This is a genomic window from Denitrobacterium detoxificans (genome assembly GCF_001643775.1).
Taxonomy (GTDB): Bacteria; Actinomycetota; Coriobacteriia; order Coriobacteriales; family Eggerthellaceae; genus Denitrobacterium; species Denitrobacterium detoxificans.
Map to the genome: position 1 here is coordinate 2,180,159 of NZ_CP011402.1, position 230,686 is coordinate 2,410,844.

At 59.5% G+C, this 230,686-nt stretch carries 188 protein-coding genes, 1 tRNA gene, 3 rRNA genes, 1 pseudogene and 1 riboswitch (2 of these 194 cut by a window edge); of the genes and pseudogenes, 73 read left to right on the plus strand and 120 right to left on the minus strand.

Annotated elements, in window-relative coordinates:
• Positions 1-932 carry the 5' portion of an ABC transporter permease gene (locus AAY81_RS08870; protein ID WP_240480577.1) on the minus strand. Its footprint begins 61 nt before the window's first position, so the window shows 932 of its 993 coding nt (coding positions 1-932); the start codon lies at positions 930-932; its stop codon lies beyond the left edge, outside the window.
• Positions 932-2,629 (minus strand): ABC transporter substrate-binding protein, encoded by a 1,698-nt coding sequence (locus AAY81_RS08875; protein WP_082867961.1) that lies wholly within the window; start codon positions 2,627-2,629, stop codon positions 932-934. Before AAY81_RS08875 ends, AAY81_RS08870 begins: the two co-directional genes overlap by 1 nt.
• A gap of 226 nt (positions 2,630-2,855) precedes the next feature.
• On the opposite strand from AAY81_RS08875, the gene AAY81_RS08880 reads away from it, so the two are divergent.
• A complete protein-coding gene (locus AAY81_RS08880; RefSeq protein WP_066664131.1) occupies positions 2,856-3,494 on the plus strand; it encodes a lactate utilization protein in 639 nt (212 codons plus the stop codon).
• Positions 3,495-3,601: 107 nt separating this feature from the next.
• Here AAY81_RS08880 and AAY81_RS08885 read toward each other — a convergent pair whose 3' ends face one another.
• A complete protein-coding gene (locus AAY81_RS08885; RefSeq protein ID WP_066664133.1) occupies positions 3,602-5,038 on the minus strand; it encodes an alanine/glycine:cation symporter family protein in 1,437 nt (478 codons plus the stop codon).
• Between the two features lie 100 nt (positions 5,039-5,138).
• Positions 5,139-5,229: riboswitch (glycine riboswitch) on the minus strand.
• Positions 5,230-5,444: 215 nt separating this feature from the next.
• Between AAY81_RS08885 and AAY81_RS08890 the strand changes: the two genes are divergently transcribed.
• Positions 5,445-6,299, plus strand: coding sequence for a TIGR02452 family protein (locus AAY81_RS08890; protein WP_066664135.1), 855 nt, complete (start codon positions 5,445-5,447; stop codon positions 6,297-6,299).
• 89 nt (positions 6,300-6,388) lie between these two features.
• Here the strand turns inward: AAY81_RS08890 and AAY81_RS08895 are convergent, their stop codons facing one another.
• Entirely contained in the window at positions 6,389-8,770 is a 2,382-nt protein-coding gene (locus AAY81_RS08895) for a DEAD/DEAH box helicase (protein ID WP_066664137.1), read from the minus strand.
• A 1-nt stretch (position 8,771) separates the two neighbouring features.
• Positions 8,772-10,118 (minus strand): ATP-binding protein, encoded by a 1,347-nt coding sequence (locus tag AAY81_RS08900; RefSeq protein WP_066664139.1) that lies wholly within the window; start codon positions 10,116-10,118, stop codon positions 8,772-8,774.
• A 245-nt stretch (positions 10,119-10,363) separates the two neighbouring features.
• On the opposite strand from AAY81_RS08900, the gene AAY81_RS08905 reads away from it, so the two are divergent.
• Positions 10,364-12,337, plus strand: coding sequence for an SEL1-like repeat protein (locus AAY81_RS08905; RefSeq protein WP_066664141.1), 1,974 nt, complete (start codon positions 10,364-10,366; stop codon positions 12,335-12,337).
• A 6-nt stretch (positions 12,338-12,343) separates the two neighbouring features.
• On the opposite strand, the gene AAY81_RS08910 is transcribed toward AAY81_RS08905, so the two are convergent.
• From AAY81_RS08910 to AAY81_RS08925, 4 genes are all read right to left on the minus strand, one after another.
• Positions 12,344-13,948: a TerB N-terminal domain-containing protein gene (locus AAY81_RS08910; protein WP_066664144.1), complete on the minus strand. Its 1,605-nt coding sequence runs from the start codon at positions 13,946-13,948 to the stop codon at positions 12,344-12,346.
• Positions 13,949-13,950: 2 nt separating this feature from the next.
• The gene (locus AAY81_RS08915; protein WP_169815812.1) at positions 13,951-15,435 is read right to left on the minus strand and encodes a C39 family peptidase; all 1,485 of its coding nucleotides are present in this window, start codon (positions 15,433-15,435) and stop codon (positions 13,951-13,953) included.
• Between the two features lie 102 nt (positions 15,436-15,537).
• Entirely contained in the window at positions 15,538-16,821 is a 1,284-nt protein-coding gene (locus AAY81_RS08920) for a chloride channel protein (protein WP_169815813.1), read from the minus strand.
• Complete coding sequence (locus AAY81_RS08925; protein WP_066664148.1) at positions 16,805-17,239, minus strand: potassium channel family protein; 435 nt, start codon at positions 17,237-17,239, stop codon at positions 16,805-16,807. Before AAY81_RS08925 ends, AAY81_RS08920 begins: the two co-directional genes overlap by 17 nt.
• 103 nt (positions 17,240-17,342) lie before the next feature.
• Between AAY81_RS08925 and AAY81_RS08930 the strand changes: the two genes are divergently transcribed.
• The 4 genes from AAY81_RS08930 to AAY81_RS08945 all read left to right on the plus strand — a co-directional run bounded on the left by AAY81_RS08930 (position 17,343) and on the right by AAY81_RS08945 (position 22,085).
• On the plus strand, positions 17,343-18,053 hold the full coding sequence (locus tag AAY81_RS08930) for a response regulator transcription factor (RefSeq protein ID WP_240480578.1): 711 nt from the start codon (positions 17,343-17,345) through the stop codon (positions 18,051-18,053).
• Positions 18,040-19,107, plus strand: a complete 1,068-nt coding sequence (locus AAY81_RS08935; protein ID WP_066664150.1) for a sensor histidine kinase — start codon at positions 18,040-18,042, stop codon at positions 19,105-19,107. Before AAY81_RS08930 ends, AAY81_RS08935 begins: the two co-directional genes overlap by 14 nt.
• A 69-nt stretch (positions 19,108-19,176) precedes the next feature.
• The gene (locus AAY81_RS08940; protein ID WP_066664152.1) at positions 19,177-19,980 is read left to right on the plus strand and encodes an ABC transporter ATP-binding protein; all 804 of its coding nucleotides are present in this window, start codon (positions 19,177-19,179) and stop codon (positions 19,978-19,980) included.
• Positions 19,981-19,988: 8 nt separating this feature from the next.
• Complete coding sequence (locus AAY81_RS08945; protein ID WP_143117319.1) at positions 19,989-22,085, plus strand: FtsX-like permease family protein; 2,097 nt, start codon at positions 19,989-19,991, stop codon at positions 22,083-22,085.
• An 81-nt stretch (positions 22,086-22,166) separates the two neighbouring features.
• Here AAY81_RS08945 and brnQ read toward each other — a convergent pair whose 3' ends face one another.
• On the minus strand, positions 22,167-23,489 hold the full coding sequence (brnQ, locus tag AAY81_RS08950; RefSeq protein ID WP_205630828.1) for a branched-chain amino acid transport system II carrier protein: 1,323 nt from the start codon (positions 23,487-23,489) through the stop codon (positions 22,167-22,169).
• Positions 23,490-23,644: 155 nt separating this feature from the next.
• Between brnQ and AAY81_RS08955 the strand changes: the two genes are divergently transcribed.
• On the plus strand, positions 23,645-23,896 hold the full coding sequence (locus AAY81_RS08955) for a DUF1653 domain-containing protein (protein WP_066664158.1): 252 nt from the start codon (positions 23,645-23,647) through the stop codon (positions 23,894-23,896).
• A gap of 56 nt (positions 23,897-23,952) precedes the next feature.
• Here AAY81_RS08955 and AAY81_RS08960 read toward each other — a convergent pair whose 3' ends face one another.
• The 6 genes from AAY81_RS08960 to AAY81_RS08985 form a co-directional block, all read right to left on the minus strand.
• Complete coding sequence (locus tag AAY81_RS08960) at positions 23,953-25,371, minus strand: FAD-binding oxidoreductase (RefSeq protein ID WP_066664159.1); 1,419 nt, start codon at positions 25,369-25,371, stop codon at positions 23,953-23,955.
• A 155-nt stretch (positions 25,372-25,526) separates the two neighbouring features.
• On the minus strand, positions 25,527-27,356 hold the full coding sequence (locus tag AAY81_RS08965; RefSeq protein ID WP_066664160.1) for a fructose-bisphosphatase class III: 1,830 nt from the start codon (positions 27,354-27,356) through the stop codon (positions 25,527-25,529).
• A 61-nt stretch (positions 27,357-27,417) separates the two neighbouring features.
• Positions 27,418-28,257 carry a deoxyribonuclease IV gene (locus AAY81_RS08970; RefSeq protein ID WP_066664161.1) on the minus strand — a complete coding sequence of 280 codons (840 nt, stop codon included), beginning with the start codon at positions 28,255-28,257 and terminating at the stop codon, positions 27,418-27,420.
• Positions 28,258-28,311: 54 nt separating this feature from the next.
• Positions 28,312-28,881: a phosphatase PAP2 family protein gene (locus AAY81_RS08975; protein ID WP_082867965.1), complete on the minus strand. Its 570-nt coding sequence runs from the start codon at positions 28,879-28,881 to the stop codon at positions 28,312-28,314.
• Positions 28,882-29,094: 213 nt separating this feature from the next.
• On the minus strand, positions 29,095-29,460 hold the full coding sequence (locus AAY81_RS08980) for a YccF domain-containing protein (RefSeq protein ID WP_066664166.1): 366 nt from the start codon (positions 29,458-29,460) through the stop codon (positions 29,095-29,097).
• A gap of 258 nt (positions 29,461-29,718) precedes the next feature.
• Entirely contained in the window at positions 29,719-30,756 is a 1,038-nt protein-coding gene (locus AAY81_RS08985; protein WP_066664170.1) for a hypothetical protein, read from the minus strand.
• A gap of 303 nt (positions 30,757-31,059) precedes the next feature.
• On the opposite strand from AAY81_RS08985, the gene AAY81_RS08990 reads away from it, so the two are divergent.
• The gene (locus tag AAY81_RS08990) at positions 31,060-31,833 is read left to right on the plus strand and encodes a L,D-transpeptidase family protein (RefSeq protein ID WP_143117320.1); all 774 of its coding nucleotides are present in this window, start codon (positions 31,060-31,062) and stop codon (positions 31,831-31,833) included.
• Between the two features lie 157 nt (positions 31,834-31,990).
• On the opposite strand, the gene rrf is transcribed toward AAY81_RS08990, so the two are convergent.
• The 3 genes from rrf to AAY81_RS09005 form a co-directional block, all read right to left on the minus strand.
• Positions 31,991-32,104: ribosomal RNA gene (rrf, locus tag AAY81_RS08995) — 5S ribosomal RNA — on the minus strand.
• 114 nt (positions 32,105-32,218) lie between these two features.
• Positions 32,219-35,188, minus strand: a 23S ribosomal RNA gene (locus AAY81_RS09000).
• Between the two features lie 257 nt (positions 35,189-35,445).
• Positions 35,446-36,951, minus strand: a 16S ribosomal RNA gene (locus AAY81_RS09005).
• The 16S, 23S and 5S rRNA genes sit together here, the layout of an rRNA operon.
• Positions 36,952-37,589: 638 nt before the next feature.
• Between AAY81_RS09005 and AAY81_RS09010 the strand changes: the two genes are divergently transcribed.
• Positions 37,590-38,024 carry a hypothetical protein gene (locus AAY81_RS09010; RefSeq protein ID WP_066664173.1) on the plus strand — a complete coding sequence of 145 codons (435 nt, stop codon included), beginning with the start codon at positions 37,590-37,592 and terminating at the stop codon, positions 38,022-38,024.
• Positions 38,025-38,251: 227 nt separating this feature from the next.
• On the opposite strand, the gene AAY81_RS09015 is transcribed toward AAY81_RS09010, so the two are convergent.
• From AAY81_RS09015 to AAY81_RS09035, 5 genes are all read right to left on the minus strand, one after another.
• Positions 38,252-39,361: a hypothetical protein gene (locus tag AAY81_RS09015; protein ID WP_143117287.1), complete on the minus strand. Its 1,110-nt coding sequence runs from the start codon at positions 39,359-39,361 to the stop codon at positions 38,252-38,254.
• A 225-nt stretch (positions 39,362-39,586) separates the two neighbouring features.
• Positions 39,587-40,762 (minus strand): CPBP family intramembrane glutamic endopeptidase, encoded by a 1,176-nt coding sequence (locus AAY81_RS09020; RefSeq protein WP_066664178.1) that lies wholly within the window; start codon positions 40,760-40,762, stop codon positions 39,587-39,589.
• Positions 40,763-41,014: 252 nt separating this feature from the next.
• Positions 41,015-41,275: a TIGR03905 family TSCPD domain-containing protein gene (locus AAY81_RS09025; protein ID WP_066664181.1), complete on the minus strand. Its 261-nt coding sequence runs from the start codon at positions 41,273-41,275 to the stop codon at positions 41,015-41,017.
• Between the two features lie 158 nt (positions 41,276-41,433).
• A complete protein-coding gene (locus AAY81_RS09030; protein ID WP_066664183.1) occupies positions 41,434-41,853 on the minus strand; it encodes a flavodoxin in 420 nt (139 codons plus the stop codon).
• Between the two features lie 41 nt (positions 41,854-41,894).
• Positions 41,895-42,551 (minus strand): DUF3793 family protein, encoded by a 657-nt coding sequence (locus tag AAY81_RS09035; protein WP_066664185.1) that lies wholly within the window; start codon positions 42,549-42,551, stop codon positions 41,895-41,897.
• 293 nt (positions 42,552-42,844) lie between these two features.
• Between AAY81_RS09035 and AAY81_RS09040 the strand changes: the two genes are divergently transcribed.
• The 4 genes from AAY81_RS09040 (at position 42,845) to hypB (ending at position 46,224) form a co-directional block, all read left to right on the plus strand.
• On the plus strand, positions 42,845-43,372 hold the full coding sequence (locus AAY81_RS09040; protein WP_066664189.1) for a TetR-like C-terminal domain-containing protein: 528 nt from the start codon (positions 42,845-42,847) through the stop codon (positions 43,370-43,372).
• 226 nt (positions 43,373-43,598) lie between these two features.
• Positions 43,599-44,996: a 4Fe-4S binding protein gene (locus AAY81_RS09045; protein ID WP_066664192.1), complete on the plus strand. Its 1,398-nt coding sequence runs from the start codon at positions 43,599-43,601 to the stop codon at positions 44,994-44,996.
• A 31-nt stretch (positions 44,997-45,027) separates the two neighbouring features.
• On the plus strand, positions 45,028-45,441 hold the full coding sequence (locus tag AAY81_RS09050) for a hydrogenase maturation nickel metallochaperone HypA/HybF (protein WP_066664195.1): 414 nt from the start codon (positions 45,028-45,030) through the stop codon (positions 45,439-45,441).
• An 87-nt stretch (positions 45,442-45,528) separates the two neighbouring features.
• Positions 45,529-46,224: a hydrogenase nickel incorporation protein HypB gene (gene hypB / locus AAY81_RS09055; protein ID WP_066664198.1), complete on the plus strand. Its 696-nt coding sequence runs from the start codon at positions 45,529-45,531 to the stop codon at positions 46,222-46,224.
• Between the two features lie 88 nt (positions 46,225-46,312).
• Here hypB and AAY81_RS09060 read toward each other — a convergent pair whose 3' ends face one another.
• The 10 genes from AAY81_RS09060 to sufC all read right to left on the minus strand — a co-directional run bounded on the left by AAY81_RS09060 (position 46,313) and on the right by sufC (position 57,262).
• Positions 46,313-47,686: a dicarboxylate/amino acid:cation symporter gene (locus AAY81_RS09060; protein ID WP_066664201.1), complete on the minus strand. Its 1,374-nt coding sequence runs from the start codon at positions 47,684-47,686 to the stop codon at positions 46,313-46,315.
• A complete protein-coding gene (locus tag AAY81_RS09065) occupies positions 47,683-48,546 on the minus strand; it encodes an SDR family oxidoreductase (protein ID WP_066664204.1) in 864 nt (287 codons plus the stop codon). The genes AAY81_RS09060 and AAY81_RS09065 overlap by 4 nt, the downstream gene beginning before the upstream one ends.
• Positions 48,547-48,646: 100 nt before the next feature.
• Positions 48,647-49,627 carry a helix-turn-helix transcriptional regulator gene (locus AAY81_RS09070; protein ID WP_240480579.1) on the minus strand — a complete coding sequence of 327 codons (981 nt, stop codon included), beginning with the start codon at positions 49,625-49,627 and terminating at the stop codon, positions 48,647-48,649.
• A 32-nt stretch (positions 49,628-49,659) separates the two neighbouring features.
• Complete coding sequence (locus AAY81_RS09075; protein ID WP_066664208.1) at positions 49,660-51,615, minus strand: bifunctional diguanylate cyclase/phosphodiesterase; 1,956 nt, start codon at positions 51,613-51,615, stop codon at positions 49,660-49,662.
• Positions 51,616-51,795: 180 nt separating this feature from the next.
• On the minus strand, positions 51,796-52,209 hold the full coding sequence (locus AAY81_RS09080) for an RrF2 family transcriptional regulator (protein WP_066664211.1): 414 nt from the start codon (positions 52,207-52,209) through the stop codon (positions 51,796-51,798).
• A gap of 58 nt (positions 52,210-52,267) precedes the next feature.
• Positions 52,268-52,711 carry a Fe-S cluster assembly sulfur transfer protein SufU gene (sufU, locus tag AAY81_RS09085; RefSeq protein WP_066664220.1) on the minus strand — a complete coding sequence of 148 codons (444 nt, stop codon included), beginning with the start codon at positions 52,709-52,711 and terminating at the stop codon, positions 52,268-52,270.
• Entirely contained in the window at positions 52,698-53,972 is a 1,275-nt protein-coding gene (locus AAY81_RS09090; protein ID WP_066664222.1) for an aminotransferase class V-fold PLP-dependent enzyme, read from the minus strand. Before AAY81_RS09090 ends, sufU begins: the two co-directional genes overlap by 14 nt.
• Position 53,973: 1 nt before the next feature.
• On the minus strand, positions 53,974-55,074 hold the full coding sequence (locus tag AAY81_RS09095) for a SufB/SufD family protein (protein WP_066664225.1): 1,101 nt from the start codon (positions 55,072-55,074) through the stop codon (positions 53,974-53,976).
• Positions 55,074-56,498 carry a Fe-S cluster assembly protein SufB gene (gene sufB, locus AAY81_RS09100; RefSeq protein ID WP_066664227.1) on the minus strand — a complete coding sequence of 475 codons (1,425 nt, stop codon included), beginning with the start codon at positions 56,496-56,498 and terminating at the stop codon, positions 55,074-55,076. Before sufB ends, AAY81_RS09095 begins: the two co-directional genes overlap by 1 nt.
• Positions 56,498-57,262: a Fe-S cluster assembly ATPase SufC gene (sufC, locus tag AAY81_RS09105; RefSeq protein WP_066664230.1), complete on the minus strand. Its 765-nt coding sequence runs from the start codon at positions 57,260-57,262 to the stop codon at positions 56,498-56,500. The genes sufB and sufC overlap by 1 nt, the downstream gene beginning before the upstream one ends.
• 210 nt (positions 57,263-57,472) lie before the next feature.
• Here sufC and AAY81_RS09110 point away from each other — a divergent pair, with 210 nt between their 5' ends.
• On the plus strand, positions 57,473-59,026 hold the full coding sequence (locus tag AAY81_RS09110) for a hypothetical protein (protein WP_066664233.1): 1,554 nt from the start codon (positions 57,473-57,475) through the stop codon (positions 59,024-59,026).
• Between the two features lie 23 nt (positions 59,027-59,049).
• Here AAY81_RS09110 and AAY81_RS09115 read toward each other — a convergent pair whose 3' ends face one another.
• The 8 genes and pseudogenes from AAY81_RS09115 to AAY81_RS09145 form a co-directional block, all read right to left on the minus strand.
• Positions 59,050-59,691, minus strand: coding sequence for a response regulator (locus AAY81_RS09115; RefSeq protein WP_082867966.1), 642 nt, complete (start codon positions 59,689-59,691; stop codon positions 59,050-59,052).
• Complete coding sequence (locus AAY81_RS09120; RefSeq protein WP_066664235.1) at positions 59,688-60,902, minus strand: GAF domain-containing sensor histidine kinase; 1,215 nt, start codon at positions 60,900-60,902, stop codon at positions 59,688-59,690. Before AAY81_RS09120 ends, AAY81_RS09115 begins: the two co-directional genes overlap by 4 nt.
• Positions 60,903-60,958: 56 nt before the next feature.
• A pseudogene (locus tag AAY81_RS10850) lies at positions 60,959-61,162 on the minus strand (chaperone NapD); the annotation flags it as partial.
• Positions 61,159-62,031, minus strand: coding sequence for a 4Fe-4S binding protein (locus tag AAY81_RS09125; RefSeq protein WP_240480580.1), 873 nt, complete (start codon positions 62,029-62,031; stop codon positions 61,159-61,161). The pseudogene AAY81_RS10850 and the gene AAY81_RS09125, both read right to left, overlap by 4 nt.
• 44 nt (positions 62,032-62,075) lie before the next feature.
• Positions 62,076-62,330, minus strand: coding sequence for a chaperone NapD (locus AAY81_RS09130; protein WP_066664241.1), 255 nt, complete (start codon positions 62,328-62,330; stop codon positions 62,076-62,078).
• A gap of 47 nt (positions 62,331-62,377) precedes the next feature.
• Positions 62,378-64,918: a molybdopterin-dependent oxidoreductase gene (locus AAY81_RS09135; protein WP_066664250.1), complete on the minus strand. Its 2,541-nt coding sequence runs from the start codon at positions 64,916-64,918 to the stop codon at positions 62,378-62,380.
• A gap of 86 nt (positions 64,919-65,004) precedes the next feature.
• The gene (locus tag AAY81_RS09140) at positions 65,005-65,613 is read right to left on the minus strand and encodes a 4Fe-4S dicluster domain-containing protein (protein WP_066664253.1); all 609 of its coding nucleotides are present in this window, start codon (positions 65,611-65,613) and stop codon (positions 65,005-65,007) included.
• A 23-nt stretch (positions 65,614-65,636) separates the two neighbouring features.
• Entirely contained in the window at positions 65,637-66,401 is a 765-nt protein-coding gene (locus tag AAY81_RS09145; RefSeq protein ID WP_066664254.1) for a cytochrome c3 family protein, read from the minus strand.
• Positions 66,402-66,608: 207 nt separating this feature from the next.
• On the opposite strand from AAY81_RS09145, the gene AAY81_RS09150 reads away from it, so the two are divergent.
• Positions 66,609-67,352, plus strand: a complete 744-nt coding sequence (locus tag AAY81_RS09150) for a MerR family transcriptional regulator (protein ID WP_066664255.1) — start codon at positions 66,609-66,611, stop codon at positions 67,350-67,352.
• A 49-nt stretch (positions 67,353-67,401) separates the two neighbouring features.
• On the opposite strand, the gene AAY81_RS09155 is transcribed toward AAY81_RS09150, so the two are convergent.
• From AAY81_RS09155 to AAY81_RS09190, 8 genes are all read right to left on the minus strand, one after another.
• Positions 67,402-67,887 carry a YbaN family protein gene (locus tag AAY81_RS09155; RefSeq protein ID WP_240480581.1) on the minus strand — a complete coding sequence of 162 codons (486 nt, stop codon included), beginning with the start codon at positions 67,885-67,887 and terminating at the stop codon, positions 67,402-67,404.
• Between the two features lie 152 nt (positions 67,888-68,039).
• Positions 68,040-69,056 carry an ABC transporter permease gene (locus AAY81_RS09160; RefSeq protein WP_082867967.1) on the minus strand — a complete coding sequence of 339 codons (1,017 nt, stop codon included), beginning with the start codon at positions 69,054-69,056 and terminating at the stop codon, positions 68,040-68,042.
• Positions 69,053-69,850 (minus strand): ABC transporter ATP-binding protein, encoded by a 798-nt coding sequence (locus tag AAY81_RS09165; protein ID WP_066664258.1) that lies wholly within the window; start codon positions 69,848-69,850, stop codon positions 69,053-69,055. The genes AAY81_RS09160 and AAY81_RS09165 overlap by 4 nt, the downstream gene beginning before the upstream one ends.
• Positions 69,851-69,859: 9 nt before the next feature.
• Positions 69,860-70,975, minus strand: coding sequence for an ABC transporter substrate-binding protein (locus AAY81_RS09170; RefSeq protein ID WP_066664263.1), 1,116 nt, complete (start codon positions 70,973-70,975; stop codon positions 69,860-69,862).
• 295 nt (positions 70,976-71,270) lie between these two features.
• Entirely contained in the window at positions 71,271-73,286 is a 2,016-nt protein-coding gene (locus AAY81_RS09175; protein WP_143117289.1) for a glutamate-cysteine ligase family protein, read from the minus strand.
• Positions 73,287-73,539: 253 nt separating this feature from the next.
• Entirely contained in the window at positions 73,540-74,220 is a 681-nt protein-coding gene (locus AAY81_RS09180) for a methionine ABC transporter permease (RefSeq protein ID WP_066664268.1), read from the minus strand.
• Complete coding sequence (locus AAY81_RS09185) at positions 74,220-75,005, minus strand: methionine ABC transporter ATP-binding protein (protein WP_066664271.1); 786 nt, start codon at positions 75,003-75,005, stop codon at positions 74,220-74,222. The genes AAY81_RS09180 and AAY81_RS09185 overlap by 1 nt, the downstream gene beginning before the upstream one ends.
• A gap of 69 nt (positions 75,006-75,074) precedes the next feature.
• Positions 75,075-75,977: a MetQ/NlpA family ABC transporter substrate-binding protein gene (locus AAY81_RS09190; RefSeq protein ID WP_066664274.1), complete on the minus strand. Its 903-nt coding sequence runs from the start codon at positions 75,975-75,977 to the stop codon at positions 75,075-75,077.
• Between the two features lie 392 nt (positions 75,978-76,369).
• On the opposite strand from AAY81_RS09190, the gene cysK reads away from it, so the two are divergent.
• Positions 76,370-77,299, plus strand: coding sequence for a cysteine synthase A (gene cysK, locus AAY81_RS09195; RefSeq protein WP_066664276.1), 930 nt, complete (start codon positions 76,370-76,372; stop codon positions 77,297-77,299).
• Between the two features lie 333 nt (positions 77,300-77,632).
• On the opposite strand, the gene AAY81_RS09200 is transcribed toward cysK, so the two are convergent.
• The 8 genes from AAY81_RS09200 to AAY81_RS09235 all read right to left on the minus strand — a co-directional run bounded on the left by AAY81_RS09200 (position 77,633) and on the right by AAY81_RS09235 (position 86,953).
• Positions 77,633-78,553, minus strand: coding sequence for a PLP-dependent cysteine synthase family protein (locus tag AAY81_RS09200; protein WP_066664279.1), 921 nt, complete (start codon positions 78,551-78,553; stop codon positions 77,633-77,635).
• A 1-nt stretch (position 78,554) separates the two neighbouring features.
• Entirely contained in the window at positions 78,555-79,721 is a 1,167-nt protein-coding gene (locus AAY81_RS09205; RefSeq protein ID WP_066664282.1) for a trans-sulfuration enzyme family protein, read from the minus strand.
• A 13-nt stretch (positions 79,722-79,734) separates the two neighbouring features.
• Positions 79,735-80,655 carry a class I SAM-dependent methyltransferase gene (locus AAY81_RS09210; RefSeq protein WP_066664285.1) on the minus strand — a complete coding sequence of 307 codons (921 nt, stop codon included), beginning with the start codon at positions 80,653-80,655 and terminating at the stop codon, positions 79,735-79,737.
• A gap of 136 nt (positions 80,656-80,791) precedes the next feature.
• On the minus strand, positions 80,792-81,829 hold the full coding sequence (locus AAY81_RS09215; protein ID WP_066664288.1) for a DMT family transporter: 1,038 nt from the start codon (positions 81,827-81,829) through the stop codon (positions 80,792-80,794).
• 272 nt (positions 81,830-82,101) lie between these two features.
• Positions 82,102-83,004, minus strand: a complete 903-nt coding sequence (locus AAY81_RS09220) for a dimethyl sulfoxide reductase anchor subunit family protein (protein ID WP_066665221.1) — start codon at positions 83,002-83,004, stop codon at positions 82,102-82,104.
• A 41-nt stretch (positions 83,005-83,045) separates the two neighbouring features.
• Positions 83,046-83,900 (minus strand): dimethyl sulfoxide reductase anchor subunit family protein, encoded by an 855-nt coding sequence (locus AAY81_RS09225; protein ID WP_066664291.1) that lies wholly within the window; start codon positions 83,898-83,900, stop codon positions 83,046-83,048.
• Entirely contained in the window at positions 83,901-84,539 is a 639-nt protein-coding gene (locus AAY81_RS09230) for a DMSO/selenate family reductase complex B subunit (protein ID WP_066664294.1), read from the minus strand.
• A gap of 2 nt (positions 84,540-84,541) precedes the next feature.
• Positions 84,542-86,953 (minus strand): DMSO/selenate family reductase complex A subunit, encoded by a 2,412-nt coding sequence (locus tag AAY81_RS09235; protein WP_066664297.1) that lies wholly within the window; start codon positions 86,951-86,953, stop codon positions 84,542-84,544.
• Positions 86,954-87,152: 199 nt separating this feature from the next.
• On the opposite strand from AAY81_RS09235, the gene AAY81_RS09240 reads away from it, so the two are divergent.
• The 3 genes from AAY81_RS09240 (at position 87,153) to AAY81_RS09250 (ending at position 90,124) form a co-directional block, all read left to right on the plus strand.
• Positions 87,153-88,712 (plus strand): helix-turn-helix transcriptional regulator, encoded by a 1,560-nt coding sequence (locus AAY81_RS09240; protein ID WP_066664301.1) that lies wholly within the window; start codon positions 87,153-87,155, stop codon positions 88,710-88,712.
• Positions 88,713-88,868: 156 nt separating this feature from the next.
• Positions 88,869-89,342, plus strand: coding sequence for an HD domain-containing protein (locus tag AAY81_RS09245; RefSeq protein ID WP_066664304.1), 474 nt, complete (start codon positions 88,869-88,871; stop codon positions 89,340-89,342).
• Positions 89,333-90,124, plus strand: coding sequence for a putative ABC transporter permease (locus AAY81_RS09250; protein WP_066664307.1), 792 nt, complete (start codon positions 89,333-89,335; stop codon positions 90,122-90,124). Before AAY81_RS09245 ends, AAY81_RS09250 begins: the two co-directional genes overlap by 10 nt.
• Before the next feature lie 9 nt (positions 90,125-90,133).
• On the opposite strand, the gene idi is transcribed toward AAY81_RS09250, so the two are convergent.
• Both idi and AAY81_RS09260 read right to left on the minus strand, forming a co-directional pair.
• Positions 90,134-90,736 (minus strand): isopentenyl-diphosphate Delta-isomerase, encoded by a 603-nt coding sequence (gene idi, locus AAY81_RS09255; RefSeq protein ID WP_066664310.1) that lies wholly within the window; start codon positions 90,734-90,736, stop codon positions 90,134-90,136.
• A 169-nt stretch (positions 90,737-90,905) separates the two neighbouring features.
• Positions 90,906-91,475, minus strand: coding sequence for a TetR/AcrR family transcriptional regulator (locus AAY81_RS09260; RefSeq protein ID WP_074777070.1), 570 nt, complete (start codon positions 91,473-91,475; stop codon positions 90,906-90,908).
• A gap of 212 nt (positions 91,476-91,687) precedes the next feature.
• Here AAY81_RS09260 and AAY81_RS09265 point away from each other — a divergent pair, with 212 nt between their 5' ends.
• The 8 genes from AAY81_RS09265 to AAY81_RS09300 all read left to right on the plus strand — a co-directional run bounded on the left by AAY81_RS09265 (position 91,688) and on the right by AAY81_RS09300 (position 98,446).
• Positions 91,688-94,150: a molybdopterin-dependent oxidoreductase gene (locus AAY81_RS09265; RefSeq protein ID WP_066664315.1), complete on the plus strand. Its 2,463-nt coding sequence runs from the start codon at positions 91,688-91,690 to the stop codon at positions 94,148-94,150.
• A 3-nt stretch (positions 94,151-94,153) separates the two neighbouring features.
• Entirely contained in the window at positions 94,154-94,771 is a 618-nt protein-coding gene (locus AAY81_RS09270; RefSeq protein ID WP_066664318.1) for a 4Fe-4S dicluster domain-containing protein, read from the plus strand.
• A 10-nt stretch (positions 94,772-94,781) separates the two neighbouring features.
• Positions 94,782-95,975: an NrfD/PsrC family molybdoenzyme membrane anchor subunit gene (gene nrfD / locus AAY81_RS09275; RefSeq protein ID WP_066664321.1), complete on the plus strand. Its 1,194-nt coding sequence runs from the start codon at positions 94,782-94,784 to the stop codon at positions 95,973-95,975.
• A gap of 77 nt (positions 95,976-96,052) precedes the next feature.
• Complete coding sequence (locus AAY81_RS09280; RefSeq protein WP_066664324.1) at positions 96,053-96,676, plus strand: TorD/DmsD family molecular chaperone; 624 nt, start codon at positions 96,053-96,055, stop codon at positions 96,674-96,676.
• A 183-nt stretch (positions 96,677-96,859) separates the two neighbouring features.
• A complete protein-coding gene (locus tag AAY81_RS09285) occupies positions 96,860-97,270 on the plus strand; it encodes a hypothetical protein (RefSeq protein ID WP_066664327.1) in 411 nt (136 codons plus the stop codon).
• A gap of 1 nt (position 97,271) precedes the next feature.
• Positions 97,272-97,580 (plus strand): hypothetical protein, encoded by a 309-nt coding sequence (locus AAY81_RS09290; protein ID WP_066664329.1) that lies wholly within the window; start codon positions 97,272-97,274, stop codon positions 97,578-97,580.
• Between the two features lie 150 nt (positions 97,581-97,730).
• Positions 97,731-98,264 carry a GNAT family N-acetyltransferase gene (locus tag AAY81_RS09295; RefSeq protein WP_066664332.1) on the plus strand — a complete coding sequence of 178 codons (534 nt, stop codon included), beginning with the start codon at positions 97,731-97,733 and terminating at the stop codon, positions 98,262-98,264.
• A 106-nt stretch (positions 98,265-98,370) separates the two neighbouring features.
• A tRNA-Gly gene (locus tag AAY81_RS09300) sits at positions 98,371-98,446 on the plus strand.
• A gap of 177 nt (positions 98,447-98,623) precedes the next feature.
• Here the strand turns inward: AAY81_RS09300 and AAY81_RS09305 are convergent.
• The 3 genes from AAY81_RS09305 to pdxR form a co-directional block, all read right to left on the minus strand.
• A complete protein-coding gene (locus AAY81_RS09305; RefSeq protein WP_066664335.1) occupies positions 98,624-99,856 on the minus strand; it encodes an MFS transporter in 1,233 nt (410 codons plus the stop codon).
• A 383-nt stretch (positions 99,857-100,239) separates the two neighbouring features.
• Entirely contained in the window at positions 100,240-101,823 is a 1,584-nt protein-coding gene (gene hcp, locus AAY81_RS09310; protein WP_177168488.1) for a hydroxylamine reductase, read from the minus strand.
• Between the two features lie 161 nt (positions 101,824-101,984).
• Complete coding sequence (gene pdxR, locus AAY81_RS09315; protein WP_066664337.1) at positions 101,985-103,406, minus strand: MocR-like pyridoxine biosynthesis transcription factor PdxR; 1,422 nt, start codon at positions 103,404-103,406, stop codon at positions 101,985-101,987.
• Positions 103,407-103,611: 205 nt separating this feature from the next.
• Here pdxR and AAY81_RS09320 point away from each other — a divergent pair, with 205 nt between their 5' ends.
• Positions 103,612-105,093 carry an ammonia-forming cytochrome c nitrite reductase subunit c552 gene (locus tag AAY81_RS09320; protein ID WP_066664340.1) on the plus strand — a complete coding sequence of 494 codons (1,482 nt, stop codon included), beginning with the start codon at positions 103,612-103,614 and terminating at the stop codon, positions 105,091-105,093.
• Between the two features lie 30 nt (positions 105,094-105,123).
• Positions 105,124-105,837, plus strand: coding sequence for a cytochrome c3 family protein (locus AAY81_RS09325; RefSeq protein ID WP_066664342.1), 714 nt, complete (start codon positions 105,124-105,126; stop codon positions 105,835-105,837).
• A 60-nt stretch (positions 105,838-105,897) separates the two neighbouring features.
• On the opposite strand, the gene AAY81_RS09330 is transcribed toward AAY81_RS09325, so the two are convergent.
• The 13 genes from AAY81_RS09330 to AAY81_RS09390 form a co-directional block, all read right to left on the minus strand.
• Positions 105,898-106,494 (minus strand): class I SAM-dependent methyltransferase, encoded by a 597-nt coding sequence (locus tag AAY81_RS09330; RefSeq protein ID WP_066664344.1) that lies wholly within the window; start codon positions 106,492-106,494, stop codon positions 105,898-105,900.
• 11 nt (positions 106,495-106,505) lie between these two features.
• Complete coding sequence (locus tag AAY81_RS09335) at positions 106,506-107,258, minus strand: ABC transporter ATP-binding protein (protein ID WP_066664346.1); 753 nt, start codon at positions 107,256-107,258, stop codon at positions 106,506-106,508.
• Entirely contained in the window at positions 107,258-108,355 is a 1,098-nt protein-coding gene (locus AAY81_RS09340) for a FecCD family ABC transporter permease (RefSeq protein ID WP_066664348.1), read from the minus strand. Before AAY81_RS09340 ends, AAY81_RS09335 begins: the two co-directional genes overlap by 1 nt.
• A gap of 23 nt (positions 108,356-108,378) precedes the next feature.
• Positions 108,379-109,512 carry an ABC transporter substrate-binding protein gene (locus AAY81_RS09345; protein WP_066664349.1) on the minus strand — a complete coding sequence of 378 codons (1,134 nt, stop codon included), beginning with the start codon at positions 109,510-109,512 and terminating at the stop codon, positions 108,379-108,381.
• A gap of 201 nt (positions 109,513-109,713) precedes the next feature.
• Positions 109,714-110,550: a metal ABC transporter permease gene (locus AAY81_RS09350; protein ID WP_240480582.1), complete on the minus strand. Its 837-nt coding sequence runs from the start codon at positions 110,548-110,550 to the stop codon at positions 109,714-109,716.
• Complete coding sequence (locus tag AAY81_RS09355; protein WP_066664353.1) at positions 110,550-111,227, minus strand: metal ABC transporter ATP-binding protein; 678 nt, start codon at positions 111,225-111,227, stop codon at positions 110,550-110,552. The genes AAY81_RS09350 and AAY81_RS09355 overlap by 1 nt, the downstream gene beginning before the upstream one ends.
• A 9-nt stretch (positions 111,228-111,236) precedes the next feature.
• Positions 111,237-112,238, minus strand: a complete 1,002-nt coding sequence (locus AAY81_RS09360) for a metal ABC transporter substrate-binding protein (RefSeq protein ID WP_066665223.1) — start codon at positions 112,236-112,238, stop codon at positions 111,237-111,239.
• An 85-nt stretch (positions 112,239-112,323) separates the two neighbouring features.
• The gene (locus AAY81_RS09365; protein ID WP_066664355.1) at positions 112,324-112,680 is read right to left on the minus strand and encodes a hypothetical protein; all 357 of its coding nucleotides are present in this window, start codon (positions 112,678-112,680) and stop codon (positions 112,324-112,326) included.
• Positions 112,680-113,081, minus strand: coding sequence for a Fur family transcriptional regulator (locus AAY81_RS09370; RefSeq protein ID WP_066664358.1), 402 nt, complete (start codon positions 113,079-113,081; stop codon positions 112,680-112,682). Before AAY81_RS09370 ends, AAY81_RS09365 begins: the two co-directional genes overlap by 1 nt.
• A gap of 356 nt (positions 113,082-113,437) precedes the next feature.
• On the minus strand, positions 113,438-115,072 hold the full coding sequence (locus AAY81_RS09375) for an FAD-dependent oxidoreductase (protein ID WP_066664360.1): 1,635 nt from the start codon (positions 115,070-115,072) through the stop codon (positions 113,438-113,440).
• Between the two features lie 156 nt (positions 115,073-115,228).
• Positions 115,229-116,011, minus strand: coding sequence for a MerR family transcriptional regulator (locus tag AAY81_RS09380; protein WP_066664367.1), 783 nt, complete (start codon positions 116,009-116,011; stop codon positions 115,229-115,231).
• 113 nt (positions 116,012-116,124) lie between these two features.
• On the minus strand, positions 116,125-117,000 hold the full coding sequence (locus tag AAY81_RS09385) for a DMT family transporter (protein WP_066664379.1): 876 nt from the start codon (positions 116,998-117,000) through the stop codon (positions 116,125-116,127).
• Between the two features lie 73 nt (positions 117,001-117,073).
• On the minus strand, positions 117,074-117,904 hold the full coding sequence (locus tag AAY81_RS09390; protein ID WP_169815814.1) for a DUF364 domain-containing protein: 831 nt from the start codon (positions 117,902-117,904) through the stop codon (positions 117,074-117,076).
• 250 nt (positions 117,905-118,154) lie between these two features.
• Here AAY81_RS09390 and AAY81_RS09395 point away from each other — a divergent pair, with 250 nt between their 5' ends.
• Together AAY81_RS09395 and AAY81_RS09400 are read left to right on the plus strand one after the other, a co-directional pair.
• Positions 118,155-118,886 (plus strand): hypothetical protein, encoded by a 732-nt coding sequence (locus AAY81_RS09395; RefSeq protein ID WP_240480583.1) that lies wholly within the window; start codon positions 118,155-118,157, stop codon positions 118,884-118,886.
• Between the two features lie 44 nt (positions 118,887-118,930).
• Positions 118,931-119,515 carry a TetR/AcrR family transcriptional regulator gene (locus tag AAY81_RS09400; RefSeq protein ID WP_066664384.1) on the plus strand — a complete coding sequence of 195 codons (585 nt, stop codon included), beginning with the start codon at positions 118,931-118,933 and terminating at the stop codon, positions 119,513-119,515.
• 565 nt (positions 119,516-120,080) lie between these two features.
• Here AAY81_RS09400 and AAY81_RS09405 read toward each other — a convergent pair.
• On the minus strand, positions 120,081-120,293 hold the full coding sequence (locus AAY81_RS09405; RefSeq protein ID WP_066664391.1) for a DUF6485 family protein: 213 nt from the start codon (positions 120,291-120,293) through the stop codon (positions 120,081-120,083).
• Between the two features lie 69 nt (positions 120,294-120,362).
• On the opposite strand from AAY81_RS09405, the gene crcB reads away from it, so the two are divergent.
• Positions 120,363-120,728 (plus strand): fluoride efflux transporter CrcB, encoded by a 366-nt coding sequence (crcB, locus tag AAY81_RS09410; protein ID WP_066664398.1) that lies wholly within the window; start codon positions 120,363-120,365, stop codon positions 120,726-120,728.
• 160 nt (positions 120,729-120,888) lie between these two features.
• On the opposite strand, the gene AAY81_RS10740 is transcribed toward crcB, so the two are convergent.
• The 5 genes from AAY81_RS10740 to AAY81_RS09435 all read right to left on the minus strand — a co-directional run bounded on the left by AAY81_RS10740 (position 120,889) and on the right by AAY81_RS09435 (position 125,165).
• Positions 120,889-121,107, minus strand: coding sequence for a DUF2339 domain-containing protein (locus AAY81_RS10740; RefSeq protein ID WP_240480584.1), 219 nt, complete (start codon positions 121,105-121,107; stop codon positions 120,889-120,891).
• Positions 121,092-122,714, minus strand: coding sequence for a hypothetical protein (locus tag AAY81_RS10745; RefSeq protein WP_240480585.1), 1,623 nt, complete (start codon positions 122,712-122,714; stop codon positions 121,092-121,094). Before AAY81_RS10745 ends, AAY81_RS10740 begins: the two co-directional genes overlap by 16 nt.
• Positions 122,715-123,106: 392 nt before the next feature.
• Complete coding sequence (locus AAY81_RS09425; protein WP_066665229.1) at positions 123,107-123,580, minus strand: flavodoxin; 474 nt, start codon at positions 123,578-123,580, stop codon at positions 123,107-123,109.
• A gap of 51 nt (positions 123,581-123,631) precedes the next feature.
• Complete coding sequence (locus AAY81_RS09430; protein ID WP_066664405.1) at positions 123,632-124,258, minus strand: TetR/AcrR family transcriptional regulator; 627 nt, start codon at positions 124,256-124,258, stop codon at positions 123,632-123,634.
• A 40-nt stretch (positions 124,259-124,298) separates the two neighbouring features.
• The gene (locus tag AAY81_RS09435; RefSeq protein ID WP_066664408.1) at positions 124,299-125,165 is read right to left on the minus strand and encodes an aldo/keto reductase; all 867 of its coding nucleotides are present in this window, start codon (positions 125,163-125,165) and stop codon (positions 124,299-124,301) included.
• Positions 125,166-125,423: 258 nt separating this feature from the next.
• Between AAY81_RS09435 and AAY81_RS09440 the strand changes: the two genes are divergently transcribed.
• A complete protein-coding gene (locus AAY81_RS09440) occupies positions 125,424-125,855 on the plus strand; it encodes a C-GCAxxG-C-C family protein (RefSeq protein ID WP_066664410.1) in 432 nt (143 codons plus the stop codon).
• Between the two features lie 489 nt (positions 125,856-126,344).
• The gene (locus tag AAY81_RS09445) at positions 126,345-128,438 is read left to right on the plus strand and encodes a C69 family dipeptidase (protein WP_169815816.1); all 2,094 of its coding nucleotides are present in this window, start codon (positions 126,345-126,347) and stop codon (positions 128,436-128,438) included.
• Between the two features lie 100 nt (positions 128,439-128,538).
• Here AAY81_RS09445 and AAY81_RS09450 read toward each other — a convergent pair whose 3' ends face one another.
• Entirely contained in the window at positions 128,539-129,429 is an 891-nt protein-coding gene (locus AAY81_RS09450; protein WP_066664413.1) for a LysR family transcriptional regulator, read from the minus strand.
• 184 nt (positions 129,430-129,613) lie between these two features.
• On the opposite strand from AAY81_RS09450, the gene AAY81_RS09455 reads away from it, so the two are divergent.
• Complete coding sequence (locus AAY81_RS09455; RefSeq protein ID WP_066664416.1) at positions 129,614-131,236, plus strand: FAD-dependent oxidoreductase; 1,623 nt, start codon at positions 129,614-129,616, stop codon at positions 131,234-131,236.
• A gap of 235 nt (positions 131,237-131,471) precedes the next feature.
• On the opposite strand, the gene AAY81_RS09460 is transcribed toward AAY81_RS09455, so the two are convergent.
• Complete coding sequence (locus AAY81_RS09460; protein ID WP_066664418.1) at positions 131,472-131,774, minus strand: STAS domain-containing protein; 303 nt, start codon at positions 131,772-131,774, stop codon at positions 131,472-131,474.
• Between the two features lie 204 nt (positions 131,775-131,978).
• Here AAY81_RS09460 and AAY81_RS09465 point away from each other — a divergent pair, with 204 nt between their 5' ends.
• Together AAY81_RS09465 and AAY81_RS09470 are read left to right on the plus strand one after the other, a co-directional pair.
• Positions 131,979-132,542: a CidA/LrgA family protein gene (locus tag AAY81_RS09465; protein WP_082867975.1), complete on the plus strand. Its 564-nt coding sequence runs from the start codon at positions 131,979-131,981 to the stop codon at positions 132,540-132,542.
• A 3-nt stretch (positions 132,543-132,545) separates the two neighbouring features.
• Complete coding sequence (locus tag AAY81_RS09470; protein ID WP_082867976.1) at positions 132,546-133,295, plus strand: LrgB family protein; 750 nt, start codon at positions 132,546-132,548, stop codon at positions 133,293-133,295.
• Between the two features lie 24 nt (positions 133,296-133,319).
• On the opposite strand, the gene AAY81_RS09475 is transcribed toward AAY81_RS09470, so the two are convergent.
• From AAY81_RS09475 to AAY81_RS09495, 5 genes are read right to left on the minus strand one after another with little or no spacing between them, the layout of a single operon-like run.
• Entirely contained in the window at positions 133,320-134,339 is a 1,020-nt protein-coding gene (locus AAY81_RS09475; RefSeq protein ID WP_066664420.1) for a hypothetical protein, read from the minus strand.
• A complete protein-coding gene (locus AAY81_RS09480) occupies positions 134,336-135,328 on the minus strand; it encodes a hypothetical protein (protein WP_066664423.1) in 993 nt (330 codons plus the stop codon). Before AAY81_RS09480 ends, AAY81_RS09475 begins: the two co-directional genes overlap by 4 nt.
• A 39-nt stretch (positions 135,329-135,367) precedes the next feature.
• Positions 135,368-137,554: an ATP-binding cassette domain-containing protein gene (locus AAY81_RS09485; protein ID WP_066664430.1), complete on the minus strand. Its 2,187-nt coding sequence runs from the start codon at positions 137,552-137,554 to the stop codon at positions 135,368-135,370.
• Positions 137,547-139,706, minus strand: a complete 2,160-nt coding sequence (locus tag AAY81_RS09490; RefSeq protein WP_066664431.1) for an NHLP family bacteriocin export ABC transporter peptidase/permease/ATPase subunit — start codon at positions 139,704-139,706, stop codon at positions 137,547-137,549. Before AAY81_RS09490 ends, AAY81_RS09485 begins: the two co-directional genes overlap by 8 nt.
• Positions 139,707-139,709: 3 nt before the next feature.
• Positions 139,710-140,216 (minus strand): hypothetical protein, encoded by a 507-nt coding sequence (locus tag AAY81_RS09495; protein WP_066664432.1) that lies wholly within the window; start codon positions 140,214-140,216, stop codon positions 139,710-139,712.
• Between the two features lie 161 nt (positions 140,217-140,377).
• Between AAY81_RS09495 and AAY81_RS09500 the strand changes: the two genes are divergently transcribed.
• Positions 140,378-141,790 (plus strand): radical SAM/SPASM domain-containing protein, encoded by a 1,413-nt coding sequence (locus AAY81_RS09500; protein ID WP_066664433.1) that lies wholly within the window; start codon positions 140,378-140,380, stop codon positions 141,788-141,790.
• 180 nt (positions 141,791-141,970) lie between these two features.
• On the opposite strand, the gene ptsP is transcribed toward AAY81_RS09500, so the two are convergent.
• The 5 genes from ptsP to AAY81_RS09525 form a co-directional block, all read right to left on the minus strand.
• Positions 141,971-143,677, minus strand: coding sequence for a phosphoenolpyruvate--protein phosphotransferase (ptsP, locus tag AAY81_RS09505; RefSeq protein WP_066664434.1), 1,707 nt, complete (start codon positions 143,675-143,677; stop codon positions 141,971-141,973).
• Positions 143,677-143,940, minus strand: a complete 264-nt coding sequence (locus tag AAY81_RS09510; RefSeq protein ID WP_066664438.1) for an HPr family phosphocarrier protein — start codon at positions 143,938-143,940, stop codon at positions 143,677-143,679. The genes ptsP and AAY81_RS09510 overlap by 1 nt, the downstream gene beginning before the upstream one ends.
• Before the next feature lie 3 nt (positions 143,941-143,943).
• The gene (locus tag AAY81_RS09515; RefSeq protein WP_066664439.1) at positions 143,944-145,878 is read right to left on the minus strand and encodes a PTS fructose transporter subunit IIABC; all 1,935 of its coding nucleotides are present in this window, start codon (positions 145,876-145,878) and stop codon (positions 143,944-143,946) included.
• A 61-nt stretch (positions 145,879-145,939) separates the two neighbouring features.
• A complete protein-coding gene (locus AAY81_RS09520; protein ID WP_066664441.1) occupies positions 145,940-146,893 on the minus strand; it encodes a 1-phosphofructokinase family hexose kinase in 954 nt (317 codons plus the stop codon).
• Positions 146,894-147,175: 282 nt separating this feature from the next.
• Complete coding sequence (locus tag AAY81_RS09525; protein WP_066664443.1) at positions 147,176-149,374, minus strand: EAL domain-containing protein; 2,199 nt, start codon at positions 149,372-149,374, stop codon at positions 147,176-147,178.
• Between the two features lie 364 nt (positions 149,375-149,738).
• Here AAY81_RS09525 and AAY81_RS09530 point away from each other — a divergent pair, with 364 nt between their 5' ends.
• The 3 genes from AAY81_RS09530 (at position 149,739) to AAY81_RS09540 (ending at position 153,486) form a co-directional block, all read left to right on the plus strand.
• On the plus strand, positions 149,739-150,011 hold the full coding sequence (locus AAY81_RS09530) for a hypothetical protein (RefSeq protein ID WP_066664445.1): 273 nt from the start codon (positions 149,739-149,741) through the stop codon (positions 150,009-150,011).
• 208 nt (positions 150,012-150,219) lie between these two features.
• Entirely contained in the window at positions 150,220-152,541 is a 2,322-nt protein-coding gene (locus tag AAY81_RS10310) for a lectin like domain-containing protein (RefSeq protein WP_082867979.1), read from the plus strand.
• A gap of 384 nt (positions 152,542-152,925) precedes the next feature.
• Positions 152,926-153,486, plus strand: coding sequence for a CDP-alcohol phosphatidyltransferase family protein (locus AAY81_RS09540; RefSeq protein WP_205630830.1), 561 nt, complete (start codon positions 152,926-152,928; stop codon positions 153,484-153,486).
• A gap of 9 nt (positions 153,487-153,495) precedes the next feature.
• Here AAY81_RS09540 and AAY81_RS09545 read toward each other — a convergent pair whose 3' ends face one another.
• From AAY81_RS09545 to AAY81_RS09575, 7 genes are all read right to left on the minus strand, one after another.
• On the minus strand, positions 153,496-154,671 hold the full coding sequence (locus AAY81_RS09545) for an SLC13 family permease (RefSeq protein ID WP_066664447.1): 1,176 nt from the start codon (positions 154,669-154,671) through the stop codon (positions 153,496-153,498).
• Between the two features lie 125 nt (positions 154,672-154,796).
• Positions 154,797-155,582 (minus strand): SDR family NAD(P)-dependent oxidoreductase, encoded by a 786-nt coding sequence (locus tag AAY81_RS09550; protein ID WP_066664451.1) that lies wholly within the window; start codon positions 155,580-155,582, stop codon positions 154,797-154,799.
• A 186-nt stretch (positions 155,583-155,768) separates the two neighbouring features.
• Positions 155,769-157,019 (minus strand): chloride channel protein, encoded by a 1,251-nt coding sequence (locus AAY81_RS09555; RefSeq protein WP_066664456.1) that lies wholly within the window; start codon positions 157,017-157,019, stop codon positions 155,769-155,771.
• Between the two features lie 310 nt (positions 157,020-157,329).
• Positions 157,330-158,772 carry a dicarboxylate/amino acid:cation symporter gene (locus AAY81_RS09560; protein ID WP_240480586.1) on the minus strand — a complete coding sequence of 481 codons (1,443 nt, stop codon included), beginning with the start codon at positions 158,770-158,772 and terminating at the stop codon, positions 157,330-157,332.
• Positions 158,773-158,917: 145 nt separating this feature from the next.
• Positions 158,918-161,098: an ATP-binding cassette domain-containing protein gene (locus AAY81_RS09565; protein ID WP_066664460.1), complete on the minus strand. Its 2,181-nt coding sequence runs from the start codon at positions 161,096-161,098 to the stop codon at positions 158,918-158,920.
• 14 nt (positions 161,099-161,112) lie between these two features.
• The gene (locus AAY81_RS09570; RefSeq protein ID WP_240480587.1) at positions 161,113-163,287 is read right to left on the minus strand and encodes an NHLP family bacteriocin export ABC transporter peptidase/permease/ATPase subunit; all 2,175 of its coding nucleotides are present in this window, start codon (positions 163,285-163,287) and stop codon (positions 161,113-161,115) included.
• Positions 163,288-163,297: 10 nt separating this feature from the next.
• Positions 163,298-163,711, minus strand: a complete 414-nt coding sequence (locus AAY81_RS09575; protein WP_066664465.1) for a hypothetical protein — start codon at positions 163,709-163,711, stop codon at positions 163,298-163,300.
• A gap of 142 nt (positions 163,712-163,853) precedes the next feature.
• Between AAY81_RS09575 and AAY81_RS09580 the strand changes: the two genes are divergently transcribed.
• The 8 genes from AAY81_RS09580 to AAY81_RS09615 all read left to right on the plus strand — a co-directional run bounded on the left by AAY81_RS09580 (position 163,854) and on the right by AAY81_RS09615 (position 173,582).
• The gene (locus AAY81_RS09580) at positions 163,854-165,044 is read left to right on the plus strand and encodes a (Fe-S)-binding protein (protein WP_066664466.1); all 1,191 of its coding nucleotides are present in this window, start codon (positions 163,854-163,856) and stop codon (positions 165,042-165,044) included.
• A gap of 133 nt (positions 165,045-165,177) precedes the next feature.
• Positions 165,178-167,400: a molybdopterin-containing oxidoreductase family protein gene (locus AAY81_RS09585; protein WP_066664467.1), complete on the plus strand. Its 2,223-nt coding sequence runs from the start codon at positions 165,178-165,180 to the stop codon at positions 167,398-167,400.
• Positions 167,401-167,413: 13 nt separating this feature from the next.
• Positions 167,414-168,280, plus strand: a complete 867-nt coding sequence (locus AAY81_RS09590) for a TIGR04282 family arsenosugar biosynthesis glycosyltransferase (protein ID WP_066664469.1) — start codon at positions 167,414-167,416, stop codon at positions 168,278-168,280.
• Between the two features lie 9 nt (positions 168,281-168,289).
• The gene (locus tag AAY81_RS10650; protein WP_066664471.1) at positions 168,290-169,588 is read left to right on the plus strand and encodes a radical SAM protein; all 1,299 of its coding nucleotides are present in this window, start codon (positions 168,290-168,292) and stop codon (positions 169,586-169,588) included.
• The gene (locus tag AAY81_RS09600) at positions 169,585-170,610 is read left to right on the plus strand and encodes a DUF169 domain-containing protein (RefSeq protein ID WP_066664473.1); all 1,026 of its coding nucleotides are present in this window, start codon (positions 169,585-169,587) and stop codon (positions 170,608-170,610) included. Before AAY81_RS10650 ends, AAY81_RS09600 begins: the two co-directional genes overlap by 4 nt.
• A gap of 14 nt (positions 170,611-170,624) precedes the next feature.
• Positions 170,625-171,092, plus strand: coding sequence for a GNAT family N-acetyltransferase (locus tag AAY81_RS09605; RefSeq protein ID WP_066664478.1), 468 nt, complete (start codon positions 170,625-170,627; stop codon positions 171,090-171,092).
• Positions 171,085-172,404 (plus strand): heterodisulfide reductase-related iron-sulfur binding cluster, encoded by a 1,320-nt coding sequence (locus tag AAY81_RS09610; RefSeq protein ID WP_066664481.1) that lies wholly within the window; start codon positions 171,085-171,087, stop codon positions 172,402-172,404. Before AAY81_RS09605 ends, AAY81_RS09610 begins: the two co-directional genes overlap by 8 nt.
• A gap of 59 nt (positions 172,405-172,463) precedes the next feature.
• Positions 172,464-173,582 carry a GTP-binding protein gene (locus tag AAY81_RS09615; protein WP_169815817.1) on the plus strand — a complete coding sequence of 373 codons (1,119 nt, stop codon included), beginning with the start codon at positions 172,464-172,466 and terminating at the stop codon, positions 173,580-173,582.
• A 52-nt stretch (positions 173,583-173,634) separates the two neighbouring features.
• On the opposite strand, the gene arsS is transcribed toward AAY81_RS09615, so the two are convergent.
• Positions 173,635-175,743: an arsenosugar biosynthesis radical SAM (seleno)protein ArsS gene (arsS, locus tag AAY81_RS09620; RefSeq protein WP_066664485.1), complete on the minus strand. Its 2,109-nt coding sequence runs from the start codon at positions 175,741-175,743 to the stop codon at positions 173,635-173,637.
• Positions 175,744-175,840: 97 nt separating this feature from the next.
• Here arsS and AAY81_RS09625 point away from each other — a divergent pair, with 97 nt between their 5' ends.
• Both AAY81_RS09625 and AAY81_RS09630 read left to right on the plus strand, forming a co-directional pair.
• On the plus strand, positions 175,841-177,154 hold the full coding sequence (locus tag AAY81_RS09625; protein WP_240480588.1) for an amidohydrolase: 1,314 nt from the start codon (positions 175,841-175,843) through the stop codon (positions 177,152-177,154).
• A gap of 210 nt (positions 177,155-177,364) precedes the next feature.
• On the plus strand, positions 177,365-177,970 hold the full coding sequence (locus AAY81_RS09630; protein ID WP_205630831.1) for a flavodoxin family protein: 606 nt from the start codon (positions 177,365-177,367) through the stop codon (positions 177,968-177,970).
• Positions 177,971-178,019: 49 nt separating this feature from the next.
• Here AAY81_RS09630 and AAY81_RS09635 read toward each other — a convergent pair whose 3' ends face one another.
• The gene (locus AAY81_RS09635) at positions 178,020-178,802 is read right to left on the minus strand and encodes a class I SAM-dependent methyltransferase (RefSeq protein ID WP_066664490.1); all 783 of its coding nucleotides are present in this window, start codon (positions 178,800-178,802) and stop codon (positions 178,020-178,022) included.
• A gap of 527 nt (positions 178,803-179,329) precedes the next feature.
• Between AAY81_RS09635 and AAY81_RS09640 the strand changes: the two genes are divergently transcribed.
• Complete coding sequence (locus tag AAY81_RS09640; protein WP_066664493.1) at positions 179,330-180,517, plus strand: hypothetical protein; 1,188 nt, start codon at positions 179,330-179,332, stop codon at positions 180,515-180,517.
• A 44-nt stretch (positions 180,518-180,561) separates the two neighbouring features.
• On the opposite strand, the gene AAY81_RS09645 is transcribed toward AAY81_RS09640, so the two are convergent.
• Together AAY81_RS09645 and AAY81_RS09650 are read right to left on the minus strand one after the other, a co-directional pair.
• Positions 180,562-181,356 carry a DUF1295 domain-containing protein gene (locus AAY81_RS09645; RefSeq protein ID WP_066664497.1) on the minus strand — a complete coding sequence of 265 codons (795 nt, stop codon included), beginning with the start codon at positions 181,354-181,356 and terminating at the stop codon, positions 180,562-180,564.
• A 24-nt stretch (positions 181,357-181,380) separates the two neighbouring features.
• On the minus strand, positions 181,381-182,064 hold the full coding sequence (locus AAY81_RS09650; protein ID WP_143117291.1) for a hypothetical protein: 684 nt from the start codon (positions 182,062-182,064) through the stop codon (positions 181,381-181,383).
• Positions 182,065-182,394: 330 nt separating this feature from the next.
• Here AAY81_RS09650 and AAY81_RS09655 point away from each other — a divergent pair, with 330 nt between their 5' ends.
• The 5 genes from AAY81_RS09655 to AAY81_RS09675 all read left to right on the plus strand — a co-directional run bounded on the left by AAY81_RS09655 (position 182,395) and on the right by AAY81_RS09675 (position 193,030).
• Entirely contained in the window at positions 182,395-182,604 is a 210-nt protein-coding gene (locus AAY81_RS09655) for a hypothetical protein (RefSeq protein WP_066664504.1), read from the plus strand.
• 415 nt (positions 182,605-183,019) lie between these two features.
• The gene (locus tag AAY81_RS09660; RefSeq protein WP_066664513.1) at positions 183,020-184,258 is read left to right on the plus strand and encodes an MFS transporter; all 1,239 of its coding nucleotides are present in this window, start codon (positions 183,020-183,022) and stop codon (positions 184,256-184,258) included.
• 274 nt (positions 184,259-184,532) lie between these two features.
• Positions 184,533-189,227: a carboxypeptidase-like regulatory domain-containing protein gene (locus tag AAY81_RS09665; protein WP_066664514.1), complete on the plus strand. Its 4,695-nt coding sequence runs from the start codon at positions 184,533-184,535 to the stop codon at positions 189,225-189,227.
• A 192-nt stretch (positions 189,228-189,419) separates the two neighbouring features.
• The gene (locus AAY81_RS09670; protein WP_082867984.1) at positions 189,420-190,007 is read left to right on the plus strand and encodes a YqhA family protein; all 588 of its coding nucleotides are present in this window, start codon (positions 189,420-189,422) and stop codon (positions 190,005-190,007) included.
• 113 nt (positions 190,008-190,120) lie between these two features.
• Positions 190,121-193,030, plus strand: coding sequence for a DEAD/DEAH box helicase (locus tag AAY81_RS09675; RefSeq protein WP_169815818.1), 2,910 nt, complete (start codon positions 190,121-190,123; stop codon positions 193,028-193,030).
• On the opposite strand, the gene AAY81_RS09680 is transcribed toward AAY81_RS09675, so the two are convergent.
• Positions 193,023-193,421, minus strand: coding sequence for a (deoxy)nucleoside triphosphate pyrophosphohydrolase (locus AAY81_RS09680; protein ID WP_240480589.1), 399 nt, complete (start codon positions 193,419-193,421; stop codon positions 193,023-193,025). The two genes, AAY81_RS09675 and AAY81_RS09680, sit on opposite strands and share 8 nt — an antisense overlap.
• Positions 193,422-193,711: 290 nt before the next feature.
• Here AAY81_RS09680 and AAY81_RS09685 point away from each other — a divergent pair, with 290 nt between their 5' ends.
• Positions 193,712-194,938, plus strand: coding sequence for a Fic family protein (locus AAY81_RS09685; RefSeq protein WP_066664515.1), 1,227 nt, complete (start codon positions 193,712-193,714; stop codon positions 194,936-194,938).
• 199 nt (positions 194,939-195,137) lie between these two features.
• On the opposite strand, the gene AAY81_RS09690 is transcribed toward AAY81_RS09685, so the two are convergent.
• The 3 genes from AAY81_RS09690 to AAY81_RS09700 form a co-directional block, all read right to left on the minus strand.
• A complete protein-coding gene (locus AAY81_RS09690; protein ID WP_066664525.1) occupies positions 195,138-195,572 on the minus strand; it encodes a helix-turn-helix domain-containing protein in 435 nt (144 codons plus the stop codon).
• Positions 195,573-195,761: a DUF4177 domain-containing protein gene (locus tag AAY81_RS09695; RefSeq protein WP_066664527.1), complete on the minus strand. Its 189-nt coding sequence runs from the start codon at positions 195,759-195,761 to the stop codon at positions 195,573-195,575.
• A 264-nt stretch (positions 195,762-196,025) separates the two neighbouring features.
• Positions 196,026-197,456, minus strand: a complete 1,431-nt coding sequence (locus tag AAY81_RS09700) for a LuxR C-terminal-related transcriptional regulator (protein WP_169815819.1) — start codon at positions 197,454-197,456, stop codon at positions 196,026-196,028.
• Between the two features lie 320 nt (positions 197,457-197,776).
• On the opposite strand from AAY81_RS09700, the gene AAY81_RS09705 reads away from it, so the two are divergent.
• Complete coding sequence (locus AAY81_RS09705; RefSeq protein WP_066664532.1) at positions 197,777-199,438, plus strand: FAD-binding protein; 1,662 nt, start codon at positions 197,777-197,779, stop codon at positions 199,436-199,438.
• A gap of 104 nt (positions 199,439-199,542) precedes the next feature.
• On the opposite strand, the gene AAY81_RS09710 is transcribed toward AAY81_RS09705, so the two are convergent.
• On the minus strand, positions 199,543-201,165 hold the full coding sequence (locus tag AAY81_RS09710) for a helix-turn-helix transcriptional regulator (RefSeq protein WP_169815820.1): 1,623 nt from the start codon (positions 201,163-201,165) through the stop codon (positions 199,543-199,545).
• A gap of 180 nt (positions 201,166-201,345) precedes the next feature.
• Between AAY81_RS09710 and AAY81_RS09715 the strand changes: the two genes are divergently transcribed.
• From AAY81_RS09715 to AAY81_RS09755, 9 genes are all read left to right on the plus strand, one after another.
• Complete coding sequence (locus tag AAY81_RS09715; protein ID WP_066664538.1) at positions 201,346-202,998, plus strand: FAD-dependent oxidoreductase; 1,653 nt, start codon at positions 201,346-201,348, stop codon at positions 202,996-202,998.
• A gap of 255 nt (positions 202,999-203,253) precedes the next feature.
• Positions 203,254-204,819 (plus strand): helix-turn-helix domain-containing protein, encoded by a 1,566-nt coding sequence (locus tag AAY81_RS09720; protein ID WP_066664541.1) that lies wholly within the window; start codon positions 203,254-203,256, stop codon positions 204,817-204,819.
• Positions 204,820-205,004: 185 nt separating this feature from the next.
• The gene (locus AAY81_RS09725) at positions 205,005-205,670 is read left to right on the plus strand and encodes a hypothetical protein (RefSeq protein WP_066664544.1); all 666 of its coding nucleotides are present in this window, start codon (positions 205,005-205,007) and stop codon (positions 205,668-205,670) included.
• Between the two features lie 61 nt (positions 205,671-205,731).
• Entirely contained in the window at positions 205,732-208,656 is a 2,925-nt protein-coding gene (locus AAY81_RS09730) for a molybdopterin-containing oxidoreductase family protein (RefSeq protein WP_066664545.1), read from the plus strand.
• Positions 208,656-209,240 (plus strand): 4Fe-4S dicluster domain-containing protein, encoded by a 585-nt coding sequence (locus tag AAY81_RS09735; RefSeq protein ID WP_066664548.1) that lies wholly within the window; start codon positions 208,656-208,658, stop codon positions 209,238-209,240. Before AAY81_RS09730 ends, AAY81_RS09735 begins: the two co-directional genes overlap by 1 nt.
• Complete coding sequence (locus AAY81_RS09740) at positions 209,241-210,059, plus strand: dimethyl sulfoxide reductase anchor subunit family protein (RefSeq protein ID WP_066664549.1); 819 nt, start codon at positions 209,241-209,243, stop codon at positions 210,057-210,059.
• Between the two features lie 56 nt (positions 210,060-210,115).
• Positions 210,116-210,898 (plus strand): TorD/DmsD family molecular chaperone, encoded by a 783-nt coding sequence (locus AAY81_RS09745; protein ID WP_240480590.1) that lies wholly within the window; start codon positions 210,116-210,118, stop codon positions 210,896-210,898.
• Positions 210,888-211,538 carry a 4Fe-4S binding protein gene (locus AAY81_RS09750; protein ID WP_066664550.1) on the plus strand — a complete coding sequence of 217 codons (651 nt, stop codon included), beginning with the start codon at positions 210,888-210,890 and terminating at the stop codon, positions 211,536-211,538. Before AAY81_RS09745 ends, AAY81_RS09750 begins: the two co-directional genes overlap by 11 nt.
• A 5-nt stretch (positions 211,539-211,543) precedes the next feature.
• On the plus strand, positions 211,544-212,497 hold the full coding sequence (locus tag AAY81_RS09755) for a 4Fe-4S binding protein (RefSeq protein ID WP_066664552.1): 954 nt from the start codon (positions 211,544-211,546) through the stop codon (positions 212,495-212,497).
• Positions 212,498-212,678: 181 nt separating this feature from the next.
• Here AAY81_RS09755 and AAY81_RS09760 read toward each other — a convergent pair whose 3' ends face one another.
• The 6 genes from AAY81_RS09760 to AAY81_RS09785 form a co-directional block, all read right to left on the minus strand.
• Positions 212,679-213,329 (minus strand): M15 family metallopeptidase, encoded by a 651-nt coding sequence (locus AAY81_RS09760; protein ID WP_082867989.1) that lies wholly within the window; start codon positions 213,327-213,329, stop codon positions 212,679-212,681.
• 327 nt (positions 213,330-213,656) lie between these two features.
• Complete coding sequence (locus AAY81_RS09765) at positions 213,657-214,517, minus strand: dimethyl sulfoxide reductase anchor subunit family protein (protein ID WP_169815821.1); 861 nt, start codon at positions 214,515-214,517, stop codon at positions 213,657-213,659.
• 53 nt (positions 214,518-214,570) lie between these two features.
• Positions 214,571-215,236 (minus strand): Tat proofreading chaperone DmsD, encoded by a 666-nt coding sequence (dmsD, locus tag AAY81_RS09770; protein ID WP_066664562.1) that lies wholly within the window; start codon positions 215,234-215,236, stop codon positions 214,571-214,573.
• Positions 215,237-215,343: 107 nt separating this feature from the next.
• Positions 215,344-216,207 carry a dimethyl sulfoxide reductase anchor subunit family protein gene (locus tag AAY81_RS09775; RefSeq protein WP_066664564.1) on the minus strand — a complete coding sequence of 288 codons (864 nt, stop codon included), beginning with the start codon at positions 216,205-216,207 and terminating at the stop codon, positions 215,344-215,346.
• A gap of 1 nt (position 216,208) precedes the next feature.
• A complete protein-coding gene (locus tag AAY81_RS09780; protein WP_066664566.1) occupies positions 216,209-216,829 on the minus strand; it encodes a DMSO/selenate family reductase complex B subunit in 621 nt (206 codons plus the stop codon).
• 10 nt (positions 216,830-216,839) lie between these two features.
• A complete protein-coding gene (locus AAY81_RS09785) occupies positions 216,840-219,233 on the minus strand; it encodes a DMSO/selenate family reductase complex A subunit (protein WP_066664569.1) in 2,394 nt (797 codons plus the stop codon).
• A gap of 192 nt (positions 219,234-219,425) precedes the next feature.
• Here AAY81_RS09785 and AAY81_RS09790 point away from each other — a divergent pair, with 192 nt between their 5' ends.
• Positions 219,426-220,955 (plus strand): helix-turn-helix transcriptional regulator, encoded by a 1,530-nt coding sequence (locus AAY81_RS09790; RefSeq protein WP_066664571.1) that lies wholly within the window; start codon positions 219,426-219,428, stop codon positions 220,953-220,955.
• Between the two features lie 373 nt (positions 220,956-221,328).
• Here the strand turns inward: AAY81_RS09790 and AAY81_RS09795 are convergent, their stop codons facing one another.
• The 4 genes from AAY81_RS09795 to AAY81_RS09810 form a co-directional block, all read right to left on the minus strand.
• Complete coding sequence (locus AAY81_RS09795; protein WP_066664574.1) at positions 221,329-222,588, minus strand: ATP-binding protein; 1,260 nt, start codon at positions 222,586-222,588, stop codon at positions 221,329-221,331.
• A 70-nt stretch (positions 222,589-222,658) separates the two neighbouring features.
• Positions 222,659-223,432 carry a helix-turn-helix domain-containing protein gene (locus AAY81_RS09800; protein WP_169815822.1) on the minus strand — a complete coding sequence of 258 codons (774 nt, stop codon included), beginning with the start codon at positions 223,430-223,432 and terminating at the stop codon, positions 222,659-222,661.
• 190 nt (positions 223,433-223,622) lie between these two features.
• The gene (locus tag AAY81_RS09805) at positions 223,623-224,921 is read right to left on the minus strand and encodes an ABC transporter substrate-binding protein (protein WP_082867990.1); all 1,299 of its coding nucleotides are present in this window, start codon (positions 224,919-224,921) and stop codon (positions 223,623-223,625) included.
• A complete protein-coding gene (locus tag AAY81_RS09810) occupies positions 224,848-227,502 on the minus strand; it encodes a response regulator (protein WP_156501517.1) in 2,655 nt (884 codons plus the stop codon). The genes AAY81_RS09805 and AAY81_RS09810 overlap by 74 nt, the downstream gene beginning before the upstream one ends.
• A 187-nt stretch (positions 227,503-227,689) precedes the next feature.
• On the opposite strand from AAY81_RS09810, the gene AAY81_RS09815 reads away from it, so the two are divergent.
• The 3 genes from AAY81_RS09815 to AAY81_RS09825 form a co-directional block, all read left to right on the plus strand.
• Entirely contained in the window at positions 227,690-229,894 is a 2,205-nt protein-coding gene (locus tag AAY81_RS09815; protein ID WP_066664586.1) for a putative bifunctional diguanylate cyclase/phosphodiesterase, read from the plus strand.
• Positions 229,895-229,955: 61 nt separating this feature from the next.
• The gene (locus AAY81_RS09820) at positions 229,956-230,288 is read left to right on the plus strand and encodes an Hpt domain-containing protein (protein ID WP_066664589.1); all 333 of its coding nucleotides are present in this window, start codon (positions 229,956-229,958) and stop codon (positions 230,286-230,288) included.
• Positions 230,289-230,385: 97 nt separating this feature from the next.
• Positions 230,386-230,686, plus strand: partial view of a response regulator gene (locus tag AAY81_RS09825; protein WP_169815823.1) — the start only. The gene runs 2,933 nt beyond the window's last position; 301 of the gene's 3,234 nt are visible here — the first part of the coding sequence; the start codon lies at positions 230,386-230,388; its stop codon lies off the right edge, out of view.

Below are 230,686 nucleotides of genomic sequence, written 5' to 3' on the forward strand. Positions count from 1 at the left end.
TTCGCCAGCAAGTTGCCGAAGAACACGAACAGGGCAGCCACCAGAGCCACGCCCAACAACAGCGGAACATCGCCCGCAAGCGCCGCCTCGACGGCGGCATTGCCCAGTCCGGGATAGGAAAATACCTGCTCGGCAAGAATGGACCCACCGAAAATCTCGGAAATGGACGCGCATTGCAGCGTAATGGCCGGCAGCGCGATATTGCGCAGCACATGACGGCGCGCAAACTGGGTACGAGACTCGCCACGCGCACGCGCGAACAAGGCATAGTCGCTCTCGCACGCCTCGATGGCCTTTTCGCGCGTCTGCAGGGTGATGGACGCAATGCCCGTAACGGAAAGCACGAGCGCCGGCAAGAACAGATGCCAAAGACGATCGCCGATGGTAACGTCCTGGGCCAACACGCCCGCCGAACTCGCAAGCCCCATGGGGAACCAGCCCAGCTTCACCGAGAAGACCACAAGGGCCAGCAGGGCAAGCCAGAACGTAGGCGCTGCCGCCATGGTGAGGCAAAACCCCTTTACCAAACGGTCGAGCGCGCTATCGCGACGCATGCCGCACACCATACCCAAGGCAAACCCCAGCACGCCAGAAAAAACCCAGGCCGTACCCATAAGCGCCAACGAGGTAAGGGAACGTTCGGCAAGCACATCGAGCACGGGGCGCTGATAGATAACGGAAACGCCCCAGTCGCCCGTAAGCACACCGCCAATCCAACGCAGGTATCGCTCAACGGGAGGGTCGTTGAAGCCCCAATGCGCCGCTATGGCGTCGAGCTGCTCTTGGGACAAATGATTCTCGGAGCCCGCATAAGCCTCCACAGGATCGATGGGAGCGGCATTGGCCAAAGCAAAGCTCACGACGCTCACTGCAAGCAGCAGCGTCATGAGCCTTACGGTATTCCCAGCGACGAACTTCGCTCTTGGGGACACTACTTCTCCTTGCCAGTATCATCCGAAGAGGAGCCAGACTTGGCCTCTTCCTCTTCCAGGCGCTGCTCTTCCCACATCCACTCTTCCAGGTTGCCCACGATAGGCCAGCCATGTCCGTGGGGATGCACGGGCTGCTCGCCCAAGTACAACCCATTACGCACGAAGTAGGTATGGTCGATGGAGACGAGCCAGATGAAGGGCATGTCGCCGTTTTCGCTTTCGGGGCCAGTGGTTCCATCCCACTGCACCTTCTGCCATTCGCTCAGCGAAAGAGCATCGTCGGTGGTGTCGAGCGCGCTATGAATATGCTGGTCGACGGTAGCATTCTCGTACTGGGCATGATTGTACGAGCCCGTGGAGCTGTAGTATCCAACCAGGTCACCCGAGGGATCCCAATCGCCCGTGCCCCAGCACGTAGGCACGTTTTCAGACTGGGCCTTGCAATCCGACCAAAGCGCAGACGTGGCATTAATCTTGATGCCGAGCTTCTGCGCCTGCTGGGCAAACGCCTCGGCGATGTTGTAGCGCTGCATGTCGTCGGTACGACCCGTAATAGAGAACTCGGCGCGCACGCCATCCTTTTCGCGAATGCCGTCGGAGCCTTCCTTCCAGCCCGCGTCATCCAGGAGCTTCTTGGCCTCATCCAGGCGGCCATCCTTGTAGCTGCACGCACTGTTTGCCCAGGGGACACCCGTGATGAGCGCCGTGGTAGGCGTGCCAATGCCGTTAAGGGCACCCTCCACAATAGCCGAGCGATCGACGCCAATGTTCAGCGCCTTTCGAATGGCCTTGTCGCACGTGACGTTGTTGCCAACCGTCTTACCATCCTTCTGAGATTCCGCAGCCGTGGGCAAATTGAAGCCGCGCGTGTCCATGGTATCGAACGTGCGAAGCGTCATGCCGTTTACCGAGCTGGTGGCGTATTCGGGTTGCACCATGGCAACGTCGAGCTCGCCCGACTGCGCATGCGCGAGCGAGGTCTCGCCATCCAGGAATAGCAGCGTAATGCGGCGGAACGGCGAAATCGTGCCGTAGTAAAACTCGTTCGGCGAGATGATGATCTGCTGGCCCGCATCCCACTGATCGAGCTTGAAGGGGCCACTGCCGATGGGATCGCTACGATACGTCTGCTCGTTGTAGAGCTTCTCGGGAACGATACCCAGCTTCGCCGTAACCTGAGGGAAACTAGAATACGGCTCGCTTAGGCGGAACACGACCGTATAGTCGTCCTCAACGCTAACCTCGGCAACCTTCGAAAGGTCGATCGTGGAAGCCCCGTTATCGCGCGCCGTAAGGTACGAGAAGGCTACATCACCAGCAGTAACGTCGCTGCCGTCGGAAAAACGGGCGTTCTCACGCAGCGTGAACGTGTATTCCAGGCCGTCGCTGGAAACGCTCCACCCCGTGGCAAGGTCGGGGTTAAGCTGCATATCGGTATCGAATTTCAGCAGACGCGACTGGAACAAGATATACGAGCCGTTATAGCCCCACCCCGTAAGCGGATCGAAGCCATCTTCGGGCTCGGACCCCACGTAGATGGTAAGCGTATCGGGAAGCGACTCGGAAGAAACCGGGGTCTCTTCGCGGCTGCAACCCGCAAGAATCCCCGCTGCTCCACCCATGGCCGCAAGGGCGCTCGCCGCAGCGGCACCCCTCAGAAAACCTCTTCTGGAAATAAACGCACTGCCATTCCCCATGTCCACTCCCTTGTGTGCACGTGTTACATTAGACTAATCCGTAACACGTATTATTCACGCTGTTCGCGTACCGTCAATAGACATTTTGATCAAATTCGTCTCTCTTTCGGCAACGTACGAAAGAGAGCACGTTCCTCGGGAAAAATAACCTCTGGGTAGCACTTGCATTCCCCCATACGGCCCCGTGCTAGCATGGGCGGGCAGACATTCCAACGGAAGGAAATCCATGGACGACCACAAGCGTTCGTACTATCGAAATCTTTCGCAAACCCTCGTTAAGAAATTCGCCCGGCGCGGCATCGACGCACTCTACTGCGACACCGCCGCCGAAGCGAAAGACGCCGTTCTAGAGCTCATGCCCAGCGGCTCGTCCGTCACGTGGGGCGGCTCGATGTCCATCGAACAGGCGGGCATTCTCGACGCCGTTCGCGAAGGAAACTACAACATTATCGACCGCTCGGACAAGGGCCCCGGCGAAGACCCGCGTATCATGCTCAGCAAGCAGATGATGGCCGACTACTTCCTCATGAGCACCAACGCGTTCACGCGCGACGGCGAACTGGTGAACATCGACGGCATGGGGACACGTCTGTGCTTTTTGGTGGCGGGCCCCGCGCACGTTATCGTGGTCACCAGCATGAACAAGATGACGCGCGACGTGCCTTCCGCGCTGCAGCGCATCCACGACCAGGCCACGCCCCCGAACTGCGTACGCCTGAACATTCCCACACCGTGCGCGGCAACGGGCGCCTGCGGCGATTGCCACGGCGCAAACACCATCTGCTGCCAAGAGGTCATCACGCGTCACAGCCGCGAGCCCCATCGCATCACCGTGGTGCTCGTAGGCGAAGAGCTGGGCTACTAGCGGCCAGCGCACACGCCGGAACTCGGTTACAAGGCATAACGAAAGCGGCCCGCTCGATTGAGCGGGCCGCTTGGCTTTCAGGCTAGGAACGCACGCAATGACGGCGATTAATCCTGGTTGGCGTCCTTCTTCTTGCCGTGGGCAAGGGCGCATGCGCTAACGGCACCGGAAAGCGCGATGAGCGCGATGACGTTGGGGATAACCATCAGCTGGTTGAACATGTCGGCCAGCTCCCACACCAGGTCGTTCGAGAGGATGGAGCCCATGAAGATGAACACGAGGGCGATAACGAAGAACGGGATGACGCCCTTCTTGCCGAACAGGTATTCCACGTTCAGGCGAGCGAACAGGTTCCAGGACAGAATCGTGGAGAACGCGAAGAACAGCAGGCAGATGGCCACGAACGCATTGCCGAAGCCGGAGCCGAAGAACGAGCTGAACGCAGCCTGGGCCATGTTCGTCTTATCGAGGCCCACCAACGCAGCAACGTCGGCCGGATCGCTGCCAGCGGCGGCGGAGGCGAATGCCTGAGCCAGCGCGCCATCGCCCACGTACAGCGTACTGATAACAACCAGGGCCGTCATGCTAACCACGATGATCGTGTCCACGAATACGCCGATCATGGCAACGACACCCTGATCGTGAGGATCGCTCACGTTTGCCATGGCATGCGCATGAGGCGTGGAGCCCATGCCAGCCTCATTGCTGAACAGGCCGCGCTTGGCGCCCTGCGAAAGCGCAGCGATGATGCCGAACGTCACGCCACCCATGCTCGCCTGCGGGTTGAACGCGCATTCGAAGATAAGCTGGAAGGCGGGGATGATGTTGCCCGCATTCATGATGAGCACGACCAGGCCGCCCAGCAGGTAGAGCACGGCCATGATGGGCACGAGCTTTTCCGTGACGGAGGCGATGCGCGAAAGGCCGCCAATGAGGATGACGCCGGCAACGATCACGATGACAACGCCAACGACCCAGGTGGGGATGGCGAATGCCGTGCTCATGGTGCTGGCGATGGAGTTCGACTGCACCATGGAACCCATGAAGCCGAGCGCCAGGATGATGGCCACGGCGAAGAAGCCAGCCAGGATCTTGCCGCCATTGCCCTTGAACGCCGTGGTGATGTAGTACGCAGGGCCGCCATGCACGGTACCGTCTTCGTCGACGCGACGGGTCTTCTGCGCAAGCACGGCTTCGGCGTAGTTGGTGGCCATGCCCAGCAGGGCGATAATCCACATCCAGAAGATAGCGCCCGGGCCACCGATGAGGATGGCGCCACAAGCGCCCACGATGTTGCCCGTGCCTACCTGGGCGGCAACGGCAGTAGCCAGCGCCTGGAACGAGCTGATGCCGCTCTTGGACTTACCGCCACGCAGGCTAAAGCCGCCGAACATGCGACGCCAGCCCTCGCCAAAGCAGCGAAACTGCACGGCGTGGGTCTTCACGGTGAAGAACAAGCCCGCGCCAATGAGCATGATGATCAGGATGTAATTCGAGAGATACGAATTGATCGTTTCCACGATTGGGAGCAGCACGGCTTCCATAAGAGATGAACCTTCTTTCTTTCGCGACACCTTGCGCCACCGAGAAGGTCCTTATGTGCACCGAAGAAGCGGTTAGAGTTCACCCCGTAACCGCCATCTTTGTGTACGCTCTGTCCGTTTGCCTGAGAGATTGAGCCGTTTCCAGCCTTGCACCTTCGGCACTCATAAAGAGATTCTCCAGAGTTTCCTCGACCTTCGGTTTCTTGCGATTCCAAAGGCTTCACCGGAAAGATGGTGAGGTCACTATAGACTATCGCACGCTAAAGTACAACGAGAATTTTCGAAAATAAGGAAAGCCTGACAAAGCAGGGGCTCCAATGCGCGGCCGGCAAGCGCCACGCAACACCCCGAGTGCTATAATCACGCCTGTATTCACACGATTGACCTGGGAAGAAACGAGGTTGCTATGCCCACCAGAGAACAACGCCAGCAAGAAGCAGCCAAGCACATAGCATTCGTGAAGACGGTCTTCGGCAGCGAGACGAAGGAAAGTATCGCCAACGCCGTGGTGTACGAAGACGGCGAAGGACGCGAGCTCGAATTGCCCGAGCCCGCATTCGAATCCACCGCGACGCGCGTAAGCAGCGCCTTCCCCGCAACAGTCGTGTTCGACTCGCAGAGCAAGACGGGCGTTATCGACGCATGCTCGTTCACGCGTCCGGGCGGCAACTACGAAGACGGCGCCTTCGGCCCCGAGCAAGCGCTTTGCGCCGATAGCAACCTCTACCCCATTCTGCAGGGGTGTAAGAAGACGTTCTTCGACGGCAACCGCGGCTACGAATGCAGCATGCTCTTCACCGACCGCGCGCTGTTCCTGCCCGACGTGATGTTCGTGCGCAACGGCGTCATGAAGAAGGCATCGGTCGTGGCCATTGCGGCACCCAACCGCACGCGCGCCCTGGAAAACCACCGTTCAGAACGCGAATGCGATGCCAACCTGGCCAATCGCATCGAAGCGCAGCTGCGCATAGCCGCTGCACAGGGCATTGAGACCCTCGTGTGCGGGGCGTTCGGATGCGGCTCGTACGGCAACGACCCGGCATTCGTGGCGCAAACTTATCGCACGTGGATCGACGCGCATCCGGGCGCGTTCAAGGAAGTAGTATTCGCCGTTCCGCGCTCGGCTATCGAGGCATTCGAAGCAGCATTCGGGGCACCTCAACCCGCAGAAGAAGAGCCGCAAGCCGCCACGGAGGAAGAGGAACGCGACACGGAAGACTGGCGCACCATCGACCTGCCCGAAGGCATTACCCTCCGCTAGCTCAGCGCGCAACTAAACAGCAAAGCGGTCTCCATGGAGGAGGCCGCTTTTTGTATATCGCCCCACGCGCATGGAACGGCAAGAAGCGATTATTCGGACCCCTGGGGCAGCTGCCCCGTCCAGCCCGGCAAGCCAAACGTGGAATGTGGCACAGCGCCCGTCCATTCGCACACGCGCGCAACCATGCCCTGCACGTCGAGCACGCCATAGGCAAAGCCCTTGCGAATGAGCTCGTCGGGCACGTACGTGTCGTACTTTTCAAATACCGGCACTTCCCCGCCATACAGCAGGTCCATAGGCGAAAAGCCCGCGCTTACATGGCGCGCCAGCACCTGCCAGAATTCCTCTTCCGAAGCATCCATGCGGAACTGCAAGAAATAGGGACGCGAGGAATCGAGGCCCTTCAAATGCAACTCGTCGGCGCAAATGCGCTTCAGAAAGCGTTCGAGCGCCAGGAACGCATAGCTGCCCAGCCAGGGGAAGAGCCCCCACATGTTGCCGCCCAGGTTCACAAGCGGATGCTCGAGCATGCCAGCGGCATGAGCCGTGGCGCGCGCTTGACGCAAACGGGCCTGGGCATTCCCCATGACGTAGGGATACATGGCATCCTCCTGGAGCACTTGGCGCATGCGCTCCAGGATGCGCGTGTGAATATCGCCCGGGCATTCCCCGAAGTACGCGGGAACCTGCCCCTTCACGAGCGTGCAATACACCAGGTGGCGATGATGGTCGACTTCTTCCACCAGCCACGTGCGCCCCGCAATGGCAATCTTCTCTCCCATGGGCGGCGGCTGCACGATGGTGCCCAGCTCTTGCGATTCACTGCGCACGGTGTATTCCTCGCTTTCCTGGAATACGCCGTAGAATCGGAAGTTGTTCACCACGCGCTCGCCCGCCAACCCCACGATAAGGCCGCCCAGTTCGGTAACTTGTACCTGGTCGGTTTCCACCAAATGACGCAGCAAGACGCGATAGTCTTCGGCGGAAACGTTGCGAAACGGAGAGAGCGTAAGCACGCGACCCGCCAGTTCGGCGGGCGTCATTTCCCCACCCGAAGCAAGCGTGGAAAGCGTTTGATGGTAGAGCAGGCTGAAGGGCAGCGCATGGGGACGCGGAGGCTCCACCCAGCGTTCTTCCAGGTACAGTTGAACGAGGGCGATGCCCTGCAGCAATTTCCACGGAATGGTTTCGCCCAGCAGCGCACGAGGCTCGGGGCGGTCTTCGCGCATGACGAACCACATTTCGCTGGGCTGTCCCCGGCGGCCGGTACGGCCCATACGCTGCAAGAACGCCGACACGGTAAACGGGGCGTCGATCTGAAAGGCACGTTCCAGCCGCCCGATGTCAATACCCAGCTCGAGCGTGGCGGTGGTAACGGTGGTGAGCTGCAGGCTCTCGTCGCGCATGGCATCTTCTGCCGTTTCCCGATACGACGTAGACAGGTTGCCATGGTGGATGAGGAAACGGTCGGGCTCGCCTTGGGCCTCGCAATACGAGCGCAGCGTAGTAGTGACCGCTTCGGCTTCCTCGCGAGAATTCGCGAAGACCAGGCATTTGCGCCCGCGCGTATGCTCGAACACGTAGCCAACGCCCGGATCTGCCGCAGCGGGGGCAACGTCGGAAGGAGCCTCGAACACATAGCCCGCAGCCTGGGCAGCGGGAGCACTGGAAACAGCAAGGTGAGCCTGGTCGCCCGATGGCAGTTCCAGGTCGAATGCAGGAGCCATGGAAATGTCGGAGCCCGCCACATCGTCGTCGACCGCCTGGCGGTCGCTCGTATAGAAGTGTTCCATGGAAAGCCGCCAGCGTTGCCCCTGGTCGCTAATGCGCGGAACCACCGTATCGCGACCTGAACCCGCAGCCAGGAAACGCCCCGCCTGCTGCAGATCGCCCACGGTGGCCGAAAGGCCAATGCGACGCGGCTGCACGCCCGCCGTACGCGCAAGGCGCTCCACCAGGCACATGGTCTGCCCACCGCGGTCGCCGCGCATGAGCGAATGGATTTCGTCGATGACTACAAAGCGCACATCGCCAAACAGGTGAGGAATGGCGTTGTGCTTACGCAGCAACAGGGACTCCAGCGATTCGGGCGTGATCTGGAGCACGCCGCCAGGATGCTTCAGCAGCTTCGCCTTGCGCGAACTGGAGACATCGCCATGCCAGCGCCATACGGGAATACCCGCTTCTTCGCATAGCTCGTTCAACCGACCAAATTGGTCGTTGATGAGCGCTTTCAGCGGGGCAATGTAGATAATGCCAACCGACGAGGACGGCTGCTCCTGAAGCAGCGTGAGCATGGGAAAGAAGGCGGCCTCGGTCTTGCCCGACGCCGTAGACGCCGCCAGCAGCACATTCTGATCGGTATTGAAGATGGCATCGGCAGCAGCCACCTGAACGCCACGCAGAGAATCCCATCCATTGCGATAGATGAAATCCTGAATGAACGGGGCATATCGAGAGAATGCGTCCATGCTACAAGCTAAACTCCGCGAAATCGGACGCCGTGCGTTCGCCAGCGGCCACCCCAGCAGCAGGAAACGCAGGCGCAACCGTCGTGGGGGCGGCAAATGCATCGGATTCCATGAGCCCCTGCAACGTCATGCCCGGATTCTGGTGCAAGATGTCGAGCAGCTCGATGAAATCGCGAATGACCTCGCGCGGGGTGATGTGCGTATGGGCGCCCACGCGCTCGAATTCCGTCTTTATGAACAAGGCCAAGTCTTCGTCGGAAAGGGTGGGCTCATAGCCAAACAGGCCCGCATGAATGTCCTGCAGGCGCCCCGCCAGCACAAGCAGTTCCTCGTACGAAAGCGGCACGAGCTGGATGACGGGAGCAAGCATGTCCTTGTATTGAGCGCCGGCAAAGCGGCCTTCCGCCAAACGGCTTCGCAAGGCTTCGTAACTATATACGCCACGCCGGCGATCTTCCACCGCCTGGGGCGTGCCACCCATGATAATGCCCAGGTAGCGAGCCTTACCCTGCAGCGTGTCGTTATACATGGTGAGAATCTTCTCGTAGTTGTACTGACGCGAGATGGCGTTGGGAATCTTGTAAATGTTCACCAACTCGTCGATGAGCACGAGCATGCCTGCATACCCCGCCTGCTTCAGGAAGCAGGCGAAGAGCTTCACGTACTCGTACCAATCGTCGTCGGTAATGCAAATGCCCACGCCCAGTTCGCGACGCGCTTCCGTCTTGTTGGCGTATTCGCCGCGGAACCACTTCACCACGCGAGCCTTCGTTTCGTCGTTATCTTCCACGTACGAGCGATAGTACATAACGAGCAATTGCGCGAAATCGAACCCGTGAACCATTTCGGAAAGAGCGCCCACCGTTTCGTGAATGCGCGCTTCAACCGCATCGGCAAATGCGGGCGAGCCCACGGCATGCGACGATTCCGCAGCCACGGCACTTTGCACGCCCGAAATCCAACGGTCGAGAATAAGCGTGAGCGCACCACCTTCGGGGCGCGTCTTCGTGGACATGTTGCGTATGAGTTCCTTGTACGTGGCAAGCCCCTGCCCCTGGCCGCCATGCAAGCGGCGTTCCGGGGAAAGGTCGGCATCGATGACCACGAAATTGCGATCCATGGCGTAAGAGCGAATGGTCTGCAGTAGGAAGCTCTTGCCGCTACCGTACTTGCCCACAACGAAGCGGAACGTAGCGCCGCCATCTTGGATGATTTCGACATCGTGCAGGAGGGCATCGATTTCGGCATCGCGGCCCACGGCAATGTACGGCAAGCCCACGCGCGGCACGACGCCGCCCTTCAGCGCGTTGATAATGGTGTTGGCAATGCGCTTGGGCGCCTTCTTCATGCCGAGCGTTCCTTCCGAACAAGTGTTCTACTTTTCATGCATCATACCATGGAAAAAACGTGTGCGAAAGAACACCATTTTCGACTACGCGCAAGCCGAGCAAGCTGCATTACGCCCCGTAAACCAGCTATTGCGTAACGATCGCCGCCCTCCCACCGCATGTGGGGGCTTTGCAATGCCCCCACGGCAACAGATATAATTGATACAACGAATGTAGTAATGGGGGCCAAGAGGGGTTTTGGCTTATGAGGAAGATCCGCATTGGAGACGCGGTGTCTACGCCTGGCGGGCGTCATGGCGTCGTGCGCGGTTTTCCCGACAAGCGAACCGCAAAAGTCCTGCTCTACAACGAAAACGGCAGACCCGACGCCCCGAAGCTCTTCGCAATCGACGAGATTACATACATAAAGCCGCTCAGCGTGACGACAAAGAGCCTCCGTGCGTACTACCGCTTCGAAATACCCCTTGAGGACATCGCTCCCGGCAGCAATCCGCTTGCTGGATACAAGGTTAGCGAGCCCTGCTACGTAACCCTCGATGATGCCATGCGCGCGCTCTTCAACATGCGCGACTGCGCGCTCGACGCCGCCAGCTTCGCTCGATGGGTCGACCCTTACGCCAAGAAAAGCCAGCTACGCGACGCCATCGTCTTCATTTCGGAACGCGAGCACGAACGCGCGTTGGAGCGCAAGGGCGAACTGCCGCCCCATTCCGAGGCGGACATGCTCTACCTGCTACGTACGTGCTACAACGACATCGTCTACGCGGTGACCACGGGGGAAATTGCTGGCAACGACACCTCGTTCCTGGACTACGACCGCATCCTTTCCGACTGCCACAACTTTCGCAGCGGAAAGGGCGACCGCGTAAAGCCCTACCTGTGGTCGCGCGCCGCGCGCACCGCATACGTCATGGGCCTCACCGATGCGCAGCTGGCCAACATGGACAAGCTGCATCACGAAGAATACCGCCGCATCCTGGAAGAGCTCTGCATGGAGGGCCATGCCGGCGCCATGGAGCGCAAGGCATATTCGTGCTACGGAGGCAGCCCCGCATACGAATGCGACTGGGTTACGGCGCGCGACCTGCTTCTCGAGCTCATGGACCGCAAGGACATCTCCGACGAGAAGAAGCGCTTCTTCGCCAATACGCTGGGCTACCTGTTCTACTATGGCCGCTGCAACGACGGCGCACCTCAATACGACCTGGCATTTCGCTACTATTGCATCGGCTTCTTCGGCATGGTGCGCGAATCGGCATACAAGCTAGCCGACATGTATATGAACGGCAAGGGCGTTCCCGAAAACCACCTGGCCGCATACAACCTGCTTACCTGGGCGTTCTCGCGCAATATGGAAGACTTCACGTCGGGCAACCCCGACAACAACTTCGCTGACGCGGCCCTGCGCATGAGCAACGCCTACCGCGACGGCTTGCACGTGGCGCAAGACCGCTTCCACGCCTACGAGCTCATCACCCAGGCGGCATGCGCATTGCGCGAGCGCGCACGCAACGGGTCGCACTACGGCGACGCCATCGTAGCGGCGAACATCGACTACGAGCTCGCCGAACTGCGCATGGAATTCCCCGATGCGGCACCCACGAAATTCCTGAAGAGCCACCATCCCGACCACCTCCTGCAGACATTCGAAAACGGCTACGTGGTGAACGTGGTCATCGAACGCACCAAGAAGGGAATCGCGCTCACCGCGAAGCGCATACCGAAAGCCGACGAGGAACGAGCGCACTTCGTGCTGGTCACGCACCCCTGCCATGGGTACTGCAAGCTGCACGCCACCATCGAGGAGGAGGGCCGCGACATACGGTTCCTGCAGCTTCGGGAGGGCAGCCACTTCCATGCCGACGCGCTACGCCCCTGCGGCAAGAAGAACGGTGCGCCATGCTACGAGTTCCTGCACGAGGGGCGCGTTATCGCCCGCATTGCCTGCAAGAGCTATCGCTTCCGCGTGGACTGGAAAGGCGCCTGGAACGCGCGGCGCCACACCTTCGCACGCGTGGAATTCACGCGTGGCGGCAAGACATACGATTACCTCTGCGATGGCCTGCCCGCCACCAAAGGCTGCCTCGTGGTAGTGGAAGTAAACGGGGTCGAAAAGATCGCGCGCGTCGTGGACCTCATCAGCTGCACGAACAACGAGATGATGCTCGACGCGGCAAGCTATCGGCACGTAGAGCGCCTGGCCATCGGCGGGCACTAGGCAGCGCTAGCCCAGCAGCTCCCGCACGTCATCCACGTAGTCCTCGATAAGTTCGGGCGGTTCCGCTGCCGCATCCACCACGATGTCCCCAAACTCGTCGAAGAGCTTCTCGTTCACCGATTCAGCCAAAAGCGAAGCCATGACGCCATGCGTGCGCTGGAAGTCGCGCACCGACCCACCTTCCAAGAGCACGCGCAAAAAGGATTGCTCGTCGGAAGAAAGGCCACATGGTGCGCCTTGAGCCCCATCGTCGGACTCGAGGGCCCGCTCGAGCGCACGCTCTTGCGCGGGTTCTGCGGACTGGGCCTCAACCTCGGCTGCAGTACCATGCGCTTGTGCCTCCGCCGCCGCGCCGGTACCCGCAACACGCACGTCAAGCGCGTCCAGCTCCTCTTCTTCCACGATCAGACGATCCCGCGTGACGTCCGCCGCCGCACGGATGGCGTCCAGCCTGCCCAGATCAATGTGAACCGCGCGCTCCTGCGCCTCGCGACGAGCGCGAAGCAGTTCGCGCGCTTCGTCGCGGATCGCCTCGACGATGTACTTCGTGCTCACGGGAGCCGCCAGCTCGCGCGTATCGCCATACTCCTGGCGCATGATGGCATCCACCGTTTTCAGGAAATCGCCTATCCACGTCTTCGCTTTGCGCGGAGCGGGATAGCGCACGCGCGTCCACGCGCCCGCGCGGCAATACACATGGTCGATGGGCCCAATGCGATAACGATAGTCCCCACGCTTCAAAGGGTCGGAGAAAATGGCGCGATTGAACGGCTGGTATATAACGGGCTTGCGATTCCCGAACAAGCGGTCGGGCAAGGTACGCGAAAGCTTCGTATGATGCCGAGCCACCACCCGAAACACCGAAACCGCAACCTTGCGATAATCGTCCCCATGCTCGGTAACAAACGCCGACGCGGACACGCGATACGCCGAGAAGCGCGTAAGGGCCGCATACAATTCGTCATCGGAAGCGCCCTCCCACTGCATCACCGTAAGCCGCGCCTCGTCTTCCAAGCGCATCGGAAGCTTGCGCAGCAGACTCGATGGCAAATCGTAGTAGACAACGTATGCGTCAGCCCATTCGTCCACATAGCGCCCAATGGCGAAGTCGAGCGCACGATACGCATCGCCAAATGCGACAAGCTGGTCGAAGCCGGCGCGCGCATCATCCACGCCCACTTGGTTAATGAGCTCGTAGAGATACACGAACGCATACGACAACGACGTTGGCTGTACGTCTCCCGCACGAACCCGCGCGCGCCACGTGAGATACGTGCGCAGCTGGTCGTTGTTCATATCGTCGTACGTTGGGTAGTAGTGGCTAAATTCCGCCTTGCCCGCAAACTCGTCGGAACACGCAGCGAGCACTTCCGCCTCGCGCACAAAGCGCTCCGTGACCGTGAGCCTTCGAAAATCGGGATCCTTCGCCATTTCGCGCACCCGACGCACTTCGCTAGGAACAAACTGCGAAAGCTGATTCGCAGTCATGAGTATGGGCTGGTCGGAATAGACGGTATCGCTAAACGCGGAACGCTCCCCCAGCCGAGCGGAAAGCTCATCGCGCAAAGCGCGGATGCGATCGTGCTGCGAGGGATTGAAACCCCGTTCCATGACTACCCAACGTTCACGGCGATGCCTGCGGAATGGACGATCCACGCCACGCCCGCGGAATCGTTGAGCCACGCGCTTTCGAAGTCGGCGCGCGGATACGTGCGATGCACATCTCCCGCCTGGCTCGAAGCGGTCGCGGGCTCCTCGGCAGCTTCGTCCGAAGAGGCAGATGCGGATTCAGGCGACTCGGCACCGCCTTCGGCAACTGGCTCTTCGCTAGAGGCAATGCCCTGGTCGGCAGCGGAAGCCGCCTGCTGGGCAGCAACGGTTGAAAGCGCAGGGGCAACTCCGGCCGGATCGTTCACGATAACGTTGCCCTCATCGTCGATGCCGCACACAACCATGGCGTGCGCCGCCGCTTCGTAGCCGGCGTCGGGTACGTTGCCCGACGTGACGTTCAGCTGAACGGCAACGGGCACGCCCAACTCGAGCACCTGCTCCAGCTGAGCCAAACCCGAAAGGCGGGTAGCGTAGGCCACCAAGCCCCGCGAAGCGCACAGCGACGTAGCGAATACGGAAGTGTCGTACGACTGCATTTGAGCGTCGACCATATGCGCGGCGGCCCATGCAACCCGCTGATCGGACGCAAACCCCAAGGCAGAAAGCTCGTCCTCGGACGGGCCGGCATTCCACCAGTCCAGAAGCATGGCGCACGCAGCAGGGGCACTAAACTCGGGGCCCTCCGCCGCCGCAGTCGCGCTGGCGCGCACCTGGGAGTACTGGGGTACGTCGATGGGGTCGATGCCGCCTTCGCCCGCATACTCGGACAGCTCGGCATCCTCATCGAACAAGGTAGCCACCAGGCTGGCCATATTCAGGGAGGGCGCGGCGTCTTCGCCCAGAGGGCGCATAAGCGTCGCGCGCATCTGCACGTTATAGAGCCGGCGCTCTTCCGCCGCCTCGAACACGCAGGCGGACGTGCTTCCGGCCTCGGAAGACTGCTGAACCGAATAGCTGCTCAGCGCGCCATCCTCGCCTTCGGCCGCGCCGCTCCAACGAGCAAGCGCAAGCCAATCGCTGAGCGTGCCATCCTTGCGGCGCCCGCGCACCTCGATTTCGAGCCAACAACCTGCGGGGATGGTAGCGCCCCACGACGCCATGAGCTCGGTCGCACCGAAGGAAAGCTCCAATTCGGGGGAAATCCACGTACCCACTTCGAAGTCGATGTCGACGGGCTTCTTCGCGTAGTCGTCGGAAAGCGTACGCACGTCGAGCACCGCCGTGGAATCGAGCACAGCATGCCCCGCAGCATCGAGCGTAAGACCGCTGAACGTACCCTGATCGAGCTTGTTCGCGCCGCGCCACACCGTAAGACTGATGTAGCGCGAAAGATTCGCGCTCTTGGACGCGCGCGAGCCATTGCTGCTCGACCCTGACTTCGCCACGCACCCCGGCAGGGCAAGCGCAGCCGACCCGGCAACCGCCGCACCGGCACACAGGGAAACGAACCTGCGACGCGAAAGACTATGCGAAGAGAAATCGGGCACCATACACTCCTTAATCCATTTCGCAAGTATACCGCACGCATATGGGGCAACGGCATCCTGCGAACGCGGCAACAAAGCATCACCGCAGGATGAGAATGCAGCCTATTCCGCGCGCAGGGGCAAGGGAATCTTCGCCCCCAGAAGCGCCGCCACCACAACCAGGGGCAGACTTTGCAACGGAAAGCAGAGAAGCAGCAGGCAGACCGCGAGCAGGGGCTTGCGCGTAGTTGCTCCGATGAATGCCGAAGCCGTGGCGGTAACCGCAAACAGGGGGTCTACCCCCGTAAGCGCCGCCAGGGCAAAGCCCGCCACGACGCCCGTGAAGATGTTCGGGAAGATGGTGCCGCCTCGCCAGCCCGCGCCAATGCATAGCGGCGTTGCCGCGCACTTCAGAACGGCCGTTGCGGCAAGCACGCATGCGGGTAGGCCCACCCACGTTTGCGCAATTTCACGACACTGCTCTTCACCCGAAAAGAGCGTCAGCGGCAAGACCAGGTAGAGCGCGCCCAAGACCAGGCCGCAGAGCGCGGCGAACAGCACCGGCCGCTCTTCGGCATGCGCGCCTACACGATGGGCGAGCCGCGTTGCCAGATGCGATTCCACGCCCAGCGCGTACCCCACCACCACAAACAGCAGCGCCCAGGGCAACTGGGCAACGTCAAACGCGAAGGAATCGAATCGGGGCAGGCCACCCATCTGGCCCAACATGAGGGATGCAAGCCACAGACCCAGGAAAGCGCCCCCTGCTGCGGCAACGTACAAAACTACCTTCACGACACGCCGAAACGTGAACAACCGCGGATTCGGCTCGCCCGACATAGCCTCGCGCGCAGCGACAATGCCCGCAAAGGGGGCGCCGAACACCGCGGTAAGCGTAGCCGAGACCGTGACGTCCGCCAGGGATTTCGCCCCCAGGCCCGCGCGGCGCAGAGAATCGCCAATCCATGTGACGAGCGCGGCAATAATGCCCGTAAGCCCCGCCTCGGGGCCGATGGAGCCACCGAACATCAGGGGCAGGAGAAACAGCGCGACCGTGGCGAATGGGCGCTCCAAGGTATATCCGCCCTCGCTTTTGACCCGGGCGAAAACCTCGCTCAGCTCTTGCGGGGCGGCATGCGTGCGCTTCGAAACGTAGCCTATGAGCGCACCCCCTGCGGGACACACGAGCAGGGGCAACCACCACGCGCCCACCGCACGAGGGAGGGTATCCCACATGAAGGTGACGCCGATGTTCATGACGCGCAGCAGCAAAGAGACCAGCACGCCCACCACCAGCCCCATGACCAGCGATACCGCAATCAGGGCGCATATACCCGCTATACGTGGGGCACCTTCCGGCGACGCGCCGTACTCCCCCACCAAAGGACGGCTATCGTTCATTGCCATTCCGCTTACGCAAGCGCTTGATCTGGTCGGAAAGCTCCTGCAACTCGGCCTTGGACAAATCGGGAAGATGCTCGAGGCGATCGATGAACACCGCCACGCTCTCCCCCTTGCGAGCATGCATAAGCTCTTGGCTATAGCTGACCACCGCACCCGTGAGCACAGCGACAACGAAAACGCTCGTAACGCTCAGGAGCACCGACACGACACGCGCCAAGGGAGAGGAAACGGTTATGTCCCCAAAGCCAATGGTGCTCACGATTTCGAAGCAGTACCACATGGAATCGCCCAGCGTGGGAATGGCGGGCTCGAACAGCCACACTAGCACCGAGCAAAGCAGAAAAATCACGGCGAAGCCGACAACAGCCCGGTTCAATCCGGAATGCTGCATTACCGCACGTATGAGGCCATATTTGAACATGAGAACACTCCTGTCCTTGCTTTGCGCATATTATACCCGCCAATGCGCCGTCACCTGGGGAAGGGCTTCCCTGCGCATAAGCTCTATTGCTTACGAAAGTGTCATGTTCGAATTCAAGCCAACGGGTATGATGGATGCCATGGACACGCAGGCCAACATATACATCGTCGAAGACGACGCAACGCTAGCCGAGGGGCTTTCCAACCTGCTTCGCTTGCAGGGGTACAACCCCACATCGTGCTCGAATTTCGCGAACGCGGCAAACGAGGCGCTGGAGCAGGCACCCGACTTGGTCGTGCTCGACCTGAAGCTACCTGGCACCAGCGGGCATGCCATCTGCCGCGCCATCCGCGAGCGCAGCAGCGTGCCCATCGTGGTGCTCACCTCGTCAGACGTGGAGTTCGACGAGGTCATGGCCCTGCAGCTGGGCGCCAACGACTACGTTACCAAGCCCTACCGCCCCGCCGTGCTGCTCGCACGCATCGATGCCATCCTGCGCAGGTCGAACGCGAAATCGAACCTCATAGAGCACGCGGGCGTCACGCTCGACCTCACGTCGGGCACCGTGGCAACCCAGGAACGCAGCGTAGAACTCACGCGCAACGAGCAGCGCATCCTGACCATGCTCATGGAAAACCCGGGCGCCATCGTCACGCGTCACGAACTGCTCTGCGAGCTCTGGGAATCCGACGCATTCGTAGACGACAACACGCTCACGGTGAACGTGAACCGCGTGCGCCGCAAGCTTGCCTCCATAGGCGTGCCGGAATCATTCCTGGAAACAAAGCGAGGCCAGGGCTATGCCATCCAGTGACGCGCGCTATACGCCCGCTGCGTACCTCGCCGATCGCGCGCCCATCATCGCCCTCCTCGCGCTCGCGCTGTGCATTCTCACACTAGCGCTTTCGGCATTTGGCATATCGGTGCAGGGAATCACACTTTGCATCGCCATTCTGGCCCTCTGCGACGCAGGAGCCCTTGCGCTTGGCTACCTGCGACAAGCGCGCTACTTCCGCACGCTCGAGCAAGCCGCGGAACGCATCGAGCGCGCAAGCGAGCTAGCGGGGCTGCTGCCCCTTCCTCACTCCCTCGAAGCGCAAACGGCGCATAGCGCAATCGAACTATGCACCCTTGCCGCAACGCGCGAGATCAGCGACGAGCGGAAGGCAACGAGCGACTACCGCACCTACGTCGACCTATGGATTCACGAGGTGAAAACGCCCATCGCCGCCGCGAAGCTCCTTGTCGCGGGCATGCACGGCCCCGAAGCCGACAAGCTGCGCCTGGAAATGGAGAACATCGAGCATCAGGTGGAGCAGGCGCTCTACTACGCACGCTGCTCGGACCTCACGAACGACTACCACATCACCAGCATCCCCCTGGCCGGCACCGTGCGCGAGGCATGCAAACGGCACGCGAACCTGCTCATCGCAAGCGAAGTGCAGCCCAAGCTCGACATTCCCGAGGAGCTCGAGGTCCTCGCCGACGAGCAATGGCTCCTGTTCATGTTGGGCCAGCTCATCACGAACGCCGCGAAGTACGGAGCGAGCTCGGTCACGTTTTCCGCGCGCCAGCACAACGAGAACACGAGCGCGGGCCACGTTGACCTTACCGTAGCCGACGACGGATGGGGCATCCCCGCCGCAGACGTGCCGCGCATGTTCAACCGTGCGTTCACCGGGCAAAACGGTCACCGCGCCGGCAGCTCCACGGGCATGGGGCTCTACCTCTGCGCCGTCATGTGCGACCGTATGGGCATGAAGCTCACCGTCGGCTCCGAAGAGGGCGTCGGCACGCGCGTGACCATCGGCTTTCCGCAAAATCGCGCAAACGAACAGCTATGTGACAAAAACGAAAGAGACCTGTAAGCCCAATCGATGGCGACGCTTCGAATGGGTTTCTAGCATGGTAATCGCCACATACGAAAGGAGATCGCTATGGCAGAAACCATCGCGCAAGCACGCATCGGAAGCACCGGGCAGCAAGACCGCCCCGCGCTTTCGGTTCAGAATCTGGAAAAGAGCTTCGGCGGCAAGGACATCATCACGCGCGCCCTGGCGGGCATTTCGTTCGAGGTAGAGAACGGCGAGTTCGTGGGCATCATGGGCCCCTCGGGCTCGGGCAAGAGTACGCTGCTGAACTGCATTTCCACCATTGATAGGCCCTCGGCGGGCGAAGTCACGGTGAATGGCGTACAGCTGTCCCGCCTGCGCGGAGGCGCCCTCGCTCGCTTCCGCCGCGAAGACCTGGGCTTCGTCTTCCAGGATTCGAACCTGGTCGACACGCTCACCGCACGCGAGAACATCGAGCTGGCGCTTACCATTCAGCGCAAATCGCCGCGCCTCATCCGCACTGAAGTCGAAGACATCGCCGAACGCCTGGAAATCACCAGCGTGCTCGACAAGATGCCCCATCAGATGTCGGGTGGCCAGCGTCAGCGTGTCGCCGCTGCGCGCGCCTTCGTGGGCAACCCCACCCTCGTGCTGGCCGACGAGCCCACCGGCGCACTCGATTCGCGCAGCTCAACGCATATGATGGAACTGCTCGATACCATGAATCGCGTCACGAAGACCACCATCATCATGGTCACCCACGACCCCTTCGCGGCAAGCTGGACGCACCGCATCCTGTTCATTCGCGACGGCAAGCTCTTCAACGAGATTCGCCGCGGCGACCTTTCCCGCAAGGAATACTTCAGCCAGATCATGGACGTCATGGGCTTCCTGGGTGGGGAGGCGTAGTCATATATTTGAAACTCGCCTTGCGCAACGTGCGCAAATCGCTGGGAGACTACGCCATCTACTTCATCACGCTTTTTGCGGGCGTTGCCGTCTTCTATGCGTTCAATTCCATCGAAGCCCAGCAAATCCTCTTCGACATTCAGCAAGACGACGACGTCTTCAAGAGCGTATCGGAGTTCATGGGCCTCTTCTCATACGTCGTCGCATTCGTCCTTGGATTTCTCGTCATCTACGCCAACGGTTTCATCGTCCGCAGGCGGCACCGAGAATTCGGCACGTACCTTACCCTTGGCATGAGCACACGCGGCGTTGCCCTCGTCATGCTCATAGAAACGCTGCTCATCGGCCTTGTCGCGCTTGTTCTAGGCATTGCCGCAGGCTTCCTGCTCAGCCAGTTGCTTTCGTTTGCCACGGCCAAGCTCCTGGGCACCATCATCCAGCATTACCAATTCGTCTTCTCGATGGGCGCGCTCAAGAACACGGTCCTATGCCTTGGCATCATCTTTGCCGTCGTCGCCCTGTTTAACGTCGTGATCATTGGTCGCACCAGCATCATCAAGCTTCTCGACAACGCCTCTCGCCAGCAGCGCGTCATCATGCGCAACCCCATCGCAAGCGCCATCGTCTTCGTTGCATCCATCGCCATTCTGGCCTTTGCCTACAATCGACTGGCGGAAAACGGGCTCCTCATGCTCGATGACCCCAAGTTCATGCAGGCCACCATCGCCATGCTCATTGGCACGCTCCTGCTGTTCTGGTCGGCCGCGGGAATCGTCATTGCCATCGTGAGCAAGCTCAAAGCCTACCATCGCGGCCTTACGGCCTTCACGATGCGCCAAGTCGCCTCGCGCATCAACACGGCATTCGTTTCACTCTGGGCCATCAGCGTCATTCTCTTCTTCGCCATGACCGTCTTCTCCACGGGCATGGGCATCGCAGACGCGCTCACGAGCAACGCCGAGAAGCTCACCCCCTATGATTGCTCGGCCCCGCTATTCCAGTCCATTGACCAGACGCTCGAAGAAGAAGGCGGGGATGCGCTGGCCGCGTACCAGTCGAACGAAGGCGACCGCGTAGCCGCCATCCGGCTTGCCGACCCCGATTGGGATACGTACGTGCGGGAAGCCGTACAGCTTGACTCGTATTTGCTTGTCGGCAAATCGGGAGAGGGCGCTGCATACACGTATGACGACCTACTTTCCAACTCGAATGTGCCCATGAGCGAAGCGCTTGCGTCGATAACCAACAATGAGACCCCGGTCACCATGCAGAAGCTCTCTCAATACAATGCGACTATGCGCATGATTGGACAGACCGGCCTTACGCTCGGACATGACGAGGTAGCCATCGCCAATACGATCGACTTCGCCCAAGCGCAAGCCGACGATCTGGTTAGCAACCATGCGCACGTCTCCTACGGGGGATACGAGCTAACCGTTGTATGCGGAACCTCCGTGGAAGAGTCGAACACGGCAATGGGCAGCGTGGGACTCGTCATCATCGCCAACGACGATATCGTAGATGAACTCGCTGCGAACGATCAGGCACTATACAGCAGCAGTTATCTGAACTTCATGTTCGTCACCAATGACGCCGACGCGAATGACCAAGCACTCTCCCGCACCAGCCAACGCTGCAAGGACGCGTATTCCGAATCGTGGCCCCTTGAAGCCACGCTCACCCAGCAGGAGATGCTCTCTCAGGCACTGTTCCTACGCATGCTCGTAACGTATCTTGCGGTGTACATTGGCTTCGTGTTCCTCATTGCGGTGACGGCCTTGCTCGCAATTCGCCAGCTATCCGACGTCTCCGTATCCCTTCCGCGCTACCGCACGCTCTCGCGCATCGGCACCGACGAGCACGACATCCAACGCTCGCTGCGCCATCAGGTGGAACTGTACTTCCTCGCACCGCTAGTCGTGGCCATCTGCCACACGGCCTGGAGCATCAACGTCATGAACGGATCGCTCACGGCGGCGCTGGGCGTAAACCCCGCAAACTCGATTGCGCTCACCGCCGTCCTCATGACCATCATTTACGGAGGGTACATGCTCATCACGTACCTGGTAAGCAAGCGCTTTGTGAAAGCGACGCTCGCGCGCTAACGAGCGCCGCGCATACCCCATACAGAGAAGCCGGGTTGAGGCAATGTCCCAACCCGGCTTCTCGCATGATGGAAGATGCAGCTAAGCGGCCTTCCTGGTCGCTATGGTGTGAGCAACCAAGCCAATGACCACGCCCAAGACAGCGGGAAGCAACCACGACAACCCCATGTCGAACAGGGGCACATACGCAGAAGCACCCGCCAACAGCCCCTCGAAGGGCGCACGCGCCACCTCGGGCAATCCATTCAGAAAATCGAGCACGCACGTCACGGTAACGCATGCCACGACCGCCACATACACCTGGCGAGGAACCGAAACCCAACGCCCAGCCAAGGCCAGACCAATGAGCACGATGGCAAGCGGATACAGGAACATGAGCACGGGAACCGCGTACTCAATGACGCGCGTAAGGCCAGCATTAGCGATTACCAGGGAAAACACCGCAAACAGCAACACCCACGCCCGGTACGACGGCCCCTTCGGAAGCACTTCGCGGAAGAACTCCGCACAGCTTACCAGCAGGCCAACGGCCACCTTCAGGCAGGCCAGCGCAACGGTGACGGCCAGAATGACCAGACCTGCAGGGCCAAAGTAGGCCGTGGCGATCTGGGTAAGGGCGATGCCGCCGTTTTCGGAGACGCCCAACGCCCCTACGCTCTGAGCGCCCACCAGGGCAAGCGCGCCATAAATGACCACCATGATGGCGCAGCTCACCGCACCGCAACGCACAACCTCGCCCGCCACGGCGCCGCCATCGGAAACGCCCAGGCGGCGAATGACATCAACGACCACACCGCCAAACGCCAGGGCGGCAAGAACGTCCATGGTGTTGTATCCCTCGAAGAACCCGTTCGAGAAGGCGTTCGTCTGGTAATTAGCAGAAGCAGCCGCCGCATCCACGGACGACAACGGGTTCACCAACGCGGTAATGAGCAGCACGGCCAGGAACACCAAGAACAACGGCGTAATTACCTTGCCAATCCACGTGAGAATCTGACCTGGTCGCATGGCCAACAAAACGGCGATTGCGAAGAATACGACCGTACACGCGGGCAGCCACGAAGAGCCCACGAGCGGCTCGATGCCCACGGTATAGGTAACCGACGCGCAGCGGGGAATGGCGAAGAAGGGCCCAATGGTCAGGTAGAGCACGCTCATAAACGCAATGCCCCACGTGCCGCCAACCTTTTGCGCAAGCTCAAGACCGCCCGAAGCACGGCTCGCACCCAGCGCGGCAACGCCAAGCAACGGCAGGCCCACAGCGGTAATCACGAAGCCAAGAGTGGCCACCCACACATTGCCCGCGGCAAGCTGGCCCAGGTGAACGGGGAAAATGAGGTTTCCCGCACCAAACAGCATGCCGAACAGCATGACTGCAACCGATATCCTATCCCTAGCCTTCACGGGCACTCCTTACGTTCGAAAAACAGGGGCACATGATAGCACGCACGCCGCGCAAGGTGCCAAGCGCTCCACACTCCCTCGACACGTAACGCGCATCGCCTGCCCGGCTGGTAGAATCTCTTCCGTTGCCAAAGAAGCGCCACGGAAGGAAACCCATGCGAGACATCGAGCTGAAACGCGTATACCGGCATTTTAAGGGCGACCACTATCTCGTGGAAGACATTGCCCGCCATTCCGAAACCAACGAGGAATACGTGGTATACCGCAAGCTCTACGGCGACGGCTCGCTGTGGATTCGTCCCAAGACCATGTTCCTTTCCGAAGTCGACCACGAAAAGTATCCCGATTGCCCGCAGAAGTACCGATTCGAACTGCAGGACATCGAAAGCGTCGCCCATAAGGCATAGAAAACGGGCTGGTCGATCACACTCGGCCAGCCCGTTGCTCATATGACGGAAGATGTCTAGCTGCAGATCTTGCCCGGGTTCAAAATGCACTTCGGGTCGAAGACGGCCTTGATACCCGCCATGAGATTGATGGGCGTCTCGCCCAGCGAAGCACGCAGGTAATCCTTCTTCGCATGGCCGATACCGTGCTCGCCGGAAATCTGGCCGCCCAGCTCGGCGCACTTGGCGTACGCAGCTTCCATGACCTTGGCGGACTGCTGCAGGAACTCGTCCTGGTCGGCGTCGTTCGCGCAGCAGTAGATGTGCAGGTTGCCATCGCCTGCATGGCCAAACGAACGAATGCGCGTGCCATTCTGCTCGCCCACTTCGTGGACGTACTTCAGGAAGTCGGCAATGACGTTCACGGGCACGACCACGTCCATCTCGTCGATGAGGTCGGTATCCGATTCGATGACGGTCAAGAACGAGCTGCGTGCTGCCCAGACGCTTTCCTTCTGAGACGGATCCTGCACCACGAGCGTGTCGAACGCGCCCTGCCCATCGGCGATTTCCGCCAGGCGCTCGGCACGCATGAAGATCTCGTCCTCATCGTTTCCGTCGAGCGTGACCAGAATGTACGCGCCCGCTTCGCAACCATTAACTTCCGTGGGGAACACGTGATTGCCCGTGGCCTCGGCCGAGGTATCCACGATATCGCGCTCCATGAACTCGATGGACTGGGGGTTCAGGCCGGCAAGCTTGATCTTGGGAACCGACTCGATGGCCGACTCGATGTTCTCGAACGGCAGGATGAAGCTCATGTCCTCACGCGGATTGGGAACGAGCTTCAGCGTGAGCTCGCAGATGACGCCAAGCGTGCCTTCCGAGCCAATCATCAGGTGCAGCAAACTGTAGCCAGAGCTGGTCTTCGTGACCGCACGGCCGATATGCTGAATCTCGCCCGTAGGAAGCACCACGGTCATGGCCAGCACGTAATCACGCGTCGTGCCGTACTTCACGGCACGCATGCCACCGGCATTGGTGCTCACGTTGCCACCCAAAGATCCGGTCTTCTCGCCGGGATCGGGCGGATACATGAGGTCGTGGTCCAGGGCATCGGCTGCCAGATCGCACAGGCGCACGCCCGGCTGAACGCGCACATTCAGGTTGTCCATATCGTACGCAAGAATCTTGTCCATGCGCATCGTGCACAAGACAACGCCGCCGTACAGCGGCGTGCTGCCGCCAACCAGGCCCGTACCTGCGCCGCGCACCGTAACAGGAATGCTGTTCTCGTAGCACAGCTTCATGATGGCCGCCACTTCCTCGGTGGTGGCAGGAAGACAAACCGCCTCGGGCATGCGCGTGCCGTAAATGGGCATTTCGTCATGCGCGTAATCTTCGGCAATATCCTCGCCGGTAAGGCAGTTATCCACGCCCACGATTTCCGCAAGCTGGGAAACCAGCTCGGGCGTGAGCTGATGATACTCGGGCATTAAAGCTCCTTTCCATGCGGGTCCCTTCCCGCATGTTACGTTCTCCCTCAATGAGAGACAGTTATACCAGTTTAGTTGGGTGCTACCGACCCCAGAGTAATAAAACCCCCGAGAATAATAAGGCCCGCTGGCGCTACGCCAGCGGGCCACATGGCTTAGGAGGCTTGCATTTTCTGCAAGCGGGCATGCAGGAACAGCCCCTCGTCGGTATCGGCAATCAAACGAGGCGTAGCGTACTCCTCGATGACGCGCGCCGTGGAATGGATGTCCAAGTTGTCGCGGATGGCGTCATCCACGCTAGGCAGGGGCTCGTGACTATAGAGAACCAGGTCGTTCGGGCCGCTCACCAGCGTAAAGCCAGCAATGCCCGTAGTCTTCTGGTACGCCGCGGAAAAGCCGCCGTCGATGCAGATTACCTTGCCGCCAGCCTTCACCGGGTCTTCCCCGTCCTTCACCTTCACGGGCACGTGACCGCACACCAAATGGGCGGTATGGGGGTCGAGGCCGAAGTCGCGGAAGATGTTGTTGTAGGGCTCTTCCGAATCGAAGAGCTGGTAGAACGCATTCTTGACTTCCTTGCGCGCTTCCTTTTCGCGGCACATGTAGATCTCGAACGTAGCCATCTTGCTCTTTGCGAACAGGGGCGAGCCCTCGCCCAGCCACAGGTACCACATGATGTCCCGGCCACGCTTGCGCGTTTCCTCGTCTTCGGCGCGAAAGCCGCGATACACCCATTCCTGCAGCTCATCGTACAGAGCCAAACCCGAACACGTCTTCCCGAAGATGTCGACTTCCTTCAGGCTGCCATCCTCATTCAGCGGCACGCAGGCATGGAGCAGCAGGTTTCCGTTGGAAAGCGCATACAGACTGCCACGATCGAGCAGAACGCGCATGTGCTTCTGCAGCGTTTCGCACGTCATGAATTCATGCTCCAGGTGGCGCATGACCGCTTCCTCTTCCGGCGTGAGCTCGTAGGGATGCTCGCGGTCGACCGTGGGCAGGTACGTATCGGTGACTTCGTACTCCACGCCGTCCACCGGCACGATACCGCGCTCGTAGTCAATGAGATGCAGCAGCTTGCGGCTTTCCAGCCCGAAGCTCGGGTTCTCGTCGATAAGCTGGGCTTCCACCTTGAACTGCAAGATAGCCATGGCCTTCTGCACCTTTACGGCGGCGTCGAGCTCTTCAGGAGACAGGCCCGGATTCACCTTCAGGGCGAAGGCCTCGCACGGGTCGCCCTCGTACGCCTTCAGCGCAAAGCTAACCAGAGGATCGAGATCCATGCCGTAGGCATCAGTAAGAATGTCGAGGTTGCCATAGCGCGCACAATTGCGCACCACATGCGCGATGCAGCCGCGCTGGCCCAGGGAAGCGCCCATCCACACCATGTCGTGGTTGCCCCACTGGATATCGAGAGAAGGCAACTTGGCAAGCTCGTCCATGATCAGATGCGGCGCAGGACCGCGGTCGTAGATGTCACCCACCATATGCACGTGACCAATGACCAGGTGCTGAATGGCCTGGCACAGCGCAATGATCTGCACATCGGGGTCGTTCGAAAGCTCGGGAGCCTGCGCGGGTGCCCGATCTTCCAACCCCAGGATGACGTACACCTCGCGGGCAACATCTTCGGAAAGCGCGTCGGCGACGGAACGAGGCGAGCGGTCGGCAGCCACATGGCGCAGAACCGCAAGCAGGTTCTTCATGGTATGAATGCGCCACAAATCGGCGTCGTCAGCCGCCTCCACGAGCATGGGCAACTTGCGATGCGGATAGTACACGAGCGTTGCCAGGGCATCGGCCTCGCTCTCTTCCAACTGATCGCCCAACACATCGTCGATGGCTACACGCACCATGCCGCATCCGTTGCGCAGGATGTGCACGAACGCACCGTATTCGCCATGCACGTCGGAAACGAAGTACTCGGGCGTTTTCAGGGCATTCAGTTCAGCGGATATCCTTTTGATTTCCTCTTCGCGGTCCATGGGCGTCCTTTCGTGTTGATTGTTCCGTCCTATGGTACCCGATGGAACGAGGATATGCAGCTTATTGCCAAATTGCGCGTAATGCTGCAATTTCCTCCGCATATCCCGTAAGCGATTCCTGGGGTGTTTCCAAGTAGAACGGAAGATGACGCAACGCAGGATGGCGGGTAACGGCGGAAAGGGCCTCGAAGCCGATTTCCCCCTTGCCAATGCACTCGTGGCGGTCCTTGTGCGAACCGCAGGGGTTCTTCGAATCATTCAGATGGATGGCTTTCAGGCGACCAAGCCCGATGATGCGGTCGAACTCCTCAAGCACGCCATCCAGGTCATCGCGAATATCGTAGCCTGCGTCCCACACATGGCACGTATCGAGCGTTACGCCCATGTGGTCGTTCAGCTCCACACCCTCGATGATTGACGCCAGTTCCTGAAACGTACGGCCGATTTCTGACCCCTTGCCAGCCATGGTCTCCAGCAGCACGGTAGTCGTCTGCTCGGGGCGCAACACATCATTCAAGACAGACACGATCTTCTGAATGCCCACGTCGGCACCCTGGCCCACATGGCTGCCAGGATGGAAGTTGTAGCACGAACCGGGGAACGTCTCCATGCGCTGCAAATCGTCGGCAAACGTCTGACGCGCGAAATCTTGCACCTCAGGCTTGGCCGCGGCAGCATTCAGCGTATAGGGAGCATGAGCGAGCATGCACACGATGCCCTGATCCTGCGCCCGCACGCGATAGCGTTCGATGTCCTTCGGATCGAGCGCCTTTGCCTTGCCGCCACGCGGGTTGCGCGTGAAGAATTGGAACGTGGTCGCACCCAGCTTCGCCGCTTCATCGGCGGCCTTCGCATAGCCTTTGGCCACCGAAAGGTGCGGGCCAATCACCAGCTGATTCATGAACTCCCCTTGAAAAAGAAACGCCCCATGGCTTCCTGCCACGGGGCGCGAAACCTATCGAGAATGCTTACCCTGTGGCACCGCGGCCGGCTCTCCCCAGCCATAACGTTGCGCAAGCGCATTCGACACGAGCGACACGATAATGCCCGCCGCAACACCCAGGACCAGGCCGGCCAGTACGTCGGTAGGATTATGCACGCACACGTACAAGCGCGAGAAGGCGATGAGGATTGCCACGACAAGACCCAGCACCTTCCAGGGCTTCTTTACGTTGCTGAACAGGAGCACCGTAGCCGCCGCGAAGCTTGCCGACGTATGCCCCGAGGGGAACGAAAAATCCGTGGGAGCCTCTACCAGCAAGGGAAGCAGCGAAGGATCGACCACGAACGGTCGCGGCCTGGCGACGAGGGGCTTGATAATGTGATCGCCCACGACCCAGACAAGCGCAACGCCGCAGATGAGCGTAATGCCCCAACGGCGATAGCGCTTCATGCAGATAAGCACGATGCCCGCAATAAGCCAAATAGCGCCCTTTTCGCCGAGCATGGTAATGGCAGGCATGACCATGTCGAGAAAGTCGCATCCAATCGTATTCTGGATGCCATGCAAGATTGCAAGATCCATGTATACCCCCTTCATACGCTTTGAGGAACCCTATCGTACCAGACGGAAGCAAGGGAACCCCACCTCGTTTCCTAGGCGTACGAGACAAGGACACTAGCGAACGATGCGCGCAATGCGCTTCGCCAGGAGGCCAGGCGGCCGATGTTCATGCCGAACGGAGAAAAATGACGCACCCGTCACCAGGGCGTCATCATTCAACTGAAGAGGGGGGCGCTACGCTTCCACAAGAGACGACCCGAAGGGAGCGATGGCCAGACGGGCCATTTTGAAGAGCTGCAAGCCAAAGGGAATGCCGATGACCGTGACGCAAAAGAGAACGCCCATGAACACGTAGGCAAGCGCCGACCACAAGCCAATGAGCAGGAACCACACGATGTTGGCAAGCAACGATGGGGCACCACCACCGTATACGATGTCCTTACCGAACGGCGCAAGCGTAAGAGCCGCCATGCGAAACGAGATGCGCCCCAGCGGAATGCCGATAATGGAAATGTAGAAGATGCAGCCCGCAAGGCAGAAGCCCAGCGCCGTAAGCCACCCGCCGGTGAGTATCCAGATGATATTTCCAATCGTGCGCATAGTTCCTCCTGGTTGCTAAACGGGCTTACTCGTTATGCTACCAAGGAAGATCAACCCCGCATGTACGGAAGACGGTACTTCCACATGAACAAGGGACAGAGGTTTGTTCACGCCTCCACCGCATTCAACACGCTCGACCAGCAGGCGTGCAGCACGCCTGCTTGCATATGGGAGCAAACGCTCCACGCGCCCGCGTCGAGTAGCGGGCAACGCATTCGACAATGCGTACGCGAACGAACCTCCGTCACCTGTTCACGCTTACAGCTCTGCCGCTCCCGTTTGCACATAGAGCTTCGCGTCGAACGGATCGCCATCGCGCATACGCAGCTTTACGAACGTGGGAACGCAATAGAGCGCAAGATGGCCCTCGCCCTGCGGAATCACCTTGGAAAACGTGGCAGGCAACACGCAACGCCACCGATCGTCGGCAAGGCCCATATCCTCCAACGTGCGCATGTAAGCAGCGCCATCGCCACCCTCCTCGAACAGCTCGCGCGCATGCGTCGCCGAGCCAAAGGGGAACGCAGCCGACACGCCAATCGTCGAACCCACGGATCCGTCGCGCATCAAGTCGAACTGCAATTCGAGACCGAAGGGGGATTCCAAAATGGAACGCACGCAATCTTGCAGCAGCGACCCTGCCGTATAAAAGCCACACGCACACAGGTCATCGACGAGCAACGAGTAGTTTTCTTCATATCGAGCAGCCGTTTTACGGTCGATAAAGCAGTCGACGCGAAGGTGCGCTCCCAGCCGCCCCGGATGAACGCCGGTATACCAAATCTCCCAGCCAGCCGGCAGGGAGTCGGAGAATTCGCGATAGAGGCCATACGCATCCTCGCCCGCCGCAATGTCAAAGAATCGCTTGATGTCGCGCAAAGGACTCCCATTGATGTTCACATGCACTGCCGGATCATTCAAACGACCTCGCGAGATGTCGAACGCCAACGCCAAGCCATTACCGCCTGGCTCCTCATGGGCATACCACCTGAACAATTCGCCGTAGGGGCTCCTCAAGTCGATTTCCTCGTTCTTCAAATCACGCAGTGCCCAATGCGAATATGCCATGTGCAGATCAAAACGGGCTTCGCCCAAAAGCGGTATTTCGAACCAGAGAACGGGCATCTGCTGCGTGTTCGGAGCACGCAAAATCGCTTCCCGCGCGAGCGATGCTCCCGCCGAAGCAGGACATGCATGGGCATCCTTCCCCACGGAGGCTCCCAACAAGGCCTCGGAGCGGATATCGTTCGTCATGAGCGCGTATAGAGCGTCGAACATTTCCACGTTGGTCAACATAGCCAGAGCTCCCCATCTACCGGCAACAAACCCCAACGCCCATTGTACGCAGCGCAGAGCCAGAACGCCCTTGCTGAGAACGTTCCGTAACGAATCGCAATCAAGCAGGAAATGCTTAAGGCAAGAGCCCTGGGGCCGAGCAAGCAGCTCCGCCCGAACGCACGACGCGGGTCGGGCGCGAGGTTCCACCCGGGCAAAAGCGCGCAGTAACAAACCTTAAACAAACCGAATGCGGCCAATAGCTTTCCGCATGCACAAGTATGATGGACAAAGCGATATTATTCTCGCTTACAAGGGGGCAGCATGCTGCAATTCAGTAGACGAGCATTCATTGCTGCAGTAGGGGGAAGCATTGCGGCAGTGACTCTTTCGGGTTGCTCGGACGAAAGCGCCAATCAAAGGCCAACCGAACTATTTGCTTGGGCTCAGCATGAAAAGGATTCCCCTGAATGGGTTTCTTCGCTCTCGCAAGCGCAAGACAAATCAATCAAGCAGCTCTTCGTGGTTGCAGGGATGGGGGAACAGCTAACCACAGCAACTATATCCATGCACGAGCGAGATGAAAACGAAGCCTGGCGCCAAGTGCTCTCAACACCAGGCTACGTGGGACGCGATGGGCTCTGCCCCGATTCGGAGCACGAAGAGGGGGATTTTGCGAAAACGCCTATTGGCGTCTACAAGTTCAACAAGGCCTTTGGCATTGCGGATGACCCTGGCTGCGCAATGGAATACACCAAAATCGATGATGATGCATATTGGTCGGGCGATATGCGTGAGGGCATGCATTACAACGAACTAGTCAGCATTAAAGAGCTCCCCGACTTGAATACGGAAGATAGCGAGCACATCATTGAATACGACTTTCAATACCAATATTGCCTCAACATTAGCTTCAACGAAGAGGGAACCCCAGGAAGAGGTTCTGCCATCTTCCTTCATTGCCTCGACCCTGCAAAACCATACACAGGAGGATGCGTGGCAATACCAGAATACGCGATGATTGAAGTCGTAAAGCGCGTATCACCCGATTGCGTCGTCATTATAGACACGTTTGACAATATGAACGGTAGCTTCTAAAGAAGGCGCAGGGCAATCGGGGACGCCCCGGCCAGCAACAAAACTGATTTGGAAAAGTTATTCCTCTGCAGAGGATGCCTCGCCCGAACGCAAAAGGGGCCGCCCGGCGGCACGAGAGTGCCAGCCGGGCGGCCCCATGGCATGGAAATGCCCCCCATGAGCGCGACGCCCTATCCTCCCACGGACTACACCGCAGTACTTTCGGCGAGGAGGGGCTTAACTGCCGAGTTCGGAATGGGATCGGGTGATCCCCCTCTCCATGGTCGCGCTCATGGGGGGCGTTCCCCCAAATCGCTTATTATGCGATTGTCAGGTGCTGGCGGGAGCCGGCTACCCTGGGTGCCGCATAGCGTTCGGTTGATCTTTGACTAGATATGCGCGATGTGAATAGAAGAGCTCGGGCTATTAGTACCGCTCGCCTGAACGCCTCGCGGCGCTTGCAGCTGCGGCCTATCGACCAGGTAGTCTACCTGGGCCCTTACCGAAAGGAGAACTCATCTTGGAGACGGCTTCCCACTTAGATGCTTTCAGCGGTTATCCGTTCCGGACGTAGCTAGCCGGCCGTGCCGTTGGTCGACAACCGGGACACCAGAGGTCCGTCCACCCCGGTCCTCTCGTACTAGGGGCGGATCTCCTCAATTCTCCTGCGCCCGCGGAGGATAGGGACCGAACTGTCTCACGACGTTCTGAACCCAGCTCGCGTACCGCTTTAAATGGCGAACAGCCATACCCTTGGGACCGACTTCAGCCCCAGGATGCGATGAGCCGACATCGAGGTGCCAAACCTTGCCGTCGATGTGGACTCTTGGGCAAGATCAGCCTGTTATCCCCGGAGTACCTTTTATCCGTTGAGCGACGGCCATTCCACGCTGTGCCGCCGGATCACTAGAACCTGGTTTCCCATCTGCTCGGCTTGTGGGCCTCGCAGTCAAGCCCGCTTGTACTCTTGTGCTCTGCGAACGGTTGCCGACCGTTCTGAGCGGACCTTGCGCACGCCTCCGTTACTCTTTGGGAGGCGACCGCCCCAGTCAAACTACCCACCTGGCACGGTCCTCGCGCCGGATCACGGCCGCGAGTTAGGCCGCCAGTGCGCCGGGGGTGGTATTCCAAGGATGGCTCCACCGGGGCTGGCGCCCCGGCTTCGAAGCCTCCCACCTATCCTCTACGCGCCGCACCAACGGCCAATGCCAAGCTGTAGTAAAGGTTCACGGGGTCTTTCCGTCCTTCCGCGGGTAATTCGCATCTTCACGAATAATACAATTTCACCGGGTCCATGGTTGAGACAGCGCCCAAGTCGTTACGCCATTCGTGCAGGTCGGAACTTACCCGACAAGGAATTTCGCTACCTTAGGACCGTTATAGTTACGGCCGCCGTTTACCGGGGCTTGGCTTCGGTGCTTCGCCTTGCGGCTAACACCTCCGCGTAACCTTCCGGCACCGGGCAGGCGTCAGACCCTATACATCGCCTTGCGGCTTCGCAGAGTCCTGTGTTTTTGATAAACAGTCGCTTGGGCCGTTTCGCTGCGACCCCCATGGGCTTGGGGAGCAAGTCCCTTCACCCTCAGGGGCACTCCTTCTCCCGAAGTTACGGAGTCAGTATGCCGAGTTCCTTAACCATGGTTCTCCCGATCGCCTCGGTATGCTCTACCCGCCCACCTGTGTCGGTTTTGGTACGGGCACCGTGTGCCTGCTTAGGGGTTTTTCCAGGAAGCATGGACTCGGCGGCTTCACCCATTCGCTTCGTCTCGCGTCTCGGGCCCCATGCGTCGCTGGTTTCCATGCGACGCGCCCTACGCGCTTTCACGGGGACGTCCAGAACCCCGCCCGCCTATCCTTCTCCGTCGCCCCATCGTCGTGACGGCAACACGATGGTACGGGAATATCGACCCGTTGTGCATCGGCTACGCCTGCCGGCCTCGCCTTAGCTCCCGACTGACCCTGGGGGGATTAGCCTTCCCCAGGAAACCTTGGGCATACGGCGGCAGAGTTTCTCGCTCTGCTCTCGTTACTCATGCCAGCATTCTCACTTCCGAGAAGTCCACAGGGCGTTACCGCGCCTGCTTCGCCCCTCTCGGAAAGCTCCCCTACCACTAGAAATCTAGTCCGCCGCTTCGGTGCCGTGCTTAGCCCCGTGAATTGTCGGCGCATGTCCACTTGACCAGTGAGCTGTTACGCACTCTTTAAATGCATGGCTGCTTCTAAGCCAACATCCTGGTTGTCTAGGCAAACGCACATCCTTTGCCACTCAGCACGAACTTGGGGACCTTAGCGGGCGGTCTGGGCTGTTTCCCTCTCGAGCACACAGCTTAGCCCACATGCTCTGACTCCCGGACTCTGGTCCGCCGGTATTCGGAGTTTGGTTCCCCTCGGCAGGCGGTGAAGCCCCCTTGGAGATCCAGTGCTCTACCTCCGGTGGATAACGTCCGAGGCTAGCCCTAAAGCTATTTCGGGGAGAACGAGATATCTCCGGGTTTGATTGGCCTTTCACCCCTATCCTCGGGTCATCCCCTCCGTTTTCAACCGAAGTGGGTTCGGCCCTCCACGCGGTCTTACCCGCGCTTCAGCCTGCCCGAGGATAGCTCACCCGGCTTCGCGTCTGCGGCGCGCGACTCATCGCCCGTTTAAAGACTCGCTTTCGCTGCGGCTCGGTTGCTCCTTAACCTCGCCGCGCACCGCAACTCGCTGGCTCATTCTACAAAAGGCACGCCGTCACACCCCGAAGGGGATGCTCCGACTGCTTGTGGGCGCACGGTTTCAGGTACTGTTTCACTCCCCTCTCGGGGTGCTTTTCACCTTTCCCTCACGGTACTGGTTCGCTATCGGTCACAGGAGAGTGCTCAGCCTTGGAGGGTGGTCCCCCCTGATTCGCACCGGGTTTCACGTGTCCGGCGCTACTCGGGTACGGGACTCGCGGGGGATGCTGATTCGGGTACGGGGCGCTCGCCCTCTTCGGCCCGGCTTCCCAGCCGGTTCCCCTTCAACATCCCTTTATGACCGCGCCAGGCGTCTAGGGCCGCCTGGATGTCCCGCCCCACAACACCGCATGCAGCATCGCCCCTGGGCTGTAACGCATGCATGGGTTTGGGCTGGGTCCGCTTTCGCTCGCCGCTACTCGCGGAGTCTCGGTTGATTTCCTTTCCTCGGGGTACTTAGATGTTTCAGTTCCCCCGGTTGCCCCCGTCCGGCCTATGTGTTCGGCCGGCGGTGCGCGGGTATGGACCCGCGCGGGTTGCCCCATTCGGAGATCCGCGGGTCATAGGCCATTTGCGCCTCACCGCGGCTTATCGCAGCTTGTCACGTCCTTCGTCGACTTCCTGTGCCAAGGCATCCACCGTGCGCCCTCGATATCTTCTTTCCATCGTTCGGATAATCTATCCTATGAGATATAAAAAGTATCTCGGGTATTGCATATCTAATCGTATGCGATCGTGATGCGAATCACCCGCTAGCTTTTCCGCATTGAATTGAAAATTCGATTAGGAGAATCTAGTTTGATGATTCGTCAAAATAGAACGCTATGCAGCTCTCAAGGTGCCGGCGGGTCTCCCCGCCTCCGGGGAGGGCCCCGGAAACCGGATGCTGCGATTAGGAATTGTATTTGAATCTCCCTAGAAAGGAGGTGATCCAGCCGCACCTTCCGGTACGGCTACCTTGTTACGACTTCACCCCCCTCACCCTCCACACCTTCGGCCCCTCCCTCACGAGGTTGGGCCGGGGACTTCGGGTGCAGACGACTCGGGTGGTGTGACGGGCGGTGTGTACAAGGCCCGGGAACGTATTCACCGCGGCGTGCTGATCCGCGATTACTAGCAACTCCGGCTTCGAGGAGGCGGGTTGCAGCCTCCTGTCCGAACTGGGGCCGGCTTTGGGGGATTCGCTCGACCTCGCGGTCTGGCAGCCCTCTGTACCGGCCATTGTAGCACGTGTGCGGCCCAGGGCATAAGGGGCATGATGACTTGACGTCGTCCCCACCTTCCTCCGGCTTGACGCCGGCAGTCCCCCATGAGTCCCCAACCTAATGCTGGCAACATGGGGCAGGGGTTGCGCTCGTTGCGGGACTTAACCCAACATCTCACGACACGAGCTGACGACAGCCATGCACCACCTGCGCGGGCTCCTCTCGGCCACCGGGTTTCCCCGGCTTCACCCGCATGTCAAGCCCTGGTAAGGTTCTTCGCGTTGCTTCGAATTAAGCCACATGCTCCGCTGCTTGTGCGGGCCCCCGTCAATTCCTTTGAGTTTTAGCCTTGCGGCCGTACTCCCCAGGCGGGGCACTTAATGCGTTAGCTGCGGCGCGGAGGAAAGGCTCCCCCACACCTAGTGCCCATCGTTTACGGCCGGGACTACCAGGGTATCTAATCCTGTTCGCTCCCCCGGCTTTCGCACCTCAGCGTCAGTCGCGGCCCAGAAGACTGCCTTCGCCATCGGTGTTCTTCCCAATATCTGCGCATTTCACCGCTACACTGGGAATTCCGTCTTCCTCTACCGAACTCGAGCCGGCCAGTTCGGGATCCGGCCGGAGGTTGAGCCCCCGGATTTGAGATCCCGCTTGGCCAGCCGCCTACGCGCGCTTTACGCCCAATGAATCCGGATAACGCTCGCTCCCTACGTATTACCGCGGCTGCTGGCACGTAGTTAGCCGGAGCTTCTTCTGCAGGTACCGTCATGTTTCTTCCCTGCTGAAAGCGGTTTACAACCCTAGGGCCTTCATCCCGCACGCGGCGTTGCTGCGTCAGGGTTTCCCCCATTGCGCAAAATTCCCCACTGCTGCCTCCCGTAGGAGTCTGGGCCGTATCTCAGTCCCAATGTGGCCGATCGACCTCTCAGTCCGGCTACCCATCGCGGGCACGGTGGGCCGTTACCCCGCCGTCTACCTAATGGGCCGCGACCCCATCCCCCGCCGCCTGGGCTTTCCCGGCCCCTCCATGCGGAGGGCCCGGAGTATTGGGTATTAGCCGGGCTTTCGCCCGGTTATCCCCATGCGGGGGGAAGGTTGGTCACGTGTTACTCACCCGTTCGCCACTCTATGACCGCCCGAAGGCGGGTTATTCGTTCGACTTGCATGTGTTAGGCACGCCGCCAGCGTTCATCCTGAGCCAGGATCAAACTCTCCGTTGAAATGCAGCGGGGTTCGAGAACCCCGCGTCAAGTCTCCGTGTGAGTCGGATCTTGTATGTGCGAATCCTGATGGATTCAAAAAGTTAAGAATTGAATTCGAGCTCGCCTCCCCGTTGGAGGCGAACATGCTCGCTAGCTTGATTCTTCCTATCGCAGTATCCGGTTTTCAAGGTCCTCCGGCGGCTTCCGCCGCCGCCGTTCCGAACTTGCTCCGTTCGAAGCGGCGAAGAATTACTTTACGCTAACCAGTGGGGCGTGTCAAGAACTTTTTTCGAAAAAATTTTTCGAGCTGAGCTCCTGGCTCGCCGCCGCCGGACGGACCCTCTGGGCCCTCGGAAGCAACTCCCCGCTGCAAATGCAGCTTGTGCATAGTACCTCCCCCGTGGGTGCCGTTCAAGCGTATTCGGAAGGCTTCACAAACCACCCACAGACAGGCCGATTTACACGTGAAAAGGCCTGCTAGGGAGCCGTATGACCGATTCTAGCGCACACATTCCGTCCATTTCTGGCCTTCCTACGCCATGCCCTTGAATGTACGTCGTAGGCCTATCGAACATCTGTCCGCATTCTTGGACAGCCCCTTCGCTTTGTCCGCGTAGTCTAAAGGCATCATCCGCCCCATAGCAAAGGAGGTAGGAGTGAACAGCAATGAAAACACCCTCAATACTGCCGTGCAAGAACTTACCGACTACCTCACGCAAGATAGTCGGGCGCGGTACCTGGCCGACGTTCTCTGCGCCTGGGATCACGAACTCTGCGACTGGCTCCCTGGCGCGTCGATCGTCATTCGCACCGAGCTACGTGACATCACGCTTTGGTGGCCCGACGGCATTCATCTAGAAGTAAGCACGGAACCCGTGTGCGATTACCAGCAGGCCCCCGCCGCGCATCTGCGCTGGAAACAATACGTGGGCTTGAAATCGTTCATTGGCTCGAGCATCGTCAGCTTCACGCTGGATACGCTAGGCGAACAGGACGCGCTCTGGGTACTGTTTCAGAATGGCCGCAGCGCGCGCATTTCCCCGCAGGGCGTCATGACGCTTACGTCTTTGGCGTATCCCGCTTCCGCATAGAGCCCGGTAGCCCCGCGCAGTCCATACGGCTGCGCGGGGCGCATACTTATATATATGATCGGCTCCCACTTCGGAAGATGCCCTCAATTTGAGCCAGCCCAAACGGGCACCCGCCCTTAGCTCTTAGCCCGACCAATATAGAAGAGCGCGCCCGATTAATCGAGCGCGCTCTTGGGGGCTTTGCCGGCCTACGGCAATGCGCCGTCCACCAGCGCCGCCCCTTTAACTTAGTTAATGTCGATGTAACTTGCCGAAATGGAAGGCACCGTTGACGCTGCGCCAAGCACCGTCGTATAGGTATAAAGACCCGTCGACATGCCATACACCGTTACAACATCATCCTCAAGCACGCGCGTGCTCACCGCCGAAGACGAGGCGGAAACCAGAACGATATCATCCCAGATGCCATATGAACCCTCCGTTACGTGCATGAGATACACCGTGCCATTCTTGCTTTCCTGAACCTGGAATACCTTGCCCGTAATGGCAATGTCCTTCGCCAGCCAATCTGCTTCGTACCGTGCGAGATCCTCGTATTCGACCCAGGTACACACTTCCTTGTATTGCTCGGGAGTAAGCGTGGTGCAAGCGATCTCGAGCGGACAGCTTTTTCCGTCGGCCGTGATGGTGAACGTGGATGTTTCGCCCGCAACAAGCGCTGCAGGATTGTCGACCACGTAGTCGTTGATGGTCTTCGTAGAGTTGTCGGAGTACGTTCCCGTTACCACCAGGCCCGAAGCACCCTGCTTGATCATCGTGCCCGCCTCGGTCGAGCCTGTGTACTTGGCCTCGATAGCGGTAAGCGTGGGCGCAGGGGCGGAAGCTGCAGGAGCTGACGAATCGCTAGAACCCGAGCCGCCTTCCGTTGCACTTGCTTGAGGAGTATCGCTTTGCGAATACGTGCCGGACCCCGACTGGCTGCCCAGGCTTCCCAGCGACGCAAGTATTACAAGCGCCGCAACAACGGTAAGCGCAATGCGCGCGGGCGTGCTCTTGGGCCTGCCGAAGACCCACATAAGAGGGATGCCCGCCACGGGGCACACAATAGTCAGCAGCACGAGAAACCACGTGCGTCGATAGAATGGCTCCTTCACCGGAGTAATAGGTACAGCGTACGCCGAAGGCATGGCCGGAGCATACGCCGCAGCTCCCTGCGAAGACGAAGCAGCGCCCGAGGCCATAGACCCCTGCGGGCTCGGTACGGCGCTCGACGCCGCAACAGATTGCGGGCCCGAAGCAGCGCCCGAGGCTGAAGCTGTCGGCTGCGCAGGCGATGCGCCCGCCTGCCCCGACGTTTGCGAAGTGAACTCTGATTCTGGTTGTCCCTGGTTTTCCATTTCTATCCTTCCCCCTACATATACGAATGAGCGCACGCATGCGCCAGGGCGACGCCTTTACGTACAGCTGTCAATGTAAGGAAATACGGTAGGGCAGGTGTACATTATTTGGGACAGAGCCAGATCGCAAGGAACGGCATTCCGCCATCGACACAAGACAGGCGGCCGCGAAGCCAAAAGACATCGCGGCCGCCTGACGAGATTGCGAGCAACCAGAGTAAAAGCCTAATCGCCGTCGTCCGAAGGCTCACGAACGTCCTGCGGGACCGAGGGAGAGCTACCGCCCGGCATCGCAGACGTACCAACAACCTGCGAAACCGTAGGGACTCCAGCAGCCTGCGGAGCTACGGGAGCGCCTACGACCTGCGGAGCCGTGGAGGCACCTGCGGCCTGCGAATTCGCAACGTCGCAAGCAGCTCGCGGAGGTTCAGGGACATAACCACGGCCCGCCTGCTTGCGAGCGGCTTTCGCCTGCAGCCTAGCGCTCACGCGTGCATTGAACGCCGCAGCGCCGTCGCCCTTCGAAGAGAACCAATGGCCTTTCTTGCCAAGGTAGATCACAGCCGCGGCAAACACGGCGTCCGTAACCATACCAACGACAAGCGAGGCGACATCCACCTGACTCGTCTGCGCCTGAAGGCCGAATCCCATCGAATAGAACGCAATGTAGTTGTTAACGATATGCGCGGCACTCGAAGCCTCGAGGCCCTTCGTCTGCCAAGCGACAATGCCCCAAATAATGCCACCCGCAAAGATGAGAACGACCCCGATGTCGTTGTAGGGATGCCCCGCCGCAAACACCACGGCCGAAACGATAATGCCCACTACAGGCAGCTTGAACCATGAGCCAAACGTCTGCAGGAAGAAGCCGCGAAAAACATACTCCTCGGCAATGCACTGAAGGGGCAGTAGTACCGTGCACACGATAAAGCCCACCACCGTAAACTGGATCACATGATCGGGCTCGGGGGCATCGGAGGGAATAAAAGCACCCACGAACGTGCTGATGCCCATCACGACCACGGCCACAATAAGGCATTTCGCAAACGCACCCCAGTTCCAGCCGCCACGCGAAGACGTATACGAAGAGTACGGACGATCGCGAACGATAAGCGCCGCAAGCGCAATCGAGGGCAGCATAACAGCAATCGAGCCGAACTCGGCAAACGCACCTGGCCCCGAAAATGCATCCATGCCATCGTAACCCGCAGTCATACTCTCGAGCAGGGACAAATCGCCCTGCCAAATGACGGCCGCAAGGATAATAACGACCTGGAAAACGGTCATGAATACAAAGGCAAGCGCAAACACCAATATGGGTTTGTACCACTTGTACGACAGGAACTGCCTTGGAAAGGTCGCGTACTCGTAAACAGGCTTTTCCTGAGATTCAAACGTCATTCTCTACCCCGCTCAGCACAACCGCGCAACGTTACGCGGCGGCTCATCTTGCCCCATCGAATCGCAATGAGACACCCAACTGACCGTTATTGCAAAGCATATAACGCATCTATCAGGATAGATGCAGCATCGGGCATTTGGGAGACATTTGTTACTCAACACAAAATGGCTACGACGCAAGTGCGAGCGGCGCAAAAAAAAGCCCATGCGGTTATACGCATGGGCTAGAGGCGAAGATGAAGCGCGTGAAGCTTACGCGTTCTGCTGCAGGGCCTGGTCGATGGCCTGGGCCAACTGGTCGGGGCACGAGGTGGGACGCGGACCGCACTGAATGCCGCGCAATGTCTCGGCGACTTCCGTAGCGGGGCGGCCAATGGCAAGACGCGCCACGCCCTGCGTATTGCCCGAGCAGCCCTTTACGAACTGCACGTCACGCACAATGCCCTCGTCGTCGATCTTCACGTGAATCATGCGCGAACACGTACCGCGCGTCACGAAATCCTTTTCAATCATGTCGTCTCCTTGTCGTTTCTCGTCTTGTTCGAACGCAGTATACGGGAGAGGAATGAGCTTTATGTGCTCAACTTCCAACGACTAGAAAACGCACTCGACATAAAACGAGCGACGAGGCCGCACCCCGCCGCTCGCTGATTGCACGATGTCTCGCCGCTCTACGCCAGAGCCGCACCTGCTGCCTTGCAGGCGGTTTCAGCCTCGTCGCCGGGATAGTCCTTCGCGATAACGGAATCGACCACGTTCACGCCGTTGCCCTCGGCACGCTCGCGCCACAGGTCCATCCACTCGCCATCATTCCAGTCGTAGCTGCCGAACAGCACAACCTTCTTGCTGTCGAGCGAAGGCTCGACTTCGTCATACATGGGCTCGAATTCCGTATCCTCCAGCTCTTCGTCCCCCATGGCGGGGCAGCCAAATGCCACCGCATCATATTCGGCGAGCTTCGTAGAATCGAAATCGGAAGCCTGGATGACGTCGACTTCCGCACCGGCATCCTTGGCGCCTTCGGCCACCAGATTTGCCATGGCCTCGGTATTGCCCGTGCCACTCCAGAACACTACTGCTACTTTGCTCATGAAAATCTCCTTCCGTTGGGGATTATGGAAAACACTACCGGTCACGACGCCGCTTCGAGCTGCGCAAGGTAATGCAGGGGCGCGCCCTGCTCGTGCAGCTGGTCCATCATGCGCACGCACCGCCGATAGGCCTCGAAGCACGCCTGCGCAGAGCAGGCATCGCCGTACGCCTTCCAGCAACCCATGCACAGACATTCCGAACCGCCTTCGATGAAGGCGATAACGTCCTCGGGCGGGTAGCCCAGGAAAAAGCCAACCTCATGGGGAAACGCCCTACTGCGCTCGGCACCCGCAAGCACATCGCTCGCCCGCACGCGACGCGCAAGTTCGGCGATACACGCATCAAGTGAATCCACGTTGTAGCCAAGCGACCGCAGGTACGCGCTCGCGCGCGAGTTTGCAAACGCACGAGCAACCAATTCCGGACGGAACACCAGCACAAGCGCATTCCCCGGACGCACGGCAAGCACGCGAATGCTCACACCGCCCGACCCCAGCTGCTCACGCGCCGAGCGTAACGCCGAGGCAAACCCTTCGCGCACGATACGGCTTGCGCGCTCCTGCGCGCAAGCATTACCACTGCGTGCATCCATGAAGTGCACGGTGAATAGGTTTGCGGGCTTCAGGGCAGCCAACGTGGGAGCGCAATTGTGGACGATCTTCTTCGCCAGTTTCGCGTTCGTGTTTTCGCTACCCATTCGACCTCGATTCGCTACGGTTAGCCATTCCTAACTTGTGCGGATGTTAGTCGAACCTAACTGGTGTTGCAAGCCGTTTCCCAAAAATCCCGTGAACGGAGCAAAAGAGCGTTCGTCGGGAGCTTTACGCAATACGAAACCGCCCTTACGTAAGACGAATTCTCAATACGTAACACCTTTTCCCACGAGCCACACAGTCACGTACACGCGTGCTAGAATCCCCCTCGAGAGGGAACAGAGGAGGGCGCATGAGGAGAGGCACCCCAGCTGCAAGGGACCGCTTTGTACGGGCCATGCTCGCGCTATGCGAGAAAAAGGACATCAACAAGATATCCGTCCGCGATGTGCTCGAGGAATCGGGCGCTGCTCGTCAGACGTTCTACAACTGCTATCACGATATCAACGACCTTATCCTAGACGTGCCGTTCGCGCTTGCCGAAACGTGCGACGAGGGCCTGTACACGCAAGACGCTTGCACCGCCCTCTTTTGCACGGCGCGGCAAGAACGCGGCTATTTCGGGCAGCTCCCCCACCACACGGGGCAGAACTGCTTCCGCGATAGCTATCTAAACAAGCTGAAGGAAATCTACTACCATTCGGTATTCCACGGCTCGCCCTGCGAAATCGCCGCGCAGAAAGCCCAGATCGATGCATATATCTACGGCGTGGTCGACCTGTTCATGGAATGGTGCGCCACGGGCATGCAAGACGACCCACAATGGATTGCGGCCGTCATCTTCAGCATGAAGCCACCCTTCATGACCGAAGACCCCCTACCCGATTACTGCGCGCACCAAGGCGCATTTTCCCTGGAAGCGTAAGCGCCACACCCTTCACTACCGCGCGCATCACGACCGTTCTACATGTGCACCCAACTAACCCCCTACGGCTAGCAACCCATTCTCATATGCCCAGGCCGCTCCCCATAGACTTTAGTTAGCCACCCCTTACAAGACAAAACGCGCTACATCGTCTGTTGTTCCTCCACAGTTCCTCCAAGTACTCTTTGCTCAGGGAGTTTATTCATTCGAATAACGAGGAGGAAGAATGGAAGAAAGCGAGAAGAAGAGGCTTGGCCTCGACCGTCGTGACTTCGTGCGCGGCGCCGCCCTGGGCGCCATGGGCATGATGCCCATCTTCGAACTGCTGGGTTGCAGCAGCCCGAAGAGCCAGGAAGCCAAGTCCGAAAAGCCCGAATCGGCCCAGGCTGCCGAAACGAGCACGTCGGGCGAGTGGATCGACCCCAGCAAGAGCGACGAGCTCATGCAGAAGGTCCTCACCGAGACGGAAGTTACGAGCGATCTGGTATGCGACGATGGCACGGTCATTCCCGCCGTGTACGTGCGCATGCGCAACCGCATCAACCGCATCGGCCGCGGCATCGGCTCCATCCCCAATGACTCGCACTCTTGGGACATGATCATGTACCTGTGGTCGGAGGAAGACGCCGAGAACTACCTGAAGATGCCCCTGCACGAGTACTTCACCGCCGGTGATTACGCTCACGCAGCAGACATCGACGAGGACAAGGCCCTGGCGATTCTGGAAGACCAGGCGAAGCGCAACCTCATCTGGCGCGTGCGCCGTGGCGGCCTTCCCCTGTTCATCCTGATGCCGTATATCAACGGCTTCTGGGAGTTCAACGAGCTCGACGCCCTGTATCACAAGGACATGGGCAAGGTTGCCGAGTTCGACATGCTGGGCATCAAGGGCGTCGACCCGAACGGCGAGTCGGGCTTCGACAACACGTTCCCCCTGTTCCGCAGCTATCCTGTGAGCGTTGACGTCGTTCAGGGCGACAAGCTGGCCGAAGGCCACGATTGGCGTGCCCTCATCAAGCGCAACCCCAAGATCACCGTTTCCGAGTGCCAGTGCCGCACCATGTGGAAGGCCCTGGGCGTGCCCTGGGACGAATCCCACCCCACGCGCACTTGCCTGTCGCTGGGCGAAATGGCCGAGTACTTCATCGAGAATGACATCGGAGAGCAGATCACCCAGGACGAGGCCATCGCCATCGTGGAAGACGCCATCGACCACCATATGGTCGTCGAATCCGTCTGCGCCAAGGACGCCGACATCATCTGCTGCTGCCACTCCAAGAGCTGCGGCAACCTCATGGCATATCGCGGCATCAACGGCGAGGCCGCCTGCTCCACGTACTACAGCGCTTACCTGCTGAAGTACGACAAGGACAAGTGCATGAAGTGCGGCAAGTGCGTCGAGATCTGCCCCATGCAGTCCATCACGCAGGATTCCGACGGCACGTGCGTCATGGACAAGGCCTGCGTCCGCTGCGGCCAGTGCGCTAGGGTATGCCCCGCATCCGCACGCGTTCTCACCGAGAACCCCACGTACCCCGACCTGCCCATCGACTATGTCGACTGCAACAAGTACTTCGCCAAGGACCGCATGGCCCGCGGCCAGCTCGTCGACTACGTCGGCTAATTAGGCACCCAAGCAAGAACAGGAGACGGCCATGCACGAAATGTCATACGTCCGCAACGTCGTAGATATTGTCACGGAAGAAGCAGCCGCTTCAGGCGTGAGCCGCGTGCAGGCCGTCTACCTGGTCATTGGCGAAGGCCGCGATATCGTCGAAGACTACTTCGAGGGGCTCTTCCGCCATCTTGCACGAGGCACGGTCGCCGAAAACGCCGAAATCGTCATCCATCGCGTCCCCTACACCATGCGCTGCAACACATGCGGAACTCCGTTCCATGCGGAGTACATCCGTCGCGAACCACGTGTTTGCCCCTGCTGCGGAGCCACCGACGACTGCACGTTCCTGCGTGGCATGGAATTCTCCATCAGCAGCATCGAGGCCGCCGTGGACGATGACGAGGAAGAGAGCGAATCGCCCACCCTGGCCGAAACGGCGACTGCCCTATAACAGGCGCGTGGCGCAGCGAACCCCTCGCGCGCCACGCCCTTAGTTGTTTTACCCGCCGCATCTGCGGCATCACTCAAAGGAGAGGCAATGGAAAAGACGCGCATCATCGAAGTACGCAAAGACGTTCTATCGAAGAACGATCTTGCCGCCGAGAGGTTCCGCGAACAAAAAGCCGCCGAAGGCACCTTTTTCCTAGACATCATGGCCTCCCCCGGCGCAGGCAAGACCACGCTGCTGCTGGCGCTGATCAAATCCCTCCGCAGCGCAGGCGAAGAGAGCATGGCGGTCATCGAAGCCGACCTGGAATCCGACGTCGATGCCTTGAAGATCAAGGAAGCGAACGTCCCCTCGGTGGAACTAAACACGCGCGGCGTGTGCCACGTGGAGATGAACATGGTCGAACAGGCCAACCAGGCATTCGGTGACGCCGTTTACGACTACCTCTTCCTGGAGAACATCGGCAACCTGGTATGCCCCGCAGATTTCGACACGGGAGCCCACGCTCGCGTGATGCTGCTTTCCGTGCCCGAGGGATATGACAAGGTGTACAAATATCCTCCCATGTTCAGCATCGTCGACGCGCTCATCGTAACGAAGAGCGACTATCTGCCGGTTAACCCCGACTTCGACATGGACGCCCTGGTAAAGCAGGCGCGTACGCTGAACCCGAACATCAAGATCTTCGTGACCTCGGCCCGCACGGGCGAAGGCGTCGATGGCGTAGCCGCGTGGCTGCAAGAGCAGCGTGCAAGCATGCTCGACCGCTATCGCATGGCCATGTAGCCGAGTTCGCATCCCTCCAACAACGTGCCCCGGCTCCTTACGGAGTCGGGGCACGTTGCGTTATAGAGGCTTTTGCAAAACGAAACGACTAGAAGTCCTCGTCTTCCTCGTACGAATCCTGCAGATGACCGACGGCTACACCCGCTTCGGGGTCGTCGAAGACCGCGCGATCAAACTCGCCGGCCTGCTTCGCCACGATGGTGGTGACCACGGCGTCGCCCGTAATGTTCACGGCCGTACGCAGCATATCAAGAATGCGGTCGATGCCCATGATCATGGCAATGCCCTCCAGCGGCAAGCCAACGGAATTGAACACCATGGAAAGCGTGACCAGGCCCACCGAGGGAACGCCCGCCGTGCCAATGGAGGCCAGCGTGGCCGTGGCGATGACGGTGGCGATTTCCGCAGGCCCCAGGTTCACGCCGAACAGCTGGGCAGTGAATACGACCGCAACGCCCTGCATGATAGACGTACCATCCATGTTGATGGTAGCGCCCAGCGGAATGGTGAACGACGAAATGCGGCGCTTCACGCCAACGCGCTCAGAGAGCGTTTCGATGTTCAGGGGGATGGTGGCGTTCGACGAGCTCGTGGAGAACGCGAAGAGCATCACGCGGCCGAACTTCTTGAAGAAGGTGATGGGATTCAGACGCGTGAACACCACGAACAGCACCGCGTACACCACGAAGCACTGAATGGCCAGTGCGCCAATAACGCCGCCCATGTACTTCAGCATGGGGACGAACATGTCGAAGCCCAGCTTCGCAAACGTATTCGCCAGCAGGCAGAACACGCCAAGCGGCGCAACCTTCATGACGACTTCCGTCATCTTCATCATGAGTTCGTTGCCCTGCTCGAACAGGCGATGCAGGTTTTCCACCTTGCTGCCCATAACGGCGAGAAGGATGCCAACGAACAGGGCGAAGAAGATGACCGGCAGCATATCGCCTTCGGCAATGGCGTTGAACGGATTCTTCGGAATGATGCCCAAGAGCGTATCCATGATGCTGGTTTCCGTGGTGGCAACCGTAGACGTGGACGCATTCGCCTGAATGGCCGATGTATCGACGCCCAGGCCCGGAGCAATGAGCGTGCCCACGGCAAGGGCGATCGAAATGGCCAACGCCGTGGTGCAAATGTAGAAGAGCAACGTCTTGATGCCCACCTTGCCCAGCGTCTTCACGTCGCCGATGGCCGCCGCGCCGCACACGATCGAGCACAGCACCAGGGGCACGACGAGCATCTGCATAAGGCGAATGAACGCCTGACCCACGAAGTAGAAGATGCCGTTCACAAAGACATCGGTCTTGATGGGGCTATCGGGAATGAGGTAGTGGAACACGATACCGCATACGATGCCAAGCGCGAGCGCGATGAGAATCTGGCCCGTGAGCCCTACGCGATGAGCCTTCTTGCCCTCGAGCGTATCGACGGCGGAAAGCTGCTCTGGCTTTTTGCTCATCGAGCCCCTCCTTCCGGAATAAGACCAACGCGCTTCAGGTAGCCTTCGAGGTCCTGCTGCCACGTGGGAAGCTCCGTAACGCCCGTCATCTGAACCATGAGCGGCTCGAGGATGATGTTCTGCGCGGTAGCCTTGTCGCTTTCGGCAGCCGTGACCAGCTGCGGGTCGGCGCCCAGAAGACGGTACACTTCGCGCGCAAACTCCAAGCGCGTGCACGAGCCCGAGCTAACTACGTGGAACAGCCCGTACTCATGCGCCTGGATGGCACGCATGAGGAAATGGCACACCGTGCGCACCGAGGTGGGGCAGGCGATTTGGTCGACGCGACGCGAAAGGGGACGGCCCTCCATGGCCGAAACAACCATTTCGCCCATGTCGCCACCGTCGGCGTGATAGAGCCACGACGAACGGATGATAATGTGACGCGGGTTCAGCTCGCGAATGAAGTTCTCGCCCACCAGCTTCGACTTGCCATACGTGGTATCGGGCACAGGCGCGTCGAACTCGTCGACAGGTTCGTCCATGATGCGGGAAAACACGTCATCGCTGGAAAACTGCACGAGCAGCGAATCGATGCTGGCCGTGGCGATGGCGAGGTTGCGCGGCCCCAGGCCGTTGACCTTGATGGCCTCGTTCTTGTTCTGGGGCGTAACCAGGGTGCGGCGCATGCCCGCGCAGTTCACAACCACCTGCGGACGATTGCGCCGCACGAACTCCTTCACCTGGTCGAAATCGGTGATGTCCACGTCTTGGTCGGTACCGTATACCGTATAGCCTCGATTGGCCAGACGATGTGCGATTTCGCGTCCCAAGTACCCTGTGGAGCCAGTCACCCATACGTCGTTGTATCGAGTTCCCATACAGGTTCCTTCCCTTGGAATATACGCACTAGATAATAGCAAAAACCAGGGGAAACGACCTTATGCCAGCGGACTCGCCCTCTGCCGCGCGCGTTGCGGGCTAGTACGACTGCAGGATATCGCGCAGAAACGCGAGGTACCCCTCACGCAAAGACGCAGGAGCCTCGATCTGGATTTCGCTTCCCAACTGCGCAAGCCAGCCGTAGAACACGGGGCTTTCCTTCACCGTGACGGTAACGCGCGCAGCGTTCTCGCCCTCGATGGGCACGGCATGCACGTCGCGACCGAAGCGATCGACGATGACGTTCATCACGTTTTCGGTGGCCCTCAGCGTCGCGGTAACGCGCTCGCCATGGTACATGCCGAACACGCACTTGCCCACTTCATCGGGGTCGTACGAGGAGATGGCGTCGTTGCGTTCCGCACGTTCGTCCAGCTGCTCGATGCGCTCCATGCGGTCGACGCGATAATTGCGAATCTCCTGGTCGGCATCGCTAAACGCCACCAGATAGTAATTGCCATCGGAATACGTGAGGTTGACGGGCGTAACCACATGCGTAGCGCCATCCCTGGTGGCGACCTTGTTCTTATGGATGTCGTAACGGAAATAGCCAAACGAGATCTTCCTGCGTGCCGCCATGGCCTCCTGCAGCTTGTCGACCACGATGAAATCGGACTGCGTTTGCACACGCGGGCGGCCATGTACGTGCACCTGCTTGTGCAAGGCGTCGCGTACGGGAGTGGAGGCCAAGCCGCGAATGCTCTTCACCAGAGCCTTGCAGCTACCTTCGGAAAGAAAGCGACTCGACTGCACCGCATCCACGAGCAGCATGAGCTCGGAAAGCCCGAAATCGCGTTCTGCCAGGGCGTATTCCACGGGCTGACGCTGGTATTTGCGGATGTCGAGCCCGAATTCCCGCAGCGTCTCGATATCGGAGTAAATGCCCTTACGCTCGGCCGAAATGCCGCGCTCCTCCAGCTTCTGGAGGATATCCGCCATGGAAACGCCGTGGTCGGGATCGGTTTCGGTGCGGAGGATATCCATGAGGTACAGCAACTTCAGCTTCTGAGAACTAGCCACCACGTTTCCCTTCTAACGAATAGCCCCTGCTTTTACCGGAGCGCCTTCATACCATAATGCTTCACGACGGAAACACGACAGCTAAAATCGGTCTCGTTGAGGAATTCCGGCACCTGGTAGAGCGGCATGGGCCGTGCGTAGTAGAAGCCCTGAATGTAATCGACGCCGCAATCGATAACCTGTCGCGCTTGCTCGGCGGTTTCCACGCCCTCGATAACCACCTCGTAGCCGCCATGGTGGAACAGACGCGTGAGCGTGCGGATGGTGTCGTACCCGTCTTCCTGAGCTGCGGCCAGCAGGATGCGGTCGAGCTTGATGAAGCTAAACGGGAAGTCAAGCATGGACGCGAAGTTCGAGAACCCCGTGCCAAAGTCGTCCATGAGGAAACGGTATCCGCGATTCACCAGCTCGGCAAGCGTAGCAGCGACTCGATCGTCGGCCGCAAACATGCGCTCGGTGATCTCGAGGGCAATGAGGTTGCGCGAAATGCCCGCAGAGTCGATGGCCCCATCAAGCAAATCGGGGAACCGGCTATCGGAAAGCTGACGCAGCGAGAGGTTTATCGAAATCATCTTCAGGGGCAACGCAGGATGCGATTGTGCGAAGGTGCACAGCTTGCGAATGACCTGCTCGCCGATGGCCATAATGAGCGCGCTGTCTTCCGCAATGCCCACGAACTGCGCTGGCGGAATAAAATCGCCCTTGGGCCCCTTCAGGCGCACAAGCGCCTCGGCAGAGCAGAGGCAGCTATCCTTCACGTTGTATACCGGCTGCAGCCACACCTCGAAGCGATTCAGATCCACCGATTCTTCCAGGTAGCGCGTCAGGCGCTTCTTGCTTTCCACTTCGGAGATGAGAGCGTCGTCGACGCGAATGAAGGAAAGCCGATTACGGCGCGCTTCGTCGCGCGCATACTCGATGCGCTCAACGACCTTGGGAGCGCCACCCACCATATTGGCGGCATAGTCGATAACGCTCATCTGAATGCGCAACTTATCGCCTTCCACGATGATTTCGTTCGGCAGGTTCGCATTCACGAACGCAGCGATTTCCTCGCCCGTACGATTCTCCCTATGGCTGAACACAAGCGCAATTGACGTAGCGTTGATGCGGAACACATCGCCACCTGCGCATATCTCACGGGCATGTTCGGCAATGTCGATGATCACGCGATCGCCCGCATCCATGCCATACGTGGAGTTGATATCCTCGAGCCCATGCACGAGCAGCACCAAAATGCGCTTTGGGTGACGCGTCTCCGTCCACGTACCGGCGGCGGCAACAAACGCGAAGCGATTTCCCAGCCCCGTAAGGGCATCGGTCTCGATACTGCTGGATTGCAGCACAAGCAGCAAAATGAGCGAGAAAATGGCAGCCATGATGCCGTTCATCATGGTGCCCGGATATGCCAACTGGAAGCCAATGAGCGCGGCAAGCGCCGGGATAGAGATGCGCACGACGCGCATCATGGCGCGGCTCACCTCGCGGCGATACAGCGCCGTACACAGCCCCGAAAGCAGGAGCATGAACACTACCTGGGCATATCCAATAACCCACAACGGCCCGTGGATGTAGGTGAAGTCGGCCGCAATGTAAAACATCCATTGGGTGATGGGGTTGAACAGCGTAAGCACCACGCATAGCAGGCACATGTAGTGGTTCAAATGGCCTGCAATGGCTAGAAAGCGCCTGCGACCCGAGCGACGCAGCATGAAGCTGAACACGTAGTCGGTGAAGCTGGAGACCATGACGAAGCAGACGATGTAATACGCCGCGTTGTCTATGTAGTTGACCCAAAGCGGCAACTCGTGGGAATGCTCGAGCGTGAATACGCAGAGCGAGTCGATAACGATGGAAACGATAGCCAGGATAACGCTTGTAAAGAACCGGAACTGGTCATGCGTGTTCAGGTACTCACGACGTCCCACCACGGCAATAATGACGCCCAGGATGACCAAGGCGAGATATTCCGCGACAAATGAGAACACGACCTAAGCCTTTCGCTCCAACCCCAACGGCCCCAATAACCCTTGCGATGCCAGCGGTACGTTTGATATCAATAATGTGCCTATTCTCGCACATGTACAGGGGAAAAGGCTAGTGCACGGGTAGGTAAACGCAGCTTGACGAAAACAACGCACAAGCCAATGGGCCCGCAAAGAGCAATTTTATTCGGCGGCTGAAATAATGTCGGCGAGCGTTTTGTCGTTCAAATACTCGGAAGTAATCTTGCCCAGATCGCGCCACATAGAGATGGTCGGACACGTGTCCATGATGGGACACACTTCGCCATTGGTGCAGTCGAGACACTCCACGGGGGCCAGCGACCCTTCGGCCGCGCGCAGGATCTGCCCTACAGAAAGTTCCTCGGGCTTCACGGCAAGCTGATAGCCGCCGCCTTTGCCACGCGTACTCTTCACGTAGCCAGCCTTGCCCATGAGCGCAATGACCTGCTCCAGATACTTACGCGAAATATTCTGGCGCTTGGAGACATCGCCCAGCGAGACCCAGCCCTCGTGCATGGCCAAATCGGCCATGGCGCGCAGCGCATAACGTCCTTTTGTCGAATACATGCCAGACATGTTCTCCCCTTTTGCATACGAGCGGGGCGAACCCCGCGCACGCATTCGTTCTCAGCAGTTACTCCAGGCCAGAAGCCCGAAGCATTTCGGCCAACGTACGCCACGACAGCTCGGCGCATTTCACGCGCGCGGGCATATGGCGAATATCGCTTAGGAGCATGGCCTCATCGAGCTGGCCAGCGAGCTTGGACTCGTCTTGCTCGACCCCCGTGAGCATACCCCCAAATAGGTCGCACAGCGCGATGGCCTCTTCTTTCGTCTTGCCAATCATGAGATCGCTCATGATGTCGGCCGAAGCCATCGAAACCGCGCACCCATGGCCGGTGTAGGAAGCCTCTTCAATGCGGCCCTGGCCATCGAGACGCACGGCGATATGCAGTTCATCGCCGCACGAAGGATTGATGCCATCGTGCTCGCAAGTAGCATCCTCAAGTTCGTAATTATAATCGGGATGGTTCACATGGTCGATGAATTGCGCATTGTACAGATTAGTTACGTCCATTGAAAACCACCCAGACTTTTTGGAGACCCTCGATAAGCCGATCGATATCGGCTGCGTCATTATAGAAGCCAACGCTTGCGCGGCACGTGCTCGACCAGCCCAAATAGGAAAGAAGCGGCTGGGCGCAGTGATGGCCCGCGCGAATGCAAACGCCCTGCGCATCCAAAATGGAAGCCACGTCATGCGGATGAATGCCACGCACGTCGAACGCCACCGAACCCACGTGCTTCGCACCATCGACGGGCCCGATAACCGTTACGTACTCGAGCTCTTGCAAACGACGGCACAGGTATTCGGCAAGGGCGCGTTCGCGTTCTTCCACCTGTTCCATACCAACCTGTTCCAGATAGGTAATGGCGGCATCGGTGGCGTACGCCCCCGCGGCATCTTGCGTGCCCGCCTCGAACTTCTGGGGAACGGGCGCCCATACCGCGCCCTCTTCGGTAACGGAGTCGATCATTTCGCCACCCGTAAGGAAGGGCGGCATGGCATCGAGCAGTTCGGGCTTGCCCCATAGCACGCCAATGCCCATGGGGCCACCCAGCTTGTGAGCCGAAAACGCCAGGAAGTCGCAACCGAGCGCACGCACGTCCACCCGCAGGTGCGGCACCGATTGAGCGCCGTCGACTGCGCAGAGGGCGCCCATTTCATGCGCGCGGCGCGCAATGGCCGGAATGTCGTTTTCCACGCCCAGCACGTTGGACACATGCGTAACCGAAACAATCTTGGCACGCGGGCCAATCTTCTCCTCGATTTCCTGCTGCGTGACGCAGCCCTCGGCATCCAAGCGCAAATACACGAGCTTGGCGCCCGTGGCCGCGCACACCTGCTGCCAGGGAATGAGGTTCGAATGGTGTTCCATAATGGAAATGACCACTTCGTCGCCTTGCTGCAAATTCACTACCTGGGGCAGCGTATGGGCCAACAGGTTCAGCGATTCGCTGGCATTGCGCGTGAACACCACGGAATTCGCAAGGGGCTCACCCGCCTCGTCGAGCGCGCCAATGAAACGAGCAATGTGCATACGGGCATCTTCAATGGACTGCGTGGCCCTTACCGACAGGCCATACAGGCCGCGTAAGGGGTTCGCATTCATGGTCTCGTAGAAATCGCGCTGGGCATCGAGCACCGAGGCAGGACGCTGGGCCGTGGCAGCACTATCCAAAAACACGAGATCGGGGTTCTTGGCGAGCAGCGGGAAATCGGCCTTGTACGGTGACTCCTGAATGGAGCACGACTCTTTCACCTGCAGCTTTTCCATCCTATGCCTCCTTCGCTTGCGCGTCATCGAAGTCGATGAGGTCTTCCACGATGCCCTCGCCCAGGACGGTCTTCGCACGAGCGACTACGCGGGAGCGCACGTCGTTCATTTCTGCCGCAATGAGCGCATCGTCGAACAGGGCCCGCACGTACAGGTCCTCGGCTTCACGCTCGGAAAGGCCACGATTGCGCAGATAGCGAATTTGGTCGGGGCCAACCGAACCAATGGAGGCACCGTGATTACCCGCGACGTTGTCTTCGTCGCACAGGATGACGGGCATGGTCTTGTTCACCACATCGTCGCCGAGCACCAGAACGCTTTCCAATTCGGAGCCTTCGGCGCCATGAGCGCCATGGATAAGGTCGATGGTCGCGCGCAGCGACTTGCGCGCCGCGTCGTCCAGCACGCCGGATTCCAGCACGTTGCTCTTCGTACGCTGGCCGCGCTGACGCACCACATGGTTGATATCGAGCGTATCGTGGTTCACGCCCAGGTAGCGGGCCGTAAGGTCGATGCGCGACGCATCGCCGTCGAGCGCAGCGGCAAAGCCAGCAGCCGTGGTTCCCGCCGCCAGGAAGAACTGGCGGGCATCCACCTGGGCTCCGTTTCCGCACGTAATGCCCACCGATTCGATGCGCTGGCCCACGCCATCGCCCACCACGATTTCGCGCAGGCGCACCTGAGAGCCACGCTCGGCAATCACGCGCAGCAGCACGGCGCTCGTACCGCCGATGGGCGTGCTGCCATGATGATGAATGAGTATGTTCGCCTGGGCGCCCGCGCGCACGATGACGCCCGCGTCGACGATGTCGCCCTTCACCGCATCGACGTCGATGACGATGGGTTCGGTATCTTCGCCCGAACGCACTTCCCAGTACAGGGCGTCGCCAGCCTGAGATTCGACCCACTGGGTAACCGCTTGGCCCATGCCGCATTCCACGCTACCGAACAAGCGCGGCAGGTCCGCGCGCGTCGTTCCCTGACGCGGGCGGTTCGGCACGGTAAGGGAAATGTCGTTGGCGCGCAGGTAGTTCCACGTCTGCGCGGGAGGGGTGTTTACGCGGTCGAGCGTAATGGTTGGCTCTTGCGTCTGCTCGCTCATTACCCAATCGCCCCTTCCATTTCGAGTTTGACAAGATTGTTCATTTCCACGGCGTATTCCAGCGGAAGCTCCTTGGAAACGGGATTGGCGAATCCGCTGACCGCCATGGCGCGGGCTTCGCCCTCGGGGATGCCGCGGCTCATGAGATAGAGCACCGTCTCGTCGGAAATGCGGCCAATGGTGGCCTCGTGCCCCACGCTGGCCGTGGCATTGCGCACGTCCATGGCGGGAATGGTGTCGGAACGGGAGATGTCGTCGAGCATGAGCGACTGGCAGCTTACCGTCGCGCGGGCATTGCTCGCACGACGCCCCACGATGACCGAGCTGCGGAACGTGTTCACGCCGCCATCCTTGGAGATGGACTTCGTATCGACGCTTGCCGTGGTGTCGGTGCCATTCAGCACCACCTTGCAGCCCGTGTCCAGATCCTGCGTGGCGCCCGCAAAGGTAATGCCCGTGAACTCGCAGTTCGAGCGCTCGCCCTGCAGGATGGTGGTGGGATACAGATAGCTTACGTGGCTGCCAAACGAACCCGAAACCCATTCCATGGTGGCGTCCTTGCCCACCGTGGCGCGCTTCGTGTTCAGGTTGTACATGTTCTTCGACCAGTTCTCGATGGTGGAATAGCGCAAGTGTGCGCCGTCCTTTACGAACAGCTCCACCGCACCGGCATGCAGATTGGCCTCGTAGTACTTCGGAGCCGAGCAGCCTTCGATGAAGTGCAGGTCGGCGCCTTCGTCGACCACGATCAGGGTGTGTTCGAACTGACCAGCGCCTTCCGCGTTCAGACGGAAGTAGCTCTGCAGCGGATAGGGGACGGTTACGCCCTTGGGAACGTACACGAACGACCCACCCGACCACACGGCGTAATGCAGAGCCGCGAACTTGTGGTCGCCCGGGGGAATGAGCTTGCCGAAGTGCTCGCGCACGATGGGCTCGAGCTCGGGGTCATGCAGCGCGTCTTCCACGGTGGTGTACACGACGCCCTGCTTCGCCACGTCCTCGCGCATGTTGTGATACACGATTTCGGAATCGTACTGAGCGCCCACGCCCGCCAGGCTCTTGCGCTCGGCTTCGGGGATACCCAGGCGCTCGAACGTATCCTTGATCTCCTCGGGTACGTCATCCCAGCTCTTCGACTGCTTCGCACGCGGGTTCACGTACGTGGAAATGTGATCCAGGTCGAGGCCGGCAATGCTGGGGCCCCAGTTGGAAGCCATTTCCTTGGCGTGATACGTCTGGAGCGCATCGAGGCGCATCTTGAGCATCCAGTCGGGCTCGTCCTTCTTCGCGCTAATGGCGCGCACGATTTCAGGCGTCAGCCCGTCCTCGTAGCGTTCGTACCCCTCTTCCGAGAAGACGAAGTCGTACATCGAGCGATCTACGTCGGCGACGTAGGTGCGCTCCTTCACCAGTTCGGTCATTAGGCACACACCGCCTCTTCAACACGAGCGAACTGCTCGAAGCCGTCGCGGTCGATCTTTCCAATGAGTTCGGCGCCACCTTCCGCAACCAGACGGCCGCGCGCCATTACGTGCGTGTGGTCGACCGTAAGGCGCTCGAGAATGCGCGCGTTATGCGTCACCACGAGCAGGGCGCCATTACACGTTTCGCGATACGCTTCGATGCCGCGGCTCACAACGGCCAGGGCATCCACGTCCAGACCCGAATCGGTCTCGTCGAGAATGGCCAGCTTCGGCTTCAGAAGCAGAAGCTGCAGCATTTCGAGCTTCTTCTTCTCGCCGCCGGAAAAGCCCACATTCAGCTCGCGCGTGAGGAACGAGCTGTCCATGTCGAGCTGCTCGGCGATCTCGTCAATGCGATCACGGAACTGACGTGCGGTCATCTTCAGTTCGGGGCGCTTACGCGTAATAGCGCGCAAGAACGAATGCAGCGGCACGCCCGGCACTTCGACGGGAGCCTGGAAGCTCAGGAAAATGCCCGCGAGCGAGCGCTTATCGGCAGGTTCGTTGGTAATGTCCTGCCCATCGAACACGATGGAACCTTCCGTTACCTGGTACGCGGGATTGCCCATGATCACATGGCCCAGCGTAGACTTGCCCGCGCCATTCGGCCCCATGAGCACATGGGTTTCGCCTGCGTTCAACGAAAGGTTGATGTCATGCAGGATGGTCTTGTCTTCGGTGCCGGCATGCAAGCCGGAAATGCTTAGCAGTGACTGCGTCATATCGTTCTCCTCGCGCTTGCGCGTTCCTTCAGCGGGAAATCCCGCATTCCTTCTCTCGGTAGTTATACCCTAAATACCACCCAATTGCTAGGAATATATTTCCCAGTTTGGCGCTAGGAGAATACTTTCTAGTAAAAGCCCAGGTAGAACGCATGTGGTATAGTTGTGCAGCTACGTTGAAACCTATACATCGCATTCCCGGGGGAACACATGCCCACATCTTTTTCGAGTGACGACAACGCCATGGGCACCCCCTCGCCCGCACGCCGCCTGCTGGCCCAATACGCGGCCATCACGCTCTGCTTCGTCTTCGCCATTTTGGCCACGTTCGCCATGGGCGGGCACCTCCCGCTGCAACCCTGCGACGAAACCACAGGCGTCAGCTATACCGAATGGAACCACCATTACGTAGATGACGACCAGTACGCACGCCTGGGCGACGCACTGCTGCACGGACGCGTCACGCTCGACCTGCCCGTGGACGAACAGCTTGCGCAGCTCGACAATCCCTACGCGTTCACGCCGCGCTACGAAATAGGCGACGCCAACCATCCCATCTTCTGGGACCACGCGTTTTACCAGGGCAATTACTACAGCTACTTCGGCGTTATCCCCGCCGTAGCCCTCTACGCGCCCTTCCAGCTCGTAACGGGCACCTGGCTGAGCACGCCCGCAGCCGTTCTTCTGGCGAGCATCGTTGCGCTGCTGGCTGGCGCATTCATGGTATGGCAGCTGGGACGCCGCTTCTTGGGCGGACTACCCGGCATCGGTATGCTCACGCTGGCGCTGGGCACGTACTTCGTGGGGTCGAACATCACGTACCACCTGATCGTGCCGTGGTTCTATTCCATGCCCATCCTGTTTTCGCTGGCAGCAACTGCGCTGGGCATGGCTTTCTGGCTGAAGGCCCGTCGCAGCGACGGCACGCTGAGCACGGCCTGCATCGCAGCAGGATCGTTCTTCATGGCCCTGAACCTAGGCTGCCGCCCGCAATTCATTCTGGTGTCGCTGCTGGCACTCGTGCTGTTCCGCAAGGAAATCTTCCGCGAACGAACGCTGTTTTCGCGTGCTGGCCTGCGCCAGACCATTGCGGCCATCCTGCCCTACGTGCTGGTATTCGCGCCGCTGCTGGCCTACAACTACGTGCGCTTCGGTTCGCTTACCGATTTCGGCAGCAATTACAACCTGACCGGCTTCGACATGACCACCTACGTGCAGAGCAAGAAGGTAACGCTCTACCTCATGGCAGAATACCTCTTCGCCCTGCCCGACCCCACGGCGGCCTTCCCGTTCCTTGCCGAGATAACCACGCTGCCCGAATGGTGCGAATGGGCACCGAACGAGCCCTTCTATGCAGGCTATTTCTTCATCAAGCCCATCATGCTCGTAGTGATTGCGCTGCCCTTCTGCTGGAAGAAGCTGAAGGCATCGGGCTTTGCGCCCATCGTCATCTGCTCCGCCGCGCTGGCCTTGGTGGTGCTGTTCGTGGACACGCGCGTTGCGGGCATCACCGAGCGCTACTTCAGCGACTTCGGTTGGTACATCACGCTCATCGCACTGCTCGCGATGTTCTCGATGCGCCAGCAATTCGACGAAGCGCCCCGCAAGCGCCGCGCCTTCTGCGCCGTATGCGGCATCCTGGTGGGCGTATCGGCGCTGCTAGGTGTGCTCACGGGATTCTCCGAAGGCCATTACTGGACGTTCATCAGCACGAATCCCGATTTCGCAGCAAGCGTCTACGCCCTGTTCGGAAATCCGCTATAAGGACCAAGCGCCCAAGCGATCCGCTATACCAGCAAATGATGCTTGGCGGCAATGTGGAATAGCTCGGCTCGCGTGCTGATGCCCAGCTTCGCGTAGATGTTGCGCCTATGGCTTTCGACCGTCTTCACCGAGACGAAGATGCGCTCCGATATCTCCTTGTTGGTATAGCCCTGAGCCAAGAGCGACATCACTTCGATTTCCCGGCTCGAAAGCGCATGGTAGGGATTCACCTCGACCTCATCAGCTGCGACGAGTTTGCCGGCCAGGGCCTCGTCTAATCCCTCCTGAACGTATACCTCGCCCTTTGCGACGGCATGGATAGCGTCGATAAGCATATCGGTTGACGCGCTCTTGAGCACGTATCCAAGGGCACCACTGCGCAACGCGAAGAAGACGTAATCGGCTTCCGAAAACATGGTGAGGACCAAGACGGCCATATCAGGGAAATCACGCGCGAAGCGCTCGCAGGCAACGAGGCCGCTTTCGCCTGGCGGCATCGAAATGTCCAGGAGCAGCACATCGGGGCGCTCGCGCGAAACGATTTGATAGGCCTGCTCGCCATCGGCCGCGTCCCCCACGACTTCCATGTCGGGCTGAGCGTTGATGATGAACGCAAAGCCCGAACGCACCACTTCGTGGTCGTCCGCAATGACTACGCGAATCATGACGGCCTCCCCAGTACGCTCGCCTCTTGCTCCACGGGGCCGTCCACCTGCTCACCCGTTGGGACGCGAAGCGTGACCACGGTGCCATCCGACGCCGAACGAATTTCGAGCTCGCCGCCAATGAGCGATGCGCGCTCCCTCATGCCAGGGATGCCGCACCCCGTTCCGTGTATTTCCGGGCGCGCGGTATCGAATCCAGAGCCCTGGTCGAATACCGACAGGGTAAGCACGCCATCAGCATCGACAAGCGCAACGCTTATCGCGTCAACGCCCGAATACTTGCATGCATTGGTCATGGCCTCCTGCGCAATGCGATACGCGTGCGTTTCGATTGCGCTATCGTAGCGTGCGCCATTCGTGGCATCGGAAATGGCAACGTCAACGCCATACATGCTGCGGCAGAGCCCCGCATGCGATCTCAGCGCCGCAATAAGGCCCAGGTCGTCAAGGGCGAGAGGCCGCAGCTGCACCGAGAGGTTGTGAACGTCCTTCACGATACGCGCAAGCGTCGTTTCGGCTTTGTCGAGCAGGTTCGTGGTCTCATCGTCGTCATGCAGCAACCGGGCCTGCTTCAAGAGCATCGAAACCGACAGCATCTCCTGCGACAGCTCGTCGTGCAGCATGCGCGACATGCGTCGGCGCTCCTCTTCCTGCGCCGCGCCCACAAGACGCGCCCGCTCGCGCTCATCGAGCAGCGGATAATCAGCCCCAATGCCCCGGCCATCAGTCAGAGTCTTTCCGAGCGGGGCATCGGAGAAACGGAGGAAGTCTGCAATTGTGACGTCATAACCGCAGAGGCCATCGGCAACCGCGGCGGTAAGCCGTTCGAACACCGCTTCGTGAGACGGATTGCTCGAGCGGAAAGCGCAGAGAAGCACTCCCGCAACTTCGCCCTTCAGGCCAAGAGGCAGGGCGCAGAAGCTACGCAGGTCCTCCGCGAATACGATGGGATAACTCGAATATTCGCGCGGATCGAGCTGGCGATCGATGTCGGTGAACATCATCGGCTTGCCGGATTTCAGCACGATTCCGCCGATACCATGCCCCGGCGAAAGCACGATGCGCTTATAACGCTCGCCCGTGGCACCCGACGAATAGAGCCAACGCAAGGGCGCACCAGGCTTTTCGGCGAGACCCACCGCCACGAAATCAAACCCGGAATCGTTACGCAAGCCATCTGCAGCTTGCTGAAAGCCCGCCTGGTAGCCCATCTGGAACCCCCTTCAACGCTCGCAACAATTATAGAACGGCTCATGCGTTGATGAATGACGCGAACGCGCGTCACCTCCGGCAACGCACGAATGGTGCCAATGAGCGCCTTCATGTTCGCCTCGGTCGGCGCTTCGGCGGTGGCCACGAGCCTTAGGCCCTCGTCATTATGAAGCCTCACGCCCTCGAGGGCCGCCAGGGCAAGCGCCGCAGCCCCCAACTTCGCGGTTGTCGCCTGGACAACGAGACAGGACTCGATCATGCCCTATCATCCCCACCTTGCGCAGTTCCAGAAGACGCTTGAGGGCGTGGGATCGTCATGCCAATTGCCAGCGCATGCGTAGGGCAAGCGTCAACGCACTTTCCGCACGCCATGCAATCCCCCGCACGCACCATGCCGTCAACGCCTGATACGGCGTCGTCGAGTATCTGGGGATCGCACAAACATGCCTGCTTGCATCGATCGCACCCAATGCACGCGCCATGGTCGATCGTTACGTTGACCAGGCCCACTCGCCCCAGAGCCTCGTAGAAACCGCCCAGCGGACACAGCGCCCGACACCACACGCGATGACCGCAAAACAATTCGAGCAGGACGATTGCCAGAAGGGTCAGCCCGCCCGCCATGCTGCCAAGGACAATCCCCTTAGCCACGAAGCCAATGGGAGATAAGGCCTCGAACAGCGGAAACCCAAGCACAGCCGAAAGGAACAGGATGCCCAGGGCAATGTAGAGCTTTGCGTGACGCGGCACCACGCGCTCGCGGACGAAAATATGCAACCGGGCGCGCAGCCAGTCGAGCCCCTCGCACAAAAGGTTCACGGGGCAAACCCAACCGCAAAACGCCCGGCCCCGGATGAGCCCATATACGATGAGCACGGGAAGGGCCGCAAGCAGCCAACTCGGCGAAAACGTCTTGGAAGCTGCAATCACCTCGAGCATCGCAAACGGATCGAGCACGGCAACGCCGAAGATGCTACTTGACGACAACGTGCCGAAAAACGGCAGGGCCGCGGGGGTGGCCACCATGCCATCCCCGCCAGCTGCGGCATTGCCTGCGATGCCTCCGAACACGCCCCACCCTGCCACGATGACCGGCGCGGCAAATATGAGCAAGGCGACGACTTGCACAACGCGACGCGCTATCGCAATCTTGAATCGTTTCGACGTGCCGCTCATACGCCATCCGGATAGATCGTCTTGTCGCCTTCAAAGTTCAGGTAGACCAGGTTCACGAACAGCACGCCGGTCATATTCCCAATGGAATTCGCAATGGCGTGCGAGTCGTCGACCGTTTCGGCCTCGATCGTTATCACGACCTTATGCCCCTCAACGCCATGGATTTCCACGCCGTCCATGACATCCAGTTCGGCCGATACCGCCTCCGTGCAATCGGGAGCGGTCTCTACGACCAGGCTCGATATCACCATTTCACTCACTTCCTTCCCGTCGACGCAAAAGAGCATCGTCGCGCTGGCTACAGCTTCTCCACGCGCACGCAGGTCTTCTTGAAGTCGGGCTCCTTCGACAGGGGGCAATATGCTTCCTGCTGGACCAAGTTGATGAGCGTTTCTTCTGCGAAGAAGGGCGCAAACAGATAACGGGCGGGCGGCTTGGTGCGACCAGCGCTCGAAGCCGTAATCTCGACTTCGCCCCAACGGCTAACGAGACGAACGCGGTCACCATCCTTGATGCCCAGCTCGGCCATGTCCGCTTCGTTCATGTCGAGCAGGGCCTCGGGAAGCGCGTTATGCAGCGCTGGGACGCGACGCGTCATCGTGCCGGTATGCCAATGTTCGAGTAAGCGCCCCGTGCAGAACACGAAGGGGTACTCGCTATCCGGCACCTCCGCGGGAGGCTCCCAGGGTCGGAACACCACCGAGGGACGATGATCGGTCGACTTGTAGAAGCTCACGTCGTTGGCAAGCCCCTCGTCGCCGTACATCTCGACGCCGTACTGGTCGTAGCCCTCTTCCTGCAAGCCGTACGAGAAGCGCCATTTCGTCGGCAGCCATTCCCCATTCACTTCGCGAACGGGCCAGGTCATACCGTGGTTGTAGATGTACTCCTCATAGGGGGCGAGCTGCTTCGCCTCCATCTTCAGCTTCGAATCGCGGTTGATGGCCTCGGCACGCGGGTTCAGCTTCGGGTTCGAGAACGTGCGGTATTCCTCCCACATGCTCTTGCAGACCTCGCGCTGCGTCTCCTGGCGGAAATCGCACGCATCCTTGTCGTACCATTCGCCAAAGAGGACGTCGAATGCATCCTCGCCGCCGATTTCCTCACCAGCCAGCACGCGCTTGGCGATTTCCATGAGCATCCACATATCCCAACGCGCGTCGCCCGGAGGGGTAACAGCCTGCTCGAATACAGCCGTCCTGCGTTCGCCATTGCCGAACGCACCCTCGCGTTCGATCCACATGGCCGCAGGAAGCACCACATTGGCGTACTTCGTGGACATGGTGGGGAACACTTCGCTTACGACAATGAACGCGTCGAAGATGCCGCGCTTGTCTTCCGCGCCGCGACCAAGGAAACGCGTCAGGTTCGTCATGGATTGCGCCCAGTTGTTATGAGCGGACCAGAGGAAATCGATATTTCCATTGGACAGCTCGCGGAACATCTTGGTCGTGTGATAGCCCGGCTTTGCGATGTCCTCCAAGTAGCCCTCGGGAAGGTTCCACACCGCTTCGCTGTAACGACGATGCGCGGGGTTCGCGACCACAAGGTCGGCGGGCAGGCGGTGCGAGAACGTACCCACTTCGCGCGCCGTACCGCATGCGCTCGGCTGGCCGGTAAGCGAGAAGCCTCCATTACCCGGCTTGCAGTACTTGCCCGAAAGCAGGTGCAGGTTGTGCAGATTGTGGTTCATCCAGGTACCACGATTATGCTGGTTGACGCCCATCGTCCAGAAGGACGTGACCTTCAGCTCGGGATTGGCAAACAGCTCGTAGAGCGCCTGCAGGTCCTCGACCGACGCGCCCGAAATTTCGCTCGCATATTCCCAGGTGTACGGCGCAAGGCGCGCTGCGTACTCCTCGAAGGAAATCGACTCGACCGTATCGACAGCCTGTCCGATATCGCTCTTGTCGTACCCGTCGTAATTGGCGTTGCCGATGTTCTCGGTGCCCTGCTTGAACTGCAAATGGTCGGCAACGAAGTCGTGATCGTACGTATCATTCTCGATGAGGTAATGGGCTATGCAGTTCGTGATGGCCAAGTCGCCGTTATTGCCGAACATGATGACGCGATCGGCCGAGGCAGCCGTTCGCGTACCCAACGTGGTCACGTCGTAGTGCTTCACCTGCGGGTCGGCGATCTTTCGAGCCATCAAGCGCGAGTACAGCATCGGATGGGCTTCTGCCATATTGGCGCCCCAGGTAATGAAGACGTCGGCATGGTCGATGTCCGCATAGCAGCCAGCGGGCTCATCGGTCTGAAACACGTTCATGAAGCCCACGACGGCGCTCGCCATGCACAGGCGGGCATTCGGGTCGATGTTGTTTGAGCGCAGACCCGCCTTCCAGAACTTGGCCGTTGCATATCCTTCCAAAATGGGCTGCTGCCCGGAGCCCCAAAAGGCGAGACGACTCTTATCGGCCTTCCACGTCTCACGCAGCTTGCTCGCAACCAGGTCGAGGGCCTCTTCCCACGTGGCCTCGCGGAAGCCGTCCTCGGTTCCCTTCGTGGAATTGTCGTCGCGAATGAGCGGCGTCGTCAGGCGGCCTTCGCCGTAGAGAACCTTGCTCAGGTAGTAGCCCTTTACGCAGTTCAGGCCACGATTCGAATCGTTTTCGGGGTCGCCATACACGCTAACGACCTTGCCGCGCATGCTTTCCACGATTACGCCGCAGCCACAGCCGCAAAAACGGCAGACGGCGAGCGTGGTCTTCACGGCGTCCCCGTTCAGCGGGTCATTCTTCTTCGGGGCGCAGCCCGTCACGCTCGCACCAGCGGCAGCCGCCATTGCCATGGCGACCGCGGTTGACTTGATGAACGCGCGTCTCGAAATGTCCATGCTTCTCTTCTCCCTCTTCCCGTGGCGCCTTTGGCACGACCGCCCTTCGAGGCGCCAATCCATTACCGTTGAGCGTTCTTCCCCGCTCACACGGCTTCTTGCTCTGCCAATGTGACTATGCGTATGGGCACATGGGGCTCGCTTACCGCGCAGCGCTGTACGCAGAGCCCGCAGCCCGTGCAGATATCTCGGTTGATTTGCGGAACGAACTTGGTGTGAATGCCGTCGTTTTCCAGCTGCTGGAAGTCGATTGTTATCGCCTCGTCGATGAGCGGGCACACGCGATAGCACACTTCGCAGCGATACCCCTGATAGGCGATGCACACGTTCTCGTCGATCTTCGCGTATCCCATGCGCGGGTCATGCTTGTCGGCGACATCGCGAATTGCGCCCGTGGGGCACACGGCCACGCAAGGGTAATCCGAGCACAAGCGGCAAGCCTGCTCGCGTGCGTCGATGCAGGGCGTTCCCGAAAGGGCCCCCTGCATGGGACCCGCAACATCCAGTGCCCGATAGGGGCACGCCTCGATGCACTTGCCGCATGCAATGCAACGCGACCTGAAATCCCCTTCGGATTGCACGCCAGGCGGCCGAAGTAGATACGACGACTTGTCGTGGGTGGCTGCCAGGGAAAACGCACCCTCGAGCGCAACGATGCCAGCCGCAATGCCCGCTACGAGCTTGGCCCTACTCATGCGACGTCCTCTTCGCCCAGCGGCTATTCGCCCGAAGACGTTCCCGCAAGGAATTGCTCATCGTTCCACGACATATACTGGTGCTCGAGGTTCTGGCCCTCTTCCCAGGTAAGCCAGCCCTGAGGCACCTCGCTATCCTCATGGCATTGCGTGCACACCATGATCGACGCACGATGGCCCTTATGACAATCGCTGCAGTCGTACTCGGAATGATGCCAAGAATGCGGGTTACGCGCCTGGTCAGCGGTCTCGTTCGTAAGGTCCGACTTGGTGATGTTGTGGCAGTTCTCGTTCAGGCAGAATTCCGTTTCACCCACCCCGCGATATGCCACCAAACGCGCAAGGTCGCGTTCAGATAGCGGGTTGTAATAGTCGCCCTGAATCCACTCGAGGCCCTCGGTAATTTGCTCCTCTATGGCCGGCACATGGCAATCCATGCACGTCTTGCCCATGGCGCCATGCTTGCTTGCCAGCATGGCATCGGCCTTCGAGACCTCATTACCCCACTTGTCGACAGCAGCCTCGTACGGATTCGCATAAAGCGTATTCAAATACGCCTCGTCCATGGGGGTGTGGCAGACGGTCGCGCAGAATTCCGGTGTCTCGTGCCACTTGTAGGCGCCCACGCCCACGGCGGCGATAAGGCCAACGATGACGCAAAGGATTACGGTCTTGCGATTCAGTCGCAAGCTACGGCGTTTGCCGTGGGGCTCAGCTTGCGCATCCGCCTTCCCCTCTTGATTCTTGGCCTCTTCGGCCTCGCGTACTTCGTTTTCGACGTTGTCCATGTACGCCACACCTCCCAATACTCGTCTACCTTCGAAAGATGACAGCATCGGAAGGAAATCGATATAGGGGTTTTCCCCATTTCTGCTACGGGGGAAAGCAAGAGAAAGCCACCAGGGAGAACGTTTCGACAAATGACAAATTGCCCCTTGACCCTGACGTTACGTCATAGTTTAGAGTGAAGGCACGCCAGAAAGAGGAGGACCCCCATGGAAGCGCTCACCGTGCATGAAGTAAGCAAGCTCGCCGGCATTAGCGTGCGCACGCTGCATCACTACGACAAGATTGGCTTGCTTACGCCCGCAACGCGCACCGATGCGGGGTACCGTCTATACAGCGAAGCCGACCTCGCGCGACTGCAGCAGATTCTGCTGTTCCGCGAGCTGGAGTTTCCGCTCGATGAAATCCGCGGCATCATCGACAGTCCCGCCTTCAATCGCGCAGAAGCGCTCAAACAGCAAATCCAACTGCTCAAGCTCAAGCGCGAGCGCATCGACGGCCTCATCGAGCTGGCGAAGGAAACCCTACGGAAAGGAGCGACGAGCATGAGCTTCGACGCATTCGATACGAGCAAGATTGACGACTACGCCGCGCGGGCAAAGGCATCGTGGGGCGCTACGCCACAGTGGGCAGAGTATAAGAAGAAGAGCGCGCAGCGCACCGCGCAGGATGAAGGAGCCATGGCGCAGAAACTCATGAACCTGTTCATACCCTTCGGCCGCATGGCCGCCGAAGGAGCCGACCCGGCATCAAGCGAAGCGAAGGCGCAGGCGGCAACCATTCAGCAGTTCATCACGAAGAACTACTATCACTGTTCCGACGAAGTGTTCGCCCAGCTGGGAGCTTCATATGGAGCAGGTGGCGAGTTCACGCAGAACATCGACGCGGCCGCCGGCCCCGGAGCGGGGGCGTTCGCCGCGAAGGCCGTGGCAGCCTACTGCGCAAGCAAGTAGAAACGGAACGCCCGCGCGAGCAAATCGCACGGGCGCTCTTCGATAGCGGCTATTTCGCGGGCAGCGTTTTCACGAAGCCGAAGAAGTACACCAGGTGGCCCACCCACACGACTGCAAGGACAATGCGGCCCACCAGCACGTTCGCCATGAGCACAAAGGCGATTCCCATGATCAACGTAACAGAGCCAATAATGGAGAGCTTCGTCTTCATGAGCATGCCCTCCTTCTTCACGTACGACTCCAGGTGCTTCTTGTAGAGCTTCGTACCCAGGAACCAGCTATGCAGACGCTGGGAGCCCTTGGCGAAGCAGAAGAGCGTGGCCAAGTAGAGCGGCGTAGTAGGCAGAATGGGCAGCACGATGCCAATAGTCCCCAGGACCAGGCACAGACACCCCAGCGCAAGCCACAACGCACGGAAGCGAACACGCTTAGCCGGCGCAGGCGACACGGAATTCACGGCCGCCGAAGATAGAGGATCTGCACCCTCCATAGCGGGAGCGGTCTCATGAAGCAGGGGCGTTGCAACGGGTTCCATGTCTTGTCCTATCGATACGCCGCGAGGCGCTGTATGGTCTACCTAATTAGATGCGCCTAACTATAAACGAAGCACTCCCCCACACGCAATACAAGGAGGAGGGTTCACCAGGAACCCTCCTCACAAGCCGAGTTTGCAAAGCTGATTTCTTGTTATTTCCAGCGCGTCAGGTACTTCTGCAGCTTGCCCAGAAGCACGCTAATGATGGTAATGACGACGCCGATAACGATGATGCCGGCAAGGATGCGCGTGTAGTCGCCGAAGTCGCTGTAGTACTTCACGTAGTAGCCCATACCCACGCTGCCGCCAATCATCTCGGCCGAAGTAAGCAGGATGAACGACAGGCACAGCGCGATGTTCAGGCCATTGAAGATGAGCGGGAGCGCCGCGGGGAGGATGACGCGGAAAAGCGTCTTCGGAGCGCTCACGTTCAGCACGCGCGCGGAATCCAGAATGCGCTTGTCGACACCAGCCACGCCAGCCAGCGTGCCCGTGAGCACGGGCCACAACGTTGCCAGGAAGATGACCAGCACGCTTGCTGCGCGGAACGTGGGCAGCAAAGCGATGCCGTAGGGAATGTACACGATGGGCGGAATGGCCGAGAGGAACGATACGACCTTTTCCGTTGCCTGGGAGGAACGCGCACGATACCCCAACGCAAGACCCAACACCAGCGCCACTGCAGTGCCGAGCAGAAAGCCCTCGGCCACGATGCCCAGCGAACTGGCAATGCCCTGTCCGATCTTCGCAGCGTCAGCTACAATCTGGGCGAACACGATGCCGGGAGCCGGGAACATCTTCTCGGGCAGAACGGCAAGCGTGGAGGCGGCAAGCTGCCATGCGGCAATGACCGCAAGAACCACGGCAGGCACGTCGGCAAACGTATTGCGCGTGGAGCGCTTGCGGGCAGCCAGGCAGCCCACAACGCTCACGGCCCACGCAAACGCGCCCACGACGAAGGCGTAGAGTACATTTGGATCGGCAGATGCCTTCGTCGGAAGCGCAAGCACAACCGCGAACAGGGCGAATGCGATGGTCGCGGGCGTTACCAAGCGCTCGCGCCACGCAAGGCCATCGACCTCAGCGTTCGCCTTCGCTGCCTTAACCTTGCGCTGCTTGGCCACGGGCAGGGAGCCCGCTACAGCCGTTCCCTGGATTTCTGCGCTCATGCCGAATGCACCTCCTGGTACTCATGCTGAAAGAAGATCTGCGACAGCTCGCTGCGAAACGTCACGTAGGCAGGGTCGCCCAAAAGCTCCAGGCGATGCCTGGGGCGCGGCAGCGGCACTTCGAATTCCGCGCGCACGCGACCCGGCTCCATCATGATGATGCGGTCGGAAAGAAGAATGGCCTCTTCCAGGTCGTGCGTAACGAAGATGACCGTCTTGCGCGCTTCGCCAGCTTCGCCCTCCCACAGCTCGAGCAGCAGGTCCTGCAGGATGGCGCGATTGCGCGCATCGAGCGCGCCGAAGGGCTCGTCCATCAGCAGCACCTCGCCGCCCACGGCCAGCGCGCGAGCGATAGCCACGCGCTGCTGCTGGCCGCCGGAAAGTTCCTTGGGGAAGCGATGACCAAACTCACCAAGCGCCACCTTGCCCAGGAATTCCTCCGCGATAGCACCGCGCTCCGCGCGCTTCAGCTCGGGACGCGCCTGCTCGAGGGCGAATTCCACGTTGCCGCGTGCCGTCATCCAGGGGAAGAGGGAATACTGCTGGAATACGACGCTACGTTCGGGACCGGGCCCTGTTACGACCTGGCCGCCCACAGAAACGCTGCCAGACGTGGGCTTCAAAAGCCCCTCGAGCACGGAAAGCAACGTCGATTTGCCGCAACCGCTCGCGCCGATCACGCTCACGAATTCGCCTGGCTCGACGGAAAAACTTACCCTGTCGAGCGCCGTGAAGGCCTCTCCGCGACCGGAGTACGTGACCGTCAGGTCTGAAACGTCGATGCGCTTGGACATCAGATCCTCCTATTGATACTTATCGAAATGCTCACGCAGGGACTTGTAGTACGTGTTGTTCGGATCTTCCTTCTCGAGTTCGCCCAGCGCCTGATCGTAAATGTCCAGGTTATAGAGCTCTTCAAGGTCGAAGTCCTGCAGGTAGCCAAAGTCAGCAGCGCTGTTCTTCAGCTCCAGCGTGGCCTGGTAGTCGGGGTCGGGGTTCGAATCGCAGTAGTCGGGCGTGAACACCTCGTACTCGATTTCGTCCTCGGGAATGTCGATGTACGTCTTTACGTCCGCGATCGTCTTCTGCTTGTTAGCTTCGTTTTTGTAGAACGCATACGCCTTGATGAGGGCACGTTCGGAAGCGACGTACAGGTCGTGGTTTTCCTTCAGCGCGCTCGTGAGCGCTACCTGGCGGCAGCACGGCTGATTCTTGAACAGCTCTTCATCGGAGCACTTGAACACGATGGAATGACCCGCCGCCACGGCAACCGACGTGTAGGGCGAATAGCACGAAACCGCGTCGATCGTATCGTTGGAGAATGCGTTGTAGGCATCCTTCTGGCTATCGAAGAGCACGATGTGCACATCGTAGCCATCGCCCTCGCCATACGTAAGGCCCTTGGACGCAAGCAGCTGATACAACTCGAGCTCCTGCACGGTGGTGCGGGGAACGGCGACGTTCTTCCCCTTCAGGATGGTCACGTCCCAGCTAGAAAGGCCTTCCGTGTACTTGCTCTTGATCACGTAGCCGTGGCCATTGGACATTGCGCCACCGAAGATCGAGATGTCATGACCCGAAGACTGATTCACCAGCGTGGGAACGCTACCCAGGAAAACGAATTGCAGCTTGTTCGATTCCAGGCCGCTGACCAGCTCGCTCTGGCTGGAGAACTGCGTAAGCGTGGCGTTGATGCCTTCTTCTGCGAAGAAGCCCTCCTCCTTGGCGACGAATGCCAGCAGATGGGCCGTCGAATTGAGGTGGCCAACCGTGATGTCGTACTTGATTTCCTTACCCGACGTAGATTCCTGCGAGCCAGAGGAGCACCCCACCACGCCAAATGCGGCGAGCGCGCCTGCGCCAATAAGCGAACCCTTGAGAAACGAGCGTCGGCTATACGCCGTTACTTCCTGTGCCATAGTAGCCTCCCTTGAGATGTGTCTGTTGCTGGGCGCTATTACAGCATCATCGGAAGGCTCCGAACAGGTATTTTGCGACGCATTGCAGCGATGGCGCGTTATCGCCGAAAGCGATATAAGCTGTCAAAGTCGGCATTTGCCCAGATGGCACGCATGCAATGCGCTCTAGGGCATAGAAAAAGCTCTGACCCAAGCTCGGGAAACCCCAGGTCAGAGCGTTATCGATAATCACGCTAGCCGGCTATTTCACGCCGCTCCGCGCAAGATTTCTTCATTTTCGATGAGTGAAGACCCCTTAACCGCGTTCTGCACGGACTTCGGCGGCTGCGTCTACGAAGGCCTTGAAGAGACGCTTGGAGTGCGGGCGCTCACGCCACATGTGCTCGGGATGCCACTGCACACCCACGACGAAGCGCTTGCCCGGCATTTCGATGCCCTCGACGATGCCGTCCTCGGGGGAAATGGCGTTTACGACCAGCCCCTTGCCCGGCTTGGCAACGCTCTGGTGGTGAATGGTGTTCACGCCCAGGCGCGTAGCCCCCACGTATTCGGCCAGGCGGGAATCCTTCACGATTTCGACCATATGAGCCGGAAGCGTGTACGGGCGATTCTGCATATGCACCGATTCCGATTGATCGCAGGCATCACGAATGTCCTGCTGCAACGTGCCGCCAAGTGCAACATTGAGAGACTGCATGCCGCGGCAAATGCCCAGCAACGGCTTATCTGCCTCGACGACCGCGCGAACGAGCACGTCCTCCATGGCATCACGCGCCGTAGCCGAACGATGTGTATGCACTTCGCGCAACGAACCGTACCGCGCAGGATCGATATCCTGGCCTCCCGGAATAAGGAATCCATCGCACGAGGCAACCAACCGCTCGATATGAGCAGGATCGGACGTCGCGGGAAGCACGATGGGAATGGCGCCCACTTCCAGAAGGCCTCCCAGATAGCCATCGGATACCGCCAGGCCCGTCCACTCGAAATCGTAACGCGGCACGATGCCGATGACGGGAGCATTCGGGGACCCCGCAGGCATGCCATTGCGCTTTTCCATCAGGCGCGGCCACACTTCGGCCAACGTGAAACGATGCTTCACCATCGAGGCAATGGGCTCCAGGTACTCCGCCTCACCAGGACGCAGGGAACCCGATGCCAGCACCAACAGCAAGTCGGCCCAAAACTCCACCGGGCGACCGTACACCTCGGCGCCATAGCCATGCTTCATGAGGCTCTTCTTTGCCGCTTCCACGTGACCTTCGTCCACCCAATCGAGCAGGGTTTCCAGCACGTCAAGCGTACGCCTGCTGTAGAACAGCGCACGTACGAGCACCGCGTAAGCCAGCGAATACTCGATGGGCATGGCGTCGGCGGGTCGAATTTCCAGGAAGTTCTTCAGGCGCACATCGGGCCACACCATCGACAGCGCATGCTCCAGCTCGGCCTGGGTCATTTCGCGATGCGCATACAGCTCGTCGAACGTGGCGTTGCCCACATAGCGCCAGGGCTCACCCTCGTTTTCGCCCGGGACAAGAATCGCCTCGCGCGAGAGGATATAGTCGGCATAGTCGGCGTAGGAATACCCGCGCTTCAGCGAACCGGGAATTACGCCAACCCGGTCGTGCTTCATGCTGTCCCATATATGGGTGCGCACCATGTTCTCCTTGGCTTCCTCGCCTTCGAACACGGGAGAGTTGTCGCAGATGAACGCCAGAATAGGCCCAAGGATCTGCGCGATGCGCAGCTTGCGCATCGCATCGGTCTCGGTTTCGAAGTCGATGGAAATCTGCAGCGACGCCGAGCCACGCATCATGCAAATGCCTTCGGGAGCCTGCTTGCCCAGGAAATCGGTCATGCAGTCGTAGCGGAACTTCGGAATAAGTTCCAAATCGCGCGCCCGCGCCGTGGGATGGTACCCCAGCATGGGGGTCACCAGGCCAAATTCGTCCAGAATGGGATCGAGTTCCTTCCGGAAGTTCAAATAGGCCCTATCGATTTCGCAGACGCTCGAAAACGGGCCAGCCGAGATTTCGATCTGCCCCGCCGGTTCGGTGCTGATAGCGATTCCCTTGCGTTGCATGCCAACGATGTTTTCGCCCTCATACGAGGCGTTCTCGTAGCTTGGGGCCAGTCGCAGCAAAACGTCGCGAATGCCGCCTGGCTCGGAATACGCCACGGGCGAACCGTCGCGACGCACGACTATATGCTCGAGCTCGAAGCCCATGCTCTGGCTGAACTTCTCGCCCGACTTGAAGAATGCGACGAGCTTGTCGCGATTCACCTTATGAAAATCTATCTTGCTCTCCAACGGTTCCACCTCAAACGCGGATTAAATTCCACCCTCGCACTAGGAATTAGTATTTCGCCCATTATAGACGTCAACGATAGCCCGTCAACGCATGTGCCATAGCCATTCATAGCACATTCCACTTCTCGATCCAGGCGATTCGCTGCTTATTGTGCCCAGAGCAGCATAGATGGTCGACATGCATGCGCGACGACTTGAAACCTGTTCGATACCCATCACACGCAGGAACCACATGCCTTTCCATCCAAACCGCCTAGGCACGCTTCCGGTGATCGATGCGCTTGGCCAGATGATCGCCCGCCGACTGCGCAATCTGCACGAGCACGACGCACAGCACGACTGCGACGACCATAACGTCCGCCTGCCATCGCTGATAGCCATAGCGAATGGCGATATCGCCCAAACCACCAGCACCAACCGTGCCGGCAATTGCAGAATAGCCAAACAGGTTCACCAGCGTAATGGACACGCCGCGCACCAACGAAGGCAGCGATTCCCGCAGCAATACCTTCACGATAATCTGGAACGTACTCGCCCCGAACGCCTGAGCAGCCTCGATAAGGCTCGCGTCGACTTCGGCCAGGCTTTGCTCCACGATGCGAGCCACGAAGGGGGCCGCCGAAAGCGTAAGCGGGACGATTGCGCCCGGGACACCCAGGGACGTACCCACCACGAAGCGCGTGAAGGGAATGATGGCCACCAGCAAGATAATGAAAGGAATCGAACGGCCGATATTGATGATGCAACCAAGGACCGCATTCACGCTGCGATGGGGACGCAGGCCATTCTGCGCGGTTACGCAGAACGCCACGCCCATGGGCAGGCCGATGAGGTAGGCAAACGCGCATGACGCGACCGTCATGACAATCGTGTCCCACGTGCCCTGCGCAAGTAGCGCGCCATATTGCGAAAAGAAGCTGGTCAGCCAATCCATTAGGCCACCTCCCCACTCTGGCCGTCTGCCGCCTGAGCACGCCGCATACTCGTTCCATGGGACAGCAACTCGCGCGTTACCTCACTCTGGGGATGCTCGAATACCTGCGCCGTTTCGCCCTGCTCCACGACGCGACCGCTATCGAGAACAGCTACCTTGTTGCAAATATGCTGGGCCACCTGCAGCGAATGCGTAATGAGCACGATGGTCACTCCCAGTCGGCCATTGATATCGCGCAGCAGGTCCAAAATCTGCACGGTGGTTCGCGAGTCGAGAGCGCTCGTGGCCTCGTCGCACAAAATCACGCGCGGCTCGTTTGCCAACGCACGCGCGATGGCCACGCGCTGCTGCTGTCCACCGGAAAGCTCGCTCGGATAACGATGCCCCTTATCGGAAAGGCCCACCACGCTCAGCAGCTCATTCGCGCGCGCAAGGGCGTCACTCTTCGAGACCCCGCGTAATTCCAGGGGAAACGTGATGTTATGCAGAGCCGTACGCTGCTGGAACAAACCGAAATTCTGAAAGATCATCCCCACCTGCGAACGAAGCGCCTGCAAGTCGGACCCCCGAAACGAGGTCACGTCCTTGCCATTCACCACGACGCTTCCGCTCGTGGGGCGCTCCAGCAAGTTTATGCAGCGCACGAGCGTCGACTTCCCCGCCCCGGACTCGCCGATAATGCCGAAGATATCGCCCTCTTCTATCGTTAGGTTGATACCGCTCAGCGCCGTATGCGATTCTCCGCGCGCCTCGTACGTCTTCGACACGCCACGCAATTCGATCATCGTTTCCGCCTTTCAAAGCAAGAGCGGGACACCCGAAGGCACCCCGCTCGACTAGGCTTGCCGACTTGCTTAGAAGATTGCCTCGACCGCGCCCTGATAGTGCGTTTCGATGTAATCCTTTACTTCCTGGGAAGTGAGGGCCGCAGCCAGCTTCTGGATGGATTCGCTATTCGTGCAGCATTCCTTGGTCACCAGAACGTTGGCGTAGGTCTTGGCAGCGTCGCCGCTCGCATCTTCCAGAGCAAGAGCATCCTTGGAGGGAGTAAGGCCCGCTTCAACTGCGTAGTTTGCATTGATAGCCGCAATGTTGACATCCTGGAGGGATCGCGGGATTTGAGCCGCTTCGAGCTCAACGAACTGGAGGTTCTTGGGGTTAGATACGATGTCGTTCGGCGTTGCGGTGATGCCAGCGGAATCGCTGACTTCGATCAAGCCCTCCTGCTCGAGGAGCAGCAAGGCGCGGGCCTCGTTGGTAGTGTCGTTGGGAATGGCAACCGTTGCGCCATCAGGCAGGTCGGCAAGCGATGCGGTTTTACCAGCATACAGGCCGAAGGGCTCGTAGTGAACGGCAACCACGCTCGCGAGATGCGTGCCATTTTCCTCGTTGAAAGAATCGAGGTACGGCTGATGCTGGAAGAAGTTCGCATCGACTTCCTTGTTTTCGGTAGCCGTGTTGGGCTGTACGTAATCGTTAAACTCGATAACCTTCAGCTCGATGCCTTCCTTGGCCAGCAGGGGCGCAACCACGTCATTGAGAATCTCGGCGTGAGGCGTGGGGCTTGCAGCAACCGTAATGGTGGTCGATCCCGCTTCAGAGCCCGATCCGCAGCAATCGCCCGCTTCGCTCTGTGCGTCCGTCGTGCTCGCCTGGCTGGAACCAGCGCAGCTCGCAAGGCCAAATGCCGCTACCGCCGCAAAGGAGAGCACCGCAATAGCAGCCCCCAGACGTTTAAATTTCTTTTCCTGTGCCATGGTATATCTCCTTCGTTTTTCGCTTGCCCGTAGAGTTAACCCCGCGGACCATCCTCCCGTACGCCGTCATGAACAGCGCGGCGTTTTGTGTTGATGCGGCATATTACGCTGCGAGGAATACGACTATCAAGAGATTTGATTCCACTCGTTTTAGGCAGTTAGCTATCGGTTTTTCCAAACATGCTTATTCCTAGCAATCTACCAGGACTTATAGCCATGACGCAGCCGCGTAAGACCTTCAACGGACCCCTAAAACGCGGCATCGTGAAAACCCATGGCCCGTTATCGATAATTTACGTATTGCGTTATTCCTAGTACTCCGCTAGGATTTGTGCAAACAGGTTACGGAGCACGGCACCCACCTGCTCCATCGAACAAAGAGAGAAGCTGAAATGACCATTCACGCAAGCGTTTCCGAACTCATCGGCCAGACCCCTCTCGTAGAGCTTACTCACTACGAGGCAAACCACGATCTCAACGCACGTATCGTGGGCAAAGTAGAGGCCTTCAACCCCGCGGGCTCCGTTAAGGACCGCATCGCCAAGGCCATGCTCGACGCCGCCGAAGAGGCCGGCAAGCTGAATAGCGACACGGTTATCATTGAGCCTACCAGCGGCAACACCGGCATCGGCCTGTCCGCCCTGGCTGCCGCACGCGGCAATCGCATCATCATCACCATGCCCGAGACCATGTCGGTGGAGCGCCGCAATCTCATGAAGACCTACGGCGCCGAGCTGGTGCTCACCAAGGGTGCTGATGGCATGAAGGGCGCTATCGCCAAGGCGAAGGAGCTCGCCGAGGAAATCGAGAACTCCCTCATCCCCAGCCAGTTCACCAACCCCGCTAACCCCGCCATCCACAAGGCCACGACGGGCCCCGAAATCTGGGGAGCCACCGAGGGCAAGGTCGACATCCTCGTCGCCGGCGTGGGCACGGGCGGTACCGTTTCCGGTACGGGCGCATACCTGAAGGAGCAGAACCCCAACGTAAAGGTCGTCGCCGTAGAACCCGCGGGTTCCCCCGTCCTTTCCGAGGGCCATGCAGGCGCTCATAAGATCCAGGGCATTGGCGCGGGCTTCGTTCCCGAAACGCTTGATACTGCCATCTACGATGAGGTTATCGCCATCGAAGACGAAGAGGCCTTCGAGGCGGGCCGCGAACTGGCCGCCAAAGACGGCCTGCTCGTAGGCATTTCTTCCGGCGCAGCCGTGGCGGCCGCTCGCAAACTCGCGGAGCGCCCCGAAAACGCCGGAAAGCTCATCGTGGCCATTCTGCCTGACACGGGCGAACGCTACCTTTCCACCGCACTCTTCAACTTCTAGGTTTCACGCGTGCTGGGACGCTCAGACACCCCAGCACCTTGCGCTTTACTCCATATATCGCCTTCTCGATACGGCCGCCCGCTCTGTCTTCTCGTCTCCTTCCCGCGGGCGGCCCTTCTTGTGCCCGCGCATAGCCAACGCAAAGCGCTCTCGCAAACTGGCCCAGAGACCAGCGTCGGCCCCAAGCCTCGACGTAGGTCAGAACCGCATGGAGAGCGGCAAAAACCACATGGCCAATCGGAGACAGAGACTGCAAAACGCCTGCCACGAACAGCGCAAAAGACCCCGGAGCAATGCCTGCTCCGGGGTCTTCAAACGCGCTTGCCGCACGTCCTATTCGAACGGTGCGTACAAGTTCGAGGTGAAGTACCGATCGCCGCGGTCGGGGAAGATCGTAACGATGTTGCCCGACACGCCGCGCTTCGCGAATGCCAGAGAGGCAGCCAGCGCCGCGCCCGAGGACGACCCTGCGAAGATGCCCTCGCGAGCCGCCAGAATCCTCGTAGCCCTGAAGGCATCGTCGTCCGACACCTTTACCACCTCGTCGACCAGGCTCATGTCCATGGTGTCGGCCACGAAGTCGTTGCCAATGCCCTCGATGTCGTAGTCGCCATGCTCGCCGCCGCCAATCGTGGAGCCAATGGGGTCGGCCAGCACGCCCTTAATGTTCGGGTTCTGCTCCTTCAGGTAGCGCAGCACGCCCGAATACGTGCCGCCGCTGCCCGCACCAGCCACGACGTAGTCAATCTGGCCTTCCATGTCGCGCCAGATCTCGGGGCCCGTCGTCTCGTAGTGCGCACGGGGGTTGCTCATGTTGCGGAATTGCTCCAGCGAGATGGCCCCAGGGATGCTGTCACGCAGCTCGCGGGCGCGCTTTTCCGCGCCGAGCATGCCCTCTTCGCGCGGCGTAGATACGATTTCAGCACCGAGCGCACGGCAAAGCACCTGCTTTTCCAGGGAGAACTTCGTGGGAATGACCAGAATAACCTTGTAGCCGCGGTTGAGCGCCGCATACGCAATGCCCAGACCGGTGTTGCCCGCCGTGGCCTCCACAATGGCCGCACCAGGGGCAATGCGCCCCTCGCGCTCGGCATTGTCCAGCATGGCCAAGCCAATGCGGTCCTTCGTGGAACCGCTCGGGTTCCACAGCTCGAGCTTCGCATAGAGCTGGACGCCTTCGGGGACGTCGACGTTGTTCAGTCGAACGATAGGGGTATTGCCAATAAGCTGGCGCGTCGATTCGAAGCGAGCCACCTTAGGCCTCCTTCCCCGTTGCCGCCGCAATGGCGCGACCCAGGTCGGCAATGATGTCGCGCTCGTCCTCGATGCCCACCGACAGGCGAATGAGCTCGTCGGAAATGCCCACCTTCTTGCGAATCTCGACGGGGATTGCCGCATGGGTCATCGTAGCCGGATGGCACACGAGTGACTCGACGCCGCCCAGGCTTTCCGCCAACACGACCAGATCCAGGCCCAGGAAGAACGCGTTGATGTCGGCGCCTTCCGCAAGCTCGAACGACATCATGACGCCGCCGTTCTTGGCTTGCGCCGCATTGACGTCATGACCGGGATGACCTTCCAAGCCCGGGTAATACACCGCGCGAACGCCCGGATGACTCTGCAGGAACGTGGCCACAGCCTGGGCATTCTGCACATGCCTATCCATGCGCACGCCCAGCGTCTTGATGCCGCGCTGCAGCAGGAAGGAATCGAAGGGCCCCAGCACGCCGCCCGTGGAATTCTGCAGGAACGCAATGCGCTCGCCCAGCTCGGCATTCGCGACGACCGCCAGACCAGCCACGACGTCGCTATGGCCGCCCAGGTACTTAGTGGCGGAATGCACGACGATGTCGAACCCGAACTCGAGCGGACGCTGCAGGTACGGCGTCATGAAGGTGTTGTCCGCTATTGCCAGCAGACCGTGCTTCTTCGCCACCTGGGCAATCGCACGCAGATCGGTAATGGTGAGCAGAGGGTTTGCGGGCGTTTCTACCAGCAGCGCCACCGTGCGCTCGTCAATTGCCTCCTCCACCGCCGCAACGTCCGACGTATCGACCATAACGTAGTCGATACCGAAGTTGTTGAACACCTTATCGAGCACGCGGAACGTGCCACCATACACGTTGCTCGAGGTAATCACCTTGTCGCCCGTCTTGAACAGCGACAGCACGGCCGTAAGGGCCGCCATGCCAGAGGCAAAAGCAAAGCCACGTTCGCCGCCCTCGAGCTCGGCAATCAGCGACTCGAGCGCCGCGCGCGTGGGATTGCCGGTACGCGAGTACTCGTATCCGTAGAAATCGCCCGGCAGGTGCTGGCCGAACGTGGACGTCTGGTAAATGGGCACGTTCACCGAATGCGTGGGGTCGTCGAAGCCGGCACCACCGTGGATCAACGCTGAATCAAAATGTTCGTATGCGCTCATGTGCTTCTCCTTGCTATTGCATACCGTAGGCGCGAACGCCATCTTTAACCGTAGAAATGAAGTGGATGCTCTCGTATGCCTTCAGATTCGAGGATCCGCCCTCGAAATACTTGCTCTGAATGGCAGCGGGGGCCAAATAGGTATCGATGCTCATGCCGCATCGCTTCAGCAGCGCTGCCACATCGGCCAGCTGGTAGCCGCCCGCCATGGGCTCGCCCAGCTTTTCGGCGAAATGCGCCAGTCGCTCGATGCGGTCGGAATACCCGCTCGTGAGGCTACTCTGATCGGGGAAGTCGAAGCAGAGTACACTGCCGGGGCACTGCAGCCCCGCAATGTCGCGACACGTACGCTCGAACACGGAAATGTCCAGGTAGTACGTTACGCCCAGCAACGCAAAGAACGACGGAACCGAAGGGTCGAATCCGCTTTCGAGCAGGCGACCCCTCAAGCTTTCCCTATTGAAGTCAACCGAGACGAACGTTGCATTCGCCTGGATGCCCCATCCCAGCGTTTCCAAACGATCCATCTTGTAATTACCCGTATCAGGATGGTCGATTTCGAACACGCGGATATTGCTATCGGCGTTGCGCAGGAAGAACGTATCAAGCCCCGCACCGCAGATAACGTACTGGCACGCGCCGTTCGACTTGGCAAATTGCTGAAGCAGGTCTTCCGCAAACGCGGCACGCCCCAGCAGAATGGGCGAAAGGTAATAGCGAGCAGCCGGACAGGTATCGTACGCGCTACAGGGCTCTTCGGGACAATCGATTGAAAACTCGCCCTGAACGAGACTTTGCATTTCGCGATAATCAGCATCGCCCATCAGGTCGCGCGCGAGAAAATCATCGAACACGCGCTGCCTGTCGTGCCCACAATGATAGGCACGCACGAATGAGCATAGCTTCGCTGTAACGCTGGCCGTACCCTCCAACATACGCTTCTCCTTCTACACTTTCTAATTCCTAGTAACTTGCTAGGTTTTAGAAATACTAACATAGCGAGGAGATGCGTCAACAGCGTTTTCTTTATTTCACGATGACTGGATACCGCGATGAGCGATAAGCCGCAAGCTAGCCATGCACATGCCCTTCGCCAAGCAGCTCTTCCCTGCTGTGATGATGGCCATGCACACGCGCAAGGCCATAGTGAACATGTCCATGCGCGTGGGTGATCACGTGGGTATGCATCGTGCCATCGTGCATGTGCACCACTACGTGGCTATGCTCATGCGCGTGAGAATGCGCCAGCGTATCCACCACCACAAGGGCAGCGCCCGCGGCCATGATGGCAAGCGCGACGAGAAACGTTGGCGTAAGGGGCTCGCCCAGCAGAGCAAGCGAAAGCAACGCGCCCACAAAGGGGGCGATGGCGTAATACGCGCTCGTCTTCGCAGCCCCCAGAGTGCGTTGCGCGCGAATGTACACGAAAATGCTCAGGCCATATGACACAAAGCCCAGCGCCATTGCCGGCAGCACGTACGCAAGCGAGGGAAGCGCCTCGCCCAGCACCAAGGCGACCAGAAAGGCGCCCCCACCGGAAAAGACCCCCTTGAGCACCACGATCTGATACGTGCTACGATCCGCAATTTTGCGCGTGCAGTTGTTTTCCAAGCCCCAGCACACCGTAGCAAGGAGCACGAGCAACGACCCGGGCGAAAACTCCAGCGCGTCATTCCCACCCCAGGAAAGCACGATGCTCGCCACCACGATAAACGCGATGGCCACCCAGAGTCGCTTCGACACGGGCTCGCGAAACGCTAGGAACGCAATGAACGTCGTGGCTACGATTTCGAAATTGCCCAGCAACGAGGCATTCGAAGCCGTACCAAACGCAATGCCCGCCATGAGCAAGATGGGGGCCAGAATATCAAGAACGACCATGGCCACGACGTAGGGAAAATCGCCACGGGTCAGGCGCTCTTCGGGAACTTCGCGCCGCCAATGGAACGCGTACATAACGCCCACCCCAACGCCAGCGCCCATATACAGGAACGAGGCCATAAACGTCGAGGGCACGTGCTCGAGCAGGATTTTCGATAGCGGAGCACTCACGGCATAGAACACCGCGGCAAGCAGGGCTAGCACAATGGCAATGCGGGCATTCCTCATGGAAGCTCCCTTCGTTTTCTCGCTCTGTAGTATACGCGAACGAGAATACGGGGCTCGCTGGCAAGAATCGTGCCTCAAAACGAAAAAAATTCGTCGCCGTACAGGTAAATGAGCACCAACGAGACGCGAAACACGCATGCGCGCCCTTATGGCTCAAGCGAACGTAATCCTATGCAGGCATAACGCGGCTTCACGCGCGCACGCGCGCCTTTGCGACCTGTACAGCGAAGAATTTTTTACAAAATGTGGCGCGTTTTTGCCAAGCGGCGGTACTACAGCCCAAGACCGTACGTAAGGTGCAGCATGTAGAAAACGAAACGCATGAGAAAGATGCCGGATAGCGCAAGCACGCAACCCGCAGCCGCCAAAAAGACGGCATGCGACGACGCCTTGTCCTGCAAGCGCGTCAGATACGCCCAGGCAAGAAACACGCCCATGGCTACAAACAGGGCGAACAGACACACCGCTTGCCAGAAGAACGGCACTAGGTCGGATGCCATGATGGTGAAGTTACCAACGCCTTGCAGCTGCGTGCCATACAGCGCGTACACGCCCACGTTGCACGCGGCGGCAACGGCGGAAACCAGGATCAGCAGCGCCGCACGACGCTTCAACTCGGGACGGACGCCGCCCGCAACGCCAATGGTGAGCAATGCGAGCAACGGACCGCCTACCAGGGCATTCAGCCAAATGGCAACGGGCACGAGGGGAACATTCCAGGAAGGAATAGAATCGACCGAATAGGCCAGGGAGATGAAGAGAACGAAGACGAAGCCCGTGATCACGATAAGAATGCGCCATATGCGCTTCAGACGCTCGCATGGAGCATCGTTGAACGTGAAGTACCAGAACGGACCAAGCAGGCCCAGGAAGACCACGCCGGAAACGACCTCGTTGGAAAGGGGGCTACGGCCTACGCCCGTCAGCGCATAGAGTGCGTTGCTGGGCGTACCCAAATGAGAAGCCGAGGCAATGAGCCCCACCATGGAAACAGCAAGCGGAATATAGAGCTTGCGCTCGATATTCCGCTTTTGCTTTTCCGAAAGCACGCCGCTCATCGCCCAGCAAACGACGATGATGGCGGCGAAAACGCCCGAGGGGGACAGAGCCGTGAACAGCGCAAGCGATACCTCGTTCCACGCGAATTGCGCGCCAAGCGATACGAAGTCATTCACGGCATCCACCCCCTTACGGCGTTGTTACATACGATACGCCCTTACAGCGCCACGGAGAGCTGAATCGCGTAGAACGCGAGGCGGGCGAAGAACACGGCCACGAGCGCGAAGACGCACGCTGCCGGGAGAGCCCATTTTGCATCCTTCGCAATTCCCACGCAAGCGCACACCACTGCAACGACGCCACACACCACAGCACATGCAAACGCCGGCGTGGCAGCAGACACGATTGCAGCGCCCGAGAAGAGGACGGTCTCGAAGCCAGACACGGCAGATGCATGGAGCAAGAGCGCGGCGAGGGCAACGACGGCACCGCCGATCACGAACACGAACGCAATGGCGCGAGCAGAGCCAGCAGAAAGAGCTTCGTCGCTCTGGTGCTTCATGAGGAACGCGCCCAGCACGCCGCCAGCGAACAGCGACAGGCCAACCGTTTCGAGCACCGTGTAGGCCATGCCCCAGGAAATGATGGTTTCCACGTAGTAGGCAAGACCCGTGAACAGGGCGAACAGCACGCCCAGCACGAGCAGGGCCACGTTGAACACCTTACGAGCGACGCCCTGCAGCTTGCCCATGGCGTCCAGGATCACGAAGACTATGGCCACCACGGTGAACAGACTGCCCATGGCGATCTCGTTGGACATGGGCGAAGAGCCAACGCCCATCAGGGCGAACGGAGCATGCAGCGGGTTGGCAAGATGCGCGAAAGCGCAGATGAAGCCAACGACAACCAGAGCCAGCGGAGCAAGCGTAGCAGCCGAGAGGCCCTTGGCGTCCTTGCCCTGCTCGGGAGCGGCAACCAGCGCAACCAGGGACTGGAACGCGAAGGCACCCGCGCCAATCAGCACGAACGTGGTGAACAGCGCCAGAGGCAGTTCAGAGATAGCCGTTTGCATTTAGAGCACCTCCAGGTAGTTCTGAACCATGCCGTCGGCACTGCGCAGGCCGTTGTTGGCATCCGAAGGCTGCGCATGATTCGGTTCGACGATATACAGGTTGGGGTCCGTGAGGGACTTGCGGGGCAGCGGCGCGATGTCGGCGCGATCGCCGTCGGAGGAAATCTCGCTGACGGGGCCGAACTCCAAGGCACGCAGCGGGCAGGCCTCGACGCAGATGGGGTTCTTGCCCTCTGCCACGCGGTCCTTGCAGCCGTCGCACTTCACCGAATGATCCACGGAACGATCCACCTTGGGAGCGTTGTAGGGGCAGGCCATATGGCAGTAACCGCAACCAATGCACTTGCTCTCGTCAACGGAGACCAGGCCGGTCTCGGCATCCTTGTGCATAGCGCCCGTGGGGCACACCTTCGTGCAAGCGGGGTTGTCGCAGTGCTGGCAGGAAACCGACACGTAGTAGGTGAACGTGGTGGGGCTTACCGTGCCATCAGCGTTGGTCGTGCAAGCGCCTCCGCCGTATTCGTACACCTTGCGGAAGGATACGTCGTCCGCCAGGTTCTTGTAGTCCTTGCAAGCGAGCTGGCAGGTCTTGCAACCCGTGCAGCGCTTGGCATTGAAATGAAAGCCGTACTGGGTCATCGTTACTCACTCACTTTCTCGACCTGCGCCACGTTGGAATGCTGGGGGTTAGCCTTCGCAAGGGCCGTGGGACGGTAGCGGGTAAGCGTATTGATGCAGCCGCCCTTGTCGATGCGGTCGCCATCCATGTCGGCGTCGTGCCACATGCCCTGGGGCATAACGACCGTGCCGGGGATAACGCGGTTGGTGACCTTCGCCATGATGCGAACTTCGCCACGCTCGGTCTTCACGCTCACCATGTCGCCCGTGGAGATGCCACGCGTCTGGGCGTCTTCGGGGTTGATCCACAGCTGGTGAAGGGCAGCGGTCTGCAGAACGCTGTTGTTGCTGTAAGAAGAGTGCACGTGTGCCTTGTAGTGGAAGCCCATCAGCAGCAGCGGATACTCTTCGCTTACGTCCAGGTAGCTATCGAACGCGGGGTCGAACTCGGGCAGAGCCGTGATCTTGTCGCCGTCGTTCAGCTCCCAGGTCTGGGCGAACTTGGCCAGCTTCTCAGAGTAGATCTGAATCTTGCCGGACTCGGTGGGAAGGGGGTTCGCCTCGGGGTCGGCAACGAACTTCTCGAGCGACAGCTTCGGCTTCGTGTCGCGCTTGTACACGCCCATCTTGAAGCCCTCTTCCCACGTGGGGAGCGTGCTGTCCTTTTCGCGAGCCTGCTCGTACAGGGAGCGCAGCCATTCCTCGCGCGTCTTGCCCTCGGTGAACTGATCCTTCACGCCCAGGCGCTCGGCCAGGTCGGTGCACACCTCGTAAATGCCACGGCGCTCGCCCACGGGTTCGTACACGGGGTCGCAGAAGAACAGGACCTCGTCGTTGTCGGCATAGCCGCCCTTCGAGATGTCCAGCTGCTCCTGAACGGCCAGGTCGGGAAGGATGATGTCGGAGTACTTCGCGGAGTCGGTCATGAACACTTCCGACGTGACGATGAACTCGCACTTGCTTTCGTCCTGCAGCAGTTCGTGCGTGGCGTTGATGTCGGAATGCTGGTTGGTGAGTGCATTGCCGCCGTAGTTGAACAGGAACTTGATGGAGTTCGACAGCTTCTCGACGCCCTGAACGCCCGCGTTCGTGGCGGTCATCTGCTCACCGTGATCGATGGCATCGGGCCACGTGTAGAGCGAGATGGTATCGGGAACGGGGTTCTTGCCCGCGGGGAACGTTGCGATGGCCTGAATGCTGTTGCAGCCTTCGCGACGACCGTCATTCGTGCCGGGCTTGCCAATCTGGCCCAGCAGCTGGGGCAGCACCATGATGCAACGGGCGGCGTTCTCGCCGTTGGAGTGACGCTCGACGCCATAGCCCTGGCAGATGTACACGGGATCGGCCTTGGCCATTTCATCGGCCAGCTCGATGATGCGCTGCTCGGGGATCTTCGTGATGGCGGAAGCCCAGGCAGGGGTCTTCGCCGTCTTGTCGGCGCCGTTGCCCAGGATGTAATCCTTGTAGGACGCGTTCTTGCCCTTTGCGTCCTCGGGCAGGGTCTCCTCGTCGTAGCCCACGCAATACTTATGCAGGAACTCGGTGTCCACCTGGTCGTTGGTAATCCACTGGTACGCAAGGGCGGCGCACAGCGCACCGTCGGTACCGGGAACGATGGGGATCCACTCGCCGCCCTGGCCGCACACCGTGTCGCTCATGCGGGGGTCGATGCAGATGACGCGGAGGTTCTTCGCCTCGCGCATGCGAGCGAAGTCCCACGTGTGGCCGCCGCCACCCATGCGGGTATCGGCGGGGCTGTTGCCGAACATGACCACGAGCTCATTGTCCTGCAGCGTCAGGAACGAGCTGCCGTAAGTACCGCCACCGTAGGTGTAGGTGCCCGCAGCGGAAATCTGCGCGGAGCTGTAGGAGCCGTAGGTCTTCAGATAACCGCCCGTAAGGTTGAAGAGGCGGTTAACCGGGGTGCCGGCGATGATGCCCGAGGACACGCCCGATGCGTAGTGAATGTACATGGCGGTGTCGCCATACGTGCTGCGGATGCGCTTCATCTCGCTGGCGATGGTGTCCAGAGCCTCATCCCAGGAGATGCGCTCGTACTTGCCCTCGCCACGCTTGGTGCCCGCCACGCGCTTCATGGGGTAGTTCAGGCGGTCGGGCGACTGGAGCCAACGGCGAATGGAACGACCGCGCAGGCATGCACGCACCTGAACGGAATTCATGTCGCTGGAACCGGTGTTGTCGGATTCCACGTACTCGATGGAGCCATCTTTCACATGGCACTGCAGTGCGCACGCGCCACCGCAGTTAACGCCGCAGTGCTGCCATACCGTCTGCTCTTCGGTATCTGCATGAGCGATAGACGACTCACCGAAAAGGGAGCCCTCCGCACTAATTGCCCCGCCGGCTGCCGCAAGCGCGCCAAGCGCACCCGCAGTCTTCACGAACGACCGGCGATTCATAGTGACGTCGTTCATCAATTTCCTCCTCTAACTGTCTGCTTTCAGCTTGAGTTGCTTCTCGTCTCTCTGTTGCGCAACAGACGATTTCGTTGCCCACTATAGGCATTTGCGCAGTTCAATGTGTCACCAAAAATACGTGACTTAAGCGTATGGCGTTGTATTGCACGCCGTTTCGGATAAGAATGGGCACAACGGAAGAATCAAAAGGGAGAGCATGACGAAAGCAGCCATCACAACCACCCTCAAAAGCATCAAGCCCACCTACGTCAGTCTGGGCTACGCGCTCTTCGTCGCCGTTAACGCAACGGTCATTTGGGGCGGCGTCTTCCCCTTCCTACCCATGAGCTTCCAGGCGCGCGAAATCACCGTCTCGTTCTTCCTCACGCAGTCGATTGCCTTCATGTTCTACTTCGTGCTCTGCACCCTCTGCGCGCGCTTCAACACCATCCGGCCCGTGCATCGTTTCCTCGAGCACAACTCCATTGGCTACGCGCTCGGCTGGATTGCGCTTATCGCCGCAACATACGTCAACGACCATGTCTTGGAGCTCACGCTGCTGGGCGGCGTGCTCATTGGCTTCAACACGGCAGGCTTCTTCGTGCGATGGAACGTCATCTTCGCCGCAGACAAGGAACGCAAGAGCTCAGTGGAACTGCTGCGCGGCATGGCGTACGCGCCGCTGGTGTACTTCGCGCTGTATCTCATCCCCATCGCCATGACGGTATACCTGGTGCCCCTGGTGTTCATGCCGCTGTTCACGCTGGCGATGAAGCAAGCGCGCAAGGGCCACGAAAAGGAAATCGAGCACTTCGAGCACTTCGAGAACGAAGCCGCCAGGCAGAATAGCTATCGCCAGGTCATTCGCGACTACTGGAAGGCCGCCGTGTGCATTGGCTCGGTGGGCTTCGCCAGCGGCGTCATGCGCTCCATTGCCGTGTCCACGCCCGCCAATGGCGAGCTGGTGAACATGGCCTCCATGGTGGGCGTTCTTATATCGTCCCTGCTCCTGTTTGCGCTCTGGTCGAACAGGCCCATGAAGATCAACACGGTCACGCTCTTCCGTATCATCTTCCCCGCCCTCATGGCGCTCATTGCGCTCATGCCCCTGTTCGGCGAAGCGTACCTGCAGTATTTCGCGGCCATTACCTACGCCATCTACGGCTGCGCGATCATCATCATGATGATGCAATGCGAGAAGGCGGCGCGCGTGCGCGGCGTTACCGTGGCCTTCGTATACGGATTTACGGGCGCCATCATCTACGCCATGCACGACTTCGGTTTCATCACCGGGCAATTCGCCTCGGAGCTGGTGTTCGCCGGCGCCGACGTGCCCATCGCCAGCGCCTTCGTCATGGCGTACGTGCTGGCCTTCGCCATGTACCTGGCACACAACGCATCCGCCCCCACCGCATCGGGCGAGCCCCGAGCAGACCACGTGGAATTCGTCTCCTCGTCGGCCACGCCTGAAACCCGCAAGCGCGCTTCCGCCGGCAATCGCGAGGGCAAGCAGGCCGAAGTGCAGGACCGCCTTTCGAAGCAGGTGGCCCTTGCGGCTGAGCATTACGAGCTTTCGAAGCGCGAAGCCGAGATCCTCAACATGTTCGTACATGGCCATTCCGCCAAGCGCGTAGCCGAAGAGCTGCTCGTTTCCGAGAACACGGTGAACACGCACGTGAAGCGCATGTACCGCAAGCTGGGCGTGCATAAGAAGCAGCAGCTCGTGGACTTGGTGGAAACGTTCAACCCGAAGGCCTTCAGCAGCAAGGACGACTAGGCGCAAACTACCAGGGGGGTCGGATTGCGAAGCACCCCGCGACGTCCGCTTCATCGCGCCGCACACGATAGCCGTCCTCCAGCGAGCCATTCTGCCTCACTCCGCACGTCCTTTTCGCCGCAGGGCCTACACAAAGCAACGCTATACTTAGCCGCCATGAAACTTTCCGCAGATGAAATACGCGAGCTAGACGCCTTGCTCGAACCGCTCTACGCCGACGAGCAGGTGCAGAGCATGAACGACTTCGTGCAACACGGAGCCGTATCGACGTACGCGCATTGCCGCAACGTCACCGACGCGAGCTTCTGGATCAACCGCCATCTGGGGTTTCATGCCGACGAACCCACGCTTGTCACCGCGGCGCTGCTTCACGACTTCTACCTGTACGACTGGCACGGCAGCGGTTGGCGCCATTCCTATCGGCACCCACTCTGCGCAAGCCGCAACGCCCAGGCGCGCTTCGGCATAAGCGAGCGCACGGCAAGCGCCATCGAATCGCACATGTGGCCCATTGGCATCACGCGCCCGCCGCGTACCCGCGAGGCCCTGGTGCTCTGTATTGCCGACAAGTATTGCGCGCTTCTGGAAACGCTGCTTTTGCGCAAGGAGGCGAAGAGCCTGTGTCGGTAAGCGCCTGCGTCGTCTGGTTCATGGCATTTAGCCTGCTGGGCTGGGTTTACGAAACCATCTACTGCACCATCAAAGAGCAGAGTTGGCAAAACCGCGGCTTCCTGTACGGCCCCATCTGCCCCATCTATGGCGCGGGCGCCATGGCCGCCATCCTCACCTGCTCGCTGCTGAACCAAGCAGGCATTCAGCTCGAATGGTGGCACGTCTTCCTCATCACGTGCCTGGGAAGCATGCCCCTGGAATACGGCACGCACTGGGCGCTCGAGGCCATCTTCGATGCCTATTGGTGGGATTACTCGAACATGCCGCTCAATCTGAATGGGCGCATCTGCCTGCCCGCATCGCTGCTGTTTGGCGCGGGCGGCCTGCTCGTCTACTTCGTGCTGTTCCCATTCGCGCAGAGCGTGAACGCCCACATCCCGAGCATGGCCATGGACATCATGGCCCTGGTATTCGTGGCGCTTCTTTCCGTAGACGCAACGCTTACCATTTCCGCACTCACGCAATTCGCGCAGGCGGCAAAGCGCATCGAGACGACCGTCGACGAGCGCATGACCCAGTGGGTGGAATCGGCCGTGGCGACCGGCCAAAACATCTCCGAACAGCGCGAACGCCTTACCAGCCTTACACGCCGGGAAATCGCCGAGCAGGTTGGCGTACTTGCACGCACCAGCGTTACGCGCGTGAAGGGCTTTCGCGTGAAGGGCGCCGACGCCGCTACGTCGCAACTCGAGGCATTGCGCAACAAGCTTCGCACACGCAGCGAGAAGAAGAATCACTAGCCCTTTTGACTAGGGCATACGCTGAAGGGCACGCTCCACATGCGCAAGGGCTTTGGCCAATACGGTATACGCCCAAGCCGTGAAGCGCTCGGGATGGTCGGTAAGTTCGGCGGCCAAATCGCCCGCTGCAACCCAGCGCATTTCGTCCACCTCGGCAGGGTCGGGCGTAAGACTGCCTACGCATTCAGCCAGGAACACGTGGTCGTATTCGTACTCGCACAGGCCGTCGGGAAAGGGCGCGCGGTACATGAAGGAATCAATTTCCTGGACGCGTGCAATACCCGCACCCAGCTCTTCACGCACGCGACGCGGCACGGCTTCTTCGAGCGTTTCGCCTGCACGCGGATGAGAGCAGCAGGAATTCGTCCACAGCCCGCCCGAATGGTACTTGCAAGCAGCGCGCTTGGTGAGCAGAAACTCAACTTCGGCGGGACGATCCCAATCCACGGAATCATTGCCAGGCTGACGCACCAGCACAACGGAAAAGGCGCGATGAAGAAGCCCTTCGCGGTGCGCACGCTCCTTCGTTGCGATGTCGACCTGCCGATCGAGCGCATCGACGAGGATGAGCTGGTCTTCGCGCGCGGCATCGCGCTGCAGGTTTTCGTTCATGTGCACCCCTTCGAACGGCCGGAAGGCGTTTCCTGCTTCTTCAGCATGGGCCATTCGGCCACCCGTACGCCTGAAACGGCTAAACACGTCATTGCGTGAAACGATACTCCGTTCACTCGGAATTAGCCACGTACCTGCGAAGATGCTTCCGCATCGTTACCAAGGAAAGCTATTCCATAAGATCATCGACGCCCTGACACGTAAGATGAGCAAGCAACTGAGCGGCGCGCTCTTGAGGCACGAGGCGCCCGCCGCGCACCCATTGCCGATAAAAGTCGAGTGCGGTCGTGCGGATGAAATTCAGCACGAGCTCTTCCTCGGGCTCGGGAAGCCAGCCGAACGGATCCTTGCCCAACCGTCGATACCGATTCATCTGCTCGGCATACACGCGCCCGCCAAAATCGTAGCTGCCTGCATGGCATACCAGCCGCTCTGCGCGATCGCCCTGAGAGACAAGAAACAGGAAGAATCGACGAGCATGTCCGTCGATATCCTTGGGCTTATCGGGAGTCGTTTCGTAATGCTCGAAGAACTCATCCATAAGCTCGGTCACCACTTCGTCAAAGAGTGACTCGATGGTCTCGTAATGCAGATAGAAGGTCTTCCGGTTGATGCCCGCCCTATCGGTGAGCTCCTTTACCTTGATGCGGTCGGCATTCTTTTCGACCATCAAGTCTTCGAACGCACGGCGAATTGCCGCACGCGTTCTAAGCGATCTGGGATCTAGGCGTGCGGTCATGTGCCCTCCCTCTTGCTCAACCGCGATATCTGGCATTGTGCATCAAATCCGTCACGGCATTCCATTACCACTTCTTCGAAAGCGTGGCATAAGCACCATAACCCAATTCTGGCAATTGTTGCACGTTTGCGCCCTCGATACCGTTTGCCTGGGGCAACCGGTATCGAGACGGAGCCCCCAAGCTCTTAGCAATTGGAAGAGGAAGGGAAGCAATGGACGGACTACAGAATCGTAGTCAGGGAGTCACGCGTCGTGGCTTCTTGAAGACAGCGCTCGCTACGGGCGCCATCGCCGCCAGCGCCGGAGGTATGGCCACGGCCGAAACCTGGCTTTCGCCAGCGAAGGCCGTAGCCCAAAGCGCAGATGAGCGCGTTGCGTACACCTACCACAATGAGCATTGCCTGTGTAACTGCATGCTCAAGTGCACGGTGCGCGACGGACGCCTGAGCATGATTGAACCCAGGCCCAACGAGGACAATCGTTTCCACAACGTATGCCTGAAGGGCATTTCCGAGATTCAGCACATCTACGGCGACGCGCGCATTCAGTCGCCCATGCGCCGCGTAGGCGAACGAGGGAGCGGCGAATTCGAGGTCATCACCTGGGAAGAGGCGTTCGAAACTATCGCGCGGGAATTCAAGAAATGCCAGGACACGTACGGGGAAGACGCCCTCTGGATTCAGTACTCCACTGAAGCCCAGCAGCGTCTGAAACCGCTCATCGCATCCATTCTGCATGCACAGGCAGGCGGCATGAACGGCTACGACATGGGCCAAGGAAATGGCCTGAATCAGGCGTTCGCCTTCTCGGGCATGTTCGCGCTAAACACCATGTGGGAATGGCCGCAGGCCAAAACCGTGCTCATGGTGAACTGCAACGTGCTGGAAACGGGCATGATGTGGTCACGCGGCTTCTTCCAAGCACAGGAAGCCGGCACCAAGATGATCGTATGCGACCCGCGCTTCTCCACCACAGCTTCCAAAGCCGACGAGTGGGTGGCACTGCGCCCCGGCACCGACCCGGCGCTGTTCCTGGGCATGACGCATCACATCCTGGAGGCAGGCCTGTACGACACTGACCACATCATGGCGAACACCCACCTGCCCTTCCTCATCGACGCTGAAACGGGTGAGCTGCTCGACGCCGATCCGGCAGGCACCGCAGAAGCCATGGCAGCCTACGAGCAGGCTGCGGCAGAGGCCAAGGCGGCTGGAACGGAATTGCCGGAGGATATCGTAAAGCCCGCCAAGAAATTCATGGTCTGGGATGGCGCGCAAAATGCCGCCGTTCGCTTCTCGGAAGCCACCACCCCTGCACTCGAGGGCACGTTTACCGTAAACGGCCGCAAAGCCTGTACGCTATTCACGCGCCTGCGCGAGGAAATGGCCGAATACACGCTGGAATGGGCCGAGAAGATCACGAACGTTCCCGCTAGCCAGATCGCCAGCGTTGCCGAGCAGTACGCCGAGGGTCCCTCGATCATCTGCAACGGCGTGGGCGGCATCGACAAGTACGGCTCCAGCGACATTGCAGGTCACTGCTACGCGCTCATCGCCTCGCTCACGGGCAACTACGGTAAGCGCGGCACGGGATGCGGCATCTACTGCTACCACGTAACACCCTACGAAGCTGAATTGGGAGGTTGGAAGCTTCCCGAAGATGCGGCGCCCAGCCCCAGTCCGCTTGGCTTCTACGACATGGTGCGCACCGACAAGGTGCATGCGGCCATGTTCTTCGGTGACATTCCCACGCAGAAGGCCGCGAACTGGAACAAGACGCTGGAATGGATTAATTCGCTCGACTTTATCTGCGTTGCCGACATCTACCACAGCTCGGTCTGCGACTACGTTGACATGATTCTCCCCAGTTGCTCGAAATTCGAGAGCGCCGATTCCGTAGGTGGCGTGAAGTGCGCCAACGGCTACATCCTGCAAAACCAGAAGATCATCGACCCGCTCTTCGAGTCCAAGCAGGACTTCTACATCGAGAAGGGCATCGCCGAGACCATGGGCTACGGCGAGCTCTACCCCGCCACCGCCGAGGAATACGCTGCCGCCACGCTGACGAGCGATGACCCCATGGTGGAGGGCTTCACCCTCGAGGCGCTGTCCGCGGCCAACGGCGCGCTGAAGCTGCTGGACACCGAAGACCCGCTGGGGCCCGAAGTGGGCATGGACTACCACACCCCCTCCGGCAAGCAGGAGCCCTACTACGAGAACATGCTGAGCTGGGGGCAGGCATTTCCCGCATGGGAAAGCCCCGTGGAGGCCTACGTGGACAATCCGCTCCGCGAAAAGTACCCGCTCATGTTCACGCAAAGCCGTACGCGCTTCCGCGTGCACAGCTGCTATTCGGGTGCGAAGTGGATCCAGCAGTTCTACGAGCCCCATATCGAGCTAAACCCCGTAGACGCTGCCGCGCGCGGCCTGTCCAACGGCGACGAAGTTGAAGTGCTCAACGACCGCGGTAGCTTCCGCACGAAGGTACTGATCAGCGACGCTATTCAGCCCGACATGGCATATATGGCGGAATCGACGTACGCGCAGTACATGAACGGCACCCTCATGCAGTCGGTGAGCAACGACCAGCTGACCGAACGCGGCTACGACCTGCTCTTCGGCCCCATGATCCCGTACAACGACACGCTCATCGAAATCAAGAAAGTAGGTGCATAGACCATGACGAGACTCGCCATTGCGATTAACCGCCATCGCTGCATCGGGTGCTCCACCTGCGCGCTTTCGTGCAAGATGAGCAATAACGTACCCGACGGCATGCTGTGGAACCGCGTGCTCAACGAGGGCGTTGACACGTACGACGGAGCCCAGGGCTCCTTCCCCAACCTTTCCCGCCGCTACCTGCCCCTGGCCTGCCAGCACTGCGACAACCCCGCCTGCCAGCGCGTTTGCCCCACGGGCGCAACGTACACCGACGAGAAAGGCCGCGTGGAAATCGACTACGACAAGTGCATCGGCTGCCGCATGTGCATGGCCGCATGCCCGTACAATGCACGCACGTTCAACTGGGCCGAGCCCAAACGCGATACAGGCTTTAACTACGGCGAGGCCTCCGTTCCCGAACGTCCGCGCGGCGTGATGGAGAAGTGCACGCTGTGCAAGGAGCGCACCGACCGCGGTGACGAGCCCATGTGCGTGCAGAATTGCCCCACCGACGCGCGCATCTACGGCGACCTGGACGACCCCGATTCGGACATCTCGCGCGCCATTCGCGAGAACAACGCTTACGTGCTCCTCGAAGACAAGGGCACGCGTCCCAAAGTTCACTACTTCGAATAGGAGCGCGCTGATGTTTACTTCTTCAAAGGCAAAAAGCGCCGTGGTGGCGCTGACCATCCTCGTCATTGCAGGCATTTCAGCCTGGGTCTACCAGCTGGCAAACGGCCTTGCCGTGACGGGCATGTCCAACATCAATTCGTGGGGCGCCTACATCATCATGTTCATGCTGTTCGTGGGCCTTTCCGCGGGCGGCCTGATCGTAGCCAGCTCGGCTCACGTATTCAATATCAAGCAGTTCAAGAAGGTTGCACTGCCCGCCGTCATTACCTCTACGGTGTGCATCTGCTGCGCCGGCCTGTTCATCCTGCTCGACCTGGGCGGCATTCAGCGTGTGTGGCGCATCCTGACCGGCCCCAACCCCTCGTCGGTGTTGGTATGGGACATGACGATTATCACGATCTACCTGGTAATCAACATCCTCGACCTGGTTTTGATCATCCGCGGGAATGAGCACAAGGTCGAAGTTCTTTCGCGCATAGCCCTACCTGTTGCCATCCTCGTCCATTCCGTTACCGCATGGATCTTCGGCCTGCAGATCGCACGCGCCTGGTACTCGGCCATCATGGCACCCATCTTCGTGGCGTCGGCCATGGACTCCGGCCTTGCGCTGCTGATCATCGCCCTAGCCGCGCTTGAGCGCGCGGGCATCTTCACCACAGGCGCCAAGCTCTTCAAGGACCTTTCGGGCTTGCTCGCAGTGTTCATCGCCGTGGACGCCTTCTTCATTGGCTGCGAACTGCTGACCATGGCATACCCCGGTGCTGGCGAAGCCGTGGCGCTGGGACACATGCTCCAGGGAGCAACTGCGCCGTTCTTCTGGTTCGAGGCCATCTGCGGCCTGCTCATTCCGTTCCTGATTCTGGTGTTCTCAAAGAATCGCGAGAAGCGCGGGCTGGTCATCGGCGCAAGCGCGTTGGTGGTGCTGGGCGTATTCGCCAAGCGCGTATGGCTCCTGCTCACGAGCTTCATCACGCCGAACGTTGAGGGCGCAAATGGCATTTCACTCGGCACGTTCGCCGCTCAGGCAGACGCAGCAAACATGTGGGCGCAAACGGGCTCGTACGCCCCGACCGTCATTGAGATTCTCGTAATCGTGGGCGTTATCTCGCTCGGCGCGCTCGCATTCATCATCCTCTCCAACAAGATGCTGAAGCGCAATTCCACCGAACCCGCAGCCGACGCGCAAAGCACTACGGCTGAGTAAATCGCCTTCTCTTCTTACCTTTGGGCGGCTGGTCGCCACGGCCAGCCGCTCCCTCCCTCCGCAGAAAGGCCACCACTATGCCTACCAACGCCAACTTTCCCGACCTGGCCGATGCCTTTGCCTTCCTGGGGAATTCCCTGCTTGCCCCAATAAGCCAGACGAGTGACCTGGGGCTCGACCCCTCCTTTTGGAGCATCTTCCCCACGTTCAACGACGACGCCGTCGCCGAAGCCGTAAGCGCATGCACAGCATACGCTCAGGCGGCGTCGAAACGTCAGGAACAGGGCGAAAACGTACGGCAGGCTATCTCCGTGGAATATGCCAAGCTGTTTGTTGGCCCGCCCAAACCTGCGGTCGCCCCATGGGAAACCGCATGGCGCAGCACGAGCTCGGTGGGATTCGGCGAAGCCACCATTCAAATGCGCCATCTCCTTGCGGAAAGCGGACTCAATGCCTCGGGCGCAAGCAACCAATATGCCGACCACATCGGCATAGAGTTGCTATACGCCTCCACGCTCTGCGAGTACATTGCCGCAGGAAGCGCAGACGAACAGATGCTGTCTGAATTCCTTCAAGATCATCCGCTGGCCTGGGTAGACGCATTTGCAACTGCGGTCGCCGAAGCTGCCCCCACTGGATACTACGCGCGATTGGCCGACCTCGCAGCGCGCATCGCGAATCACGCTGGTCGCAAACAGTAAAAGCCGCTCAGCACCTGCGAAGATGCTTCCGCATCGTTGCCAATGCAGGATGCTGCAACAAGCATGTCGACGCTCCAATGACCGAAGGCCCCAAAAAGTGTTACGAATTCTGAAATTCTCACCTTATACGTGTAAAACGGTGTTACTGTTTCAGAAAAGGTGTTACTACATGAAAGGATTACCATGGCTTGTTTTCTTGTGGGAGGTGGCGAAGCGATTGTCGTAACGGCAGTCCGCACAGCCGTAAAAAAGAGCGAGGTTGAAAGGGGGATCGTCGACGAGCAGGGCAACCAGCTCACCGATCCCGCGACGAACGGCATCTGCTGGACGCGCAAGCTCAGCTGGCTCATGAACATGCTCTGGGGCGGCGTCATCCTGCTCTGCATCGAGCACATATGGCATGGCGAGGTCGTCCCCTTCCCTCCGTTCCTTACGGCCATGGAAGACCCCACCGAAATCCCCGTAATGCTTAGCGAAATGGGCACCGTTGGCGTCGGCATGGCAGTGCTGGTCACCGTAACCTGGCTGGTTGTTACGTTCGCAGCCGACGCAGCCGTGAAGCACAGCCTGTCCACCGCCATAAAGGGGGCGTAGTATGACGCTCGTTATTACCTTCCTGGCGGCAGCCATCAGCACAGCCATCTGGTACGCCAGCGCACCCAACTCGAACATGCGCTTCGGCACGCTCGCGCTTATGTACTGGGGCGCCGCACTCATGTGGTGCGTCGATGGCATCAACGGACTCATCGAAGGCGAAGGATTCATCGAAATCGTCGACACCGCCGCAATGATCGACGATGCCATTTTGGGCCTTGTAGTCGTGGCCGTGGGCCTAGCGGCATGGGCCATCTACCTGGTAGCGAAGGATCCCAAGCGCATTCTTCGGACTTCTCTTGCCAAATAGGACTCTCCTTCTCCTCGAAAAGCGCCGCCCTTTGCACCCCGGGCGGCGCTTTTCGCATGTTAACAACCGTTGAACATGCGCCATATCCGCCCAGGCCACGCACAACTCGCCTATAATCCCACTAACAAAGAGCGAGCGAGGAGGACGCCCATGACTATCCGAACCGCGACCGTCGACGACGTAGAGCGACTTCTAGAGATTTACGCGTACTACGTCGAGAACACCGCCATCACCTTCGAATGCGAGACGCCCTCCGTGGGCGATTTCGGCAGGCGCATTCAAGCTACGTTGACCAGCGGATACCCCTATCTAGTGGTCGAAGACGAGGGTTCGATTCAGGGCTACGCCTATGCGGGGCCCTTCGTGGGGCGCGAAGCCTATCGCCATTCTTGCGAGCTTTCCATCTACTTGCATCACGACGCGCGCAAGAGAGGCTACGGCCGCGCGCTGTACGAAGCGCTCGAACAACGCCTGGAAGCGATGGGCATCCTGAACCTCTACGCCTGCATCGGCGACCCCATCGAAGAAGACGAATACCTCACGCGCAATAGCGAGCACTTCCACGCGCATCTGGGATTTCAGAAGGTTGGCACGTTCCATAAGTGCGGCCGGAAATTCGATCGTTGGTACAACATGATCTGGATGGAGAAATTCATCGGCACGCACGACGAGGCGCGAGGCTAGCAAACACGCCCCACACGTGCACTTCAAGAGGAAATGTGGATTCACGTCCTCATTTGCCATTTTCTCTTGCACTCGCGGGGATTCTGGATAGAATACTAATTCCTACGCGGACATGGCTCAGTTGGTAGAGCACCACCTTGCCAAGGTGGGGGTCGCGGGTTCGAACCCCGTTGTCCGCTCCATTGAATGCAAAGCCGCCTTCGGGCGGCTTTTTTATTTCCCCAGAGCGGGGTGACGGAGGGACGGTTCCGGGGTGACGGAGGGACGGTTCTGCTGTCACCCCGCTCCCGGCCGCCAGCGGCAAAACGTCACTAAGCTGCCAAATGGGGTGACAGAAGAACCGTCCCCTTGTCACCCTCTCACCCTCTTGCCTCCGCAGTTTCGGCACGGCGATACGGCGCATACGGCAACAACAGCCCCACACCAGCCACTTCCGCCACGGCAAGCATCACCAGCACCCAGCCAGCATCGAGCCCCAACTGCAAGATCAGGCCGCCCACCGCGGGCGACACCACCGCACCCAGGCGCCCAATACCCAGCGACATGCCCAAGGCAGTGGGGCGCAGCTCTTCGGGAAACGCATTCGACACCAGCGCGTTCGTGAGGTTCTGCGCGCTAATGGCGCCCACGCCCGCAAAGAAGACAAACGCCATCAGCAACGCTCCGCTATTCGGGCGCATGGCTATGCCGATAAGGCACAACGAGGCAAGCAACCCGCTGCCCATGGCAACCACCTTCACGCTCATGCGCGTAGCAAGCCAAGCCGTGATCAGTGACCCCATAACGCAGCCGAAGTTCAGCACCACCATCATCTGCAGCGAATTCTCCAACGGTAAGTTGAATACGCGCATGAGCTGCGCAAGCCAGGTGCTCATGCCGTAATACGCCATGAGGAACAAAAACGTCATGGCGCAAAGCATGCCCAAAAGGGCCTTCGATTTCGCGCTCAGCTGACGCAGCGTTTGCTGCGAAGAACAAACCGCGGCGCTAGGCCGCACCCCTTCCAGCTTCGCGACCACGCGCGACGCAACAGGGACGACGATCGAGATGGGCAGCACGCCAATAAGCCCCGCCAAAAACATGAGCGCGCGCCACCCCACCAGGGAAAGTAGCGCCGAGCAGGCGAAGGCCGCCATAAGCCCGCCAAAGGGAATGCCCGTCATGACCAAGCTGATGACGAGCGGAGCCATGCGCTTGCTCGAATGATCGCGCGCAAGGGACATGGCGATGGGCAGCACACACCCCAGGCCCAGACCCGCAAGCGCGCGGAAGGCGCCCAACATGTACGCATTCGCCGCAAACGAAGACAGCGCTATCGCCACGCTGAACCACATGACGCCAATGGCAATCGCGCGCACATAGCCCAGTCTCCGCTGCACGACGCCCGCAAACAGCCCACCGGCGAACATGCCCAAAAACGTCATGCTTCCCACCAGGCCAGCAGCAGCGCTGTCAATGCCCATGTCGCCATCGGCGATGAGCGTGGGGATAAGACTGCTGTATACGATAATGTCGAACCCTTCGCACAACATCACGCATGCCATGCAGAAGACCAAAAGCCAGCTTGCGCCGTCGCGCATCGATTTCGTCATACGTTTTCCCTTCGCTACCTGCGCTTTCACACGGATTCGAATCCCACGTGCGCATCTCTTTACGAATCGATATCGTTTCGCATATGTATTGTTCACAAGCAGTTAGTATAGCCTAACTTTTCCGCGTGCGTGAGAGCCGCGTTCAACGGGACCCACTGGAAGAAGAAGGGGCATTTCCCTTGGGAAAACGAAGGCCCGGAAGCTCTCGCATCCGGGCCGGGTGACAGGGGGACGGTTCTTCTGTCACTCCGTCGGCTTGGCGACGCTTTGCCACTGCTGGACTAAAAACGGGGAGGTGACAGCAGAACCGTCCCTCTGTCACCTACTGTCACCTACCGCCACCTTGGGTGACAGAAGAACCGTCCCTCTGTCACCCTTGTCGCCTAGTCCCCCAGCAGCTCGGCCAAGTCGGCCTCGGGCGTGGTGATGGGGGCGATGCCGTAGTTTTCGACCAGCAGGTTCAAAACGTTCGGGCTGATAAACGCGGGCAGTGTGGGCCCCAGTTTGATGTTCTTGATGCCCAGGTACAGCAGCGTAAGCAGAATGCACACGGCCTTCTGCTCGTACCAGGAAAGCACCATGGAAAGCGGCAGATCGTTCACGCCGCACTCAAAGGCCTCGGCCAACGCCACGGCAACCTGAATGGCGCTGTACGCATCGTTGCACTGGCCCATGTCCATCAGGCGCGGCAGGCCGCCAATCGCACCCAGGTCCAGGTCATTGAAGCGATACTTACCGCAGGCGAGCGTAAGCACCACCGTGTCGCTGGGCGTAGCCTTCACGAAATCGGTGTAGTAGCTACGGCCCGAACGCGCGCCATCGCAGCCCGCGACCAGGAAGAAATGCTTGATAGCGCCCTGCTTCACAGTGTCGATCACCGTATCGGCCACCGAAAGCACGGTGCCCTGCGCGAAGCCCGTGGTGAGCACGGATCCGCCATTGACGCCCGTAAAATGCTGAGGCTCGGCATATCCACCCAGCTCAATAGCGCGCTCGATAACGGGCGTGAAATCCTTGTCCTCGCCGATTACGGGACAGTCGGGGTAAGCCACGGTACCCGTGGTGAATACGCGGTCGGAATAGCTGCCCTTCGGCGGCATCAGGCAGTTCGTGGTATACAGCAATGCGCCCGGGATGCCATCGAATTCCCTCTTCTGGTTCTGCCACGCCGTGCCGAAGTTGCCCTTCAAGTGCTCGTACTTGTTCAGCTCGGGATAGGCATGCGCGGGCAGCATCTCGCCATGCGTGTACACGTTCACGCCACGGCCCTCCGTCTGCTCGAGCAGTAGCTTCAGGTCGAGCAAATCATGGCCGGTCACCACGATAAACGGACCAGACTCCACGTCCATCGTGACGCTCGCAGGCGCGGGAACGCCGAACGTGCTGGTGTTCGCCTCGTCGAGCAGCGCCATGCAGCTCAGGTTCACTTCGCCCACCTTCAGCGCCAGCGGAAACAGCACGTCTACGGAACCGGGCTCGGCCAGCTGGGCCAGGGCATCCACGAAGAACGAATCGATTGCGCCGTCGCGCTTGCCAAGCGCACGTGCATGGTACGCGTACGCCGCAGCGCCACGCACGCCGAACAGCACGAGTGATTTCAGCGAGCGAATGTCCTCGTCGGCGTTCCAGATTTGGCCCATTGCGTAATCGGGACGCTCGGCTACGCCAGCACTCTGGGCAACCGCCGCCTTCTCAGCGCGCACGTGCGCGGTCTGCCTCTTCAGCGATTCCTCGTCGAAGTTCACGTTGGTCACGCACGCGAACAGGCCATCCACGATCAGCTGCAGCGCATTCTCGCTCGCCGCTCCCGCCGCCTTGCAGGTGCCGGCAAGACCAATGAGCGCGCCCGTCAGCTCGTCCTGGGCAACCGCCACCTCCACCGGCTTACCGCATACGCCCGCATGCCCCGTGCACGCTTCGCATCCCGCCGTCTGCTCGCATTGAAAACAGAACATCTGGTTATCCATGCCTTGCTCCTCGTCTCTCATCTGAGCGTTGTACGAATCGAACTAGAGCCACCGTACCGAGAAAAGAAAAGCGGGTATGTTGTAAGCACAACATACCCGCCATAAATTATTTCACGCACGGAAAACGGCAATAGCCGCACTCGCACAGACGCTCGGGATGCCTACGAGGCAAAACCCCAGGCACGTGCCAGGGCTTCCACGCCGGGAGCGATTTCATCGGCAGAGAGCCCCGCATACCCCACGAGCACGTAATCCCAGGCAGGATTGGGATAGCCCACCCAGTAGCGCGAGGTGGGATACACGCGCACGCCCTCCCGTTCCGCCGCCTCGATAAGCTCGGTTTCCCCACGCGCATCCTTCGTGCGAACGAGCGCGAACTGGCGGCCCATAACGACCTCGACCGCATCGCCCATGCACGCATGAAGCGACTCCTGAAGGATCTCGCGCTTCTTGAGCACCGCCTGACGCATCTTTCGCACGTGCGAATTCCACTGCCCCTCGCGCATGAACGCCGCCATCGCCGCCTGCGTTTGCCAGGGCACACGCGGATGCAAGTGCGCCGAACGCCCACGCCACTTCAGCATGAGCTCCGGCGGCAGCAACGCATAGCTCAGGCACACCGCGGGCGAAAAGCAATTCGAAAACGTTCCCGTCATGATCACGCTACCCGCATCGTCGATTGCCGCCATGGGCACAACGCGCCCCACGCCGGGGCTTAGCTCCCAGCCATACTCATCGGCTACGATGTACGCGCCCGTATCGTTAGCCCATTTCACCAGCGCCTTGCGCACGTCAGGCGGCATCACGATGTTCGTGGGGAACTGGCACGACGGTGTGGCGAACACGATATCCAGGCCGTCGACCGACTGCAGGTATTCCTGAGGCGTGGGCGTTGGGTACACGGGAATGGCGCGCGTACGAAACCCTACGCGCGCGAAGGCTGCATACGCCTCGTCGTAGCCAGGGTTTTCCAACCCCACCACCGTGCTCGACGCATCGAACAGCATGAGAATCTCGTTGAGCAGATCTCGCGTGGTGGGCATGATGAGCACCTGGTCGGGGTTCCAATCGAGCCCCAGTTCCTCGTTCACATGCGCGGCAATTTCCGTGCGCAGCTGGCGCAGCCCTTGCGAATCATCATAGAAGAAAGAACGGCCGGAACTTTCGCCGAAGAACACGTCGCGCGAGGTACGGGCCCACGCAGCCAGGGGAAAGACACTCGGGTCGATGGCGTCGTACGCGAAATCGAAACGCCACGTGCGCTTGGGCTCGTGCGTATGGGCATGCAGCCGCTCCAAGGCCTGGCGATAGCCCTCGCTCCGTTGCAGCCTCGCGTCCGAAGAATCGCGCACGCGGCACACCACATGGCCGCTTCCCTGCCGCGCTTCCACGTAGCCCTCAGCAACCAACTCGCGATAGGCAATTTCGATTGTTGTAACGGAAACATCCAAATCCTTCGCGCATGCGCGAATGGAAGGAAGACGAGTGCCCTCCGCAAGGGTCCCACCTTCGATATCGCTGGCGATTTTACGGTATATCTGCTGGTAAAACGGTTCCGTACTGCACTTATCTACAAGCTGCATCCACCCCTCCGTCCCCTACCTTGCGCATGTGCCCCACGCGCCGCCTAGTTGGAAATAACTGTACACCAACTCACGAAGTGTCCCCAAAAACCAGTGCTGAAGTGTGCATTCACCTTTTGAAAGGTTGCTCGTACGCTTAGATTTGAGAAGGTGACGGCCTATGTGCGATTGCGCCGTTCACGCAAAAAGGGATATAGGAGGGGCTATGTTAAGCAAGAAGCTTGCCGTTACCATGGGCACGCTTGCAGTTGTCGCCGTTGTCGCCGGCACTGCAGCATGCGCGCCCAGGGCAACGACGAACCCAGTCGGAAATCCGACACCCAACGTGCAACAATCTTCGGAAACGCCAACGCCCGACCAGTTCGGCGTCGTGAAGGCGGACCAGTGGGCAAATGCCTACCCGTACGAATACGATTCGTACCTGGCCAACGCCACGAACACGCCTCCCGCGGAAGACTACCTGGAAGGCAGCTACTGCGCCGAAGGCTACACCTCTAGCGAAGACACCACTTCGGCCCTGCCCGATGGCTACGAATACACCGACGCCAACAAGCAGGACTACCTGGAAACTAACCCCGAGATCAAGACGCTCGGCAAGGGCTACGGCTACGCCAAGTACTACACCGAACCCGCCAGCCACGTATTCTCGCTCTGGACCGTTGCCCACAACGGCCGCGTGGGAAATGGCGCGAAGACCAAGGCGGCTTGCATCACCTGCAAGAGCCCGCAGTACTCCAACCTGGTAGACCAAGAGGGCGAACAGGTGCACTCCCAGCCCTTCAATGACATTATTGGCCAGCTGGACGAGAACATCAGCTGCGCAAGTTGCCACGGCAACACGCCCATGAAGGACGGCAAGGTCTATCTGGAAGTCGACCGCGCTGAATGGGTGCGTTCCATGGGCGCCGATTACCAGGTTGCCTCCCTGGAAGGCCAGGTCTGCGGCCAGTGCCACTGCGACTACTCCATGGCGCCCGGTACCAGCATTCCCACGAGCCCGTACGACAACGGCCGTTCCGACATGGTGCCCGAAAAGGCCATCAAGTGGTACAACGACCACAACTACGTCGATTGGACGTACGCGTCCACCGGAGCCAAGATGCTCGCCATCCGCCACGCGGAATACGAGTTCATCTACGGCGGCGACAACGAGATCCTGCCGCAGGGTTCGCACATGGCCCAGCTCGGCTACGACTGTAACGACTGCCACATGGCCACCACCAAGGCCGAGGATGGCACGGTGTACGCCGACCACGAGTGGACCAGCCCACTGGATAACCAGGAGCTCATCGACCGTGACTGCAGCACGTGCCATGCCGATATCAAGGCCGAAGTGCGCGCCTGGCAGAACGAAATCGACCCGGCAACCACCACGCTCGGCGAGCGCTGCGAGAAGTTCATCAAGAACTTCGAAAGCAAGGTAGCCACCGAACAGGATGACGAAGCAAACCCAGGCCAGAAGGTACTGAAGCTCGACGAGGCATTCGCAGCATCCAACGGCATCGACGCCGATACGCTGGCACGCCTGCAGCAGATTCAGCGCGAGTCCTGCTACTACTGGAACCTGGCCGCGGCGGAAAACAGCGAGGGCGCCCACAACCCCACGTACTACCGCCACACGCTCGACCTGGGCAATCAGATCCTCGACGAGGGTGACGCCCTGCTCGGCATGTCCTCGGTCGCGTAAGCGCTTCATCTTGCTAGAAGGGAGCGCATCATGAACGAAGAGAACATGACAAACGAAACGCAGCCGGCAAAGAAGCGCAGCAAGAAGCTCATCATCCTGGGCGTCATCGTGGTCGTGCTCGTAGCCGTGGGCGTGGGGATGATGGTGTGGCACGAGCAACCCAGCTTCTGCTCGACCCTGTGCCACATCGAGAACACCTACGTGCAGAACTTCTCCCAGGAGCAGGGAGTTCAGGGCACCGACAAGTACGGCAATACCGTATCAGACACCAACGCCATGATGGCCGTTCTGCACAACCATACGCAGGCAACTGCCAAGTCGCAGATCGTATGCGTCGATTGCCACAAGCCCAACGTGGCGGAACTTGCACACGACGGCGTAAGCTTCGTGTCCGGCAACTACACCATCCCCCGCGACGAGCGTTCGGCCCAGGCCCTGCAAAAGTGGGACGGCAAGACGCAGGAAAGCTTCTGCGCAAACCAGAACTGCCACGTCTACCTGCTGGGAGACAACGGCGAAGTGTCGTACGACAAGCTGGAAGCCTCCACGCAGAGCCGCTCGTTCAACCCGCACCAGCAATACCACGAGAACCTCTCGCTGGAATGCACCGATTGTCACAAGGGGCATCGCGCATCCACCGTAGTTTGCACGGGTTGCCACGAACACGAAAACGTGGACCTGCCTTCCGGCTGGGTCACGTACAGCGAATCGAAGCAAATCCTCGAGCAGGCGTTCAACGGATAAGATTCGCCGCAGAATCACAAGATGGGGTCCCGAGGGACCCCATCTTTTTCACCCCGTGGACTATGCTTCCTTCACGCCCGAAAACGCGTAGAAGCCTGGCGTATCGACCTGCGATTCCAGCGTGAATCGCTTCGCCCAAATGGCGCTTTCCTCGGCAGCGGACCGCAAGCCCATGCTCACGCCCGCGGCAACTGCATCGTGATGCGCATTAATGACGTCCTTGCCGCTCCCATGCGCCACGACGAAGCGCCCACCTGGCTTGAGCAGCTTGTACGTCTTCTCCACCAGGGCATCCTTGTCCATGAAATGCGGGTAGGCATTGTAGATGACCACCGCGTCGAACGGGTCGCCCTCGGGAAGCTCGTTCACATCGCCCGCAAGAAACGACACCGTGGGCTCGTCGGCAAATTTCCTGCGCGCAACGGCAATCATCTTCTCGGAAAGGTCCACGCCCAGCACCGAAGATACGCCCGCCTGCACGTAATGCGGCGTCATCACGCCCGTGCCGCAGGCGACGTCGAGCACGCGACTGCCCTGCCCGATGCCAACGAGCGACAGGACGGCACCCTGCACACGACTCCTCGTGGTGTGCTCCATCTTGTCCCACGATTCGGCTCGATCGTCGAAGTAGGTCGCAATATTGTCTACGATATCCATGCCCAAGCTCCTTAACGCGGAATGACCACGGGCCTTCCGCCGTAATCGATAACGTCGCAATCCATGCCATACACGCTCTTCATGCGCTCGGGCGTAACGACCTCGCGCCCGCCTAGCGCATCCACCTTGCCGTCCTTCAAAAAGAGGAACCGATCGCAATAGCGCAACGACAGATTGATATCATGCATAACGGCGGCAGCCGCAATGCCGCGACCATCCACCTCGTCACGCGTGGCCTGCATGACCTCCTGCTGATTCGCGGGGTCCAGGTTATTCGTGGGCTCGTCGAGCAGCAGCGTTTCCGCCTGCTGCACGAACGCGCGGGCCAGCGCCATCTTCTGGTACTCGCCACCCGAAAGCTCGTCGGTGTAGCGCAGCGCATAATCGGAAAGTTCCAAACGTGCAAGCACGTCGTCGACCACGTCGTAGTCTTCGATGGAAGGCGCGCCCGACATACGTGGATGGCGCCCCAAAAGCACCGCATCGTACACCGTGAGCCTATTCGCATGGCTATGCTGCGCGACCAGCGCAATCTTGCGTGCACGCTCGATTCGCTTCACCGTGGCGATGGGCGCACCATCAAGCAGCACATCCCCGCTATCGGGCTTGCGCATGGCGGAAAGACAGGAAAGCAACGTGGACTTGCCGCATCCATTCACGCCCAAAATCGCCAGGAACGAACCAGGTACAATGTCGATGGAAATGCCCTGCAGCAAAGGCCTGTCGGGGCGATACGAAAAATGGAGGTCACGCGCCTCGAGCATTAGCGATTGACCCCCTTGAACAGCAGGTAGATAAAGATGGGCGCACCCACGAACGACGTGATCGCCGAAATGGGCAAAATGAGCGGCGCCACCACCACGTGACACAGAATGTCGGAAACGAGCAGCAAGCCCGCACCCGCAAGGGCGGAAGCCGGCAACAAGAATCGATAGTCGGAACCCAGCAGACGACGCATGATATGCGGGGCCACCAAGCCAACAAAGTTGATGATGCCGCAGAACGCGATAACCGTGGATGCCGCCGCGCTGGCGAAGAGCATATTCGCCAAGCGCACGCGATTCACCGAAACGCCCAGGCCATGGGCTAGTACCTCGCCCGATTCCATGGCGTTGAGCTTCCAGCGCTCCAGGAAGAAGAACACGGCACTCACGGCCGTGACGCCCGCCATGATGGCAAGCTGGCTCTTGCTCACTCGGCTCAGGTCGCCGAAGGTCCAGAAAACCACTGCCGCCACCTGGGAATCTTCCGCAAAGTACTGGATCAGCGTGGTACCCGCGGTGAATGCCGCCGAAAGGGCCACGCCAAGGAGCACGATGCTTTCGGGCGTCATCTCTCGCACGCGCGAAAGCAGCAGGATGACCACCGTGGAAAGCATGGCACCCGCAAAGGCGCAAAGGGCGGTGCTAATCGGCTCGGCCGTGGAAACGCCCTCGTAAGCGGCGGAAGACGAAGCGCCACCCGCAAGCAAAATGATGGCCACGGACGCGCCGAATGCCGCGCCCTGGGAAATGCCCAGCGTGCTTGCCGAAGCCAGCGGATTGCGCAGCACGCTTTGGTAGGCGCACCCCGCAAGCGACAGGGCGATGCCCGCCACGATAGCCGTGAGCACGCGCGGCAGACGTAGGTTCTGAACTGCGGCGACGGCACGCGTGGAGCCCTGCCCGAATACCGCCATCACCACTTCCGAAGGAGATAGGCCCAGCGAGCCCATGCCCATGGAAAGGGTGGCAATGGCCAGCACCACAACCGCAAGCAGAACCATGACGAGGCGCTTACGCCGGATGTACCCCGCGTAAACGCCTCGCGTTGCTTCGGTTCGAGCGGCAAGCCCCGTATTGGTAAGCTTCTCCTCTTCCATAACCTACGTGCTAGCAACCTTCGCTACGAGAACGACAGGCTCTTGAATCCCATCTTGTTCTCTTTCATCGTCTGATAGAAGTCGGCGCCCAGCAGCGTCGTGTAGATCTCGGAGTACTTGGCCTCCAAGTCCACGTCGGCAAAAGCGTCGGGATAAATAGTAGCACCGATGAAGTAGGTATCGCAGATGCCCGTGTCAATATTCGTGCCGTTGAAGTTGAAGAATGGCTGCGTGTAGAGATTGCCGTTCTGGAACGCCTTCAGGCTATCGAACAACGCCTGGTTGTTGGCGTAGTCTTCCTTCATGAGATCCATGTTGCCGGCATTCAGGAACATGTAGTCGGGATCCCAGTTGGCAATCTGCTCCAGGTCCACATCCACGGCGCCATCCTGCCCCGTAGAGTCAGCCACGTTGATGGCATTCAGCTCTACCAGCGGAGCATAGTTGGCATAGGTGCCCGTGAAGCTCTTCGCGCCCTTGTAGTTCACCGCGCCCACGTATACGGTGGGCTTCTGGTCGTTGGGGATGTTAGCCGTGCGGCTCGTAAGGTCGGCGTCCCATTCCTTCAGCTTCGCCACCACCTCGGCAGCATGGTCTTCCGTGCCCAGAGCCTGGGCTACGCAGGTAATGGACTTATACACGTTCTCGGTGAACAGCTGGTTCTGATAGCTAATGCCAATGACAGGAATGCCCGTGGCTTCCTGCAGGGCATCGCATTCCTCGGCGCTGCGGCTGGAGATGATGACGTCGGGGTTCAGCTCCATGAGCTGCTCCTCGTTCACGTTCGTTTCCATAAGGTGATTGCCATTGCTGGTAGCGGGCAAATTGGCGAACAGATCCTTGTACACGATGGCGTACGGACGGTTCATAGCGGGGTCGGTTTCCATTTCCGTGACCGCGATCAGCTTGTCCTGGGCGCCGGCGTACACCACGAAGCGCGCGCCGCTGCCAACCGTCGCAGCGGTCTGGGCATTCGCAGGCACTTCCACGCTGCGGCCATACGCATCGACGACCGTCTTCGTGGCACTATCCGTCGTTGCGGAAGAATTGCTCGACGAGCCAGACGTCCCGTTCGACGTGGAGCACCCCGCCAACGCAAAGACGGCCAGGCAGGCCGCGAAAGCGAGGGCCACCGCCACCTTCAAATGCTTTCTCATACTCTTTCCTCCCATGTTACGGATTCTAGATATGTAACATGGGCATCATAGCACCACCCACATTCAGAAGACGCGACAATCGAAATAATTCGGCGGCGAATGGCAAAAGATGGCGCGTACGCAACCCCGCACTGCCCTGCCGCGCAGCATGCAGGGCAGGGCTCCTGCGAGGACGCGTCCTGCGCCACGCAAGGCAGATAGCTATTTGAACAGGCGAATCACACTGCATAGAGCGAAGGCGACCACGTCGAGCAGGACGATGGTAGGCCCCACGGGCGTGCCAGCCAAAATGGACGCCACCATGCCCACCACGGCGCAAAGCGAGCCAATGCAGGCCGAGATGATCGTGACGTTGCGGAATGTGCCCGCTATGCGCATGGCGGAAAGCGCCGGAAACACCACGAGGGCGGAAAGCATGAGAGCGCCCACCAGGTTCATGCCCACCACGATCACGAGCGCGATCATGATGGCGATCACCATGTTGTAGCGCCCCACGGGCATGCCGCACGCGCGGGCAAACGTCTCGTCGAACGTCACCGCGAAAATGCGGTTGTACAGCAACGCGAACCCGCCCACCACGGCAATGGACATAACGGCGCACAACCTAACGTCGAGGCTGGTAAGCGTGAGAATCGAAGTGGACCCGAACAGCGTGGAGCACACGTCACCCGCGATGTTCGAGCGTGCGCCGAACACGTTCATGACAAGATAGCCGAAGGCCAGGGCCGCAACTGCCATCATCGAGATGGCAGCGTCGCCCTTCACCTTGGCCGTACGGCCACGCCGCAGAAGGACAACCGCCGCCAGCACGGTAACGGGGGCGATGACGAGCATGTTGCGCGTTATGCCCGCAACCGAAGCCACGGCATAGGCACCGAACGCAACATGCGAGAGACCATCCCCAATGTAGGAAAGGCGCTTCATCACGAGCGTCGTTCCCAGGAGCGACGAGCAAAGCGCCACAAGTGCGCCTACGACCAGCGCGTTCACCACGAACGGATAGGATAGGTACGTTGAGAGAACTTCCAGGGGACCCACTACGCGCGCTCGCCTCGCTTCCATGCGTCGGCGGCCATGTAGCGTGCCGAGCCGTCGCGCACTTCGAGCACATGCGTCGCATGGGGCAGCGCCGCACCCAGGTCGTGCGTAACGCACAAGATACCCGTGCCGTTATTGCGCAGGTCATCGATCGTCGCATAGAGCGATTCCGCCGCTGCGGGGTCAAGCCCCGTCGTGGGCTCGTCAAGCACCAACAAGCTGGCTTCAGAAGCCAGAGCACGCGCCAACAGCACGCGCTGCTGCTGGCCACCCGAAAGGGACCCAAAGGGTTCGCCCTTTAGCTCCAGGGCGCCCACACGTTGAAGCGCCGCTTGCGCAACCGCACGGTCTTCGCGTCCGTAAAACGGACGAAAGCCCAGACGAGAAGCGCGCCCCGAGAGAACGATCTCCCATGCGGACGCCGGAAAATCCTCCTGGGACTCACCCTTTTGCGGCAGATAGCCCACCTCGCATGCGGGCGCTCCCCCGCACAGCGACATGTCGCCCGCAAGCGGCGGCAGCAGGCCAAGGACGGTCTTCAACAACGTGGTTTTGCCTGCACCGTTTTCGCCCACGACGAACAGCGCGTCGCCTGCGTTCACGGCAAAGTCGATGCCCGATACCACGAGGTTGCCGGCGTATCCCACCGAAAGGCCCTTGCATGCGAGGTAGCTCATCTGCGCTCCTTAGGACAACGCGGCCGTCAGGGAAGCCAGGTTCCCCTCCATGGCGCCCAGGTAGGTCTTGCCCGAGGCAATATCGCCCGCCGTTACCGACTGCAGCGAATCCATCACCAAGATGCCCTGGTTCTTGGCCTGCGTATTGGCGATAACCGTTTTCGCGATGGCTTCATCCGAGTTCTCAATGACAAGTACGTTGGAAAGCCCCAGCTCATCTACTTTCTGAGCCAGGAAGGCAATGGTCTCGAAGCTGGCCTCCGTTTCCGCAGAGCAACCCACGAATGCGGCGTAGTACCCCAGGTTGTAGTCGTCAACGAGATAACGGAACGGGAAGCGATCAGCGAACACAACCGTCTTCTCCGCCGCAGCATGCACCGCGCTCTCGTACTTCCCATCTAGTTCGGCAAGCTTGGCCTTATACGCAGCGGCGTTCGCGGAATACTCGCTGGCGTGACTGGAGTCGGCATCGGCAAGCTGGACCGCAATGGCGTCTACCAGCTCCTGCGCATTCTTCAGGGACAACCACACATGCTCGTCGTACTCGGGCTCTTCCTCGCCCTCCACAGAGGCTTCGGCTTCTTCCTCTTCAGCCTGCATGCCCTCGACGACTTCCTCTTCCACGGCGCTATCGCCCAGCACCTCCATCATGTTCACGGTACGCAAGCTGCTGTTCGAGGCAGCCTTCACGGCGTCCTCGGCCCAGCCGTCGGATTCGCCACCCACGTACACGAACAGGTCGGCGTCGGAAATCTTCGCGATATCCTGCACGCTCGGCTGATAGCTATGCAGGTCAACGCCACTATCCATCAGGTAGGTAATCTCGAAATCGTCGATACGGTCGCCCGCCACTTGCGTTACCCAATCGTACGCAGGAAACGTCGCGCACACGACCTTAATCTTGTGCTCCTGGGCATCGGCCGATGCGGCCTGGTTGGCATTCGCGCATCCGGCAAGCAGCCCGACGCACAGCACTGCCGCCACCAAGACGGCACGTAGCATATTCTTCATGATGTCATTCATCCCTTCGCGGCCCAAGCCGCCTTGCAGTCTTCCCTTTTCGCAAGCGAGCGCATTGCGCGCTCGGGGATGATTCCTAGATGCGCAGGCAAACGCCGCTGCTCACGGGAGTTTCCGCAGTGCGCGCAAGGGGCGTGCGATGGACGAAGGAGGAAAGCGCACGCGTGATGACGGGGACGGAAAGCCCCAGACGCGGCGGATTGAACACGAACCCAAGAACGGTTTGCGCCAAGGCGAAGCCCGCGCACACCGCCAGCAGCACATGGGCGCATGCGGCGATCAGGCACAGTACGCACCCATCACCCGTACATTCGTGCCCCTCAAGCAACTCGCCTACCGCAGCGGCAAAAAGCGCTAGCAGCGCCAACAGCGCGGCAACGCGAGGACGACGACCACGCGCGCCACCCATGAACAACAATGCGACCTGCTGCATTAGACGCCCCGACACGATTCGCACAGGCCATACAGCACGGTACGCGCGGGATCGATGCGAAAACCATGATGCGAGAGCACATGGTCGGAAAACTCCTCGACCATGTGGCAATCGAGCGCGAAGGCACGACCGCACGCAAGGCATACGAGCTGGCCCGTAGCGGAACTACTGGCTATGCGGTAGCGCGCTTCCCCACCAGGCGCGGTTGCCTTCAGGGCCAAGCCCTCGGATGCCATGGATTCCAGCTTGCGGTACACCGTGGATCGGCCCACGCGACCACCCGCCGCAACAAGCGCCGACCACACTTCGTCAACGCTCAGGTAGCTATCGGGACGTTCCGCCAAATACGCGGACACCGCCTCGCCTTGCTTGGTCTTGTATTTGCGTTGCGCCTCGGCCATGGCCTTCCATTCGATCTAAATTGAAATTGAATTTCATTTTCAAATCGTAGCGCAAGAGGTTTCTGCGGGCAACTTGCTTTTTTCGGGACGACAAAGCGCACATATTGCATGCGCGACAACGGGCAAGCAGGCGCAGGGCGAGCACGTTTTTCCGGAGAAATGGGCTTCGAGAAGAAGCGCGAGGCGAGCATTCGCCCGCAAGCATAGCGCGAAGTGGGGTTATGTAAGCACGCCACTGCGTAAGGGCCAGTTTTTCCGGAAAAACTGGCCACAGAAAAGACCCCGCATGCTGCAGACATGCGGGGTCCAAAATGCCTATCGCGCCGGGAGGGGAATGGCGCGTGGCCGCTCGTATGCTAGATGTCGGCGCTGGCCGTGTTGCCGGCGAGTACGCCGCTGGCCAGGGAGAAGCCATTGCAGGAACCGCCCTGGAAATACGGGACGCTCCAGAAGTCGCCGTCAACGCCAGCCACATACAGACCCTTAATGACGTCGTTGTCGGCATTCACCGCACGGCAGAAGCCATCGGTCTTGATGCCGCCCAGCGTAACCCATGCGCCGGGGTTGTACTCGAACACGTAGTACGGCCCCTGATTGATGGCATGCATGTAGTCAGCAGGCAGGAAGAACTCGTCGTCATAGCCCTTGGAGCACGCATCGTTATATGCCTTGATGGTTTCGGGCAGGTCGGTAAGGTCGAACTTCTTCGCAAGCTCCTCGATGCTGTCGGCCTTCGCAGCCCAACCCTGGCTGATGGCCTCGTCGATGCTCTTGTCGAAATCGGACAGCGTTACGTCCTGGAAGCCCATGAGCAGTGCTGGGCCCATATTCTGCTTCGTGCCCGCCGTGAGGAAGTCGAACACGGGGCTCGACTTTACGCGGTCGACATATGCCTGGTCGACAATGGTGTAGTAATACGGGTCGCGCAGCAGAGGCTCGCCCGAGAACATCGTGAGCTCGCACATCTGCTGTTCGTTCATGAAGCGCTCGCCACGCTTGTCCACCAGAATATTGCCAAACAGCGGCAGGTAGAAGCACGGATTCGTGCCGCGACCAGGCGCCCAGGAATAGGCAGGCGAGGCCTTCAGGTTTGCGGCGCCCATCTCGTTGATGGAAACCGAGAAGTTCTTGCCAATCTGCGCGCCCGCTTCCTGGCACATCTTGATGCCCGAGCCGTCGTTCTGCCCCATGCCCTGGTTCACGAGCACGGCGCCCGCGAACAGTTCCTTAATCATATCGGGGTTGGCCAGGAAGCCACCCGAGCACATGATGACGGCCTTGGCGTTGATCTGCGTTTCCGTCTTGCCATTCTTGCAGATAATGCCCGTTACGTTACCGGAATCGTCCGTGACCAGCTGCTGAGCCTTGCAGTTGAAGATGGTCTCCAGGTTGGAGCGCTGAGCGCACATATCGCGGAAGTTGTTCGCGCGGCCCTCGCCCTCTTCCAGGTAGATGTGGCCACCGCGGGAAAGCATGGGCGTATCCTTCGTGGAGCCCTCGAAGGCGTACATGAGCTGAACGCCGCCGTCGATGAGGTAGTTCGCGGCCTGAGCGCTGGAACGAATGATGTTGCGCAGCACCTTGCCGTTGCTCTGGTAATGCGTGCCGGGCTCGATCCACTCGAACGCTTCCTGCTCGGTCAGATAATCGGCATGCTTCAGCTGCTCCTTGCTGCCGATCATCCACGCGCCGGTGGTGTGGGTGTTCGTGGTGCCCTCGAAGTTCTGAGCCGAATCGATGGCGATGACGTTAGCGCCCTTATCGGCCGCAGCCAGAGCCGCCATCAGGCCCGAAGCGCCCAGGCCGACAACCACGACATCGGCTTCGCGGGTTTCCTCGACCGTAATCTGCTCCTTGGTGGAATCGGCGCTGGACTCCTTCTTGGAACCAGAGCCCGCACACGCGGCCAGAGAACCGGCAGCCACGATGCCCATTGCGCCGGCCAGGCCTCCCTTGATAAACGAACGCCTGCTTACATCGATAGTAGTCATATTGAATCCTCCCATTGATTCGGACCTCCCTTTCGGTCCGCCGGGAGCATCATCGATGCTGCAGCCACTGCAAAGTCAAGCGGGGATTATCTGGGAATGCGCCGATGCGCGCGCAGGGAAAACGCGCGCAAACTCTTCAGCAGCTGTAGAGTTTTGCTACTCGCTTACGGGCTGCCATAGCACGTCGTAACGCACCTCATGCGGAACGTGGATGGAGCAGAGCCGCTGCGTGTGCGCATCGCCCTTGGGCAGCAGGCCGTTTTCCCGGATGAACGACGCCACGCGCGCAAGGTCGTCGGCATTGGGCTGAAAGTCCTTGCCAATGCGCACGATTGACTTCACCGCCTTCGAAGCGGGCACAAAACGCGCATCGGGATTGTCAGGCACACGCGTGGTAAAGCGACGCATGATGGCGTACCCCACGCGCACGTTCGAGAGCCCCTCTACCCCGCCTTCCAGAATGAAGCTGGAGTCGGCGAAGGGAATGTCGAAGCCGTCGTTGCCGCTGGGAATGGGTGCCGCCGCGCCCTTCTCGTCGGGCATCCACAAGGGGGCCCAGTACAGCGAAGGCGAAGTCGTTACCACAGGCGGCTTGCCAGCCCCGATGGCATCAAGGTCCTTCGCGCGACTTTCCAGGAATGCCTCGAGATTTTCCAAGTGCCGAATCTGGTCGCGCATGCCTTCCGCGCGCGACTTAAGGCTTTCCGAAACATCGGCGACATCATCGGCGTGAAACAGCTCGGCCGTATCTTCGATGTCGAACCCGCACTCGCGATAATTACGGCATTCGAGCAGGCGCGCCACGTCGTCCATGGTATACATGCGGTACGTGCCCTCGCGGCCGCCCGAAGGCACCGCCACGCCGCGACTTTCCAGGTAGCGCACACCGCTCGGCGAAAAGCCCGTGAGCTTCGCCACCGTCCCTATCTTGAATTTCATACGCATCCCTCCCCCGCGATTGTACCCGAGTTCGGGATAAGGGAAAGCCATGCGCACGCACCAGCCAAACCGGCGGCAAACGCGGTCAGCGCGCAGAACGCGACGGATGCGCCCTAACGCAAGGTGCGCTTGCGGGCCAACGCCTGGGGAACGTATTCCGACACGACGATCGCAGCGAATACCACGAGGAAGCCCACCAGAACGCGCGGCGTAAGGGCCTCGTAGCCCAGAGCGATGCTGAACGCCACGCCAAACACCGATTCCAGCGAAAGGAGCAGGCCCGCCGTCGCGGGTTCCACGTTGGCAATGCCCACGTTTTGGAAGAGGATCGCCAAGGCGGTAACGACCACGGCCAAGTAGACAAGCGCCAGCCAGGCTTCGCCGCCGAGCATGGAGAAGTCGAGAGGAGCGCCCGTTACCAAGGCCACCAACGCGCTTCCCACCGAGATAACGACCAGTTGCCATATCGTGAGCACGGCCGGATTGCGATCGTGCCCAAACTTCACCATGAAAATCAGCTGCAGGGCGTAGAAGAAAGCACAGGATAGAGAGAAGGCATCGCCAAAGCTCACGCTAAAGCCCTCGTTCAGGCTGATGAGGCCAATGCCAAACAAGCACATGAAGGCCGCGACCACGTGGAATCGATTGGGCTTCCTGTACAGGGCCGCCCAATTCAGAAACGGAATCATGACGCAATACGACGCCGTGAGGAATGCGTTCTTGCCGGGCGTGGTGTCGGTGAGCCCGATGGTTTGCAGCAAGTAGCCCACGAACAGCGGCAGGCCGATGATGATGCCGTACTTCACGTACTCGCGCTGGAAGAACAGCTTGCGGTGCTTCAGGGAAAGCAGGGCAAGGGCCACCGCGGCCAAGGCGAAGCGCACCGCCAGCAACCAGGCGGGGTTCACATCGTCCACCAGGTCCTTCATGATCACGAACGAGCTGCCCCATACAACGGTCACCATAACGAGGAGCAACTTGTACTTCATGAAGAACAGCCTTATCGGTCGGAATCACGCAGGTTATTACCCGATGATAGCAGCCCTTGCCGAAAAGACGGCGCTACTTCAGCGATTCCAGCCAGCCGGGCCTCTCAACGCGCATCTTCTGCACACCATGCTTGAAGATTCCCGAGGTAGCCGCCTGCATTACGGCCGCCTTTGCACGCTCGGGATCGACGATGATCGAACCGGCCATGCAGTCGACGCCGTACTCGTAGAGCACGGGAGCCGGAACCACGCTGGGCCCCACAAGAATGGCGCTGCCACCCGATTCGCGAGACAGCTGCAACAGGCGCGGCATCGTCTTGTTGGTGAGGGTAATGCCCGTCATGAACGTAACGTCCTGATGGGGAATGATGTATTCGCAACCAGGGTCGGGGACGTCGTCGCCATGAGGATTGCGCTCGAGCACCGTAAGCTCACATTCATCCGCCAGGCGCTCAATAAGCGGGAAGTGGCCCACTACGGTCACGCGCTTACCTGCACAGAGGGAACGATACAGGTCGAACCCGTCGTTGCTGCCCTTCTCCTCGATCTTCATGCCCGCAGCGGCTGCGTTTTCAGGCGTGGAATACCAGGCGTTCAGCGCGGCAACGCCCACGCTCGCCTCCAGAAAGTTCCAGCTGACGCACTGCGCCGCAAGGTCGCGCAGCTCCATGCAGCGAGCTTTGGGGTACAGCCCGTATAGCCCGCGCCCGCCATGCACAACCATGGCCATACCGCATCCGCTCTCCGCTTCAACGTATGCCCAATGGTTGCCCACCAGCACATCCTTCACTGCAATCCCCTCGGGCACGCCCTCCACCAGGCGCTTATACAACTCCCACTGTGCAGGCAGCTGCTGCATTTCCTTCCAACCCGGTATTCTGTGCCCATCTTCGCACTTACCCATGCTCGCTCTCCCGTCTACTACGTGCATCCTTGAAACTCTGCCGATGAAGTCTATTCTTGATGGAGTCTATTTTCAACTAGAAACTATGTAGTGGGCCGAATTACGGCGCAGAGCACCGCGCGGAAAGCAAAGCGCCTGGCAAATTGCCGCTTTCGTTGTAACGCCAACGGACAGCCCGCCCAGGCAGCGGTACCATGCGCGCGAACGCAAAAGAAACTGCCTACACATACCACCAGAACAGGACACACCCATGTCGCTCAACCCACTCTTCCCCTTCATGCCCACCATCGTGCCGAATATCGTACAGGCACTTGTGGTCGCCACGGCCTTCGCGCTGCTCTGCGCCAAGCCGCTGCACAAGCAGCCGCTGCCGTTTTACGCAGCGTTCATCGCAGCTTCGGCGCTTACGTTCGTTCCCGCCGTAAAGGACGCCACAGTGGTGCGCATCATGGCGAGCGCCTACACGGGCGTAGCGTTCTACCTGCTCGTGATGTTCGCGGGCGCCCTTCCCCGAAAATGGGAGGTCACGCGCAAACTGCTCTCCATTCGCAGCGAGCTTTCCATCTTGGCGGGCTTCATCATCCTGGCGCATTCCGCACGCGTGATATTCATGGTGCCCGTTTCGTTCATGCCCGTATGGAGCAACATCTGGGGAGACGCCGCCCCGTACATGCTGGCCGCAACCTCGTTCGTGGGCGTGCCGCTGCTCATTTGCTTCCTGGTGCCGTGGATCACCTCGTTCAAGCGCGTTCGTCGCCGCATGAAGGGCACAACCTGGAAAAAGGTGCAACGCCTGGCATATCCTTTCATGGCCCTGCTGGTTGCACAGGGCATGCTCCTTGCCGTCGCACACGCCCTCTACGTGGGCCCCACCTCGGAAGACTTTGCCACATACGTCATAACCGGATGCCTCTATGCCACTCTCGGAATTGTCTATGCCGCTCTCAAGTTTTATGGCGTTTTGCAGCGCAAACGCAAGTAACGCACTATAATGGGTATTAGGTTACATCTGTAGAAGGAGAGCCCATGCCCGCTATCGAACGCCATCCTCGAGACTCGCGGCTTCGCTATACGAAGGACTGCCTATATGATTCGTTCCTGCAGTTTCTAGCGGAAAAGCCCGTGAATGACATCACCGTCATCGAGGTATGCGAGCGAGCAGGTGTTTCCCGCAAAACGTTCTACAAGTACTATTCCGACCAGTTCGCCCTGCTCTTGGCCATGCAGAACGATCTATTCGAAGACTACAAGGACCTGCTGGACGGCAAGCCGGCGGACATCACTACGCTCACGCCCGAGCTCGTGGCATTTGTGGACCATAACCGCGTGCTCGTGAAGGCAGCGTTCGCGAACCGTGGCGAGGGCAATTTCGTGGATCGCGTACTGGAAGACCTCTTTGCTCGCTATCACGCGGCATGGGAGGCGGCGAATCCGAAGCTTTCGTCCGCCGACGTGGAGTTCCTCTTCCACTTCGTAGTGTCGGGCCTGTTCGGCATCGTGCGCCATTGGCTCATGGACCATCCGCAGCTTTCCTGCCAGGAAATCACGCAGCGTACCGCTACACTGTTGCACGTAGCCGACCCGCACCGCTCAGCCGCATTTACGGGGTAGCCGGAAGCCGACCCTTTCATCCCACCTTTCAACAAGCGCCATCCAGGCCATTGCCAATCGCGCAAGAGCTATATGACAGCCACAAGCAAACCCGCCTGGCCTCTGCTTAACAGCATGCCAGGCGGGTTTTCTCCATCGCTAATCCCGCATAGGGCATGCGCGCTTTCATTCCATCCGGCAGTTTGTGAACCCCAGACAGGCGCCAAACGCAACTTGGGCAAAATCGCGAGGCGTTTTGTAAAAAAATCGCCGTTCTGAACACGATTCCTTGCAATTTGTCCTCCTTGGAGAGGCAAATGGGGCCATTTGGCGCTTTCGGTTCAGCATTCTCCCAGGTCGGGTTCTTCCATGCTCGGATTCAAGCACTGGACAATGTTCAGAACGGCGAATTTTTTACATTTCGCCAGCCGAATCCGCCCAATTCGCATCAAAGCTGGCTTGAAACGCACGGGAGGTAGGCCCAAACATGGTTTACCGCCAAACTACCGCCCCGATGCGACGTTCGCTTCGCATGGCTCCACGCTGACAAGCGCGTCCAGGCAAAGCCACCAACACGTTTTGCCCTTTACTCCTCCTGGCTGAGCACGGCACGCGCGAAGTCCTCGTAGAAGTACGATTTCGGCTTTTCCGGCAAATCAAGCGAATTGAAGAAGCACGAGGGAATCTCGCGCAGTTTCAGGTTCTTTGCAATGCACGGGCCGCATCCTCGTTCCTGGTTGGTGGGATGCATAGGGCATTCCAAATCGGTACACGTGCAAAATGGACTTAAGTTGTTCATGGGGCCTCCCAGGAGGTCAATCGTCTGCTGGAGCTTATTGTAGAGCGCGCAAGCAAACGAAGGAGCAACATGTTTATCAACTGTCTCGCCGTAGGCGCGGGAGGATTCATCGGGTCGATTCTGCGCTACCTGGTAGGCAACGCCATTCCCAACGATTTCTTCCCCTGGGGCACGCTCGCGATAAACGTAGTGGGGTCCTTTGCTCTGGCCCTCATCGCTGGCCTGGTATTTCGCGGAACGATTGACAACGAGAGCGTTTCGCTCATGTTGCGCGTGGGCCTGTGCGGCGGCTTCACCACCATGTCGACGTTCAGCTTGGAAGTGGTAAATCTGGCAACGCGCGACGCCTGGCTGGCCGCCCTGGGTTACGCAGTGCTCACCTGCGTGCTATGCGTAGCCGCCGCGTATGCTGGCGGGATTTTGGCCAAGGGGTAAAAGCGGCAAGCGCCCGAGCCACACCCAACAGCGCGTCAGCGCCAACAATCACCCCGCATCATCGGCTTCAACAAGAAGGCCCGTTCGACCTAGGCGACAACCCAGATCGAACGGGCCTTGCAATAGAGAGGGCCTCCAGAAGCCACCCACCCATAACCAGCTACTTGCCCTCCTCCTTCAGCCTCTTCACCGTGAAGCTATAGAGCGCGCTGATCACGAAGCAAATGACGCCACCCGCGATAAGAGCACCCACGCGGGCGATGGGGTCGAAGTCGAACATGTCGATGGTCACCAGCTTCAGCGTGCATGTGAGCACCAGAATGAGACCGTACAGACGCAGGCCACCCACGCGCAGGGCGAACCCTACGATGATACACACAAGCGCGCATACCATGCAGCAGACGCTCGCCTGATAGCCCCAGCCAATCCACGGCGTGCAGAAGCACAGGCACGACATAACCAGGAACGTGCACGCAACCGCGTAGGACACGATACCCGCCGAACCTGCACCCATGGAGCGCACGAGCAGGCCAGCCGCAAGACACAGGCCAACGGTGTAGACCACGCCCAGCGCAATGGAGGTGGACAAGGGAACGCAGGAAGGAAACGCGGGAATCCGATAAACGCCATGTACAGCGCATCCATGGCCAACAGCGACAGCGCCACGACATCGAACCCTCGCAGGCCAGCCGCCCAGCGCAGACCCATGGCGCACAAAGCCGCAACCCAGAGGAAGCCCAGCGGCGGCACGCCGGTAGCCCAAAGCAAATCATTCGCGAAGGAAGCCACGAACAGGGCAAGGATAACGAACAGGACATACAGGGCAGGATTGACGATGCGCCATGCGCACTCGAAAAGCGGCATGCCTGCGCACTCGCCCGCGAGGGAAGCCTGCGCATCGGATGCGGCATGGGCGCCAGAAGCGCAGCGGCCGAACACCACAAGAGCCACCACGATTAGGAACAGCGTTAGCACGGTCGCGCACATCGCCATTGCGTCGACGCGCAGGAAGGCAGCGTCAACGTAGCCAGCAGAGCCAAAGGCAGCCACGTGGGACCCATCGCGCAGGGCATCGTAGATGTCAATGCGTACGGCATATGCCAGCAGCAGAGCGCCAGCGACAATCTGAAGGCGCCAGGTCGTAAGCTCGCTTCGACGCGCGTGGGCGTCAAGCCCCTTGGCCTGCTTCCAGATGGAAGCCACGAGCAACGCGCACAGGGCCAGCGTGGTGAGGAACTGCACGATGAACGAAACGGCAACCCAACCCTGCACGCCATCGATTGCCCAGCCATCGATACCAGACCCATATTCCAACCAGAGGGCCGAGCTCACCATCAGGCTCAGGCATACGGCGATGAACAAGCTCGTGCGGAACATCTTGCGATAGAACAGCATGTTGCCGCCAACGACAATGACGCTCGCGATGGCCTGATAGCCAACCAGCAGGGCAACCTTCTCGCCGGAGAAATTGGAGCCGCAGGCCGCGCACACCGACAACGCCAGACCCACCTGCAGCGTAATTGCCAAAAGAAGAGAGTCGGTCTTCCAGATGAGCACCATGCACACGGCCATCCAGAGCAGCAGAAGCGCATACGCTGGCAGCTCGCTGAGCATGCCGAAATACACGTGCGTTGCGAAGATCGAGATGAACAGCGACCCCATGCCGCACCCCATGAGGGCCGACGAGAAGGGATTGCGCTTGAAGATGGCAAGCAGGCTGCCCGCAACCGCCAGGACGCCCGACAACGTGAACATGAACGCGACCTTCATCACATCGTCGAAGAGCGGGATCATGGTCACGCCAAGCAGGAGCAGGCCAGCGAACACCAAGACAGAGGCCAAAATGGCCGTAACGTTGCGACCAAGCACCTCTTCCGCGCCGGCGGAAGGAGCCGGCGGGGCCATCGTGGGCGCCGGGGCAAACGAAGCAGGTGCGGGAGCTGCAGCTGCAGGGGCGTACTGCCCCGCGCTCGGAGCAAACGGCATCGGCGCAGGAGGAACGGGAGCCGACGCAACGTGCGCCTGAGCGGGGGCACCATACGCTGGCGCTGCGGCCTGCGGGGGAACGGGTGCAGATGCCGCATGAGTTTGCGGCTGCGGCATCGGCGCGACGGCCCCCGCCGGGTATGACGAAACACCTTGCTGCTGCAACGAGATGGGAGGTTCGGGCGAAGGGCCCTTGGTGCTATGCATTGTTCTTCCTTTCCTGTTACATCAGTAACATTTGTCTCTATATTAGAGACAAATGTTACCTTTGGCAAGAGGGAAGTTAGAATTATTTTCTTGCGGGCAAGCAAACGCGCAGTCGCAAAAAAAATGCAGGTCGCCCGCCCTCTCGGCAAGCGACCCGCACCTGGGAACGTTCTAGCTACGCCAATCTACTGAGCGTTAGCCCAATCGCGCAATTCCTCGATACCGGGATTGCCATTCAGCAACCCGCCGCTTACGACCGTAGCACCGACCGCAATCGCCTGCATGCGCTGCGGCGCCTTGCCCAGCCCACTTCCGCCGCTCGTGGCAAAGGGCACGATCTTCTTTCCCGCAAAGTCATGCGCCTCCAAAAACGTGTCGATGATGCGCGGCTCCACGTACCACCAGACGGGAAAGCCCACGTACACCACGTCATACGCGGAAACGCTCAAGCCGTCATCCACAACGGCCGGACGACTAGACTCGTCATTCATCTCGACGCTGCTACGACTCTTGGAATCGCGCCAATTCAAATCGGCCGCACTATACGGCTGCTCCGGCGCGATTTCCGCGACATCCGCACCAACTGCCTGCGCCAACTTCTGGGCCACGGCCGCCGTCGTGCCCGACGCGCTGAAATACGCCACCAATGCCTTGCTCATATGCACTCCAATCATTCCGCGCACGCACATGCGCACGCGAGCTAGTTACCCTTATTCGCCCTGCAGCAGGGAAAACACGCAGGAACGAACGATTTCGAATAGACCCTGCGAATAGGCGTCGACCCCAGCCTCGCGCATGACCTCCTCTTGCTTCCCGGTGTGATGCGCATACGGATACGCCCCATGTAGAAACGGCATGAACGCGAACACGAATGCGCTCACGCGCTCCTCGCCCCATGCGGGCTTTGCCGTGCGGATGACACTACGTAGCGCCGCTAGCGTCTGGGCATACGTACGCTTGAATTCCACCAGGCGTTCCAAGCGGCTGTTCTGCTCCATGTCGTAGAGGTTCATGGCCAGCATCTTCAGCATCGTCGTTCGCTGCTCGACCGTATGCGCCAGCGCCTGCGCCAACTCCGCGTCGCCCATACCCGCGCACCTATCGGCAAGCTCTTCCAGAGCCGCCGCCCAGCGCGCATGCTCGCGCTGCAGCAGGGCAAGCAGCACCTCATCGGCGCAACGGAAATAGTTGTACATGTTCGCGCGGCCAAACGACACGCCAGCCGCTATCTGCGTCATCGTAATGTCGCGATAGCTAAGCGACGCATACAGCCGCTCGCACGAGTCCACGATCTCCTCGCGGCGCGCTTCCGATTCTTCCTGCGTAATCCTAGGCACGAGGCGTCACCATCCACAAAAACCCAAAGCTCATACGCGCCTACAGCTTTCCACCGAACACGGGGAAAAACGAGCTCGCGCCGTAATCGGGCAGGCCCGCAATGCCATTGAGCACGGCCATGTCTTCGTCAGAGATTTGGAAATCGACCGACGCATTTTCCTTCATGCGCACCGGGTTCGCCGTCTTCGGCAGGGCGATCATGCCCAACTGCAGCACGTAGCGGATGCACAGCTGCGCAACCGACACGCCGTACTTCGCGGCCATCTCGGCAACGCCCTCGATGCGGCCCGCTTCGCCGTGGGCGATAGGCGAATACGCTTCCACCGCAATGCCGTGATTGGCGCAGAACTGCGCAACTTCCACGGGCACGTTGCCCACGTGCGCCAGCACCTGGTTCACGGCCGGCACCACCGAACACGAATCAAGAATGTTCTGCAGGTCGTCCACCAGGAAGTTCGACACGCCAATCGCGCGCAGCTTGCCTGCGGAAAGCGCGTCCTCGAGCGCACGATACGCTTCCACGTTGCCCTGGAAATGACGGTCGCTCGACTGATTGACCTCGACCCAAGGCTGCGGCGAATAAATGATCATCATGTCCAGGTAGTCGAGCCCCATGGTGGCCAGCGTGCGGTCGATGCCCGCCGCGGCTTCCTGGTAGGTCTTATGCTCGGCTGCAACCTTCGACACCACGAACAGGTCCTCACGTGCAACGCCGCACGAACGCACGGCCTCGCCCACACCCCGCTCGTTGGCGTATGCCTGCGCCGTATCGATGTGACGGTAGCCAATTTCCACGGCCGCGCGCACGGCCTCGCCCACCTGGGCGTCGTCGATGAGCCACGTGCCCAACGCCAGCTTGGGAATGGCAACGCCGTTGTTGAGGGTATACGTCTCTTCAAGAATCATGGTTCCTCGCTTCCGCTAATACTGACAGCTTGTCACCAATAAGACAATCGAAATGGTACATCCCTACTGACACATTGTCAATTTTATTCACAGGACTTCTCGCCCGGGCAGGCCACTCACCCCAAACGTTACGAAATGCATTCAAAAACGACCGCGCAAAATCGCCCATGCGATAATTCCACCCGCAAACTCAAAACCTTCGCACTGGCGTGACGGGGCTGCGTCGCGCCAGATAGTCTTGGAGCTCGAAGGAATCCCATGAATCAACCCGACATCGAAAAGCGCGTCATGCACGCTCACGAACTGCACGAACGCGGATACAACTGCGCGCAATCGGTTGCTTGCGCATGCGCCGACCTGGTTGGGTTCGATGAGGCAACCGCATTCAAGGCGACGGAGGGACTCGGCGGCGGCCTGGGCGGAGCCACGGAAACCTGCGGCGCCATTTTGGGCGGCGCCGTCGTACTGGGATACGCCACAAGTCACGGTCCGCGCGACCCCCACACGAAATTGCAAACGTATCGGCTCACAAGCCAGCTTGCCCAGCGATTCAAGCAGAAGAACACCTCGACAATCTGCGAGGAGCTGAAGGGCCTCACCGGCGGCCCCGTGCTGCGCTCGTGCCCTGGCTGCATCGAAGACGCCCTGCGCATGACACTCGCGCTGTTGGAAGACGCGCCCCGCCCCTAGCGACGCATAATGCGGCGGCCTCCTGTAGCCCCGAAGCCAATTTCAGTCCCGCCATTTCCTTACACCCGCTCGCACGCTGGGCCACATCTGCCTTCACGAGACTCGACGTTTCTAGCCGCCGTGTGCAACAGTTTTCCGCATGACTTTATTGCCCCCACTGGGGCAATGCCCGAGCGCAATGAAAACATTGCCGAATATATGCACTCACATGCATAGTCCCAGGTAGATTACCACTTTCCATTCGCAAAAATTCTGGCCGCACTCCCATAGTTTGTGGGGTTTGCGAACGAGTTGTGAAGGTATAATGCAGCCCGTTTGGGAATGCCGGCCATGGCAAGGGAGATGTCATGGCCGACTTCGATGGGGCACATTTGGGATATCGCGCAATCCGACTGTCGCGTCTTCGAATGGCATAGACGAGAAGGCACGCCCCATCGCAAGGGCAACGAAAGGGATGAAAACATGAGTGTGCATTTCAAATTCTCCAGAATGTCGAGAGCGTTCGCCGCAGGCGCGCTGTCACTGTCATTGGTGATAGCTCCCGCCACCGCGCTGGCCTGCACGCAGGTCTACGTGGGCTCCGACCTCACGAGCTCGGGCGACACCATCTACGGTCGCTCGGAAGACGCCGCGAACCGCTACATCAAGCAGTTTGGCGTTGAGCAGGCAACCGCGGGCAAGACGTACTGGAGTGGCGAAAACGGCCCCGAGCAGGATCCTGCCGTGAACTTCACGCGCACGTCTCCGGGCGCCACGTTCCGCTACACCTACGTACGTGACCTGCCCTCCGATTGGGACGACGCGGCTAAACCCTATTCCGAGGCGGGCATCAACGAAAAGGGAGTCACCGTAGACTCCACGCTCACGACCGCCGTGAACGATGCAGTAGACGGCGTCGACCCGCTGCTCGATAACGGCATCGGCGAATACAACATCGCCGACGTCGTGCTCTCCGAGGCTTCCACGGCACGCGAGGGCGTACAGCTCCTTGGTTCCATCATCGATGCCCAGGGATCGCAGGATTGCAACCAGATCTGGATCGGCGATCCGGATGAGGTGTGGAACTTCCAGCAGCTCTCTGGCCATCAGTGGATTGCCATTCGCATGGACTCCGATGTCGCGTCCGTCAATCCGAATATGTCGTGCCTGCAATACGAGGTCGACATCAACGACGCCACGACGTGCCTGCATTCCGCGAACCTGGTAGCTGTCCCCACCGAAGCTGGCACGATTGCGACCTTCGAGGGCGGCGCCATCAACGTAGCCAAGAGCTACGGCCTCGAAAATGACGGCGTAGGCCAGAACACCCGCTACGTGCAGGGGCATAAGTACTTCGGCGACAACCTGGTCGCCGGCACCGACTACACGTTGAATGACAAGGGCCAGGTGGAATCCATCGCCGACCCGCAGCTGTTCTTCCAGCCAGGCAGCAGCGACTACACGCTCACTAACGTACTGCGCGCGACTGCCGCTCGTGGCGAGGGCACCGACGTTGACGCGAACGCGAATGCGAATCTGTACGCCATCGGCAATAACCGCACCGTCGAGAGCCACATCTTCCAGTGCCGCGAAGGCCTGGACGACCAGCTGGCCACCGTGCAGTGGACGGCCCTTTCGCGTGGCGAGTTCAGCGTGTTCGTGCCCAGCTATTCCGCGCTCCTCACCGAGACGGATGCCGATTACTACCCCTCCGTCGAAGCGCTCGAAGCCGGCACCGATCACGTAGGCTACGAAAGCGAGCGCAATGATGCCGCAAAGGTGGCCGCCAACGAGGCGCTGGCCATGGAAGACGCCGATTCCAAGGCGCTTGCCTTCGTGTTCATGGACCTGAACACCCTGGCGTACAACCATCGCGCCGATACCGCCGATGGCGTGCATGCATACCTCGATGCGCTGCAGGCCGAAATCATCGAGCAGCAGGATTCCGTCGACGCGCTGATGCAGACCATGCAAGGTGACGACGCGCGCACCGATTTTGCGAACAAGGCAAACGCCGTCGCCGCGGGCGAGGTCTACGACCATGCGCATGCCCTGCTCACCGAGCTGCGTGCATATCTGAGCGCAGGTGATTTCTCCACGCCGTTCGCTTCGGCTGGCCTAGGCGCCCAGGGCAAGCTTGTCGACCCCGTAACCTATGCGTCCGAGATGACCCAGTACGCGCAAGGCGACGAAGTTGAAGGCGCAACGATGTACCGTCTGTACAACCCGAATTCGGGCGAGCACTTCTACACGGCAAGCGCTTCGGAGCGCCAGGACGTCATCGCCGCTGGCTGGACCGACGAAGGCGAAGGCTGGGTTGCTCCCGTGGAGTCCGACGAGCCCGTCTACCGCGTATACAACCCCAATGGGGGCGACCACCATTACACGACGAGCCTGGAAGAGCGCGACATTCTGGTCTCGCTCGGATGGCGCGATGAGGGCATTGGCTGGTATTCCGCTGGTCACGACGCAACGCCCGTCTGGCGCGAGTACAACCCCAACGCCAAATCTGGCGCCCATAACTTCACGACGAGCTGGGAAGAGCACGCCGGTCTGGTCAAATTGGGCTGGTCGGGCGAAGGCATTGCCTGGTACGCCCTGTAGGCTTTACCACCACACGTAAAACTCGGAAGAGGGGAGGCGAGCATATCGCCTCCCCTTTTTTGCAGGCACTAAGCAGCGCCGTTGAACCGGGACGCTATCGTTAGCAATACATCACGCGATGGGCTTCCATGGCCGAAATGAATTCCTGATCGGCGGGGCTGAGCACGCGATCGGCGCGCCACGCCAGGGAAAAGCCCCAGAACGCATCAGTAATGGGAATAGCGACGAAATCTTCCTTTGCGAAGATGGGGATGTGCGGGCGCAGGGTGATTGCGCAGCAATCGTTCTGCATGGCAAGCTCGAGCACCTCGATCATCTCGTCGCCGTAGAGCAGCGTGCAACACGATTCGCCCTCTTCAAGCGGACGCAGCTCTTCGCGCACGTTCTTGAACTCCGTGGGCGTAAGACACGACACCGTTTGCCCCGCCAAATCGCACTTCTTCAGCTCGGTACGCTGCGCAAGCGGCGAATCGGGCCGCACGCACACATACATCGTGTCGCGGAACAGCGGCAACGACGAAAACACCTTGTGGTCTACCGGGTCGTTCATGAGCGCGAAATCGCATCGCCGTTCGAGCAAGCTGCGCTCGCATGCCTCGTCGAACACGGTACGCGACACCATAACGTGCGCGCCCGTGGTAGAGGTCTCGTTGAAATCCTGAATGGCGTTACGCGGAAAGCTATTCATGAGCCCCACGGTGATGGAAACGAAAATGTTTCCCGTCTTCCTGCGTGCCAGGTCGTTGATTTCATTCATCATCGACGTCTGATCGAGCACGAACGTTTGAGCGTAACGATGAAAAATGCGACCGTACTCGGTAAGCTCGAAACCGCCGTTTGAAGGATTCACCAGGGAAACCCCCATGGACGATTCCAAGCGCTTGATGGCGCTCGATAGCCCCTGTGGAGTGATGTACAGCTCATGTGCGGCGCGCGAGTAGCTTTTCGTGCGCGCAAGCGCAACGAAGTACTCGAATACCTTCATATCCATTATGTCCCTCCCTCATACTGGCACCCCCATGCCATTCGCCCCATCATACTGGGTCGCGCTTCGCCCGTAAACGAATTGCCTTTCACATTTTGTTTCAATTCGCCAATATCTTGCAGATTCACATTCCCGCGCTGCGTACTCAGAATTTTTGGTGCCGAGAAAAGCAATCAACATCTAGGAGGGAATGATGGAACTTTCTCGTCGTAATTTTCTGAAGGTCGGCGCAGTAGCCGGCGCACTGGGCATGGGAGCAGGCCTGGCGGGCTGCGCATCCCCGAGTGGCTCTTCCGCCAAGAAGGAAGCCGACAAGAACGCTGCCGCAAGCAGCGAGGACTGGCTGGGCGAAGCCCCCAACCTGACGCCGAACGACTGCTCGAAGACCGTCGAGACCGAGGTCATCGTCGTCGGCTCCGCACTCGCTGGCTCCATGGCCGCTTATGGCGCCATGAAGAACGGAGCCCAGGTTACCGTGCTCGAGCGCAATGCCGCTCCGCACATTGGCGGCATGACCATCTCGTTCTTCAACTCGGATACGCAGAAGGAAGCAGGCCTTCCCATGTACGATCCGGTTAAGACCGCCAACGACATGTTCAACCTCACGCAGTATCGTTCCGACATGCGCCTGAACACGCTGTGGATCAACCGCTCCGGCGAGCTGATGGACAACCTGCGCAAGGACTTCCTGGAGCCCTACAACCAGTATTACCTGCCCCTGAGCTTGGAGGGCATCTTCCCCGACCCCGACCAGGAGATCACCTCCTACATCAGCACGGGCGTGGCGTTCTCCGAAACGGACATCCTGACCGACTTCACCCACAACATCCATAAGTTCCTGGAGGACAAGGGTGTTGAGACCTACTACAAGACCAAGGCCGAAGTGCTGGTTCAGGACGACAGCGGTCGCGTGACTGGCGTCATCGCCACCGACGAAAATGGCGATCACATCCACTTCAAGGCCGCCAAGGGCGTAGTCATGTGCACCGGTTCGTTCGGCAAGAACGAAGCCATGATGAAGAAGTTCTTCCCCAAGCACTTCGCCGACTGGGCGCTGAAGTACAACTCCTACGAGGCCTACATGGGCAGCGACCCCGTTACCGACAAGCAGATGGACGACGGCCTGGGCCATCGCATGCTCTGCTGGGCTGGCGCGGAAATGGAAGAGATCTGCGGCTACGCTGCATGGCAGACCACCGCATGGCGTTCCTTCCCCTACCTGCTGGTAGACACCAAGGGCGAGCGCTTCATGAACGAGTGCACCTCGCTTCTGACCTCGGCGCACATCGTTGCCGACCTGCCCGGCCACGAAGGCTACGTATGGCAGATCATCCCCACGAACGACTTCCAGATGCCCTCTTCCTTCGGCTACGACAAGGAAGCCGCCGCGAAGATGTTCGACATCGAGAAGACCGAGCACTACGAGGCCGACACCATTGAAGAGCTGGCCAAGAAGATCGACGTTCCCGCCGACGCCCTGGCCGCAACGGTCAAGCGCTACAACGAGCTGTGCGAAGCCGGCGAAGACCTGGACTTCCGCAAGTCCAAGCGCTACCTGGACCCCATCGACGATGGTCCGTACCAGGCCTGGAAGATGCAGTACCTGTTCTACTGCACGCTGGGTGGCGTACGCTGCAACGACAAGATGCAGGTACTCGACGAGAACTGGGATCCCATCCCCGGCCTGTACGCCGGCGGCAACACGGTTGGCTACCGCTTCGGCGCCAGCTACGAATCGCTTCTCCACGGCGGCTCTAACGGCCTGGCCTCTACCCATGGGTACGTGGCCGGCGAAAGCGCCGCAACCCTATAACTCTTCGACGCCCTCGGGCGCGGCGGTAGCGTGATTCAATTCTGCAGCTGAAGAGCGCTTCGCCAAACGCCCATCCTCCCACGGGCGCAGAGTAAATGCCGGGCCGACCCCCTATCGGCCCGGCATCATTATGTTTTGGGGCAAAAAATCCCGCCACCCTAAGGTAGCGGGATTGGTGCCTACCCGTTTTCACCGCATTTCGTAGAGCGGTTCGACTGGTTTGCAGGGCTTCGCCCTATCGTTCGATAGCGAAGATATCGACCAGGCCCGTCATATCGAAGACTTCCATGACCTCGTCGTTGGGATGCAGCAGACGCAACGCGCCATTCTGGCGCAACATACGCTTTTCCGCGGCAACCAAAACGCGTAGGCCAGCCGATGCAACGTACACGAGATTCGTCATGTCCAGCGCAACGTCGGTAACGGTTTCGGGAATCTCGGCTAGGGCCGCCTCCAGTTCGGGAGCCGTGGCAACGGTAAGCTTGCCGTCGATGGCAATAACCGCGCTCGTCCCCTCGATGCTCGTATTCAGATCCATGACACACCCCTTCGTACGGCGGCTGCGCTAACTTCTTCGCCCATTATATCGCCACGTGGGCGTTATCTGGTCGTAGTTTGTACGCTCTCACATATCTACGTGGTGAAACGTTGAAAAAGCCACGCAAACGTTTATTGGGTGTATAGTCACGCAACGTCGAGAAATCGGTAAACGGACGAAAATGAATCGAGAGCGTCACAAGTAATGTTCCGGAGCAGTAAAACACAGCCTAAAACACACGAATCCGCCATCAACCAGTATCCTGCAAGCCAGGAAGCACCGAAAGGCGGCGACTCCGCGGAACAGATTACGTGCGACGCCTGCGAAGACGAACAACAACCCAGCACCCCCAAGAGCAAAATCAAGCGCCTCGCGACGCTGGCCGTGCAGCTCGTGCTGCTCATCGCCGTCTATGAGCTTGGCTGCCTCATCTCGCAGTACCTGCCCATCGCCATTCCCGGCAACATTGTGGGCATGGCCCTCTTGCTCACGCTTTTGGCAACGGGCATCCTGAAGGCGAAGCACGTGGGCGACGCCTGCGACTACATGGTGGACAACATGTCCATCTTCTTCATCCCCGCCGGCGTGGGCATCATGGGATGCTTCTCGCTGCTGCAAGATGCAGCGTTGAAGTTCGCATTCGTTTGCATCGTCACGACGGTCATCGTATTCCTGGCCACCTCGCTCACCGTTGCGCTCGTATCGCGCCTAATGGACGGCCATCGCGCAAAGCGCGAGAACAACGCCCGCATCGGCCAGGAGGCATAGGTCATGCAGATTCCCTTTTTCCTGGCGCCCAACGGCGTACTTGACATCACGCTGCCCGACTTCAGCTTTGCCGGGCTGCTCCTTGCCGGCTCATTCGCATCCATCGCGATGTTCGAGCTCTGCGTGCTGCTGTACAAGAAGGTGAAGACCCCGCTGCTGAACCCACTGCTCATCACGCTCATCGGGCTCATCTTCGCGCTAACGTTCTTCCACATCTCGCTTGAATCGTACGAGCAGAGCGTATCCATCTTCTCGTTCCTGCTGGGCCCGGCAACCGTGGCACTCGCCTATTCCGTATACAAGCAGCGCCAGATCCTGAAGGAGCACTTCATCCCCATCGTGGCAGGTTGCTTCGTGGGCTCAGTCGTTTCGATGGTGAGCGCATACGGCCTTTGCAAGCTTCTGGGCCTGGGCAACGACATGGCTCTGTCCTTCATCCCCAAATCGGTAACGACGCCCATCGCCATCGCAGCCTCGCAGGAGCTGGGCGGCATTACGTCCATCACCGTTGCCGCGGTGATCATCACGGGCATCCTGGGCGCCATCTTCTCGCCCGTCATGGCGAAGGTCTTCCACGTGAACAGCAGCATCGCCAAAGGCGTGGCAATCGGAGCCTGCTCTCATGCCGTGGGAACCACCAAGGCCATTGAGATGGGCGAACTCGAAGGCGCGATGTCAGGCGTGGCCCTGGCGGTATCGGGCATCCTCACCACCATCATCGTCATCATCGCGCACTGCGTTTTCCAAGGCTAGGCGCGCGCCAACAACGAGGGCGCTCTAATCCAAAACCGTGCCCTGGGCGCACAAGTACAACTTGGAGGGTTGCAATACGCCCTTCGTCCAGCGTATCTTCGCCCACTGGGGCATGACCGTAAGGGCATAGCGCCCCATTCCACCCTGCGGAAGCTCGATGGGCAATGCACGGGCGAATGTCGCCTGGACGCCCTGGCGCCACCTGCCATCTGCAATGCCCCACTCTTCCAGCTGGCGCATAACGCGACCCGGCGCCCCCGTTTCGAACATCTCGTTCACCACATGCGGCTGCTTGATCTGGAACTGCGCATCGATGGCGAACACATCGCCCAGCGAGCCATCGGGATACACGTCAAATTGAAAGTCAACGCCCCCTGGCACCAGGGCAAGGAGACGCTGAACCTGCTCGAGCATCGAGCTGGTGTACGCCGTGAACCCAACAGCGCGAAGCGCCTGCTCAAGACATTCGCTGCTCGACGCGCATGCATCCTGCTGATCACGGTCCATGTAGCCGCACACGCGCAACGGGGCGTTCGGCTTCCTTCGGAACATGCCACAAAACGCAAGCGACCATCCTTCGGGCATGCGCTGCGCCTGCCGCTCGTACAGCAAACCCCGCTCGGGCTCACCCAGAGCATCGAAGAAGGGGCGCGCAAGCGACGTGGCCGTACGCGGCTGAAAATGCACGGCTGCCTCGGGCATTTGAGGGTTGCTGGTGTCAAGCTCAAAGCCACAGCAAAGCCCCGACTGGGCTTTCGAGGCCTGGGCAAACCAATCGAACATGGCCCCATGGTCCCCTGCAAGAGGAGAGTCGACACGCGTTCCAACTTGCAAGTCGTTGTAAAGCAGCGTCACATCGAGATACGGCTCTCCCAGAAGGGGGAACTCCAGATAGACGTCGGGGAACGATTCGCCCACCAAAAACGGGAGAGGTACCATGCGCGCACGGTCGAAACTATCGCCGAACAAGATGGGGCCACGCCCCTCGTCGGCAGCCTGAAGCAGAAGAACCTGATAGGCATCCTCGTACGATAGGGCTCTCATTGCGCGCCTCCTATCACGTAGGCCTTCGCATCAAGCAACGCGCCATCGCGCCACCTGAGCTTCACGAATGCAGGATACGCCGACAGCAAGACGCCGCCATCCCCGCGGGCAACGCGCTTTGCGAACGCAACGTCCGCCAATGCCTGCCATCGCCCATCGACAAGACCCCTATCCTGCAGCTTCGTCATGAGTTCGGCAGCCGTGCCGTCCATGCCAAACGATTCGTAACCCGGCTCTCCCGGCGGGCACGCAAAGCGCACGCTTGCGCTGAAGGCACCTTCTGCACGACCCTGCGCGTTAACATCAAACTGGAATTCCAGCTGGAACGGCAAAGCGGCCAGCTCCTGGCAGAGCGCAACAAGGGAATCATCCACCCAAGACGGCCCCACTTGGCGCAGGTGGCGTCCCAGCAATGCGGCATCTTCGGCATAGGCGCGCTGCATGTCATGGGAGGGAACGCATTCGACGCGCAGGTTGTGACCCGGTCGCTCGGGAAAGACCCCCGCATAGCAGGCAAACCACTCGTCGGGCAGGGACTGCACAAACGAACGATAGGCATCCACGGCATCGGATCTGCCCACCGCGGAAAGGAAATCGCATGTAACGGGCACATCGTTCTTTCGCATGAGCAGCTGAATGGCGGGGACGTCGGCATTGCCCGAACCCGTGTCCCAGCTCAGCGCAAGCTGACGCACGGAATCGCCCTGCTGGGCAAACCACGTGAACGCATCCCTGCTCGCGCCACAAACCTCTTCGCCCAAGGCAAGCCCCTGCCGCGCGTCCTCGATTGACGTAAGCGCATGCACATCGCACCAGGGATCGCCCAGCAGGGGAATCTCGAACCATACCTCGGGAAATGCCGAGGGAACGCCCAAGCTGCGCGAAAACGCCGCAATCATCGCAGGCGCAGACTGCCCAAAGAGCACAGCCTCGCGGCCCTCGCTTGCCATCAGGGCATACAGTATGTTGAAGAGAATAAGCCTATCCATATGGCCCGCACGCCCCTTCCCACGCGGCCCCGGCATACGCTAGGTGTCGAGGCGCTGCCTTTCAACTAGGCCAGCGAAGAGCCCGTGCTTCTGAATGAGCTCTTCGTACGTGCCCTCCTCGGCAACGCGCCCCTCGTTCAAAACGATAATGCGGTCGCAGTAGCGCACGGTGGAAAGCCGGTGGGCAATCACGATGCGCGTGCACTTCAACGACGCAAGAGAATCGACGACATGGCGCTGCGTTACGTTATCGAGCGCACTCGTGGCTTCGTCGAACAGGAGAATCCTATGCCCTCCGCATACGGCGCGCGCAATCATGATGCGCTGTCGCTGGCCGCCCGAAACGCCACCCGCACCCTCGCTCACGAGCGTCTGCATGCCCATGGGCATCTTGCGAATGTCTTCGGCAATGCCCGCGATTTCGGCGGCATTCCACACATCGTCGAGCGTAGCGGACGGAGTGGAAATGGAAATGTTCGAAGCGATGTCGCCCATGAACAAGCTGCCATCCTGCATAACGGCGCCAATGTGACGGCGCAGCGACTTCAAGTCGACGCGGCGCACGTCGTATGGGCCATACGAGATACGCCCGCGTTCGGGCATCTCGAAGCCCAGCAGCAAGCGCATCACCGTGGACTTCCCGCAGCCGCTTGCCCCCACCAGAGCCACGTATTCCCCCGGCTTCACGCTAAACGAGAGGTTCTTGAGCACGTAGGGCTGGGTATCGCCATAGCGAAAGGACACGTCGGCCACTTCGACGCTACCCGTGATTGACTCCACCGACGGCTTGCCCTCGGATATCTCGGGCTGCGCGTCGAGGATGGGCGAAATGGAATTGAGCATGGGCTTGATGCGGGCCATCTCGTCGCTAATCTGAGCCAGCGTAAGGACGGCCGCGCTCATCTGACCATACGCGGCATTGAACGCCATGTAGTTGTCAACCGTCACGCCAGAGGCGCCCGCCAGATAGTACATGGCGATAAGGCCAAGAAGCCCAATGAAGGTAACGATGGGCACAACCGCGCGCGTAACGGCGGGGCGGTTGTAAGCCGAACGAGCATACTCCGAATAGCTATGCGCCCACTTGGAGAACGCACGATCCTCGGCACCTGCGAGCTTGATCTTCCGCACGCCATTGAGCAGGGCAGTTACCTCGCCCGACAAATGAGCCGACGCTTCGACGGTGGCAACTTCGAAACGCGCCGTAAGTGACGTGATGAACACCACCGCAAGCACCTGCAGCGCCATCGTGATAAGGGCGGGGAAGGTGAGCGCCGGGGCAAATGCCCCAATCTGGAGCACGTAGACAAGCGAAATGAGCGTCGTAAGCGCGCTGCCCAGCATGACCGACGTAAAATGCTGCGTGAAGAGCGTGACATTCGCAACGCGGCTCGCCAGATCGCCCGACGAGTATTTCCTGAAGAAGGCATTCGGCAACGAGAGAACGCGCGCGAAGGCAGCCGATTCGGCAAGCATGTCGAGCTTCAACGATATGCGCTGCATTATCAAATTACGACAGGCGGTTATGAGCACCGTGGAAATGGTCATGCCCAGCAAAAACGCCGCAATGGGCAAAATGAGCTCGGACTGTCCCGACGGCGCAACTACGCCAAAGGCGACCTTATTGGCCCACGCGGGAAGGAATCCCATGAGCGCAACGGCGAGAGCGGCCACGCACACAAGCATGTAATCGTTGAACCTAAACGCGCCTATGATGAACATCATCAAGTCGCGTACGGCAAGGGGCCTATTGGGCAAGCCCTTGTAGAACAAGATGGCATCGGTTTCAAAGTGCTTGGCATTCTTCGCGGTAATCTTTCGCTTTATGCCCGTACCCGGCTCGAGATAGCAGTATCCATGCACGCCCCGAGGCAGTAAGGCCACCGCTTCGCCCGTATCCAGACGTCCGAGCATTGCGCCAAACGCCTCGTCTTGCCAGCCGTCCGTGAGCTGCACGCGACGACGCATCGTGCCCGTGGGGCGGCAAAGCCAATCGAGTCGCTCTTCGACATCGGTAATATCGTCGGGCACGTGACCCGCATGAATGCCCAGAAACCGCAGGCACGCGCGCGAAGCGCCATCGACCTGCTCAACGTCGTTCACGGAAAAGTGCGGAGCATTCTGGGGGTTGCTCACGCTCGCGGCAAGCTCGGCGTACGCACGCTCGGTCATCTCGCTGTCGAGCTTCGCGCGCGTTTCTATTTGAGATTCGATCCACCTAGTCATTGCGCACCAACTCCGCATATGCGCCGTCTTTTGCCACGAGCTCGTCGTGCGTGCCGCGCTCCACGATCTTGCCATCCTCCATCACGACGATTTCGTCGCAATCGCGTATAGTCGACAGGCGATGGGCCACAACGATGCAGGTGATATCGCGTTCGCGGATGCATCGGATGATTTCCTCTTCCGTCTTGGCATCCAAGGCGCTCGTTGCCTCATCCAAAATGATGATGGTAGGGTCTTGGGCTAGAACGCGGGCAATTTCCAAGCGCTGCAACTGCCCGCCCGAAAAGTTTCCACCACCAGGCTGAACAGGCGAAGAGTAACCACCTTCGCGCTCTAGGATGACATCGTGGATACCCGCATCACGGCAAGCCAGCACCACTTCGTAATCCTCGATGGAGGCATCCCACAGCTTCACGTTTTCCGAAACGGTGTCGTCGAAGGAAACGATGTCCTGGTCCACTACGGCAAGCGACCCACGCAACACTGGGCGAGGAATATCGGAAATGGGCGTGCCATCGATCGTGACCTCTCCGCCCCAGGGCGCATACAAGCCGCTCACCAACTTGGCAATCGTGCTCTTTCCGCATCCGGAACCGCCTACGAGCGCAACCCACTGACCGGGCTTCATATGCAAATCGAAACCGTCGATGAGTGGCGGCTCCAGCGGCGAATAGCCAAACGTGATCCCATTCAAATCGACGTAGCCCTGAAGCTTCTCTCGATCCAGGCTCTGCGCGTCAACGGCCTCGTCACCATCTTCGGGAACATCTACGGGATACCGCATGACGTCCTCGATACGCTCCATCTGCGTCTGCATTTCCTGAATGGACTGCCCCAGCACGACTATCTGCCCCACCGGCTGCATGAAGGCATTGAGGAAGCCCGTGAAGGCCAACAGCATGCCAGGCGTGAACTGCTCCTCGACGATGAGCCAAATGCCCAGCACCAGCACGGCAATGTTGGCAATCTGCGTAACGAGCTGGGGGACCATGCCCAGGTACTCGTTCAGCTTGGCCGAACGGGCATGGCTCTCGTTCACCGCAGCCTGATAGCCTGCCCAACGTCCGAAGAATCCGTCTTCCGCGCCAGCGGCCTTGATGGTCTCAATCATCTCGATGCCGCTTACGGTTGACGCGTAGAGCTTGCCGGCAGACATGGCGCCCGAACGCGAAATGTTGATGCGCTTCTTTGAAATATAGCGCGCCAGGAACGCATTGCAGACAACCGTGAGCACGCCCACGACCGTAAGCAAAATGCTGTAGTTCAGCATGATGATCAGGTACAGCACCAGCATGACCACGTTGATGAGCACAGGCGCGAGCTGCCCGATGAGAGCAAAGGCAATCGTCTCGTTGGCCAATTGCCTCTGCTGCAGATCGCCCACCATGCGTTGGGCGTAGAAGCCCGCCGGCAAATGCAGCAAATGGCGCATGAAGCGCGAGGAGCTCACCACGGCAATTTTGCCCTGGATGCGCATGAGCCATGCAGCGTTCATGATGGAAACGATGCCGATAATCATGGCAAGCACGAACATCACTATCGTTACGGGAACAAGCCAATCGGGGTTGCTGCCGGAAAGGATGCGGTCCAGGAACACCTGACCCATGGACGTATCAACGATCGTGGCAATGGAAACGATGGCGGCGGTGATCATCACGAACGCCACCGCGGGGCCAAGCCCCCGCAGGCGCTCGCGCGCATAGGCAGTGGTATCGGGCTTCTTCCCGCCCTTCTGAAACGCATCGGTCTTCTCAAACACGAGCGCAATGCCCGTAAAGGAATCCTCGAACTGCTCGATAGGAATCTTCACCTGCCCGCGTGCCGGGTCGTTGATGTAGGCAAACTTGCCCCTAAACCCACGCAGCACCACGAAATGGTTGAAGTTCCAGAACAGAATGCAGGGAAACGATCCCGAAGAACGAAGGGCGGAAGCGGAATACGACATACCCTTGGCGGAAAGGCCGTACGACCGAGCCGCCTTGAGGATATTGGACGCACGCGAACCGTCTCGAGAAACACCGCAATCGGCGCGCACTTGCTCCAGGGCGACCCATTTCCCGTAATACGCCAAGATCATAGCTAGGCAGGCGGCCCCACATTCCAAGGCCTCCATTTGCATGACCTGCGGAACTTTGACAATGCGGCGCGCCATACGCTACTGCCTCCCAAGGATAAGGGAAATGGGGGCAACGCGTTCGACCGTAATGTTTACCGTAAGGGGGACGCTGGAAGGAAGATTCGAGGAATCACCCTCGAAGATGACCTGGTACGCCCAGTCGCCTTGCAGCAACGCATGCACCAGATAGTCGTTGGATAGTATCTGGTTCGCCTCATCGCGGGAAGCGGGGATAGGAGCGACGCTCTTGACTTCCATGAGCTCGCCGCCGATGTTGACGATATCGCCCTCATGGACCTTTGCCACATCTCCGGCATCGAGGAAGCACATGGCCTGGCCATCTACTACCACGCCCGTAGAGGAAACGCTGGTGGATACCGAACCGAAAATGCCCCATACGAGCAACCCGGCAAGAAGCGCAATGCAGGCGCCCAGGAACACCCAGACGCTGGGGCTAGTTATGCGGACGTACTTTTCCAAATCGTCGGGACTGCGCAAGCGTTCGACAGCCCGATTGTTGAATATGGAGCTACCCGTTTCAGCCATTCCGCCCCCCTCAGAACATAAGCTTATTGTACAGAGTAATGGCAGGCTAGAACAAACAATATCACGTATTTGGAAGTGTCACCCTCCCGTTTCTGGGCATGGAGGCGGCAGCGTTTCAAAACGGTATCCAGGCGTGCGAGCCCCGCAACGGGAGCGGTACAATGGCCGAAGTGGACATCGAGGGAGGGACCAACATGAACCTCGACGCAGAAAAGACGGAGAGCAAAGACCAGGCAGCGCCGTCGCGCACCGCAGGCGAAGCGGGATGGCACGTATCGCGCTACAACATCAGCGCGCCCATTCCCGATACGAATCTCACGGCCATCGCAAACCTGTTCAAGGGAAACTGCGCCAAATACACCCCCATCGAGCTCTACCTGCTTTCCGTGCTGGAAGAACTCGACGAGCACCACCCCATCATCGAGCGCTTCGCCAAGCGCGGCATCATCGCCAACTTCGACGAACGCGCCGCGCTCGAATGCATGGGACGCGGAGCATGCGGAAGGGCCCCTATGGTAGGGCTCACCATCTGCCCCACCATAGGATGCAACTTCGACTGCCCATACTGCTTCCAAGATCACGGCCGTGGCCATATGACGAAAGAAGTGCAAGACGATGTAATCGCCCTAACGGAGCGCATGCTCAGCACGTCATCGGCCAAAAAGCTGCACGTAACCTGGTTCGGCGGAGAACCGCTGCTCGTCCCCAACATCATCGAATCGCTTTCCGAGCGGCTCATCGCCCTTGCCGAGGAGCATGGCGCTTCCTACCAGGCGTCCATTATCACAAACGGGTACTTGCTCACCCAAGATATCGCCGACATGCTTCACCACTACAAGGTGGAATCCGCCCAAATTACCGTGGACGGGCTCGACCCCACCCACAACGCCACGCGCTACCTGCGCGGAGGGGGCCCCACGTTCGACCGCATCATCGCGAACCTGCGCGATCTGAGTCTGCCTTTCAGGGTGAACATACGCCACAACGTCCACGAGGATAACCGCGACGAGGTGGAAAAGCTCGAGGCATTCATCAACCAGCTTGCAAGCGAATCGGGGAACAAGCTCCACTACTACCCCGCCCCCGTATCGGACAGTTCGACCGCGGAAGAGCGAGGCAGGCAGGTGGGCCTGCTTTGCTCCAACGAGGAAAGCGACGTGAGCATCCGCCAGGAGTCCAAGCGCTTCAGCCAGGGGCGCGGTCACTACTGCGGCGCGCATACCCTATGGGCAATTGGCATCGATGATGCGGGTAACCTGCATAAGTGCTGGGAAGCCGTGGACAAGCCCGACCTTAGCTTCGGCACTGCACACGACTGGGATCCGGCGGACCCCATCAATTCAGCCTCCAACGCCGACAACCTCACGAAGTTCCTGAATACCGCCTGCCCCGTCCCCGATGAGGAATGCCGGGAATGCGTTTGGCTGCCCACCTGCGTAGGCGGGTGCCCCTACCGGCGCCTCTTCGAAGCACGCAAATGCATTCCATTCAAGGACAACCCCGAGGGTTACGTACTGGCCCTCCAGGAGCGCATCGGCGAAAACGAGGAAGGCCAGAACGAGGGCGACGCATAACGCAACCTTATCGCCATTCACATGCACGTCCCGGTAGCCACTTCCCTCAACGAGCACGTCGGCCGCCTTCGACCCTTGGCGCATGACGATGAGCGACCCACTGGTGTCGTCGCACGGGCAAAACAAAGGGCCCGCTGGCGCAATGCCATGCGGGCCCTTGAAGGCAATGGAGTGCAACAGCTATCGAGCCGATTCCCTCAGCAGGTCGTAGACCTCGGTGGCGGTCTTCAGCTGCATGGCCTTTTCGGCCAGCGCGCATGCGTCTTCCTTGCTCCACAGCGAAATGCTCTTGCGCGTGGCAAGTACGCTGGTGCCGGAGACGGAGTACTCGCCCAGACCAAAGGCAATCCACAGGGGAACGAGCAACGAGTCGGCAGCAGCTTCGCCGCACATGCCCACTTGAATGCCCGCTGCATTGCCGCACTCGATGATGCGGCGAATGCTGCGCAGCACGGCCGGATTGTACGTGGAGTACAGGTAGCGCACCTTATCGTTGCCGCGATCGGCGCACATGGTGTACCCCGTAAGGTCGTTCGTGCCGATGCTGAAGAAGTCGGCCTCCTGCGCGAGCAGGTCGGCCACAAGCGCCGCAGCGGGGGTTTCCACCATAACGCCCACCTGAATGTTGGCATCGTAGGCAACGCCCTCGGCGTCGAGCTCCTGCATGTAGCGCTTCACGAGCGCCTTCACGACGGTAATCTCATCGACGCACGTCACGAAGGGCACCATGATGCGCACTTCGCCAAACGCGCTGGCGCGCAGGATAGCGCGCAGCTGGGCGCGGTACATGTCCTCGTTGGACAGGCAATAGCGAATGGCACGATAGCCCATGAACGGGTTGTCCTCGCGCTCGAAGCCCATGTAGCCAATTTCCTTGTCGCCGCCCACGTCGAGCGTGCGCACGATGACCGGCTTGCCCTTGCAGATGAGCGCGACCTTCTTGTACGCCTCAAACTGCTCGTCTTCGGTGGGCATGGACATAGCGTCCATGAACAGAAACTCCGTGCGGAAGAGGCCAATTCCCTCGGCATCGCGCTCCATAGCCTGCGTGGCATCGTCGGGCTTGCCGATGTTGGCGAACAGCTCGAACCGCTCGCCCGAAGCCGCAACCGTGGACACGCCGACGAACTGTGCGAGCTCGGCGCGCTCCGCCAGGAGGCGCTCCTGCTCGGCACGGGCCGTTTCCAGCTCTTCCGCGGAAGGCAACACGGCAACCGAGCCCGTACCACCATCGACGATAACCTGCATACCCACGGCAAGCTGACCGCATGCGTTGGGCACCGAAAGCACGGCGGGAATTTCCATGGCGCGCGCCAAAATGGCGGAGTGGCTGGTAAGGCCACCTGTTTCGGTAACGAAGCCCACCACGGTGCCCGGACGGATGCCCGCCGTCATGGAAGGCGTGAGGTCGTGCGTCACGACGACGCTACCAGCGGGAAGCGAGCCCATGTCCACGGGACGCTGTCCCAGCAGCTCGGCAAGGACGCCCGTCTTCACGTCGCGCACGTCGGTGGCGCGCTGCATGGTTAGCTCGTCGCCCGTAGCCTCGAACATGTTCGCGAACATGTCGCAAATCTGCACGAGCGCATCCTCGGCGCACGAGCCACCATCGACCAGCTTCACCATTTCGCCCTGCATATACGGGTCGTTGATCATGACAACATGGCCCGTGAGGATTTCGGCCTCCTTGGCGCCTACCGACTCGCGCACGGCGTCGGCCTGCGCGTTCGTGTACTCGATATAGCTTGCAATGGCGGCCTTCAGGCGCTCGGCTTCCGCCGCCGCGTCTTCCACGGCATGGCTGGAATACTCCAGGGAAGGCTCCTCGATGATTACGACAGTGCCAATGCCCAGTCCGGCACTGGCAGCGATGCCCTTCAGCTCCATTAGTCGCCCATTCCTGATGCGATGAAGTCGACGATGGCGCGACCGGCAGCCTCCTCTTCGGGGCCCTCGGCGCGAATTTCGATTTCCTCGCCGCACTTGATGCCGGCGGCCATCATGGCCATCAGGCTATTGCCGGGAATCTCGTTGCCATCACGCACGATGGTAACGGTAGCGTCATGCTTGCCCACCTCGGCCACGATCAGGCTGGCGGGGCGCATATGAAAGCCCTGGGGATTGACGAGCGTAACCTTCTCGGAGAACATGTCCTATCCTTCCTTCGAAACCTTTTTCTTCAGAATACGCAGCATAAGGGCGCCAACAACCGCGCCAACTGCGAGAGCAACCAAGTACATGGGCCAATTGCCAACTACGGCAAATACGAAGATACCACCATGCGGGGCCATAAGCGTACACCCAAATGCCATGGAGATGGCGCCAGCGACTGCGGAGCCAACAACGCAAGCGGGGATAACGCGCAGGGGGTCGGCAGCAGCGTAGGGAATGGCGCCTTCGGTGATGAACGACAGGCCCATGATGTAGTTCACGGGAGCGCTCTTCAGCTCGGTTTCCGTCCAGCGGTCCTTGAAGAACGTGCAGGCCAGAGCAATGGCCAGCGGCGGAACCATGCCGCCGATCATTACGGCAGCCATAATGTCGTAGTCGCCATTGGCGATGGAGGCGGTGCCGAACAGGTACGCAGCCTTGTTGATCGGGCCACCCATGTCGATGGCCATCATGCCGCCCAGCAGAATGCCCAGCAGGATCTTCGCATTGCCCAGGCTGTTTAGGAAGTCGCTGATTGCCTGGTTCAAAGCGATCATGGCGGGGTTCACGGCGCACATGACCAGGCCGATGAAGGCAAGGCCAATGAGCGGGAAGATGAGCACGGGCTTCATGCCATCGAGCGCCTGCGGAATGTGCTCGCAAATGTGCTCGATCCACTTCATGAAGTAGCCACCGGCGAAGCCAGCAAGCAGGGCGCCCAGGAAGCCAGCCGACACTTCCGTGCCAGCGGGAGCGGCGAACGTGCAGCCCGCAGCAGCCATGGCGCCACCCACGAAGCCTACCAGCAGACCAGGACGATCGGCGATGGAACGACCAATATAGCCAGCCAGGATGGCGAGCATGAAGTTGAAGCTGATGCCGCCAACGCCCTTGAACCATGCGGCAACGGGCGTAGCCGAGCCAAAGGTACCGTCCTGCGGAGCGCCCATGACCGTGTCGATGAGGAACGCGAGGGCAATGAAGATACCACCGGCAACCACGAAGGGCAGCATATGGGAAACGCCCTCCATGAGGTGCTTGTACACGCGGCGGCCAGCGCTTTCGCTTTCCGCAGCGTCGGCGGTGGATTCAGCGGCACCCGAATGATGGTACACGGGAGCTTCGCCATTCAGAACCTTGTTGATAAGCTCTTCGGGCTTGTTGATGCCGTTGGCAACCTTGGTGATGTACACAGGCTTGCCATCGAAGCGGGCCATGGACACGTTCTTGTCGGCAGCCACGATGATGCCATCGCATGCGGCAATCTCGTCGGCAGTGAGAACGTTCTTCGCACCGCCCGAGCCATTCGTCTCGACCTTGATGGAAACGCCCATCTTCTTGGCCTGCTGATCGAGCGCCTCGGCGGCCATGTACGTGTGAGCGATACCCGTGGGGCACGCCGTCACGGCAAGCACGCGAATGCGATCGTCAGCCGCTTCCTTTACGACCACGGGAGCGGTAGCCTCTTCGGGCTCGCCAAACTTTTCGCGCTCTTTCGCGTCGATGAGCTGCAGGAATTCCTGCGCGCTACCCGCGCCCATAAGGGCTTCGCGGAAGTCGAGATCCATGAGCATGGTCATGAGTCGGCTGAGCACCTCCAGGTGCACTTCCCCATCGGAGGGAGCCGCAATCATGAAGAGAAGGGTGGAATCCTTGCCGTCGGGAGCGTCGTAATCGACACCCTCGGGAACGGTGATGGCCGCAAGTGCGGGCTTCGCCACGGCATCGGTCTTAGCATGGGGAATAGCCATTCCCTCGCCAATGGCGGTCGTGCCGGTAGCCTCGCGAGCCAGGATAGCCTCGCGATACGCGGCAACATCACTCAGGTTGCCGGCGGCCTCATGCAGACCAATCAACTTGTCAATCGCATCAGACTTCGATGCGGCCGACGCGCCAAGCTCAATGGCTTCGGGCGCCAGCAAATCGATGATTCTCATGGAGGATTCTCCTTTCTCACAAGAATCTCTGCCGCATCAAGCGCTGCGGCGGCGCTCAACACTATGACTCAAGCCGCGCAAGCAGCTCGTTCACCAATTCGGCAGGCGCAAGGCCAGGCGAAAACGCGGTTGCGCTCCCGCATGCCTGCGCAAGCTTGTAGGCTTCGTCGTACACCTGAGTCTCGGGAAGCCCCGCCTCGGTTCCGCGCAAGAAACCCTCCACGAAGCCAGCCACGGTACTATCGCCGGCACCCACGCTGTTCACCAGCGTGCCCGCGATAACAGGGGCGAACTGCAGACGACCCGCGGCATCAAGCAGCAAGCTGCCATGTCCGCCACGACTAACCAGCACGTTTTGGGCTCCACGCTCCTGCAGCATACGCGCGCCGTCGGCGAGCGCCTGCTCGTCCAGGGGGTCGCATCCCGTGATTTCCGCAAGCTCCTCGTCATTGGGCTTCACCAGGAACGGGCGGTAAGGAAGCGAAAGCATAAGAACGTCCTGCGTGGCGTCCACCACCACGCGGACATCGCGTCCTTCGAGTTCCCGCATGACGCGTGCGTAGATATCCTTCGGCGTGCCTTTGGGAATGCCGCCCGAAAGGATGACGAAGTCACCAGGACGAACCTGGTCGAGCTGGGAAAAGAAGCGCTGCAGGGAAGCCTCGTCGATTACGGGACCCGCAGCGTTGACAGCCGTTTCCTCGCTGGAATCGCCACCGGTAACGGTCCCCTTCAACTTCGCATTGATACGCGTGTTGCCTGCGGGAAGACGAATGAACCCCGTGGGAATGCCGTCTTCCTGGAGCGCAGCTTCGAGCGCCGCACCCGTCCAACCGGCAATGAAACCCCAGGCCGTGCTCGTGCGGCCCAAATGGCTCAGAACGTAGGAAACGTTGACGCCCTTGCCGCCGAAGAAGAATTCCTGAGAAGCGGCCCTATTGATGCGCCCAAAGGCGAGATCGTCCACGCGCATTACGCAATCTATGGCTGGATTGAACGTAATCGTGTAAATCACGGCGACACCTTTCCCCGGGTAAGCCCCTGGTCCATCATACGAACAAAACCATCGTAAGTCTATTGGTTTGGTCTCATTTAGAATGCGGCCCTACCCCACAGACTCCCGAAACGGCGGCACTCGCACTGCTGCCTCGCAAATACGAGCGCAGTCGAATACGGCCAAACGCACATGGTAGCAATGACGCGCTGGTATCATGGGCAAAGCGCGTTGGTATCACATTTACACTATGAATGGCCGGAATATCGGCAAACGGCATTTTTACGCCCCACTACGACCCATCTAGGCAATCCGCTCGAATTCGCGTACGTTCATGGGCTTGTAAAAATAGAAGCCCTGCATCTCAAGGCAGCCGCATTCCAGCAGGTTAGCAGCCTGATCGACGGTCTCTACGCCCTCGGCAAGAATGTCCATCCCCAACGCGCGCACCATCTTGACCACATGGTTCACGATGATGCCTCCCTTCACCTGGTCCCCCGTTTCGGTGAGGAAGCGAAGATCGAGCTTAATGCGGTCGACGGGCATCTCCTTGAGCATGTTCAGCGACGAATAGCCACTGCCGAAGTCGTCCATTTCCACCAGGAAGCCATGTTCCCGCAAGCGGGAAACCGTGCGAATCAGCAATTCGGGATCGCTCATATACACCGTCTCGGTAATCTCTATGTGAAGCTGGCTTGGGTCCACTCCGTACCGTTGCACAAGGCTCGTGAAATGCTCGAGCAGATTCTTGTCGTCACGAACGTCGCTGCGCGCAACGTTCACCGAAACGGCCAGACGTCTCCCCTGCTCATTCCATCTTTGAAGGTCGCGGCACACCTGTTCCCACACGTAGCAATCCAAGTCATAGATCAGCCCAGATTCCTCAAGGGCGGGAATGAACTCCGCGGGGCTCAGCCATCCAAACGTCGCATGCTTCCAACGACAAAGCGCCTCGGCCCCCACAAGCTCACCTGTCTCGTAATTGACCTGCGGCTGATACCACACTTGGATTTCCCCCGACTGAAGGGCAATGGAAAGATGGCTGCTAATGTCGGCATCACGCCTCTCCTTGCGCCATTGATCGGCGTTGTAGAACTCGTAGCCGCCCTTCCCCGTCTTGTTCGCGCGCTCTTCCGCAACGCGCGCGAAGTCAAGCATGCGATCGACGTCGACATTCTCATGATCGGCTGGAGTCAAGACGTAGATGCCGCTGCAGATGCGCACCTGGTTTTCCCGTCCCTGGTTAATGAAGTAGTTGCGCAGGGGCTCGAACACGTCCAAATCGTCCTGGAGAACCTGACCCTCTTTGGCAATGCTGCGAAGCACGGCGAACTTATCTCCTTCGACGCGCCCAATGGCTTCGTCATCGCCAAGCACCTTCTTGGAGGTGCTCACCCAGAACTTGAGCAGCTCATCGCCTGCCTCCATGCCAAGGCTGTCATTGATGTACTTGAAGTTCTTTATGTTGTTGTACGACAGCAGGTAGGGGGTATCGGGGTGCTCTTTCAGCAGCTCCGTCACCCGCTTGCGGAAGCCTTCCATGCTGAGCGCACCCGTAAGCGGGTCGATGTCGATAAGGCGGCGAACTTCCTCTTCCTGTTGCAAGCGCATTGTTCGACGCCGAAGCAAAACGATAATCACCAGCATGGCAAACAGCGCAAGAACGGCCAACGCAACCACGCCGTATTGATGCACGTAATCGAAGAGGTCGTAGCGGTACAGGCGACGCGATGTGTAATCGAGAACCACCGCCTGACGTTTCGTATCGGTCAGCGACCCGATGCCCCCATTCAAACGATCGATAATCTCTCGTCCCCTGGGAGTGTCCAAAGCCCCCACGCGAAAGTCCATGGCAAACATCGTGGCAGGCTGCACCTGCAAGTCCGCATACGCGGGCTTCTGCAGCATGTAACTCCAGAAGTACGAGTTATGAAGCAGCGCGTTCACTTCGCCCGCGCGGAGAGCTCTCACGCCGTCGTCCATAGTCGCATACATCTTGATTTCCACGCCAGGGTATAGGCCCTGAACAGTATCCGCCACGCCGCTTTGGGACTCGAGCATGCCCACGCACAAGTTACCAAGCGACGGCATGGTGCGCTCCCCCTCGGTCACCAGGGTAAACGGTGTTTGGATGAGATTGTCGGTTACTACGATTTCCTGCCCCGAAGCGCTGCGTATGGCGCTGCCGAATGGCATGAGCACGTCGTAGTCAGTAGCATCCAGGGCCTCTTTCAGATTGGCTTCCTTGATTTCCTTGAATACGACCGTATAGCCTGCGTCTTCGGCCGCAGCCGTCAGAAGGTCAACGCCAATTCCCACGGGGTCCCCGTCTTCGGCATCCCGGTAGATGATGGGACAGCGATCGGTGGGCACGCCCACCACAAGGACTTCATTGGCGTCATCGGCAAATGCAGAGGCAGGAGCAAGGACGCCGAAACAAGTAATCGCGAACGCGAAAATGAGAGCCGCAACAAGCCCTCCAAGGATTCTCATTTTCGCCATGGAAACCAACCCCTATGCACACCATACCCCCCAAGCACATTTTACGCCCCAAAAGGTTATTGGCACATTTCTGATACCAATATGGCACACGAGAGAACAAAGTGTCCCATCAGGCACTATATAAAGTATGCCCACATGGAAGCCAAGCACAATATACCCATGAAACCGGCAATCGCAGCATGCCTCCTCGCGGCGATTGGCGCATGAATTGCAGCCAGCGCGCCAACCCAAGCCGCGTCCGTCGCCGCCCCTGCGCGATTACGCCTGCGCATATCGTTCCTGTGAGGAATCGCCCCGTGCATGGACGCGCGATGTACGAGGGTCTATACCGTCATAGGTCCATTTCATGATTAGGAGTTTATTCATGGCTGCAGTTCTCGAAGCGATTATGTTGGTATGCTTCGGTCTTTCCTGGCCCATCAACGCAATGAAAGCCTGGAAGGCGCGCACCGCCGCAGGCACTTCGTGGATGTTCCTGGCGCTCATCACGCTCGGCTATGTTGCCGGCATTACCGCCAAATTCGTCGGCGGCACCGTAAACTGGGTCCTCATCGTCTACTTCCTAAACCTGGCGGCACTGGCTGCAAACTGGATCATCTTCGCGCGCAACAAGGCACTAGACGCGAAAAAGGCATAAGCGCAAACGGGCCACTGCCTGCTTGCGCGCCGACGTGTATTTGCCCACGTCGCCCGCTACGACTTGGAAACAAACGCCAGATAACGCCCATCACCCCCTCTCGCCGCCCAATTACGGCGCGTATACTTCGCTCGTATGGGGGCATTCCTATTTATCACGTTGCCGGCACGAAACGTACTTCCTGCAACGACGACGGAATGGAGGGCTTATGAAACGTAACCCGAAGTGGAAACGATCGGCCGTTTCCGTCATCGCATCCGTGACGATGACATTCTCGTTGGCATTCGCGCCAGGCGTCGCAAGCGCATTCGCCGCACCAAGCAACGCGCAGGCCAACGACGTACCAGCTTGGGCAATTGACGACGGGCAAGACGCATCGAGTAAACTCACCGCCCAAGCTTCGCTGCCAACCACGTACGACCTGCGTAGCGACGATCTCGTCACCTCCGTCAAGCTGCAGAATCCCTGGCAAAACTGCTGGGCCTTCGGCGGCATCGCAGCCGCTGAAACCTCCGTTCTCTCTTCGTACGGCTCAACCTACACGTCTTCGGGACTCGACCTTTCCGAAAAGCACCTCACCTGGTTCTCGCTGCATCCGGTAACGGAAGCCGTTGACTCGACCCAGGTGGGCGAAGGCTTGCACCTCTTCAGCGATGCCGACACCGCGGCATACGATGCGGGTGGCTTGCCCATTTACATCACCACGCTCTTCTCCCAGGGCGTAGGCCCCCTGCCAGAATCGGCGTTCCCCTTCCAGGGTGCCGAAAAGATTGCCACGGATGAGTACTACGAAGCGCATCCCGATGTACTTGCCGCAGACACCAAGAGCCAGCTCGAGCTCCTTGCGGCATCCCGGGAAATGACGTACGACGAATTCATGCAAGCCCAGTCGGCATCCACGGGCAAAACCGTAGATGAGCTGTTCGAATTTTACGTAAACAGCATGCTCGAAAAGTCCAAGGTAGATAGGACCTATTCTAAGTACGACGACTGGACCATCCCCGAAACCAATAACGAGGGACAGTCCAACCGCCTCCTCACCTCGGGGTTCCTCTTGAAAAACGGCAATATCATGCCCGACTACTGGACCAATTACGAAACGAGGACAACGCTCAACGAATCGGCGCAGACCGCCATTAAGCAAGAGCTGCTGAACGGGCGCGGCGTCAGCCTCGTATACCACGCAGACCAGAGCGGAACCTACACCATGAGCGATGGCGTGCATGGTTCGATGTACAACCAGTACACCAGCGACATCCTGAACCCCACTCATGCCGTATGCATCGTGGGCTGGGACGATTCCTACTCCAAAGACAATTTCAAGACCGCCGCGCCCGGCGATGGCGCTTGGATCGTCAAGAATAGCTGGGGTTCGACCGCCGACGCCACGGCCGACGGATTCAACCGCAACGAATATGGCCTTTTGAATGACGAAGGCGAATACACGGGATACTTCTACCTGTCGTACTACGATAAGACGGTCGTCCAAGCGGAGACGATGGAGTTCTCGACCAATCTCGCCTCTTCGGACGGCTTCTACACCATGCAGTATGACTACATGCCCGCCGTCAGGGGTTTCTACGATACGCCCGACTCTTCGAGCGTGGTGAGCTCGGCGAACGTGTTCGAGGAAGTCGATCCGACCGTCCTTAAGAGCGTGTCCACGCGCACCTCGCAGGAAAACATGCGCGTGACGTTTGCGGTATACCTGTTGAACGACAACGCGCAAAACCCCACTGATGGCGAGCTGGTTGCGCGCACCTCGACCAACTTCCTATACGCTGGGTTCCATCGCATCGACCTGGACCAGACCGTCACCATCCCCGCCGGCACCAAGTTCTCGGTCGTCGCAACGTCCTCCCGCCTGGACGACAGCGGGCAGCGCATCTACAACGCTTCGGCCAACAAGGGCCTGTCGAAGCAGACCGCCCAGGAACAGAAAGCACCAGCCTGGTGCCAAGCCGTCGTGAACAAGGGCGAAAGCTACCTGTATGCCGATGGGGCATGGCAAGACTGGAGCGATTACCTGGAAGCGACTTCCGCCGAAATCGATGGCGCGCCCGTCGATAACTTCTCGATCAAGGCATATGCCGAAGCGGCTCCCGTCGATTCCACAACCGAGATGTACCGTCTGTACAATCCCAACGGCGGCGAGCACTTCTACACCGCCAGCGAAGTTGAGCGCGACGGCCTCGTCGATCTTGGGTGGCAGTACGAAGGCGTTGGCTGGACCGCACCGATTTCAAGCACCATACCCGTATATCGTCTGTACAACCCCAATGGCGGAGACCATCACTACACGATGAGCGAAGAGGAAATGACTGGCCTCGTCAAGCTTGGATGGAACTACGAGGGCGTAGGCTGGTATAGCGACCCCGAAGAGGGAACGCCCCTGTACCGCCAGTACAATCCCAATGCGACCTCCGGTGCCCACAACTACACCACCAGCAAGGAAGAGAACGATTCGCTCATTGCCCTTGGTTGGCAGGCTGAAGGAATTGGCTGGTACGGATTGAAGGCTACCTCCTAGTAGCACCGCATTCCGCAAGCGCGCCTTAGGCAGACGTAATCCCCTGGCAGAGAGTCACATCCTGCCGGGGGATTTTACGTTGCGGCCCATTCAACGCCACCAGCTGTGGGCATCGCTGGCCCCTCGACCACAACCCCTAGATTAACAACAATTGGGAAACAATTTCTTTCATTTGTGAAGTACCCTACATATTGTTGCCTCAAAGGGGGTAATATTGCACATGTTGTGAGCTTTTCGTTTCACTGGCCGTCGGTAGCGGCCAAGCCGCCCAGCGCGGCGGCGGAATGGAGGGATTCATGGGGAATCATTCCAGCTTGAAACGTATGCCCACGGTAAACGCAGCACAAACGAACCCCATCCGTGCACATGCGAGGGACGGCGCGTATGGCCTGGAATAGCACTCCGGGTTACGCCCGCACCAACATCTTCGCCACGTCGCGGTACGCCACCGTGGCAAACGTGCTCACCTTTTCCCGCATCGCGCTCAGCGTTGCACTTCTCACCCAAACGCCCCTTTCTCCCGCATTTCTCGCACTGCTCGCAGCAGCGGGCATCACCGACATGATCGATGGCGCTATCGCACGCGCCACCGGCTCGGAAACCGAATTCGGAGAAAAGCTCGACAGCATTGCTGACATCGTTCTTGCTGCTATCTGCCTGGCAACCATCCTGCCCGCCGTCTCGCTTCCGCTCTGGCTGCTCATCTGGATTGCCGTAATCGCCGTCGAAAAGATTGCCAACCTGGCCGGCGGCCTGCTCATGTACCGACGCCTCATCGCGCCGCACACTACGGCAAACAAGATAGCGGGCGTCTTGGTGTTCCTGGTGCCGTTCGTCATCCCCCTCTTCGGCGCGGTCATCCCCGCCATACCCGCCTGCATTGCGGCCACCTTCGCGGTCATCCAGGAAGGCCACTACATTCGGCTTGGGCTCGACTGGGGATAGGCCGTACGACTATCCCATCAGGGCATACGCCACGACAAGGCATGCGAGGAACGCCACGTTCAGCTTTAGGAACGGCACCATGAATTCGCGCGTGGTGGAACCGGGCACCAGGCGAAACGCTCGAAGCGCAATAAGGCTTGCAAGCGAGGCAACGGGCGTACCCAGCCCACCCAAGTCCACGCCCAGAAGCAGCGCATGCCAGTCCCCCGTGAAATGCGAGAGCAAAACCGCACTGGGCACATTGCTGATTACCTGGCTTGCCAACAGCGACGTCGCAAAGGGCGCCTGACCCACCGCCCAGGTAAGGGCACCTTCGATAGCGGGAATGCACGCCATATTGCCCGAGAACACGAAGAAGCATACGAACGTCGCAAGTAGCGACCAGTCAACGCGCTTCAGCGTTGTGCGGTCAAGCAGCGCCACGCAAAGCGCAACCACCACGCACGCAATCTGCCAGGGAACAAGCCGCACGACCGCAAGCACGCCAAACACAAAGAGCACCAGGTAGAACGCGCACCACGAGCGCTCGCTGGAGAACACGCGGCTGCGCGATGCAGGCCGGGTTGCGTCAGGCGCCTCGGCGGTAACGGGCGCACGTTTGCCCTCGCTCGCCGAGATGACGACCGGCGTCTTCGGCCACGCCACGCAGCGCAGAGCGATGAGCACGAAGGACAAGGCGCAATACGGAGCGATGGCGCACGCGAACTCCCACGCGCTCACGTCGTACGTAAGGTAAATGAACAGGTTTTGCGGGTTGCCAAACGGCGTGACCATGCTGCCCAGGTTCGCGGCCACCGCCTGGGCAACCGCCACATGCGCAATGTCGCCGCGACGATCCGCCATGAGCAGCGTGGTCACCGTAAGAGGAACGAACGCGAGCAACGCCACGTCGTTGGTGACGAGCATCGACACGAAGAACGGCGCGAACACGAGCAGCGCGTACAGCTTACGCGCGTTGGAGGCATGAGCGATAAGGCGACGCGCAATACGCGACAGCGCACCATGCGCCACTAATCCAGCGACAGCCGCCATAAGGCAGAAGAGCAGCGCGATGACGCGCACGTCAATCGAGGCGCCCAGCTCTTCCCACGACGGCATGGCAAACACGCTCGTAACGAGCGCAGCGGCGACAGCCACGCACAGCATGGCATGGTTATGTACGAATATGCGAATGATGTTCAACATAGCCCGCTAGTATAGACGTTCACCACGCGGAGTACCCCCGGACCCACGCAAGGAACAACACGCAATGAAAACGGGCTCGCGCCATATGGCGCGAGCCCGTTGCAAGCACATGTTGCTCTGCGAATTTACACGGCAGTGTAGCCGCCGTCAACGGCGATCATCTGACCGGTGACGTAGCTGGCCTCTTCGGAGCCCAGGAAGATGGCGGCTGCGTTCAGCTCGCCCGACTGACCGTAGCGCTGCATGGGCACCGTGCTCTTCGCGAAGTTCTGGAAGTACTCGGTGTCGAGCGTTTCGGTGGTGAGCTCGGTGTAGAAGTAGCCCGGGCAGATGGCATTCACGGTAACGCCCTGCGGAGCCAGCTCGGCGGCAGCGCCACGCGTGAAGTTCACCACGGCGCCCTTGGAAGCGTGATAGGCAATGGTGGGGATGGCGGTATTGCCAACCAGACCATAGATGGAAGCGATGTTAATGATGCGGCCATAGCCCTGCTTGCCAGCTTCGATGTTCTTCACCATGTAGCCGCCAACCTTCTTGCACATCGTAAAGATGGAGGTAAGGTCCAGGTTCATCGTGAAATCCCAGTCGCCACGATCGAAGTCGACGAGCTTCGTGCCCGTGCCCTTCTCGCCGCCAGCAGAGTTCACCAGTACCTCGATATGGCCAAACTTCTCGTCGGCCGCAGCCACGGCAGCATCGATGGAAGCTTCGTCGGTAACGTCACAGGCAACAGGCAGTACCTCGACGCCGTACTTCTCGGAAAACTCCTTGGCGCTGGCCTCAAGACGCTCAACGCGACGAGCAAGAAGAACCAAGTTGGCACCCTGCTGCGCATAGCCTTCTGCCATCTGCTTGCCAAGACCGGAAGACGCGCCGGTAACCGCTACTACTTTGCCAGAAAAATCGAACATACATACCTCTTCTCTTCTACCGAACAAAGATGGTGGGTTCGACCTAACCCCAATCGAACCGTGGGATGAGTATAGGCACCAAATTGGTCCCAAAGGCGTCTGGTTAACCTCCTGTTAACATTGGCGGAACGACGGGCGGCGAGCGTCGCAACCGCTCGGATGAGCGGCAAGCGCCTCCATAATTTCTCAACGAACGCGCCGCAGACGCGGAAGGAGCGCCGCAAGCGAATACGTGTTTCCGTAGAGGCTCAGCCGCATGGTGCATGCAAACGCCACGAACGCGCCGCCAACAATCCAGGGAATGCCCGCCACGCCCAGCAGCTCGGCTCCCAGCAAGGCTGCCGCAAGGGGGCAATTCGCCGCAGAAGCGAGCCCCGCCACAATGCCAACGACTGCGCCAAAGGAGGGATCGAGCCCCACCAACGTGGCCACCCAGCATCCGCACGTGGCGCCGATACACATCGTGGGCATGATTTCGCCACCCTTGAACCCATGAACGAGCAAGAAAGCCGTGAACAGGAGTTTTCCCAGGAAATAAGGGCTTGCGACCGAGCCTTGAAGCGCTGCGGCCACGTAGTTCATGCCCGTACCCGACAGGCTGGCGGCATCGGGCGTCAGCAGCAGGAGCGCCGCAGCGAGCACGCCGCCTACGACGGGGGCCACCCAGATGGGAGCCACGTACTTCGCGATAAGCTGCTTGCCCCGGACCACCACAAAGCAGAACAACGCGCCCGCCGCCGCACACGCCACAACGACCAGCAAGAACTGCGGAGCCTGCGCGATGGCAGGCAACACCACATGACTCACGGGAACAAGGCCCTGCACGCCAAGAGCCTGGGCGCAGGCCGACCCCGCAAGGGCAGCCAGAAGCACGCCAGCCAGATCACGAACACGACAGTCGAACCCCCGCATGAGCTCTATCGCAAGCACGGCCGAGGCCAGAGGCATGCCCAGAAGCACCGCTAGGGCAGCAGCCATGCCACACGAGGCAAGGAACGTGAGATGCCGGGTTTTCACGTGAAACAGCCGACGAATCGCAGCGGCGGCGGACATGCTCATCTGCAGAGCGCCCGCCTCCTTCCCCACCGATCCGCCGCAGAGAATGGTAAGGCAGGTGCCCAGGAAGATCATGGGAATGAGGGCTGGAGGAACCTCGTATTCGGCGCCTTCTTCCCCATTGGCAGCGCGGGCCTTTGCGGTCGCCTGGCGCAGCGACTCGATAACGGATCCCGTTGCCGTGCCGAACGGCACGTGCGCCAGGTCGTAATAGAGCACCGTGGCAAACCCTACCGCGGGAAGCAAGATGGCCACATGCTCGACATGCGTGAACACCCAAAACGACAGGTCGACGGCAACCGAAAAGAGCAAGGCAAGCACGATGCACACGGCCACCGTCGCAACGAATGCCGCTATGTTCGCAACCGCCTCCCTACGCATGCCGCCCCCTCCGAATTCGTACGCTCTTCAATTAATGCACGATGTTGCATCTTCTCGACGCTATATGCAATCACATGGCAAAGTGTACGCCCGAGCCATGCGATGCGCCAGAGAAACGAGTGGCAGTATCTTATCCAAATCGAGCCACGCGTGGATAAGATACTTGCAAGATGGCTAAGATAGGGTGAGCCAAAGCACGGAAATCCACTACGCGCAAAAAGGAGCTGCGCGGTAGCGCAGCTCCTAAGCGGTTAAACAGTTTTGAGAACAAGGCTGGTAGAAGGCGAACAAACCTCTGCCCCCGTTCACCCTACTTCTGCTTATGGGGCACCTCGATATCGGTGAACTTGTCAGGGTCGCCTTGCTCGCCGATTTCGGTGGGATCCCCTTCGGCGGTGAAATCGGCAATGCCCGCGGGCTCGTCGGTCTCGGACTCCACCAGGTCTTCCTCGCTTACAGCGGCGTAATCGTTATTGCGGAATACGCCCGCATCCAGCATTCCCGACATTTTGGCCATGCACGTGGTAACCACGGCGTCGCCCGTAACGTTAATGGCGGTACGGCCCATATCGAGCAGACGGTCGATGCCCATGATCATGGCAACGCCTTCAGCGGGCAGGCCAACGGACTCGAACACCATGGCCAACATAATGGTACCAACGCCAGGCACGCCCGCCGTGCCAATGGAGGCCGTAACGGCCGTTAAGACAACCGTGAGCAGTGCCGTGAACGAAAGGTCGATACCAAACGCCTGCGAAATGAAGATAACCGCGGCGCCCTGCATGATAGCCGTGCCGTCCATGTTGATGGTGGCACCCAGCGGAATAGTGAACGACGCGACCTTCTCGTCGACGCCAATCTTCTTCTCGAGCGTTTCCATGTTCAGCGGGATGGAGGCGTTGGAAGAGCTGGTCGAGAACGCGAACAGCATAACCGGCAGCATCTTGCGCAGGAAATGGAACGGGTTCAGGCGCGTGAACAGGAACAGGATGACCATGTACACGATGAACAGCTGAACAAACAGGCCCAGGTACACCGTACCGATGAACTTCACCATGGGCAGGATGCCCGTAAGACCCAGATTCGCGAACGTGCGCGCAATCAGGCAGAAGATGCCCAGCGGCGCTACCTTCAAAATGAGGCCGATCATGTACATCATGACGGCGTTGAACTGCGTGAAGAAGCGATTGACCGTGGCGACCTTCTTGCCCAGGCGACCCAGGATGAAGCCCAGGATGAGCGCGAAGAAGATAATCTGCAGCATGGCGCCGCTATTCATGGCCGCAACAATGTTCGTGGGAACGATGTTGATGAGCATGTCGGCCATGGTCTGGTCAGTGGAAGTGGCCTTCGGCTCGACCTGCACGATGGAAGCCATGTCAAGGCCAACGCCCGGGCTGGTTAGCTGCGCAAGCAGAATGGCGATGACAACGGCCAGGGCCGTAGTACACAGGTACATAAGGATGGTACCCAGGCCAACCTTGCCCAGAAGCTTCGGGTCGCTCATGGATGCCGCGCCGCACACAATGGAGCAGAACACGAGCGGCACGACCAGCATCTGCATAAGGCGGATGAACCATTGGCCGCAGACGTAGAACACGCCCTCTATCATGTACGTATCAACTGGTGAACCCTCTGGAACTACAACGGAGCAGATAATGCCAACCACAATGCCCGCTGCGAGTGAAATGAGAATCCACGTGGTGAGACTCATTGTCTTCTTCGGCTCACCGGTTTCGACTTTCGGACTCACAACAACCCCCTTCGTACCGTCTCCCTCTTTCGCGACACACGCTCTCACCCATGCATAGCGAAAAGCGCCTAGCCACCACAGAGCATACGCCGCATATGCGTCATTGTAATCCTAGGCGCGATCAAATCTCCGCCCCTTGCTCACGCTAGATGTCGAGGCGTTGGCGCTCCACCAGCTCGGCGAAAAGGCCGCCCTTCGCAACGAGCTCTTCGTAGGTACCGTCTTCCACAATGCAGCCGTCTTCCAGGTACAAGATACGGTCGCAATTCTTGATGGTGGAAAGGCGATGCGCAATCACGATGCGCGTACAGTTCAGCTCGTCGAGCGCATTGGAAACTTGCTGCTGCGTGCGATTGTCCAGGGCGCTCGTGGCTTCGTCGAAAATGAGAACGTGGGGGCGGGGCGCCACGGCGCGCGCAATCATGAGACGCTGCTTCTGACCACCCGAAATGCCGCCCGACCCTTCCGAGATCATGGTGCTCATGCCCCGGGGCATGGCGCGAATGTCGTCAGCGATATCGGCGATTTCCGCCGCGCGCCAAGCATCCTCCACGGAAAGCTGCGGCGCGGAAATGGTGATGTTCGAGTAGATATCGCCCGAAAACAGCATGCCATCTTGGGTAACCGTACCAATGCGACGACGCAGGGAACGCAAATCCGAATTCGCCATGTCCCTGCCATCGTAGTAGATGGCGCCCTTTTCCGGCGTTTCGAAACCCAGCAGCAAGCGCACGAGCGTGGACTTGCCGCATCCCGATTTGCCCACGATTGCCAGGTACTCGCCCGGGCGGATGCGCAGATTAAGCCCCTTCGCCATGTAAGGCGACTGCTCGTTGTAACGGAAGTAGACGTCATTCAGCTCGATGCGGCCCGAAAGCCTGGTGAGAATTTCCTTGCCCTGAGACACCTCGGGTTCGGCGCGCAAGATGGGCTCGACCATTTCCAAGTATGGGCGAATCTGCGCGGACGCGCGCACGACCTCTGACAGCGACGCAAAGGCAGCCATAACCATGCCATACGCCGCGAAGAAGGCAACGTAATCGGACGGGCTCATGCCTGAAACCACCGCGAGGTAATACAGCACGATGGCGCCAGCAAGCGAAACGGCCGAAGTAATGGCCCCGCTCAGCTTCAGGAACAGCGGCGGATTGTACTCCAGTTCGGCGCTCTTCGTATAAGCACGAGCCCACTGGGCAAACGCGCGCTTTTCGGCACCGGCAAGCTTGATCTTCTGCACGCCATTGATGAGCGCGAAGCTCTTACCGTTTTCCTTGGCAGAGTATTTCATCTGCTGGCGCGTAACGCGCATCTGAACGAGTGACGTAGCAAGGTTCACCGCAACCGTAGCCACGATGATCAGAACGGCGGGCAGCATGAGCGCAGGAGCAAACTGCCCAATCTGCACGACATACAGCAACGAGAACAAAGCCGCTACGCCCAGCGAAACAACGTTCGTAATGAGCAGATCTACCAGGCTATTCGCGGCCGAGCATCTGCTTGCCAACTCGCCCGCACTGTACTTGCGGAAAAACGCCGTGGGCAAGCTGAGCACGCGCATCATGACCGCCGCCGAAACGGACGTTGCCACCTTCGTGCGTATGCGCGCTATGGCAACGTCGCGCGTTGCCGATATGAGCTGCTGGGAAAGAGCGGCACATAGAAGGAACGCCGCGGACGACCAGAGAATGGGATAGCTTCGCGTATCCACCACGAAACCCGTAAGCATCTTCGCGATGATGGGCAGCACCATACCCGTAAGCGTCACGCCCAGCGCAAGAATCACGAGCAAGCCCACGTCAACTGCGTTCACGCATTGCCGCATATACGCGAACAGGTCGGTAATGCCAATCTCCCCCAGGGGAAGCGGGCGATAAAAACAGCGCGCCTCGTGGGCAAACTCGCCAATCGTCTGAGCATTGACATCGGTCTTGCGCCCTCGCTCATCGCGGAACCAATAGCCCGTATGTGGCTTGGGGAACACCGGCACGGGAGCCCCATCGGACTCACGATACGCAATCATCGGACCAATGGCATCCTTGTACCAGTCTTCGCCCAGGCCCACCATACGATGCATGATGCCATGCGGACGCAGCGCATATTCCAGCTGTTCGTCGGGGTCGGTTATCTCGGGAGGAATCTCCACGGGATTGATGCCGTAATACTTCAGGATATCGTCGACGGCTTCCTTCGTTACGATGCGCGAGGTGGCGAACGAACCCGCGGTAGCGGTTCCCACCACAGCGGAGGCCATACGCAGGATGGAGTCTTCGAAAACCGCCTGGTCGCCTTGCTTGCGCTGGCGTATCTGCTCGTCAAATAATCCCATGGTCGCCTCCTCCGCTAATCGTTGATAACCAGTTCCGTGTACGCGCCGCCCTTGGCGTACAGCTCGTCATGCGTTCCGCGCTCGACCACATGTCCATGGTCGAGCACGATAATCTCGTCGCAATCGCGAATGGTGGAAAGGCGATGCGCGATGACGATGCAGGTAACGCCGCGCTCCTTCACCGCTTCCACCAATTCATGCTCGGTTTTCGCATCGAGCGCGCTCGTGGCTTCGTCCATGATGACGACGCGCGGATCTTGCGCGAGCACGCGCGCGATTTCCAGTCGCTGGCGCTGGCCGCCAGAAAGGTCGCGACCACCTTCCAGAATCATGCCGCTGTAGCCGCCGGGCCTCGAAACGATGTCATCGTGAATCTGCGCATCGCGCGCCGCCATAATGACCTCGAAGTTCTCGATTGAGTTGTCCCACATACGAATGTTGTTGGCGATGGTGTCCTCGAACAGAATGATGTCCTGGTCGACAACGGCCACCGAACCAGTGAACACGCTGCGGTCGATTTCCGCCATGGGCTTGCCGTCGAACAGGACCTCGCCTTCCCAAGGCCTATACAAACCGGCGATGATCTTGGAAAGCGTGGACTTGCCGCATCCGGAAGCGCCCACGAACGCAACGCTATGCCCCGGTTCCACGCTCATGGAAAAGTCTTCGATGAGCGGATCGCCCAAGCGCGAGTAGCCAAACGTGATGTTCCGCAGCTCCACCTTGCCCATAAGCTTGTCGTAATCAGCCTGCTCATCGATGGGATCGTCGCGATAGTTAGGGTCGGAAGGGTAATCCATCACGTCGTCAATGCGCTCCATCTGCGTGCGCATCTCCTGCAACGTCTGACCAGCTCGGATGGTAAGCATGGCGGGGCTCATGAACAACTGGATATACCCCTGGAAGGCCATGACCATACCAAGAGAGAAATTCCCCTGGATAACCAGGAAGACGCCCACCACGAGCACCGTGTAATTCGCCAGACTCGCCAAGAAGTTGGGAACCATGCCCAGGTACAAATTGAGATTCGCGAAACGCGTAGTGGCGGCATTCACGGATGCCTGATACCCAGCCCACTTCGCGAAGAAGCCATTTTCCGCGCCCGACGACTTGATCGTTTCGATCATCTGAATGCCCGAAACGGTGGTCGAGTCGAGCCTGCCCGTATCGCGCATCTGAACGCGCGTGATGTTCACGCGCTTGCGGGAAATGTAGCTGGCCAAAAACGAATTGAGGACGATGGCGAGTATGCCAACGGCGGTGAGAACAATCGAATAGCGCACCATAATCAGCAGGTAGAACAGCATCATGGCCACGTTGAGGACAAGCGGGGTGAACGTGTTTACGAGCGTTCTGGCAATAACGCTATTGGTCGTCTTGCGCTGCTGGATATCGCCCGCCATGCGCTGCGAGAAGAACTCCATGGGCATGCGCAGCACCTTCCACATGAACGCACTGCTGCCCACGATGGCCATCTTGCCGTTGATCTTGAGCGAGTAGATGGACTGCACGGCGCTTACCAGCACCTGCATCACGCCAACGGCGGCCAGCAGTCCAATGAAGGGCATGAGGAGTTCCTTGTTTTCGCCCGTGAGCAGATGATCCATGAAGAACCTGCTGAACGCAGGGGTCGTCATCTCGAAGAGATAGCCGATGAGCGTCGTTATGGCCACGAAGGCAACGGCCGCATGCGCACCGCGCAAGCGATTGCGCGCAAATTCCAGCGTGCTCTTGCGCTTGCCCCCGCGTTCGAACGAATCGGTTGGCTCGAAGAACAGGCAGACGCCGCCATACGAACGCTCGAATTCGGACATCGGGACCTTGATGGATCCCCGAGCGGGGTCGTTCAGATGGGCCTTGCCACCCCTGAAGCCCCGCAGAACAACGTAGCGATTCACGTTCCAGAGCACGATGCAAGGCAGAGTGCCCTCCGCTTTAAGATGCTCGATGTCGTATTGGTAGCCTTCGATGTTCAAGCCATAGCTGCGAGCTGCCTTGGCCAGGTTTTCCAAGCTCGTGCCATCGCGCGAAACGCCGCAGTCGGCGCGAACCTGCTCGAGCGGCATCCATTTCCCGTAGTACGCCATGATCATGGCAAGCGAGGCCGCGCCGCACTCGAGCGCTTCCATCTGCATGATCATGGGCACTTTCGCGATGCCCGAGGTAATTGGACGCTTGGTTCGTTCCACGGCGGCCCCGCTAGTTCATCAGCATGGATATGAGCTGCGTGGTCTTGTACTCTATGCGCGCCGAATAGCTGCCATCGGGGACATCGGCCTTCGCCGATGCCGTAACCTTGCCATTCTCGTCGACGCCCACGGCAAGGATCTCTGTTTCAACATCGCCAATTTCCAGCTTCATGCCCGTTTCGATGCTTCCCGTGGGAATGCTATCGGGCACGACGGTTAGTTCGCCCTTTTCAGCGGTGACGTGCGCGGGAACGTAGCTTTCGAAGGAGGTGACGCTGCTCCACAACATGAAGCCGGCGAACAACAAGACAACCGCAATGAGCAAAACCCAGATTTTGGGATTCGTGACTCGAAGATAATCATTGAGCTGTTCGGGAGAAGACAGCCTAGACGTGCCTTGCCCCCGCGTATCTTCCCGCCCCATGACAAGGCCCCTTCCATGTCGGAAACATGCGCAGCTACAGCACATATTACAACGATACCCACGCACATGCACCCAGATTGAGCGCGTATTGTCCCCGAATGGCGATTATGGGAAACTGGGCAAAACGACCGAAGGCGCACACATGAACGAATGCGAACTAACAGCCATCCACGACGCAGCAGCGCGTTGCATAGAGTGCGGCATCTGCGAAACGGTGCAAGACGAGGGCTGCGGCTGCACGCCGGGCATGTGGGGGCCATTTGCCCGTCACCTCGCCGAAGAGGCCGCGCGCGGTCCCATCGACTCCGCTACCGAACGCCTGCTGTTCACCTGCTCCCTCTGCGATGGCTGCACACAGGCATGCCCCGTCGACATCAGCGCCGCCAACATAGTGCGTGAGGGCAGACGCGCCTTTCACGGCCAGCACTCATCCGCACGCGAACGCTGGCGACCCATGATGGTCGACCTTGCGGGTAACTCCTTCGCACGCTTGCGCGCATGGCGCGACATATCCTACGACGATGCGGCGCTCGACCCGCACCAGCCTTGTGCATCGCTGTTCTTCCCGGGCTGCACGCTCAGCACATATAGCCCCGAGCTCACCATGGCCACGTTTGACTACCTGGCCAGCAGGCATCTCGCCGACGGCATGACGGCCCTTTGCTGCGGAAACCCCCTCTGGGGTCTTGGTCTGAAAGAACGAGGCGACACATATGCGAACGCGTTGAGCGAACGCCTTGCCATGCTGGGCACGAAGTACATCATCGCCGGATGCCCAAACTGCTACCGCGCACTGCGGCAAAGCCAGGCAAACGGCCTCATCGCCAAAGATATCGAAATAAGCGCCCTTCCCCAGGTGCTCGTCGATGCCGGCGCGCGCATTCCTGCCGAGCGTTCCATTGCACCCAACGCAGAAACATTCTGCGTATACGACTCATGCTCCGATCGCGCGACACGCGCGTTCGGCAACGCCGTCCGAGCACTGCTTCCCCCGGGGTCATGGCGCGAAATGCAACATGCGGGAGAAGACGCGCTCTGCTGCGGCTCGGGTGGCATGGTCTCCTTCTACGATGTGAGCGTATGCCAGACGCGGCGCACGCGCTGCGTGGGCGAATTCCGGGAAACCAACGCCGACTGCCTCGTTACCGCATGCGTGAGCTGCACGAATTCCATGCTTCGCTCGGGCACGCCCGTTTCCGCACATCATTATCTGGAGCTGCTGTTCGACACCCCCATACGCTGGGAAGCCCACCGGGCCGCAAGCATCGAGCTGGCGCAAAGCGACGAACGCAACGGCATGCCCGCCGGATTAAACGACCCGATACTCCCCTAGCGCACACGACAAGCGCCCAACGCAGCACGACATGCGCCCAGCACGGCGCATCTAGAACGAAAACGGCAACAAGCCGTAAGGAAAATACGCCACGAGCTAGGCATACAATGGAATCCTGAACCGAGGGGGTCCCATGACGATCGAGATGCGCAAGGGCAATTGTAGCTACTGCGGGTATCTGTGCGGTCTGAATGCAACCGTCGAAAACGGCCGCATCGTCGATATCGCCCCCGACCCCACGCGCTATCCCTACGACGCATCCATCTCCTCGCGCTGCCGCAGATGGCGCATGAACCTCGACGACCTGGACGCCCCCGACCGCCTGAACTACCCGCTTCGCCGCGTTGGAGAACGAGGCAGCGGAAAATTCGAGCGCGTCACCTGGGACGAAGCGCTCGACGACATCGCAAGCAGGCTCGAGAGCCTGCGCAACGAATACGGCGCGCGAACGCTGGCAAGCGCCATTGCAGGGCCTCACACCACCTACTGGCCCCTACACCGCTTCATGAACCAGTTCGGAAGCCCCAACAACATGGGCATTGGGCAGATCTGCTGGGACCCGCGCATCTTCATGGATGCCATCACCTTCGGATGGCCCACCGACCCCGACCTCAACGACCAAACCCAATGCATCATGCTTTGGGCCACCAATCCAGCCGTCAGCGATAACTCGCTGTTCTGGAGCCAGATCAAAGCGCGACACGCAGCGGGCGTTCCGCTGGTGGTCGTAGATTGCCGCGCCACTGCAACCGCACGCCAGGCCGACGTGCACCTTGCCCCCTGGCCTGGCACCGACCCCGTGCTAGCTCTTTCGCTGCTCAACGTCATCGTCGAAGAGGAGCTCTTCGACCGGGCCTTCGTGAACACCTGGTGCGTGGGCTTCAGCGGACTGTGCGAACACGTGCGCGCCTATGCGCCCGAACGCGCGCAGGCGCTCTGCGGCGTCCCCGCCGACGACATACGCAAAGCCGCGCGCCTCTACGCCACCCACACTCCTGGTGTGCTGCTCTCGGGTCGCGGCATCGACCAACTAGGGCCGAACGCGGAACCCACCGTACGCTCGCTCTGCCTACTGCGCGCCATAACGGGCAACGTCGACCGCCCCGGGGCATGTTTCCTGCACCAACGCAGCTCCTTTCGCGCCGAAGCGGCCATGGAACGCCCCGACCTGCTTTCCGAAGAGAACCGCGCGTGGCAGCTGAACACCACGCCGCTTCAGAGCTACAGCGGATACAACCTGGTAAACGACTACGCAAAGCAGTTCGGCAGTTCGCTGCCCGAACGCTACCTGTCGTCCGCGCATCCGGGCATGGTCATGCGCGCCATGGTCACGGGAGAGCCTTACCCCATCCGCGCGCTCTTCGTCATGGGGGCAAACCCCGTGCTCACCTACGCGAATACGAAACTCGTGCTGAAGGCGCTCCAATCGCTCGACCTCTGCATCGTAGTCGACTATCGCCTTACGCCCACGGCTCAGCTAGCCGACTACGTGCTCCCCGCCGCAGGCGCGCTGGAACGCCCCAACTGCCAGATTCATGGTGGCGTCGCCGACTTCGCCTACGGAGGCGCCGCGGTCATTCCGCCCCTACACGAGCGACGCAATGACTACGACATCATGCGCGAGCTTGCCCTACGACTTGGCATGGGAGCAGAATGGCCCCATGCCACGCTCGAAGAGGAGCTCGATTACCTCTTCGAGCCGGTGGGCATCACGTTTGAGCAGTTCGCCAACGAGGGCATGTTCGCGCCTGCCCCCACCTTCCGCAAGCACGAGCAGCGCAACGAGCACGGCGAGCCCCAGGGATTCGCCACGCCATCGGGCAAGGTGGAGCTCGCCTCCTCGCTCATCGAGCAGCTGGGCGGTTCGGCATACCCGCAACCCATTTCCCAGAGCATCCCGCAGGCAGACCTTGCCGCGGGGAAGGTAGTGCTCATCACAGGCGCCCGCTCCCAGCCCTTCTGGGGGTCGTCGTACTTCCACAACCAGGACTTTAGGCAACGCCGGCCGTATCCTCGGGTAACCATGGCGCCCACCACGGCACGGGCGCTGGGGCTTGTCGAAGGAGACTGGGCGCGCCTGAGCAACAAGAATGGCAGTGCCGTGTTCAACGTCGCATTCCAGGACATGCCCGAGGGGGTGGCAAGCGCCGAATATGGCTGGTGGCTTCCCGAAGCGCCCCCGGGCGCGCCGGGCTTTTCGGGCTCGCTGACCAGCAATATCAACATGCTCACCGACAACGGCATCGAAGGCTGTGAGCCGCTCATCGGCACCTGGACCTATAATGGCATAGAAGCACTCGTGGAAAAGACTTCGCGTCCCATCGAGTTCGACCGCGCGTCATCAAGCAACGCGTAGTGAGGGGGAGACCATGACCGTTCAGAAGAACGCATTCCTTATGTTCTCGAAGCCGCCCGTTCCCGGCCTGGTAAAAACGCGGCTTACCACCATGCACGATGGGCCGTTCACGCCCTTGCAGGCTTCCACGCTGTTCCATCGCATGATGTTTGACGTGCTCGAATGCACCATGCAGGCGCTCGATCGCCTGGAAGAGCAAAACAAGCGCGAACGCGAAGCGGACCCCACCGTTCCGGAACGGGTATACGACGTCTTCGTAAGCACCACCCCGCACAAGCACGTCGAGAAGATGCGCGAGATCTTCGAAAAGGGGCAAAGCTGGCCGCGCGAGATTCACATCATCGAAGACCACGGGAAAGTATTCGACGACCACTTCGATGACGCATTCCAGCAGATCTTCGACCTGGGTTACGAAACGTGCATTTCGGTTGGGGGCGACATCCCCATCATGCCGCGCGATCACATCATCGACGCGTACAACTACCTGCACGAATTCCAAGAGCGCTTCCCAACGGGCGGCATGGTTCTCGCACCCTGCCAGGCAGGCGGAACCTCGCTGGTGGGTTACACGCACAACTGCGGCATGAACCATCAGACGGTCTATTACAACCTCGACGGACGCCCCGCCTTGCAAGCATACCTGGACAAGGGGCGCGAAGCCGGCGACATACCCATGGCACTGCTCGAGCCCGTGGGCGATGTGGACAACATCGAAGACTTCGCCCACGTCATTTCCGTCGTCAATGCGCTGGAATACGCCAGCCAGTTCCAAGATGTATTCGTGCCCCATCGCACGCTCGAATTCATCCGCGCATTCGGTCTGAAGGTCACCACCCCGCCGAATCGCAATTTCGATAGCCGCGAAGAAATCGACGAATAGGGGGCTCCCGTGTCGCGGCTCATTAGCACAACTCGCAGCATCTGCCCCGAATGCCTGAAGCAGCTGCCCGCGCGCGTGGTAGAGCACGACGATGGCACCGTGTGGATGGAGCGCACCTGCCCCGAACACGGCTTCTTCCAGGCATATCGCTGGCCCGATGCGAAACAATACAAACGCTACTGCGCGCGAGCGCTGCCCGCCACCGCCCCAGCGGTGACCAGACCCATGACGGCGCCCTGCCCGTTTTCATGCGGCATCTGCACGCATCACGTGCGGCGCCCCACCCAAGTGGGCATCGAGCTCACCCAGCGTTGCAACCTCAGGTGCCCCGTATGCTTCATGGCCGCTCACGACGATGACAACGAGCTTCCCACGGAAGACTTCCGCGCCATCTTCCAGACGATTCGCGATACCGCGGGCGGCGACTGCGGCGTGAACCTTACGGGCGGCGAACCCACCGTGCGCGACGACCTGCCGGACATCGTGCGCATTGGTCGAGAAGTGGGCATTCAGGCAATCGAGATCAGCACCAATGGCCTTGCCATCGCACGCAGCAAGGACTACCTGCTCGAGCTGCGCGACGCGGGCATTTCGGGCATCTACCTGCAATTCGACGGCACAACGCCCGAGCCCTACCTGGCTACCCGCGGCGCCGACCTGCTCGATGTGAAACTGCGTGCCATTCAGAACTGCCGCGAATGCGGCGTGCAGGTCGTGCTGGCCATGACCATCGTCGGCGGCGTAAACGAAGACCAAGTGGGCGATGTCATTCGGTTCGCGATCAAGAACAACGACGTGGTCGTGGGCGTGGCATTGCAACCGGCCTTCGAAAGCGGTCGCTTCGACGTGAAACGCAGCAAGCCCCTTACCATGGGCGACACCTTCGCGCTACTAGAAGCGCAGACCGATGGCCTTATCCTCGCGGACGACATGGTGCCGCTGGGTTCCTCGCATCCGCTCTGCGATTCGGGCACCTACCTGGCACGCACGCCAAATGGCTACACGCCCATCACGCGCGGGCTTTCCCACGAAGACTACCTGTCGTACTACGACCCGCACTCGCCTCAGGGCGCGGTGCTCTGGGACATCGCCGCGCGCACGATTCCCCAGTTCGAAGGCGGGCTGTCGCTCATCATCATGGACTACATGGATCGCAGCAACATCGACCTGGAGCGCCTGGAGCAATGCTCGATGTTCCACGCCACCGTCGACGACAGGCTCATTCCGTTCTGCAGCAGCGAACTCAACGACGCGCAAGGCAACCGCATCTATCCGTCGCTCGGCCGAAAGGAGGGTGGTTCCCAGTGAAGGATTGGGACACCGGCGCCGACGACGGCCCCAAGGTAACGTATCGCATCAAGCACGATGCCAGCCTCTGCGTAGGCTGCGGGCTCTGCGCGGCCTTCTGCCCCATGGACGTCTACGAGATGCAGTCCATCGTCCGCGAGGGGCAAGAAGACGCCACCGACACCCCCGTTGCCGTGCAGCCCGAACGATGCGTCGGCTGCAAGACGTGCGAGGGGCAATGTCCCGTAAGCGCCATCCGTATCGAAGGCGACGGGATCGCATACGACCCCTTCCAAAACAGGGAAAAGGCCGCCCCGCTACCGCAAGAGGAACAAGACCTCTACGCCGAATGGGCGAACGTACTGAAGGACGTACTGCAGCTGCAGGCAGAGCCCGTTGCGCTCACGCTCATTCCCGCTGGCGCGCCCTTGCCCGACGTTCCCGTACCCACCACGCGCATGCGCTTCTGCCAGCAGCTAGCATACGCACGCTTGGGGCGCTCCATCATGTTGCCGCCCAACCGCCATTCGTGCCCCGATGGCACCTCCATCCTGGGCATGACCGACGTGCCCCCGAAGCTGGCAAGCGGAGAGCTCTACATCCTGTTCCACAAGCTCGACACCATGGAGGCCGCTTCCCAAATGGTCGCCGAGCGACCGCGCCTGCCGCAGCGCAGCACCGACGCCACCGTGGCAACGCCGCTTGCCAAGGCAGCTGCCACCCCCGACGTGGTGGTAGTCACCGGCGACGCCGAGCAGATGATGTGGCTCACCATGAGCGCCTCGTACTATACGGGCAAGCGTTTCAACTACCGCGTTTCCGGATACAACAGCATGTGCGTCGAAGCCGTGCTCATCCCGCGCGAAGAGGGCGTCATGAACCTGTCGCTGGGCTGCTACGGCAACCGCGCAGCCACCGACGTTCCCCGTGACCACCTATTCATGGGCATTCCCCGCAGCATGATGCCCACGGTGGTAAAGGGGCTGCGCGAGCTATCGAAGCGGGCCATTCCCCAATCGCGCGCCAAGGTCTACCTGCCCTAAAACCGGGAGGCGTCATGAACGATTTAACGCACGACCGCCAGCAGACGAACGAGTACTCACTCCGCAAGGCCATTGCCACAGACGAGCAAGCCGTACGCGCCCTCATGCACCTAGGAGGCATGGGCTTGGCCGCTGATTGGCAAAACGCCACGGTTGCGGTGGATAGCAACGGAACGCTCATCGGGTACATTCGCATTCAAGAAACCAGCAAGGGGCCTCATGTCGCCCCCGTTGCCGTTATGCCCGCCTGGCAAGGCCACGGCGTAGGACGCGCGCTCATGCAGGCGGAACTGGAACAGCATCACGCCCTCAAGCTGGTTTCCCGCGGCGATGCGGCGGGGTTCTACCACGCGCTGGGCGGCACCGAGATTTCATTCGACGAAATATCGGGCGACCTGGAAGAAGATTGCGAGCATTGCGCCGACCGTGCAGCATGCCAACCCGTCGCGTTCATTCTCACGCTGGAGGCAACGCATGGCTGATTTCACCACGCTGCTTGAACGCACTAGGGACGCCATTACCAACCTGGAAGACCAATGCATCGCATGCGGCACCTGCACCACGCGATGCGACCTACTAGAATCGCGCACGTGGAACATTCACGCCATCTGCGAGGAAAGCAGCGACGCGATAGGCGGTGCCCACGACGCGCAAAGCGCACGCCTGGGAATCGACGCCCACCCCTCGCTCTACCAGTTCTTCCGCTCGTGCGAATCGTGCAATCGCTGCACCGTCCACTGCCCTCAGCAGCTAAACATGAGCGACCTATGGCAGCCCTGGCGCGCCTTGCTGCGAGGGGCGAAATACATCCCCGATTCCGACGTGGGCATGATCAAGACCGATTGCACGTGGAACACGTTCAGCGTATACCGCCACGTTTGGAACATCGACTATAGCGACCTATCGCTCCTGGAAGTTCCCAGCATCGACGAAACCGAAGGCGCCACCGTTCAGGAAGCGCCCGCACGCAAAGCGCATGCCGAGACGCTGTTCTTCCCTGGCTGCACGCTCTGCACCTATGCGCCCGAGCTCACGCGCGCAGCATACGCATGGCTCAACGAGCACGTTGGGCCCACCCTCCTCTCCACGCAGTGCTGCGCATGGCCCCTGGAATGCGCGGGCGAGGTCGATCGCGCGCAGACCTGGCGCGAACGCGTCATCGCAGCCGCAAAGGACCAAGGCGTTCGCCGCATCGTGGGCGTATGCCCAGGTTGCGATAGGCAGCTGGAAATTGCAGCTGCGGCGGTTGCTCCCGGTATGGAATTCGTGCCCCTCGCCCAGCTTCTCCTTGATGCGGGGGTACGCATGGGCGACGAGAGCCTGGCCGATTGCACGCTTCCCTTGTCTGTTGTGACCTCCTGCAACGACCGCGCGAGCATTCATGGCCCCGCGGTACGCGCCCTCTTCGAGCACGCCAACGCCAAGCCCTTCCCGTGCGCGGACGAAGACGCCTGGTGCTGCGGCGCAGGCGGCGCCGTGAACGCCTACGACCCCAACCTGGCTCGCAGCCGCACCTGCCGGTCATTCCGCCTCTGCGAGCAAGCGGGCGCTCATACGCTCGTTACCGTGTGCCCCACCTGCGCGTATACCTACGCATTCGAACGATGGATGCAGGCGCAGGAAGGCAACGCTCGATGGGACGGCATGGGCAGCCTGAATTACCTGGAAGTGGCATTCGACATGCGCATCGACTGGCCACGCGTATTCGCCAACCTCACGAACATGTGGCAAGGCGAACAGGGCGCCTGGGTGGCCGAACAGCTCTCCCAAAGCGAACCAGGCAGCGAAACCTAGCCAGCACGCACAACGGCAAGCCAACGAAAGAAAGCAATATGAGTACGAAATACGTAATAGTGAGCGGCTTTTTGGGCTCGGGGAAAACGACGGCCATGATTGCGCTGGCACGCGCATTCAACAAGCGCCTGCAGGCGCAGGGCGAACCGAGCAAGGCGGCCATTATCGCCAACGACCTGGGCGCCAAAAACCTCGTCGACGCCGACTACACGCGTACGGCCGACGTACCCATCGACGAGATCGCCGGCGATTGCATTTGCTACGTCACCGAAGATCTGGTCTATCGCATCAACCGGCACGCTGCCGCGGGGGCAAACATCGTCCTCTCCGACATCCCCGGCTGCGGCGTGGGCGCGCTGAATCACGTATACGTAACGCTCGACAACGATTACCCCGCTGAATACGACCTGCTTCCGCTCACCTGCCTCGTCGACCCCATTCGCCTGCGCATGATTCTGCCGCAGAAGGAAGACATTCACCTTCCCGAGGAAATGCGCTTCTTGCTGAACGCCCAGCTGGCCGAGGCCGACCTGATTGTCCTCAACAAATGCGACCTCATCGACGACGCGGAGCGCGAGGCCGACCTAGCCTTCATCAAGAAGGCCTACCCCAACACGCCCGTCATGACGATATCCGCGCGTACGGGAGAGGGAATAGACGAACTGGCCGATTACCTGCTTTCGCACGAAGCCACGGCGCAGCCACGCGACTTGGGAACCGACACGGAGGAATTCGACGCAGCGGAATCCAAGATGTGCTGGTACAACCGTCGCTTCTTCGCGGAAGAGCGCAGCGGCGCCGATATCGACTTCAACCAGGTCATCGAGGACTTCATGGAAGGCATCCGCGAAGGGCTCATCGAGGCACGCCGCAACGTACCCCACCTGAAGCTCTTCGCGGCGGGCATGGGAGACGACTTCGTAAAGTGCTCCATCGTGGACGTCGACAACGACCTGGAATTCGAACGAAAGCTCCAGCATGCATATTCGGGCATCGCCATCGTGGTCAACGCACGTGCGGTCTGCGAATCCGAGACCTTCGGCGACATCGTCGAAGAGGCCATGGACGCCATCAAGGCCAAGCACAACCTGAAGTGCCGCATCATCTTCACCGAATGCTTCGGCTTCGCCGACGAAGGCCGTCGCAACGGAGGCCGTGCGTCCCGCTACGCCGAATAAGCACGCGAGCAGCGTGCAGTTGGCAACATACAGATGGCATAGGGCCGAAACCCTACACGAGAGCCCCACCGCACGAGCTGCCAAAGCCCGCCGTGCAGCTGTAGCACAACGGATTGGTTCGCACCTGCCGCGGAGGCAAGGGCCCCGAAAGAAGGTCGTCGATGGTGGCATCACGCGTTGACCCTGCGCCGTCGTCGAGCTGGATGGGCAGACCCAGCACATGGTTGGGCTCGCAATCGTACAAACGTCCATCCCAATCGACGTTGACCATATCGAGGCACATGAGCTTCGTGGCCGCCATGGTGTTGAAGTTATCGGCAAGCAGCGCCAGGTAGTCGTCGAACATGCCATAGTCCAGCAGGTCGGCAGCAAAGCGCCCGCATGCCCAGTTGTTAAACGCGAACAGGCCATTGAAGCGCACACCCTGGTCGCGCTCGAGCGCCTTGTGGTAACTTGCCTCAATCATTTCCTGGGGCAGCGGAAGGAACGGCCCCGCCACGTTATACACCAGGTCCAGCACGAGCGACGCTTCCGCAGGCGACGCAGCGCCATAGCCCCGCGCGTTAAGCGCGCGTATGGCCGCGATGGCCTTTTCGAACACGTGCTTTCCGCGTTGCGATGCCGTGCCCGCATCGTCGAAGAAGGGCAGCGACGCCACGACATGCACGCCAAGCTCGGCAAACACGTCGACGAGATGCGCGCACTCCGGCAGGGTGAGCAGCGTGAGATTGGTGCGCACGATGACGTTGCCCCACCCCGCACGCGATGCAGCCTGGCGTAGGAACCATTCGAAATCCGGATGCAGCTCAGGGCTGCCGCCCGTGATGTCGAACGTTTGGAAACCGCCCGCGTCAAACGCCCGCAAGCACGCTTCCATCGTCTCGCGCGGCATCCGCTCCGTACGAGATGGGCCGCAGCCAAGATAGCAATGCCTGCAGGCAAGATTGCATGCGTACGTAATGTTGACCTGCAGCGTATGCGCATGAGCGCTCGTTTGAAGCAGCTCCGGAGCACCCAAGCGTTCGAAGAACGTAGGGTACCCCGCCCGCTCGTAGGCATCCTCGAGCATCTTCAAACCGACGGCCTTCTTCCCGCAACGCACGTCCAAGGCCTCCTGCGCGCGGGCGGCATGGAAGGCGCCGCGATGCGCGCGCTTGGGGGAAATCTGGAAGTAGTGCCCATACCGCGACGCCTGCAACAGGGCCGCAACGTTGCCGCTGATGGCGCAGGGTTTGCCCTTCACGAAGCGCGTCTCGCGATCCCAATCGAAGTACCTGGGCGTTTCGGACATGCCACCCAGATACACTGCATGCTGGCCGTAATCCTCTTCCGTGGCCTCGAGCACACCCTGCGGACACTTTATGGCGCGTACGGTACGCGAACGGAACGCAGTGAATCCCACGCGCGTCTCTATGCTCAAATCGCCAATATGCAGCGGATCGTCCACGGTCCAAACGTAGTGGCCCAGGCCGGCCCCGTCCATCAGGGCGCGAAAGTCGGGCTCATACGTTGCGCCACCCAGGCACTCGCTGCGCAGAATGGGGTCGTTGCGTAGCTCTTCGGGCAAACGCCGAGAGGCGTACACATCCGAAAAGTATAATTCCCCGCCTGGCTTCAAGACGCGGGACACTTCCGAAAAGACCAGGTCCTTGAACGGCGAAAGGTTGACGACGCAGTTCGATACCACCAGGTCAACGGATGCGTCTTCGATTCCGCAAGCGGCAAGGTCCTCGATGTAGCCAGCGCGAAACTCCACATTCGAATGGTCATAGCCGAACTTCTGCGCATGGTACTCCCGATAACGCTGGGCAATTTCCAGCTGCTCAGGCGTCATGTCAACGCCGATGACGCGGCCGCGGGGACCCACCAGCTTGGAGAGAACGTACACGTCGCGGCCCGTGCCACAGCCAAGGTCGAGCACGGTGCACCCTTCAAGCGCCGGCGGAATGGGGCTGCCGCATCCATAGAAGCGACTTACCACCTCGTCGGCGATAAGGGGCAGCACGTCACGCACGTACTTGGGAGGCGGCACCGTCTGGCAATGCGCCGCGTTGCTATGCAGGTCATTGGAATCGGAAAGCGTGCGGCCATAGTACGCGCGCACAGCATCGTGAACCGTATCGGGATGAAGCGTCGATGCCTTTGCAAACTGGGATTTCATCCCCACCTCCAATATGCCGCGCACACACGTTCCCTTGCGAAAAGGATATCACGTGGGTATCATCCTTCAATAACGAAGGGCGCAGCGAAGGGGGCCGATGATGCTATTCACCCACATCAATGTTCTCGATGAAAACCTCGACTGGCAGAAGGATCAGTTCGTAGGAGTTGAAGGCAGCACCATCACCTACGTAGGCGCCACCGAGCCCACCGACCCCGAACGCTTTGGCGAGCGCTACGACGGATGCGGCAAGCTCCTCATGAGCGCTCTCTACAACACGCACGCCCACACTCCCATGACGCTCCTGCGCGGCTATGCGGAAAACCAGCCCCTGCAGCAATGGCTCAACGATACCGTTTGGCCCTTCGAGGGAAAGATGAGCGTGGAACGCGGCCACCATTATTGGGGCTGCATGCTCGCGCAAGCCGAAATGCTGCGCTACGGCATCGTGGGCTACACCGATATGTACTTCGGGACCATCGATCGCTGCAAGGCCGCCATCGAAGCGGGCATGAAGGCGAACCATTGCGACGGCGGCACCATGTGCTTCGTGGAAACCGACTACGACACGCTTCCCGTTGCCGCGCTAAACAAGCAGCTCTTCGACGAGTACCATCTGGCGGCCGACGGGCGCATTCGCATCGACATGTGCGTGCACGGCGAATACACCACGCCGCAGGGGATGATCGAGCGTTGCGTGGCGGAAGCCAAGGCAAACAACGCCGGCCTGCATATTCACATGTCGGAAACGCAGACCGAGCACGAGGAGTGCAAGCAGCGACACGACGGCATGACCCCGGCCGCCTGGTTAGATTCGCTGGGGGCGTTCGACGTTCCCATTACCGCCGCACACTGCGTGTGGGTAGAGCCCAGCGACATCGAGCTCATGGCACGCAAGGGAGTGAACGTAAGCCTGAACCCCGCTAGCAACATGAAGCTGGCCAGCGGATTCGCGCCCGTGCAAGCCATGATCGACGCCGGCGTGAACTGCAGCCTGGGCACCGACGGCATGGCCTCGAACAATACGCACAACATTCTGCAGAGCGCATACCTGCTCGCATGTTCGCAGAAGGGCAACGCCCTCGACCCCACCATCATCACGCCGAAGCAGGCGCTGCAAATGCTTACGGCGAATGGCGCACGCGCGCAGGGACGCACCGATTGCGGCGTCCTTGCCGTAGGCAAGAAAGCCGACCTGGTGGTCATCGATGTCGACACACCCTGGATGTGCCCCGTCTACGACATGGCAACCAACCTGCTGTACAGCGCAAACGGCGCCGACGTGCTGCTGACCATGTGCGATGGCAAGGTGCTCTACGAAAACGGCGAGTACAAGACCATCGACATCGAGAAGGCCAAGGCCGAAGTGCGCCGAAGCGTGGGCGAGATCCTCGACGCGCTGCACGAATAGCCGCCATCGGCGAGGCTGCTGCCATGCGCTCGGGTCCCGGCAGCCTGGCCTCGCACGAAGCCAGCGGGTCATGGCAACCCAGCCCCGCACAAAGTCAGCCCAGGTCACGACAGCCCAGCGTGGAGCAAAGTCAGCTCAGATCGTGGCAGCCCAGCGCGATGCGAAGTCAGACCGCAAGAGAATAGAAGCGAGAAGCACATGAACGTCCTCATGCTTAACGGAAGCCCCCGTTCGCACAGCAACACCGCACTGGCCCTCGACGAAATGGAACGCGTATTCCAGGAAGAGGGCATCTCCTGCACCATCCGCCAAGTTGGACAGATGGACATTCGCGGCTGCATCGCATGCGATACATGCGGAAAGACGGGGAAATGCACGTTCGACGACATCGTCAACGAGCTCGCCAAAGAGTTCGAAAAGGCAGACGGCCTGGTGGTGGGCACGCCCGTGTACTTCGGCAGCGCCAACCCCACGCTTGTTGCCCTGCTCGATCGCCTGTTTTACAGCACGCATTTCGACAAGACCATGAAGGTGGGCGCGGGCATTTCCGTGGCGCGCCGCGGTGGCACGTCGGCCACCTATGATGAGCTCAACAAGTTCTTCGCCCTTACCGGCATGCCCATCGCAACCGGCCAATACTGGAACGGGCTGCACGGACGCGCCCAAGGCGAAGGTTCTCAGGACGAAGAGGGCCTCCAGCAGATGCGCGTCGTGGCGCGCAACATGGCGTTCCTCATCAAGAGCATCAAGCTCGGCAAGGAAGCGTTCGGCTTGCCAAAAGTAGAGGAGCGCGTCCGCACCAACTTCGTCCGCTAGTTAACCAGGTGACAGAGGGACGGTTCTGCTGTCACCCTTGTCACTCGAGCTACCAGCTGAACACCGCCAGGCGGTTGTTCAGGTTCTTCCCCACCGTCGCGGCAAAGAGCTTCGCGCGCAAGGAGTACTTGCTCATTTCGGCATTGAAGCTCGTTTCGGACTCCAAGTGCAAGCGAGGCTCCAGCGCAACAAATTCCCGACCACTGTCGGTTCCCCACTGAAACTTGGCATTCGTATTCTTCACGGTGTCGTGATGGTCGGAATACTTCGCCAGTTTCGGAGAGTTCATTTCCGCCAGCAGGAAACCATGATCGAAGCTATCGCAAAGCATATGCAAACATTGCGCGGTTTCTTCCTTGGTGAAGTACTGGAATACGCCCTCCACCACCACGATGCACATGCGGTCCTTCGGCAGCTGCTTTGTCCATGCATCGTCGAGCGCGCTGCCGCTTACCATGACGCATCGCGAGCGATCGCTGAACACCTTTCGACGAACCTCGATCTGGTCGGGCAGATCGACGTCAAACCACTCGATACGCTGGTTATCTACCTGAGTAAACTTGTCATCGAAACCGCAACCCAGATTTACGCACACCGCATCGGGGTACCGCGCGATAAGCCCACGCAGCGCGTCGGCGAACATGATGGTTCGCGCCACCACCCCCTCGTGTGACATGAAATGGTCGTACTTACTTACGTCGACACCGAGAGCGCGAATAATCTCAGATGCTTTCTCGTCGCGAATGCGCGCATTCGGTCGAGCCGTCTCACCCGCGCGAATCGCCAACGTAATAAGCGCCGTTTCCTGTATATCGCCAAATTGAATGTCCATACCCTCACCTTATTCCTCGTTAGACCAGCCTGAATGCTGCGGCTACACAAAAAGTTAGGTTAGTATAACTTTTCCGAATTGCAAGGTGGAATTAGGGAGGCCTAATAATTAGGCGCTGAAGGCCCCGTCGCGGCTATTACGGGTGACAGGGGGACGGTTCCGCTGTCACCCTTCGCTTTCGCCCTGCACGGTTGCGCCCGAGGCAGCGGCGATAACAAGGCGACAAGACGAGAAAGGTGACAGAAGAACCGTCCCCTTGTCACCCCCGCCCTCTTGTTCACGTTACGTTGACGAACGCACAAGGGGAATCGCCCACCATTCCCTCGCGACATACACTGATGCATGTGCAACTCGACCAAGGAGACCAGCATGGACTTCAAGGACCGATCACCCGAATTGCAAGACGCCCGAAGAGGTATTGGCGCTCGCACGGGAATGATTCGTCGTTCCCCTCGAGAATGAACGGCCTTTGCCACCCACTGGCACGGACCCATTCCGCGCAGCCTTTTGCGACGAGAGGAGAGACCTTGATCAGGCGCACGCTCATGCAACGCGACCAGGAATTGGTCGACTTCGAAATAGACCTGGCAACGGGCACGGCTCACATCGTTGAAACGCACAACGACGAGCTATGCGCCGCCATTGGGATTGGCCCCAAAAACAGGGACGAAATGCTAACCGCCCTCATCCAGCGGCGGTCCATGTCGCGCATGCGCAGAGACAAAAGCGAAATCCTGGCGGCATTCAGGGCAAAGTCGCTTCTCGAACTCGCATTCAAGGGACACGGGCTCACCCTGTCCGACCAATTCTGGTATCGCGCACCTCATTCAACCGAGCGCTGGGCCGACATCAACTTCTTCGACAACGAGTGGAATCCGCAATTCGGCTCGACCATCCTGCGGGGCGATTACGCCCACCTACCAGATTGCTCGCTCGACGTGCCCGAAGTGACAACGCCCGGGCACGCCATCAAGGCATGGGAACGCACCAGCAAGGGCATCTATCTCATCAAGACGGGCGAATTCCCCAACGGCGCCGAACTCATCGGCGCCAAACTCGGATTCATCCTCTGTTCCCTCCTCCTTGGCAAGGATCACTGCATACCCATGGAAATGGCGGAACGCCATGGCAAACCATGCTCGGTAAGCCCGCTCATGCTGAACTCCAACGAGGAATTCGCCGACGGCAACCGGGTTTACGCAATGGCAGACATGTGGGATAGCCCCAATTTGGGAAAGGGCAGCGTCACAACGGAGGCATGCGACGAGCTCATAAACGCCTATACCGCCATCGGCGTACAGGACGCCTCGGCCCAAGTGGCCCGACGAGCCTGCTTCTTCAGCCTCTCGCTGCTGCTGGATTACACCCCGGGCAATTTCGGAGCCATCCGCGCAATCGGCTCGAACGAATGGCGCGTGGCACCCCTCTTCGACTACGACGGCTCGTTCGGCTTCCCGTTCAACGGCATTTCGATTTCCTCCCTATGCGAGAATCCCATGTTCGTTCAGCTGTTCTGCGCGCATCGCTTCGCATTCCTCAAATCGTCTTGGGACTGGTCGTGGTGCAACCCGCGCGTGCTCGACGGCTTCGAGGACACCATCATGAAGGCATACTCCTCCTGCCAGGGGCTTCCCCTCGGGTTCGCGGAGCTCATCTCCCACCTGTTCGTCTCGCAACGCGATTACGTCAGCAAGATCGTAGCAGGCGAGGAATAGTAGCTTCACCCAAAGCGCCTTGGCGCGCAGGAGCTACTACGCAACTACGCTACCAGCCACTTGTATTTCTCGACGCTATACAGCGGAATGAGCGGAATCATGATGGGCGTCGTTTTCACGTAGCGCTGATATTCCGGGTCGTCGCCGTACGACTTATTCTGGCGAATCTCCAGCCTGCGGGCACCACCGAACATAACGTAGATAATGCCCAGATAGCCCAGGAGCGCCACGATCCATTGCAGCGGATCGGCGCAAATCGTAATGCCGCCGACAAACACGCCCGTCCAGAACAGCATCTCGCCAAAGTAGTTCGGGCAACGAACGATGCGGAACAGGCCCGTGTCAACGAAGCGACCGGGGTTTACCTTCTTCGCGGCATTCTTCTGCAGGTCGGCCACGGATTCCACCAGCAGTCCCACGAGACTAATGACCATGCCAACGATCAGCAGCGTATCGGACCCAGAGCCATTGGCAATTCGGAAGATGACCGGAGATGTCTGGCACGCATAGAGAAGCGCAGCGGTAATCCAGATGGCGCACTTGGCGACCATGCTCATGCCGTCGCCGCTTTTGATTTCGGTCTTCATCTTGGAGTTGTAGCTCGACGAACGCAGCTCTCGGAAGATAAGGTACCCACCAAGCCTGATACCGTACGCAATGAACAGGATGCAAGCGCACACTATGCCCGCAGTCAGCTGTTCGCGCGCTGCAATAAGCAATGCCACGCCAATGGCCGCAATCGACAGGCCGTAGCCAATCGAGATAAACCAGACGTACTTCTTGAAACCGACGGCGCTAAACACGAGCGCGACGGCCAGCATCGCTACAAACAATAGCATTTCAATCCTCCGAACAAGATTTCGCTACTCGGGTACCCGAACTCCGTACATATGACGCAAAATGAGACGCTTCGCCGTGCGATCGCCAAACAGCTTGGTGACCTGGTCAACCGCAGGACCGCCCTCATCGAATAGCCTTTCTGCGAAGGCCTGCACCTTCGCAGCCTTCTGCTCCCGATCGCAGGCCGGGGCGGAAGCAAGCGACGCCACATAGCCCGCCAGGAAATCCACGGAGGCGTGCGACATCCGCTCCGTCATCCCTTTGGCCTTCTTGTGAAACGAACAGGGATACAGCACATCATCGTACCAACGGGGATCCCCCGCCGGAGCATCGGGAACGTCGGCGTATTGCGCGCGAACGGACTCAAGCGCCTCCAGGCATTCCGCTGGCCAAGGCTGAAGCTGCGTGTCGTACACTTCCGCTATCTGGACCTCGGTGCCAAAGGCCTTCACCCAATCAAGGTTGCAAAGAGGAGCGTTGACGCAGGTAGGAGCAATAACCGCCGTCTCCATGCGCATAAGGCCGAAGAATGCCTTCATCCTCATGACGCACAGATGGCCGACTCCCGAAACCGCCCAACTCTCGGTCTCGAACGTCATACCCTTCGCGGACAGGCGTGCGTCCGCCCCCAGGTCTTCTTGCTGCAATTCGTACGTGTGCTCCAGCGCAGGGATAACGCTGTCGCGAAGCGTCGTTCGTTTTGCCATGAGACCTCCCGTAACCGTGCAAACAGCTTGCGCCATCTGCTTTTTCGCCACCATCCAATTGTACTCGACCTTCGTCGCCGCCCCCAACAACAAGCACTCCACCAGGCCGCAAACAGACCCCTTTGCCCAACGGAAAACACCTCGTAGATTCCAACGCCGTCAGTCGCAACAAGGCCATTTCAACGAATGGTAACAAAGCAGTATCAATTATGAAATGGGAGCGCAACAAAGGACGGGAGCGAAGATGCGCGCCACAGCCCCCACGCGATAATAAGCACGCACAAGCGGTTTCATTCGCTAACGATACCGAAACGAGGGGAAGGATCGAGGATGGCAGAACAGGGCAAGAAATTGACCCCCGAGGAGATACTGGAAGCCGCAAAGGAAGAAGGCTACGCGCTCTCGGACGAAGAGCTTGAAAGTGTCGTCGGTGGCGGCGAGTGGAAAAACGAAGCCTGCCCCAATTGCGGGCATACGGGCACTATGTATTGCCCCGGCTCTGGGGTATCGCGCTGCGGCAAGTGCGGCAGCACCTGGTAGATCAAGCAAATTCCCACGAGGGGTCAAATAAGATAGCCGAGACCGAACGCTCGGCAAACCGACAGGAGGTTCATCATGTGCTTCAGGCCTAGCGCGCTACACGCATCAGAGTCGCAAATCGAAACGGGGACGTGCCCAAGCTGCGGGCAGCCCGTGGCGGCAGACGCCGGCACCACATCCGGCACATGCCCGTACTGCGGCAATCCCATCCCCATCAATTCCACCAACGAGGGTGACGCAAAGAATCCGGGCAACAGCCCCAAGATCCTCTAGAGGGGAACGCACCGCGAGTTGCACTCGCCGCGTTACTGCGCAACCTATAACGTAATCGTAACTAAGGAGAATCCCTCTTACCAGGGACGCTCCTTTGTTGCGTCTGAACGACAACCGCACACACCGCTCACCCAGGAGAACGATGGCAAGGAACGCTTCGAAACGCTTCACGCCCGGAAGGGGCGCGCTCGTCACGCTGGTGCTCGTGGCTATGCTCAACGTGATGGGCGGTGCTGCGGTGGCACCGGCGCTTCCCGCCATAAGCGAAGCCTACCCCGAAGCCTCAGAGGCGATCGTTTCCCTCGTAATTACGCTACCCTCGCTGGCGGTGGCGCTTTCGGGCCTGTTCGTGGGCGTGATAGCCGACCGCGTGGGCAAGGCGCGCACGCTTGTTATCTCGCTCGCGGTGTTCACGGCAGCGGGCCTCTGGGGGCTTGCCGCTCCCACGCTCGAGGCACTGCTCGTAGGTCGCTTCGTGCTTGGCATTGCCATCGCGGGCATTGCGACCACCTCAGCTGCGCTCGCGTCCGAACACTACGACGAGTCGACGCGCGCAAAGGTCTTCAGCTGGCAAAGCGCCGCTTCGGGGGCCAGCGTGCTCGTGCTCGAAACGAGCGGCGGATTCCTCTCGTTGCTCGGGTGGCGCGCTCCCTTTTTGGTCTACGTCGTAGGCTTCGCCCTTCTAGCCCTTGCGGCAGCATTCATACGCGAAGCACGCCGCGACATGCACGGGCACGATCATCCCAGCGACTCCCACCCCAGCAGTGAAGGCGAAGGTCATGACGCGCCTTCCGCGCATGCGACCACGCGCGCCGCGAAGACCACCACATTCGTGCTGGCCGCCTGCTTGGCAGGCGCATTTCTCTCGCAGACCCTTTCCTACCTCGTCCCTTCGAAAATGCCGTATCTCGTCACGGCATTCGGGCAAAGCTCGCTCGTTTCCGGCCTATTCCTTGGGTGCTTTGGCATCGCCAACATCGTGGGACCGCTCGCAAGCGCACGGCTGCAGCAACGCGTTCGCCATTCGCTCATAGCCGCAGGATGCTTCGTCTCGCTGGCCCTGGGTTGCACGCTCATGGCAATCGCGGCAGGGGTATGGATGGTGCTCGCCGGCGCCGTGTTCATCGGCCTGGGCGTGGGATGCGTAACACCCCTGCTCATGGCGCTCATCGCGGCACGCTCGACGCCCGAAAACTCAGGCAAGCACATGGGCGCCCTAGCAACCGCATGCAACCTGGGGCAATTCGCCTGCACGCTGCTTTCCGGAAGCGTGATGGCCCTTGCGGGGACGCATCAAGCCGTGTTTGCCGTTGCAGCCGGCATTGGCATTGCCTCGGCTGCGGCCTCGTTGGCATTGCGACGGAAAATAGACGGATGCTAGCAAGCAGCGGGCAATCGGGCCGCAGCACCCACTAGCCCCAACCATCCAAACGAATGACGTGAAACGCCACGTCAGCCAAAACCTCCTCATCAGGCCCCAGGAAACACTGGGCCTCAAATACCATAAAGTTGGTAACATTTGCCTAACACCCTTCCCCATCTGCGCTTTTACTATATTCAAGGGCGTATGATGTGGGATATGCGCCTTATCGCCACGTTCGATAACGCACGCGACGGCCAGACAAACTGGGGTCATTCCGGGGAAAGAGGCCCGCATGGATAACGCGAGCATCGTGCAGGGGGAAAACGAATCGCAGCTGGCGCGCGGAGTCGCGCTTTCGCGCCGCAGGTTCATCGAGCTTTCGGTGGGCACCATCGTCATGTTGCCCGCAGCGCCTGGGGGCTTCCTCTCGCCATTCGAAGCCGAGCAGGCATACGCCGCCGAAAACGTCGCGAACACCACCAAGATCATCATCGCGAAAAGCTACGAGGCTGGGTTCATCGTGGCGGACATGACCGACGGCAAGAAAGTCCCCGTCGCCGGCGCCAACGTGACTATCACGTCGCAATTCAACAAGAAGAAGCTTTCAGGAACGACTGATAGCTCGGGACGCCTGATCGTGGACATTCGCGAACTGGCGAAAAAGGAAACCGTTGACGGCGTGGCCCATTATTCCTTCTACGCCCAAGTGGACGTAGAAGCCCAGGGATACCGCAAGTTCCGCACGCACCGCGTCTCGGTGGAAGGCGCGCGAGGGGTCCTTCTACCCACGCGCAAGCTATCAGGCGAGATGATCTACCCCGTGGCAATCTCATTCGACGGATGGGACGTGCTCTACACGAAGAACGAGTTTGCCGTCACCGACGCGAACGACGACAAGCACACCCTACGCATCGACCTAGCAACGGGGCTCTACGGCCCCATTACGCTTCGCCTCGTGCACAACGAGACCAAGAAGGTCGTAGCCCAAGCATCGGGAGTCGAAGCCAAGCACACGGAGGCAAGCGCCGAACTCACCAACTTCTTCCTCCTGGCAACCCACGAGAGCACATTCCCCAGCAAGGGAACGTACCACCTGGAAATGATTCAGGGATCGGGCACGTACACGATACCCACCGGCCTCTCCACATGCTCCGCGCCCACGGGCGCCACGAAGGCATCCAGCACGAAGATGTACCTCTCGCCTTTCAACACGGGCACCATGAAACCCCAGATCGAGATCCCGAAGAGCATCCCCGTCATCGGCGGCGACAAGATTCAGGTGTGGACTCCCGACCTGGACGTGGATGTGATGTTCAACCCCTTCGGCTACTTCAAGATTGCCTACAAATCCGAAGAGATTGGGTACAAGTCCAAGAACGGCGAGCCCGACCCCAACGCATGGAAGAGCCACCCGCGCAAGACGTTCGCCGAACAATGGAAGAAGAACAACGAAGCGCGCGAGAAGATGATGAAGAGCGTAGGCGACGCGAAACGCCGAGAAGGCGTCTTCAAGAAGGCGGGCTTTACGAGCAACCTGTCTGCCACCGCCATGTTCGCCGGCATGCTTGCGGGGCGCTGGGGCGAAGACAGCGGACTGTGGCGCGGATTGCTCGGCGTGCAGGGAACGCTCGCGTTCGACTTCTCCTACGCGCAGCAGTTCATGGCCGGACCCATCCCCATCGTCGTCGAATTTGGCTTCAACGCAGGCATTACGCTGGCGCTCACGGTAGCCGTATCGACGCCCGAAATCTTCACGCCCTCGAAGTACCGCATGGATTACGTCAACACGGGCATCAGCCTCACGATACCCATCAGCCTCTCGCTCTCGCTGGGCCTGGGCATCAAGGGCACGCTGACGCTCTCCATCCAGGGCGTTGCCGCATTCACCCTGTTCGTGAACTGCGGCCCCCTTCCCAGCAACGCCACCAAGGAAATGACCAACCCCCATGTCGTGCTGGGACTGAAAATCCAGGCGAACGTCGTGGCCCAAGCGCTCATCTTCACCGTCACGCACACTCTATGGGAGTGGAACAAGCCGGCATTCCACGATAACTGGAAACCCAAGCTCACAGGTCAGTCCGACCTTGAAGCGCAAGACGATGGCAACGAATCGTGGGATACCATCTTCGGCAACGTCGACGACATGGCGATCATCACGGAGGAAAGCCTGGGAGAAGGGTCGGAATTCGAAATCGCATGGGAGACCAAGGAAGTTGATGGGGCTCTCACGGAAGACCAGGTTGCTGGATACTGTGACGATGAAAGCATCGAAAGCTGGCTCTACTGGGGCGATTGCCTGAGCGACGAAGCCGACGAGGACACCTACTGGCTCGACATCGACGACGATGACGAAGAGGGCGACAACACGTCGGGGTTCGTCTTCAACGCCGATGGTTCGGTTTCGGGCTGGGGAACCTGGGACGACATCGACGACGATTCGCTCGACGGCCAATCGCTTTCCACGCAGTCGGACGACGATGGCGCCTTGGCCAGCACCCCGAAGCTCGAACGACACGTCGTGCAATGCGTTACCGACGACGGCATTCCCTATCAGATGACGGCCTTCACGGTCTCCGGGGCGAAGACGCACGGCACGACGGGCCTGTCCGCGCAATCGGAAGACGAGCCCAAGCTTTCGGCGCAAACGACCGTCAGGCACTTCCGCCATTGCTCGGTGAAGAGCAAGCCCAACAAAATCGCCGGCGACGGAACGGCAGTAAAGCGCCCTCGAGCAGCGGCACCCATGCGCATCGCAAGCGATACCGGCCTCGTACCCCAATGCGATACGAAAATCATCCAAAGCGTATTCAGCGACCCCCGAACAAAGGTCGTGAAACTCCACGAGAGCAGCTATCTGTTCCGCATCGCCGCGGTCGATATCAAGGGCTCGAATGGCGCCACCCTGAAGCGCACACGCATCGTCGCGCAGAAGATCGTCGGCACGGGAGAGACGGTCGAACCCATGCGCGTGCTGGACTTCAAGCACACATACGAGCAGAACCCCAGCCTGGACCGCCTGAACGGGCGAGACGACCTCTTCGATTACGACTTCGACATCCGCGTGCGCACCGAAGGCGACTACATCACCGAACTCGATCTGTTCATCATTTCGGGCAAGCGTGCGAACGGCAACAGCACGACCATTGGCCAGGCCGCAAGTGACCAGGTATTCACGCATGCAGTATGCCAGTTCACGCTTACGAATCAGAAGCTCGAAATCAAATACGGCTTCTCGGTAAAGACCTCCGACCCGGCATTCGCCGCCACGGGCAACTCCGCGCATACGTACCACAACTTCTCGTGCCCGCACATCATCGAGACGGCAAAGGGCGAGTACGTTGCGACCTACCTTGACCGCGCGGCCGCAAGCCCCGACAAGGTACTCTCCAACGACGCCGCAAGCGTGGGCCTGGGCGTTTGCTTCACCACGCGCTACGGCAACATGAAGGCCGCCAACGTAAGCAGCCTCATAGCAGCAGCCGACCCCATCACCGATGCGTCAATCTACGAGATGATCACGCTCGAGCGCATCAAGGTGGAAAAGGGCAGCAACAAGAGCGAGACAAGCTGGATTCCCATCATGCTGCGCGGCCAGAGCAAGACGTACCACTACCTGCTGAAAACCGAGGCAACGTCCGTCTACGACAAGCTAGACAGGCCCGCCGCGCAGGTGAGAAGCCTCATGAAGCTCAACGTGGCCGACGCCAACGGCAACGTGCCAACGCGCCTGGTCTCGTGGCCGGGGCGCAGCGCCGTGCTCGCGTCGCTGGGCGGAAAGCTCGTGAAGGGCACGCTCGTGAACCCCGACAGCTCGCCTTCGCTCTCGTTCGAGGAAGTAGGGCCAAGCAACTTCTCAACGTCGGCATTCGGCACCGACAAAACCGGCCATTTCATCTACTGGCCGGCGTGCGAAGAAGGCTCACCTGGCTTCTCCTACGAAAACACCGCGGACGACCCCGAAAAGGCGGAAAGCCTACCCGAAGTCACGCATCACCGCATCATGGCATGCAAGCTGCGCAATGGTAAGTTCTCCGACCCGTTCGTGTTTGCCGAAGTCGCTCACGACATGGACACGCTCGAGGTGATCGGCTCGCAGCAGAACGAAGCCATGGCATTCGTCAGCTGCGACCTGACCGAGGCTACGAAGGGCAAGGCCGATATCTGGTACACATCGCTACCCAACGTGCGATGCGCGAACATCACGGGCGTCGAGGCCCTTTCGGAAATTGCATACCCCGGCGAACCCATGACGCTCAACCTCACGGTACGCAACGATGGCAATACCTTCCTGGCAGGCTTTACGGCCAAGGTGCGCGAGAGGAGCAACGCTCAAACCGTGGCAGAAGTAAAGGTCGTGTTCAAGGACGCAATCGTCGAGTCGGGCTTCAACCCGGCGGACGAAAAGGGCAAGCTGCAGAACGTCGAGGACGATTTTTCGCTTCCCCCGGGAAAGTCCGCCGTATACCAAATCAAGGTGGACGTCCCCTCTTCGTGGACGGGCGAAAAGAGCATGAGCGTCGTAGCCGAAAACACCATTCTGGCAGGCTCGAGCACGATGGGCACCCAATCGCTCAGCGCGCAGGCGGACGACGAAGATTACAGCTTCGACGACAGCGATGCCATTGAGTACTTGGTTGGCACCAGCGAAGACGACTACAGCGATGACGGCATCCCGTTCGACGTCATCGAGGTCCAGTACGAAGACGATCTTGACGACTACGAAGAAGGGTACGATGACGAGTTCGGCGACGCAGCCGTGACGGGCTCCGGCAGCGAGAGCGAGAGCGGGAACGGCAGCAGCAGCGATTCAACGACGGGGTCGTCCACGTACCGGAGCTCGACCGCAAAGACGGCCGATCCGCTCGGCATCGCAAGCGGCGTGCTTGCGGCTGCCGCAGCAGCTGGAGCGGCCATGACGGCATATTCGGCACGACGCCTCGCCAACGAGCGCGCCGAAAGGAACGACGAAGACGACGAAGAGCAATAGCGTTCGAACTACGCAGCAAGGACGCCACGGGTGACAGAGGGACGCACCCGGTGACAGAGGGACGGTTCTTCTGTCACCCGGTGTCGCAGCAGCAATTGGCCAACAAAGGCTCAGCGAACAAGGTGACAGAAGAACCGTCCCCTTGCCACTACCCTTGCCACCCTAGATTGCATCGTTTGAAGGGGGAACAACATGAGCACGAGCCCCGAAAAGGACGCCACGGAATCCAACGCGGAATCCACTCATCCCGCCGACAACGTACCCCATGCCCTACAGGAAGGCGCCGAACGGGTGCGAAAAAGGAATGCGCGCTATCTGGCCGACACCGTTACAGGGCGAACGCGATTCGTGGCAACCGTGCCTTCGATAGGTCTATTCATCGCGTCCGTCGTTATGGCCGTTGGGACGTTTTTAGACCTTGTTGCTTCATCGTATGCATTCGTGATTGGCGAAAGCTCTCTGCACGAGCTCACCATCGAGTACGTCGAATACGCCGACACGTTCTTGCTTGCGGTGGCGCTTTACATACTCTCGATCGGCCTGCTCAGCCTATTCGTGAACGAGAAAATACCCCTGCCCTCGTGGCTCGAATTTCACGATTTCGACGACCTAAAAGAGCGCCTGACCAGCGTCATTAGCGTAATGATTGGCGTGTTCTTCCTAGGGCACGTGCTAAAGGGAGGCCAAGGCATCGAAACCCTGTGGCTTGGCCTAGGGTGCGCCGCCATCATCATCGCCCTCTCCGTGTTCATACGCGCAGCCTTTAACTCCGAGGAGTAGAGCGTTTTCGCCATCCCCGACCGGTCAAACAATACGTTGGACCTTGGATCTTGAAATGCCTCCGGACATCAATGAAGATGGATGGAAACCCCTTACGAATGCAAAGAGCAGGCATGGAAGACAACGTATCCTATAGCGTCATCGATTTCTCGAAAAGCCTCAAGTCAAGCTTCATCGAATCGGATCCCAGCGCCGACAACAGATATGCTCCGCGCATTCTTGCCAACGACGAATCGATGGGAACGAACGTCCTTTCCGTCCTCAAACATGAGTTGCGTGACTGCAAGAGTTTCGACTTCTCGGTCGCGTTCATTACGGATAGCGGCATCCAGACGCTCATCCCCATTCTGCTTGAGCTAAAGAAACGAAATATACCTGGACGAATTCTCACTTCAACGTACCTGAGTTTCAACGACCCTGGGGCTTTGCGGAAACTCCTGGGTTTCCCCAATATCGAAACGCGCATCTATCAGGGAGAACATCACGCTAAAGGCTACTTCTTCGACAAAGACGGACTAGCCACCATCATCATTGGCAGTTCCAACCTCACGCAGAAGGCTCTTACTTGCAACAAGGAATGGAACGTTCTCTTTCACACCTACAAAGGCGGCGATTTGCTTGTCGACGCACGGCGGCAATTCGACGCACTATGGAAGAGCGAACAAAGCGCAGAGCTTACTACCGCATGGATTGACGAATACGAAAAGTATCGCGCCTTCAACAGCCCGAGCAGGCCAACGGCACATGCAAATAACCTCGACGCTATGCCGCCCGAACTTGCGGAGAGCAAGGCGACATCGATTAAGCCAAACAAAATGCAAGAGCATGCCCTGGAAGCGCTCGGCGTACTACACGATACGCAAGAACCACGTGCCCTCCTCGTTTCCGCAACCGGAACAGGAAAGACGTATCTCTCAGCATTCGATGTTGCTTCATCCGAGGCGAAGAACGTCTTGTTCATCGCCCACAGAAAACGCATCCTCTCGGCATCGCAACATAGCTTCGAGAAGGTTCTCAAAGACCGATTCAAATACGTTGCTTACGAGAGCGGCCTTTCACCCAAAGACGGAACATGCATGTTCGCCATGGTTGGCACCCTATCTCAGCACTTAGAGAACTTCAAGCGCGATGCCTTTGATTACATCATCATCGACGAGGCTCACAGAACCGGCGCGAAGAGCTATCAAACCATCCTGGATTACTTCACCCCGAAATTCTGCCTTGGCATGACGGCCACGCCAAGCCGAACGGACGGTTACGACGTATATGGCCTATTCAACAACGTCATCGCCTATCACATTACGCTTCAAGACGCTTTGAGCAACGACATGCTCGCGCCATTTCACTACTTCGGAATTGCGGATTTGGACATCGACGACGAGTCAGTAGACGACCTTTCGTTATTCAACAATCTGACCTCTGAAGAACGCGTCCGGCACATCACGCAAAAGATCGAAGAGTATACGGTCGATAAGGACAATCGCCGCGGCCTTATCTTCTGCAATCGCAATGAAGAAGCAACGAGGCTATCAGAATTGTTCAACGAGCGCGGCTATCGCACCCTCGCAATTAGCGGGGAAACGAATGAAAAACTTCGAGATGCCGCCATCGCAAAGCTCGAAGCCGGAGAGCTGCAATACATCTTCTCGGTAGACATCCTGAACGAGGGCGTAGACATCCCCTCGATAAATCAGATCATCATGCTTCGCCGCACGGAATCGGCAATCGTGTTCGTCCAGCAGCTTGGCCGCGGACTGCGAAAAAGCAAGGACAAGGAATATGCGCTCGTACTCGACTTTATCGGCAATTATCAAAAGAACTACCTGGTCCCCATTGCTCTCTCAGGCGACCGCACCTACAACAAAGACACCTTGCGCAAAGCCGTAAAGGAAGGCGATACCGTCATCCCTGGCTGCTCTACTATCACTTTCGACCGTGTTTCGGAGGCGCGCATTTTCAAAGCGTTAGAACAGGGAAAATTCAGCCAGAAGAGACTCATCTGCGATGAATACGAGCATTTGAAACGCATGTTGGGACGCATCCCACAGCTAGTCGAATTTGACGAAAACGAAGCCATCGACCCGATGATCATCATTAGGAAATACGGCTCATACGCAGCTTTCCTTGAAAAGCACGATGACGACTGCAGCCACAAGTTCACCGATCGGCAGCTCGATATGCTCAAGTTCCTGAGCCAGAAACTCGCCCACGGCAAGCGTCGTGAAGAGCTCATCATGCTGAAGGGCCTCATAGATAACCTCAGCTACACGCTACCCACCTCCGACACGCAAACCCAGGCAAAGCTTTCCGCTTTGCGCAGTGCATCAGCAGTAAACGTTCTTACCGGGTCGTTCTCCAAAGCCGGACAGGAGCTCATCAGCGAAAACGAGGGCGCTCTCGAATTAAGCCCCGCTTTCAAGCGAGCCTTGACGAATACCGAATTCAGGGCGTGCGTGCTCGATGCGATCGCTTTTGGGCTCGCCCGAAACAAACGCCATTACGCAAACACCTACAAGGACACCGATTTCGTACTGAACGCGAAGTACACGCGCGAAGAGATCTGCAGGCTTCTACGCTGGAGCAAAGAGCCCAACTTCCAAAACGTCGGCGGATACTTCCACGATAAAGAAACGAACACGTTTCCCGTATTCGTCAATTATCAGAAAGACCCAACGATCAGCATCACGACGATGTACGAAGACAGGTTCGTCTCTGATCGCGAGTTCATTGCCATTTCGAAAAGCAACCGCAATCTAAGCTCACCCGAAATCAAGAATCTGCAGAATGCGGAGCGTAACGGAATGAGATGCTTCCTGTTCATCCGAAAGAACAAGGAAGACAAAGACGAAAGCACGGAATTCTACTTCCTAGGAGAAATGCATCCCACTGGTAAATTCAAGCAGATTGTCATGCAGGGTACGACCACGACGGCTGTCGAGATTTGGTATCGACTCGAAACGCCCGTAAAGGCAGACTTGTACGACTATTTCCTAAGCGATCTCGATGCGATTGCGGCTAAATAACGTTTGAAGCCTCAATCGCCTCAACCACCTGAATATCAGCGGGGAGCCATTTGACTTCCCGCAGGTTGTCGGAATTCAGCCAGCGGGCAGCATGATGCTCAAGAAGCTCAAACTCATCGTCAATGAGCTTGCACACGTAACAACGCATGCTCAAATGGAACGTTGAGTAATCGTACTCCGCAGTGCACAGGTAGCTTTCAACCGAAATGGATGCGTTAAGCTCCTCGCGAATCTCGCGAACGAGAGCTTGTTCGGGAGTCTCCCCCTCATCTACTTTGCCACCAGGGAATTCCCACCAGCCTTCGAATTCGCCATAGCCTCTTTCGGTGGCCAGCACCGAGTCGTCTCGCACGATAATCGCTGCAACAACCTCTACGCGCTTCAAATCCATTCCTGCTCCTGCTCTTAGACCAAACGGGGCCATTGTAGCCGATCGTCAAAGAGATTAATCACGGGAGGCCAATCACATACAAGAATCGAACGCCAGCCTCACGAACCAGCCCCTTTATGCCCAATCACGGGGTAAGCCCAAACAACTAACTCGTTTGCATGAAACGCAGTAACAAGCACGCACTCAAACTTATCCGAATCTCAAATTCGGATAAGTTTGAGTGCTATACTACGAAGTAGATATATACGATTGCCTAATTTAGATAAGTTTCGGGCACAGCAAGGAAAGCGATGGAGTACAAGGAGCTTACGAAACTCTATCACATGGATGCAAGCAGTTCGCGCGACCAGGCGGCTGCCGAAGAGCTCCGCGCACGCCGCAACGCCGAATCCTCATTCCATACGCACTTCGAAACGCCCAATGGCGAACTCTTTTTTGCGGTCCCGCGAGAGCTGTCCCTTCTAAGCGAGCGCATCCTGCGTACCGAACGCGAAGTATCTAGCGCGCTCAACGCTCTTCCCGAAATTGTCGGAAGTGCGATTCTGCGCAGCATGGTCCTCGATGAGGTCGTTTGCACCAACGCCATCGAAGACATTCACAGCACGCGCAGGCAAATCAAAGACGCGCTCGATGCCGCTCAAAGCGACAGCGCGGATTTCAGGCGCTTCAAGGAATTAGCCGTCCTGTACATGAACCTTGTCGACGGATCCGGGACGCTTCCCGCATCCCCCGCCGACATTCGCGCCATTTACGACAAGGTCACTGCTGGGGAGATAGCGCCAGCCGACCTTCCGGATGGAATACTCTTCCGCAGGGAAGGAGTCGATATCACCGCTGGCGGCGTGCGCGTTCTTCATCGCGGACTCGAACCCGAATCGCGCATCATCAAGGCAATGGAAGAGATGCTTGCCCTCGCAAGCAGCGATGCCATGCCGTCCCTGTACAGCGCCATAGCTTCGCACTACATCTTCGAACACGCTCATCCGTTCTACGATGGGAATGGCAGAACGGGCAGGTATCTTCTATCGCTCTTCCTAAGCGAGCCGCTCTCGATTCCCACCGCCCTCTCGCTATCGAGCACGATAGCCGACCATAAATCAGCCTATTACCAGGCGTTCAAATCCGTGGAAGAGAAGCTCAATCACGGCGAACTCACGTTCTTCATCTACACCATGCTCGAATTCATCCGCGAAGCGCAGCTCGCTATCATCAAGAGGCTCGAAGCGTGCGCCCGAAAGCTCGACGAACTAGATGGCATCATGGGCAACATAACAAGCAATGTGAAGCTGAGAAGCAAAGAGGCGCAGGTAATCCACCTTCTCCTGCAGTACAAGGCATTCGGCCTGTTCGGGGATGCCTCCGTACAGGAAATCGCTGATTACCTGGGCGTTGGAAAGCAGCAGGCAAGGAAATACATTGCCGCCCTGGAAGAGAGAGGCATCTGCCAAAAGCTAAACAGCTACAACCCCATCACGTTCAAGCTAACGGATGAGTTCATCGCCACGTACGACGCGTAACGCACCCTGCCAGGGGCGAGCAACTATCTCCGCACCTAGCTGGTAGGCGCGTTAACTCGTTGGGGAACACGGTTTCATGCCGCTGACGGCGCGCCTCAGCGTCGAACATGTCCCAATCGTATCGATCGTAGTTCTTCACCTGCATAGTCTCGCCAACGACAAAGGTGACAGAGGGACGGTTCTGTTGTCACCCCCTAGTTCATCGAGTGCCTTTGCGCACGGCTTCCATAACGGCCTCAACGCCGGCCATGAAGTCCGACTCCTTGCAGAGCGCGATGCCCTGCCCCTCCTCACCAAGAACGACAAGCTTGTCACCAGGCCGTATACCAAACACCTCGCGCGCTTCCTTGGGAATGACGACCTGCCCACGCTCGCCCACCTTTACGTTGCCGAACAGGTGCTTGCCCCTTGGGGGCGCGCCAAGCCCAGTCCCGACCGAGTCAAAATGAGCAAGCGTATCCATCGTGCATCCCAACGCATCGGCAAGCGCGGCGGCATGCTCCAGGTCGGGCGAGGTCTCGCCAGACTCCCACTTCGCAACCGTCTGGCGCGACACGCCAACCACCTCGGCAAGCCTCTCCTGCGTAAGCCCCTTCGCCTGGCGCGTTGCTTGGATGTTTGCCCCGATTCCCATCTAGGCTACCTCAAAAATAAGGTCGAACTCGACCGTCTTGCCCGTCGGGCCCTGCGTCACGGGGAACCAGCCCGCGTAGCGCTTTCCCTCGGCAGCCATGAGATCGATGATCTCGCGATGGCTCTCCATGTCGGCATTCATCGCGTAGTTGTTCTTGTCCAACTTCACCCTCACGTACTCGTAGCGCATCGTTCGCTCCTTTCATACGATTCATACCTCGCATGCAATGGTATATCGCGCCGAACGGCAGCTCCACCAACCGAAGGCGGCAATTGCCCGCACGCTATGTAAGGTTCGATTGACAAAGCCGGCGTCGGGCAATGCATCAAGCAGCGCGGGTGACAGAGGGACGGTTCTGTTGTCACCCCTCATCCAGGATGGTTGGCCACCGAGGACCCAGCGCCGGGTGACAGAAGAACCGTCCCTCTGTCACCAGGAGCCTACGGCCGCGCGCTACCCATTACCAAGCTTTTCGATAAGCTCATCACGCGTATGCACGCCCAGCTTTCGATAGGCGCTCTTTATGTGGCTCTGCGCCGTGCTCGTGGAAATGAAGAGCGTGGCCGCAACCTTCTTGATGCTGTGCCCGCGCGAAAACAGCTCGGCCACTTCCATTTCGCGCGCCGTGAGGTGATATGCCTGAGCGATGGACAGTGAGTCCGCCTGCTCAGCCGAATCCGACGCCGCTTCTACCTGCACGGGCGCCTCTGCGGCAAAGGAAAGCGCGGGGGCGGAAGCTTTCTTCGCATTCCGCAACACGATAACACCCAGGAAAGCAATAATGAGCGCCAGCAGGACAAACACGATTACGAGAACGAGCATTTCCGAAGCGGCCAGCCGCTTTGTGCCGCTTATGAGCAGCAACGAAGGCGTAAGCGAATAGCTGATGATCCACGAAAGCGCTTCCACGAAGATGCTGCACGCCACAAACACGGGCACGAAGGGCAACTTGCCGCGTTTCACCATGTTGCACAGCAGAATCCACAGGAAGAAGTCGAGCGTAGAACGCGATACCACAACCACCTGGCCACCAACGAAATCGGGTCCGGCCACAAGAAACGCGAAGGCGCCCAGGAAAAAGCACAGGGCCAGGGCGACCCAACACTTGAGCACCATCACTTCCACGTTGGAGGCATCGTTGGGGTCTTCGCCTGCACCCTGGAAGAAGCGGCCCCTCTGATAGAGAACGCACACCGCTAGAACGGCCACAGCCATGGCGATGGAAATGGGCCAGCGGAAGTCGGTAGCGCCGCCTAGGTCCACGATGCCGCGCACGAAACTGCCCGCCAAAAGGAAGGCAATGAAGAGCAGCACGTAGGGATCGGTCTTCTTGATAACGGCGGAAAGCCCCAACGCGGGACCCGCCGCTTCTCCCGTTGCGGGATGCGGCAGCGCATACCAGCAGAGCGCGGCACACAGCGGCGATGCAACGGCGATGGCATCGCGCACCTGGCTATTGAATCCCAGGCAGGAAAGGACCACCAAGCTTAGCACGTACGAAAGGGCCAGCAGCGTTATAGCGCGAGCACTGAACACGCGCACGAAATAGCGCGCCCAGGCCAGGCAGGCGGCGAAGAACCCCAGAGCCACAAGGGGGACCGAAACTACCTGCAGCGCAGAGACGCCCGCAGCGCCCGAGGAAGCAACCGCGCACCACGCGCCCACGCTTCCCGCAGCCCCTGCCGCTACCACGCTTACAGGATGCTTTCGCAGCAACGTTTCAATGCGCGGGGCAAGGGGAATGGCCAGGGCGCACAACACCAACAGCACCAGCATGACCGCCACGTACAACATGGCATGGCCCCCGCTTTCCGCCGATGTGGCCAGCGGGTACAGCGCCTGAAAAAACGCCTGGTGCCGAAAGTACACCCAGAAAAACGCCATGCCGATCATGGCGATACAGTAGTCCCTTGTTCTCCCCGTACCGTTCAAGCAAATTCCCTCCGTTGCTGGTCATTGTACCCGAACTGGCACCCTTCGAAGCGCGACAAGGGGCAAGCGGCCGCCTACGGAAACCCAGATTGAATAACTCCAGGTGAAATGGTGGGTGAATTGAAATATCCCCTATTTTATGGTCGGGAATTTCGGGAATACACGGATTTTATGGGAGGTAGCAGGCGGGCGCTTTTTGCATAGTCGCAGTAACGCAACGCGAAACAAGGAGCGCGGATGCGGAACCTACGAGATGCGAGGAAAGGGAGATCATGAGCATCGGTAGAAGGGAATTTCTGAAAGGAAGCGCCCTCGTTGGAGGGGCAGCGGCGCTAAGCGGACTCGTGGCAGGTTGCTCGGGTGGCACCAAGGACAAGGCGAAGGAAGCTTCTTCCAGCAGCGCGTACCCCGAGGGCACCACGGCGGAAGACTTCGAGAATTCCGTGGTGGAAGTGGAAACCATCACGAAGTTCGATGACGAGAAGACCTACGACATCGTGGTGGTAGGCGCTGGCACCGCCGGCGTGCCGGCCGTGCTCACCGCGCTGGAAGAAGGCGCGAGCGTGGCCTGCCTGCAGAAGGAAAGCACCGCCATCGCAAACGGCAACGGCTCTTCGGGCCCCATCCTGGACGAGAGCAACGAGATTGGCAAGCTGCAGTACAAGCAGGCCTGGCGCAAAGCCGGCGGATACCGCATGAACCCCGATCTTCTCGACCTGTACGTAGAGCACGCAGGCGAAATGATCATGTGGATGCTCGCCCAGAGCGACCAGGTGGGCCTGCTTCCCGTAACGTCGAAAACGCGCACCGACTTCGACGAGGGCAGCTACATTACCGTGGCAAGCAACAACTTCTCACCCAAGCCCATCAACAACCAGACCATCATGCAGAAGCTGGCCGACCACGCCGTGGAACTGGGCGCCGACATTTTCTACAGCACTCCTGCCGTGCAGCTGGTTGTGGAGGACGGCAAGGTCACGGGCGTCGTGGGCCGCAGCGATGGCAAGCACATCAAGTTCAACGCCACGAAAGCCGTCATCATCGCCGCGGGCGACTACCAGAACAACGACAGCCTGGTGGCGCGTTACTCCCCCGACATCGTTCGCTTCCAGAAGAAGCAGGTCAACAAGACGGCCGACGGCATTCTCATGAGCATGATGGCAGGCGGCCGCATGACGCCCGTCAACCACGCCAAGACCATGCACGACATGGACGCCGCCCCGATGTTCATGACCTCCTACCCCTTCATGGCGCTCACCATGGAAGGCGAACGCTTCATGAACGAGGACATTCCCATGGAATCGTGGGACCTTTCGCTGCAGTGGAACAAGGACGCCGAAGACCCCGGCCACTTCTGCCGCATCTTCGATAACGACTACATGGCGAAATACGGCGCGAAGACGCCCATCGCCACGCTGGAGAACTACATCCCCGGCTACAAAGAGAACCCCGAAGGCGTGTACACGAGCCTCATCGACACGCACCGCGCCGACACGCTCGACGAGCTGGCCACCCAGCTGGGCATTCCCGCGAACGCCCTGAAGAAGAGCGTGGAAAAGTGGAATGCGTACTGCGCCAACGGCGTGGACGAAGAATTCGGCCTGGCGAAGGACAAGATGAAGCCCATCGACACGCCGCCGTACTGGGGCGTAAGGCAGTGGATTCGCTGCAGCGCCATCAATTCCGGCGTGGAAATCGACGGATTCTGCCGCGTACTCGACAAGGACGACAAGCCCATCCCCGGCCTGTATTCAGTAGGCTCGGGCGCAGGTAACGTCTGCGGTGGCCTGGAATGGAACCTCTACCAGGGCGGTCTGTGCTGCGGTTCCTACATGACCATGGGCCGCTACGCCGTCATCCACGCCCTTACTGGCGGCCTTACGCCGTCCCACCCCGCCAGCTACGCTGACAGCACGAAGTACTGGAAGTCGTAGTACTCAACCTAATCCCTCCCGCGACGCGGCGACTGTTGCAAAACGGTCGCCGCGTTTGCGTTTGCCCCCATGTGACAGAGGGTGACAGAGGGACGGTTCTGCTGTCACCTTGTAAACGGTCGCCGCGGGTGACGCAGGGACGGTTCTGCTGTCACTCCGTCCGTTGGACGCTCAGGTGACACGGGGATGGTTCTGCCGTCGCCCTTCAGCAACGGTTGGGCATTTGACGGTACAGCGCGGGGTGACAGAAGAACCGTCCCTCTGTCACCTTTATTCGCCTGGGAAAGCGAGATGGACTCGATGACGTCAATCATTTCCTGGCGATCGGAAACGCCCAGCTTCTCATAGAGATGCGAGATATGCGTCTTCACCGTACTGCGCGAAATGAACAGGCGCTGAGAAATATGCGGCACGCTGCGGCCGCGCACGATAAGGCTGAGCACTTCGGCTTCACGCGGCGAAAGGCCAAAGCGAGCGATGGCCTCTTCGCACTGCCGGGCGAAGTACAGCACTTCGGCACGCGGATAGTCTATTGCGGGGTTCAGCTGCTCGCGCTCGAACAGGTCAGTCTGATCGAGCATGATAACGGCAACCACCACCAGCATGCTCGCGCCGCTGATGAGGTTCACCATCAGGCTATCGCCCATGTGCAGCAAGCCTTCCAGCACCACCATGAGGATGACGGTGAAAAACGGCGTGCTGCTTTCGATGGCGCGACACCAGCTGAACACGCGACGAGCGTCCACACCCGTCTTACGACAGGCGTTCGCGAACAGCGCGAAGCAGAACAGGTCGAAGCAGGTGTAGCCAATGGAAATAAGAGCGGCACCCACATTCGTCTCGAAATTCAGCGTGGCCACCAGCAGAATGCCCGCCGTGATGAGCGGGAGCACCACCTTGTAGATGTACGACTGCGAAAACGCGCCGCCCGTGACAAGCGCCAGCACCAGCAGCACGGTAACCACGCCGCCGCTACCCACAATAACCAGCTGGCCCAGCCCCTGCACACCAGCGCTCGCCTGGGCCCACGGAATGCTCGTCCACGTAACGATGCCGAATAGAAAGAAGACGAGGAGAATGCGCCAAGTAAGGCCGATGAACGTTTCACGACCCACCACCCGGTGCTCGGGCAGCTTCATGCGGCTGGCGCGCAGCACCAACGCCATGGACAAAGGCAGAGCGACCGCCACGAACGCCACGCGCAGAACCTGCGGGCAGGAAAGCATGACCAGGCAGGCCGCAAGCGCCAGGATAAACGAAATGAGCGTGTACGCGGTGATGCGGAACGCGTCGAGCCGCGCATACTGCGAGCCCCACGCCACGATGACCCAGCACGAGCCCAGGCGCGCAATGGCATCCGCCACCAGGCGCACCACGCCAGCGTCGATGCCATCAACCTGCACCAGCAATGCGGCGACAACCGTTGCTACGCCGGCGACGACGGTGCCGATGAGCCCAACGAAGTTGAACGACTGCAGCTTATGAAGCCCCACGCCGATTGCTACGAAGCCGGCCGTAGCGGCCGCACTGGTAACGAGAATCGAAAAATACGGCACGGGATTGTACGCTTCCGCCGCCACTGCGTGCTCACAGTAGATCGTGCAGAGGTCCCACGCATAGAAAAGGGCCAGGCCGCACACGAACAGCAACGCGTAAGGACCATCAAAGAGCCTGGTCAGATTGGTTCGTACTTTTTGTCCGATACCTATTTGGATCGATTTGTCCATTCTTGCGGATACCCCTTGCCTTTGCACCCTCATACCATCGTCCTCACCCGCTTCCCCCAGCGGATGGAGGCATTCAGCGTGACGCCTTGCGGCAATTCAGCAGCCATTATAGCCAACGCGCACGCTGGCCTCGCTTCATGCGAGGAAGCGCAACAAGGAAGCATAAACAAGGGAGGAATCATGACCGCAAACCATGCCGTATCGCGCCGCGGATTCGTAGGCGCCGCCGCAACCGCCGCTGCCGCGCTGGCGCTGACCGCCACCGGCTGCGCACCCGCCAAGAGCGAAAAGGAAGCCGCAAAGAGCGCATCCGCCGCAGGCAGCACTTCGGGCGAAACCCTGCTGCCCAATCTGGAAAACCTCGAGTTCCACAAGCCCAACCCGGCGCCCGTTGCCTTCGTGGAAGAGTCCATCTCCGATGCCGAAATCGTGGAAACCGTCGACTGTGATGTCGTGGTATGCGGCGCAGGCATGGCGGGTGCCACCGCTGCCGCTTCGTGCTCGCAAAACGGCCTTTCCACGGTGCTGCTGGAAAAGGGCAGCACGTTCGCCGCACGCGGCAGCGAAATCGGCGCCATCGGCGACCGCGCCCACGAAGCTGCAGGCGTGGAAATCGACAAGCAGAAGTTCCTGAACGATGCCATGGCCAGCGCCGACTACCGCGCCGACCGCAACGTGTGGCTGCAGTTCATCAACCGTTCCGGCGAGGCCATGAACTGGGCCATGGACACGTCCGAAGCCACCGAGGGCAGCAAGTGCGGCGCATTCACCGTGGTGGGCGCCAACACCGAAAGCGACGGCGTGACCACATGGGCAAGCGGCGTACGCGTGGCTGGCGGCACGTCCGCGCTCGTTGAAATGATGATTGAAAACGCCAAGAGCCATGGCGCTGACGTGCGCTACAACACGCCTGCCTGTCAGATCATGCGCGACGGCGACGGTGCCGTGACCGGCGTGATTGCAAAGGGCGATTCGGGCTACATTAAGTTCAACGCCATGAAGGGCGTGGTGCTGGCAACCGGCGGCTACGATCAGAACTGGGATATCCTCTCCCAGGTAGCCCGTCCGCGCGACCTTGCCGTAAACGCCTGGATCAACCCCACGCTCACCGAAGCCGGCGATGGCCACCTCATGGGCCAGGCCGTGGGCGCTGCCGTGGACGACTACCCGCACGTGCTCATGAACGACCCTGCGGGCTCCACCGTAGGCAAGCGAGCCAACGGCGCCATCTTTGCCTTCCCCCGCGTGAACGCCGAGGGCAAGCGCTTCGTAAACGAGAGTCTCTCGTTCGAATTCCTCACGAACGCCATCATGTATCAGCCCGGTGCCCGCGACTACCTGCTTATGTCGGGCGACCTGGAAGCTGCGTTCGACGCCATGAAGGGCGTTATCCCCTGGAAGGGCAGTGACCTGGTGGAGCAGTGCAAGGACGTGCTCATCGAAGCCAACAGCATCGAAGAGCTGGCCGGCAAGATCGGCGTGGACAAGGACGCCCTGCAGGCCACCGTTGATCGCTACAACGAGTTCTGCGCCAAGGGCGTGGACGAGGACTTCGGCAAGAACCCCACCACCCTACTGCCCATGGACAAGGCGCCGTTCTACGCGCTGGAGGAAAGCGGTTCGTGCCTGGTTACGGTAAGCGGCCTGAAGATCAACGCGAAGTCGCAGGTGCTCGACACGAAGGGCCAGGCCATCGAGGGTCTGTATGCCCTGGGCAACACGAGCGGCTCGATGTTCTTCGGCACCTACCCGCATCACATCAGCGCCATCAGCCATGGCCGCTGCGTGTGCTTCGGCTACCTGGTTGGCCGCACGCTCGCTGGTCTAGAATAGCAACTAGCTAATACACGTTCGGAAAGCCCGCTTCTGCGGGCTTTCTTTTTGCGCGCACAAAGCGGCATGCGGGTAAACATCGGCGCATCCACGACCCAAAGGGTGACAGAAGAACCGTCCCTCTGTCACCCGTCGAAGAACCGTCCCCCTGTCACCCGTCCCGCGCAACCGCCCGTTCGTTGACAACGCCGCTGCGCACCCCGAAAATGAAAGGAGCTCATGGGGAGGATCGTCTTACGGGGAGAGCGAGACGATATGGACGAGAGGGAGCGCAATACCGTCGCACGCTTTGGCAAGCTGTGGCCTTCGTTACCGTTTCTGGCAACAGGTCTTTCGCTTGCCTGGAACGACATCGCCTTCAGCGGCGCTGGCTGGCTTTCCGCCACCGAATCGAACGGCGCCAACATCACCCTGCTCTACCTGTATTTCAACGGCACGTTTGCCCTGGCCTGCCTAGCCGTGGCCCTTCTTCCCCGTCGGTTTCGACTGCCGCTCATTCGTCCGCGCGTAGTGCGAATCGCAGGCATAACCGCCGCCTTCGGGGCCCTACTCATCATTCTGGCGGGACCCTTCTATCTTGATGCGGTGCTACCCTTCAACATAGGCTGCGCGCTCATGGGCGTAAGCTCCATGGTCATCATGCTGTTCTGCGCTTCGGCATACAGCCAGCTTGCCCCACGCCAACTGCTGCTCTATCTGGCACTTGCCCAGATAGCGGAGGTCTTCGTTTACCAGCTGAACATGTGCGCGCCCCCGGGGCTGGCCGTGGAAGGCGGCCCCTCGCTTGCCAGCATCGTCATTTGCATAGGGCTACCCCTGCTCACGGCATTCTTCGCCACCATCCCCAGCCCCGCGGCACCCTTTACCATGCAGAAGAATCCCCAATTGCCCGAAGCGAACGGCACAATCACACGCGGATTCGTTGCCATTCTGGCCGTATTCTTCCTGCTGGCGTTCGTGTCTTCCACGATCAACATCAATGCCATCAGCCAGAGCAATCCCGCCGACACGCTGATTTCCACCAACATAACCACCCTGCTGCGCATCCCCGTGGCGCTGACATTCATCTACATCGCCATCAGCCCGCGGCTGGCCTCGCTCGATGTGGTGAAGGTTATCTGGGTATTCATGCTGCTTCTGGCCATGTCGTTCGTAGGCCTGGCGCTGCTGAGCGCCGCCGGTGGCATCTGGCAGCAGCTGAACAACATCTGCTACACCGTGGCCGGCCTAATGAACTGGTGCATTCTCTCGCTCGTGGTCTATCAGCGACATACTTCGGTCGTGCGCACCTTCGGCCTGGGGCAGGGCCTGTTCCTGGCCGGATGCGTAACCGGCTGCTACTGGGGCGTGAACGTTCTGCCCAACCTGCTGCAGATCGTCTCCCCCGCCGAATTCTTCGGCGCAACTGCCGTAGTGGTTCTGCTGGTCGCCGTGCTCATGATGATCTTCATCGACAGCAATGCGCTGTTTGCTCCAGCATCCCAGGAAGAGGAAACGCTCGAGGAAATGATGCAGCAGCGCATCATCATGCCGCAAATCTGCACCGAGGACGAATCGGAAAGTCCCGCCGAACGACGCCCGTTCCGCACCGCCATGGAACAGGTGGCGGCAGCCCATCAACTTACCCAGCGCGAAACCGAAATCTTCGTCATGCTCGCGCGCGGCCTAACGGTAAACGCCATCGCCGAGCAGCTCTGCCTTTCGCGCAACACCGTGCGCACGCACGCCCATGCGGTCTACTCCAAGCTTGGCGTACATTCCCGCGAAGAGCTCATGAAAGACGCACGCCTGCGTTACAACGCCGAAAAATCTTTCGTTTAACCACGTCAAACATCTCATCCAGTTTGAACTAGAAGCCTTGGGACGAGATTCCGGGGCTCTCATCCGCCAATTTCATCCGTTCCACATCTTCCTCGCCTCTTCCTTCCTGGCCATGCTTAGCCCCAAGGAGATGGGAGCATACCGCGGCGCATAGGGCGCGCGGCAAGGAGGAGAGGAGCTTTCTCATGGAAGAGAGAGTGCAGGCGGAGCTATGCGAACTATCCGACGAGGAAAAGCTCGACGAGCTTGAGTTCGCCGTAACGCGTCAGTCGCTTCACCGCGAAATCTGCTATAAGACGCTGGCATTCTGCCAGACGCGTCATATGCTGCGCGAGGTCGAGACATACATCATGGGCCTGCCGCAATACGCCCAGGCAGTTCAGTCCCCCTATCATCTCACGGCGCTGCTGGCAAAGCATTACGGACTCGAGCGCATTCTGCTGGATGAGGAAGGCAACGTGGTGACCCCAGCCGACCTGGAGGGGCTTTCCGAAGACGAGGCGGACGACCTGGTAGCCGACGAAGCCTACGAAACCACCGAGGTGGGCAGGCGCTTCGTGGCGCTGCACGACCCCCTTTCCCGCATGCGCGAACTACTGGAAGAAGAGCCCCTGCGCGCGGCAACCTACCGCGAGCTGCTGGCCTACTGTTCAAGCCAAAAGCGCACCTACAACGATCTATCGAACCTGCTCGAAGGGCGCGACGTACTCTTCGTCACCCAAGACGGTTCCAAGCAGCGAATCCAGCCCAGCGTGCTCGTCGACCGGCTCAACCGCGTCGGCGCGCTCGTCTGGCAGGCCGGATGGGAAACGACAGACGAGGGACGGAGGTTTCTAGCGGAGGTGCAGTAGACAAGGGACCCCGCAGACGGGGGAGGAGAAAGCAAGTGAGAGAAAGGGAAGGTAGGAGAATATGGCGTTGAAAACGAACATGTCGCGCCGAGCATTCACGAAGATGTCAATGCTCGCAGGCGCGGCGGCATCGCTGGGCATTTCGATGAGCGGCTCGCTCGTCGAAGCGGACACCGCCGAAGCTGCCACCACGACAGAAACCAAGAAGGTCCGCACGTCGTGCCATGGCTGCATTCAGATGTGTCCGGCAATCGCCTACATCGAAAACGGCGTGGTCGTGCGCCTGGAAGGCGACCCCGAAGCGCCGGTGAGCCGCGGCTCGTTGTGCATCAAGGGACTCAACCAGCTGCATACCATGTACAGCCCGCGCCGCGTGCTGCATCCGCTGAAGCGAGCGGGCGAACGTGGCGAAAACAAGTGGGAGGTCATTTCCTGGGACGAGGCCATCGAGCTGGCCGCCACGAAGATCAAGGAGGCTATCGACGAATACGGTAACTACTCCTTCTTCTCTTCGGTAGGCGGTGGCGGATCCTATTCGTTCATGGAAGCCATGACGCTGCCCATGGCCATGGGCTCGCCTACGGTATTCGAGCCAGGCTGCGCACAGTGCTACCTGCCCCGCTGGAGCATGTCGAAGCTGTTCTACGGCGGCGATGACCAATCCATCGCCGACAACGCGGTGCAGGAGATCTTCCGCCCCGAAGAGGACAACAAGGCAGAGGTCGTGGTTATCTGGGCCGCTCAGCCTTCTGTTTCGGAAACGGCCGAATCGGGCCGTGGCATGGCCGAAATTCGCAGCATGGGCGTAAAGACCATCGTGGTCGACCCGAACTTCTCGCCCGATGCCGCGAAAGCCGACGTATGGCTGCCGGTGCGCCCCGCCACCGACACGGGCGTCATCCTTTCGTGGTTCCGCTACATCTTCGAGAACAAGCTCTACAACGAGCAGTTCACGAAATACTGGACGAACATGCCGTTCCTCATCGACCCCGACACGAAGCTGCCGGTTATCGCGAGCGAGCTGTTCCCCGACTACGTTTCGCCCACGCCCGACAACACGCCGGCGTACGTGTGCTACGACCTGAAGACGAACAGCGTGCAGCCCTTCGCCTACAGCAAGCCCGAAGATTCCACCGTGGACCCCGAAATCTTCTGGACGGGCACGTACAACGGCAAGACGTACAAGACCGCAGGCCAGATTTACAAGGAAGAGGCCGAGCCCTGGACGCTGGAACACTGCGAGGAAGTATGCTGGGTTCCCGCCGACAAGAACGAGCAGGCCATCCGCCTGTACACGCATGCCGATGACGGTAACCGCGCCCCCTGCAAGGGCGGTGACGGCGTGGCCGGCATCTGCAACGGCGTGGCAGCCGACATGACCGAATCGGCCTCGCAGGTACCCATCGGCCTTATGGGCCTGGATTCCATCATGGGCTACATCAACAAGCCCGGCGTTTCCATGACCCAGAAGGGCGGCGGCTACTTCACTTCCACGCCTACGGGCGAAAAGGTCATCGAGCGCCCCGTTACCTACAACAACGGATTCGGTGGCATGTTCTCCGACATGTACGGCGTTGGCGCAGTCATCGGCATGTCAGAAGCCGAAAACAAGGAACGCATCGAAAAGCTGGGTGCCGCAATGCCCGACTCGCAGCGCATCCTGAACAAGCTGCTGCAGGACCGCCTGGGCATGAAAGACCACAAGGGCCTGTACGCCTGGTGCCATAGTCACATCCCCACGGTGCGCCAGGCCATCGCCACCGGCGAGCCGTACAAGCCGCGCGTGTGGTTCGACATGTCGGGTAACAAGCTGGCCATGCTGGGCAACGCGAAAAGCTGGTACGAGGTCTTCCCCGAAGTGGACTTCATCATCGGCCAGTACCCGATGCTCACGTCGTTCCACGTGGAAGCCGCCGACCTGGTGTTCCCGCTGCGCGAGTGGCTGGAAGAGCCCATGGTGAACATGACCCAGCTGAACACCCAGTGGCTGCAGAACGAATGCACCCACATCGGCGAGACGGTGAGCCATTCCATTCCCGCTGGCCAGGTCGTGAACCGCGTACGCGAGATGTACGGCGGACACATTCCCAATGGCCTGGAACTGGGCGGCGGCATGGCGACCGCGTATTTGGGCAGCGCCACAGAACAGGAAGTGAAGGAGAGCACGGCCGAAACGCTGATGGCCCCCAGTTGGGATGCCCTGCAGGCAGACATCGACAAGTACGTCCCCTGCGTTACGCCGAAAGACCAGTACTTCCAGTACTACCAGCATGAAATGACGGCAACCGACGGCCTGCCCGCCGGGTTTGGCACCGAATCGCGCAAGGTGGAAACCTACACGCAGATCGTGCTGAAGATGGCCCGCAACGGCTACCCGTTCTGCTACCCCAACCCGCAAGAAGCCTGCGATGACTACAGCCCCATCTGCACGTTCATCGAACCCTGCGAAAGCCCCTACAGCGATGCGCAGCAGCAGATCGGCGACCGCGACGAGTATCCGTTCATCCTCACTTCGGGCCGCGTTCCCTACTTCCATCACGGCACCATGCGTCATGCGCCGTTCTCGCGCGAACTGTACCCCGCACCCGACGTGCGCATCAATACGCGCGATGCCGAAAAGCTGGGCATTAAGCACATGGACTGGGTGAAGGTGACCAGCCGTCGTGGCGAGATCCACGGACGCGCCTACCTTACCGAAGGCGTAGCGCCCGGCGTGGTCTGGATGGAGCGCTTCTGGAATCCGGAATGCTTCGACGATTCCGTCCCCGAAGCCAAGCGCACCGCCGGCTGGCGCGAATGCAACGTGAACGTGCTCACGAAGAACACCGCCCCCTTCAACGAAGTGTATGGCTCGTATACCAACCGCGGCTTCACGGTAAAGATCGAGAAGAGCACCAAGCCCGACATCATCTGGATTGAGCCCAAGGAGTTCGAGCCGTTCATGCCCACCCTGCACAACGAGCCCAGGACGGAGGATGTATTCTAATGAGGAATTGTCTTGTCTTAGACCTCGACCGCTGCAGCGGCTGCGATTCCTGCATCGCCGCATGCAAGTTCGAGAACGGAATCGGCCTCGGCAACTACTGGAACCGCGTCGTGGCTGTTGGCCCCACGGGAACACATCCCGACATCGAAATGTACTGGCTGCCCGTGCAGTGCCAGCAGTGCGAAAACCCGCAATGCGTGAAGGTCTGCCCCACCGGCGCCAGCTATCGCGACCCCGACACAGGCATCGTGCTCATCGACAAGTCGAAGTGCATCGGCTGCCGTTACTGCATGATGGCCTGCCCCTATGGCGTACGCAGCTACAACGAAACAGAGCGCGTGGTGGAAAAGTGCACCCTATGCAGCCACCGCACGGCCGAGGGCCTCGAGCCCGCATGCGTGCACAACTGCTGCACGGGCGCGCGCATCTACGGTGACCTGGACGACCCCTCAAGCGACGCGGCAAAGGCCGTGGCAGCAGCGGGTGCCGCCAACTGCCACCGCCTGCCCGACCCGAAGGATTCAGGACCCAGCTCGGTGTACATCCTCAGTTCGAAAACGGCTAGCTGGAAGGAGCTGATCTAGATGGAAATCCAATGGCCTCTGCTCTTGTTCAGCCTCATCGCGGGCTGCGGGGGCGCCACATTCGCCTTCGTGGGTATTTCCGAGCTTCTGGGCGCCGCTGAAAAAGCGCGCTTCAAGGCTACCATCGCGGCTATCGCCCTCATGATCGTTGGTGGCCTGTGCTCCGTTGCCCACCTGGGTCAGCCCTCGAACATCATGGCAGCCGCGCAGAACCTGTTCTCGTTCTCGGGTATTTCGATGGAAATCATCGCACTCGGCCTGGCCGTTATCGTGGCGCTTATCTACCTGATCGCCATCCGCGGCGGCAACTTCGGCGGCGCTTCCAAAGCGCTGGGAGTATGCGGCATCGTGGTCGGCCTGCTGCTGGGCTTCGTTACCGGCAACGGCTACGTGATGCAAGCCCAGCCAGCATGGAACACCATCGCGCTTCCGCTGGCCTACCTGGGCACCGACCTGCCCATGGGCGCATTCACGTTCCTGGCTATCGCCTCGCTTTCCGGCGTGGACGGTGAGGAGCTGAAAAAGTTCGACACGGCGGCTATCGCGTGCGCCGTAGCGGCTCCGGTACTGTGCCTGATATACGGATTCATGGTGCAATTCGCCCTCGACCCCGTGCTGTTCTGGGGCGGAACCATCGTGATCGGTGCGCTCACCTGCCTGTTCGCGTGGAAACGCGGCACGAACGCCAACATGGTGTACGGCGGGCTTGCATGCGCCATCGCATGCGGTATCTGCCTGCGCGCAGTGATGTGGCTTGCCGGAAGCGGGTTCTTCGACCTGTTCGCAACCGCAGCCACGCGTAGCGTGCTGGGCATTTAGCAACCTGGGGTGGGGCGGGCTGCCTGCCCCACCCCTTCGAGAAGGAGGAACCGTCGATGATCCTCGAAGAGGAAATGGACGCAACACGCGAGCGCGAGCAAGTCAGGCAAGACGAGCTGGCCATGATTGCGGCGCTTGACACGCGCGCCGAATTCTACGAACTGCTGGCGAGTCTCTACTTCGCACCACTCAAGCAGGAGCAGATCGACAACCTTGCCCAGGCGGACCTTTCCGGTTGGGCCGAGCTGAACGAGCTCTTCGCCGAGGGCGCCAATGACATCGCCCGCTACCTGCGTAAACGCAATACGGGAACGCGCCAGGAACTTGCCGTCGACTTTACGGGCGCTTTCGCTGGCACCTCCACGTACAAGGGCAAGACCGCCGTGCCCTACAAGTCGGTATTCACGAGCGCCACGGGGCTGCTCATGCAGGAAGGCTATCGCGACGTCGTCCACGCCATGCGCGCGGAATCGGTCACGAAGCGCGCCGGGCTGGACTGGCCCGATGACCATCTATCGTTCCTGTTCGAATTCATGGCGCTGGAAAGCCGCCGCACGCGCGATGCGCTGCTAGATGGCCGCCTGGAACTGGCGCTGCATTACCTGAACGCCTCGGGCGATTTCCTGGACGCTCAGATTGCCTCATGGTTCGGCATGTTCCGCGACCAGGCGCTGCTCCTGCTTCACACCCGCTTCTATCGCGGCGTGCTAAAAATCACCCAAGGGTTCATCGAGCTCGACGAGCAGTCGCTGTTCGAAATGATCGATGTGGTGGAAAGCGCCGCTCCGGGCGACTTCGAGAGTCTGCACGAGGGCCAGGAGCCCCGCGATGAGCAGTGAGGAGGCCACCCCGAACGCAGAACCCGACGACCGTAGCCCGGGCCTGAGCAGGCGCGCCTTCATGGTGGGCGCGGCCGGCGCCGCGGCTATGATCGCCGTGGGTGGCGGGGTGAAGGCGTTCGCCGGGGAAAACGAGTTCGTATTTCCGCCCGGCGGGCAAACAAGCCAGCTTGTAGGCTCGTGCATCCGCTGCGACCGCTGCCGTTCCGCTTGCCCGCAGAACGCCATCAGCTTGGGGCATCTGGAAAACGGCCTGCTGAGCGTCCGCCTGCCCATCATGAAATACAGCCTGGGCTGGTGCGATTTTTGCGACGGAGAAGATGGCTTCCGCTGCGTAAAGTCATGCCCCACCGGAGCGCTTGTTCCAGGATTCGATCCGCACGCCGACAAGATGGGCATTGCGGTGTTCGACTACGACGAGTGCCTGCTCTTCCGCTCGGGTTCCCGCTCGTGCTCGAAGGAATGCCGGGACGCCTGCGCCTACGATGCCATCAAGGACACGCCCGATGGCGGCCTGGAAATAATCGCCGACCTATGCAACGGCTGCGGGGCCTGCGAATACGAATGCCCCTCGGCTAAGTACACCGCCTATGACGGATCAAACCGCCGCGGCGTGAACGTAGAAGTATGGAAGGGGTGAGCAACATGGCCAACGAAACTACAGCCAAGGAAAAGCCCCGCGCCGAGCAACGCGGAAAGTCGGCGCGCCTGCGCGCCACGGTAGCCATTCTGGCGTTCGTGGCCATGGGCGTGGGCCTGGCCATCCACAGCGGCACCGGAACCATTTCATCATTCGGCTGGGATTATATCGCCACCGTCTGTCCGCTGGGCGCGCTCGAATCCATCTTCGGCTCGTGGGCGTTCGTGCCGCGCCTGGTGATTGCACTTATCGCCATGCTCGCCGTGGTATGGGTTGCGGGTAAGGGCTTCTGCGGCTGGATCTGCCCCATTCCCTACGTGGGTAAACTCTTCCGCACCAAGAAGAGCTCCGCGCGCGAAGCAAACGAGCGCCATGCGGCGGCGAAGCTTTCTTACGAACGCTGGAAGAACAACGATGCTCCGCAGCGTAAGAAGCTCAACCTCGATTCGCGCCATGGCGTGCTCCTGGGAGCCCTGGCCTCCACGGCCATCTTCGGCTTCCCCGTGTTCTGCCTGGTATGCCCCGTGGGCCTGAGCGTCGCAACGTTCGTGCTGTTCTGGCGCATGGTGCAATACAACGAAGTCACGTTCTGCCTGCTGCTCTTCCCCGCCATCATCATCTTGGAGGTGGTGGTGCTGGGCAAATGGTGCGGCAGGTTCTGCCCGCTGGGCGCACTGTTTTCGCTCATCGGCTCCACGAACCGCACGTTCAGGCCCACGGTGGACCACGATGCGTGCCTGCGCGACACGAAGGGCGAGGCATGCAAGGCCTGCGCTTCTGCCTGCCCGGAGCACATCGACCCCTTCTCCGATATGGGCGAACGACCGATGACCGAATGCGTCAAATGCCGCAGCTGCGCCGACGCTTGCCCCGCGAGCGCCATCACGCTGCCGTTCCTGCCCGCCAAGCGCGCAAGCAGCGAAAACCCGGCACCTCCCACGCCGGAGATGCCATCCTAACGCGAACTTGCCGGGGCGCCCGTTATCCCTCCCTCCGCGGGCGCCCAGCTTTTTCGCCTAGCGGGTGACGGAGGGTGACAGAGGGACGGTTCTGTTGTCACCCCACTCCGCGACAAGGTGACAGGGGGACGGTTCTGCTGTCACCCCATAGTGCGCTTGCCACAAGCATTCCCTTGGAAAATTAACGCCCCAGATAGCGTGCGGAAACGGGAAAGTCGAAGTACGTTTCGGGATACGGCTCGTCTTCCAGCGTGAAGTGCCACCATTCGCAATCGATGGGCGCAAATCCGTTACGCACCATGGCGTTGCGCAGGACCATGCGATTGTCGAACTGCTCGTCGGTTATGCCATGGTAGCTGGGGTGGGATATTTCGCCAAAGAAGTCGAAGCGGCTGCCCATGTCGAGCTCCTTGCCCGTTGCCATGTCCAGCAACGTAAGATCGACCGTGCTGCCTCGGCTATGGGCGGACTGCTTGGCAATGTACCCCAGATTGAACAGGTCAGTCTTTTCCAAGTCGGGATAGAAAAACGGCTTCATGCGCAAGTCCAGGTCTTCGATGCCCCACAGCACGAAATGCTTCACCGCGCGGGCGGGACGATACGCGTCGAACACCTTCAGACGCAGACCACGCGCCGCCATTTCAGCTGCCACGCCCTTCAACGCACGAGCGGCATCGCGCGTGAGCAGCGCACAAGGCTCTTCGTAGCCGTCGATGCGGTCGCCCACGAAATTGTACGTCGAGTGATAGCGGATTTCCTGGATGATACCCGGTACGAAATCGGCAAGAACAACGAAACGAGAAGCATCCATGGTGGGGCTGGGCTGTTTCATAAGGCTCCTGACTCGAGCGCCTTTGATATCCCCATTGTACCAGCGGAGACGCAATGGGACCGCAACCCTTTACCATCAGAATGGCCCACTCGCGAATTCGGCTTGCAAACCCGCACAAAACGCGGACCGGACGGCTAGGAGGGAATGCCGTAAGGTGACAAATGGACGGTTCTTCTGTCACCCGTCACCCCTCCCTCATCCAGTGGCGCTTGCCGGTGACAGAGGGACGGTTCTGCTGTCACCTGCGCCACCCCGCACTGGGCCACCAGTGGCCAACCTTAAGCCGTTGGGTGACAGAAGAACCGTCCCTCTGTCACCCGACCCACCCTAGAGCGACATGCCCACCGTGAGATGCGAGAGGTAGAAAGCGAAACGCATGACGAACAGACCGCCGAACGCCAGCGCGCAGGCGCCAAACACGCGCCATGAAAGCGTGCGCGCGGACGCCCCGACGCCGCAATGCGTGAAAACCTGGGCCCCGACAATGGCGAAAGCGGCAGTCAACAGTGCACCCGTGCCGGCAAGCATAGCGCCATATCGGGGAACGAGCTCGGCTGCCTGATATAGCTCGTTGCCTACATAGGGAAGATTGCCCCATACGAATGCATACACAGCCATAAGCCCCACCGCGCAGAAGAAAGAAACACCCACGAGTACGCGGCAAAGCGCATCTTCCTTACGGCAAAATTCCGCATGCAGGAAGCAACCAAGAGCCAGCAACGGTCCAACAACGAGGCCGCCCAGGATGATGCTCGCGGGCGTAGTGGGCGTATTCCACGTTTCTATGGTACTCACGCTGTAGGCGAAACCGCACGCGCTCATGAACAAGACACCCGCTGCTGCCGTTACCAAGGCAAGCGCCTTGCGCAGGACAGGGTGCTCGCGTTCGGCGAACGTGATCATCCAGGAAAGCGCTGCCGCAACCAGGAACACGGCCGCTGAGGCCACCTCGTTCGAAAGGGGGCTCGCCCCCACGCGCGACACCACGTAAAGAGCATTCGAGGGATTCCCCAGATGCGTGGCGGAAGCCACAAGCCCCACCATGCACAGCACAAGGGGAACGCCAAGCGTCTTTCCCAAGCGATACGCACGCTGATGCTCCAGCTCGCCAAAGGCCAATTCCAAAACCATGATGACAAACGCGATGGCGGAAGCAGGGGCCAGTGCCGTGAAAAACACAAGGCTCACTTCTCCCGAGGCGTTCGAGAAAGCTATGTCTGCACCGCTCTGGAACATCTTGGCTACCGGTAAAAGCGCGGGATGACAGGATGCAAGCCCAGTTCGCTCTGCATTGCATCCAACGTAACAGCCGTAAGACGCGCAAGCGCACGATAGGCGGGATGCTTCGCCGCCTCTTCCATGACGTCCAAGAAATGCCCCGACCAGGTAAGCAGGTGCAGCTCCAGATACTCGGCCGTAAGCTCGGGCTTGTTCTGGGCAATCCACGCGGCAAGCTGCAACATGAGTCCAATATGGTCCTCGGGCTCCTTGTTGTGGCGGGCCTCGCTATCGATACCGTGTTCGCCCATCCAATCGCGCAAATCTAGGCACGTGCGCCCGAAAATCACGCACTCACGGTCAGTGTAGACCGATCCCCACGGCGGCGCGGCCTTACGGGCGGGACCTACGAACAGATTGCGAAAATCATCGGAAAGCGCCCGGCGCACGTCTCCGGCAGGCCAGGCGGCAAGCGCCTCGCACAGCGCCTGCAGAGGTTCGCCCGCCAACGCACCGGCGAAAGGCCACTGGCTGGCAGCGGCTTCGGGGTCGAGCTGCACCAGCGCGTCAAAGAGGGCGTCGGCATTCCCCAGGGCCGGGTCTTCGCGAAAAAGCGTACCCAGCGAGCTTCCCACGAACACGATACCCTCAAGCTGCTCGGGGGCAAGCAAGCGAGTCTCTTCGGTCATGGCACATCCTTTCAAGAAATTCACGCGCACTATGGTAGCGCATCGCAAAACGAAGAAGCAGGGTGCTCAGGCCCGCAGCCCGAGCACCCTGCCTTCACGGGAAACGGTTATAGCGTGAAGCCCACGGAAAGCTGCACGGCGTAGAAGGCCACACGAGCGGCAAAAATGCCCACGAGGCTCAGCGAGCACGCTGCGACAGCAGCGCCCATACCCGCCTTACGAAGCGCCACGAAAGCCGCGACTACGGCACCCAGCGCCACGCACGCCAGACCGCATACGGCGTAGGGAAGCGCCGCTGAAACCAGGCTGGCACCCTGCACAAGGGAATTCGAAAGCCCGCCAGCAATGCCCAACTGCACGCCCAGACCCACGATGGCCAACACGGCACCCGCCAGAGCCATAACCGACAGAGGCATACGCAGCTCCTGCATGCGATCGACGTTCAGGGCATGCGCAGCGCCCAGCACGACCACGCCCAGAGCCGCACCGCCAGACAGAAGATACCCCACCATAGCAACGGGCGAAACGATCAGATTCCACGAAGGGATGGTGGGAATCATGTAGGCCAGGCCCATGAACACGGCAAAAGCCACGGCGAGCAGGGCAAGCACGGTCGTGAACGCCGTGCGAGCACCCCGCGCAAGCTTGCCGGCAAGGGCAAGAGCCACGTACACGATAGCCGCAAGGAAAAACACGACGCCCACAGCCACCTCATTGGTGAGCGGAGAAGCACCCAGCCCCAAGATAGCGAATGGCGCATGCAGTGGATTAGCCAAATGCGCGGTCGCGCACAGGAACGCCACCAGTACCACGCCCAGGGGAACAAGCGTCATCTTATCGATATGCGCCAGCTCCTCATCGGAAAACTCTGCCACGCGAAAGGCAATCGCCAGCGCGGCGAAGGCGCCAGCGCCCAGCGGAGCCAATGTGGTGAACAGCGTAAGGGGAAGTTCGGAAAACAGCGATTCCACGTTAGATCACCTCAAGTTCGTTGACGATGGAGCCCAAGCCCGATTCAGCCGGGCAGGCATGCTTGCTGGGCTTGATGAATAGGTTAGGCTGCGTGTGCTCCACCTTCGGAAGCGGCGCTATGTTGCCGCGCTCGCCTAGGGCTTCCATTTCGTCTACGGGACCGAACTGCAGAGCGCGCATGGGGCATGCCTCCACGCAGATAGGCTGCTGGCCGGCACTTACGCGACTGGCACAGCCATCGCACTTCACGCTGTGGCCCTTCGAGCGATCCACCTTCGGCGCATTGTAAGGGCAAGCCATATGGCAGTATCCGCAACCAATGCATTTATCGGTATCCACGGAAACGAGCCCAGTATCGCCGTCCTTGTGCATAGCTCCCGTCGGACACACCTTGGTACATGCCGGGTCGTCGCAGTGATTGCACGCCACGGAAACGTAGTAGGTGAACACGTCGGGAATGGCAAAGCCGTTCTCGTCGGTACTCCAGCTGCCGCCACCGTACTCGCAGATGCGGCGGTACGCGTAATCGGCAGGCAGGTCGTTATAGTCTTTGCAGGCAAGTTCACAGGTCTTGCAGCCCGTGCAACGCTTGCCGTCGAAAAAGAATGCGTATTGCGTCATGGCTACCTCCCTACGCCTTCGCAATTTCAACGAGGATGGTGTGCGACGGATTTGCCTTTGCAAGCGGGCTAGGATGTCCGCTCACGAGCGTATTAATGCACCCGCCTTCGTCAGTGCCGTCGGCCCCGCCCTTATACCAGGCGCCTTGACCAGCGGCCACCACGCCGGGCATCACGCGCGGAGTAACGCGTGCTTCCATATGGGTCGTACCCTGCGCGTTGGTGATCTTCACACGGTCGCCCGTCTGAATGCCGCGAGATTCCGCATCGGCGGGGTTGATCCACACCTGCTGACGGTTTGCCTGCTGCAGCACGTCGATAGGTGCATAGCACGAATGCGTACGACCCTTGAAGTGATAGCCGGTCATCTGTAGCGGCGTGGCTTCGCTAGCATTCAGATAACCGCCGTTTTCGGGGGCGTACACGGGAAGCGGGTCGATGATATCGGCCTCGTCGAGCTCCCACGTACCGGCAATTTCGGCAAGCTCTTCGGAATAGATCTCGATCTTACCCGAAGGGGTCTTCAGAGGATTGGCGATGGGATCTTCGCGAAAGTCCTTGAAGGCCACGGAATGGCCATCGGGATCGGCCTTCTTCACGATATGGCTCTTCCACGCCTCGGCAAACGGAGGCAGCGGACTGCCGTCCTCGATCATCGAGTTGTAGATGATCTCAAGCCATTCCATTTCGTCGTGGCCTTCGGTGAAGGCTTCCTTACAACCCATCTTCTCAGCGATGTCGGTGAGCACGGAATACAGCGTGCGTCGCTCGAACTTCGGCTCGGTAGCGGCTTCGCCCAGAATGACATAGCCCATGTTGCCAGCGTAGTCGTTGGAGTTGTACGTGGGCTGTTCCTGCGGCATAGCGTCGGGCAGCAGGATGTCGGCGTACTTGGCGCTGTCGGTCATGAAGGTTTCCCACACCACGATGAACTCGCACTTGGTGTCGTCCTTCAGAATCTCGTGCGCCCGGTCGATTTCGCCATGCTGGTTGGTAAGGCAATTGCCGGCGTAGTTCCACATGAACTTGATAGGCACATCCAGCCTGTCCTTGCCCTTCACCCCGTCGGCCAAGGCAGTGAGCTCAGTGGGATGGTCGATGGCGTTCAGCCAATTGAACGTGCTGATGGACGTTTCCACCGGGTTGTCTTCCATGGGAACGCTGGCCCAGGCCAGGTAGTAGCCATCGTGGTCGCTGCCCGTGTTCCCGCCGTTGATACCCACATTGCCCGTAAGAATAGGCAGCATGCAGATAGCGCGAGCGGTCTGCTCGCCGTTGCTACGACGCTGAGGACCCTTACCCTGGTAGATGGCGCAGGGCTTGGCCGTGCCGATTTCGCGCGCCAGACGCTCGATGGTTTCCTGCGGAATGCGCGTGATCTCGCTGGCCCAGGCAGGAGTCTTCGCCGTTTTGTCGGCACCGTTGCCCAAGATGTAATCCTTGTACGAAGCGTTCTTGCCCTTCGCGCTTTCGGGCATAGTGCTTTCGTCGTAGCCGATGCAATACGTGGCCAAGAATTCCTCGTCCACCAGATCCTCGGTGATAAGCACGTAGGCCAGGGCATCCACCAGAGCGGCGTCGGTGCCGGGGCGGATGGGAATCCACTCATCAGCGCGCGTGGCGGCGGAATCGCTGTAACGTGGGTCGATGACGATTACCTTCGCATGGCCTCGCTCCAGCGCCTCCATGAGGTGATAGCCTGCGCCGCCACCCGACATGCGGTTTTCGGCGGCGTTTTCCCCAAAGAGCACCACGAGCTCCGCGTTCACGATGTCGGAATTGGAATTCGCGGCGCGCTTGCCGTACAGGTACGGCAACGCCTTGGCAATCTGCGCGGAGCTATACGTGCCGTAGCGATTCAGGTAGCCGCCGTTCAGCACGCACAGGCGCGGAATGAAATCAGCGATATTACACGCTTGCACGCCCGTGCCATAGGGAATGAAGATAGACTCGGGGCCATACTCGCTCAAGATGCGCTTGTATTCGCTTGCGATGGTGTCAATGGCCTCGTCCCAGCTGATGCGCTCGAACTGACCGCTGCCGCGTTCTCCCACGCGCTTCATGGGATACTGCAGACGGTCGGGACTATTCAACCAACGACGAATGGAACGGCCGCGCTGACATGCGCGAATCTGATGATTGCCGAATTCGTCGTTGCCCGTGTTATCGGTTTCCACCCAGTAGACTTCATTGTCTTTCACGTGCAGGCGAAGGGCGCAGCGGCCTTCGCAGTTCGTGGAGCATGCCGACCAGCAAACGGTGTCCTGGTCGTTTTCCGCCGCGCGTGCTTCGGTCACGCCAAACGGATTCTGGTTGGCGAGAACGCTTCCCCCCGCCGCGGCAAGCGCCGCAAGCGCGCTCGTGGATTTCACGAACGAGCGACGGCTCATGCATGTCTCTGTCATCGGTCCTCCTTCTACGTCTTCGATTCCAAAAGACGCTCGAAGAATAATGCGATGAACATGTGCCTCTGTCACATATAGTATGTGAATCTGCTGCTCAGCGCCCCGTATGTGACATTCACCCACTCGGCTGCGTTGATTTTTCGCAACGTGCAGGATAGGCTACAGAACGTCGGCTGCACAGGAGGGAGGACTATGCGCGATATCATTGTGGGGCTCGTTCGCCCCACGCTACCCGCAATGGGATACGCGCTTTTCCTGGCGGTGAACGCAGCGGGCGTATGGGGTGGCGTATTCCCGTTCCTGCCGCTTGACTTCCAAACCTACGACTTGCTGCTGTGGTTCTATCTGGCACAGGCGGGCACGCTCTTCGTCACGTTCTTCGCGGGTGCGCGCCTTTCCTTCACCGGGAACGGTTTTCTGGAGAAGGCTCCGGTGCTAAAAGCAGCGCTCCCTTACTTCCTGGGATGGTGCGGACTTATCGCAGCCATCTACGTGCACGACCACACGGTGGAGCTCACCGTAGCTGGCGGTGCCCTGCTGGGCCTGGGAAGCGGCGCGTTCTACCTGCAGTGGCAGCGCTACTTCGCTGCCACCGCCGAAGAAGTGGGCGAACGCAACATGCTCACCGGCGGCATGTACGCCGCGGCTATCTACTTCGCGCTCTACCTTATCCCACGGGCGATTACGGCACTGCTCATCCCTACTGTTTTCCTACCGCTGTTCAGCATGGCCCTTACGCTGGCGAATCGCACGATCGATCCGAATCAACCCATGTTCCAGGACGGCCCACGGCAGAACCGGCGCGTGTACCGCCGCGCGTTCGCAAGCATGTGGCGCAGCGCCCTATGCCTGGGAGGCTTCGCGCTATGCACGGGACTAATCCGTGCCACAGCCATAGAGTCGCCCACCATAGGATCGCTCGTGAACATCCTCTCAATGGCTGGTCTATTCGTGGCCGGTCTAGCCGTATTGGCCCTATGGCAGCTGAAGGGCCTGCGCCTGAATATCGTAAAGCTCTACCAATTCACCTACCCCGTAGTCGCCACGGCGTTCCTAGTGCTACCCGCCACGCGCCTGGGATACGTGCGCTGGCTGGCGGCAGCCGTGTACGCGCTATACAGCATCGGCCTATTGCTCATGATGCTGCAATGCGCACAGACCTCGCGTGCTCGCGGCGTAGAGCCCATGTTCGCCTACGGAATGTTCGGCGGCATCGTATACGGCATGCATGATATGGGCTTCATCATGGGCAGCATCGGTCACCAGATAACCAATCAACTCGTCACGCAAAACACGCTCGTTTCCCTTGCATCCGTCTACCTGCTAGGCATTCTGTTCTTCGCGGTCACCGTGAACTTCCGCGGCACGGCTCCACGCCTGCTGCAAGGCGATTCCATCGAACTGGTAAGCGCTCACCCAAGCGCCGTTCCCCCACGACCCAAATCGGTGGAACGCGTGGCCGAAGGCGAACGTTTTCACCACGACCGCGTTGCCAAACAGGTCTATCTGCTGCAAACCGAATTCCGCTTAAGCGATCGTGAGGCCGAAGTGGTCGATTTGGTGGTGCGCGGCAACACGGTGGCTCGCATCGCCGAGCTTCTCACCGTTTCCGAAAACACCGTACGCACCCACATGAAGCGCATCTACACCAAGCTTTCCGTGCACCGCAAGCAAGAGCTTATCGAACTCGTGGAACGATACGATCCCTCACCCACAGGGTGACAGGGGGACGGGTGACAGGGGATTCGAGCGCCCGGGGAACGAGCCTGCGGCTCGTTCCCAGCGAGAATGGGTTCCCGCTTGCGGGAACCCTCGGAACGGCCCGCAAGGGGCAGCCCCGCGGGAAATGAAAAAAGGCGCCCGTAGGCGCCTTATGAATTTAGTCGCGGGGGCTGGATTTGAACCAACGGTCCAGGGGTTCGCTAAAGCTCACCCGTTCTCGCTCAAAACAGTCCACCGGACTGTTTTGTCGGCGCTTCGCGCCGTCGCTCGAACCCTCCGGGTTATGAGCCCGCGTTTCCAGCATCGCGAAGTCTCGTTATTTCCGTCCGAAAATCGAATTGGGTTGCGAGGTCTTCATCGGGACCGAATACCGCTATCCCAAGAAGAAGTCTGGCGCGCGCACTATGCGAATCCCGTCGACGTCGGGAGGGTAGCTTCCCTGGCGCACGACGACCCACTTCGGATGGTTGTCGGCAATGGAGCGCAGGGGGGCCAGCTCCCGCTCGCGTGTTGACTCGTCTGCCATAGAATCCGCCACCTGAACGTAGAGCACCTCGCCCTCGCGCAGGCATACGAAGTCAACCTCTTTCTGGTAGAGCTTACCAACGTGCACGGACCACCCGTCGTACAGCAGCTGGAGGTACACGGCATTCTCGAAGACGCGGCCGACATCGGAGGCGCGATAGCCCATCAGGTACGAGCGCAAGCCAGTGTCGACGATGTACTGCTTGGGCAGCGTGCGCAGCACCGCCTTGCCGTGCAGGTCGTAGCGCTTCGCGGGGTAGAACGCATAGGCATCGTTGAGCGCCTTCACGTAGGCCGCAACGGTCTTGTCGGTGACCTTCGCGGTCTGGGAGAGCGCGCCTGCCATGCCGTTGGCGGACATGGTGTTGCCGACGTTGTCGGCGAGAAACTCGCACACGAGCCGCAGCATGTCGGGGTTGCGTATGGCGCGCTCGGTGGCGTTCCTCTCGCGATCGAGGATGTCGCGCACCACGACGGTCTCGTAGAGCGACGAGAGGTACGCCTCGTGCTGCGCCTGTGTGGTGGCAAGCGAGGCGATGGCGGGCATCCCGCCGAAACGCAGGTAGCGCATAACGAGGTCGTCGGTCAGCACCGGGTCACCCCCGTCGCGCAGCATGATGGAGTTGCCCTCTGCCGGGCGCAGGCCGCAGAAGTCGGCATACTCCCGGAATGACAGGGGGAGCATCTTCACCTCCACGTAACGGCCGGACAGGTAGGTCGCGAGCTCGCCGGAGAGCAGGAACGCGTTCGAGCCCGTGAGGTAGATGTCGCAGTCGAAGCCGACGCGCAGGGAGTTCACGACGTCGTGCCATCCCTCGACCCGCTGGATTTCGTCGAGGAAAAGATAGGTCTTGCCCTCACCCATGCGGGACTTGCACCATTCATAGAGGTCGCCGTCAGTGCGCACCCCGCTCTCGCGGTCCTCGAGGTTAAGCGAAGCGAAGTTCCGACCGGGTACGCCCTCGCCCTCGATATGCTCGCGCACGAGCTGGAGCAGCGACGACTTGCCGCAGCGGCGCACGCCCGTAACGACCTTGACGAGGCCGGCGTCGCGGAACATGAGCGCACGTTCCAGATACGTGGGACGCTGGATCAAGTTTGACGCCATAGACTCTCCGTTCCGAAAATTTCAATTTGATTTTACTTTTCGGAATTATACTGCAGAGAAGCGCGGATTGCTACTCTTCGACAATCTTCTCGGGAACGTACTGTACCCGCCCCGCCTGCGTCGTCTTTCCGGTTGCGATTAATGCGCGCTCGAGGGCTTCCGTATCCTTCCGCCCGAGGTCGAGGACCTGGTGCATCTTTTTGTCTTTATTTACGAACCTCACGTGGAACAAATCTTTATTGTCCTTGTCCTGGTCAATGAGAATCATCGTGCTGTACTCCGCGAAGGGGTACTCCTCGACGCTGATCGCACCCGGTTCCTTCATGACATACCAGGCTGGTTCATAGCCCCTTTCCGGCTTATCGGCGAGCTCGGGTATCACCCATTCGCCACCCATCTTCCTTGCTGTGCGGAGCTTTCCCCTCCTTATCCACTGCCTTACGGTGACGGGCGTCACTCCGTACAGTTTCGCGAATTCCTCGACCGAGAGCATCTCGCACTCGACGCAAATCAGCGTGAACTCGACTTCGGAAGTCATTGTGAGCCCACCATCTCTCCATTCGAGCTCTGTTGCCCGGCAGAGATTGAGCTCTATCGATGTGTCCTCGAAGTCGTACTCGTAAAACCAGCGTGGCTCAACCTGCGTCGGTAAGTGGCAAGCTTGCAACTTTTCCAGGAAACGCTGGCACAGCTCTAAGCGCTTCTCACGCATAGCCTCTGAGATGCCCGTTTCGTCTTCAGTAGCTACGTATTCCATGTACCCCTTGAATGAAGCGACGAGCTCCGCTTTGGGGAAGAGGCCCTCTTCCCTGAATGCCTTTTCGGCTTTTTCGTGATCTAGCATGGTCAAGTAGGCTATGGGTGGATATTGAATCATTGGTTTACGTCACGTTTTACCGTTGAGTGGATGTTATTAGCCCTGAAATGGCGCGCTTCCGCCTGCGTATAATTGGGTGCGTGGCTAAAAGCCGGCGTCACCCGCCTGCAACACTGATCGCTACAATGTTGCGTTTTGGAATTCAACCAACCGATTGTCATTTGGTGAAGGTACCAAATCTGGCAATTGCCTCATCGATGGTCATCGCGCCGGTTCCAACCCCGTAATTCGCCTGCCTAAACTGCAAGACCGCATCGTCCGTCAAGCCGATGACCTCCGGCGACAGGATTCGAGACTCAGGAACGTCACCGAATGCGGCGTATACACTGTTAAAAGACAGGTCCTTGGTCGGCGACATGAGCCCCTTGTTCTGTGCCATCTCGTTCAGCTCCCCTGATGTGACCAGAAAACGCATGAACTCGTTGGCCATATCCAAATTCGCGCTTTCCTTGTTGACGGAGAACTGAAGGTTCGGCATGTCGAGGAAGTAAGCACCCTCATCAGACATCGGGACGGGGGCAAAAGCATAGGTAAAGGGGTTAGCGATAAACGCCTCGGAACGGCTTTCCCTCTTCTTCGTCCCAGAGACGGCATCTCCAGAGCAGATCATCATGGGAACATCGCCTTCGAAGAAGCGAAGAATCACGGCATCGTAGTTGTTCTCGATTTCAGCGCAGGCTTCGAGGTCCACGCAGCCGTCGTTGATGAATTGTGTCGTCATCTCAAGCGTGGGCTGCATGTACTTGCCAGCCGAAGGATCGAGGGAGTTAAGGCTTTTAACAGCCTCTGCATCGTTCGCCACGGTTCCGCAGAAGAACGGATAAGCCGCCAAGGTGAACAGCGACGTCGTCTCCTCTTTGGAGAAGCCCATCATCGGGTTCTGGTAGCCCTTCTCGCGGAACGCCTTGCAAACCTCGACCAGTTCCTTATAGGTTGTAGGAACGCTTAGGCCCTCTTTCTCGAAGAGATCCTTGTTCACAAGCATGCCGTAGGTGTTTGCGAAAACCGGGACCATCGGAAGCGTGCCGTCGTCCGTGTTCAGGATAATATTGCTGCGGATGCAATCCAGGTCAAGGCCCAGCGCGGGATCGGCCAGGTTCTCGGCGTGATCAATGGAAGACTTGTATTTATCCCGACCGTACATCCAGGAGTAATTGACGTAGATGTCTGGAGCATCGTTTCCGTTCAAAACCGTGCCAATCATGTTGTTGTAGTCATCAACCTTTGTGTAGACCAGTTCCACATCGGGATAGTATTCGTTGAAGCGGTCGAACTCGGCTTCCAGCGCCTCGAAGTTGTCGTAACCGCCGGCCACGATGATATGGCCGGTAGTGGAAGCATCCAGAGCCGGCTGGAAACCTTTCTCGGTCGTCGCTTCCTGCTTAGTCGAGTTGCTGCATGCTGTCAGACACAGGACTATCAGCGCCGCCAAGAGTATGAACGTCGTCTTTTTCACGACCGCCCCTTTCTTCCGTGGCCCTCCGGATTTCCTTGATGACCAACTTCATATCAACGGGCTTTGCGATATGCCCGTTCATTCCCGCATTCAGGCATTCCGTGACGTTTTCAGAGAACGCATCGGCCGTCATCGCAACAATCGGAATGGAAGATGCCCAGGAATCTTCCATGCTCCGAATTGCCCTGGTTGCATCGAGGCCGTTCATCTCTGGCATCTGCACGTCCATGAAAATCAACTGGTAGTCGCCCTCTTCGGCCCGGCGCATCATATCCACGCAAATCCGCCCGTTTTCCGCGCGGTCGGTGATGATGCCGAACATGGCAAGCATGGCAGAAACAACCTCCCAGTTGATGTCATTGTCCTCGACAATAAGGACGCGCAGCCCTTGCAGGTCGGCGTAATCGTCCTCTGGCTCCTGGGAGGTGGACTCTTTGCCAATCAGTTCGTTAATCTTGTCGTAGAGCGTGGAGCGGAATAGCGGTTTGCTGACGAAGCCGTCCGCACCAGCCTCTTTCGCTGCATCCTCGATTTCCGACCAGTCATATGCGGAGATGAGCAGAATCGGAATGTCAACGCCGATATCCGAGTGGATTCGGTTGATGGTCTCAACACCGTCGACCTCAGGCATTTTCCAGTCGACGATAACGACACCGTAATCCTTCCCAGAAAGATGCCTGTGCTCAATCATGCCAAGAGCCTCCAGCCCGCTTCGAGCCTGCTCGACTGTGGCGCCAAGTGACTCGAGGGCGTCAGTGGCTGTCTCGAGCATGATCTCGTCGTCATCGATGATTAGAACGTCGATGGGCTCGAGCTGCATGTCATCCCGCTGTCTGTCGGCCACGGGGATATCCAGCACGACGGTAAAGGTCGTTCCCTCGCCTTGCTTGCTTTCGCACTCGATCGTTCCACCCATCAGGTCGACCATCTGCTTTGTAATGGCTAGGCCAAGGCCGGTTCCCTGAATACTGTTGACACGGCTGTCGATCTGACGCGAGAAAGGCTGGTACATGGTCTCCATGTATTCCGGGCTCATGCCGATGCCCGTGTCGGCCACAACGTACGTCAGCTTTATACAACCAGGTTGGGCGCTCTCTTCCTCGCGCATATCCACACTAACGCGCCCGCCGGGTTCGGTGTACTTGATGGCATTGGAGAGGATGTTGATGTAAATCTGGTTCAGGCGAAGCTGGTCTGCGTACAGGTATTCTTTCTCAATCCGGTAGATATGGAAGCTGAACTCTATGTTCTTTTCCTTGATCATCGGCTGCGAGATGTTCACGAGGTTCTCGACCGTTTCCACAATGGAAAACGTCAAAGGGCTCAGCTTCAGCTTTCCGCTTTCCACCTTGGATATATCGAGAATGTCGTTGATGAGCGTCAGCAGATGATTGTTGGCAAGGCTGATCTTCCGAAGGCTTTCCCTCGTCGACTCAACGTCCCCAAGGTTCTTCTCGGCAATCGACGTGAGGCCGATGATGGCGTTCATGGGCGTGCGGATGTCGTGTGACATGGTGGAGAGGAAGTCGGTCTTCGCCTTGTTGGCGGACTCCGCTTCCTTGGCCGTAGCCTGGAGACGCTTGTTCAAGTAACGCATGAAAAACAGGTCGCAGAGGAACAGGATGAGCAAGCCGGCGGAAACGACGCCGACCAGCAGCCAGTTTTCAGTACCCACATGGAGATCCTGCGCTGGCACGAAGCCCAACATCGTCCACCCAGCGGTAGCGGTGACGGGGGTATAGGCGAGTATGCATTCCTGCCCGTGCGAGTCGAACATCGAAATCGAGCCCGTCGATGAAGTGACCTCGTTGAACAGTTCCTTCGTCGATGCAGGATCCGAGGGATTATAGGAATTGTAGAACTCGAAGAAACTGGAGTTCTTGAAGCTGTGTCCTTTGAGGATGTAGTCGCCGTCGGCGTCGATTATGGAAAGTTCGGCGTGCGCAAACTGCTGTTGCGGCAAAACCCATTTCTGCTCAAGCTCCGACACGGGAATCACTCGCAGGAGCAGCGCATCTTTAGGCTTTTCGCTTTCCACGTCTTTCAACGTAACCTTGTTGCAGAAAGCCAGCGATTGCTCGCCGTTCATCGGGTTGGTGTAAGCGCGGGAAATGTTGATCGATTCCCCGATTTCATTAATCCAATCCACGTCCTCGAGCAAACCCACCCGTTCATAGGAAACGGCATAGTCGTCAGTCGTGCCCTGTTTCGGACGCGTGGAGAGCCCTGTAAGCGTGTCAAGGTCAATCAGATGCGCCGATGTGTTCTCAAGCACATGCGAGGCGCGGATGTAATCGGCTGCCTCTTCCATAGTCATGGACTTGTTGTTGATATAGCGAGCCCACACATCGCAAATACGCTGCTCGCCCTCCAGATAATTCCCCGTCACCTGTTCCAAGGCGACCGTGGTGTTTTCAAAATTCTCTACTTGCCCCTTGTAAGACTCGCTGCTTTCGAATCTGGAATAGAGCACAACGAAGATCAAGATGGCGGCTATGATGATCACATTGGCAGCGATTATGGCTATCTTTTTCATGCCTTGATCTTCCTCAAAAGCCAACTCATGATCTCCGGCGTTCAAATCTCTAAATAAAGAGAACAACCGCTAATCATGCGTAACAACATGAGAGTAATTAATCATATCATGCGAGTATCATTTATTGCCATTGCAGTCGTTTGCGCTATGTGTCCACGTCATAATCAGATGGCGGGCAACAAGCTATACAATGACATATATGCATACCTAAACTGCGAAGGGTATATTGACCATGCTTAAGAGCCATGAGAAATTCCATTCGGAGAACGGTAAACGACTGCTGCTCATTGCCGACGACGAGCTCATAAACAGAGAGATCCTACGCGAAATCCTGCAAGACGAATACGAGCTGCTCTTCGCCGAAAACGGCGAAGAGGCGCTGGAAGTGGTGCGCAGGTGCAAAAACGTCCTCTCGCTCGTCCTTTTAGACCTGAAAATGCCCGTCATGAGCGGCACGGACGCCATGTACGCCATGCGCGACGACCCCGAATTGGCCCATATCCCCATCATCGTTGCGACGGCTGACCAGAATGCCGAAGTGGAAAGCTTGCATCTCGGGGCGAACGACTTCATCTCCAAACCCTATCCTCAAGCAGACGTCATCCATGCACGTATCCAGCGCGCAATCGAGCTGCACGAAGACCGGCTCATTATCACCAAAACGGAACGCGACGAGCTGACGGGCCTGCTCAACCGCGAATTCTTCTACCAATACGCCGCGCAGTTCGATCACCACCACGCATCCACGGAAATGGACGCCATCGTTGTCGACATCAACCACTTCCGCCTCATAAACGAGCGGTTCGGCACGAATTATGGCGACGAAGTGCTGCGATGCGTCGGAAACGAGCTCCTCTCCGTCGTGCGTGAGGCCGGCGGCATCGTCTGCAGAAGCGAAGCTGACAAGTTCATGGCATATTGCCCCCACGGCCAAGATTACGAAACCATGCTCGAGAAGGCTTCTAGAGGGATTGCCGGCGAGAACGCCGAAGACACTCAGACATGGTTGCGTATGGGCGTGTACGAATCCGTTGACAAAACGCTGGAAACCGAAAGGCGATTCGACCGCGCTCGGATGGCGGCCGACACGGTCCGCGGAAGTTTCGCCAATCAAATCGGCGTGTACGACGCCTTGCTACATGAAAAAGAGCTGTATTCGGAGCGCCTGATCGATGACTTCGCAGCAGCCATCAAGGAACAGCAGTTCGAGGTATACTTCCAACCGAAATTCGACATCCAGTCCGAAATCCCCGTGCTGGTAAGCGCCGAGGCCCTCGTCCGTTGGAATCATCCAACGCTTGGGATGGTGTTTCCGGGCGCCTTCATTCCCCTCTTCGAAGAGAACGGTCTTATCCAGCGTCTCGACATCTATATATGGCGTGCCACCGCCGCCCGAATCAAAGAATGGAAGACGCGGTTCAACTTAGTGGCGCCGGTGTCCGTCAACGTGTCGCGCATCGACATGTATGACCCGCATCTCGACAGGATCCTGCTCGGAATCCTCCAGGAATACAGTTTGAGCACGAGCGAGCTTCTTCTCGAAATCACCGAATCGGCCTACACGCAAGACTCGGCGCAGATCATCGAAACCGTAAGCAATTTGCGCAGCATCGGTTTCCAGGTGGAAATGGACGACTTCGGCACGGGTTATTCCTCGCTCAACATGCTCTCGTCCCTGCCGCTCGACGCGCTGAAGCTCGACATGCAGTTCATCCGAAGCGCATTCACCGAAGGCGGCGACACCAAGATGATCGAGATTATCATCGACATCGCCGACTACCTTTCGGTCCCCGTCATCGCAGAGGGCGTGGAAACCGAGGAGCAGCTGAATGCCTTGCGCGACATGGGATGCGACCGCGTGCAGGGCTACTATTTCTCCCCTCCGGTTCCAGCAAACGAATACGAGAAGTTCGTCGCCGAGCGAAACGAGATCGATGTGGCGGTATCTGCCAAGCTGACGCCTTCGCGCGAAATCATTCCCCACAACAGGTCGTTGGCTTTCGAAGAAGTCACTCACGCGCTTTCGGCCGGATTCGATGTAGTCTTCTACGTCGACATCGAAAGCGATCACTACATCGAGTTCACCTCGCAAGGCAAACCCGAGAATCTTCAAATCGAAAACAGCGGGTCGAACTTCTTTAAAGATGCGTGGGGCCTTCTGTTCGAATCGATTCATCCCGATGATGAGATGAGAGTCGGATTGTCCACGCAGAAGAACACGCTGCTCCTGCAGCTCGCGGGGCACGACCCCTTCTACATGACATACCGCATTATGGAAGACGGTCGCTCCGTATACCACGCCATGAAATGCATCAAAGCCCGCTCGAACGATGACCACCATATCGTCATAGGCATCAGCAACATCGATATGCAGATACGGCAGGCGCTTGCCGATATGAACATACGCACGGAAAACACGGGCCCGAACGCTTATTAGAACAAGACATGCGATACCGGCTCAATGATGCAATTGAACAATCTGGAGATGGGAGCTCACTATGACGCTTGACGACCTGATCGCCTTCGGCGCGAACGTTGACGAAGGCCTCTCGCGATGCATGAATAACGAGACTTTCTACCTGCGCCTGGTCGAATCCTTGAAGGGAGAAAAGGGTTTCGAATCACTGCAGACCGCCATCGCTGCCGGCGATCTCGACGCCGCGTTTGAAGCCGCCCATGCGTTGAAGGGCGTTCTCGGCAACCTATCCATTACCCCCCTTTACGAGCCCGTGTCCGAGATCACCGAGCTGCTGCGTGTAAAGCAAGATGCCAACTACCCTGCTCTGGTCGATGCGATCATGCTCAAATGGAACGAGTTCCTGGCGCTGTAACCAATAACACACGAGCCTCATCCCGCTCGAGCCGTCGATGAGGAGAGGGGACCTTGCCATGACCGCCGAACGAAAAGCGACATGTACGTTCTTCATATTGGCGACCATACTTGCTCTCGCGGGCGCAGTTGCCCTTGCCATAACATCGCCCGATGCGGCTTGGGCCGATCAGGGCGATTCGAAAACAGTACGCGTCGGCTACTACGAAAACGAGGTCTTTCAAGAAGGCGCCCAAGCTGACGCCGTGAAGACCGGATACGCCTACGAATACTACCGCAAGCTCAGCGAATACACCGGCTGGGAATACGAGTACGAATACGGCAGCTTCAGCGATCTGTACCAGATGCTCCTGGATGGCAAAATTGACTTGCTGGCGGGTTTGGCCTTCAAGGAAGACC

Excerpts from the sequence above, each read along its gene's own strand:
- AAY81_RS08875 (WP_082867961.1), bottom strand. The coding sequence starts at position 2,629 with ATGGGGAATGGCAGTGCGTTTATTTCCAGAAGAGGTTTTCTGAGGGGT.
- AAY81_RS08880 (WP_066664131.1), top strand. The coding sequence starts at position 2,856 with ATGGACGACCACAAGCGTTCGTACTATCGAAATCTTTCGCAAACCCTC.
- AAY81_RS08885 (WP_066664133.1), bottom strand. The coding sequence starts at position 5,038 with ATGGAAGCCGTGCTGCTCCCAATCGTGGAAACGATCAATTCGTATCTC.
- AAY81_RS08890 (WP_066664135.1), top strand. The coding sequence starts at position 5,445 with ATGCCCACCAGAGAACAACGCCAGCAAGAAGCAGCCAAGCACATAGCA.
- AAY81_RS08895 (WP_066664137.1), bottom strand. The coding sequence starts at position 8,770 with ATGGACGCATTCTCTCGATATGCCCCGTTCATTCAGGATTTCATCTAT.
- AAY81_RS08900 (WP_066664139.1), bottom strand. The coding sequence starts at position 10,118 with ATGAAGAAGGCGCCCAAGCGCATTGCCAACACCATTATCAACGCGCTG.
- AAY81_RS08905 (WP_066664141.1), top strand. The coding sequence starts at position 10,364 with ATGAGGAAGATCCGCATTGGAGACGCGGTGTCTACGCCTGGCGGGCGT.
- AAY81_RS08910 (WP_066664144.1), bottom strand. The coding sequence starts at position 13,948 with ATGGAACGGGGTTTCAATCCCTCGCAGCACGATCGCATCCGCGCTTTG.
- AAY81_RS08920 (WP_169815813.1), bottom strand. The coding sequence starts at position 16,821 with ATGGCAATGAACGATAGCCGTCCTTTGGTGGGGGAGTACGGCGCGTCG.
- AAY81_RS08925 (WP_066664148.1), bottom strand. The coding sequence starts at position 17,239 with ATGTTCAAATATGGCCTCATACGTGCGGTAATGCAGCATTCCGGATTG.
- AAY81_RS08930 (WP_240480578.1), top strand. The coding sequence starts at position 17,343 with ATGTTCGAATTCAAGCCAACGGGTATGATGGATGCCATGGACACGCAG.
- AAY81_RS08935 (WP_066664150.1), top strand. The coding sequence starts at position 18,040 with ATGCCATCCAGTGACGCGCGCTATACGCCCGCTGCGTACCTCGCCGAT.
- AAY81_RS08940 (WP_066664152.1), top strand. The coding sequence starts at position 19,177 with ATGGCAGAAACCATCGCGCAAGCACGCATCGGAAGCACCGGGCAGCAA.
- AAY81_RS08955 (WP_066664158.1), top strand. The coding sequence starts at position 23,645 with ATGCGAGACATCGAGCTGAAACGCGTATACCGGCATTTTAAGGGCGAC.
- AAY81_RS08960 (WP_066664159.1), bottom strand. The coding sequence starts at position 25,371 with ATGCCCGAGTATCATCAGCTCACGCCCGAGCTGGTTTCCCAGCTTGCG.
- AAY81_RS08965 (WP_066664160.1), bottom strand. The coding sequence starts at position 27,356 with ATGGACCGCGAAGAGGAAATCAAAAGGATATCCGCTGAACTGAATGCC.
- AAY81_RS08970 (WP_066664161.1), bottom strand. The coding sequence starts at position 28,257 with ATGAATCAGCTGGTGATTGGCCCGCACCTTTCGGTGGCCAAAGGCTAT.
- AAY81_RS08975 (WP_082867965.1), bottom strand. The coding sequence starts at position 28,881 with ATGGATCTTGCAATCTTGCATGGCATCCAGAATACGATTGGATGCGAC.
- AAY81_RS08980 (WP_066664166.1), bottom strand. The coding sequence starts at position 29,460 with ATGCGCACGATTGGAAATATCATCTGGATACTCACCGGCGGGTGGCTT.
- AAY81_RS08985 (WP_066664170.1), bottom strand. The coding sequence starts at position 30,756 with ATGTTGACCAACGTGGAAATGTTCGACGCTCTATACGCGCTCATGACG.
- AAY81_RS08990 (WP_143117320.1), top strand. The coding sequence starts at position 31,060 with ATGCTGCAATTCAGTAGACGAGCATTCATTGCTGCAGTAGGGGGAAGC.
- AAY81_RS09015 (WP_143117287.1), bottom strand. The coding sequence starts at position 39,361 with ATGGAAAACCAGGGACAACCAGAATCAGAGTTCACTTCGCAAACGTCG.
- AAY81_RS09020 (WP_066664178.1), bottom strand. The coding sequence starts at position 40,762 with ATGACGTTTGAATCTCAGGAAAAGCCTGTTTACGAGTACGCGACCTTT.
- AAY81_RS09025 (WP_066664181.1), bottom strand. The coding sequence starts at position 41,275 with ATGATTGAAAAGGATTTCGTGACGCGCGGTACGTGTTCGCGCATGATT.
- AAY81_RS09030 (WP_066664183.1), bottom strand. The coding sequence starts at position 41,853 with ATGAGCAAAGTAGCAGTAGTGTTCTGGAGTGGCACGGGCAATACCGAG.
- AAY81_RS09035 (WP_066664185.1), bottom strand. The coding sequence starts at position 42,551 with ATGGGTAGCGAAAACACGAACGCGAAACTGGCGAAGAAGATCGTCCAC.
- AAY81_RS09040 (WP_066664189.1), top strand. The coding sequence starts at position 42,845 with ATGCTCGCGCTATGCGAGAAAAAGGACATCAACAAGATATCCGTCCGC.
- AAY81_RS09045 (WP_066664192.1), top strand. The coding sequence starts at position 43,599 with ATGGAAGAAAGCGAGAAGAAGAGGCTTGGCCTCGACCGTCGTGACTTC.
- AAY81_RS09050 (WP_066664195.1), top strand. The coding sequence starts at position 45,028 with ATGCACGAAATGTCATACGTCCGCAACGTCGTAGATATTGTCACGGAA.
- hypB (WP_066664198.1), top strand. The coding sequence starts at position 45,529 with ATGGAAAAGACGCGCATCATCGAAGTACGCAAAGACGTTCTATCGAAG.
- AAY81_RS09060 (WP_066664201.1), bottom strand. The coding sequence starts at position 47,686 with ATGAGCAAAAAGCCAGAGCAGCTTTCCGCCGTCGATACGCTCGAGGGC.
- AAY81_RS09065 (WP_066664204.1), bottom strand. The coding sequence starts at position 48,546 with ATGGGAACTCGATACAACGACGTATGGGTGACTGGCTCCACAGGGTAC.
- AAY81_RS09080 (WP_066664211.1), bottom strand. The coding sequence starts at position 52,209 with ATGTCTGGCATGTATTCGACAAAAGGACGTTATGCGCTGCGCGCCATG.
- sufU (WP_066664220.1), bottom strand. The coding sequence starts at position 52,711 with ATGGACGTAACTAATCTGTACAATGCGCAATTCATCGACCATGTGAAC.
- AAY81_RS09090 (WP_066664222.1), bottom strand. The coding sequence starts at position 53,972 with ATGGAAAAGCTGCAGGTGAAAGAGTCGTGCTCCATTCAGGAGTCACCG.
- AAY81_RS09095 (WP_066664225.1), bottom strand. The coding sequence starts at position 55,074 with ATGAGCGAGCAGACGCAAGAGCCAACCATTACGCTCGACCGCGTAAAC.
- sufB (WP_066664227.1), bottom strand. The coding sequence starts at position 56,498 with ATGACCGAACTGGTGAAGGAGCGCACCTACGTCGCCGACGTAGATCGC.
- sufC (WP_066664230.1), bottom strand. The coding sequence starts at position 57,262 with ATGACGCAGTCACTGCTAAGCATTTCCGGCTTGCATGCCGGCACCGAA.
- AAY81_RS09110 (WP_066664233.1), top strand. The coding sequence starts at position 57,473 with ATGCCCACATCTTTTTCGAGTGACGACAACGCCATGGGCACCCCCTCG.
- AAY81_RS09115 (WP_082867966.1), bottom strand. The coding sequence starts at position 59,691 with ATGATTCGCGTAGTCATTGCGGACGACCACGAAGTGGTGCGTTCGGGC.
- AAY81_RS09120 (WP_066664235.1), bottom strand. The coding sequence starts at position 60,902 with ATGGGCTACCAGGCGGGCTTTCAGCAAGCTGCAGATGGCTTGCGTAAC.
- AAY81_RS09130 (WP_066664241.1), bottom strand. The coding sequence starts at position 62,330 with ATGGTGATATCGAGCCTGGTCGTAGAGACCGCTCCCGATTGCACGGAG.
- AAY81_RS09135 (WP_066664250.1), bottom strand. The coding sequence starts at position 64,918 with ATGGACATTTCGAGACGCGCGTTCATCAAGTCAACCGCGGTCGCCATG.
- AAY81_RS09140 (WP_066664253.1), bottom strand. The coding sequence starts at position 65,613 with ATGAGTAGGGCCAAGCTCGTAGCGGGCATTGCGGCTGGCATCGTTGCG.
- AAY81_RS09145 (WP_066664254.1), bottom strand. The coding sequence starts at position 66,401 with ATGGACAACGTCGAAAACGAAGTACGCGAGGCCGAAGAGGCCAAGAAT.
- AAY81_RS09150 (WP_066664255.1), top strand. The coding sequence starts at position 66,609 with ATGGAAGCGCTCACCGTGCATGAAGTAAGCAAGCTCGCCGGCATTAGC.
- AAY81_RS09155 (WP_240480581.1), bottom strand. The coding sequence starts at position 67,887 with ATGGAACCCGTTGCAACGCCCCTGCTTCATGAGACCGCTCCCGCTATG.
- AAY81_RS09160 (WP_082867967.1), bottom strand. The coding sequence starts at position 69,056 with ATGAGCGCAGAAATCCAGGGAACGGCTGTAGCGGGCTCCCTGCCCGTG.
- AAY81_RS09165 (WP_066664258.1), bottom strand. The coding sequence starts at position 69,850 with ATGTCCAAGCGCATCGACGTTTCAGACCTGACGGTCACGTACTCCGGT.
- AAY81_RS09170 (WP_066664263.1), bottom strand. The coding sequence starts at position 70,975 with ATGGCACAGGAAGTAACGGCGTATAGCCGACGCTCGTTTCTCAAGGGT.
- AAY81_RS09180 (WP_066664268.1), bottom strand. The coding sequence starts at position 74,220 with ATGGATTGGCTGACCAGCTTCTTTTCGCAATATGGCGCGCTACTTGCG.
- AAY81_RS09185 (WP_066664271.1), bottom strand. The coding sequence starts at position 75,005 with ATGATCGAATTGCGTGGCGTGTCGAAGACGTACGAGGCGCGCGGAGAA.
- AAY81_RS09190 (WP_066664274.1), bottom strand. The coding sequence starts at position 75,977 with ATGGCACAGGAAAAGAAATTTAAACGTCTGGGGGCTGCTATTGCGGTG.
- cysK (WP_066664276.1), top strand. The coding sequence starts at position 76,370 with ATGACCATTCACGCAAGCGTTTCCGAACTCATCGGCCAGACCCCTCTC.
- AAY81_RS09205 (WP_066664282.1), bottom strand. The coding sequence starts at position 79,721 with ATGAGCGCATACGAACATTTTGATTCAGCGTTGATCCACGGTGGTGCC.
- AAY81_RS09210 (WP_066664285.1), bottom strand. The coding sequence starts at position 80,655 with ATGTTGGAGGGTACGGCCAGCGTTACAGCGAAGCTATGCTCATTCGTG.
- AAY81_RS09215 (WP_066664288.1), bottom strand. The coding sequence starts at position 81,829 with ATGAGGAATGCCCGCATTGCCATTGTGCTAGCCCTGCTTGCCGCGGTG.
- AAY81_RS09225 (WP_066664291.1), bottom strand. The coding sequence starts at position 83,900 with ATGCAAACGGCTATCTCTGAACTGCCTCTGGCGCTGTTCACCACGTTC.
- AAY81_RS09230 (WP_066664294.1), bottom strand. The coding sequence starts at position 84,539 with ATGACCCAGTACGGCTTTCATTTCAATGCCAAGCGCTGCACGGGTTGC.
- AAY81_RS09235 (WP_066664297.1), bottom strand. The coding sequence starts at position 86,953 with ATGAACGACGTCACTATGAATCGCCGGTCGTTCGTGAAGACTGCGGGT.
- AAY81_RS09240 (WP_066664301.1), top strand. The coding sequence starts at position 87,153 with ATGACGAAAGCAGCCATCACAACCACCCTCAAAAGCATCAAGCCCACC.
- AAY81_RS09245 (WP_066664304.1), top strand. The coding sequence starts at position 88,869 with ATGAAACTTTCCGCAGATGAAATACGCGAGCTAGACGCCTTGCTCGAA.
- idi (WP_066664310.1), bottom strand. The coding sequence starts at position 90,736 with ATGAACGAAAACCTGCAGCGCGATGCCGCGCGCGAAGACCAGCTCATC.
- AAY81_RS09260 (WP_074777070.1), bottom strand. The coding sequence starts at position 91,475 with ATGACCGCACGCCTAGATCCCAGATCGCTTAGAACGCGTGCGGCAATT.
- AAY81_RS09265 (WP_066664315.1), top strand. The coding sequence starts at position 91,688 with ATGGACGGACTACAGAATCGTAGTCAGGGAGTCACGCGTCGTGGCTTC.
- AAY81_RS09270 (WP_066664318.1), top strand. The coding sequence starts at position 94,154 with ATGACGAGACTCGCCATTGCGATTAACCGCCATCGCTGCATCGGGTGC.
- nrfD (WP_066664321.1), top strand. The coding sequence starts at position 94,782 with ATGTTTACTTCTTCAAAGGCAAAAAGCGCCGTGGTGGCGCTGACCATC.
- AAY81_RS09280 (WP_066664324.1), top strand. The coding sequence starts at position 96,053 with ATGCCTACCAACGCCAACTTTCCCGACCTGGCCGATGCCTTTGCCTTC.
- AAY81_RS09285 (WP_066664327.1), top strand. The coding sequence starts at position 96,860 with ATGGCTTGTTTTCTTGTGGGAGGTGGCGAAGCGATTGTCGTAACGGCA.
- AAY81_RS09290 (WP_066664329.1), top strand. The coding sequence starts at position 97,272 with ATGACGCTCGTTATTACCTTCCTGGCGGCAGCCATCAGCACAGCCATC.
- AAY81_RS09295 (WP_066664332.1), top strand. The coding sequence starts at position 97,731 with ATGACTATCCGAACCGCGACCGTCGACGACGTAGAGCGACTTCTAGAG.
- AAY81_RS09305 (WP_066664335.1), bottom strand. The coding sequence starts at position 99,856 with ATGACGAAATCGATGCGCGACGGCGCAAGCTGGCTTTTGGTCTTCTGC.
- hcp (WP_177168488.1), bottom strand. The coding sequence starts at position 101,823 with ATGGATAACCAGATGTTCTGTTTTCAATGCGAGCAGACGGCGGGATGC.
- pdxR (WP_066664337.1), bottom strand. The coding sequence starts at position 103,406 with ATGCAGCTTGTAGATAAGTGCAGTACGGAACCGTTTTACCAGCAGATA.
- AAY81_RS09320 (WP_066664340.1), top strand. The coding sequence starts at position 103,612 with ATGTTAAGCAAGAAGCTTGCCGTTACCATGGGCACGCTTGCAGTTGTC.
- AAY81_RS09325 (WP_066664342.1), top strand. The coding sequence starts at position 105,124 with ATGAACGAAGAGAACATGACAAACGAAACGCAGCCGGCAAAGAAGCGC.
- AAY81_RS09330 (WP_066664344.1), bottom strand. The coding sequence starts at position 106,494 with ATGGATATCGTAGACAATATTGCGACCTACTTCGACGATCGAGCCGAA.
- AAY81_RS09335 (WP_066664346.1), bottom strand. The coding sequence starts at position 107,258 with ATGCTCGAGGCGCGTGACCTCCATTTTTCGTATCGCCCCGACAGGCCT.
- AAY81_RS09340 (WP_066664348.1), bottom strand. The coding sequence starts at position 108,355 with ATGGAAGAGGAGAAGCTTACCAATACGGGGCTTGCCGCTCGAACCGAA.
- AAY81_RS09345 (WP_066664349.1), bottom strand. The coding sequence starts at position 109,512 with ATGAGAAAGCATTTGAAGGTGGCGGTGGCCCTCGCTTTCGCGGCCTGC.
- AAY81_RS09355 (WP_066664353.1), bottom strand. The coding sequence starts at position 111,227 with ATGAGCTACCTCGCATGCAAGGGCCTTTCGGTGGGATACGCCGGCAAC.
- AAY81_RS09360 (WP_066665223.1), bottom strand. The coding sequence starts at position 112,238 with ATGAAGAATATGCTACGTGCCGTCTTGGTGGCGGCAGTGCTGTGCGTC.
- AAY81_RS09365 (WP_066664355.1), bottom strand. The coding sequence starts at position 112,680 with ATGCAGCAGGTCGCATTGTTGTTCATGGGTGGCGCGCGTGGTCGTCGT.
- AAY81_RS09370 (WP_066664358.1), bottom strand. The coding sequence starts at position 113,081 with ATGGCCGAGGCGCAACGCAAATACAAGACCAAGCAAGGCGAGGCGGTG.
- AAY81_RS09375 (WP_066664360.1), bottom strand. The coding sequence starts at position 115,072 with ATGACTACTATCGATGTAAGCAGGCGTTCGTTTATCAAGGGAGGCCTG.
- AAY81_RS09380 (WP_066664367.1), bottom strand. The coding sequence starts at position 116,011 with ATGAAATTCAAGATAGGGACGGTGGCGAAGCTCACGGGCTTTTCGCCG.
- AAY81_RS09385 (WP_066664379.1), bottom strand. The coding sequence starts at position 117,000 with ATGAAGTACAAGTTGCTCCTCGTTATGGTGACCGTTGTATGGGGCAGC.
- AAY81_RS09390 (WP_169815814.1), bottom strand. The coding sequence starts at position 117,904 with ATGGGTAAGTGCGAAGATGGGCACAGAATACCGGGTTGGAAGGAAATG.
- AAY81_RS09395 (WP_240480583.1), top strand. The coding sequence starts at position 118,155 with ATGTCGCTCAACCCACTCTTCCCCTTCATGCCCACCATCGTGCCGAAT.
- AAY81_RS09400 (WP_066664384.1), top strand. The coding sequence starts at position 118,931 with ATGCCCGCTATCGAACGCCATCCTCGAGACTCGCGGCTTCGCTATACG.
- AAY81_RS09405 (WP_066664391.1), bottom strand. The coding sequence starts at position 120,293 with ATGAACAACTTAAGTCCATTTTGCACGTGTACCGATTTGGAATGCCCT.
- crcB (WP_066664398.1), top strand. The coding sequence starts at position 120,363 with ATGTTTATCAACTGTCTCGCCGTAGGCGCGGGAGGATTCATCGGGTCG.
- AAY81_RS10745 (WP_240480585.1), bottom strand. The coding sequence starts at position 122,714 with ATGCCGTTTGCTCCGAGCGCGGGGCAGTACGCCCCTGCAGCTGCAGCT.
- AAY81_RS09425 (WP_066665229.1), bottom strand. The coding sequence starts at position 123,580 with ATGAGCAAGGCATTGGTGGCGTATTTCAGCGCGTCGGGCACGACGGCG.
- AAY81_RS09435 (WP_066664408.1), bottom strand. The coding sequence starts at position 125,165 with ATGATTCTTGAAGAGACGTATACCCTCAACAACGGCGTTGCCATTCCC.
- AAY81_RS09440 (WP_066664410.1), top strand. The coding sequence starts at position 125,424 with ATGAATCAACCCGACATCGAAAAGCGCGTCATGCACGCTCACGAACTG.
- AAY81_RS09445 (WP_169815816.1), top strand. The coding sequence starts at position 126,345 with ATGTCGAGAGCGTTCGCCGCAGGCGCGCTGTCACTGTCATTGGTGATA.
- AAY81_RS09450 (WP_066664413.1), bottom strand. The coding sequence starts at position 129,429 with ATGGATATGAAGGTATTCGAGTACTTCGTTGCGCTTGCGCGCACGAAA.
- AAY81_RS09455 (WP_066664416.1), top strand. The coding sequence starts at position 129,614 with ATGATGGAACTTTCTCGTCGTAATTTTCTGAAGGTCGGCGCAGTAGCC.
- AAY81_RS09460 (WP_066664418.1), bottom strand. The coding sequence starts at position 131,774 with ATGGATCTGAATACGAGCATCGAGGGGACGAGCGCGGTTATTGCCATC.
- AAY81_RS09465 (WP_082867975.1), top strand. The coding sequence starts at position 131,979 with ATGTTCCGGAGCAGTAAAACACAGCCTAAAACACACGAATCCGCCATC.
- AAY81_RS09470 (WP_082867976.1), top strand. The coding sequence starts at position 132,546 with ATGCAGATTCCCTTTTTCCTGGCGCCCAACGGCGTACTTGACATCACG.
- AAY81_RS09475 (WP_066664420.1), bottom strand. The coding sequence starts at position 134,339 with ATGAGAGCCCTATCGTACGAGGATGCCTATCAGGTTCTTCTGCTTCAG.
- AAY81_RS09480 (WP_066664423.1), bottom strand. The coding sequence starts at position 135,328 with ATGGATAGGCTTATTCTCTTCAACATACTGTATGCCCTGATGGCAAGC.
- AAY81_RS09485 (WP_066664430.1), bottom strand. The coding sequence starts at position 137,554 with ATGACTAGGTGGATCGAATCTCAAATAGAAACGCGCGCGAAGCTCGAC.
- AAY81_RS09490 (WP_066664431.1), bottom strand. The coding sequence starts at position 139,706 with ATGGCGCGCCGCATTGTCAAAGTTCCGCAGGTCATGCAAATGGAGGCC.
- AAY81_RS09495 (WP_066664432.1), bottom strand. The coding sequence starts at position 140,216 with ATGGCTGAAACGGGTAGCTCCATATTCAACAATCGGGCTGTCGAACGC.
- AAY81_RS09500 (WP_066664433.1), top strand. The coding sequence starts at position 140,378 with ATGGCCGAAGTGGACATCGAGGGAGGGACCAACATGAACCTCGACGCA.
- ptsP (WP_066664434.1), bottom strand. The coding sequence starts at position 143,677 with ATGGAGCTGAAGGGCATCGCTGCCAGTGCCGGACTGGGCATTGGCACT.
- AAY81_RS09510 (WP_066664438.1), bottom strand. The coding sequence starts at position 143,940 with ATGTTCTCCGAGAAGGTTACGCTCGTCAATCCCCAGGGCTTTCATATG.
- AAY81_RS09515 (WP_066664439.1), bottom strand. The coding sequence starts at position 145,878 with ATGAGAATCATCGATTTGCTGGCGCCCGAAGCCATTGAGCTTGGCGCG.
- AAY81_RS09525 (WP_066664443.1), bottom strand. The coding sequence starts at position 149,374 with ATGGCGAAAATGAGAATCCTTGGAGGGCTTGTTGCGGCTCTCATTTTC.
- AAY81_RS09530 (WP_066664445.1), top strand. The coding sequence starts at position 149,739 with ATGGCTGCAGTTCTCGAAGCGATTATGTTGGTATGCTTCGGTCTTTCC.
- AAY81_RS10310 (WP_082867979.1), top strand. The coding sequence starts at position 150,220 with ATGAAACGTAACCCGAAGTGGAAACGATCGGCCGTTTCCGTCATCGCA.
- AAY81_RS09540 (WP_205630830.1), top strand. The coding sequence starts at position 152,926 with ATGGCCTGGAATAGCACTCCGGGTTACGCCCGCACCAACATCTTCGCC.
- AAY81_RS09545 (WP_066664447.1), bottom strand. The coding sequence starts at position 154,671 with ATGTTGAACATCATTCGCATATTCGTACATAACCATGCCATGCTGTGC.
- AAY81_RS09550 (WP_066664451.1), bottom strand. The coding sequence starts at position 155,582 with ATGTTCGATTTTTCTGGCAAAGTAGTAGCGGTTACCGGCGCGTCTTCC.
- AAY81_RS09555 (WP_066664456.1), bottom strand. The coding sequence starts at position 157,019 with ATGCGTAGGGAGGCGGTTGCGAACATAGCGGCATTCGTTGCGACGGTG.
- AAY81_RS09565 (WP_066664460.1), bottom strand. The coding sequence starts at position 161,098 with ATGGGATTATTTGACGAGCAGATACGCCAGCGCAAGCAAGGCGACCAG.
- AAY81_RS09575 (WP_066664465.1), bottom strand. The coding sequence starts at position 163,711 with ATGGGGCGGGAAGATACGCGGGGGCAAGGCACGTCTAGGCTGTCTTCT.
- AAY81_RS09580 (WP_066664466.1), top strand. The coding sequence starts at position 163,854 with ATGAACGAATGCGAACTAACAGCCATCCACGACGCAGCAGCGCGTTGC.
- AAY81_RS09585 (WP_066664467.1), top strand. The coding sequence starts at position 165,178 with ATGACGATCGAGATGCGCAAGGGCAATTGTAGCTACTGCGGGTATCTG.
- AAY81_RS09590 (WP_066664469.1), top strand. The coding sequence starts at position 167,414 with ATGACCGTTCAGAAGAACGCATTCCTTATGTTCTCGAAGCCGCCCGTT.
- AAY81_RS09605 (WP_066664478.1), top strand. The coding sequence starts at position 170,625 with ATGAACGATTTAACGCACGACCGCCAGCAGACGAACGAGTACTCACTC.
- AAY81_RS09610 (WP_066664481.1), top strand. The coding sequence starts at position 171,085 with ATGGCTGATTTCACCACGCTGCTTGAACGCACTAGGGACGCCATTACC.
- arsS (WP_066664485.1), bottom strand. The coding sequence starts at position 175,743 with ATGAAATCCCAGTTTGCAAAGGCATCGACGCTTCATCCCGATACGGTT.
- AAY81_RS09625 (WP_240480588.1), top strand. The coding sequence starts at position 175,841 with ATGATGCTATTCACCCACATCAATGTTCTCGATGAAAACCTCGACTGG.
- AAY81_RS09630 (WP_205630831.1), top strand. The coding sequence starts at position 177,365 with ATGCTTAACGGAAGCCCCCGTTCGCACAGCAACACCGCACTGGCCCTC.
- AAY81_RS09635 (WP_066664490.1), bottom strand. The coding sequence starts at position 178,802 with ATGGACATTCAATTTGGCGATATACAGGAAACGGCGCTTATTACGTTG.
- AAY81_RS09645 (WP_066664497.1), bottom strand. The coding sequence starts at position 181,356 with ATGCTATTGTTTGTAGCGATGCTGGCCGTCGCGCTCGTGTTTAGCGCC.
- AAY81_RS09650 (WP_143117291.1), bottom strand. The coding sequence starts at position 182,064 with ATGGCAAAACGAACGACGCTTCGCGACAGCGTTATCCCTGCGCTGGAG.
- AAY81_RS09655 (WP_066664504.1), top strand. The coding sequence starts at position 182,395 with ATGGCAGAACAGGGCAAGAAATTGACCCCCGAGGAGATACTGGAAGCC.
- AAY81_RS09660 (WP_066664513.1), top strand. The coding sequence starts at position 183,020 with ATGGCAAGGAACGCTTCGAAACGCTTCACGCCCGGAAGGGGCGCGCTC.
- AAY81_RS09665 (WP_066664514.1), top strand. The coding sequence starts at position 184,533 with ATGGATAACGCGAGCATCGTGCAGGGGGAAAACGAATCGCAGCTGGCG.
- AAY81_RS09670 (WP_082867984.1), top strand. The coding sequence starts at position 189,420 with ATGAGCACGAGCCCCGAAAAGGACGCCACGGAATCCAACGCGGAATCC.
- AAY81_RS09675 (WP_169815818.1), top strand. The coding sequence starts at position 190,121 with ATGGAAGACAACGTATCCTATAGCGTCATCGATTTCTCGAAAAGCCTC.
- AAY81_RS09680 (WP_240480589.1), bottom strand. The coding sequence starts at position 193,421 with ATGGATTTGAAGCGCGTAGAGGTTGTTGCAGCGATTATCGTGCGAGAC.
- AAY81_RS09685 (WP_066664515.1), top strand. The coding sequence starts at position 193,712 with ATGGAGTACAAGGAGCTTACGAAACTCTATCACATGGATGCAAGCAGT.
- AAY81_RS09690 (WP_066664525.1), bottom strand. The coding sequence starts at position 195,572 with ATGGGAATCGGGGCAAACATCCAAGCAACGCGCCAGGCGAAGGGGCTT.
- AAY81_RS09695 (WP_066664527.1), bottom strand. The coding sequence starts at position 195,761 with ATGCGCTACGAGTACGTGAGGGTGAAGTTGGACAAGAACAACTACGCG.
- AAY81_RS09700 (WP_169815819.1), bottom strand. The coding sequence starts at position 197,456 with ATGGCGTTTTTCTGGGTGTACTTTCGGCACCAGGCGTTTTTTCAGGCG.
- AAY81_RS09705 (WP_066664532.1), top strand. The coding sequence starts at position 197,777 with ATGAGCATCGGTAGAAGGGAATTTCTGAAAGGAAGCGCCCTCGTTGGA.
- AAY81_RS09710 (WP_169815820.1), bottom strand. The coding sequence starts at position 201,165 with ATGGACAAATCGATCCAAATAGGTATCGGACAAAAAGTACGAACCAAT.
- AAY81_RS09715 (WP_066664538.1), top strand. The coding sequence starts at position 201,346 with ATGACCGCAAACCATGCCGTATCGCGCCGCGGATTCGTAGGCGCCGCC.
- AAY81_RS09720 (WP_066664541.1), top strand. The coding sequence starts at position 203,254 with ATGGACGAGAGGGAGCGCAATACCGTCGCACGCTTTGGCAAGCTGTGG.
- AAY81_RS09725 (WP_066664544.1), top strand. The coding sequence starts at position 205,005 with ATGGAAGAGAGAGTGCAGGCGGAGCTATGCGAACTATCCGACGAGGAA.
- AAY81_RS09730 (WP_066664545.1), top strand. The coding sequence starts at position 205,732 with ATGGCGTTGAAAACGAACATGTCGCGCCGAGCATTCACGAAGATGTCA.
- AAY81_RS09735 (WP_066664548.1), top strand. The coding sequence starts at position 208,656 with ATGAGGAATTGTCTTGTCTTAGACCTCGACCGCTGCAGCGGCTGCGAT.
- AAY81_RS09740 (WP_066664549.1), top strand. The coding sequence starts at position 209,241 with ATGGAAATCCAATGGCCTCTGCTCTTGTTCAGCCTCATCGCGGGCTGC.
- AAY81_RS09745 (WP_240480590.1), top strand. The coding sequence starts at position 210,116 with ATGATCCTCGAAGAGGAAATGGACGCAACACGCGAGCGCGAGCAAGTC.
- AAY81_RS09750 (WP_066664550.1), top strand. The coding sequence starts at position 210,888 with ATGAGCAGTGAGGAGGCCACCCCGAACGCAGAACCCGACGACCGTAGC.
- AAY81_RS09755 (WP_066664552.1), top strand. The coding sequence starts at position 211,544 with ATGGCCAACGAAACTACAGCCAAGGAAAAGCCCCGCGCCGAGCAACGC.
- AAY81_RS09760 (WP_082867989.1), bottom strand. The coding sequence starts at position 213,329 with ATGAAACAGCCCAGCCCCACCATGGATGCTTCTCGTTTCGTTGTTCTT.
- dmsD (WP_066664562.1), bottom strand. The coding sequence starts at position 215,236 with ATGACCGAAGAGACTCGCTTGCTTGCCCCCGAGCAGCTTGAGGGTATC.
- AAY81_RS09780 (WP_066664566.1), bottom strand. The coding sequence starts at position 216,829 with ATGACGCAATACGCATTCTTTTTCGACGGCAAGCGTTGCACGGGCTGC.
- AAY81_RS09785 (WP_066664569.1), bottom strand. The coding sequence starts at position 219,233 with ATGACAGAGACATGCATGAGCCGTCGCTCGTTCGTGAAATCCACGAGC.
- AAY81_RS09790 (WP_066664571.1), top strand. The coding sequence starts at position 219,426 with ATGCGCGATATCATTGTGGGGCTCGTTCGCCCCACGCTACCCGCAATG.
- AAY81_RS09795 (WP_066664574.1), bottom strand. The coding sequence starts at position 222,588 with ATGGCGTCAAACTTGATCCAGCGTCCCACGTATCTGGAACGTGCGCTC.
- AAY81_RS09800 (WP_169815822.1), bottom strand. The coding sequence starts at position 223,432 with ATGCTAGATCACGAAAAAGCCGAAAAGGCATTCAGGGAAGAGGGCCTC.
- AAY81_RS09815 (WP_066664586.1), top strand. The coding sequence starts at position 227,690 with ATGCTTAAGAGCCATGAGAAATTCCATTCGGAGAACGGTAAACGACTG.
- AAY81_RS09820 (WP_066664589.1), top strand. The coding sequence starts at position 229,956 with ATGACGCTTGACGACCTGATCGCCTTCGGCGCGAACGTTGACGAAGGC.